Origin of the sequence: Candidatus Liberimonas magnetica, assembly GCA_020523885.1 — a bacterium.
GTDB classification, from domain to species: Bacteria; Elusimicrobiota; Endomicrobiia; order Endomicrobiales; family JAFGIL01; genus Liberimonas; species Liberimonas magnetica.
In genome coordinates this window covers 1-185,704 of record JAJAPY010000006.1, presented here as the reverse complement: position 1 = coordinate 185,704, position 185,704 = coordinate 1, and the positions used below count along the sequence as shown (strand labels likewise).

Below are 185,704 nucleotides of genomic sequence, written 5' to 3'. Positions count from 1 at the left end.
CTGGGTTAATTATTTTCATATAGCTGACATGAATATGAAAGTTCGTGACCTTGATTCTTGGATAAGGAGGCGAATAAGAATGTGCTACTGGAAACAGTGGAAGAAGATTAAAACAAAGCATGACAATCTTGTCAGGCTGGGTATTAATAACTTCAAAGCATGGGAATTCGCTAACACAAGGAAAAGCTACTGGCATTTAGCCGGTAGCGTTGTTTTATCATCATCTTTAAGCAATGAGGTACTTGAAGGATTTGGGTTTAAGAGCTTAACGAAACAACTTTCGTCAATATATTAATTTTGATGAACCGCCGTATACCGAACGGTACGTACGGTGGTGTGAGAGGTCGGTAAGGGAGTTAATCCCTTACCTCCTACTCGATACTAAATCGAAATATTATTAATATTGGAGAAAATAAGGGTGTAAATATATTAAATACTGGACAAACAAAAAATAAACATATATAATGTTCACAATAGAGTGAACATAAGGCATGAGGTGAACATTGTGACGATTCATATAAGATACAGGAATGTGTTTTCGGATAAGGCAAGCGTAATAGCAAGATGCATGCTTCTTGAACCCAAAAAGGAATGGGTTGTAAGAGATTTTGTTAAGAAGAAATTAATAAGCATAGGGTTGGCTCAAGGTGTTTTTGCCGCAATGGATAAGCTTGGATATGTTGAAAGGGAGAAAAAGGGGCCTGATAGCTATACTATTTTGACTAATAAAAAAAAGCTGCTTGAGGATTGGGTCAAAGAGTATGATTTTGGGATGAATGAAATACATACCTATTATTCAAGCGATAGAAACGTACTTTCTAAGATAAAAAAATATTTAGATAAAAATAGCTATGCGATAACTCTTCATGCCGGAGCAAATCTTATAACATCTTATGTTAAATCTGATGATGTGTATTTATATTTAAGAACTGACAAATGGGAAAAAGATATTCTTGATATAAGGCAAAAACTTGATTTGAAAGAATTGGTCAAGGGTGGCAATGTTCACATAATACGGCCATTTTATAAAAGCAGTGCATATTTTAATAACCAAATGATAAATGGTTGCCCAGTAGTTTCTAACCTTCAGCTGTATCTTGATTTATATCACTACCAACCGCGCGGGCGAGAACATGCCGAATATCTTAAAAAAACTGTTGAAGAAAAAGGAAAGCAACTTGCTTAATTTTGAAAAAGCGGAAAATATGTTTTATGAAGTTCTTGGTGATTTAGAAAGCTACCTTGGCGGGCTAACACTTGTCGGTGGTTGGCTACCGTATGTCTACACTAAGTATCTATGGAAGAACATCAATGCTAAGATAGTGACAACAATTGACATAGATTTTGGTGTCAGTAGTGATGTCGAACATTCACATAGAGATACAATATTTAAGAAATTGTCTGCCATGGGATATTCAGAAAGGCACTTGAAAATAGGAAAATTATATCCGATTGTATTATACAAGGATAAAATAATCCCTATTGATTTTATTGCTGCCCAAGATATTAATATAAAATCCGTAGAGAAGTATTTAGGCAGAGAAATATATCTTAACAAACTTGATAATTTTGCTTTTTTGCTCAATAACAAGATAGTAGTCGATGTTAAGGATAAAAGAGGCGCTTTGTATAAATTAAATTGCGCAAAACCATCAGCTTTCTTATATCATAAATGCAAGACTTTTATCCAAAGAGATAGCGAACAGAAAATAGCAAAGGATTTATATTACGCCTATTTTGTCTTAAGATACTCACCTGATATCGATGCAGTTATAAAGGATATATTAAACTATTCTAAAAAGGATGCGGATTTGCCTAAATTAGTTGAAAATATAGGAAAGTATTTTGGAAGTAAAACAAGCAAAGGCTGCCTGTTGGTAGAAAATGAAAATGGTGCTGATATGTTTGTTGAAGATGTGAGGCAAGATATTTATGATCGTTTTACAGAACTGATAAAGTTATTGAATAATCAGTAATATTAATGATTTATATGTCTAAAAAACAGGTACGGATGGCGTCCAGTTGGGGACCCTTAAAAAACCTGCGAAGTGCCCTTGCGGCATTGCGCAGGTTTCTTTATTGTTTGATAACGGGATTTGAAGGCAACCCGAAGCACCCGCCTAGGCGGGATGAAGCGAGGGTGCCCGGCGAAGAAGGAAGCCGCGAAGCGGCTGGGTGAGGAGAAATCCCGTCAGCCACCCCAATTTTACCCATAGACAGAACTTCATTCATTGAAGTTCTGTTTTTTATTTGTATGGAGATTGTGTGTGAGAGATATATCGGCGAACTTAATTATGCAATTATAAAGTACAACTTGACAACTGCATATCGTAAAGATTTGATCGTTTAATTTATTTGTTAAGCATCTAGTGAACGTGAATTGACTTATTCTGTTCAAAGAGTTAAAATTTAAATATGTATATATGGGTTAAATCCGTTACTTGTGCATTACATAATATATCCACATTGATTAAGTTCGATGTGGATTTTATTTTTAAGAATATATGGCCATAATTAAGAAATTATTATTTACAATTATCATTTTATTTGCAACATCCATTAGTTCTGTTTATGGAGGCTACTATGCCATTACAACTGTAGCTGGAAACGGAGATCCGGGATATTCGGGAGATGGAGGCAGCGCCACAGCGGCTAAGCTGTATGATCCTAGGGGGGTGGCGGTTGATGCAGCTGGGAATATTTATTTCTCTGACAATGCTAATAGTGTAGTAAGGAAAATATCTCCATCAGGCATAATATCTACTATTGCCGGTGATGGAACCGGAGTCGCGGGTTATTCGGGAGACGGCAGCAGTGCCACTTCAGCTAAACTTAAGAATCCTCAAGGAATAGCGGTTGATGCTTCAGGGAATGTTTATATCGCTGATTTTGGTAATAATGTTATAAGGAAAGTAGATGCTTCAGGCAACATATCAACTATAGCAGGAACTGGAACAGCCGATTTTTCAGGAGACGGAGGCAGTGCCGCTTCATCTGCACTTAATCAGCCTTGGGGTGTAGCTGTTGATGCTTCAGGGAATGTCTATATAGCAGAGTACAATAATCAAAAAATTAGGAAAGTCACTTCAGGTATAATATCAACTTTTGCCGGAACCGGTGTATTCGGTTATTCAGGAGACGGTGGCAATGCCACTTCAGCTAAACTTTGGAATCCTACTCATGTAGCGGTTGACGCATCAGGTAATGTTTATATCGCTGATATGGGGAATAGAAGAATTAGAAAAGTCACATCAGGGATAATTACAACTATTGCAGGGAATGGAACAGCCGCATATTTAGGAGACGGAGATAGCGCCACTTCAGCTGAGTTGAATGTTCCCTGGGGGGTAGCGGTTGATGTTTCAGGTAATGTGTACATAGCGGACTATTATAATCAAAGAATAAGAAAAGTCTCTTCAGGCCTAATATCAACTATTGCCGGAGACGGAACAGCAGGTTTTTCAGGAGACGGAGGCAATGCCACTTCAGCTCATATTAATTTCCCTCAAGAAATAGCGGTTGATGTGGCGGGAAATGTGTATATAGGTGACTCTGCTAATAATCGTATAAGAAAAGTTTATTACCAGCCAACCGGAATTATTTCAGGAAATGTAACCAATTCAGACGGTATAACAGCGGTTTCAGGTGCGCTTGTTACGGCTCTACAGACAAACGTGATGAAATCCTCTTCTACTACCGATTCCTCGGGACATTATTCTCTAACTCTTTCCACGGGCATATACAATGTGCGTATATCGTTAAGCGGGTATATTCCCCAGACAATACCAAACCAGAAGATAAATGAAGGACTGACTACTACAGTTAATTTAGCTCTGTATGCATCTGGCGCTCAAACATGGGCAAACATTTCATGTGGTTCTTCATACACGTTGGGCATAATGACAGACGGTTCACTTTGGGCCTGGGGTAATAATTCCAACGGCCAGTTAGGGTTGGGCGACAAAAATGACAGACGCACTCCTACACGGGTTGGTACAGATACAAACTGGTTTATAGTTTCCTGTAATGGCCGCGGCGATACAAACGGAAACGAAGACTTTACCGTTGCAATAAAGAGTGACGGTTCTCTCTGGGCTTGGGGCAGCAACTATTATGGTCAATTAGGGTTGAGTGATACAAACGACAGATACGTCCCCACACAGGTCGGCACGACTGCCGACTGGGCCACAGTTTATGCCGGTTATGCAAGGACACTGGCGATAAAGAATGACGGCACTCTTTGGTCCTGTGGGCTTAATAATTGGGGGCAGTTGGGGCTAAATGATATCGTTGCTAGATATGTATTAACAAAGGTCGGCACGGCGGCGAATTGGTCATCTGTTTCAGGTGGTAATGCGTTCAGCATGGCAACAAGAACAGACAATACTCTCTGGGTATGGGGATTTAATAACGAGAATGAGTTAGGTCTTGGAGATACAGGCGCGAGGTATATACCGACTCAATTGGGGCTTGCCAATAACTGGGCATCAATCTCCTGTGGGTGGAATCACGCATTAGGTATTTTGACTGATGGGACCCTCTGGGCCTGGGGATATAACCTTTATGGCGGATTAGGGCTTGGAGATAAAATACAAAGAGCTATTCCTGCTCAGGTAGGAACTGCCGCTAATTGGGCAAATGTTTCAAGCGATGGTAACGGACTCGGCGGGAATTATAGTATGGCAATAAAGGCCGACGGCACGCTCTGGGCAACCGGAAATAACAATTCTGGCGAGTTAGGGTTAGGAGATACAACACTAAGAGCTACACCTACACAAGTTGGAACTGTCACTAATTGGTCATCTGTATCTGGCGGTTATAGACATACCTTAGCTATAAAGACAGATGGAACACTCTGGGCCTGGGGTGCAAGCAGCTTCGGCGAATTAGGGCTTGGTGATACAACAAACAGGACAACGCCGGTTCAAGTTCTTGTTATGAGCAACAATATCCCAGGAACAGGCACCCTTGCCGGTAAGGTCACAAAGTCTGACGGTACAACAGCAATTTCGTCGGTGCTTATAGAAATACTTCAATCCAATGTGGTTAAATCAAACGCAACAACTAACGCAACCGGGAATTATTCAATTCCGGTCGCATCAGGTACTTATGATGTAAGAGCTACTTTGACAGGTTATCAATCACAGACTAAAACTGGTTATTATGTTACGAATGGGTCAACTGTTGCGGTCAATATCTCCCTTGTTCAGATATCTCAAGGGCAAAAGGGGATCATCGCAGGTAACACAACCAAAGCGGATGGTACAACAATTATTTCCGGGGCACTTATAGAAGTTTCACAATCAGGAGTAACAAAATCAAGTATACTTACAGACACAAACGGTAATTATTCAATAACTATAGGAACAGGTACTTATGATGTAAAGGCTTCTATGTCAGGATATCAAGCACTTATAAAAAATGGATACAGTGTGACAAATGGTTCAACTGCTACGGTCAATTTTTATTTAACCGCTGTTTCTTCAGCCCAGACAGGAACCCTCTCCTGTACTATAACTTCTTCTGACGGTTCAGCTCTCACAAATGCATTGATAAAAGTTTACCTGGGAAGCACCCTGGTTGACGAACAGTATTCTGACTCTCTGGGTAAATACAATTTTTCTCTCGGAGCTGGAAATTACGATATAACTGTTACAAAGGCAGGATACCAAACAGCAACGCAGAAAGGGATTTCTGTTACTGCAAGCCAGACCGCAAGCGCCAGTTTTTCGCTTGCTCAATCTGTTGTAGCTAAGATAGGAACTCTTACATGTAATGTTCAATGTAACGGAACACCTGTAGTAAATGCAGTAATAAGAATAACTCAAAACAACAATTTAATAGATATGGAACAGAGTGATTCTCTTGGGACTTATAGTTTTTCTCTATCAGTAGGTGCGTATGATATAAATGTTTCTAAAACCGATTATCAGACCACAACCCAAACAGGGGTTGTGGTGAGCAACAATCAGACAACAAATGTTTATTTATCGCTTCTTGCGACAATTCAGGCTAAACCTCAGCCAGACAAGCAAACAACGCTTGGAGATAACTTGTTCAGCCCTTCAAGTGGAGGTGTGTGTAAAGTAGGATTTAATGTGCCACAATCAGGCGGGGTAACTATTAAAATATACGACCTTAAACGCAGGTTGGTAAGAAGTGCGATTGATAATACAAGCTATACGGCAGGTAGTTACCAGTGGAACTGGGATGGTAAGAATGAAAGCGGGAAAGTTGTCCCTCCAGGAATGTATATGCTCTATTTCAAGTATCCCGGCGGCTCCGAAACAAGGAAAATAGGAGTTCAATAATTTAGAACAATGAGACTATTAAGAATATCAGCCATTATTTTGTTGTTTATGACGTTGTTTGTTAAATATGTATATTCCTCAGACCAGACTGCGGGGATATTTATTGAATTACCAACATCTGCCAGGGCTGGAGGTATGGCTGATTGCTTTACCGCACTTGCCGATGATCCATTCGGTGTATATTATAACCCTGCAGGTATATCTTTTATTGAATATCCAATAACTTCTTTTTTGTACCAGAACTATATTCTGGATATCTCAGGGAATCAAGCCGCAGTAACTATCCCGGGAAAGCATTTTTCTTTTAATATAGCTCCTGCCATGATAGGAGCGAAAGATGAGCCTATCTTTGATTCCTTTGGCAATGATACAGGAAGGAAATTCAAATATGACGGCACTGTAATTCCTTTTTCAGTAGCATATAAGATCGATAACTTTTCATTTGGTGGTACGGCAAAATATTATAAAGAAGAGATAGGCAGTTATTCAAATGCCGTTACAACTTATGATGCGGGTCTGATCTATAAGTTTCGCAGTTTAAGCTTTGGTGTATCAGAGCTTAACCTTGCGGGTAAGCTTGGAAGTTACGACCTGCCCCAGACTTTAAGGTATGGTATGGCATGCTCTTATAAAAACTTAAGCCTTTTATTTGATTATGTTTCGCAGACAAATATGCAAAAAGATAATTGTGCAGTAGGCGGTGAAATACCGGTATCCAATTTCCTTTTTTTAAGGCTCGGGTATGCATTAAATGACGAATTTGGCGGGCTGACCTATGGTTTAGGGGTAAGAATGGGAGATTTTGATATTGATTATGCTGCTTCAAACTACGCTGACCTTGGACTAACACAGAGGGCTAGCTTAAACTATTGTTTTGGTAGAGAAAAAGTAAAAGAAGTTGTACCAAAGAAGGAAGAACCTCTTCAGCCTGTCAAAAAACTGGCTAGAGGCATTAATATAGCTGTTTCTGAATTTACAGCTAAAAACACTTCAGCAGCCGATGCTTCTATTGTAACGGATTTTATTAGGGGAGAACTCGTTTCAAGCAGGAGATTCAATATACTTGAAAGGGCAAATATGGAAATGATCCTGGCAGAGCAAAAATTTCAGACTTCAGGATGCACTAGTCAAGAATGCGCGGTTAAAATGGGAAAAATACTTAACGTGAAAGTTGTTCTAATAGGTTCTTTATCAAAACTTATGGATACTTATTATATTATTGTTTCATTAGTAAACGTTGAAACTGGAGAGATATTACAATCCATAGACGAGAAAGCAATGACAGCAGATGAGTTAAAACAGGCCTGCCATCAGATCGTTGAGAAAATAAAATAAAGAATACAAATCCAGCTTATATTTTAACAGTAAAATGACAATGATATCTTTATGATAATATTGTTGAAATATCAACAATAATCTCGCTGTAATTGGTTCTCGAAACAGGTACGGATGGCGTTTACTCGGGGACCCCAATTAAAAAAGCACTCCCTGTGAGTGCTTTTTTAATTGGAGAGGTATGCTTACAAAGGGATTTGAAGCCGAGTCGAAGCGCTGCCCAAAGGCAGAAAAGCCCCGCTTTAGCGGGGCGTCAGCGAGACCGGCCGGTTTCGGAGGAGTCGCGAAGCGACGGGGGAAGAAAAAATCCCGTCAGCCACCATTTATTTTAAAAACACATTGAATTATCAATAAATAATAGTAAATCATGAAATCGACCCCTAAGTGGACGAAAGCAACAGAGTAGCCTGTCCGCCGGTAGTGTGGCGGGAATCTGTTGTTTTTTTATTTGCATATTTAACAAAAAATAAGAACTTATGGGACGTAGTTAGAAAATAAGAACTTATGGGACGTAGTTAGGTAATAAGGTATTGACAAGGGTGGCAGCAAATGATAATATAAAGCTATGCCTAGACAAGGAAGGATAAACGTAGAAGGCGGCATATATCACGTTATACAGAGAGGGATAGAACGCAAAGAAATATTTAAAGATGATTTAGATAGAAAAGAGTTTCTAAACAGGGTATCCGGAGGACTAAAAGAAACCGGACACAAGTGCTATGGTTGGGCCTTAATGCCCAACCATTTTCATTTAATAATAAGAACTGGCAAAAGGCCGTTAAGTGACTTAATGAGAAAAATACTCACGGGATATGCGCTGTATTTTAATAAGAAATATAAACGGAGCGGCTATTTATATCAGGGAAGGTATAAGTCAATATTATGCCAGGAGGATAGTTACTTATTAGAATTGGTAAGGTATGTACATTTAAATGCATTAAGAGCAAGGCTAGTTAGGGATATGTCTGGGTTAGGGGATTACAAATGGAGCGGGCATTCGGTATTGATGAATAAGAATAAAGCAGAATGGCAGAGTAGAGATGAGATACTTGAATATTTTGGTAAAAATAAATTGGATGCTATGAGAAGATATGAGGAGTTTGTGGCAGAAGCAAAAGGCAATTCAAAGCGTGAAGATTTAACTGGAGGTGGATTGATAAGGAGTGCAGGCGGATGGAAAGAGGTGTTAAATTTAAGACGATCAAAAGAGAAATGGATAGCCGATGAGCGGATATTAGGTGATGGGGAATTTGTTAGTACAACTTTAAAACAAGCAGATGAGGAGATGGAACGAAAAGAAAGGCTGAAAAAAGAAGGATGGGAAATAAACCGGTTGGTAAAAACTGTATGTAAGTTGCTTGGCATAGATGAAAAGGATATAAAACGAGAAAGCAGAAGAAGCAAGTTGTCGCAGGCTAGAAGTTTGATAGCATACTGGGGAAACAAAGAATTAGGGATTTCAGGAGTTGAGCTTGCCGGATATTTTGGGATAACAAAATCTTCAATAAGCGAGGCGATAGTAAGGGGAAGAAAAATCGCTCATGAAAATGAATACCGTATTACCTAACTACGTCCCCAAAGTCCCCTTTTACATTACTCTTATCTACTTCGGTCTGGCTTTTCCGCTAAACAATGAGGGGCCGAACTTTCTGGCTTTACTTTTATAATATCCAGGCATCTTATCTAAGGCTCCGGCGCTGTTCCTGCCGTAGGTACGTTCGCTTCGGGTTTTATGTTCCGGTTTTGCGGAATCGTGTTTTTGAAAACCGGTTCCGCTCCGGACTCCTTCATTTGACCCATGGTAACCGTAACTGTGTTTTCTACTGGGCGAAAAACCCGGCTTGCTGTCCCGTTTTTGGAAATGCCCGTACGTCCTGCTGTTCCCTGCCGAGGTGTTCCTGTCGTAAGGCCGTTCTCCGAGAGGTTTATGTTCAAATCCTGCAGAGTCGCGTTTTGGAAATCCCGCACTTTCCTTTGTCCCCCGGTACCCGTAACCGCGCTCGCCCCTGGGAGCAAAAGAGGGCCTTGTGCCGTCATGTTTTTTAAAATGTGCGTGGGGCCTGCTGCTGCCCGCGGCTTGAGTATTCCTGCCATAAGGCCGTTCGCCTCCGGGCTTATATTCCGGCCTTACAGTATTTCTTTGAGCGAACTGAGAGTTAGCGTAAGCCCTTTTATCCGTAGCCGGCCGCCTTCTTGCTCCAAACTTAAATTCGGGCCGAGCCGTTTGGCCGGATGGCAAAGGCGCAGGCATCACGGTCTTTATTTTTATTACAGGAGGGTTTTTACGTTTGGCGTAGTAATCCGGGCCGAACTTGGGGTTAGCCTTCGTTACCCTGATAATTTCATTAAAAAGTTTTATATGATGCAGCGCCTTTATAGCCGCCAGAGCCTCGGCTTCATTCATCTCAACAAACCCGAACCTTCTTGGCCCTGAGTACGCTTCTTCGGTTACAATGGAAACCAAATGAACAACTCCGAATGCGGCAAAAGTCTTTTTCAGGTTTTCTTGTGTTACTAACTTATCCAGATTTCTGACCAGTATCATCATTATGAACTCCTATCGAATAGTGTTATGCTTGGCTATCATTTATATAAGTATCGTCCAATGAATTTACACTGCTTGTTTATTGAAGTACTCTTTCTCATTCTTCTTTATATCCCAAGTTTAGGTGTTCTAATATTGGACCATTTTCCATTAGTTCTTTTTTGCCGATATTTTATTAAAATATCATATTTGCTTAAAGCCCCTTTATAAACGCCAATAATAATGGAGTCGTTTACCTGAAATACCTTTATTGGCTTATTTAAAACACCTTCTTTTATGAAGGCCATTTTAGGAAGGTTCTGCATGACACCTCAAAATACTTAATTTGGCACCGGCAAGCCAAGTTTGTCAAGTGGAATGTAGCTAAAATAGTACTGGCATCGTACACTGATTATATAATCCAAAACATCCTTATATTCTGGCTTTTTAAACCAATCACTTAGCAAATACACATACTCAACTTCAATATTTGCGCGAGAAAATAGTTTTTGATATTGTTTTTTCTTAAAGTCACATGTCTGCAGTTTTTCATCAACTGAACCAGCAACCTTTTGAAATTTACATTCAATGATGTATAGTGTATTTTTTATAATAACGTAGATTGAGTCATCAGGCAGAAGCTTTTTTGATATGATTTCTTTCCAATTAATATTATATTCTTCCAACAATTTATACAGCCCGTGTTTCTTAAAAATTCGTGCAACCTGTTCCTCCCCATAAAAAACATGTCCAGTTATTAATAGTTAGTGATAATAAGCTCGTTTATTTTACCACGGGCTTCAGAATTGCAGTTAATCATTCTTGTGGCTTTTACTCTATTGATATTAAAACCACTGTAAAGATGCTCAAAATAGTTATCATTCTTATCCAAGTTTTTAGGGTCTGAATTACTAAGCATTTGTTTAACTTCTTTTTTATCTAATTCTCTGAATACTTGAGCTAATCTTTCTTGGCTCTTTTCATTAAAATCATTTTTACTATATGACGTAAAAGAAGCAGTTTTACTTATCGGCCTATAAGGCGGGTCATAATAAACAAATGTATTTGAATCCACTTTTCTACACTTTATTGTTTCAAAATCTGAAACCATAATTTCAGATGACTGCAGCAACTTCGATATTTTTCTTAAATTATCTTCATCTAGTATTTTCGGATTCTTGTAACGCCCAAATGGCACATTAAACTTACCCTGACTATTCACACGGAATAATCCATTAAAACAGGTTTTATTCATAAAAATTAACTGCGCAGCGCGAGAAAACCATTTATCCGAGTATTTTTTAAAATTAATTTCAAACATTTGCTGATTATAGTGTTCTCTTATTGCATAGAAGTATTTCATTTGCGCGCTATCTGATAATTTTTTATATTTTCTTGTATATTGGAACAAAAATTCAATTAGATCTTCAACATTTTTTTGAATAACTTTGTAAGCCAAAACGATTTCCTCATTTATATCAAAAAGATATGAATTTTTTATTGAAAATTTTTGTGAAAGATAAAGAAAAACAGCTCCACCACCCAAGAAAGGTTCATAATAGGAAGATATTTTTGTATTTTTCAGTTCTGAAGGGAAGAATGATTCAAACTGATCAAGAAGCTGGGATTTCCCCCCAGCCCATTTTAGAAATGGTTTAGCAAAATTGTTAACATTCTTAATGAGTTGTTCCCCTTTGTTCATACGGGAATTATACATCTTTGACCGGATATTTTCAATAGATGAATCAAGATTACTGTGATATAACTTCAAGGGGTAAACTTAAAATCAAGTTCGTTGAAAAATTCCTTCGAGCTGCTTTTGTTATGCTAAAAAATAATGTGCCGTTTGATATAAATCAATTTAATGTTCCGGTGGATGACCCCGTCTTTAAGAACGTTAGGGCTTAGACCCGGCAGGGGACAATTTGGGGCTTTCACCGGAACGATTCACTTAAGGTAAAGTATAATCAAGCGTAATGTTTTTCTTTAACGCAGGATAGCTACAACGATTCAAGGTTCGTTCCAACTAAAATCTGCAGAATCCCATTATGGGGTTATGCAGATTTTTATTTGTGCCCACTAAATAGTGAGCGCCGTTGAAGAGGCGGAACAAAGCGAAGGCGGCCAGTTTCAAAGGTGCAGTTGGGCCATTACGGATAGAATTCGTAATGGAAGCAGCGCTGGCGACGGGGGAGAAAAAATCCCGTCAGCCCCGCCAATTTTATTCATAGACAGCACTTCATTCATTGAGGTTCTGTTTTTCATTTGAAGATAGACTGTGTTAATATAAATAATTTATTATGAATACTTGCACATTATGCGTTAATGTGTTATAATAATAAAGACAAAAATGATTAAATCATTCAAAGATAAAATAACGGAAGATATCTATAACGGTTATAATACAAAAGATGCACGGCGAATCCCGGACACTGTCTGGGGAACAGCTTGCCGCAAACTTGATATGTTAAATGCGGCGCATGACTTAAAAGACCTTCTTTCGCTTCCGGGAAACAAATTTGAAAAATTAAAAGGAAAATTATCGGAGTTTTATGGCATAAGGATAAATGATCAATATCGTATTATATTTAAATGGGCACAAGGTAGTGTTGAATTAGTGCAAATAGTAGACTACCATTAGGAGGTACAAAACATGATACCTAAAAACAGAAAACCCGTTCATCCGGGCAAAATACTATTGTTGGAATTTCTTGAACCCATGAAATTAAGCCAGGTGGAATTGGCAAAGAAAATGGGAGTTTCTATCCAAAGGATTAATACGCTTATTAACGGCAAAAGGGATATGACCGCAGAAACCGCGATTCTGCTGAGTGATGTATTAAAAACAACTCCAGAATTTTGGATGAACCTGCAGGTTGCTCGGGATCTATATCTAGCGGAAGAACATATTAGAAAAGCTGCTTAGAAAATAGGCAACAAAATATCAATAAGATATTGATAAATATTTTGAAATATCAATAAAATGTATGTTGTGATTGATTCTCAAAACAGGTACGGATGGCGTTGATCTTTCCCCGAAAAAGTGGACACAAGGAATGGTTAGGCTGCTTGTGTTAGGCCCTGCAGTTCTTCAAACAGGGCAGGGGACTTATAACCCAGCGTAGAATGCCTGCTAAACCTATTGCAGAACATTTCAATGTACTCAAACAAGCTTGTCTTTGCCTCCTCTCTTGTCCTGTAATGCTCAAAATACACCAACTCCGTATTTAACGTATGGAAAAACGACTCCGCACAAGCATTGTCATAACAGTTGCCAGCTCTGTTCCAGCGTCTTGCGTAACCTGCTTATCTCTTCGTCCTGCGCTTTCAAATGCCCTTTACCGGGAAACGCATTTCGTTAATATATTAATTTTGATGAACCGCCGTATACCGAACGGTACGTACGGTGGTGTGAGAGGTCGGTGGATGAATTAATCACCCGCCACCTACCCGATTGTTTATTTGCTTGACAAAGTTATGTCTAATTTGTAAAATAGTTATGAGCATATGACCATAACAGGAGTTGATGATGCGCCCTAAAAAAACAAGATGGATAAAGTGCATGCCAGGAGAGCGCTGTTTCAGGCCAAAATGCAGACCTTTAAACAAACTCGAGGGTGTGTATGTCACTATCGATGAGTTTGAAGCCTTGCGCCTTGCCGATCTTGGAGAATTATACCAGGAGGAAGCGGCACGGCAGATGAAGGTGTCGCGGCCTACCTTTGCCCGTATAGTAAAATCTGCAAGAAGAAAGGTGGCTGATGCTCTTGTAAACATAAAGGCGATAAAAATAGAGGGCGGCTGCTGTACTGTAAAAGCAACAGACAGAGGTAAGAAATAGATGCTGAAAGCATTTTCAGATTGGGTTACATATAGGATACTTCATATTAGCCAGGAAACGCTTCTGGCTAAGGCTGTAAATTTCTTTATTTATGACACTATAAAGATATTTCTACTGCTAATAATCATTATCTTTACCATAGCTGTTGTAAGATCCTTTCTGCCCCCGGAAAGAATAAGGTTTATCCTTTCAAGAAAGAATAAATATCTGGGGAATATCCTTGCGGCATTACTGGGAATAATAACCCCTTTCTGTTCATGCAGCGCGGTACCTCTTTTTTTAGGTTTTATAAGGTCGGGTGTGCCTTTAGGTGTTACTTTTTCGTTTCTTGTGTCATCGCCTATGATAAATGAGGTGGCTTTAGTTCTTCTATTCGGTTTATTTGGCTTTAAAATAGCATTTATATATGTGATTTCAGGACTGATTATAGCGATTATTTCCGGTATAGTAATCGGCAAGCTAAAAGTAGAGCATTTGTTAACAGAAATCACTCTTTCCGGTAAAGCTGCCGCACAAGAGTTTTCATCAACAATGTCCTGGCCTGAGAGAATCACTTATGCGAGGTCTTATACATTGGACATATTAAATAAAGTGTGGCCATATATCTTGATAGGTGTAGGCATAGGAGCCTGGATACACGGTTATGTGCCTGTAGGATTTCTTGCTAAATATGCCGGAGCGGATAAATGGTATGCGGTTCCCTTTGCGACATTAATTGGTATTCCTCTTTATTCAAATGCCGCGGGTGTAATACCGCTTGTAAGCGCTTTAACTGAAAAAGGCGTTGCTATGGGAACCACGCTTGCTTTTATGATGGCTGTTACAGCGCTATCCTTGCCCGAGTTTATGATATTGAAAACTGTTATGAAAACCAAACTCATAGCTATATTTGCAGGGATAGTGGGGATTGGTATAGTTTTTACGGGATATTTATTTAACTTTATTCTTAAATAAAGTGGAGGCTTTATGAAATTTGAAGTTTTAGGAACAGGCTGCCAGAAATGCAAGAAGCTTATGGAGTTGATATCAGAGGTAGTTAAAGAAATGAATATTTCGGCTGAGATAGTTAAAGTAGATAAGATAAATGATATTATAAATTATGGTGTTATGACTACGCCTGCCCTGGCTATTGATGGCAAAGTGGTTGTTGCAGGAAGAATCCCCTCAAAAGATGAGATTAAAAAGTGGATTGGCGGTGAAAACCCTAAATCCGGAGGGTATAATTGCGGTTCCGGCTGCTGTTCGTAAGGAGAGGGAATATGAATATAATTAAGAAAATGCTGGCAGTAGGTTTTGTTCTATCATTTTGTTTAAGCGCTTATGGAGGCGAAAATAAAAGGAAGGTTAATACACAAGAAAGCAATGAATTTAAAGTAACCTTTGTAGAGCTTGGGTCCGTTAACTGCGTCCCCTGTAAAGCAATGCAGCCTGTCATGGCTGAAATTGAAAAAGATTACGCCAATCAGGTTAAAATAATATTCTACGATGTCTGGAAAGAAGAAAACCGCCGATATGCCGACAAATATAAAATAAGGGCGATCCCTACCCAGGTCTTTCTTGATAAAGACGGCAAAGAATTTTTCCGGCACGAAGGGTTTTTCCCAAAAGAAGAAATAGAAAAGGTGCTGGCAAAACAGGGAGTAAAAAAGGCCAGTACCAAAAATAATAATTCAATAAAGAATAAAAATAGCAGTACACAAATTAAGACAGGAGCTGTTTGTAAATGATACTGAAACTGTTTAATTGGCTTTCAGGGATGCTTTACGCCGCGCCTTCAATTGCTCTCACAGGGTCGTTTATTTGGGGTATTATGAGCATTTTATTAAGCCCATGCCATTTATCCAGCATTCCGTTGATAATAGGTTTTATAAACGGCCAGGGTAGAGTTACGACAAAAAGAGCATTCATCTTATCTTTCCTTTTTTCTAGCGGCATACTTATAACCATCGGGGCTATTGGGGTAATTACCGGGTTGTCAGGCAGAATGTTGGGTGATATAGGTAACTATGGAAATTACCTGGTGGCTGCAATATTCCTTGTTGTTGGCCTGTACCTACTTGACGTAGTTTCTCTTCCTTTCTTGAATAACTCCAGCCAGCCTTCTTTTGCCAAAAAGGGATTGCTGGCATCCTTTGTGTTAGGACTATTTTTTGGCCTCGCTCTTGGCCCATGCACCTTTGCTTACATGATGCCTATACTGGGGGTTGCTTTCAGCGTCGCTAAAACAAATATGCTTTTTTCTGTTTCTTTAGTTCTGGCGTATGCATTAGGTCATATCTCTGTTATAGTATTTGCCGGCACATTTACAGAAACAGTACAGAATTATCTTGATTGGAATGAAAAATCGAAAGCAGGACTTATAATTAAAAAAGTTTGTGGTCTGTTAGTCATTGCAGGCGGCGTATATCTGGCAGTTAAATAGGAGATTAAAAGGGACAAGAAAAAAGTGGTGTTTGTCTATATTCATAATAGCGCAAGGAGCCAGATGGCGGAAGCATTTCTTAACAAGCTGGGGGGAGACCGTTTTAAAGCACGGAGCGCAGGATTAGAACCGGGAAAACTTAATCCAATCGTCTCCGACTTCTGTCGGAGGATGAATGCAAAATGATGTCGTCCCTAAAGGGATTCCGTCAAATCAAATTAATGAAGTCACATTAGGCTGCGTTATTAAAGAGCCTCCGGTTTCAGCCGGAGGAGCATCACTAAAAACAACTAAATGAGGTAAATATAATGCCAGAAAATATAATTAAGAAATTGTCATTCCTTGACCGCTTTTTAACACTATGGATATTTCTTGCCATGGGCATTGGTGTAGCGATGGGATATTTGTATCCTGGTGTCGTTAACTTCTGGAATAAATTTCAGTCAGGAACTACGAATATTCCAATAGCCATCGGGCTGATACTTATGATGTATCCACCGCTTGCCAAGGTAAAATATGAGGAATTGGGCGATGTGTTCAGAGATAAAAAAGTGCTGGCTTTATCATTGATCCAAAACTGGATCGTAGGGCCGGTTTTGATGTTCGCGCTCGCAATCATATTCTTGCATAACTATCCGGAATATATGGTTGGCTTAATTATGATAGGCATCGCCCGCTGCATCGCCATGGTCATTGTCTGGAATGAACTGGCTTATGGCTGTACGGAATACTGTGCAGGACTTGTGGCATTCAATTCCATATTTCAGGTGCTGTTTTATTCGGTATATGCCTGGGTATTTATCACAGTGCTGCCAGGCTGGTTCGGGCTTAAAGGAGCGGTAGTCAATATTACCATTGTTTCAATAGCCAAGAGCGTTTTCATCTATCTGGGTATACCATTCATTGCCGGGATTGTTACCCGTTTTACCCTTATCAGGATCAAGGATAAAGAATGGTATCATACTAAATTTATTCCAAGAATTAGTCCCATCACGCTTATTGCGCTTCTCTTTACAATTGTAGTCATGTTTTCCCTTAAGGGTGAATATATTGTGAAAATACCTTTGGATGTAGTACGGATAGCTGTGCCACTCCTGATATATTTTGTAATTATGTTCCTTATATCTTTCTACATGGGAAAAAAGACAAATGCTGGTTATGAAAAATCAGCCACCCTGTCATTTACCGCTGCAAGCAATAATTTCGAGCTGGCAATCGCTGTGGCTGTGTCGGTATTTGGCATAAACTCAGGAGCAGCTTTTGCCGCGGTCATCGGGCCCTTGGTTGAAGTCCCTGTTTTAGTCATGCTGGTCAACGTCGCTTTATGGTTCAAAAAGAAATATTTTATACAGGAGGCGTAACATGTCAGAAAACAAACCCTGGTATTTAGGCCAATCTCCGCTCGGGGCGGCCTACACCCATTTCTCAAATGTAGCCGGACAAAAAACTGTTTTAGATGCAAAGACAAAAGAACTGATTCGGTTGGCTGTGGCTTCAGTATTCAGGTGTAAGCATTGTACTGAGCATCATATTCAGGATGCTATAGCGGCAGGGGCTACAAAACAGGAAGTATCGGAGGCTATTCTTTTATCAGCTTTGCAAGCTGCAGGAACACAGCTCAACTGGCATAAGGAGTATTTCCAAGAAAATTTGTCCGAAAAATAAATAAGGCATATTTCATTTTAAAATCAATCAATTGTTTGAAATAAAACATGTTCGAATGGCGTTTGCCGGCCCTTTCATTTTTCGAACATTTTATATTGAAAAATAAATGAGAAAACAAGAAGAAATACCCTAATGGGCTACGTCAGGTAACCAATTAATTATTGATTGATATTTCAAGTAATTTAAATTCAACAAAAATACTTGAAAATTTGATAAAAACCTGCCAAAAATATCTCGATAATCCAATACTAAATATCCCTAAAATCTTTCGAACCTGTAGACAGAACTTCATTCATTGAGGTTCTGTTTTTGTTTACCAAGTCTACTATTAAAAAGAGCTAAAATATCGTTACAACTTTGTACTCAAATGCTGCAATTGTCAAGACAGTCAAGTCTGACACCGAAACAGAAAAGCATCACCGAAAATGCCGAAAATGACACCGAAAAGAGCTTGTATTTTTCGTAACACTTAAAGTGAGGATAAAAATCAGTGAAATATAGAACCAAACGATTATAAATTAAGGTTCTATGTTGTAAAATACAATTATAGGAGGCTGGCATGGAAACTAAAACGCAGATGAGAGTCTCAAGCCCGTTTTTTAAAGATGGATGTGAAATTCCAATAAAATATACTTGCGACGGAGAGGATATTTCCCCTGCATTGGAGTGGGAAAGCGGGGCTAAGAGAATAAAAAGTTTTGTGTGTATAATGGATGACCTGGATGCTCCATCCGGCACATTGGTCCATTGGCTGCTGTATAACATACCCGCACATACAATGAGCTTAAACGAGGGCATCCCTAATTTATATGTATTAGAGAACGGCTGTAAACAGGGATTCAATGATTTTCACAGCATCGGATACTCAGGCCCATACCCCTCTAAAGCTTATCACAGGTATTTTTTTAAAATATATGGTTTAGATATGAAGCTTGATCTTAAACCAGGAATAACAAAACAGCAAATAGGTAGAGCTATGAAAGGGCACATCCTGGAAGAAGGGGATTTAATGGCAAGATACGGCAAGTGAAGCAAAAAGCATAGGTGGTTACAGGATTGAAAGAAAAATTATTAAAATATGATATAAGGACAAATATGTCAAATTTAGAAAACGAACTTCAGATCATAGTAAAAGGCCTTTTTGGGCCGGGGTTTTCATATGTTTCATTTTCTGATGAGGTTTGGAGGCCTTTTGCAGATGTTTATGTAACCGAGAAATATATGGTAGTCAAAATCGAGCTAGCCGGAATCGACCCTAAAGAAGTTCAGGTTTTATTAGACGGGACTGATATGGTAATCCAGGGCGTAAGGAAGGAACAGGTTAAAAATGAGATTATTTATTACCAGCAGATGGAAATAAATTATAATTCTTTTCGCAGGGTAATACAGCTGCCTTTCCAGGCCAAAACTGAAAATGTAAAAACAAAATATGAAGACGGCATACTCGAAATTATATTATCCCCGTTAAGTAAACAAATAACTAAGCAGGCAAGGAAATAAAAATGGCTGAAAATGAAGACAAATCCGGGAAGATACAGATACCTGAAGAATTGCCGGTGCTTCCTCTAAGAAGCACTGTGGTCTTCCCTGCGGGTATAGAGAACTTGAGTGTTGGAAGAGCAAACAGCATAAAACTTGTCGATGACGCTTCATTAGGCGATAAGGTGATCGCAGTCGCTACTCAGGTCGACCCAGGCATGGAAGAACCATCAGAAAACGACCTTTATAAAATTGGGACAGCCGTGCGGATATTAAAGATGGTAAGGTTGACGGATGGCACAGTGCATATTATGGTGCAGGGTTTTGCCAGGATAAAACTTGAAAGATTTACCCAGAAAGAACCTTACTTGAAGGCTATAGTCTCTCCTGTTGTTATTGAAAAAAAACAAAGTGATGAGTTTGAGCCGCTAGTAAGGAATATACTTAGTATTCTTGAAAGATTCACTAAATTCGGGTCTAAACTGGGCAGCGAGATGCACCTTCTTTCTTTAAATATAAAAAATCCAGGGATAATCGCAGATTTTATTGTGTCTGAGCTAAACCTTCCTTTTGAAGAAAAGCAAAAGTTTCTTGAAACAGCCGATATAAAGGAACGGCTTGAAAAAGTAAACCTTTACCTTAATAAAGAACTGCAGGTTTTAGAAATAAGCTCAAAGATACAGGCGGATATCCAGAATAAGATGGATAAGACTCAAAGAGATTACATCTTAAGGGAACAGATGAGCGCTATAAAAAAAGAATTAGGCGAGGAGTCAGATGCAGGCGAAGAAATAAAAGAGTTAAGAAAAAAAATAAAAAAAGCAAACCTTCCAGGCGAAGTAAATAAAGAAGCATTGAATGAACTGGACAGGATGTCGAAAATATCGCCGGTATCGCCTGAGTATACGGTTATACACACATATCTGGGCTGGCTTGTTTCCCTGCCCTGGGCTATAAAAACCCCGGATAACCTTGACATTAAGGCGGCAAAAGAAGTCCTTGATGAAGACCATTATGACCTTGAAAAGATAAAAGAAAGGATACTTGAATTTATGGCAGTAAGAAAACTAAAAAACGAAAGCAAGGGCCCGATTTTATGTTTTCTCGGCCCTCCTGGAGTAGGGAAAACCTCTTTAGGAAAATCCATTGCCCGCGCCATGGGAAGAAAGTTTATAAGGGCTTCTCTTGGCGGAATAAGGGATGAAGCGGATATAAGAGGGCACAGAAGGACCTACATAGGTGCTCTTCCCGGCCGTATCATTCAGGGAATAAAAAGGGCGGGCTCGAACAACCCGGTTTTTATGATGGATGAAATAGATAAAATAGGAGCGGATTTCAGGGGCGACCCTGCCTCTGCTCTTCTTGAGGTGCTTGACCCGGAACAGAATAATTCATTTACAGACCACTACCTGGATGTCCCTTTTGACCTATCTAATGTAATGTTCATAGCAACAGCCAATGTAATTGACACCGTGCCGGCGCCTTTGCGGGACAGGATGGAAGTGCTTACATTGTCTGGGTATACCGATGAAGAGAAAATGATGATAGCAAAGAAATACCTTATCCTGCGCCAGTTGCAGGAAAATGGAATAAGCAAGGATAAAATAGAGTTCACCGATGAAGCCCTTTTTAAGATAATCCATGGATATACCAGAGAAGCCGGGCTCCGTAATTTTGAAAGGGAGTTAGCGTCTATTTGCAGAAAAGTAGCTGTTGAGGTTGTAAACGGCACAAGCCAAAAAATAATAATAAACCAGGATAACATCGCCAAATACCTCGGCCCCGAAAGGTTCTTGCTGGAAGTTGCAGAAAGGCTTACCCAGCCCGGCGTAGCCATAGGCCTTGCCTGGACACCGGCAGGTGGGGATATTCTTTTTATCGAAGCCTCTAAAATGCCAGGCAAAAAATCGCTTGCCCTGACAGGCCAGCTCGGCGATGTAATGAAGGAATCTGCAAACGCTGCGCTAAGTTTTATCCGTTCCCATGCAAGCGAATATTACATTCCCGATAACTTTTTTGAAAACAACGATATACATATCCATGTGCCGGCCGGCGCCATACCTAAAGACGGGCCTTCAGCAGGCGTTACTATGGCAGTAGCCCTGGTTTCACTTTTGACCAACCGGATAGTTGCTCCGTACCTCGCCATGACCGGCGAGATAACTTTAAAGGGCAATGTCCTTCCTGTAGGAGGTATAAAGGAAAAAGTATTAGCCGCAAAAAGAGCAGGGATAAAGGTAATTATTTTGCCCAAATGGAACAAAACGGATATCGGCGAGATCCCTGAAAAGATAATAGAAGGCTTAAGGTTCATTTTCGTTGAAAACATCAATGAAGCTATAAAAGAAGCATTACAGTTAGTGCCGGAGACAATTGCTCCTTAATCAAGGGCTGCTGGATTTTTAAGCAGGCCCTAATTTATGAACTAAAAAAGGCAGCTGGTTTTTACCGCTGCCTTTTTCTTATTTTAAAACTCCTGAAAATCAAATTATCCCCCTTCGCAGAAAACTGCGGACGTAAGTCCGCAGATGAATGCGAAGAAGGGATCCGCCGAAGCTATGTTGCCGATACGGCGAATAGCCGTGACTATCGGCAATATGTTTAGCGTAGGCGGATGCTTCGGGGGATTTCGCCGAAGAAAATGAAGATACCATGGTCGTAAGACCATGGAGCTTCATTTCGCTGTGCTTATTTCAAGGGATTTTTCTATCTTCTCCACACTGTTGCCAAGTTCCTTAAAGTTATCATCGAACTTTTTAAGTTTTTCCTTTTTTAGCTCTTCCCACGTTTCTTTATAATTTTCAGTTGATAAAGCCAGGTGGAAAGCAGGAAGGATAAACTCGTCTTCTGCGTCTTTGTGCGGGCTGTATATCTGGATAAATGACCTGATGGAATCAGCCAGTTTGTCAGGGTCGGGATTTTGCTGCTTTGAAAGGGCAAGCATTCCATTAACTATCTTATGGCCTGCCCTGTGCTGGCGAATTAAAACCTGCACTATGTCATATTCACGGCTCGGTTTTCTAAACCGGCTGAAAATATATTTTTCTTCCATTTTTTCATGAAAATTCTGCATAAAATCCCTGCTTATATGGGTAGCTTCTCTATAAGCATCTAAAGGCGGGGTTTCCTTGTTTTCAAGCCGCGATAAGATATCATTGTATATTACTACAACTCTGGTTACTGCAGCATGCTGCTGGGCAAAAAAATCTTCTATGCTTTTGTCAGCTCCTCCGGCTTGCGAAAAAGAAGAATCCGATGCTGTTGCCATGCTATAGAAAGAAATGGCCGAAAAAAACATAATTGTGAAACTAAAGATTTTATTCATAGCGCTCGCTCCTTGCAATTTCGGAAACCAGGGATTAGAAGAAACTAACTTTCTATTTGCCTGGCACAGGGACTGACCCTTCCCTGATGTATTTATCCGGATTTTTTTTGAAAATGTCAACGCACTCTTTGCAGCAGAAATCGTACATCTTGCCTTTGTACTCGTAAGAAACCTTAGTAGCTTCGTTTATCTTAACGCCAAGCACCGGGCACTTCATGCCTCCTGCGCTAACCTCGCCTTCCTTAATGAATTTATCCGGGTCTTTCTTAAATACATCAACGCACTCTTTACAGCAGAAATCATACATCTTGCCTTTGTGCTCATAAGAAATCTTAGTAGCTTCGTTTATCTTAACACCAAGTACAGGGCACTTCATGCTTCCTGCATCGACTTCGCCTTCCTTAATGAACTTATCCGGGTCTTTTTTAAATACGTCAACGCACTCTTTACAGCAGAAATCATACATCTTGCCTTTATGTTCATAAGAAATCTTAGTAGCTTCATTTATCTTAACGCCAAGGACAGGGCACTTCATGCCACCGGCATCAACTTCGCTTTCTTTGATGAATTTATCCGGGTCTTTTTTAAATACGTCAACGCACTCTTTACAGCAGAAATCATACATCTTGCCTTTGTACTCGTAAGAAACCTTAGTAGCTTCATTTATCTTAACGCCAAGGACAGGGCACTTCATGCCACCGGTATCAACTTCGCCTTCCTTAATGAATTTATCAGGGTCTTTTTTAAAAACATCAATGCACTCTTTGCAGCAGAAATCGTACATCTTTCCTTTGTACTCGTAAGAAACCTTGGTAGCTTCATTTATCTTAACGCCAAGCACCGGGCATATGGTTTTGCCGGCATCAATTTCGCCTTCCTTAATGAATTTATCCGGGTTTTTCTTAAATACTTCAACGCATTCTTTGCAGCAGAAATCGTACTTCTTGCCTTCGTACTCGTAAGAAACCTTGGTAGCTTCGTTTATCTTAACGCCAAGCACCGGGCATTTTTCTACTTTCGCAGCCTCTGCTGTATATCCGCATTTAACGCAAACAGCCAAGCACAAAAAAACTGCAGGCAGCATGAAACTAAAAACAAAGTTTTTCATTTCTCCTCCTTTTTTATTATCCCGCGGTTTTAAAACCACGGGTATTCATATTCATGTTGTTAATTATATAATATGATTAATTTTGTTGTAAATAGCCAAAATCGCACTTTTACTGACTTTTATCTCTTTTTAAAAAGCACTTGTAACCTTCAAGCTATCCATGGCTATGGATAGCTTTTTTAATTAGGAAGGTTTACATAAAAGGGGAATTTAGCCAGCTTATGGTGGAGTCACATAGTTTCTAAATAACTTTTATTAATTTAGAATTATAGTAAGTAGGGCACGCTCAAAAAATCAAGGAGGAAAAAATGGAACTGACATCGCTCTTAGCCAGTAATCCGGTAATGTTTTTTTTGCTTGTCTTCCTGCTTTTATATTCTGTCATCTTTCACGAGATAGCGCATGGCTGGGCGGCGTATCTTTTCGGCGACGATACGGCCTACCGCCACGGCAGGCTTACTCTAAACCCGGCCTCGCACTTAGACCCCATCGGCACTCTTATGCTTTTCGTGGCAGGTTTTGGCTGGGCAAAACCTGTGCCTGTAAATTATGAGAGCTTCAGCAATACAAGAATGGGCTTGTTCGTAGTAGCGCTTGCAGGCTGTGCTACTAACATCCTGCTGGCTATAATAGCGATATTTCTTTTGCAGTTTGATTTCGTGGCATCAAACCCGGTGCTTGCTGCGGCGCTTCCCATACTCTCAAAGATAAACATCATACTCGGCGCGTTCAATCTCATACCCATACCGCCTCTTGACGGTTCAAAAATAGTTATGAGCCTCCTGCCGGAAGATGCTCAGGAAAACCTTTCAGCTCTTGAGCCTTACGGTTTTTTTATCCTTATATTCCTGCTTTTCACCGGTATGCTGAACCCTGTAATTATCTTCATGCAGGATATGATATATAGCCTTATAGGGTTTTTGCTGCCCCTGTTCAGATGACATGTATGTCTGTACGCGATATAAAGTGAAAAGGAAAAGCACTACGGTTACCGTAAACCTTCCTCCCGGCAAGTAATCAAATCCATCTTAAAATTGCTTAGTAGAAATAAGTCAGCTAAAAAGGAAACTCCCCTATTATAAAAACCTGCCTTTAGTGCTAAAATTAAATTAACAAAATCAAAAAAAGAAGGAAATATGAAACTAACCGGTAACTTATTAGTTATCTGTATTTTATTTTTAACTGCAGCAGTTGCGGAGGCTGTTATGAAATATGAAAAAGCTCTATTTGCCGGCGGGTGTTTCTGGTGCATGACGCCGCCTTTTGAAAAACTCAACGGTGTTATCAAAGTTGTTTCCGGCTATACGGGCGGAACAGGGGTTAACCCCACCTATGAAGATTACGCAGAGAAAGGCCATATCGAAGCCGTAGAAATAACCTATGACCCTTCTTTAATTACTTATGAACAGCTTTTGGATGTTTTCTGGCGGCAAATAGACCCGACAGATTCAGGCGGCCAGTTTGTGGACAGGGGGCCTCAATACATATCCGCTATATTTTATGAAAACGAAGGCCAGAAAACGCTTGCGGAAAAGTCAAAAAACAACCTTGGCAGGTCAAAAATATACAGTAAACCGGTAGTTACGCAAATTCTAAAAGCCGGTGTTTTTTACCGCGCTGAAGATTATCACCAGGATTACTACAGAGAAAACCCCATTCGCTATAAATACTACCGCTATAACTCCGGCCGCGATAAATACCTCCAGGAAATATGGGGAAGCAAAAAAAGTAATAATTTGGATAAAACAAATTATAGCAAGGAAGAGTTGAAGAAGAAGCTTACTTCCATACAATACAGCGTCACGCAGGAAAACGGAACAGAACCTGCGTTTAAAAATGAATACTGGGATAACCACGAAGAAGGCATTTATGTGGATATAGTTTCAGGAGAGCCGCTTTTCAGCTCAACGGACAAATACGATTCAAAAACCGGCTGGCCGAGTTTTACAAGGCCTATAGCAGAAGAAAACATCATTAAGAAAGAAGATAGAAGTTTATTTTCTGCAAGGACAGAAGTGAGAAGCAGAAAGGCCAACTCGCATTTAGGGCATGTTTTTGACGACGGGCCGCAACCCGCAGGCCTGCGCTATTGCATGAATTCTGCTGCGCTTAAGTTTATCCCGAAAAGCGAAATGGAAAAGCAGGGGTACGGCCAGTACCTGAAAATCTTTAAGTAAGAAATAGGCGCAGTTAAAGATTATATCTTTTCACAGTTAAATCTATCGCGGGAAAATATATATGCCAATAAAGTTTTCCGTAATCGTGCCGGTTTATAAAGAGGAAGCTGCTATAAATGATTTTATAGCCAATCTTTTTCAAACCGCGCGCAGCACGAATTTCCAGGTTATTATAGCAGACGGCGACCCAAAACTATCAACCCTTGATTCTATTAATACCGGTTTGCCAAACCTCCTTAAAATTGCAGCAAAAAAAGGCCGCGCAGCACAGATGAACGCAGCTGCCTCTCATGCGGACGGCGATGTGCTTCTATTCCTGCACGCGGATACAAAACTTCCTGAAAATGCTTTTGACAAGATAACAGATGCATTAAAAGACCAACAGGTAATAGCAGGCGCTTTCAGCCTAAAACTTGATTCAAAAAACCTGTTTCTCAGATTTGTTTCACTTACGGCGTCTTTAAGGTCAAAGCTGACAAAGATTCCTTTCGGAGACCAGGCGATATTTGTTAGAACAAGCTATTTTTATGAAATCGGCGGCTTCAAAAATATCCCGTTAATGGAAGACGCGGAGTTTATGGCAAGGATAAAAAAAAATGGCGGTAAAGTTAAGGTGCTTGATTCCAAAGCTGTATCTTCCGCAAGGAAATGGCATAAAGAAGGCATTGTTTATAACACTATAAAAAATCACCTGATAAGGTTTCTGTACTTCCTGGGGATAAGCCCGCAAAGGCTTTATAACATCTACTATGAAAAGTAAGTTAAAAAACTGTATCGTTGTTTTCACCAAATACCCTGAGACGGGAAAGGTAAAGACAAGGCTGGCAAAGGATATCGGTGGCATAGAGGCCTCGGAGGTATATTCGATTTTAGCAAAAAAGACTATTTGCTCTGCTAAAAAAACCGGCCATGATGTGATAATAGCCTGCTATTCCGGTAAAGATAAGGACAAGACAGTAAAGTGGCTTGGAGCCCGGTACGATTACTTATTGCAGAAGGGCAGGGATATCGGCATGAGGATGAAAAACGCTTTTCTTGCGGCTTTCAACAAGGGTTATAAGAAAGTTGTAATAATTGGGTGCGATGTGCCTGAATTGTGCGTGTCAATCATAAATGAAGCTTTTAAAAAATTGAGTATAAACAATATTGTGATAGGCCCTGCTTTTGACGGCGGGTATTACCTGATAGGGTTCAATAAAAAAGGGTTTTATAAAAACGTTTTTTCTAAAGTAAAATGGGGCACGGATAAAGTCTTAAAACAAACTCTGGCTAAATTAAAAACCTCTAAGACAAAACCTTTGCTTCTAAAACAACTTAATGACATAGATACTATTAAAGACCTGAAAAACTGGAAGCATAAATAATTTACACGGCAAAGACTTAAAAAATCCAAAACGGGGGGGGTGTCGCCCGCTAAAGGGAGAAAAAATGAATATTAAAGACTTGCTGAAGAAATCCTCAAACAAAGAAGGTTTTACTAAAGAAGAGTTAGCCTTCATGCTCAGCCTGCCTGAAGATTCCCTTGGGTCTTATGCGATAATGCATGAAGCAAACAGGATAGCAAAAGCCCTGAGCGGCAATAAAGCGGAAGTCCATGCACAGTTTGCTCTAAATATATCACGGTGTGCATGCAACTGCCAGTTTTGCTCTTTTGCAGCTTCAAATGAGATATTCAAGGAAGATAGCAATATCGGCGTTGAAAGCGCAATTAAGTCTGCTCAGTTGTTCGAATCTAACGGAGCGAATGCTATTTTTGTAATGGCTACAGCGGATTATCCGCTGGCTAAGTATCTGGAAGTTTCAAGGGAAGTAAGAAAAAACTTGAAATCTGAAACTGTCTTGATAGCTAATGTGGGGGATCAAACCCTGAAAAATGCAATAAAGATAAAGGATTGCGGCTACGCAGGAGTTTATCATGCGCTTCGTTTAAGGGAAGGCAGGGATACAAATCTTAGCCCGGAAAAAAGAAAAGAAAGCATAAGAAACTTTCAGGAAGCAGGGCTGATAGTAGGGACCTGTGTTGAACCCATAGGGCCTGAACATACAGATGAGGAACTGGCAGAGATGATACTCTACACCGCTTCAATCGCTCCGGCATACAGCGGCGCTGCAAGAAGGATAACTATCCCTAATTCCTCTCTTGCAAAATACGGAATGATTTCGGAACTTCGTATGGCCAAGATCGTGGCAGTGACCCGATTGGGAATTCCCCGGGAAACGGCCGGGAATTGTACCCATGAACCATGCACCCTGGGAGCTTTGGCAGGCGCTAACCTCTTCTGGGCGGAAACAGGAGCAAACCCAAGGGACATAAAAGAAAAAACCGAAAACGGCCGCGGAGGCACGGTAGAACACTGCAGAAAACTGTTCTGGGAAACAAACTGGGATGTTTTAACCGGCCCGTCTGTTTTTTACAGGCAAAGGCCGCCAAAAATAAATGAAGCCTTTAATTATCCTGCAGGGCTAAGCGCAGGGCCGTTATGAGATATATTTACAGCAAACCGCTGTTTCGGGAGTTCCTGATATTATTTTGTTTTATTCTGCTTTCCGGGCAGAGTATAGCAGAAGAAACCAGTTCCAGGCAAAACAAAAATGTCTTGATAGTTTCAAACAAGGCAAGGCCGGATGATGCCGTAATTCTTCAAATAACAGAGCTTCTAAAAAAAGAAGGCTGTGTTGTTGCTTCAACGGCCACAAAGAGCCTTAAGAACGGGCTGGCAAGAAAATACGGGGCTATCGTTGTGTTGAACTTTGTAGCATCAAAAAAAAGATTGGGCAGTGTAAAGGTTTTTCTTGATAGAGATAACCAAAAGAAGCTGGTACTGTTTAATGCCGTAGGAGAAGATTACCTGGGAAGCTTGGCCGGTCAAAAAACCGAAAAAGCCGGCAAAATAGCATCACGTATAGTTGAAAAAGTAAGAGAAATTTTATTGAAGCAGTAATAGAATGCAAGACAACACACAGGTAAATAATCATTCAACAGTTTCTTCCCGGACATTAGGCCACTCCCTTAAAAAGATATTGATTCTTTTCCTTTTCATAGGCCTGTTTATTTTTTTGTCACACTACCTTGGCTTGGGAAGCAGCTTAGGACTGGCCCGGGACTGGATCAAATCGCTCGGATATATGGGCCCGGTTGCATTTATCTTCATTTATGCATTTGCTGTCACTGCCTTGTTTCCAGGTTCAGCGCTCACGGTCGCTGCAGGAGCGTTGTTTGGCTCATTTTGGGGTATAGTGATAGTAAGCGTTGCCTCAACTCTGGGCTCCGGGCTGTCATTTCTTATCGCCAGATACTTTGCACGGGATTTTGTCGAACACTGGGTACAAAAACAGAAAAAATTTAAAAAACTCGATGAACTTGTCAAAACTCACGGCGAAATTATCGTAGCTGTAACAAGGCTGGTTCCGTTATTCCCCTACACCTTATTAAATTATGGTTTTGGCCTGACAAAAATATCCTTTAAGACATATATTTCCTGGTCCTGGCTGTGCATGCTGCCCGGTACTGTGCTGTACGTTGTGGGCTCGGATGCTGTAGTGGAAACCATCATAAACAAAAAAGTAGAGCCGGGCCGGATAATCGCTCTTGTTGTTGTTTTGGTTTTTATAGGCGCGGCTGCAAAATATGCAAAACAAATTCTAAAACGGAGCCTGCAATAATGCGTTATGAATACCATGTAATTGTTATTGGAGCAGGGAGCGCCGGGCTTTCGGTTGCCTCGGGATGTGCGGCTTTCGGAGCAAAGACAGCGCTCATTGAGAAAGATAAAATGGGCGGGGAGTGCCTTAATGACGGCTGTGTCCCGAGCAAGGCGTTTTTAAAGTGCGCTCGTATTGCAGGCGATATTAAGAACTCACAAGAATTCGGCATAGCAACCGGAGGGGTGAAAACAGATTTAAAAACTGTAATAGCGAGAGTAAGCTCAGTTATAGGTTCTATCGCCCCTCATGATTCAAAAGAAAGGTTTGAGTCTTTGGGTGTTGATGTAATAAAAGCACAGGCAAGTTTTGTCGACGCACATACCGTTAAAGCAGGCGAAAAAACTATCACAGGCAAATATATCGTTATAGCTTCAGGTTCAGTGCCTCTGGTGCCCCAAACCCCGGGATTAAAAGACGTGCCTTACCTAACCAACAAAAACATATTTGAGTTGGAAGTTTTACCGAAACATCTTATAGTGCTAGGCGGCGGGCCTATAGGTTTGGAGTTAAGCCAGGGTTTCAGGTCTTTAGGTTCGGAAGTTACGGTCATAGACAAGCTTGCTCATTTATTCCCGAAAGACGACCCTGAAGTTGCCCCTCTTATGGAAAAAAAGCTGCATTCAGAGGGCATTGCCTTAAAGCTCTCTTCAAAGATTGTTGAGGTTAGAGGTAAGGCCGGGGAGGTATCAGTCATAACCGAAAAAGACGGGGTAAAGGAAGAAATAAAAGGAGATGGCCTGCTTCTTGCTCTTGGAAGGGCGGCTGATAACAATGGTTTAAATTTGGACAAAGCTGGTGTAATGACGGATAACAGAGGCTATATAATAGCCGATGAAAAACTTAGAACCAACATAAAAAATATTTATGCCTGTGGAGACAGTACCGGCCTATACCAGTTTACGCATATGGCAGGGTACCAGGCAGAGCTTGTGGTGCGCAACATAATATTCCCTTTTTCGTCAAAAGCAGATTATTCCTGTGTACCCTGGGCTGCCTACACAAAACCTGAAGTTGCACATGTAGGGTACACCGAACCGTGGGCAAAGTCATTGGGGGTTTTTGGCTATTCAGCCATGATGGATTTAGGAGAAACAGACAGGGCAAAAACAGAGAAAGATGAGGCAGGTTTTATAAAACTTATTGTAGGAAAAAATAAAAAGATTATAGGTGTAACTCTGGTTGGGGAAAGAGCCAGCGAAATGATTGGCCTAGGCATTCTTGCAGTGAAGAAAAAGCTGAGGCCTGCGGATTTAAGAAGCCTTATCTTCTGCTATCCTACGGAGTCCGAAATATATAAACTTGTTTCCGACAAAATACTGAGAGGTTCGTTCAAACCCTGGATGAAAACCCTGGTAAAAAAACTTTTTATTTAAAATCCCTGCATGAGTAGAAATAAAACAGCAGAAATAGCAAAAAAACAATTGTCTATTTTTTCTACATAGGTAAGATATATACAAGCTCAGCTAAATCCATATAAGAGGGGCAAAAACTATGCGTGCATTATGGTCAGGGCTGGTAAATTTCGGATTGGTCAACATACCCATCAAGATACAGACAGCTGTAAAAACCGATACCTATTCGATGCATTATCTCAGGAAAGACGACATGTGCCCTATCCAGTATAAGAAAGTCTGCCGCAGGGACGGCCAGGAAGTGCCCTTAGGAGACATCGTGCGCGGGTACGAGTACGAAAAAGGCGATTATGTAGTGCTTAAAGAAGAGGATTTTCAAAAGGCAGCTGTAAAGAAAACATACACAATCGCAATTGAATTGTTTGTAAACGAAAGAGAGGTGGATTTTAAGTATATCGAGAAACCCTATTTTCTTGAACCGGAAAAAAGATCTCATGCGGCCTACGCTCTTTTCCGTTCTGCGCTTCAGGAATCCGGAATGGTGGGGATCGGCAGGTTCGTTTTAAAAGACCGCGAACACCTGGCGCTTCTTAAAGCCGACCACGAAGTGATAATGCTCATAGTCATGCGGTTTGCCAGTACCTTAAAGAAAACGTCCGGGCTGGACCTCCCAAAAAACGCGGATATACCGCGCAATCAGAAAGAACTGGCGCTTGAACTTATTAATAAGCATAAAGGCCATTTCAGGCCTGAACAGTTCAAGGATAATTACATAGAACAGCTTAAACGTATCATTGAAACAAAAAAACACGGCAAGACAATACATGTTGAAAAGGAAACGCCTCAAGAGACCGCAGCTTCCGACATCTTAGAGAAACTTAAAAAAAGTTTAGCAGCTAAATAACCGGAGCTATATGATATTAAAAGAATACCGCAAAAAAAGGAATTTTGCAAAAACCCCGGAACCTCCCGCTTTAGTGCGAAAGACAGAGGGGTTTCGTTTTGTCGTGCACAAGCACCGCGCAACGCGGCTTCATTATGACCTGCGCCTTGAGCACCACGGCGTGCTCAAAAGCTGGGCAGTGCCGAAAGGGATAACGAATAATCCGGGCGAGAAACACCTTGCTATACTTGTAGAGGACCACCCGTTCGAGTACAAGGATTTCGAGGGGCGTATCCCCAAAGGCAATTATGGGGCAGGCGAGGTTATAATCTGGGATGAAGGAACTTATACTCCTGTCGGCACTAACATGCCTTCCTCACGCCCGGCAATGGAAAGGCGCCTGGCCAGGGCTTTAAGTAAAGGCCACGTGAGCATAAGGCTTGAAGGAAAAAAACTGCACGGCGAATTTTATCTTATACGGTTAAAAAACCGTGAAAACCAGTGGCTGATAATCAAAAAAGCCGATGAATACGCAAAAGCGCAAACCCTTAGCGACACTTCGGCGCGTTCAGGAAAAACACTTGAAGATATAGCTAATGAAAAACCAGAGCCTCAGTATAAACCCGCCGGGCTAAAGGTTACCGGAATTGATTTTAAGGGAGCGTTAAAAAGCCCTATGCCGGCTTTTGTCGAGCCTATGCTTGCTACCCTGAGCGATGCGCCTTTTGACCGCGGCGGCTGGGCATTTGAGGTCAAGTGGGACGGGTACCGGTGTATAGCAAGAATTGATAACGAAAAAGTAACCCTGTACTCGAGGAACGCTAAAGTTTATAACGATACGTTCCCGGCTATAGCCGAGGCTTTTAAAGGAGCGCGGTTCAATGCCATTTTTGACGGAGAGGTCGTGGCTGTTGATAGAGAGGGGCGAAGTGATTTCGGGATGCTTCAGGATTATATAAAGAACCAAAAAGGAACGATAATTTATTATGTTTTTGATTGCCTTTATCTAGGCTCATACGACCTGCGTGCCCTGCCTCTTGTGCGCAGAAAAGAAATACTTTCAAAGATACTGCCTGTATCCGGAACGGTGCGGTTGAGCGGGCATGTCGAAACAAAAGGTACAGGGTTTTATCATGCGGCAGAACAAAACGGTTTAGAAGGCATAATAGCAAAAAAACTCGACAGCCCTTACCTTGCCGGAGCCCGCTCGCGGGATTGGCTTAAGATAAAAACACAGAAACGTCAGGAAGCGGTTATCTGCGGTTTTACCGAAGGGCGTTCTTCACGGAAATATTTCGGCGCCCTGGTGCTTGGCGTATACAAAGACGGGAAACTTAAGTTTGCCGGGCATGCGGGCGGCGGATTTGATGAAGAAGGCTTGAAGGAAATGTATGCCAAACTAAAACCCCTTATAACAAAATTATGCCCGTTCGAGCACAAGCCAAAAACCAATATGCCGGTTACCTGGGTGAAACCAGAACTTATAGTTGAGGTAAAATTCAGAGAATGGACTAAGGACGGTATGATGAGGCAGCCGATAGTCCTGGGCCTGCGCGATGATAAAGATCCGTCCAGGGTTGTCCTCGAGGAAAATGAAGGTTTGAGCACAAAAAAACAATTCATAGATACAAAAGTAGTTTTGACTAACCTGGACAAAGTTTTCTGGCCTAAGGAAGGGTTGACTAAAAAGGATGTAATAGAATATTACTGGCGCCTGGCTGATATTATCCTGCCTTACCTCAAAGGCCGGCCCCAGTCTCTTAACCGCCATCCTAACGGAATTACGGGGAAGAATTTTTTTCAAAAAGATATGGAGCGCCTGGCTCCAGAGTGGGCAGAAACAATGAAGGTATCGGAAGGCGGGGATATAACATACCTTCTCTGCCAGGAAAGAGATACACTTATATTTCTTGCAAACCTGGGATGTATCGAAATAAACGTATGGAACTCCGTAGCAGGGAAGCTTGATAAACCCGATTACGTTGTGCTCGATTTTGACCCTGTAGAGGTGCCGTTTTCTGAAGTTGTAGAAGCTGTCCTTGCTACTAAAGAGGTTCTGGACCAGATAGGGGCACCGGGGTTTTGTAAGACGTCCGGGTCAAAAGGCATGCATATCTATATTCCAATCCTGCCTGTTTACGGATTTGACCAGGCAAAAAATTTCGCTCACCTTATTAATATGGTAGTTAAACGGCGTTTACCGAAAACAGTCAGCCTTGAGCGGGTGCCCGAAAAACGAAAAGGGCTTGTATATCTTGATTATTTGCAAAACACTTTTGGTGCTACGATGGCAGCGCCCTATTCATTGCGTCCAAGAGAAGGAGCTCCTGTTTCCACGCCTCTCGGCTGGGATGAGGTCAATACAAAGCTTAACCCGCTTGAATTCAATATCCATACTGTTCCTGGCAGGATAGGCAAAAAGGGAGACCCATGGAAAGGCATGTTCAAACAAATGCTTGACCTTTCCAAAACCCTTGATAAACTGCAAAAATTGCTGGGATAAAAATTGAAGTTTCGAAATTAGCATAGGTAGGAGGTTTTTATGAACAAAATAGCTATACTAGTTGAGGACAATTATCAGACGCTTGAGGTTTGGTACCCGTTTCTGCGGCTAAAAGAGGAAAATATAGAAGCCGTTTTCATAGGAACAGGGCGAAAAGAAGAATATAAAAGCAAGGAAGGCTATCCTGTAAAAGTAGACGGCTCAATAATACATATTAATCCCAACGAATTTGGCGGTGTTCTTATACCAGGCGGTTATGCTCCGGATATCCTGAGGAGGTACGCTGAGGTAAATGAATTTGTTGCTAATATGTTTACTAAGGGCAAGCTAACCGCTGCTATCTGCCACGGCGGCTGGGTGCTTGTATCCTCAGGCGTGCTTAAAGGAAAAAAAGCAACTGGATTCTTTGCTATAAAAGACGATATGGTAAATGCCGGGGCAGAGTTTATTAATAAGGAGGTAGTAGTAGACAATAACCTTATCACTTCAAGAAACCCCTACGACCTGCCTTATTTTTTGAAAGAAATATTAAAATTTTTAAAAATTAAAAATCACTGATAAAGAAAATAAATGCAAACTGCATGCTGCTGGTAGATAAAAGTCAGCCAAAAAGGCAAACTCCACATTATCAAACCTTGTAATTATTGCTAAGATTAAAACAGTTATCCGTAAACTTTCCGCAGGAAGCGGGAAATTTATTAAGGAGGGAAGATCATGGTTGCTAAAACTAAAACCAGAAAAGAATTAAGGCTAGTGCATGTTTTCGATGCGCCGCGTGAGTTAGTTTGGAAAGCCTGGACAGAACCGGAATACTTAAAAAAATGGTGGGGGCCGAAAGATTTTACAGCTCCTTTCATTAATGTAGACCTGCGCGCCGAGGGCAAATACCTCTTTTGCATGCGCAGCCCGGAAGGCAAAGATTTCTGGAGTACCGGGGTGTATAAGGAGATTATAAAGCCGGAGCGGCTTGTTATGACTGATTCTTTTGCGGATGAAAAAGGCAACGTTGTCCCTGCCTCCCACTACGGCCTGGGAGAGGGCTTTCCGTTAGAATTGCAGATTACAGTGGCATTTGAAGAGGTAGAAGGCAAAACAAATATGGTTCTTGAGCATGCCGGTATGCCTAAAGGAGAAATGTTAAAGCTTGCCAAGGAAGGGTGGAACCAGTCCTTTGACAAACTGGCCGGGGAATTAAGCAGGATAAAAAATGAAACGGAAGGAAAATTAGTGTCAAAACTAGATGAAAAAATATGAAAAAAAAGGGGTGTCATTCCCGCATGAAGTTAGCGGGAATCCAGTGAAGTTGAAGAAAAAAGCGTATAAAAAAGTTTGGCCCAAAAGGAGGAGGCGCTATGAAAAAAATAATAGTTTTAGTTTTAATCTTTTGTTTGCCGGTGGTTTTAAAAAACCCTGTTTTTACATGGAACTGCTTTGCTGCTGAAAGCAGCAGTAAAGCCGGATCTAAAGCGGCGCAGAATGAAAAAATAAAGAAGAAAATAAAAACATCAAAAAAAATGAAGAAGCCTGAGATGAATTATGTCTGCCCCATGCATCCGGAAGCGCGCTCGGACAAACCCGGACAATGCCAGGAATGCGGGATGAACCTTGAAAATAAGCAGCAATAGTATTTCAGGTTTTTAGGCAAAAATGAAACGGGCATGCCAATTGGACACAAGCACCTGTAATTATGTAAAATACCATCCTATGGGCCTCAAAAAGGTTGCAATACACTTTTTAATAGCCATTGCTCTTTTCCTTTCTGCAGCACCGCTGCCTGCCGCCGATGCCGTGCCGCTTGAAACGCTTATCAAAACAGCTAAAGATAATAACCCTGAAATTACAGCCGCACGGGCAAAGGCCGAGGCAGCTGTTCAAGCATCTTTTGCGGAGAAAACCTGGGAAAAACCAAAGCTCACGCTTGAATGGTGGTCTATTCCCGAAGGTAAATTTGAACTTAACAAAGCCGAAGAAAAGATGTACGGCATAGCGCAGCTAATACCTTTTCCCGGTAAACTTTCATTGAAAAGCGAGGCCGCGTCCAATGAAGCCGAAGCCTTAAAATGGGAATATCTTAACGCAGAATTAAAAATAATCGCAGGCCTAAAAGCTGCTTATTGGCGGTATTGGTACATAAACAAATCCATGGAAACATACCTCCAGATAGCGGAGATAATGAAGAATTTCAGCAAAATATCCCAGTCTAAATATATTACAGGGAAAGCCTCCCAGGCCGAAGCGCTGCGCGCTGAGGTGGAAAGCGAAAAAATCTTAAATTTAACCATAACCCTGGAACAGGAAAAGCAAACCGTAAGGTCGCAAATAAACAGTATAATAAACAAAGATTCAGATGAAACAGTTGAAAACCCTGCCGAACCGCCAACAGGTTACCTTCAAAAATCCTGGGCTGAAGTAAAATCGCTGGTGCGATTAAATAACCCTGAAATCGGAAAAGCCGGCTCCGCTGTTTCAAAAGAAACAGCTTTAAACGAGCTTGCGAAACTTGATTACCTGCCGGACTTTGACGTTTTATACAGGAAGAAAACCCTGAATGATAAACCCAACGGAAGCGATTTGATGCTGGGGTTTACCCTCCCGTTATGGTTTTGGCAGCAGAGCTCTCAAGTAAAACAAAGCGGTTACAATTATGATGCAGCGCAGGCAGATAAAAGAAACATTGAATTAACTGCTCTATCAAAAGCAAAAGAGTTGTTTTCAAAGCTTGAAACAGACAGGCGCCTTCTTGAACGGTATAAAGACAGCATTATCCCTAAATCCGAACAGATGCTCAGCGTTGCGCAGACCCAGGCAAGCACGAAGGATGTCAGCTTTATTGAATTCCTTGATATTTCAAGGTCTTACCTTGAGGTTAAACTTGATTACTATAAGTTACAGGTTCAATACCAGGAAAACCTTGCAAACCTTGAAGCCATAGCAGGCAAAGAATTTTAAAGTCTTGTCTTGGGTCATGAGTCGTGAGTCGTGGGTCGGAAAAGAAATAAAATCGTCTTGGGTCATGAGTCGTGAGTCATGAGTCGTGAGTCATGAGTCGTGAGTCGTGGGTCTTGCGTCTTGAGTTTGTGGCTCACAACTCATGACACATGACTCACAACAAGGTTTTTAAGCAATGACATATGACAATATTCCGATAGGAGCTCAAAATGAAAGCTAAAGTAGTAATTTTGGTTTTGATAGCGATGGGAATTTTACCAATAATATTTTTTGCTTCCTGTTCAAAAAAGACAAACACACCCGGAGCGGACGGTTCAGGATACAAAGTGCGCCCTGTCAAAACATCGGAAATAGGGTTGCAGGCAATATGTCCTGTAACAAGCAATGTCTTCAATATTAAAAAAGAAACAATGGCGATAGATTACAAGGGCAAAACATATTTTCTATGTTGCCCTGACTGTTCGACAGATTTTGAAAAAAAGCTCGGCATTATGGTAACCCATGAAGGCCATGATGACATGAAGGCTGGCACAGAATCGAAAGCTGCAGGGGCCCAAAAAGAAATATCATACTGGACATGCCCTATGCATCCGCAGGTAAAGGATAAAGAAAAGGGGCAATGCCCCGTATGCAACATGGATTTGGTCCCTGTTTACAAAAAAGAAGGCGACAGGATAACTGTCGGCGAGAATACCGGGAAACTGCTTGGCCTTAAAAGCGAGCCTGCACGCTACAGGCAGATAAATAAGACCGTGAGCCTTCCTGCAAGAGTAGCTTATGACAACGACCTTTACCTTGCCCAGCAGGAATATGTTTTAACCTTCAAGAACCGGCAGGCGAACAGCCAGAACGATATACTTGATGCTGCAAAGTTCCGGCTTACCCTGCTTGGCTATACTGAGAGCGACATTAAAATCCTTGAAACGCTGGGCCAGCCCGACAAATCGCTCCTTTATCCCGGCGATAAAGCCTGGATATTCGCGGATGTTTACGAAAACGACCTTGAAGCGGTAAAGCCCGGGAAAGATATAGTGGCACTGAGCGATTCCTACCCTTCAACCAGGTTCCACGGAAAAGTAATGTTTGTAGAACCTGCGCTTAATTCAGAGACGAGGTCAGCTAAAGCAAGGATAATTATAGACAATACCGGAAACCTCCTTAAACTTGAGATGTTCGTAAATATTGAAATAAAGACCTCTAAAGGCGGTGCGCTTGGAGTCCCTAAATCAGCCGTGATAAACACTGGCCTGCGAAAAGTAGTATACATAGATTTCGGAAACGGAGAATACGAGCCGCGCGACGTAGCGACAGGTTTTACCGGCGACGATTCCATAGAGATAAAACAAGGCCTTAAATCCGGCGACCTGGTAGTAACAAACGGCAACTTCATGCTCGATTCCGAGTCCCAGCTAAGAGGCAATAGTAACCAGAGCAACGCCAATGAAGGAATGGAACATAAACATTAAAAATGTCTTGTGTCCTGGGTCATGAGTCTTGGGTCAGTGACTCAATACACACTACCCACGACTCATGACAAGGTTTTATGGAGTTTAACTTGATAGAAAAAATTATTGACTGGTCGGCTAAGAATAAGGTGTTTGTGTTCATCGGCGTTATCTTTATGATAGCGTGGTCAGTGTGGTCTATCAAGAATATACCGCTTGACGCGATACCTGACCTGTCAGATACACAGGTGATAATTTATACCAAGTGGGACAAGCCGCCGCAGGTGATTGAAAACCAGGTGGCATACCCTATTGTTTCAGCTCTTCTTGGCGCGCCCAAGGTCCGCGATATCAGGGCTTTTTCCGATTACGGGTTTTCTTATGTTTACGTTATATTTGAAGACGGGACAGATATCTACTGGGCGCGCTCACGCGTGCTTGAATACCTTTCCAAGGTCACGCAGGCTTTGCCGAAGGAAGCCACAGTTGAGATGGGGCCGGACGCCACCGGAGTTGGCTGGATATACCAGTATGCCCTTGTTGACGAGTCCGGCAAACATTCTCTTGAAGAGTTGAGGACTTTCCAGGACTGGCACCTGAAATATGCTATTCAGTCCGTAAAAGGCGTTTCTGAGGTCGCGTCCATCGGCGGGTATGTAAAACAGTACCAGGTTATCGTTGACCCCAACGCATTGCTTCAGTACAAGATACCACTTTCAAGCGTGGTAAGCGCTGTTAAAAGCTCTAACCAGGAGACCGGAGCAAGGCTGATAGAGTTTTCCGGCACTGAGTACATGCTTACAGTAAAAGGCTATATTACTAAGAAAGAAGACATAGAAGAGGCGGTTTTAAAAGTTTCTAACGGTGTTCCGGTTAAAATAAAAAATGTCGCGAAAGTCGAGATAGGCCCTGAAATAAGAAGGGGAGTTACCGAGCTTGACGGAAGAGGCGAAGTTGTGGGCGGCATAGTAGTGATGCGCCACAGCGAAAACGCGCTTAATACGATAAAGCTTATAAAAGAAAGGCTGTCCCAGATACAGCTTCCTGAAGGCGTAAAGGTAGTTCCTGTTTACGACCGCTCGGAGCTTATAAACAGGGCTGTCGATACATTGAAGAAAAAACTTACCGAAGAAATGCTCGTTGTTTCTTTGATAATCCTGATATTCCTTCTGCACTTTCCATCAGCTGTAATACCCATAATTACGCTCCCGATTGCGGTACTGTTTGCTTTTATCCCCATGCATTATATGAAACTTACCTCGAACGTGATGTCTCTTGGCGGCATAGCCATTGCCATAGGTGCCATGGTTGATGCTGCGATAGTAGTTGTGGAAAACGCTCACAAGGAACTCGCCCGCTGGCAGGAAGAAGGAAGGAAAGGCGATTATCATACGGTCTTATTAAATGCGATAAAGGAAGTTGCAAGGCCGTCGTTTTTTTCGCTTATAGTAATAGCCGTTGCTTTTATACCTATTTTTTCTCTTGAAGGCATAGAAGGAAGGCTTTTTAAACCGCTTGCTTTCACCAAGAACTTTGCGATGTTTTTTGCAGCTATCCTTGCGATAACCCTTGACCCTGCGATAAGGATGCTCTTTACGCGGCTTAAGAATTATGATTTTAAACCTGTATGGCTTGCGTCAATAACCAATACGCTTCTTGTAGGAAAAGTTCATTCGGAAGAACAGCACCCGATATCAAGGTTCCTTTTTAAAGTTTACGGGCCTATAGTTGACGCAGTGCTAAGGCATCCGTATAAAGTTATAGCTGGCGCGGTTATTGCTTTTATACTTACGCTGCCGGCTTTTTTTATGCTTGGAAAAGAGTTCATGCCGCCTCTTAACGAAGGCTCTATTCTTTATATGCCTACTACTCTGCCCGGAATATCGATAGCCCAGGCGGAAGAACTTCTTGCAGCCCAGGACAAGCTTCTTAAATCATTCCCGGAAGTTACGAGTGTCTTTGGAAAAGCAGGCAGGGCGGATACTTCCACTGACCCTGCCCCGCTTTCAATGATGGAAACTACAGTGCTTCTAAAACCGCAGAACGAGTGGCGGCATAAGGACAGATGGTACAGTTTTTTGCCGGGTTTTATGGAGTTTCCTTTCAGGTTTATATGGCCGGATACGATAAGCTGGGAAGAGCTTATCTCCGAAATGGACGAGAAGCTTAAACTCCCCGGGGTCGTAAACGCCTGGACTATGCCGATAAAAGGAAGGATAGACATGCTTACCACAGGCTTAAGGACCCCGATAGGCATAAAAATATACGGCGATGACCTTGCAACCATAGAAAAAATAGGCAAAGAAATTGAATCTCACTTGTCTATGGTAAAAGGGACAAGGAGCGCATTCGCTGAACGAACCAGCGGCGGCTACTTTATTAACTTTAACCTTAACAGGGAAGCGATAGCAAGGTACGGGCTTTCGGTGGAAGAGGTAGGAACGAACATTATAGCGGCTATAGGCGGGGAAAACGTTACCCAGACCGTTGAAGGCAGGGAAAGGTTCCCGGTAAATGTCCGCTACCCAAGAGAGCTCAGGAACGATATAGAAAAGATAAACAGGATGTTCATTCCGACCCCGCAAGGGGCTCAGATACCCCTGTCACAACTTGCCGAGCTTAAAATAGAGTCAGGCCCGGGCATGATAAGGGATGAGAACGGCAGGCTGACGGGGTACGTTTACGTTGACGTTACAGGCAGAGACCTCGGCAGCTATGTGGACGAGACCAAGGCTATGATATATAAAGAAGTTTCGCTTCCTTCAGGCTATTCCATTGAGTTCAGCGGACAGTACGAGTACATGGAAAGGGTTAAAGAGCGAATGAAAGTTGTGGTTCCTCTTACTCTTTTTATAATATTCCTACTTTTGTATTTAAGCACCAGGTCCTATACAAAGACGTTCATAATACTTCTTGCTGTGCCGTTTTCTTTAATAGGCGCGGTATGGATACTCGTTCTTTTAGGCTATAACCTTTCCATCGGAGTGTGGTCAGGTATAATCGCCTTGCTTGGCGTGGACGCCGAAACCGGGATATTCATGCTTTTATACCTTGACCTGTCGCATAATGAAATGAAAAAGAAAGGCCTGTTAAAAACCGTTGAAGACCTGAAAGCAGCCGTGCACCACGGGGCTGTAAAAAGAATAAGGCCAAAAATGATGACCGCGATGGTTCTTTTCATGGGCCTTCTTCCCATAATGTGGGCGCAGTCGCACGAGATAGGTGCTGACGTCATGAAACGAATAGCCGCACCGATGGTAGGCGGCATATTTACATCGTTTTTGATGGAACTACTGGTTTACCCTGCCGTATACTTCATCTGGAAGAAAAAAGAAATAAAACATAAATAAGGTTTTCAATCCAAGGCTGGATAAAGGAGGTTCAGATGAAATTAAAAAAAATCAAGTTTATGTTGGTAACTATGACAGCGGTTATAGCTTTTTTAAGTTGCCCTGGCTTGGCGGCTCAGGCAAGTTATAAGTCTATTTCTGCTAAAGAATTCAAAGCCGAGATAGAAAAAAACAGCAAGAATACAGTTATCCTTGATATAAGGACCCCTCAAGAGTATGAAAGCGGACATCTCAAAGGCTCCAGGAACATTGATTTTTACGCGGATGATTTTAGAACAAAGCTTGATAGCCTGGATAAAACAAAGAAATATTTAGTTTACTGCCGCTCAGGGAATAGGTCTTCTCAAGCTTTAAATATGATGAAAAAGCTCGGATTTAAATATGTTATAGATCTAAAAAACGGCATTATAGATTGGCAAAGAAATAATTATCCTTTGGAAAAGTAAATCATAGCTGATTTAGACGCACTAAAATATAAGCCAAATCCTTGTCCTAGCTGCAAATTAAGAAATATCCTTCCTTAAGCTTCCTTCGTAAATTACACAAAGCCTAAATAGAAAAAAGTCAGGAAAAACAAGAATTCTCCGATTGCTTAGCTCAAGCATCTTTTGTAGGATTATAGTGCAGCCAAACCAGTTTAAGGAACCTGGGAGCAAATTTCAAATTTAAATAAAATAATAAAATGAACACAAAAGAAAAAATAACGATTTTAATTGTAGCACTACTTCTTCTTTCTAAATCGGTTGTAACGGTTTTTAGCGTAACTTCAGCCACATCATCAAATATGTCAGCAAAAAAATCGAACGTGGTTTTTGAAACCGCTATGTCGTTATATGAGAAGGGAATGGTTGCTGATAAAGCAGGAGACAGCAAAAGAGCGCTTTATTATTTCAAAAAAGCATTGATGAAAGATGATGAAAACACCCGGATAATTAATATGCTAGCTCACAGCGAACGGAAACTCGGTATGTTGAATGAGGCCGTAGATGATTTTTGGAAAGCAATTATACTTAAGCATCGGTTCCCTGAAGTTGACGAATATACAGCCAGTTATACTATCGCGACCATAAAAGAGATAAAAGCATTAAAAAGCTACGGCGTGGATGAAAATGAATATGAATAGGGGGCATAAATGAATACAAGAAAAAGTATCAGCCTTGTAATTGTAACAGTACTGCTTCTTTTTGACGCTACGGTAATGCTGATGAGCGCAGGCTCAGGCCCGTCTTCAAACTGGCCAATAGAAGAGAAAAGAGATGCTCCGGAAACAGCAATGTCATTGTATGACAAAGGAGTAGCCGCAGATAAGGCTGGCGATAATGAAACAGCATTTGATTATTTTAAACAGGCGCTTAAAAAAGACAAGAAAAACCCGGACATACTGAACATGCTTGCGCACAGCGAACGTAAACTCGGAATGATAAACGAAGCCATAGACGATTACTGGAAAGCGCTTAAAATCAGGCCGAAATTTCCACAGGCGCGGGAATATATGGGTGAAGCTTATATTCAGGCAACTTTAAAAGAGATAGAAACGCTCAAAAGTTACGGTATAGAAGCAGAAGAGGAATACAATGACCTTATTAAAGCTTTTAAAGAGGCTGCTGCCAGCTTGAAATGAGCGCAGTATCAACGTAAAAACAGGATACTGCCAAAAATTAGATGAAAAATATGAAAGTTAAAAAGGTTGTCATTCCCGCAGGGTTTTAGCGGGAATCCAGCCGGAGGAGGAAGAAAATGCCAATATGCGGAAGAACTAAAGTGTCAGAAGAAAACAGGGCTGCGGGAAACGTCAATGTTCTAGTGCGGGTGATAAACGCTTCAAGAGACAGCGTGTTCAGGGTTTTTACAGAGCCAAAAAACCTGGAAGGAAAACAGGGATTTCCCCTGGGTGCCTTTCTTAAAGAAAGCAGCATTTCAAGCATAACCAGTTTAATTAGACACACTGGCGCGTGAACAAACCCATTCAGCAGGTTCAGGGGTAAGTCCCGCCAGGGCGGGACGCGGCAAATATGAGGGAGTTTAAATCAGCAAAAATGGGAATTAAGCAATAGTATATAATAATTAAATATGAAATAATAAACTATGGATATATTTTCTAAATTTGTTCTGGGGGATATTGAGCTTTTAAACCGGATGGCTATGGCGCCTATGACGCGCTCGCGTGCCGTTGAAGGAGACGTGCCTAACCCCCTGGCAGAGGTATATTATGCGGAAAGAGCTTCTGCCGGCCTCATAATCAGCGAGGGTTCGCAGGTAAGCCCGCAGGGCAAAGGGTATATCCGCACGCCGGGCATATACTCAAAAGAACAGGTGGCCGGCTGGAAAAAAGTGACGGAAGCTGTCCACAGGGAAGGCGGCAGGATATTCCTGCAACTGTGGCATGTCGGCCGCGTTTCTCATCCCGATTTTCACAACGGTGAACTGCCCGTGGCTCCCTCGGCCCTTGATGTTGACGGGGAGATATTAACGCCTTTAGGCCGAAAGAAATTAGGGGTACCGAGAGCCCTTGAAACGGACGAAATACCGGCTATTATAGAACAGTTTAAAAAAGGCGCAGAGAACGCAAAAGAAGCGGGTTTTGACGGCGTTGAGATACACGGGGCAAATGGTTATCTCTTGGATGAGTTCTTAAGGGACGGCTCAAACACAAGGACAGATAAATACGGGGGGAATCTTATGAACCGCGCACGCCTGCCTCTTGAAGTCGCCGAGGCCGTAGCTGGAGTATGGGGCGCAGGCCGGGTAGGGTACAGGGTATCCCCTCATAATATATTACGTTCGATGTCGGATTCAAACCCGGCAAGGACGTTCACTTATCTTTCAAAAGAATTAAATTCTCTTGGGATCGGCTACATCCATTTAATCGAATCCCTCGGAGGAAGAACGCCCAGAGTTCCGGATGAAAGAAGAATAGCGCCTAAAATTAGAAAGGTTTTTACCGGAGCCTTAATTTTAAACGGCGGATACAGCCTGGAAACTGCGAATGTGGCTATCAAAAAAGAAGCTTGTGACATGGTCTCTTTCGGGCAGCTTTTTCTTGCAAATCCTGATCTCCCGTTCAGGTTCAAAAACAAGTTAGATTTAAATACCCCTGACCCGGAAACTTACTATACAGGCGAGGAAAAGGGATATACGGACTATCCTCTGTCTATGGAAAATATATTGAACAAGGTTTATAGGCGCGACCAAACTTTAGTTAGGTAAAGGGAGAATAAATTTGTCTTATACTATTCTAATCGTAGATGACGAGCAGGAGTTCAGGGAAGAGCTGAAAGATTATTTTTGCGATTACAATATAATCGAGGCTTCAAACACCCAGGAAGCTTTAGATATCCTTAAAAAACCTCATGAGATAGACCTTGTGCTCCTTGACGTTATGATGCCCGGCAAACGCGGGACAGAGGTTGTTGCTACTATTAAGAAGGTAGCGCCCGGTGCGGGTATAATTATCCTGACTGGTTCCGCTTCTGTGAATGTGGCGGTAGAAGCGCTCCGCGGGAAAGTGGATGATTTTATTGAAAAGCCTTTCGATAAGAACAAACTACAAATGGTGGAAAGTTTCCTGTTGTCGCGCCTTGGAGAAAACTGTATCCCGGGCGGCGGTAAAAAATCCAAGGTTGAAAGGGTAAGGCGTTTTCTTGAAAAGAATTTCGACAAAAAAGTCTGCCTGAGCGATGCCGCAAGCGCGATAGCTGTAAGCCCGAAATACTTAAGCAGGCTTTTTAAAGATGTCCTTAATATAGGTTTCAATGAGTACAGGATCAACAATAAGATAGAAAAGGCAAAAGAGTGGCTTGAAAATTCAGAATACAATGTTGATGAGATAGCCTATAAACTCGGTTATGAAAACACAGGGTCATTTATAAAGACCTTTAAAATGGCGGCCAAATGTACGCCGAGCGAATTCCGCCAGAAAAAAACGCCGCAAATAAAAGGAAAGAAAAAAAATGAAAGAAAAAATGAAAAGCCAAAGAAAAAGGCAAACCGCTGAAATTGACCCGTACACCGCTAAAACCGTGCATGAACTGCGCAACCATCTTAATGTGATTCAGCTTGCAAGCTATAATATAGCAAAACGCTGCAATGACCCCACTTTAATAAAACATATAACGCAGATTGAAAACAAAATCGAAAAAACCAACCGCGCCATTAATGACCTGCTGAACTACAAAACCTGCAAGATTTAAACCCCAAGATAAAATCCTAAACATCAAATCCTTTTTTCATCTTTGTCATTCCGAAGGCCTTTATCCCAGGTCTAAGGAAGTTGTAGATTCCTCCTTGAGTTTACCCCGTAATGCTTGATTCCTGCTTGCGCAGGAATGACATCTTAATTCATGCGCACTGCCTCGTCGGAAATAAAACTATTTTTTCAAAGTGGAAAAAAGCGCATAAACAGGCGAAACAGCTACTTCATCATTTAGTCTTATCCTGCTAAACTATAAACACAATAAGTAATTTGGCTGAGAAATAGAACTTTGAAATACAGTTGTCTGATCCCTTAAAGTAGGGTGTGACCTAAAGCAGCTAATTTGAAAGATACAGTTTGAAATAGCAAAGCTCTAAACATAATCGAGCATTGTCGATGGTTCGACGTAAAAGCGGAAACAGGCGCATAAACAGTAGAAGCAGCTAATTCATCAATTTTTAAAGACGTGCTAAAATGATACCAACATTGAAATCAAAAATAAAAAGCGGCAATTAAATTTAGCCGTAACCCATCAGGAGGATGAACCATGAAAACGTCAGCATTAGCAAGAGGAGTTTTAATGTCATTATTTTTAGCAGGGTTGTTGTGCGGGCTCAAAACCGGCGCAAATGCAGCAGGTTCGCTTATTCAAATTACAAAAGCGGGCTATAACGGAGGTGACTACGATGATGCTTACGGGGTTAAGGTGGATGCGTCAGGAAATATCTTTGTGGCAGGCTCTGTCACCAATAGCGCCGCTAACAGCGATTATTTCATTATAAAGTACAACAGCAACCTGCAGGTAATCTCTTCAGCTACCTTTAATACAGGCGGAGATGATTTTGTTATCGGGGAAGCCATAGATACAGCAGGCAATGTTTTTGTAACAGGTTATACATTTAACGGCCTTGACTACGATTACCTTACAGTAAAATACAATAATAATCTGCAATTTGTTTCCTCTACTGTATATGACAGCGGCCTGGATGATACGGCATTTGGTATAACCACTGACCCCTCAAATAATGTTTTCGTAACGGGGTATGTTTTTGACGGCCTGAACTATGGTTTTTACACTATAAAATATAGTAACAGCCTTTCTCCGCTTGCCAACATAGCCTACAGCCCGGGAGCGGATAGTTACCCTACTTCGATAGCCAGCGACACAGCGGGCAATATATTTGTTACAGGCTATACATTTAATGGAACAAATAATGATTATGTTACGCTTAAATACACAAATAACCTGGCATCGCTTTCAGCTTCACAGCCGTACGATAGCGGGTTTGATGACATCGCCAGCGGAGTTGCCATTGATACTGCAGGAAATGTTTTCGTGACAGGAAGCAGTTCTAACGGTACTTTAAGCGATTTTTTTACAGTAAAATACACTAACGCGCTTGCAGTTGTTTCATCTACTACTTATTCAAGCGGCTTTAATGCCTGGGCACAGGGTGTGGCGGTTGATACCTCCGGCAATGTTGTAGTTACAGGTTACGGCAATACAGCTGGAGGCGGGGAAGAGCTTATCACCCTTAAATATGACAACTTTCTTCAAACCGTGGCATTAAAGGCTTATTCCGCGGACCTGTTCGATGACGGTTATGCGGTAACAACCGATTCTTTAAACAATATCTATGTAACAGGCTCAAGTTATAATAACCTGAACAATGATTTTTTAACAATTAAATACAACGGCTTATTGCCCACAGTTTATTCTATTTCTCCTGTACAGGGCAGGCAGGGCCAGACGATTGATGTTACGGTGAACGGCATTAGCTTCTTTAGCGGTGCGCAGTTTTCTCTGGGGTCTGGCATAACAACCAACTCGGTAACATTCCAAAATGACACACAGGTAACAGCGAATATTTCCATCTCAACTTTTGCAGCCAAAGGCACGCGCAACGCAGTGCTGACAAACTTAGACGCCGGGTATGATTCAAACGCGGCTGCTTTTACTGTTAACTGGTCAACTCCTTTAGTTACAGCCTTATCACCGTCTTTTGGGTATCAGGGAGAAAATATAAATGTAACTATATCAGGACGCGGCATCCAGAGCGGAGCAGCGGCAAGTTTCAGCGGAACAGGAATAACAGTTACTACAACCACTGTTACAAACCCTTACCAGGCGGTAGCAAGTATTACAATGGCAGCGGATGCGCCCGCAGGCTTTGGCGATGTAACCATAACCAATTTAGACGGCGGTTCAGGAACAAAGGCCTCCTCTTTTGCGGTCAGATGGTCTACACCCACGCTTACATCTATATCAGTAAACTCAGGCCAGCAGGGCGATACTTTAAATGTAACGCTTACAGGCCAGAATTTTCATACCGGAGCAGCGGCCAGTTTTAGCGGCACGGGAATTACAGTTAATAATACAGCTGTCACAAGCCTTACCCAGGCCGTGGCAAATATTACAATATCAACAACTTCAGCTGCGGGCCTAAGGGATATAACATTAACCAACAGCGATGGAGCTTATGTAAAGAATACAGGCGCTTTCACTGTTAGATGGTCCTCGCCCGTTATCGCAGGCATAGCGCCTGTTTCGGGCAACCAGGGCCAAAACGTAAATGTGGCTCTTTCCGGCGACAGTTTCCATGCAGGCGCAGCTGTAAATTTTAGCGGCACAGGCATAACAGTCAATAATACCTCGATTACAAACCTTAATGAAGCGGTGGCAAACATAACAATATCAACCTTTGCGGCCATAGGCCAAAGAGATGTAACCATAACTAACAGTGACGGATTTTCAAAGACAGCTGCCGGCGCTTTTACAGTCAAATGGTCAACTCCGGTAATTTCATCAGTGTATCCGGCCTTAAAAGAACAGGGGCAGACCACAGATGTGACGCTTACAGGCCAGGGTTTTCATACCGGAGCGGTAGCCAGTTTTAGCGGCACGGGAATTACGGTAAACAATACCACAGTTTCAAGCCTGTACCAGGCGGTGGCAAACATTACATTAGCAGCTGACGCAGCTGCCGGTGTAAGAGATATAACCATAACTAACAGTGACGGTGGGGCAGGAATAAAGACAGGTGCTTTTACAGTCAGTTGGTCAACTCCGGTAATTAACTCTATAGCGCCGTCTATAGGCTCGCAGGGGCAAACTCTGAACGTAACGCTTACAGGCCAGGGTTTCCATACCGGAGCGGCGGTTAGTTTTAGCGGCACGGGAATTACTGTTAACAACACAACGGTCTCAAGCCTTAATCAAATAATAACAAACATTTCAGTGGCATCAAATGCAAATCTGGGTTTACGGAATATAACGATTACCAACAGCGATAACCGCACTTCTACCAAAACAGGGGCTCTTAATGTAATATTACCGGCCCCGGCGATTTCAACGGTGGCCCCGGTGTTAGCCAAACAAGGGGAAAGCTTAAACATTACAATAACAGGCCAAAACTTCCGCTCTGGAGCATCTTTAGCTTTTAGCGGCGACGGGATTACAGTTACTACTACTACAGTTACAAACGCTACTCAGGCGGCAGCAAGCATTGCTATCGCGGCTAATGCTTCTGCAGGAGCCAGGGATGTAACTCTAACCAATCTTGACGGAGCAACAATAACTAACGCAGGGGCTTTTGAGGTCAAGTGGTCGTTGCCGGCGCTTTCTACGGTAGCCCCGATTTCCGGCAGGCAGGGCGACACCTTAAATGTAACTCTTACAGGCCAGGGATTCCACACCGGAGCGGTAGTTGCTTTTAGCGGCACAGGAATTACGGTTAACAACACAACTGTTTCAAGCCTTACCCAGGCGGTAGCAAATATTTCGATAGCAGCCAACGCCACTTTAGGCCTGCGTGATATAACAGTAACAAACAGCGATGCAGGTTCAGTTACTAAAGTTGATGCCTTTAAAGTGAACTTGCCTTTGCCGGTAATTACAAGTGTAGTGCCTGATTCAGGCAAAAAAGGGGAGAATGTTAACATAACCCTTACCGGCCAGAATTTCCAATCAGGAGCGGCGGTTTCGTTCAGCGGTACTGGTGTTACAGTTACCACAACTACAGTGACAAGCCTTACCCAGGCGGTAGTGAGCATTTCCATTGCAGCTAACGCAAGCATAGGTTTACGCGATATAACACTTACTAACAGCGATACCGGTTCAACTACAAAGACAGGCGCTTTTAATGTTTTAGCAAATGAACCGGTAATTTCAAGCATATCCCCCGTCTCAGAAAAACAGGGGGAAAGTTTAAATATAGCGCTTACCGGACAAAACTTCCGCGCCGGAGCGGCAGTTTCGTTTAGCGGAACAGGAATTACCGTAACGACTACCACAGTCACAAGCCCTACCCAGGCTACCGCAAGTATTGTAATCTCAGCAAACGCAAGTTTAGGATCAAGGAACATTACCCTAACAAACAGTGATACAAGCGTCTTTACTAAAACCAGTGCTTTCACTGTACTGGGAGCCAATCCTGTAATCTCAAGCATAACCCCGGTTTCGGGCAAACAAGGGGAGAGTTTGTTTGTAACACTGACAGGCCAGAACTTCCGGCCGGGAGCAGCGGTTTCTTTTAGCGGCACGGGGATTACGGTTACAACCACTACGGTTTCAAGCCTTACCCTGGCTGTGGCAAATATAGTGATATCAGCGGATGCGTCTTTGGGATCAAGAAATATAACCGTAACCAACAGCGACGGAGTTTCCGGGACAAAAACCAATGCGTTCACTGTTAATTGGCCTGCTCCGGCGCTTTCAAGTATAGCCGGCGCTTTGGGCAGGCATGGGCAGAGTTTAAACGTAACACTCACAGGCCAGGGTATCCGCAGCGGAGCATCGGTCTCATTCAGCGGCACAGGAATTACAGTCACTACTACAACGGTCTCAGGCCTTACCCAGGCTGTAGCAAGTATTTCCATTTCGGCAAACGCGGCTCTTGGGCTTCGTGATGTTACTATAACCAACAGCGACGGTTTAACTGCTACAAAAACAGAAACTTTTAGGGTTTGCTGGCCGTTGCCTGTAATAGCTAATATGACCCCGGGGTCTCTATCTCTGAGCCAGAAAGCAAGGCTGGTTATAGAAGGCGAAAACATTCACTCAGGCACAGGCATTTATTTCAATAAACCCGGCATAAAGGTCTCAAGCACGAGTGTCGCAAGCATTAATACCTTCATGGCTGATGTGGAGATTTCAAGCAGCGCCCCTTTAGGAAGCTGCCAGGTCTTCTTAACCAGCGCCGATGGCGCACTATGCCTTAATGGGTATGAGGTTAACATTATACAACCGGCTTTTGTCAGCAGCGCAGTAAATCCTGACGCTGCGAGCATCCTGGAAGTTACAATAAACGGAGGGGATACAGTCACGACTGAGATCCCACAAAATGCATTTCCCGTGCCAGTTACTCTAAAAATATCTTCTGCTACGGTTCCTTCAGCAGGCGGGGCAGCTATAAAAACCACGGTCCTGGGTATTGAGATAACGAATGACGCGGGACTGCAGCCGGTAAAAGATATAACAATAATAATAAATTATACGGATGCGGCAGTTGCCGGATTCGATCAATCAAAACTTGTGCTTGCCTGGTATGATGCGGCAAATTCAAGGTTTGTGCCGGTTCCTTCCGTCGTATACCCGGCCCTGCACCAGATAGTTGCAAAGATAAGCCATTTTTCAAAATTCGCAGTAGTTCAGCTCGTCGCAGCTGCGGATGTGGAAGGGATAAAGGTTTATCCGAATCCCTTTAATCCTAACACTCAGAACCTGACCGTTGACAAACTGCCATTACAGGCTGATATTAAGATATATTCTATTCTGGGCGAATTGATACGCAGCCTCTCTTATACAAGCGCGAACGGGCAAGCTGCCTGGGACGGGAAGAACGACAGCAACAGCACCGTAGCAAGCGGTGTTTATATTATGCTTGTAGACAGCCCTCAAGGGAAAAAGAAGGTAAAAATAGCAGTAGAAAAGTAACAAAACGGCAATCTCGAATATAGAAATCCGAAAAAATAGGCAAAAAAACAAAAAGAAATAAGGCAAAAGTAAATATAAACAACGAAGTTGAAGTTTTTGTAGTTTAGATATTTGGTATTGTAGTTTTTTTCGAGATTCGAAATTGGTTTTTCGAAATTATCTAAGGGAGGAGTAAAATGAAGAAAGTATTAGCGGTTATGATAAGTTTAGTGATTTTAGCAGGTCAAAGCACTGTATTTGCAGCCGGTTCAAACGCGGGGAAATCAACAGCGCAGTTTTTGCAGCTGGGGGTAGGTGCGAGGGCAGAAGGCCTGGGTGAAGCATACACAGCGCTGACAGACGGAGCTGAGTCTGTATACTGGAACCCGGCAGGCCTTGCAGGCATGGGAAACAACGAGGTGACGTTTACGCAGGCTATGTGGATAGACGATATCTCATACCAGTTCATAGCAGGGGCTTTTCCAACAAAAGCCGGCACCTTTGCAATAGGCCTCAAATACCTTTCTTACGGCAAGATACAAAAGACGGACTCAACAGGTCTTGAGATAGGCGATTTTTCGCCTAATGACTTGATGGCGGGCGTGTCCTACGGCCGCGGGTTCGGAAAGTTGAAAGCAGGCGGAACGGTAAAATACATATCTTCAAAGATAACTAACACGGCTACAGCCATGGCATTAGATTTAGGCTTAAAATACCCGTTTATGAACGATCAATTAAACCTTGGGCTTGCAGCCGTAAACATGGGAAGCAAGATGAAGTTCATCAGCGAGGAAGACCCTCTTCCCATGACTGTAAAGCTTGGCGCAAGCTGTGACCTGGGCGGGATGTGGCTTTGCGCTGTTGACGTCAACATGCCGAATGACGACGATGTTTTCGCAAACGCCGGTGTTGAGAAGAAGTTCAAGGTAAATGACATGATAGCTCTTGCCGGCCGCGTGGGGTACAATACCCGTACCAAAGACATTACGGGAACTAAAGGTATTACCGCAGGCTTAGGCCTTGACTATAAACAGGCTAACTACGGAAAAAAACCGCTTTATATAACCCTGGATGCTGCCTATGCCCCTTATGGCGATCTCGGCAGCATAACGCTTTTGAGCCTCGGGGTTAAGTTTTAAACGGCAATGCAGATTAAAAATTGCAAAATGCAAATTGCAAACTTAAAGAAAAATATTTAGTGGAGGATAAAATGAAAAGCTTAAAATTTATGGTGTTAGTAGTGGCAAGTATTTTGGTTTTAGGAAGTGCAGCCGGTTACGCAAAGCCGGTGTCTAATTCAAACAATAAACACAGCCATCACAGGTTAAAAGTAAGGCCCGTAACACCCGAGATGAGAAAAGCCGCGGCAGAACGCGCCAAGGCTCGCAGGGAACAAAACAAAGAAAACAAACCTGTTTCACAGCCAAATACAGGAGAAAATAAATAGGAGGCGTAATATTATGAAGGAAAACAAAGCTGCGGCGATAGTTTTGATAATATTTTCAACAGGGATTTTATTTGCAGAGGTTAACCCGGGTTACGTGCAACCGATACCTGCGGGTAGCGAAAGCCTAAGCAACATAAAAAAGGCCAACCTGCGGTTTGCCAATAAACGCATAACTTCTGATATGAGAAAAGCTGCTGCAAGACGGTTTGCGGCTCAACGGGCCGCCGTTAAAGCTGATAAGAATAAACCTGCTGCCCCTGTTTTGAATAAAACAGACATTCCTCTGATAACAAACATAGGAACAGCAGCTGCAAAGAGGCCTCCCAAAGCAAGCCCTGTAATACCTGACGAGCTAAATATAAAGGAACAAGAAGCTCCGGAGGTTTCCTTAAAAGCGCCTGAAGCTGAAGTTAAACCTGAAACAAAATTATCTCCACTAACAGAAAAAGCGCCGGAGCCGGAAACAGCTTCTGGTTCAACAGATAAGGCGGAAAAACCAACAACACCTTCAATAATAAATACGGGCATAAAAGTAAATCGTAACCCGGTTAACTTAATTACCGGCATGGCAGACCCTGTTTCAAATAGCGAAGCCAGTCCTGATACGGTAAATAACGAAGCAGAAGTATATGCACCTTCAAATAGCGTAACCGAACCTAACCCGGCTCCTGCGGTCAGTGATTCACAGGAAGTAAGAACTCCGGCTGATTTAATCCCTGGGGATTCACAGCACGAGGTAATTTCATCTGACCCGAACCTTAAAGAAGATTCTCTTGTAATCCCGGAAACGCCAAAGGCCGGCAATGATCTTGTTTCAACCGAGCCTTTGCCCGCAGAAAAGAAATTCGATGAACCGGTAACAGAGCCGGCTTCTAAAAACACAAGTTCCAATGAACCTGCTGCAAAAGAAACGCCGCAGGAAAATACTGCCGCGCCGCATTTTGCCAGGCCGGGCCTCGATGAGATCTCAGAAAAATATGAGAAAAGAGTTACAATCGTTGACCAGAGAAAAGCTGCCGCAGAACGTTTTAAGGAACAACAAAGGGCAGCAGCACAGAAAAAGATAGCCATTCCAATAAATGAAAATGAAAATAAATAAAATATAAATAAGTAAGTTCCGCCGAAGGCGGAACGCGACATACATGAAATAGGCAGTTTACAACTTAGAAGGGTTCAGTGAGGCGAAGCCCGCAAAGGCGGGCAGAGCCGAACGTCGAAGGGAAACATAGTTTCCATCGAGGAGCGTTGAGGCAAGCAAGTTACAAATCTTGCCGAAACAATCCTGAGCAAAGCGAAGGTAAGTTCCGCCGAAGGCGGAACGCGACATAAGGGAGGAGTTTATGAAGTACGGTAAATTAGGTGTTAGTATCATGTTGTCAGCTGTAATTTTTATGTCAATTGAGGTAAAGCCGGCCCTGGCTATAACGTCCACGGACACCCCTCACTATTTCGGCCCTGAACCGAACTGGGCGTATACGCCTAAAATAAGGAAGTTCGTTAACAGGCTTCCAGGTATCGGCTCGGCTAACCAGAACGAGATAGGGCAATTCATACCCATAGCCAATGCCGACACGACAACTTATGCCGGTTCCGACTATTACGAGATCGCGCTCAAGGAGTACGAAGAGAAAATGCATCCGGACCTTCCTCCAACGAGGCTGCGCGGTTATGTGCAGTTAAATAACGGCGGCCCGGGAAATTCGATTCCGCCGGCGCCTATACATTATTTAGGCCCGTTGATCATCGCCCAGAAAGACAAGCCTGTACGCCTGAAATTTGTAAACATGCTTTCTACAGGCACAGCAGGCAACCTCTTTTTGCCTGTTGATAAAACCGTAATGGGAGCAGGCATGGGCCCTGAACCGATGCTGGACATGAACGGGGACCCAGTCCTTGACGGCAACGGCGACCCTATGTATGAGTCATATACCGAGAACCGCGCAACACTTCACAACCATGGAGCCAACAGCCCCTGGATAAGCGACGGCACGGCCCATCAATGGATAACTCCTGCGGGTGAAATGACGATGTATCCAAGAGGCGTAAGCGTACAGGACGTGCCTGATATGCCGGCTACCACCCCCGGCGACGGCACGCAGTATTTCTACTGGACGAACCAGCAGAGCGCCCGGCTTTTGTTCTATCATGACCATGCCTGGGGCATAACCCGCCTTAATGTTTATGCGGGCGAAGCTGCAGGTTATTTAATAACCGATACAACCGAGCAGGCGCTCATCAATTCAGGCGCTATACCCAATAATGGAGGAGGCGTGTACACCTACGGCATACCTTTAGTTATACAGGATAGAACCTGGGTTGATACAACCACGATTACACAGCTTGACCCTACCTGGAACTGGGGAACTACTCCTCCGGTGCCTCATGCAGGCGACCTCTGGTATCCGCATGTATATATGACAGCCCAGAACCCGGCTGACCTGACCGGCGTAAACCCGTTCGGCCGCTGGCATTACGGCCCGTGGTTTTGGCCGCCCACAAGCGATGTCTTACACGGCCCTGTGGCAAACCCTTATTATGACCCTATAAATGCTCCCTGGGAACCGCCTCAGATACCCGGCGTACCTCATCCGTCAATGGCTGTGGAAGCTTTTATGGACGTTCCAATTGTAAACGGCACTCCGTATCCCGTGCTTACGGTTAACCCGCAAGCCTACAGGTTCAGGGTTTTAAACGCAGCTGATGACCGGTTCTTTAACCTTCAGCTTTATGTTGCAGATACAGGAGGCGGTACAGGTGCCCAGGCGACAGCAACTGTTGCCGGAGGAGGAGTTAACTGGGTATCGGTTAATAATCCAGGCTCAGGCTACACCTCTGCGCCTACGGTATATTTTGTAGGAGGCGGCGGTACGGGCGCTCAGGCAACGGCAACGGTTACCGGTGGTTTGATAACAAGCGTTACTCTTACAAATCCGGGCACAAATTATATAAGCGCTCCAACTGTATTGATAGGCAGCGACAAGGAAGTCAAAATGGTGCCTGCTCAAGTGACAGCCGGTTTCCCTGAACTCTGGCCTACGGATGGAAGACCGGGCGGAGTGCCGGACCCAACAACGGTTGGCCCAAGTTTCCTTCAGATAGGAACAGAAGGCGGTTTTCTTCCTGCGCCTGTAGATATTCCTAACCAGCCTGTTACCTGGAACACAGACCCGACTACTTTTAATGCCGGAAATGTTCAGGACCACGCGCTTCTTCTTGGCTGCGCGGAAAGAGCGGACGTCATAATTGATTTTTCGCAGTATGCAGGAAAGACGCTTATCTTATATAATGATGCACCCGCGGCTTTTCCGGCGCTTGACCCGCGCTATGACTACTATACAGGAGCGCCTGACTTGACAGACACCGGAGGCGCACCTACCCCTGAAGCGGGTTTTGCTCCTAATACGCGCACAATTATGCAGATTAAGGTAACCACACAAACCCCTGTTGCTTTTAATCCCACACTTCTAAACACTAAATTACCGCTGGCTTTCAGGGATTCGCAGAAACCGATAATAGTTGCTCAAGCAGAGTATAATAATGTATACAATAAAACTTTCCCGACCCTTTATCCGCATGACGGCCATGCCAGGATACAGGATAACGAAATGAAATTCGCCATGGTAAGCGGCGCAACAACAACGATGCATCTTGAGCCGAAGGCCCTGCATGACGAGATGGGCGGAGCCTGGGATAAAGAGTACGGCCGTATGAGCGGCAAACTCGGAATTGAACTGCCGATGACTAATGTAACGACCCAGAATTTCATTATGCAAAACTTCACAGACCCTGCTACGGAAGTGCTCCAGGACGGCACAACGCAAATATGGAAGATAACCCATAACGGAGTTGACACCCATCCTATTCACTTTCACTTATTTGACGTTCAGCTGATAAACCGCGTAGGCTGGGACGGTGCCATACGCCTGCCGGACGCAAACGAGCTCGGCTGGAAAGACACGGTCAGGATAAGCCCGCTTGAAGATACGATAGTTGCTATGCGTCCTCACAAACAAGATTTACCCTGGCCTATCCCTGACAGTGTAAGGCCTTATAACCCTGCGATACCTTTGCACTCGCCAAAAGATTTCACGAACATAGATCCATTAACGTCAAATCCCATTAACCCTGGGGTTACAAACGAGTATGCTAACTTCGGGTGGGAATACACCTGGCACTGCCATATACTGGGGCATGAAGAAATGGATATGATGCGGCCGCTGGTTTTTCAGGTAGCTTCAATCGCTCCACCGAACCTGCAGGCTTCAGCTCTTGGCGGCGGGGTCATGCTTACCTGGGCTGACAGTTCAGCAAGCGAGTCCGGGTTTACACTTGACAGAAGCCTCACTTCAAACTTCGCAGTAGTAGTTTCAACTACCGTTGATCCGAGCATACCGAATACGGCTTACGGCTCGGTCATATCTTTCCTTGACAGTACGGTTGGGTTTAACACCCAGTACTTTTACAGGGTAAGAAGCAACAGCCCTAACGGAAACTCCGCTTGGTCAAATACCGCAACGATAACTACCCAGGGCCCGCCGGCTTCTGCGACCTTTCTTACGGCTACAAGGATAGGCGGTCATCAGGTTGACCTGGCCTGGAGTTATACAGCAGGGCAGGTAGCTGCGACCGGATTCAGGATCGAACGGGCAATTGTAACAGGGGGAAACCCGGGTGCGTTTACATCGCTTGGAACGGTGGCCCAGACAGTACTGGCCTTCAGCGACATCACGGCTCTTGACGGGACTTCCTATCAATATAAGGTATTCTCGTACAATGCAATCGGTGACGCTGCACCGGCAACCGCAAATATAGTGCTTCCTCTTGGAGCTCCTTCAGCTCCTGCCGGCGCCATGTCTCTTGCTGCTCCGCTAACGGTAAGCTTAAACTGGACTAATAACTCGGTTACTGCAACTGGTTTTACTGTTCAAAGAGCTGAAAACACGGGGTTTACTACCAATCTTCAGTCATATAACCTTGGAGTAGTAACTACCTATATTAACAATACAACGATGGCAGCTAACAAGACCTACTACTACCGGATCAGAGCTACCCTTGGAGGGACAAACTCCACCTGGTCTGCTACAGTTACCATAAACACAGCGCCTCCTGCTGCACCGATAGCTTTCACAGCTGTTGGTTCGCAGCAATCGCCTACATCAGCGCGTGTTGTGCTCTCCTGGCAGGAAATCGCCTCAGTGCTTGGCGGTTTTACTATCCAGAGGGCAACAAATGTAGGTTTTTCGCAAGGGCTTACGACCTTCAGGGTAGGGTCAGCGATAAGGTCATACACAGATAATAACCTGTTAAGGCGCAAACGGTATTACTATAGGGTACAGGCGTACAACGGGGCCGGCAACTCGGCCTGGACCACCAAGAATTTGATTACGCCATAAGCTAGAGAGCCATTTAAAAAGAGGAGAAGGAGAAATCCTTCTCCTCTTTTTTTGCTTTCGAAACGGCAATCTAATGAAACAATTTCGAAAAAACAATTTCGAATCTCTAAAAAAACTGCAATATCAAATACCTAAACTACAAAAACTTCAACTTCTTTATATTCATTTTTGCGGTATTTCTTTTTGCTTCATTGGTTATTTTTTCGAAATTCGTGCTTTGATATTCGAAATTGATTTATATATTGGTAGAAAAAAGTCAGGATTTTGTAGAATTTGCCGATTACTAAATTAGCAGACTTTTTGTAAACTCTTGTTGCAGCGCAGGTACTTCTCCTGATAGAGAAGAGACCATATCATAAAAAAAGGGGTAAAGTATGAAAGTTATAAATGCAGCAGCAGCGGTATTGTTTTTTCTTTGTTCCAGTATTCCGGTTTATGCGGAAAATCTTCTGCTTGATGAGATAGTTATTCGCGGCCAGAAAGAAGCTCTTAACCAGGAGAGCCTGAACATGCGAGAGGTAAGGGAAAGCCCTGCGCGTGATGTGGGCGAGGCATTAAGACAGGTGGAAGGCATCAATATCGTGCGCAAATGTCCCATAGCCAATGATGTTGTGCTGCGCGGTTTTCAAAGAGATAACATAAATGTCCTGTCTGACGGGGCGCGGCTTCATGGAGCCTGCCCGAACAGGATGGACACGCCAGCATTTCATTTTGACTTTGCGGAAATTGAACAGATAAAAATCATTAAGGGGCCATATGACCTGACAAATCCAGGCAGCCTTGCGGGTATGATAGATATAGTTACAAAAAAACCCAGGCAGGGGCTTGGCGCTGACTTGAACCTGACTCACGGTTCATATAACAGCATAAATGACTCAGCTGTCGTTTCATACGGAACTGAAAAATTTGACGCTCTGGCCGGCTATGCTTACAAATCTTCAGAACCGCCTGTGTCAGGAGACGGAAAAACTATAACAGACCTCTATGGGCCTGCGAACACAAACCGCTATCGCACTGATACTATAAATTCTAAGGCCTATGAAGCCAATACCAGCTGGGCAAAGGTTGGAGCCAATCCCACTGCGAATTCACACACTGACATCAGTTATTCGTATCAGAACACAGAGCACGTCCTTTATCCCGGCCTTACCATGGACTCGACCTATGACCGCGCGACCCAGGTAAACTGGGCCTACGAAATAAAAAAGCTTTCTTCCTTTTTAGAAGACATAAAATTTCAGGGTTACTGGGACAAGGTTGACCACCTGATGGATAATAGTTTGCGAGCCTTTACGATGGCTATGTCAGGGCTTTCCAAAACCCAGGTCTACGGTGGGAAGGCCAATGCTTCCTTTAATATGGGAACCGGAGTTTTAAAAAGCGGGATTGATTACTACAACAGAAAATGGGATGCAAAGCCGATACCGGATGTTAGCATAGATAACTCAGGGATTTTTGCGGTTTACACCGTCCCTGTCTCTGAAAAGATAAATTTTGAAGGTGGAGTGCGGGCGGACAGCGCCCGGGCAAACCCTACCCAATCACACACCGCTTCAGCCTTGCCTTCACCTGCCAATTTCAGCACTGTAGGAGGCAATTTACAGCTGACATGTAAACCTTCAAAAGAGATAGAGATTTTTGCTGGTGTCGCAAAAGGCAACAGAACGCCTGACCCGGAAGAGCTTTTTATGGACCGGCCGCTTGTGGGCATGATGCCGGGCCAGCAGCCGTGGAAAGGCAATCCGGATCTGAGGCCCGTCTCAAACAACGAAGCAGACCTCGGCGCCAAGTATGCGCTTGGCAGGTTTTATATTAACGCAACGATGTTCTACAGTTCCTTAACCGACTTCATTAATGTTACCTCAGTGCAGCTTACCCCTGCGCAGAAACTAATGACTTACGAAAATATAGAAGCTTACATGTGGGGAGGAGAGTTAGGGTCGCAATGGTCTTTGCCGTTAGATCTTTTCTTAAAAGGTGGTTTTTCATATACCCGGGGTTACAACAAGACCGGCGGCCGCCCTCTTTCCGAGATCCCCCCGCTTAAAGGGACCCTGGCGTTGAGGTATGACAACGGCTCTTGTTTTTTAGAAGCTGACCAGAACATGGCAGCCCGGCAGACCGAGGTAGACTCTGTGCTTCAGGAACAGAGCACAGACGGATACGAGACCACGGATATCAAAGCCGGTTGCGCCTATAAAGATCTGTCAGTCTATGTGGGAGTAAATAACTTGTTCGATAAATACTACTTCTCCTATCTTTCATATACAAGAAACATATACTCGACAGGCATAAAAGTGCCCGAGAACGGCAGAAACTTCTACATAACAGTATCTTACAGGATTTGATAATCGGGATAATCGGGGGACACAATACTTAATTGCTTTGGTTTAAGAAAAATACGGTACACAAAACGTTGTAATTAAGTATTGTGTCCCCTGAATTATTTCTAAAGTACCCTGAATTAGTGTCCCCTGAATTATTTGTCCCCTGAATTAATTTTTGTAGTGTGGTGCCTTTGGTAGAGAAAAGTTAGGATTTTGTAGAAACCGCCGATTACAAAACCAGGAGAGTTTTTGTAAACTATTATAGTACTCAAAAAAACTATTTTTAGCGGCCTAAAATTATCTTAACACAGGAGTGATATCATGGAATGGTTAAAGATTTCTATTGAATACGGCGTTATCGGGTTATTAGTTTTTATGAGCATAGTGGCTGTTGCTGTTGCGTTTGAGCGGCATCGTCTTTATAGGAAGATATCGCCGGCTGATTTTAAGGATAAGCGCAGGCTTGAGCTTCATCTGACAAAAAAACTTCATTTAATAGCCACTATAGGAAGCAACGCCCCTTATATAGGCCTATTGGGCACTGTGCTCGGGATAATGCTGACTTTCTATACAATGGGCCTTGAAGGTTTTATGGATACATCGAAAATAATGATAGGTCTTGCGCTTGCCTTAAAGACAACGGCTGTGGGCCTGTTAGTCGCGATTCCTGCCATAACTCTTTATAATTTTCTTGTAAGAAAGGCAAAAGAGATACTTATGGAATGGGATATAGCAAATGGATGAGAAAGAGTTTGACGTAATAAACGTTATTCCTTTTATAGACATAATGCTTGTGCTTTTAACTATTGTGCTTACGACTTCGACGTTCATAGCAAGCGGCTCTATCCCGCTTGCTTTGCCGAAAGCTACTATCAATAAGACGGAACTTTTAAAGACACATATCATCGAAATAGACAAACAGGGCAATCTGTATGTTAACACGCGTCCGGTATATGTTGAAGATTTATGCAACGGGCTCTGCAAGTTAGAGCGTAAAGCACCTCTGCTTATCAGGGCTGACCGTGATATCCCTTTACAGATATTTGTAGATGTTATGGATACCCTTAAAACCCACGGGTTCAGCAATATAGCTTTGCAAACGGAGAAAAAAACGTGAACGAACAGGTAAAGGCTTTTCAATTTTCCATAGTTATTCATGCTTTTTTCGGGCTGATGTTTTTTGTTATATTCATGGAATCCGAAATGGGCAGGAAATTAACCGTTACGGATCTAAATATCTTAAATGAGCAAATAACGCCCCGGATTAGTGATGCTATAAAACAGAGACAACCAGCTTCTCCGAGCCTTAAATCCCTTTCGCCCAAACCTCTGCCGGAACGGACAGAAGCTAAAAATACTCAGCCGTCTGAAGGACAGGTGCCAACAAATGACCCGAAAACAGAAGGTGCAGAACCGCAGGCGGCAACTACGCAGGCTGATGATTCCGGAGTTGTGCGCGAACAAGCCCGCACTCATTATTTGAAGGAGCAATTTACTTATATCAGGGATATGATCCACCGAAAAATGACCTATCCTCAGATTGCAAGAAAGATGGGCTGGAGCGGACAGGTAACTATTTCTTTTGTTGTGGAAGAAGACGGAACGGTTACTAACATTAAAATAGTTTCAAGTTCAGGTTTCGATATATTGGACCGCAATGGAGTAAATGCCATAAAGTCCTGCTCACCCTACCCCAAACCGCCGGTCCGCGCAGAGTTCGTCATGCCCATCACATATAACCTCATGTAGGGTTCACTGAAAAATCCTTTTTCTACCGCAAAAATAATCTTTGGCATAAATTGCCCGATTTTTCATGGATGTCCCCCGATTAAAAAAAGTGCCCCGGTTCACGGCGGGACACTTTTTTATTGTTATATTGATAAAGCCGGTAACAAAACTAAGCCTGGACTTGCTGTTTCTTTTCGTAAGCTTTTTTCCCTGCTTCAAAGGCGGCTTCCAGGCGGTCTTTTTGACTGCTTAACCTTTCCTTGCCTTCAATTATGAGGTTAATGGCTTTTTGCTTTGCTTCCGCACCCATGTGCTCAAACCTTTCTTCACCGTCTACAGCAAAATCCTTTATCTTTTTTCTTGTTTCTTTGCCGGCTGCTGGCGCGAACAGCACACCTGCAGCAGCTCCAGCTAATGCTCCAAAAATGAACGCTAAGGCAACACCTGCTAAATTTCTGTCTGACATAAAACCTCCCTTTCTTTAATTAATTTCAAATCTTCAATCTCGAAATCCGAAAAAAACTGCAAAATCTAATGAGTCAACTTCGAATAACCAATCTCGAATCTTGAAAAAACTTAATTTAATAAAAACTAGAACTTAACGCCCAGGCTGACAAGAGTTATATTGCCCAGGTCACCGTAAGGAGCGAAGGCGACGTCAAGATCGAGCTGTTTATAGCCGAAACCTACTCCGGCGGTAACGCCCTGTGTACCGGTTATGTCCTTGGTCCGGGTGTTGTAGCCTGCGCGCAGGGCAAGGCGCGAGATATCACCCAGCTGGAATTTCTTCTCTATTCCGGCATTTGCGTAGGCGTCATCGTCGTTTGGCATGTTTGCGTCAAGAGCGATGAGCCACAGACCTCCGGGCATGTAGCTTACGCCGAATTTACCAGTTGAGGGAAGAGGGTCTTCCTCGTTAACGAACTTCATCTTGGTGCCCATGTTCATGCCTGCAAGCCCTATGATAAGTTTGTCATCCATGAACGGGTATTTGAAACCGATATCGCCTGCCACTGCTGTGGCTGTATTCGTTATCTTTGAAGATATATATTTTACGGTTATGCCTGCTTTTAACTTTCCGAATTCTCTGCCGTAAGACACGCCAGCCATCAAGTCATTAGGCGAAAAATCGCCGGTCTCAAGGCCCGTGTCGTCAGTTTTCTTTATGCTTCCGTAGGAAAGGTACTTAAGCCCTATCGCGAAGGCGCCATGCTTGGTGGGAAAGGCTCCAACAGCAGCCTGGTATGAGATATCCTGTATCCACATGGCCTGGGTAAAAGATGCCTCGTTTTTTTCAATGCCCGCGATCCCTGCCGGGTTCCAGTACACCGCATCAGCGCCGACAGCCGAGGCTGTGTATGCCTCGCCCATACCTTCAGCGCGCGCTCCTACACCAAGCTGCAAAAACTGCGCTGTTGATTTGCCTGCGTTTGAACCTGCTGCAAATACCGAGCTTTGACCTGCTAAGATGACCAAGCTTACCATGACCGCTAATACCTTTTTCATTTTACTCCTCCCTTTAGAAATTTCGAAACTTCAATTTCGAATCTCGAAAAAAACTGCAATATCAAATCTCTAAACTGCAAAAACTTCAGCTTCTTTTCTTATATTTACTTTTGCCTTATTTCTTTTTGTTTCTTTGCCTATTTTTTCGGATTTCGATATTCGAAATTGCCGTTTTGTTACTTTTCTACTGCTATTTTTACTACCTTTTTGCCTTCAGAACCGTTTATAAGCGCAAGATATATACCGCTTGCGACCTTACTGCCTGAGTCATTAGTTCCGTCCCATGTAACCAGACCGTCAGCCGAATTGTAGTCAAGTCTTCTAACCAGCTCACCGGTTATAGTATAGATCCTTATGTCCGCTGCACTTGTCAGGTTGCCTATAGTGACATCCGTAATGTTAGGGTCGAACGGGTTAGGATATACTTTGACTTTACCGAGGTCTACCTCAGGCACAAGCTCAACTATCGCATAGATCGAGAAATGTTTTATCTTTCCCGTAACCTTACCCGTTGTAGTATTTACCTTTGACGGTATCGGAACAAAGGTGGCCGTTGCAGGATTGTAGGCCGCGAGGGACAGCTTCTTTGTATTCATACCTGTGACATTAGCGGGCTTGTAAGTCATAGTAACAGTGATAGGTTTTACCGGCTGTAAATTCTGCTTGTTGTTTATATTTACAACTACTTTGCTGACTTTTAGGTTCTTCTGCTTAGGAGTGGGTATGACCGTAGTCACAGGCGTAACGGTAGTCGTAACCGTAGCCGTAGACGTAGTCGTAGTCGTAGTTGTAGGCGTAGTAGGCGGAACCACGGCTGTAGTCACAGTAACGGTAGCTATTGTAAGAGTGACATGCTGCGCAAATGTGCCCGAGGATATCTGGAGCTGTACAGGCCCGAACTCAGAGGGTAATTCTACCTCGTCGGGTTCAGGGTACATGGTTATATTGGCTATCGTGGTCGTGCTGGTAATTTCACCTACGAAAAACGGCCTCATCATCTCGTTTTCTTCGTGTTCCAGGATATGGCAGTGCCAGACAAATATTCCCGGTATATCGAATTTCGCTTTGACGCGCGTTATCTCTCCGGGATAAGCGATGAGGGTATCTTTTCCGCCGCTTTCCCAGACCTCAGGAGGCTTGACCGTTCCCACTATTCCTGCCGCGGGATCAAAGACTTCCCTGTTGACCACTTCAAACTGGACCTGATGAATGTGCACAGGGTGAGCGTCCACAGTGAAGTTATATATTTCCCATTGCTCTATTGAACCCAGATCAGGGTCTTCAGTTACAGTATCTTTCCACATCTTAGGCACACCAACCGGTGTCGGGCCTGTAAGGTCTACTTTACCAAGCAGAGCCATCCTGGGGCCTACGCCTGTCAGTACGTTAGAATCCATTTCGTTTAGGGATATCTGCCTTGCCATATTGACAGCACCAAGAGGTGTTCTCGCGGGCAAGACCAGCTGGTCAGCAGGCGTGCTTAAGTCCGGGCTTGTTTTTGCTACTACCCGAAACTGCATGACCTGTCCGGTTGTGTTGGGATCAGCAGGTGTAAAAGTAGTTCCCGGAACGAACGGGGAATCAGCTCCTATGTTCTGCATCATGACGTTGGTTCCTGCCGGGACGTTCGTGAAATCCACTATGACATCTGCACGCTCTCCATTACCTATAAGCAACTGGGTAAGGGAAACAGGAGAGCTTAAGAAGCCGCCTTCTGCTCCTATCTGCCAGAAAGGCAGGTTGTTGTCAAGCTTTAACAATAGTAAACGGGAGTTGCAGCCGTTCACGATACGGAAACGGTAACGTTTTTGTTCAACCGTAAGGTACGGCCAGGTCTTGCCGTTAACCAGCATCGTATTGCCGAAAAATTCAGGGTTCCATATCGGAGCTATATCGGATTGAGGAGCATAAGGGCCGGTGAAACCATCAAAGAAAGCCCTGGTGTTCGGATAGAACAAAGAACCGTCGGCGTTGAAAGATTTATCCTGTATAGCCAAAGGTATTTCAAAACAGCCCGTATTTGTTGTTGTCGGAGCCGGACCGGGAAGAACAGCAGCTCCTCCGGCTTTTGTTGTCACTATGTCGCTTGCTCCGCCTCTTATGAGGTAGAACCCCGCAAGGCCCGCATAGACATTCAATCTATCCATACCCATAGCATGATCGTGGTACCAGGCCGTACCTGCTGCCTGGTCATTTGGATAATCAAAAACAGCGGCTCCTCCAGCCCACTGCGAACCGAATTTTGATAAACTCTTATTGAGGTCGTACCAGGTTCCTACAGTTGCATAACCAGTAGGTATGTTATTTGCAACCGGCAGATACCACGCTTCAGCGTAACCGTCGCTTTCCTGGTTTGTGTGCACGCCGTGCGCGTGAACGACTAAAGGAACAGGCCCTGTATAAGAGGCCGGGTCAGTTCCCGGTGAATCTCTGCCTGTCAGCCCTGCTGCAGGGTTTGCCCAGTGTATAGTCTGGTCAACGGGCAAAAGATGGGGGAGGTAGTTTCCGCTGGCGTCCACAAGGCCGTTTATCCACTTAACGCGGACCGGTTTGTTGGCTTTCGCTTCAATAGTGAATGCCGGGTAGTTGAATGTTCCCGGATTCTGTACGGAGCCATATCCCCAGACAGTGGTTTTTGGCATGCCTGTAGGCAAAACCTGCTGGCTAAACTGCTTCGTGGATATTTCGTAATAGTCTTCAGTTGCGCTGGTTGTTGTTGTCGGCATAGCCGGCGGCACAACCAGGGGGTCTACATATTTAGGTATCGTTGCCGCGTCATTGGCAACAGGGATTACGCTTGCGCTGGCAACAGTGGATGTGCTGGGCATAGCTCCTATGAACATCGGCCTCATCATCTCGTTCTCTTCGTGTTCTAATATGTGGCAATGCCATACAAAAAGGCCCGGGACATCAAACTTTGCCTTGACACGAGTTATCTGGCCCGGGTAAGAAACGACCGTATCTTTTGTGCCGCTTTCCCAGAGTTCTGGGGGATTTATCGTTCCCACTACTCCTGCGGCAGGGTCAAATATCTCCCTGTTCACCACTTCAAATTGAACCTGATGAATATGCACAGGGTGAGCGTCTACTGTAAAATTATACATTTCCCAGATCTCTGTGGCGTTTAAAGCCGGGTTTTCTGTAACTGCGTCGCTCCATAATTTGGGAACTCCAACCGGTGATGTCGAAATTGAAAGGTCTACTGTTCCCATTAAAGCCATCCTGGGGCCTATGCCGGGCAGGACGTTTGAACTCATTTCATTAAGGGATATCTGCCTGGTATTATTAACAGCTCCTAGATCGGTCCTTGCCGGAAGCACGAGTTGATCCGGAGGGGTGCTCAGGTCCGGGCTTGTTGCTGCCACTACCCGAAACTGCATGACCTGTCCGGTCGTGGCCGGGTCTGCGCTTACAAAATCAACTCCGGGGACGCCTGTGAAAGGCGCGTCAGCTCCGATGTTCTGCATAATTACGTTAGTGCCGACTGGTACGTTCGTAAAATCTACTATAACATCAGCCCTTTCACCGTTGCCCATATGCATCTGTGTGCGCTGGACCGGGTTAAGGCTTAAGAAACCGCCTTCAGCTCCTATTTGCCAGAAAGGCATGTTATTGTCGAATTGTAGAAGAAGCATACGGGAGTTGCAGCCGTTTACAATGCGGAAACGGTAACGTTTCGCTTCAACCGTAAGGTACGGCCAGGTCTTGCCGTTAACCAGCATCGTATTGCCAAAAAACTCCGGGTTCCATATCGGCGCTATATCCGAAGTGGGGGCGTAAGGCCCAGCGAAAGCGTCAAAATAAAGCCGGCTGTCCGGATAAAATAAGGAGCCATCCGAGTTGAAAGACTTGTCCTGAATAGCTAAAGGTATCTCAAAACAGCCTGTATTGGTCGTTGTAGGCGCTGGGCCTGGAAGCACTGCCGCTGCTCCTGTTTTTGTGGTCACGACATCGCCCGCACCGCCTCTTATAAGGTAAAACCCAGCAAGTCCTGCATATACATTTAATCTATCCATGCCCATTGCGTGGTCGTGGTACCATGCTGTTGCCGCGTTCTGATCATTCGGGTAATCAAAAACAGCGGCTCCAGCACCCCACTGGTATCCGAACTTCGATTTAGTTTTATTTGGGTTAAAATAAGTACCTTCTGTCGCGTAACCGGCTGGGATGTTGTTAGCTGCCGGCAGGTACCAGGCTTCAGCGTAGCCGTCGCTTTCCTGATTTGTGTGTACCCCGTGCGCATGAACTACTAAAGGAACTGGGCCTGTATAAGATGTAGGGTCAGTGCCTACCATATCTCTGCCCATGGTACCCCCGGGAGGGTTTGCCCAATCTATCGTCTGGTCAACAGGCAAAAGATGGGGAAGATAATTCCCGGTTGCATCCACAAGTCCGTTTACCCATTTAACGCGGACTGGTTTATTGACAGTTGCTTCAATGGTAAATGCCGGATAATTAAAAGTTCCAGGGTTCTGGACTGAACCGTAACCCCAGACAGTGGTTTGGGGCATGCCTGTGGGAAGCACCTGCTGGGAAAACTGTTTTGTTGATATTTCATAATAGTCTTCTGCGGCCGTTGTAGAGGTCTTTGGCATAGCAGGCGGTACAACTAACGGGTCCACATATTTTGGTATTAAAGTCGGGTCTTGTGTAGGCGTGCTAGTGAATGCTTCTAACGCCACCGGGCTGATGTTTGACAGCCCTACAAAAAACAACAACGCTGCGACAACTGCTTTCAACAACATTTTACTCTTCATTTTACTGCCTCCTCTGGAAACTTTTTAAGACGTATAGTTTCCTTGATGCCCTAATTTTAGTAGAATCACACATTTTAGAACATTGTCTGTTTCCACCTTTTATGCGCCTGTTTCCACCTTGCTTTCTAAACACAGACGAGGAAACAAATTTAATAAAATAAATCCAAAACCCCAACTTCCTAATAGTGGAAAAAAGTCAATCATTGCCGGAAATGCATCATTCTAATTTTATGGAATTTGTTGTATGCTTAAGGTAAGAAAGCAGGCTGTCCCGCAGACAGGCTGGCGGAAAGGCGGCAGAGGAGAAAATATAAAATGCTAAAAAACAGCACGTTCCATCTCATAGCTAATGACTCAAATTTAAGAAAAGCTGTAATACGCCTATTGCTCTTTTATATTTTGCTTATAGTCCTTGTTTTTCTCTTTAGCCAAATATATTTTAAAAATGTAAAAAAGATTTTAATAAGGGAGGGAGAAAGGGACCTTTCTATAATAGCCGAACTTAAAGTCAGCCAGATATTGAATTGGAGGCAGGAACGCCTTGACGATGCTTTCATCCTTGCCCCGTTTTATATAGATGCTGCAAAGATAAACATACTTGCCAGGACCGGTGACAGGATAAAAAGGCAGAAACTATTCTGTAAATTGACAAATGAAATCCATAAAAACCCGGAGTATGAAGGCATCTATTTGTATGACCTGTCGCTGAAACTGATAACTTACGGATGCTCTTCAAATGAAAAAGTAACGCTCGGCGAGTATGAAAAAGGGCTGGCTCAGCAGGCGCTCAAAGATAAAAAGATTATATTTTCAGACCTTTACAAACACGAGGCAGATAAAACCGTAGACCTTGATGTTTATGTGCCCGTATTTGAAACGGACCTAAAGGGCACAGATGTTTACGGTTTAATAGTGATGAAAATATCGCCGTATAAGTTCCTCTATCCTTTCATGCAATCCAATCCCGGCCCGGGGCAAACTCTAGAAACCTTTATAGTAAGAAAAGAAGGGGATAAAGCTCTTTTTTTAAATGAACTGAAGTACCGGAAAGACAGCCCGCTTACTTATACGCTTCCTATGGCAGGGAAAGGATACCCTGCATCAATGGCTGTAAGAGGGGTAACCGGAATAGTGGAGGGGGTTGATTACCGCCAGACCCCTGTAATAGCGGCTATAAAAAAAATACCGGAGTCCTCCTGGATACTTATTGTAAAGATAGACAAAGATGAGGTGAACGCTCCGGTTAAAAACCGGGCGGTTCTTATAACGCTTTTTGCCTTAATTATTGTTGGCGGGATAGGCGCCTTCCTCGGCTTTATCTGGTACAGGCAGATAGTCAGGTTTTACAGGAAACAATACATAGCCGAAGTAGAGCGCAGGTCGCTTGAAAAAAAATACGATTACTTTATAAAATACGCTAACGATATAATACTTATTTTCAATAAAGACCTGCGGATTATGGAAGCTAACGAAAAAGCCCTTGCCAGCTACAAGTTTTCTCAGTTAGAGATAGTGCAGAAGAACCTGAAAGACATCGTGGCGCTTGAAGCTTTGCCCGTGCTTGCTGAAGATCTTAAAGTAATTGAAAATAAGGGAAGCCATATATTTAAAACCATACATAAACGAAAAGATGGGTCTACATTCCCTGTAGAAATCAGCATGCAGCATTTTGTCATAAGCTGGAACGAATTTTATCAGGCTATAATCAGAGATATAAGCGAAAGGAGATAATTCGTAATTCTGGGTAATTCTGGGGACACAATACTTAATTGTTGTTTCAAAAAGTGAATTAAGTATTGTGTCCCCCGATTTCCAAAGATGAATAGCCTTGAAGGGTGTATGAGGGGGAAATAACATGCAGAATCTGGATTTTAACAATTTATCCTTAATGACGTTTATTTCAATTTATATTACAGGGATAGCTTCGTCCTTTGGCCCCTGCATCTACCCTGTTATACCTGTTACGGCCGGTTTTATAGGTTCTCGCTCGGGAAATACCGCGGACCGTATAAGGGCAGCGCTGTTTTATGTCCTTGGGCTTGCGCTTTGCTACACTTTTATTGCTATGGCTACTGTTTATACCGGCAGGATTTTCGGCTCCCTTACAACTAACCAATATGTGTACCTGGCATTCGGTATCTTAATTTTAGCTCTGGGCGGCAACATAATAGGTTGTTATGATATCAATGTTACTGAATTAGATGAGGTAAAGCTTTTCGGAAGCGAACTGCACTTCTGGGGCCCGTTTATTGTTGGAGCCTGCACAGGCCTTGTGGCTTCGCCCTGTGCCACGCCGGGCTTAAGCTCTCTTTTGTCCTTTATGGCCGGGAATAAAGCAACTGTTGCAGGCTGGTTACTAATGCTGGCATACTCTATGGGAATGGCTACCATCCTTTTTTTTATAGGCGCTCTTGCGGCGTTTCTTGAAGGCCTGCCTAAAACCTACATATGGATACTGCGTTTAAAAAGGCTTCTTGGTTTTGCTCTTGTAAGTTCAGGTGTATACTATATTTTTATGGCAGGGCATTTGTCATAACAATTAACAATTAACAATAAACAATGAACAATGAACAATGAACGATTGGCTGTGAAGGGAAATTTATATGAAGAATATTATTTTAATCCTTGTTTTGTCAATTTTATTATTTACCGTGCCTGCTTATGCGGAAAAGGCGCCTGCGTTTTCGCTTGAAAAGCTGAACGGCAAAATATTCGACGCAGGAAAGCTTATCGGCAAAAAAACAATTGTTATAAACTTCTGGGCCTCCTGGTGTTCGTCCTGCAGAGAGGAGATACCTGAACTGGATGCCCTGAAGACAAGCCCGGGCTCGGAGAACGCTGTTTTTATAGGCATTAACCTGGGGGAAAGTGAAAGTAAAATCAAGTATTTTGTAAACAAAAACAATTATCCGTATTTAGTGTTAAAGGACGCCGGTAATAAAACAGCAAAGCTCTTCAACCTGGACGGGTTGCCGGCCACCATAATTATAGGTAGAAGCGGCGATATAGTTTATAAGGGCGCAAGGCCGCCTAAAAATTATACATTTAAATAGCCCTTCCCGTCCCGGGGACGGGGGAGGCGCAAAGATGATGTAGAAATAAGTCAGTTAATTAAAGAAAGTGACACTTATCCACCTTTAATGAAAATGACATAATATAAAATATGAAATTATTAAAACTCTTTTTCATCACGCTAAAGTTAGGCCCTGCGGCTTTTGCGTTAATTTTATGTTATATGCTTTTAAATTTCACAGGCTGCGAAGTTTTCCGCCAGCTTCTTCCTGTGCCGGACCGGCCTAATAATGCGGTTCAGAAACCTGTCATAACCGAACTTTTCGCATCCGCTATAACAAATAACACGGCTATAATTTCCTGGCGGACTCAAAAACCTGCGGGTTCTAAAGTAAACTACGGGACATCGGTGAACCTGGGAAGCGAGGTTATTATAACAACCCAGACAGTTGTTCACAACGTAAGTTTAAGCAGCCTTAACCCTGGAACTACATATTATTATAAAGCCGCCAGTTTTGATCCCCTGGGCAACAGCGTAGTTTCGTCCGTGCAAACTTTTATTACGGAAAGCCTTGGCATAGATAGTATAGGCCCGCAGGTGTCTGGCCTTTCTGCCTCGCCTAATCCTAACGCCGGAGCGTCTTCGATAACGGTTTCAGCCGTTGTCTCTGACGCGGCTACAGGGAATTCAAACGTTACAGCCGCTGAATGTTTTTTTGATAACCAGGGAGCAAACGGTACCGGCGCCGCTCTTTCCGCTCTTGACGGCGGTTTTGATTCGGTTACAGAAAATGTATCGGGTTCTATTTTGGTCACAGGCCTGTCCCTGGGAAATCACACACTGTTAGTACACGGCCGTGATGCTGCGAACAACTGGGGGCCTATACAATCTATTTCTCTAACTATATCCGCAAGCGCCGGAGATACAACCGGCCCTGTTACCTCGGGGTTAAGCCTTACCCCTAACCCTACCGCAGGAGCCGCAATTGTAACTATAACGGCTGCTGTCTCGGACATAAGCGCCGGAGGTTCCAACATCATCGCAGCGGAATATTTTTTTGATACCCAGGGCGCAAACGGAGCAGGAACGGCTCTTTCTGCCCAGGATGGTTCTTTTAATTCAGTTACTGAAAATGTGACAGGTTCTGCTTCAGTATCCGGCCTGACTATGGGCAATCATACTCTTATAGTGCATGGCCGGGATGCGGCGAACAATTGGGGCGCTGTACTATCCATTTCTTTTAATGTAACATCCGCGGGAGACACGTCCGGCCCGGTTACAACTGCTTTAACAGTTTCGCCTGATCCTACTGCCGGCGCAACTGCTGTGAATATAACAGCCACGGTTTCGGACATGACTGCAGGCAGTTCTAATATCTCGGCTGCTGAATGTTTTTTTGATACTCAGGGCACAAGCGGGACAGGAACGGTTCTTACTGCCCAGGACGGGCTCTTTAACAACGTTACAGAAAGCGTTAACGGTATAGTCTCGGTTTCCGGTTTGAGCGCGGGCCTGCACACGGTTTATGTGCACGGGAAAGATTCGTCAAATAACTGGGGGCCGTTTGTCTCAGTTACATTTACGGTTTCCGCGGGCGGCGGCAGCGATACCCTTGGCCCCCTTACCTCCGGCTCAAGTATAACTCCAAACCCGACCCTGGGAGCCGCAAGCGCCGTTCTTACAACTACGATTTCAGATGCAAATACGGGCAATTCTAATATCGCCGCTGCGGAATATTTTATAGATACCCAGGGCGCGGGCGGGACCGGCACAGCCCTGGCTGCCCAGGACGGAACCTTTAGCGCGGTTACTGAAGCGGTTACGGGTACTGTTAATATTTCGTTATTAAGCGCAGGTTCTCATACCGTGTTCGTGCACGGCCGCGATGCTTTAAATAACTGGGGCGCGTCTCAAAGCGTAACATTGACCGTATCCGCGGCAGATACCGCGGGGCCCATAACTTCCGGCCAAAATATAACTCCAAACCCGACAGCAGGAGCAGCGAGCGTTACTCTTACCGCCACGGTTTCAGACGTAACTACAGGCGGGGCTAATATCGCGGCGGCGGAATATTTTATAGATACCCAGGGTGCAAACGGAACAGGCACAGCCCTGTCATCCCAGGACGGTGTATTTAATTCTCCGAATGAAGCGGTCACAGCCTCTATTAGTGTTGCGTCCTTAAGCCTGGGGGCTCATACGGTTTTTGTACACGGCCGGGATGCCTTTGGAAATTGGGGCACAGCACAGAGCGTATCCTTGACTAAATCCGCGGCAGACACAACAGGGCCTGCGGCCTCCGCTTTGAATATAACGCCCAATCCCACAGCAGGAGCTCTAACTGTCACTCTCACCGCAAGCATTTCAGAGGTGTCTACAGGAGCATCTAATATCGCGGCTGCGGAATATTTTATAGATACCCAGGGGGCAAATGGCGCAGGAACAGCCCTTTCAGCCCAGGACGGGGCATTCAACTCAACAGCGGAAACCGTTACAGGTTCTATAAATGTTTCATTGTTAAGCGCCGGCGCTCACACGGTATTTGTACACGGACAGGACGCTTTAAACAACTGGGGCGCTGCTCAGAGTATATCTTTAACTGTATCTGCTGCCCCGGATACTACAGGGCCTGTCTCATCTAGTTTAAATATAACCCCTAATCCTACTGCAGGCGCCACAAGCGCAGCCCTTACCGCTACGGTCTCGGATGCAGCCGCCGGAGGGTCTAATATAACGGCTGCGGAATATTTTGTGGATACCCAGGGCGCTAACGGGGCAGGAACAGCGCTCAGCGCTCAAGATGGGGCCTTTAATTCTGCCTCGGAAGCTGTAACAGGCTCAATAAACGTTTCAGCCTTGAGCGTGGCGGCGCACACTATCTATGTGCACGGCCGTGACGCTTTAAATAACTGGGGAAGCGCAGTGACTACTACCCTTACCATAACAGCGGCCGCAGTTAAACCGGATTCGCTTAGCGCTGCAATTGTGCACTGCACCCTGAGTTTCACAGGCAACCAGCCTCAGGAAGCTGTCTGGATAGAAGATTCTGTCGGCGCATTTGTGCGCACATTGTTTATTTCCAGCCATGCATCGAGCAATTCCAGCGACTTGCCTACTTGGTTTTCAAAATCAGGCGGAGTAACTAACGGGACTACAGGGGCATCTAAACCGTCCGGCAGTTTTAACGTAAACTGGACGCCGCCCAGAAATTCAGCCGGCACAGTAGTAGCTCCCGGGACTTACCGCTACAGGATAGCTATCCGGCGGGAGGGAGGCGGGGAATCAACTTTTACCGGAAATATTACTCTTGGCAACTCCGCAGCAAACTCTACAGCTACCGGCGGCGGGTTTGTAACATCGTTTTCAGCGGATTATACACCTTGAAACAGTGAACAGTAATCAGTTACCAGTTACCAGTGACCGGCAAAAAGGCAATAAAATAAAAGAATAAATAAAACGAAGGGAAACAAATGAAAATTCTTACTAAATCCGGATTCATATTATTAGCTGGAATAATATTTCTTGCGCTATTTTTTTCAGGTTGTTCAAGCGTTTCCCCGTGGCAGAAGGGGCTTTTGGCTGACCCCGCTATGCAGTTTATTACGGAAAATGAAGGAAATACCTACGAGCAGCATATGCTTAGTTCCCGTGAAGCCTCGAGCGGCGGCTACGGCGGAGCCGGAGGCGGCTGCGGCTGCAAATAAAGAATTTCGAATTCCGAATATAGAATTTCGAAAAAATAACCAATAAGGCAAAACGGCAAAAAGAAACTGTATAAAAGAACACTTTAAAAAAATTGATTTGAAGCAGGTTTGTCTGTTTGAATATTGAATATTGCAGTTTTTTTCGATATTCGAAATTGCAGTTTCGAAATTAAGTTAAAATAAGGGAGGTAAAATGAGCAATAAATTATTAAGAGCGGCAGCAATAATTCTATCTTTACTGATTACGGTTGGTTTAGTTTTTGCAGATATAAAAGTGGGCGATAACGCTCCTGATTTTTCGCTGAAAGATTTGAAGGGGAATACTTACTCTCTTGAAAAACATAAAGGTAAGAATATTATTTTTTTAAACTTTTTTGCTACCTGGTGCGAGAACTGCATTGAAGAGATGGCCCAATTAAAAGAGCTATATCAAAATTATAAAAGCAAAGGGTTAGATGTTGTCAGTATTAATGTCCAGGAAAACCCTGCAAAAGTAAAGAAATTCATCGAAAAGAATCAGCTGCCGTTTCCTGTCCTGCTTGATTCCAGCGCTTCGGTAGCGAAAGACTACGGGCTTGTAGGTTTTCCTTCCAATATAATCGTAGATGGCGAGGGCAAAATCAGGTTTATGGATTCCCGGCCTCCGGCAAATTTCGAAGAGGTTTTCGCAGCCATGAAAGATACTATAAAGCCGGCTAAAAAAATTGATAAAAAAGCAGGTAAAAAATAGTGTTGAACGGACAAAAAACCCTTTTACTATTGACATTAACGCTCCTATTTTATATATCCTATGCAGAAGCTGAGCGGAAGGTCGGAATAAAATATGTCACGTACACTGATGATGACCAGGTTGATGTTATTACCGAGGGTATTGACGCAGCTGTTGATGTGGGGCCAAAGACAACCCTGACGGCTTCAAGGATAATAGATGGCATAAGCGCGGCCTCCCGCAAAATACCGCTCCTTGACGGCCTGACAAGCGCCACTCCGCACATAGGCAATGTTACCAGGGAATACCGCAGAGAAGTCTCTCTGGGATTAACGCAGAAAATAAAGAACAATACGTTGACTGTTTCCGGCGACACCAGCGGCGAAGACGATTATGCCTCGGATTCCTTTTTTGTTTCCTGGACCAGCGAGTTTGATTCAAGGAATAAAGCCATAACATTTGCTTATTCTGATTACAGCGATAAATTGTTCCCTTTCGGAGTTGCCTGGACTGATAAAAAGATATCGAAAATATATGACCTGGCATTCACAAGCGTGCTTACTCCCCGCTCTCAGATGAGAGTTGTGGGGACCTATGAACGGGATGACGGTTATCTTAGCAACCCGTACCACAGGGTATTGATAAATGAATATTATTTTACGGAGAGGCATCCCTCGGTGCGGGACAGGGCTGCTCTGGGATTATTTTACATACTAGGACGGGAAGAACCCAGGATATCTTCCGTGCAATTTGACTACAGGTACTATTATGACAACTGGGATGTTCATTCAAATACGTTCGGAGCAAAATACACCAGGTACCTTTCAAAGGCTATAATGGGTTCGCTCAGGGGCAGGTATTGCAGGCAGATGGGAGCGTCTTTTTTTAAGAACTCATACACCGAAGAAGAGCGTTTCATCAGCGCAGACCCGAAACTTTCAGATTTTTCCTCGTACCTCTATGGAACCGGTCTGCAGATACAGGCGGTAAGCGGTGTGTTTGTAGATATAATGTATGAGCGGTATTTTCATGTTTCAAACCTGGACCATGCAAAAATCTATCAATCTGTATCGAAGAAAGACCTCGTTGCGCAGATATTATACATAAGCACGACTATAAAATTCAAATAGGCATAATATGCGTGTTTCCGAAGGCGTTCCAACATCATACAGCGGTAGTTTACGTATTGCGGATATGCTTGTTATCTTGCTTGTGTTTTCTGCTGCCTTGTTCCTGGTTTTGGCAGGGAATGGCGCTTATGCCGGGCAAACAGCGGTTGTAAAGCAAAACGGTTCTTTGTACAGCGAAATACAGCTTGCTAGAAACGGCATTACGGAAATAAACGGATTAAAAGGAGCTATTAAGCTTGAAGTCCTTAACGGAAGTATTCATGTGGCTGATTCAGCTTGCCCTAAAGGGTTATGCAGGCATTGGGGGTGGATCAATGGCCCTGGGGAAGCTATCGTATGCGTGCCTAATAAGTTGACGATTGAAATTAAAAACGGGCATGAAGGAAGGTTTGATGCTGTCACATACTAAAGAGCTCGATAATAAACCTTATAATTCCAGTGTTCTGCAAATAGGATTTTTAGCTGCGATTGCAAGCGTTTTGCAGCTGACAGAGTCATTTATACCCATGCCCTTGCCCGGAATGAAAGTCGGGTTTGCCAACCTTGTCACAATAATAGCCATTGTAAGGTTTGGGGCCGAAAGCGGGATGTATGTCGCGGCTATCAGATCTATAGTTAGCTCTCTCATCATTGGAACTTTCCTGTCTTCAGGTTTTGTATTAAGTTTTTCAGGAGCCCTGGCAAGTGCGGCAGCGATGGGAGTTATGTTCAACTTAAACAAACGTATAAACCTGTTCAGTTTGATAGGTATAAGCATCGTAGGAGCGGTAGTCAACAACCTTGCCCAGGTATCGGCGGTTTATTATTTATTTGCCCAGGTTAGTTTAATAAAAGGGTTAGTGCCATACCTTTTGTTTGCAGCCATAATAACAGGCTACATAACCGGGTTTTTAGCGCAAAGGATCTGCCGAAAACTCCGTCCCGGGGACGGGAGCGGCGACTTAGCATACAATGAATTAGTTCCTCAAATAAGGGCATCGGCTCCTTCTTATTCTATATTCTCAGTAGTTAAATTTATCGCTATAACTTTTATATTTTTTGCAGGGCTTTTTATAAGTAATTTAGAGGTTCAACTCCTTCTGATTGCTTTTACATCAATAGGAGCCTTATTATTAAGAGCAGATTTTACAGCTTTACCAGTAAGTTTAAGAAAGGCTTTTCCTTATTTGTTATTTATATTTTTAGTTAACCTTGGCGGCGCCTCGGATTTTCTCAGCGGTTCTTTAAAGGGAATAACAGCCTGTTCGAAACTGGTTGTTCTACTCATACTTTCATTTGTTGCCGGGAAAACCATACCGGAGAAAGAGTTAATTTATTTTCTTTCAAAACTTATACTGCCTCTTGAGGTTTTCGGCATAGACACTAAGAGCTTCCTTAGCCAGGTTTTATATACATTTAAGGCTGTCCCATTTTATTTAAAGGAATTGAAAGCCCGCTTCAGCTTCTTTTCCAAAGGCAGCAGGGCCAGAAAAAGAACGTTTAAAACCGCAGCAGCTTATACTACAGCGGTTTTTGTCAACCTTATGAGGAGGCAGCCGGATGTTTCGCCAGGCCGTTAAGCTGTTTTTTGTATTTACCTTTGCGGTATTTTCTTTCGGCTGTTCAAAAGAACCTGTAACCCGTACGGGTTTTTATTTCAACACTAAATGCTCAGTAGTAATACCTGCTTCTGAAAAAAATACAGCTAAAGCCCTTGATGATGCTTTTAGGCGCCTTGAAGAAATAGACGCCAAGTTTAATGTCCTTAACTCCTCAAGCCCGCTCTATTCATTTAACCGAAATGGCGTTCCTATAAATGACAAAGAAATAGCCGAGGTTGCACGATATGCGTTTAAGGTTAAGGATGAGAGCTCCGGAGCTTTCGACCCGCTTATTTATCCTCTGGTGCAGTTATGGAACTTTTACGGAGATGCCCCTGTCGTGCCTAAACCGGAAGACGTAAAAAAGCTGCTTTCTTTAGTAAAAGATGCCGGCATAAAAATAAACGGCGATGAAATAAGCGCAGGGAAAAAAGGCGCAGGTTTGGATTTTGGAGCCCTTATACCCGGTTATGCTGCTGATGAAGCTGTAAAAGTTTTAAAAAACAACGGTATCAAGAATGCTCTTGTAGATACAGGAGGAGAGCTTTACGCTCTTGGAAGGAACGGAAAAAGAAAATGGAAGATAGGGCTTAAAAACCCGCGGGGCGATGGTATCGTAGGTATCATTGAAGCGGAAAACGAAGCTGTTTCTACGGCCGGGGATTATGAAAAATATATAGAAACAGGTTCTAAACGTTACCACCATATATTAGACCCAAAGACAGGCTACCCTGCGGAAGGAATCCGAAGCGTCACCGTAATAAGCCCGACCGCCTTAGAAGCCGATGCCTGGGACACAGCGGTTTTTGTGCTCGGTATAGAAAAGGGTTTTGATGAGGCATCGGTAAAAAGGGGTTATAAGACTATAGTGATAGACAATAACGGCAAGTTTTATATATCCCCTGAAGGCGAGAAGCAATTTAGTAAAGAGAAGATTAAATAGCCTCCCCCTCGGGGTGGGCAAGGTGAGATTGTATGCTAAATATAGATCTTGGCAATTTATCAGTGGGGACATTCATAGCGGTATATTTCGCAGGGGTGATTACGTCTCTTACGCCCTGTGTTTATCCTATTATCCCTATCGTAATAGGGTGCATGGGTTCTTTTTCGGGAAGTGTAGGAGCGCGCATACGAGGGGCGGTATTTTATGTAGTTGGGCTGGCTTTAGTCTACACCGCTTTAGGCATGATAGCAGCCCTTACCGGAAAGATGTTTGGCAGCCTGACGACAAACCCCTATGTGTACCTTGGTTTTGGCATTATGGTTCTGGCCCTGGGCGGGAACATGATGGATTGGTATTATATCCCCCTGCCCGGCTTAGGCGGTAGTACGGCTGTAAATGACAAACCTTCTTTTTTTACTCCTTTTTTTATGGGTGTAAGCTCAGGGCTTGTAGCATCGCCGTGCACTGCGCCGGTTCTTGGAGGGTTGCTGCTCCTGGTGGCGACAAAAAAAGCGATAATCAGCGGAGGCCTGCTGTTGTTTATGTTTTCTCTTGGCATGAGCACCCTTCTATTGGTATTGGGTTTTTCGTGCAGCTTTTTAGCCTTTTTGCCTAAATCAGGCAATTGGATGGTGAAAATAAAAAAAGCTCTGGCTTTGCTTCTGATAGCAGGAGGCATATATTTTATTTTTAAAGCCGGGCAACTGTATTAAAAAATATGAGCAGGGCCAAAAAAAGGTGTCATTCCCATGAAAATGGGAATCCATGAATTAGATTAGAGTGTCAGGTGAAGAACTGGATTCCTGCTTTCGCAGGAATGACAATATTCAGAATTTTTAGAAGGACTAAGTCAAAATTGCACCGTCCGTTGTTGAAATGGATGGTTCTTTTTTTGGGCAAAGCAGATAAAAGTCAGCAAAAAGTGGAATTTGGCTATTGTTGAAAGCCTTTCAAAATTATAAAATTTATTGTATTTTAAATACAATAACATGCAACCTGAAAGCAAAAGAAAGACAGCAAAATTAATATCAATAATCACAGCCGGTGCCGGCATCGCTGTTATGCTTGGCTGGGTATTTGATATCAGCGCCTTAAAAAGCATTTCACCTGCCTGGATATCCATGAAGTTTTCTACGGCATTTACATTTTTTTTAAGCGGTGTCATACTTTATTTTATCGCAAAGGCGGAGGAAGGCGAATTAGACAACTCTTACATTGTTATTTCAATAGCTTCTTTGCTTGTCATTCTTATAATGGGAACGATGTTTTTTTCGACCCTCCTGGGGGTCCATACCGGTGAAGAAGATTTATTCATTAAAGACACAGGAAACCTGGTCAAATCTGTTGTCCCGGGCCGCCCGTCTGTCCCCACTATGGCCTGCTTTATCTTTATCGCTGCGGCGGGAATTATAACAACTTTTAAACCTGAAAAGCTTAAGGCGATATTAAATACTATAGGCGTAATAATTGGTTCAATCGGATTGATAGCGATAGCTGGTTATGCAATTAACCAGCCTTTTTTTTATTACTACATAAGCGGGGTCAATTCAGCTATCGCAGTACATACAGCCATAATCTTTGTTTTATTGGGAATAGGTTTTTTATGCTTATAAGGTCAAAACTTATCATTCTATTTCTTGCTGTCACCTTGATTCCTATATTCTTTATAAGCGCCTTGACTTTTCATAATTACAAAGATTCCATCGAACGTGTGCGCCTGGCTCAGCTGCAGGATGTGGCTGCGTTTAAGGCAGACAAAATAGATTCTTACTTTAAATCCCTGAAATCCAACATAGAAATATCCCACGGTTTTTATAACATTAAAGTAAACCTTCCGGTTCTAAGCAGGTTATCAGGCCTAGTCAAAAACAAAGAATATGTGGCTTCAAAAACAATGCTGGACGGACAGCTGCGTCAGATGACTTCAGTTTTAGGGCTAATAGATATTATGCTTGTAAACCCTGAAGGGAAAGTCGTTTATTCAAGTAACCCGGAACATTACACGAAGGATGTCCTAAACCCACTTGTCGGTGACAGCCAAAAGGCCTTTGATGAAGGGAAAAAAGGAGTCTTTTTTTCCGACGTATTTCTCGATAAGGCTGAAGGAAACAAGTTTGCGATGCTCGTAACGGCCCCGGCTTTTGATTTCAAAAATGTTTTTATCGGCGTTATAGCTTTTGAAGTGGATATGTCAGATATTTATAAACTTATTGATGACAGGACCGGCCTCGGTATAACCGGGGAGACCCTGATAGGCAAAAGAATAGACAATGACGTGATATACTTAAATCCTATAAGACATGAACCTGAAGCTGCGCTTAAGAAACACATTCCTCTTGGAGGGGAAGCCGGCGGCCCTATCCAGGAAGCGGTACAGGGCAGGGATGGAAGCGGGCAGTTAATAGATTACCGCGGGAAAAAAGTTATAGCTGCCTGGAGGCCTATACCGGCGCTTGACTGGGGAATGGTGGCAAAGATAGATGCTGAAGAAGCGTTTTCAGACGTAACACATTTGAAGCTGTTAGTTGTTATAATCGCTGTTATAATCGCAGTCCTTAGCGGGATTATGGCGTTTTCCATAGCTCAATCTATTTCAAGGCCGATAAATAGTTTGTCAAAAGGAGCTGAAATAGTTGGAAACGGGAACCTGGATTACCGCGTAGGAACCAGCCTTAAAGATGAGATAGGTCAGCTTTCAAGGACGTTTGATAAAATGACTTCAGACCTAAAAAATACTCTGGCTTCGCGCAATGAATTGAACGCTGAAATAGAAATGCGCAAGCAAACGGAACTCGACTTAAAGCGTTCTAACGAGAACCTGGAACAATTTGCTTACGTCGCATCGCATGACTTACAGGAGCCTTTAAGGATGATGGCAAGCTATTCCGAGCTCTTGGAAAGGCGGTACAAAAATAAGCTGGATGCGGATGCAGATGAATTTATAGCGTACATAGTCAACGGCGCAAAACGCATGCAGAAACTGATAAACGACCTTCTTGCCTACTCGCGGATAGGCCGCGGGGAAAAAACTTACGTGGAAATTGACACTGAATCTGTGTTGGAAAGGGTTTTAGAGATCATGGCCAAAACCATACAGGAAAGCAAAGCTGTCATAACACACGATAAACTTCCTGTTGTATTCGGAAACGAAAGCAATTTTATCCAGCTTTTCCAGAACCTGATAGGAAATGCCATAAAGTTCAGGGGTGAAGATTCTCCGCAGATTCATGTGGCCGCGAAAAAAGAGCCAGGTGAATGGTTGTTCTCGGTAAAAGATAACGGTATAGGTATTGAGCCCCAGTACAAAGACCGTATTTTCCTTATTTTTCAACGCCTGCACGGCAGGGATAAATACCCCGGGACAGGTATAGGCCTTTCAATCTGCAAAAAAATAGTTGAGACAGAAGGCGGAAGGATATGGCTTGATTCAGAACAGGGCAAAGGCACAACCTTTTACTTCACAGTGCCAATATCATCAAAATTCCCTCTACCTTTGGGGGAGAGGGCAGGGGTGAGGGGGTAATGAAAAGAAATAATATTGAAAGGAGCCGCCATTTACGGAAGAATCAAACTGAAGGGGAAATGAAATTATGGTCGGTTTTGAGAAATAGGTCCCTGGAAGGCGCTAAGTTCAGAAGGCAATTTTCGGTTGGTAGATATATCTTGGACTTTTATTCTCCTGAATACAAATTAGCGATAGAGGCTGATGGCGGCCAACATTACGATGAGATAAATAAGAAACGCGATGAGAGAAGGGGTAAAGAGTTAGATCAAATTGGGATAAGAGTATTGAGATTTAGCAATACGGATATTTTGAATAATATTGACGGGGTATGCAAGGTGATAATAGAAAATATCAAGTAAACACCCCCTCACCTAACCTCTCCCCGTAGGGGAGAGGAATAATTAAACGGAGGAAAAATGAACGGAAATCATGTTATGCCTATTGAGATCCTGCTGGTGGAAGACAATCCTGGGGATATACGGCTGACTACCGAAGCGCTTAAAGAACAGAAACTGTATAATAACCTGCATGTGGTAACAGACGGAGTTGAAGCAATAGCTTTTCTTAAGAAGGAAGGCAAATACTCAAAAGTGCCGAGGCCTGACCTCATTTTATTAGACCTTAACCTTCCCAAAAAAGACGGCCGCGAAGTTCTAAAAGAGATAAAGACCGATGACTCTTTAAAGTCTATACCTGTAGTTGTATTAACGGTTTCAAAATCTGAAGAGGACATACTAAAGTCCTATAACCTGCACGCCAACTGTTATATTTCAAAGCCGGTAGACCTTACCCAGTTCATGAAAGTGGCTAAATCGGTCCAGGAGTTCTGGTTTACCATGGTTAAACTGCCACCGAAACTATAGATAGTTAATTAAGGTGATTTATGCACAAGAACCATATGAATATTCTTATTATAGATGATAACTCGGGAGATGTCAGGCTTGTCTCTGAGATGCTTAAGGAAAGCTCTGCCCAAATCATTAAAATACCGTCTGCCGGCAGTATAGCAGAAGGTTTAAAACTTCTTAAAGAAGTAAAGTTCAATGCTATCCTTCTTGACCTTAATTTGCCTGACAGCCACGGGTTTGAAGGGCTTAATAAACTCACCGCGCTTTATCCTGATTTACCCATTATTATGTTAACCAGCCAGGAAGATGAGAGCACAGGCACACTGGCTCTAAAGAATAATGCCGCGGATTATCTATCTAAGAATCATCTAAATGCCGATTTACTGCTGCGCAGTATCAGGTATTCAATAGAACGTAAAAAAAAGGAAGAGGATTTTCGCAGGCTGAACCGCACTCTTCTTGCGTTAAGCCATTCAAGCCAGGCTATAGTCAAGGCAAAGGACGAAGATTCCTATTTAAAAGAGGTTTGTAAGATAATAGTTGAGGATTGCGGCCATACAATGACCTGGATAGGGTTTGCTGAAGAAGATGAAGCTAAAACCGTCCGGCCCGTGGCCTTCGCTGGTTTTGAAGATGGGTACCTTGAAAAAGCGGGTATTACGTGGTCAGACACCGAGCATGGCCGGGGGCCCACAGGCACGGCTATCCGCACGGGAGAAATAATTAAATGCGCAAATATGGACCAGAACCCAAATTTTAAGCCCTGGCGCGATGAAGCCCTGAAGAGGGGGTATTCCTCTTCTATAGTTTTTCCTTTAAAAGCGGGCAAAAAAGTTTTTGGGGCGGTTTCCATATATTCAAAAAATGAGGATGATTTCTCTGAAAACGAGATAAACCTTCTTTCTGAGCTTGCCAGCGTCCTTTCTTACGGCATAATGGTTCTTCGCGATAAAGAAGCCAAGAATAAAGCGGAAAAATTCCTGCAATGGTCCGGGAGGTATCAAACTTTGTTGTCGGAATCAGCTTCTAAACTGCTTGAAGCTGTGGAACCTCAGAAATTAATTCAGGAGATATGCCGGAATGCCATGGAGCTCCTTGACTGCCAGTTCTTTTTTAATTTTCTTTTTGACGAGGGTAAAAACAGGTTAAAACTTAATTCTTATTACGGTATAGCAAAAGAAGAGGCAAAAAAAATCGAATGGCTAGATTTTGGGGTGGCTGTCTGCGGTTGTGTTGCCCGCGACCGCAAACGAATTATAGTGCAGGATATACCAACAACTAAAGACCCGCGGACAAAGCTTGTGGAGAGTTACGGAGTGCTTGCTTACTGCTGCCATCCGCTTTTGGTAGAAGATAAACTTATAGGAACGATCTCTTTCGGAACCAGCGCCCGCAAAGCATTCAGGCAGGATGAGATATTCGTTATGAAGGCTGTTTCAGACCTTGTAGCTGTAGCTATGCGGCGCAAGCAGGCAGAAGATGTGCTTAAGCGTGATAAAGAAACTATTGAAAACCTGGTAAAAGAAAGAACCCTGGCGTTATTAAACGCGCGCTTTGAACTTGAAAAAGCAAGGCGCCTGTCTGATATAGGCACATTGGCCACCACAGTAGCCCATGAACTGAGGAATCCTCTTGCCGCTATAAACATGGCAGCGTATAATATAAAAAGAAAAGCTCAGGACCCTGCTCTTGAGAGCCACCTTGCAACGATACAAAAAAAGGTGATAGATTCCAACCAGATTATAAACAACCTTTTATTCTATTCAAGGATAAAACAGCCCCAGTATGAAAAGGTAAATTTGATAAATGTTCTTAATGAATGCATAGAAAGCGCTTATGCAAGGCATACAAACAAATCTGTCAGGGTGAATAAGGAATACGGTCCTCTAAAAGAGGCGGTAATTAAAGCGGACGAGTTCCAGATGAAAGAACTATTCGGCAATATACTGAACAATGCTTTTGACGCGGTTTTAAATAACAAAGGCGAGGTAGGCCTGTCTTTGAAAGTCGAAGATAACTCGGTTTTTGTTGTTATTAAAGATAATGGGGTAGGTATTGCAAAAGATGCGCTCGATAAAGTTTTTGACCCGTTTTTTTCCACCAAAGCCCGTGGAACTGGTATCGGGCTTTCTATCTCAAAGCAGATAGTGGAGCTTCATCACGGCGAGATCAAAATAAACAGCAAAGAAGGCGAAGGAACCAGCGTCTGTATTACCCTTCCCAATTAGGGGACGTAAATTCGCAGATGCCGGGAATATTGACTTAGATAAAGATATAATAGTATGATATATCAAGAAATTTATAAAAATAAAATACACTTACGGACTTACGGAGGTTAAATGAATGTTCATATTGTTCGGGCAGAAGCTCTTGTTTCTGCAATTAGGACGCTTCCTAAACAAGAAAAAAAGATAATTCTGGAAGAGCTTATTACTGATATGGAAAAGGATTTTAGTAAAGAAGAATGGTTTAAGATTGAAAAGCTCGCTGATAAAAAGAGTAGAGTCTATAAGGATTCTGATTCATTTTTAAAAGCTTTAGCTAAATTGTAAAATGCGCTAAGAACAAAAATCATTATTTATCAAGTCAATAAAGAAATTAACGCCTGAAAAAAAAACAAGAATTAAAGATGCAATAAAACAGCTGGTTTTTGCTTTAGAATGTAAACAAAATCCTCAAGGGCTTGGTTTAAAACATCTTAGAAAGGATTTTTGGGAAATAAGAGTGAATCTTAAAGACAGAATAATTTTTCGTTTATCAAATGATTTGGTCGAATTTATTCTAGTTGGCGACCATGATGATATAAGTAATTTTCTTAGTAATATATAAAAGCTATCATGGTTGTCCTTAGCCCACTTCCGATAAGGTTTTCAAATAATATTTTTACAATCAATACTACCAGCTAAATGCCAATACATTGTCTTTTTAAAAATTTTCTTCCTGCGTTACTCTTAAGACTTCTTCTATAGTGGTAAGGCCTGCCAGGATTTTTCTGAAACCGTCATCCCTCAGTGTCTTCATATTCTTTTTCAAGGCTTCTTTTCTTATATTTCCGGCTGAGGTTTTCTCTAAGACTAAGCGGCGCAGATCGTCATCAAGGAGCATTAACTCATAGATGCCTGTGCGGCCTTTGTATCCGGTATGCCTGCATTCATCACAGCCTTTGCTTGCCTTATAGATTATAGTGTTTCTTTCAATATCCCTGAACCCCAGCTTTGTAAGGAAGTCTTTATCTGAGGTGTCCTGCACCTTGCATTTCGGGCAGACAAGCCGTATAAGCCTTTGCGCGAGTACAGCTTCAACAGAAGATGAGACAAGGTAAGGCTCTATGCCCATATCCACAAGGCGTGTTACAGCCCCTGCCGAGTCATTCGTATGAAGGGTGCTGAAAACAAGATGCCCGGTCAAAGAGGCCCTTATGGCTATCTCGGCTGTTTCCTGGTCCCTTATTTCGCCTACCATTATAACGTCCGGGTCCTGCCTTAAGATCGAGCGCAGGCCGTTTGCGAATGATAATCCTATTTTTGAGTTTACAGGCACCTGGTTTACTCCCTTAAGCTGGTATTCGATAGGGTCTTCCACCGTAATTATTTTTTTGTCAGGGAAGTTTATCTTGCTTAAGCACGCATAAAGTGTCGTGGTCTTACCATGGCCTGTAGGGCCTGTGGCAAGTATTATGCCGTGCGGTTTTTTAATGAGTTTTTCTATCGCTGTCAAATATTCTTTTGAAAGGCCCAGCTCTCCAAGCCCGATGAACATCTGGCCTCTCGGCAGTATCCTTAAATCTATGCTTTCACCGTGCAGTATAGGAAGGGTTGAAACGCGTATATCAACGGTTTCCCCGTTTATGTTGAATTGTATCCTGCCGTCCTGCGGGAGCCGTTTTTCTGCGATGTTCATATCCGCCATTATCTTTATTCTTGAGGTTATTGATGACTGGAAAGTTTTTAAGGAAGCAGGCGTTGGTATTTCATGCAGGATGCCGTCTATCCTGTAGCGGACTATAAGGTCATCCTCAAAAGGTTCCAGGTGTATGTCCGTAGCCCTGTCCTGGTGCGCTTCGCATATTAATTGGTTCACAAAATTTATTATGGAAGCATCTCCTGTGTTTGTTTCTGCCAGCGTTTTTACTTCCTCTAAATGCAGCGGGCCCCCGCTTATTGTTTTTGTTTCTTTATCTGCCAGTTCTTCTATAGTTTGGCCCCCGACACCATAAATAGTTTTTAAGGATTTAAGGATATCCGCTTCCGGGCATAAAACGGGCCTTATGCCGCATTCAAGAATAAGCCTTAAATCGTCAAGAGCATGCAGGTTAAGCGGGTCAGTGACAGCTACCGTTAATACGCCGTTTTCCTGGTTTACAGGAGCTATTTTGTGCCTGTAAGCGAACTTTGCAGGCACTTTCTCTGCCAAAGTAACATCAATCTTAAGCCTTGAGATATCTTCAACAGGGATGTTGAACTGGCGGGAAAGAGCTTCAAGTATATCTTTTTCCTTCGCATGCCCGTGTTTTATCAGCAGTTTCCCGAGCCGTTCACCGCTTTTTTTCTGTTCTGATAAAACTGAAGAAAGCTCTTTTTCCGTTATTTTCTTGTCTTTAAGCAATATTTGCCCTATCTGTTCAGTTTTCATAGTATAAGACCAATGATAATTAAACGGTTTAAGGCTTACCGTTTACCGATTCTGTACCTCTTCAGTTTGAATCCAAAGGCTTGCTACCTCAATTTGGACTCTTATTATTTTAGGATCTTCTGTTTCTCCGGTAATTTGCAGTTTTCTTACCTTCAAGGGCAGCTCTGAAGTTTCTATTTCATGCACCATCTTAGTAAGAGAGCCAAGCGTGCAGTCCATTTCTATCTGCACAGCGATTTCTTCATACCGGCCTTTCTTAAGCGCTGTCAAAGGATATATGCTTGCTATCTGCCTTATCCCTGAATTTTGCGCTATCTTGCCCGCAAGAGAGCTTAAAGCTGTGAGCTGTTCCTGGCTGTCAGGCTTAAAGTAACCAGAAGATAAAACCTGTTTTGCTTTTGCCTCAAGCTCATTCTTTTTTTCAAGGAGCGCAGCGTATTCCTTGTATCTTGAAGCAACGTCACCTGTCAAGGCTGCGGTGTTAAACACAGGTTCTAAGATATAGATATAGCCAACAGAGCCAAGCCCTGCAAAAACCGCTATAAATAGAAGTATCAATTCGCTGTTCTTCATTTTAACCTTTTAATTCAAGCTCTCAGTATCGTTCATAACACAGGTTACTTCAAAATCCACAAGGCCGGTTTCTCCTATTTTCACTGCGTGGGCTCCCTTGTTTGAAACCTGAGAAAAGCATTTTAGTTTAGAAAGCTCAGTTATAGCTTTAGAGCTGGCAGCATACGACCCTGCCCTGGCATCAAGCGTTACAGTGTTCTGGCTCAAGTCATACTGGAAATTTCGAATATAAATGCCTGAAGGAAGGCCAGCGCTTATTTCTTTTAAAACCGCCAGCGCTCCCGGGTTTTTGCCTTTGAACCTGGTTATCAAAGCCAGGGTATCATTTATTTTCTTAAGGTTTTGCAGTTCAGGCTTGTGTTGTTCTATCATCTTTGCCATTTGTCTTTCAGATGAAGCATTCCTGTAAACTGTTAATCCATAAACAAGGGAAAAAATTACAGCAACTCCTGCCGCGATAGCTGCAAAGGCGGAATAGGCTTTATTTTTTCTTTTCTTAATTATGCCATCTTTAATTTCTTCAGGAAGAAAGTTTGGTTTATGGGGTTCGGCAGGCCTGCGGGTAAGAGCCGGGGTTTGCTCAAGAGAAGGCTCGTGCTTTGAGCTTTGCCTATAAATAAGCGGCTCAATGATAAGGCCAACCGGCAGCAGGCATTTATTCAGTTCTTCAGGCAAGATTTCAGGCGCTATAGATAATCCTTCAATTTCCTTTAATACAGTAGAATTAAAGGTTTCAAGTTTAAGCTCAGAACCGGGTTTTTCTATATCAAAACCAGCCAGGTAGTTAAGGGATAAAACCCTGTCTATCTTTAAGCCTGAGTTTTCGGAAGAGAATATAGTGATGGTGTTTTCGATTTCTTTTGAAAGCATTCCATTTGAAAACTGCAACCCCCTGCTCATAAGAAGGGTATTGTTTAAAAAAATGTCAAACTCAAAATATTCTTTCCCGGGTTTAAAAACAGCGAAAGGCTCTTTACCCGGAAGTTTCAAAGACGCAACAAGGTTATTTACTGCAAAGGTGCTGATACTTATTTCATCCGGCATAAGGCCTGCGGCTGCAAATACAGCAAGCAGTGTTTCCACCGTTGATTTCTTTACCGCAGCAAGGAAAATAATATTGTTCGATGTTTCGCTTAAGGGCAAAGAGCCTGCTTTATCCTGTAAAACAGAAAAAAAATCTATAACAGCGTCTTCTGCCGGGAACGGCAGGTGTTTTTCTGCTTCGAACCTTAGCATACTTTTAATTTCACGAGGACTCCCTGGTGGAATAGTTATTTTCTTTAAAAAAACCTGGTGGCGGGGGATAAAAGTTACAAGCTGCGATTTGCAGATATTATATTTTTCGCTAAGCTTTTTTAAAGAAGGAACCAGGCCCCCGGGTATTTCAAACGAAGCTTCCTCACAGGCGGTTAACAGCACAGCCTTTGAATTTATTCTTGCCTGCACAAGATTTATCTTTTCAGGGTTAATTTCGATTGAAGTTGTTAAGGGCGCCATAAATTAAAGCTCTCTTAAATAAATAGTCTTTATATCTTTACCGTTTCGTTTAAGCACAGTTTCGAGTTCTTTTAAATAACCGCCTTTCCCGGCTTTAACATAAACTTTTAGAAAATATGACCTGACTGTAATCAAATCCTTTATCTGAGCATAGGTTTCGGCCCCTACTATGTCGCTAAGTTTTTGTATGTTGTCATACGGCAGGTCATCGCCTGTCCCTTCTTTAAGGTCAGAGCCGTTCCTGTTCGCTATCACAGCCTGCGCCAGGCTGTAATCCATGCCGGGCAAAGACATTAAAGCTTCCAGGGAAGCTGTATTTATATTGACCTTTCCGCTTGAATGAACTGTGGCACACTTTTTCAGTTCATTAACTATATTTTCGTTAAACCCTTTTACTAAATTCAATTCATCCATACAATCAAGAGGCCCGTTCTTACAGTGCAGGGGAGATTTTAAGGACCTGTAGTACGGTTCTTCTGCTCCATCCGGCAAGTACTCAAAATCCGCATCCTTCCAATCCAGGAGAGAGTCCACCAGTTCGTTTTTATTTGAAACCCTGTCAATAGCAGGTATCTTCAAAAGAACCTGGCGCGGAGCTGTATTTAAGTTTATCGCGCTTTCACCGTCATCAACCCGGACATACACGCTTGCATCTTCTGTTTCGTAGTTTTTTTCAAAAGATGTTTTCCAGTTTTCCTTAAGCGAATCGTAATCATTTGTATCTAAAGAGGCTTCAAGCTTCACCTTTTCTATCGCAGACAACGCGGAGTTCAATAACTGAAAGTCTTTTAAAGGATAGGAGGCCTGTTTCCTTTCAAGCCTTGCGGTATAGGAACCCGCTACAGCTATTGAGCTGAGCGCAGCAGCTACCCAGAGTACTATTATTAAAGCCAGGCCTCTTTCATTTCTTAACATATACAGGTATTAGCTCCGTTACCGGTTTTTTATCGTTTTCAAAAACAAACTTTATCTGGACCTGGAGCGGGAGGGAAAAAGAAGATATTTTAGAGTTTTCCGTACCCCATTCTTCGCTCCAGTTTTTTCCATCAAAATATGTAATGTCCAGGCTTTTTACCAATGGCGCAGCTTCAAAGAGCCTGCCTTCTGTTTCTTCAGGGGCATAGGAAGGAAACCCCTTGTTTTCTTTTATTAAACCCTTTCCAGGAGAAACATAATAAGATACAACCGCCAGCCCGCCGTACTTTGAACCCGTGCCAGGAAGGGCAGTAACAAAAGTTATTTTATCGGAATTTCCGGCGCCTGTATTGTGTTCTCCGATAAATATCGCATTTTTGTTCGTATCGGAAACGTAAGCGCACCTTAGATCTCTTGCCATCATACGCCAGGCTTGCCGCAGGCTCTGATTTCGATAGTTTGCCTCTTCCTGTTTCTTCTGAGCCTTAAGCCCGGTTGAAAAAGCCGCATAAACAGTAGTTATAACCATCACCAGAATAGTGATGCTTATAAGAAGTTCCAATAGGGTAAAGCCCTTAGGGTTCAAATTTCTGCAATGTGAATTGGGCATTTTTTTCAGTTCCATGTTCTATCCATTTTATGCTGTATTTATACTGGCTAAAATTATAGTCAACTTTTGATTTATTTACTTCGTAGCTAAAACCCGGTGAGTCCTCAAAATTACCGGTACGACTTCCCAAAACATACTTATTCGCTTCTATCTCTCCCAGGAGACGGGCTGCTAAGGCCGAGGCCTGTGTAGTGTTAAGTGAAGAAGCGCCAGAGCGGATAAAGCCTGCTATAACCTGTGTGCACATAACAAGGACAACACCCAGTATTAAAAGCGATAACATTATCTCTAACAGCATAAAACCCTTATAGTCTCTTAACATAGAGTTTATTCCCTCTAAATTCTTTCTTTCAGCCGCTGCTTATTGTTCTGCGATCATTGTTCTACCGGTGCTTCCCTGATATTTCAGAGCAAGCTTGTTTCCTTGTGCGTCGTTCATGGAAAGACTGAAGTCCTCGCTTGTACCGTCCGGGTTAAAAACAACTTCCTGTTGGCTGATGTCTTCAATAGTAATGTTCTGTGAAAGCAGCCGTTTTCTATGCAAAGAATCTTCAAAAGGTTTATAATCTTCCTTTAAACCGCCAAAACCGCTTTTAAAAAACAGTTGGTAGCCTTTAAGGCTGTTATCAAAGCTGAGCCTGTAATAGCTGTTCCGGGTAAGGGACAGATCCCTTGCATAACGCAAGGTGGCTGCTATCCCGTCAGCCGCTGAGTGCAATTGCGTGCGGCGTGCGAAGCTGCCCATTTTGGGCCAGGCTATCGCGAACATAACTGAAAGTATAAGGCCGACCAGGCAAACTTCTACCAGTGTAAAACCGTTATTATTTATTTTCCCAATTAGTAACATCGTCATTTGTTCCTTCAAGGCCGTCAGCTCCGCAGGAATAAAGGTCAAAATCCTTGTTATGAACGCCCGGGCATTTGTAGCTATAGGGCTTACCCCAGGGGTCTTTTGTGACATCCTTCTTCATATACGGGCCTTTCCAGTTTTTAAGAGTTACAGGCGCGTTCCTTAAAGCGTTAAGCCCTTCGTCCGTGGCAGGATACCTGCCGTTGTCAAGTTCAAACGTGTCAAGAGCAAGCGAAAGGTTCTCTATCTGAAGTTTTGCCGCGCTCGTGCGCGCTTCCTCGCTTTTCCCGACAAGCCTTGGCAGTACCACAGCGGCAAGTATGCCGATTATGGTTACTACAAGCATTATTTCGATTAAGGTGAAACCCGTGCTAATTTTTCTAAAATTCGTGACATCCCGCAATGGAAGGGTGAAGCCTCTGTTTCTTTTGTTGTTCATTGATGACTCCTATAAATTATAGTTGTCTTGTCATGGGTCGTGTGTCTTGAGTCAAAAAACTCTCAAAACCCGTCATGAGTATTGAGCCATGGGTAGTGTGTCAAGACCCAAGACCCATGACTCATTACTCGGTTCTGTTGTTTTATCGTATTCCAGTGCTCATTTGAAAAACGGGCAGCAGCATGGAAATAGCTATAAAACAAACTACTATGCCTGCAAAAAGAATTATTACAGGTTCAAGAAGCGTAGTCAGGGTTTTCACTGAGTATTCGACTTCGCGGTCATAAGTGTCGGCTGTTTTAGCCAAAGACTCTTCAAGCCTGCCGGTCTCATCGCCTATAGATATCATTTCAGAAACCATGGGAGGAAAGAAACGGCTTTTAGTTATAGGCTCAACAAGTCCGTGCCCGTCTTTTACGCTTTTGTATATTTTTTCGATTTCCTGTTCAAAGACCCGGTTGCCTATGGAGTTTTTGGCCAGGGCAAGCGCCTCAAGAACAGGAACGCCGTTGCCCAGCAAAACGCTCAGCATCCTTATAAAACGGGATATCAGGTCTTTCCTAAAGAAAGCGCCGAATAAAGGCAGGTTTAATTTTATTTTTGAAAAGACTTCCCTGCTTTTGTCAGACCGTGAAAATTTTACCGCGAATACAGATAAAGCTGCGGCTATAAGCAAGTACAGCCACCAGCCCTGCCTTAGAGAATTACTTATGCTTATAAGTATCTTTGTAGGAAGAGGTATGGACTGCCCCAAATCCTGAAACATAACCTCAAATCTTGGTATCACAAAACCGAGAAGGAAAAACACGCTTAACAGGCCTACACCCATCATTATCGCAGGGTAGGCAAGAGCCGCGTTTATGCGGTACCTTAACTCGGTCTCTTTTTCATTAAATTCCGCCAGTTTCAACAAAACTGAATCCAAAAGGCCTGCTGATTCGCCGGCTTGTACCATGCCTAGGTAAATGTTGGGGAATACTTCAGGGTATTTTTTGAGCGCCTGCGACAGGCTGAAACCTTCCTGGACCATAACAAGGATTTCCTTTGTTATTTTTTTAAGCTCCTCATTTTCAGTAGCTCTTTCAATGACTGACAGGGCTCTTGTAAGAGTAAGCCCTCCCTTTATGGAGTCTGCGAGCCTTCTTGTAAAAAGAGTTTTGTCTTTATGCCCTATTTTGTTGTACTTAAAAAGCCCCGGTAAGTTAAAGGGTTTTTTGGCAGGCTTTAGCCAGACCGGAAAAAGGTTAGAGGACTGAAGCGCGCTTACAGCTGCTTTTTCATTTTCAGCTGAAATAGTATCTGAAACCTGTTGGCCAGAAGTGTTTTTTGCTGTATATAAGAACAAGGGCACAATAACTCCTTACCTTTATTTTTTGGCTTCTTCGCTTGATAGATTTCCGCTCATAAGGCGCGGTGTAAGGAAAACTATAAGCTCGCTCTTAGATTTTTCGGTTGATGTCCTGCCAAAAAGAGAGCCTATTAGAGGGATACGGCAAAGAAGAGGGATACCCTCGACTTTCTTTATTTCTGTTTCTTCAGTAAGGCCTGCGATTACTATAGTTACTCCGTCCTGCACCATGACCGTTGTTTCTGATTCGGATGTGCGTAAGATAGGGATTTCGTTGTTTTGGGAAGTTGTTAAAAGCCGGTCAACTGAGCTCAATTCAGGCCTGATCTTCATCGTTATATAGCCGTCATCGCCTATATTAGGGGTAACGAATAATTTCATTCCTACATCAACAAAATTAACGGATTCCGCAACTACAGGGCTTACTGTTGAGGTGCCGGCATTTATAATCTGCGTAGTTACATAAGCTTCCTTTGTGCCGACAAGGATTCTTGCTTCCTTGTTTTCAATAGCAGCTATACGGGGCGATGCTACGAGGTCCGTCTTTCCCACTGTTTGAAGCACATCGATTATGGCTGAAAAATTGTTCGTATTAAGAGTCCCTACATTCAACTGTATGCCGTTATCGCCGCCGACTTTAATAGGTATGTTCTTTATATTGCCGAGGTTTGCAACTACGCGGCCTGCTATGGCCTGGTCGTTTATTTTGCTGAACACGCTCTCCCAGTTTATGCCTATCTTGTTTTGATTGCCGTGCTGGAGTTGAACGATCCTTGCTTCTATCAATACTTCCTTGTGCCGTTTATCAAGCGATGCTACCAATACCGCTATATCTGCCAGTTTGTTTTCACTATCAGTAATTATAAGCTGGTTGCTTCTTTCGTCTATCTGGATATCGCCTATATTAGGGCTAATTACGTTCTTAAATTTGTCAGCTATGTCTTTAGCCCTGGCGTAGCTTAAGGGAAACGCTTTTGTGTCTATTTTAACATCCAGTGTTTTTATCATTTTTTTAATGTCATTTATATTGTCCCGTGTGTCTATTATTATTAGCGAGTTTGAAGCGCTGTCGGCTATGATTTGGCCTATCTTGCTTTTGACATTAGTAAGGGTCTTTAAGACGTTGTCAGCTTTCCCAAAATTCAGCTTAACTATCTCAACGGCGGTCCTGTCATAAAACTTTTTTCCGTAAACCTTTTCATAATCAGTCGCGGTCATTACCTTTATTACCTTGTCTTCATACACATAGGCCAGGTCATTCATTTCAAGTATCATTTTAAGGGCATCCCTTGCATCCACGTCCTTAAGGTAAATTGTAACGCTTCCTTTGACATTATTGCCTGCGATTATGTTAAGGTCGCTTTTCTGGGATATCATTTTAAGCACGGATAAAATATCCATTCCTTTCAAGTCAAATGAGATCCTTGATGACCTTGCGTGCTCCTGCGGCTTTGCGGGTTCAAAAGCCGGGGTTTTAGGGGTTTCTGCCAGGCTTGGTTTACTGGGAAGCGCCTCTGTTTTAACCTGGGCCGTCGCATAAATATCAGGAGTAACAGATGATGCTTTTGAAGAAGTGGCGATTGTTGAAGATTTGTCAAAAGATGTGTCGGGCTTCATGTTTTCGGGCTTTGTCCGAACCTCCTGGTTCGTGGTACCTGTAGAAATAGCCGGAGCCTCTGTAGCAGCATCGAACTCCTTATTCAGGCCTATCCTGCCAAAAAACAGCTCCCATTCTTTTGTCTGCATGTCAGCTTTAGGCTCAAGGTCCAGTTTCTTGAAGATGTTTATCCATTCCTCTGTTGTCAAAACGCCTTTTGTTTCCAGGTTTATCTTATCCAGGGTTTCGCTTGAGCGGGTTATGCTGTTAATGAATTTTTTGTCGGTTTTACCGCCGATTTCTTCTAATGCGATTTTCCATTCACCCGCTGACATCTCTTTCATCGAAGCAAAAACTGAAATAACAGGCAGCAGTACAGCAAGAACAAATAAAAATAGTTTTTTCATTTTTTATCCTTTTACCCGGAGGCTATATAAGCTTTAGCCAAGATGGGTTTTACTATAGTTTCACTGCATTCCAAGCGTTACTGTGAATTTTCCCTGGTAATCCAGGGTCACTTCGCTTTTTTCCGGGTCTATTGAAATAATCTTTGATTCGCCCAGCATGTCATTTTCATACAAGAAATGCTCCATATCTCTTTTATCGGAGATTACCGCCTGTTTCCTGCCCTTTTCAAATACGATCCCGTTTAAGCTGTAATTAGCTTCAATTTCTTTCTTTTTGCTGGCAATAAGGTTCTGTTCCTGGTCTGTTCTTTCTTTAGCCTTTCTTTCTTCTTCGGCCTTTTTTAATGCTTCAAGTTCCTCTTTCCTTGCCCTGGTGTCATTTCCTTGCAAAGAAACAGCCCATAAAGGGTTAAAAACATTACGTTTTAAAATTATGGAGTAAGGCGACAGAGTGTTCTCCTCCTGGGGCCTTAAAGGCTGAACAGAAAAAAGCATGAAAAAAACCAGCATCACTAAATGGTTGCTATATTTAAAGTAAATTATCATTAATTGCTGCCTTTCTATTTCTTTATAATGATTTTACATCAACTACAGGATTTCAGCAATCGGTGTTTTCCTTATTTAACTATCTTATTTCCACTGTGCTATTTATCTTTATTACTCAGGCTGTATGCGGACGGGACTACAAGAAGCGTTAACAGCGTTGAAAAGATTACTCCGCCTATGACAGCGATAGCCATGGGGACGCGTATTTCAGCGCCCGGGCCAAGAGCAAGCGCAGGAGGAATGGCTGCTGTAATCGTAGCTATAGAGGTCATAAGTATAGGCCTAAGCCTGACAGGGCAGGCTTCTATAAGCGCCTGGCGTACCGGCATACCCTGCGCCCTGTACTGGTTCGTAAAATCTACAAGAAGGATAGAGTTCTTTTTTACTATGCCCATTAAAAGGATAATCCCGATGAAGCTGTAAATATTTAGCGACTGGTTGCCGATCCAAAGCGCAAGCAGCGCGCCGGATATGCTGAAAGGAAGGGCAAGAAGCACTATGACCGGGTGAAGGTAACTGTTGAACTGGGATGCAAGTACCATATATGAAATGAGTATGCCCATTAGAAGCACAAAAGCAAGGCTTGAAAATGATTCCTTAAAAGTCTGGGCGCTGCCTGTAAATTCAATATGATAACCTGGCGGAAGTATTTGTTTTGCAAGACGCGTTACTTCTTTTAATGCAGCCGTCTGTGATTTGCCGGGAGCAACATTGGCGAATATCGATACAGCGCGCTCCCTGTTTCTTCTTGTAATTGTAAGTGAAGCCGGTTCTTCCACTAAATTTACGATATCTTTTAAATTTACCAATTCACCGCGGTTATTCCAGAGCTGAAGCCTGTTTATATCGTTTGTTTTTAAGCGAGAGGATGGAACGAGCCTTATACGCACGTCATAACGCCTGCCGCTTTCAGTGTATTTTGCTATCGGTTCCCCGCCTACGAGGTAATCTATAGTCTGTCCTAAAGTCTGAACATCAACCCCGCGCTGGGCGGCTTTCTTCCGGTCAGGGTAAACGTGTATCTCGGTTACTTTAGGCAAAAAGTTTGTGTCAACATCAGTCATCAAACTGCTTTTTGAAAGCTCGCGCCTGAGCTTCTCGGAGGTATCGGTAAGGATGTCCCAATCAGGGCCTTCAACGGCGAACTCCACGGGAAACCCCCTCTGAGCGGTAAACCCTGCAAGGGACAGGTCCTGGACAATAACCCTTAGTTTAGGGTCGGTGTTCAACTCTTTTCTAAAAACCGCCATCAGCTCTTTTTGCGAAAGGCGGTGTTTGTGTTCCGGGGATACCGGCCTTTTGCCAGGGGTTTTAAGGGTAACAAATACTATGCCTGAATTAACATCTCCGCCACTAAATCCTCCAATAATAGAAAAGAAATGGTCCACTTCCGGCTTTTTTAAACAATAAGCTTCTATAGCTTTAGCTCTCAGGCTTGTATAGTCAATGGAAGAATCAGGAGGCGTCTGGAACCTCAACAGTAACAGGCTCTGGTCCTGGGGGGGAACAAATTCCTTCCTCAGGGTTTTGAAAAAATATAAAGAAGCAAGAAATAAGATAGTTGTAATCACAATTACTTTCCCGCGCCTGTCAAGCGCCCAGCCAAGCAGGTTCTTATATTTTTTTGCAGTCAGCTTGAACGAAGAATCCACCATTTTTCCGAACCAGGTAGTCCGTTCGCCTACCCGCAAGAACTGAGAAGACCTCATGGGTGTAAGCGTCAGGGCCTCAAGCAGTGAAAGAGCAACAGCTACGGAGATAGTTATGCCGTACTGGAAAAAGAATTTGCCGACAATTCCCGTCATAAAAGCTACAGGAAGAAATATCGCTATAAGAGCCAGTGTCGCGGCAAAGGCAGCAAAGGTAATCTGCCTTGCTCCGGTGCGCGCGGCTTCGACTTTCTCAATGCCCTGTTCCCTGTAGCGTACGATATTCTCAAGGACCATTATAGCGTCATCCACCACTATGCCGACTGCAAGTGAAAGGCCCAGCACAGTGAAGGTGTTCAGCGTAAAACCCAGAAAATAGATAATAAGAAAAGTGCCAAGTATTGAAGTTGGTATAGCAAGAAGTATATTAACCGTAGCAGTAAAGGACCCTAAAAATATCCAGCATACAATGGATGTGGCAAGAGCGGAAAGCAGCAGCGTGATGGTAAGCTCTCTTATGGAATCCCTGATAAAACTTGTCTGGTTAAATACTATGCCAAGAGCCATGCCTTTTGGCATATTCTTTTTCAATGCTTCATATTTCTTTAATACTTTCAAGGATACCGCGACCTGGTTAGAGCCGCGCTGTTTTCTTATGCCAAGCCCAACCGATGTTTTGCCGTTAGTGCGCGATACCCTGCGGATATCATCAAGTCCTTTTTCTATAGTTGCAACCTGTTTTAAATAAATAGGTTTATATACAGGTACCCCTGCGCGTTTTCCGATGACTATGTTTCCAAAATCGTCCGGGTTAGGGGCTTCGCCCATCATGCGCACGTTTTTCTGGATAACAGGTGTTTCTATCCTGCCGGCTGGAAGTTCGATGTGCTGCTGCTGAATGCTGTTTACCACATCGTTTACAGTTATCTGGTTTTTTATAAGTTTTTCATCGTCTACCCACACGCGCAGGTTTTTGTCAACATACCCGCCCAGAAATACTTCGCCGACTCCCTCAACGGTCGTGAACTGGTCTTTCAAATAGTCCTGGACATAACCCATCATCTCCCTGAGCGGAGCATCGCCGTAAACCGAAAGCCAGAGTATAGGCTGGTCTTCCGGGTTAACCTTATTTATTATGGGCGGGTCCATTTCCCTTGGAAGCAGCCTTTGGGCAAGAGCGAGCTTTTGCTGTATCTCCTGCACAGCTACATCTATATCTTTGTTCAGTTCAAATTCAATGGTTATCGAAGCGCTGCCTTGAAGAATGTTGGATGAAACATTGCGTATCCCCTGTATGCCCATCAATGAATCTTCAACAGGGTCGACTATATCGGTCTCCATAACCTCGGGCGCTGCCCCGCGCCAGGACAAAATAATGGAAGCTACAGGAAAATCCACGTCCGGAAGCGCGCTCACCCCCATTCTGAAGTAGCCTATAAAGCCGAAAATCATTAAGGCTGCCATTAGCATCCAGGCAAATACAGGATTTTTTATTGAGATATCTGACAGAGTCATATATTTATCCTTTATTTATTAATTTTGAGATTGTTTGTCTTAATACTTGACTTGTCCGGATGAAACTAAAAGGCGGAAATACGCTCTTTTAACCTCATTGACAGCGTGGACATTGAATCGTCTGGCGTCCTGTAGTTCATGTATGGTTGTCAGAAGTTCAAGGGTGTTTATAAGGTTTAACTTATAATCTTTTAACTGGAAGTTGTAATTTTCTTCGTTTGCCTTTAAGGCGTTATCATAAGCTTCCTTATTTTCAAGAGCATAACGAAAATCTTCATAAAAAGTTGATATCTCAAGCACAGCCTTTCTTTTGGCTGATTCAAATGAAAGCCCTGCTTGCCTTTCTACAGCTACAGCTTCATCAACGTTGCCGGCTGTGTTAGTGAAAGGAATAAGAGGTAGTTCTGCATTTACCAGGGCATCCCAGCTTATGCCTGCATACCTTCCAGTCCCTGTCATGTAATAGCCTGCGTTTAAGTTAATAGAAGGCATAAATCCGGATTTAGCTATGGATACCCTTCTGTGAGCTATCAAATAAGACTGTTTTGCTCCGGCTACATCAGGCCTTGACTCTGCCTCCTTTGTGTAGGTTTCTTCGCTTGAGGGCAAATCAGGGTAGAAAGCACTGTCATTTAAGACGTCAAGCTTATCAAGCCCGGTCAGGTATTTCATCTTCTTTTCTTCATTTGCCTTCTGGTTTTTCAGGGTTTGGAGCTCCACCTGATTATGGTAGTACAAGACCTTTGTGCTTGCTATCTCGCTTTCTCTGGAACGCCCCAGTTTGACCCTTTCTTCAAGGTCTTTTATCCTTTGTTCAATAATGGTTTTTATTTCTTCATAGGTCTTTATTGCTTCTGAATATTCAATGAGATTGTAAAAAGATTCTGAGACTTCGACAAGAAGCGTCTGCCTTGCGCGAAGCTCTTCAAGAGAGCGCTCGATTTGCTCGTCTTTTAGAATAGACAAAGCTGAGAATTCCTTAAACCCGTTGAAAACAGGCTGGCTAAAACTCAGTTTATTTTGAGTATTATCCTGTGACCCGAAGGACTGGGGCAGGGAAGAATCCTGATCTACTCCCTGTTTCAAATAAAGAGCAGAAAAAGAAACCTTTGGGAGCACAGCGCCTACTGCCTGTTTATACCGGCCTTTTGTTTCGTTTCCAGATTCTTTTTTTATAGCTATATCGAGGCTGTTATTAAGAGAATACAGGTAACAATTTTCCAGCGAAAGCCCTTTTTGGTCAACAGGCACATCAGCGCAAAAAACCTTCAATGGGCATATAAGCAATATAACTTCGAGCAAAAAACTAAAGGATATAATTTTATGAAAAAATATATGTTTCATTTAGTGAAAATTCCTGTCTGTTGGCCAACTAAAACCGTACGATGCGGCATGTATCTTTATCGCTGCATTCGAATATCGTTCTTTTGCCAGAGCTTTTGGCTTTTAGCAACGCCGCGTCTAACAAGGAGACCATAGATTCTGCGGTTGTAAGTTTTGTGTTATCGTAACTTGCAAAACTCATGGAAACACTGATAGAAATATCAGAAACCGTTTGATCGTTATGAATGGCTAATTTGTCGAATTCTGTCATTATCTTGTTAGCTATAGGGATGCCGTCTTCCCGCGAGGTGTTTAAAAGAAGGACTATGAATTCATCGCCTCCAAAACGGTATACGCTGTCAGATATCCTTACTGATTTATTAAGAAGCTCGCTTACCGCCATAATTACTACATCCCCGAATTGGTGGCCGTATTTATCGTTAAAGGACTTAAAATCGTCAATGTCTACCATGAGGGTAGAAAAGAACGAGTTGTACCTCTTAGACCTTTCTATCTCCTTTTGCAGGTCATTTAAAAGCAGTATCCTGTCAAAAGTATGTGTCATTTTATCCTGGGTGGCTGCTTTTGCCAGGGTTAGAAATTTGTCTTCAGACACTATTGTAGGAGTGCGTAACTGCGTGGAAATATTCTTAAGAAAATCCAGTGCAGCTACATGAATCCCTATGTTTCGCTTAAGGGCGATTGAAAGGTTCCATTTGTGTTCTATGATTTTTTCTATTGTCATCTGGGCTTTCTTTTCGTCTCCTGCGATCTCATGCGTTATGGTGTAAAGTAGAAAAGTATAAAATTTATTTTTTAACCTATCCTTTATTTCACTTATCCTTTGCTCGTCTTCGCTGCCTGCGACCCTGTCTCCAGCTATAATCTCAACTATCCGGGTATCAATCATTGTTTGCTGCAGGTGTTTGAATTCATCTAAGACTTTAATGAGTTCTAAATTATTCGTAAGCGTATCCATGTAAAAGACTCCTTTCCTGGCAATGTTTTGCTGCTATATTATACGGTTCCTTGAGGCTGTCTACAATTGGTTCATTCGTTATAAGGCTGACTTATTTCCCAAAACCAGAGGGTGACAGGCCAGAACTCCTGCATACAGTGAAAAAAGTCAGAAAAAGGAAGAAACAAACGATTTACTTGCGGGTATAAAAAAGCAATAATAAGAAAGTCAGAATTAAGCGATAAGCAAGAAGTATTAAGAAGAACCTTTTTAATAACACTTAGAGCAAAGCGGCTTATTCTTAATCCTAACCAGGAGGCAATTTATGGACAGAGTAACAGGTTTTGAAATCCCGGCTGCGAATTTGAAGAGAGCGGTGAAGTTCTTTAAAAACGTTTTTGACTGGAAAATAAAAGAAGTGGAGGATGAGTACACTCACGTTGAAACCGTTCCAACGGACAACGAATGGATGCCGAAAGAAAAAGGGGCTGTAAACGGAAGCCTGTATAAAAAAACCTCGAAAGACAAAGGCCCGTTAGTGGTTATCAGTGTAGCATCAATAGATAAAACCTTTGATAAGGTTAAAAAAGCAAAAGGAAAAATCATAGTAAAGAAGACCGGAGCCGGCGAATGGGGATACTGGGCAGTAATAAAAGATACGGAAAGCAACCTGCTTGAATTATGGGAAGATAAATAAGAGAGGAAAATTGAAGATATTTTTATACTCTTTTATAGGTGTTTTTTTGCTGTACATAGTTTTTTTTGCCTATCTGTCCTTTCTTTCTTTGAAAAACAAACAGCCCGGCCTTGTATCGAAAAGGTTGAAACCTTGCCCGCATACTCCGAATTGCGTGTGTAGCGAATATGAGAACAACCCTGGTTTTATAAAGGCTTTTTATTTTGAAGGGCCTGCGGAAAAGGAGTGGGATAGGATAAAGAGGAATATAATAGGTTCAGGTGGGCGCATATTAGTTGAAGAGGATGCTTATATCTGGAGTATATTTAAAACAAGAGTGTTTCGTTTCACCGATGATGTAGAGTTCCGCCTTGATGCAAAAGGCAAAGCGATACACGTCAGGTCAGCTTCAAGAATCGGGAAAGGAGACCTTGGCGCTAACAGAAAACGCATAGAGAAGCTGCGCCTGCTGTTCAATAAGAAAGGATGAATTGGAGTTATGTCCCTTAGCGGTATTTTTTTTGTCTTTATGCCGGTATTCGCTTTCAAGGCAGGCAAGCCTAAACAAAACCTGCAAAAAGCCACTTTTGCCGGCGGCGGCTTCTGGTGTTTAGAATGCACTTTCAGCAAACTGCCAGGTGTAGTTGAAGTTAAATCAGGATATATAGTTGACAATGACAAAAACCTTACTTATACCGAAGTGAAATCCGGCAAAGAAGGTTACAGGGAAGGTATAGAGGTGATATTTGATGGCGAAAAAACGAACTACAAAACCCTGCTTCGGGAGTTTTGGATGGAGATAGACCCTACTGATGCCGGCGGACAGTTCTATGACAGGGGCCAGCACTACACTTCAGCTATCTATTATCATAACGATGAACAAAAGAAAGCTGCTGAAAAAACAAAAAAAGACATTGAGATAACAAGAATATTTTACAAACCGATAGTAACACAGATAGTGCCTGCAGGCAAGTTTTTTAAAGCAGAAGAAAAGCAGCAGGGTTATTGCAGAAAAAACCCGCTCAGGTACAGATATTACAGGTTTAGCTCAGGAAGGGAAAGTTTTATAAAAAAGTCCTGGGGAAGAGGCAAGAACTGTAAGACCTTTCCAACCCCGGAGTTAAAAAAGTTTCTGACTCCCCTTCAATATAAGGTTACCCAGGAATGTGAAACTGAGCCGGCTTTTGATAATGAATACTGGGACAACTACAAAGACGGCCTATATGTTGATATAGTCTCAGGTGAGCCTCTTTTCAGTTCTTTAGATAAATTTGATGCAAAGACAGGCTGGCCGAGTTTTTCAAAACCTCTTGAACCGTTAAATATAGTAGAAAACAGGGTATCGGCTCTTGGGGCAAAAAGGATTGAAGTGCAGAGCAGGCAGGCGGGTTCTCATCTTGGTTTTGTTTTTGACGACGGCCCTAAGCCCGGAGGTTTAAGATACTGTATAAACTCCGCATCGCTCAGGTTCATAGCAAAGGAAGACCTTGGAAAAGAAGGCTTCGGGCAATATGATAAATTATTTAAATAAATAAAAACACAAAATCCGAATGAAAAGGAGCTGATCATGAAACTTTGCATTGTTTTTGTTTTAACTGTATTATTTATAACAGGCGCAGGTTTTGCGAACTGCAACACCTGCGGTATAATAAAGGACGGAACTTGCCCAATTAAATGCAGCGAACCAGCAAGCTTAAAACAAGAGCCGGTAAAGAAAAAGTCAAAGAAACCTAAAAAGGCACAAAAGAAAAAAGAAAGCGTTTTACCCATGGAAGCGCCTGTTAAGTAATAAAAGAAATTTTAATACATACGACATGAAATCTCCTCCCGCAAAGCGGGATCTGGGGATGCCCGGCCTTCGTAGCCATAAAGGCTACTACGGCGGAGTAGGCAATTCAGATGATGTCGCAGTAGGTAGCGTTATTTAAAGAGCCTCAGGCTCCTGCCGGAGGGGCTTGTAAACAGGTAGAATAAAGTCAGCAATATTAAGAATTCGGATATTGTCAGTTTGTAAAATATAATATATAATTTAATAAATTGGTACAAAAGAGCGCTGCTCGCAATACGGGATAGTACATATTAAATCTAACACTAAGGAGTTCGAAATGCCTGAAACGATACTGATAGTTGACGACGAAAAGGAGTTCAGGGAAGAGCTGAAGTGCAGCCTTGAAGAATACAATGTGCTTGAAGCCCCTGACGGGCAGGAAGCCTTAAAAATATTGAGCCGGCCAAATGAGGTTGACCTTGTAATACTTGACGTAAGAATGCCCGGCCTTTCCGGGACAGAGATACTTAAGATTATAAAGAAAAGAGAATCCGGAATCAAAGTCATAATGCTTACAGCTTACAGTTCCAAAGACATAGCCGTAGATTCCCTGCGCGGGCAGGCGAATGATTATCTTGAAAAACCTGTTGATATCGATAAACTAAAATATTCCATAGAAAACCTGCTTGAAGCAAAAAAGAATGCAAACAAACTGGATATCCCGGATGTTAAAGAGAAGATAGAAAGAATAAAACGGTACATAGAAAGGAACTGCTTTAAAAAGGTCTCGCTTGAAGACGCTGCAAAAACAGTAGGCTTAAGCCCGAAATATTTGAGCAGAGTCTTTAACAATGTCGCAGGCCTCGGGTTCATGGATTATAAATTAAAGGTTAAAATAGACAGAGCAAAAGAGATACTGGTATCTACCGGCTGCACGATTAATCAGCTCTCCGACAAGCTCGGGTTTATGAATCCTGAATCTTTTATGCGGATATTTAAAAAGGTGACAGGGCTAACCCCTACAAAGTACAGGAAGAAAGCAATAAAAGCTGAAAAAGCGGCGAAAAAAACAAAAAAAACAAAAAAATCGAAAAGATAATGAAGAACCTGCTTACTCCTCTGAAGTAAATAAAAAATATATGGATAATTCAAGGAAGACAGGGTTGGAAATCGTTGGCGATGTTCCCTGGGGGACACATTTTTGCCAGTTTTATAAAACAAAAAATGACCTTACCGATATCCTCGTGCCCTATTTCAAGGCGGGGCTTGAAAATAACGAGTTCTGCATGTGGGTCACAGCCCAACCTCTTGATAAAGAAGACGCCATTAGCGCATTAAGAAAGTCCTACCCTTCTTTGGATGAAAAAATAAATAATGGGCAGATTGAGTTTCTTTCTTATGAAGAATGGTACAAAATAGACGGGGTTTTTGATGCAGACAGGGTTCTGGCCGGCTGGGTACAGAGGCTTGAAAAAGCTCTAAAAAATGGCTATGAAGGGTTAAGGCTTACCGGCAACACCTTTTTTCTTGAAAAAGAGGATTGGTCCGGTTTTACTTCCTATGAAGAGAAAGTAAATAATGTAATAGGCAATTATAAAATGCTTGCAATGTGCACGTACTCTATAGATAAGTGCGGGCCTAACGAGATAATAGATGTTATGAGCAACCATCAGTTTGCTCTTATAAGAAGGGAAAGCAAGTGGTCGGTCATAGAAAACTCTACGAGCCGGCACCTTGAAAAAGCAGTTCAGGAAAGTGAAGAGAAATACCGGTTGCTTTTTGCCAGAATGCTTGACGGTTTTGCGTTCCATAAAATAATCCTTGATAAAGATAACAAGCCTGTAGATTACGTTTTTCTTGAAATTAATTCAGCGTTTGAAAAGCTTACAGGATTAAAAAAGGAGGACATAATCGGAAAAAAAGTTACAGACGTGCTTCCCGGGATAGAAAACGACCCTGCAGACTGGATAGGCAGGTACGGAAGGGTTTCCTTGACAGGAGAAAAAGCAAAGTTTGAGAGTTACGCAAAAAACCTCGATAAATGGTATTCCATTTCGGCTTATAGCCCTGAAAAAGAATATTTTGTAACATTATTTCAGGATATTACGGAACGCAAAAGAGCCGAAGATGCTCTTAAAGAGAACGAAATAGAATTAAAGACCGCCCAGCGTGTGTCTCAGATGGGAAGCTGGAATCTCGACATTGCCACAAATAAATTACTCTGGTCAGATGAGGTGTACAGGATATTTGAGATAGATAAAGCGGATTTTGGCGCGTCGTATGAAACTTTTCTTTCTTTTATCCATCCGGACGACAGGGATAAGGTAAATAAAGCATACAGCGATTCCTTAAAAAACAAAACATCTTATGATATTGTGCACAGGTTAAAACTGCTTAACGGCAGAATAAAATTTGTCCGCGAGATCTGCGAAACAAAATATGACGATTTGGGCAAACCGGTCAAATCAATTGGCGCTGTGCAGGATATAACTGAACAAAGAATGGCGGAAGAGGTGCTAAAGCGCGACAAGGAAACTTTTGAAAAACTTGTCAATGACAGGACCAACGAGCTTATTAATGCCCAGCTTGAGCTTTCAAAATCAAAAAGGCTTTCTGACATAGGAACCCTGGCTGCGACCGTAGCTCACGAACTGCGCAACCCTCTTGGGGTAATAAGAACAGCTGTGTATAATATAAAAAGAAAAAGCCAGGGCCTGCCTCTTGAGAGCCATATAAACAACATAGAAAAAAAGATTTCAGAAAGCGACCAGATAATTAACAACCTGCTTAGTTATTCTAGAATTAAGATGCCTCATTACGAAAAAGTAAAGATTTATTATCTTATCGATGAATGCATTACCTTTGCAAAAGAAAGGTTTGAAAATAAAAATATTTCCTTCCTTAAAGAGATCGAGCCTATACGGGAAATCAGCGTGGATATTGACCCATTTCAGATGCGTGAAGTCTTTAACAATATTGTGGACAATGCCTGCCATGCAGTTGAGCCTGTAAAAGGCAGGATAACTGTCTCTGCCAGCCTTTCAAGAGACGGGCGTCTGGATATAAGTTTTAAGGATAACGGCACAGGGATAAGTAAAGAAGACCTGAATAAGATATTTGAGCCGTTTTTTACAAGAAAATCCAAAGGCACGGGCCTTGGGCTTACTATTTGCAAAGAACTGGTAGACCTGCACGGCGGGAAACTGAAGATAGACAGCGTAGAGAACAAAGGGACAAAAGTAACGGTCAGTATCCCGCTTAAAAAAGAAATGGCATGATGAAGTTTTTAAGGTATAATAAATAACTTTAGTGAGGTGTTAATGTGAAAACAAAGATCCTTGTTATTGATGATGATGAAGAGATGTGCTCTGAACTTTCCGAGATTCTTAAAAGCGAGGGTTATGATGTGGATAGTGTAAATGAAGGAAAGCAAGGCAAAGAAACTGCCATAAAAGGCGGTTACAGCCTTATTTTACTGGACCTGAAGATCCCAGGTATAACCGGATTTGATATATTGAAAGCTATAAGAAAGAGTAAGGTTAAAGCAAAGGTAATAGTGCTTTCAGGCAGGCCAATGATAAAGGATTTAAAAAAATATGTCGGAAATTACAATGAAGAAGAAGAAAATACCTTAAGCCTGGCAGATGCTGTAATAAACAAGCCTTTTGACATTACAGCGGTCCTTGAGAAAATAAAAAAATTAGTTGAATAATTTGTTAATTTAAACATTAATTTTGTTGATAATGCCTCTTCTTAAATTACAAGAAGAGGTGTTTTTTTTGGTGGGGGGAGTTTTACAGATGATAAACCGCTCTTGGAATAAAGTCAGAAATAAGTAGAACCAGACAATTGGAAAGTAAAGTGTATTTCAATATAATTATCATAAAAGAGGCCCTGATAACATGAAAGAAAATAAAGTGCTGGTGGTTGATGACGATACAATATTTCTTGATGAGCTTAAAGAAATGCTTGTTCTAAGCGGGTATAGCGCAGAGGGTGTTTCGGATTCGGCGATTGTAGTAAGGACAGCTGAAAAAATAAAACCCGATGTAATTCTTCTTGACCTCAAAATGGATGGCAAAAGCGGGTTCCAGGTTGCGGACGACCTGAAGCATTTTCCGGCTACAGCAAGAATACCCATAGTTGCCATGACCGGGTATTTTACGGATAAAACACACAAGTTATTCATGCAGAGGATCGGTATAAATGACTGCATAATAAAACCGTTTAACCCTTTAGATATTATCACAAAGATAGAACAAAACCTGTTAAAAACATAAAAAAAACACCGCCGAAGAGGCGGGGGAGGAAAGAGATGTATTCCCAATACCAGCAGGCCAGCGATTCGAATGAAACAGTAAGGCAGAATACCGCACAGCCCGGCCTTCCGGCAAAATATGGCGATACGCTTATTAAGATAATGCCGAGAGACCCGTTTTGTTTTTATGCATACTGGGAAGTCTCCGGCCCGGACATTGAACGTATGCGTAAAAAGCTTAGCAATGAAAAATATGAAACCAGTAAATGGGTATTAAGGGTTTACGATTTAACAGGCATAGATATAGAAGGGAACAGTGCAAATAATTACTATGACATTCCTGTCAGCAGGGATTGGGATAATTATTATGTAACCGTTAAAACAGCCAACCGTTCATATTCCGCGGCAATAGGAATTATAAGCAGAGAAGGCATATTTATGCCATTTGCCAGTTCAAACGTTATCAGTATGCCGCGCGCTGGATTTTCTCCAATAACCGATGAAAATTGGGCGGAGTTTCAGAAAGAATTAGAAAGGCTGTTTGAAGTTTCAGGAGCGCTCAATGCAGTATCCAGCATCGCAAACATTAAAAGAGTCATAATGGTCCATTTAAAAAATGCAAGTTACCCAAACCCTGTTGCACAAGGAATAAGCAGTTTTAGAAGATGGCCCAGTAAAGATAAAAGGAGTTCATAAGGAAAAAAATCAAATGAAGAAGCGGAAGTGCCTTGCCTGCAACCATGTTTACGATGAAGAAAAAGGCGACCCCAAGAACGCTGTAAGGAGAGGAACCAGGTTTAATGACTTGCCTGATGACTGGTCATGCCCTGTGTGCGGGGTAAACAAAGAATATTATAAAAGATTGTCCGAAGAAAAATAAAAATCTGGCCATGATTACAGAGATTAGTAACTGCGATTACAGTGATACTTCAACGGTGATTAATCATTGTAATCTTGAATTAATCACCGTAATCAAGGGCTGCTGGATTTTTCAGCAGACCCTATTTATTCTGCCTGAAAAAGGCAGGTATGCACTGAAAACCCCGCGCCAAAAGCCGCCGCAAGATACCATTCCCCTTTTCTAAGGCCTTTTTCAACTATGTTTTTCATAACGAACCAGACAGTCGGAGATGACAGGTTGCCGAAGTTTTTAAGGACATAACGAGTCGGTTCAAGGCGCTCTTCCGATAGGCCTAATTCTGTTTTTAGCGCATTTATGACATTCTCTCCACCCGGGTGCAGAGCCCAGCCCGAAATGTTATCCCGGCCTAAGCCATGTTTTTTCAAAAGGTTATCAATGGCCTGCCTTATGATGGGGGCGGCTATTTGAGGAAGGTTTTTGGAAAGATGATTATGCAATTGCCCATCCTGGTGTATAAATCTTATATTTTCGCGGTAGCGAGGTTCAAAATAACTTGCAGAGCCTTTTACAGCAAGGCCTTTTGGCCTGTTCCAGAAAACCATAGCTGCAGCGCCGTCAGCAAACAGCGCATTAGAAACTATCAAACTTAGGTCATTTCCCATTTGAAACGTGCTGCTGCAAATTTCAGTTGAAATACTTAAAATAATACCATCGTTATCTTCCTTTAGGATTGCGCCGCATAATTGCAGGTTCGGTATAGCCCTGCCGCATCCGCTTCCTACAAGGTCGTAGGCTTTAATATCTTGGCGCAAACCGAGCTTTTCTATTAGATACGTTGAAATACCCGGGCATATATAGCCTGTACAGGTATTAACCACAACTGCAGAAAGTTCTTCCGGTTTTAGCCCGGCTTCTTTTAGGGCTTTATTTGCCGCTTCGGCTGAGAGTTCTACTGAATAACGTGTAAAGCGTTCGATTTTTGAATCCGGTTTTTCATCTATAAGACAGGATGGGTCGTTAAAGGCGAAACTTCTTTGCTTAATGCTTGGGTGGCCGAATACCTTACGCGCTATCTCTACGCTTTTTTTCTTAAGCCTGTTAGAGTAATTTGAAAGGATAAACTCGGCAGCTTCTTCCTGCTGGATCATTAGCTGGGGTGTTGCCAAGGCGATAGATGCTACGCGCATACCGGCTGTATTCATAAGCGAGTTCCTATCATGCGTAAAGAACGCCTTAATAAATTAGTGTGTTTCCATAGAGGCCTGCTTAAACCGGTTAAATGAACTAAAGGCAACAGGGTATTTAGCAAAGGGGACTGCAGGAAACCTGAATCTATATAGTTCAGGTGAGTATGTATAGCTCTTTCTATTCTGTTAGCCAAAATCTTCTGTTCAATAAGAGGAGAGATATATGTGAGTGGTTCAAGCATTTCTTCCGGTTTTGCTGTTAAAAGCCCTTCTTCGCGCGCCAAAGCTTCAAGGCCTGTGCCAGGATAGATGCGCAATCCCAGGCTTAGTAACGCCACGTCTTTAGATTTTACATATTTTTGTGCAAACTCTAATGTTTCATCAATGCTTTCTTCTGTTTCTTTCGGCCCTCCCAGAATAAACATCCAGAAACACGGCAGCTTGCTTTCTTGAAGCGCTTCTGCGGCATTGGTTAGATCCTCTAAAGTGTAATTTTTTTGCAAACCTCTAAGGACTCTGTTTGAACCGCTTTCTGCAGATATTCCTATTCCATAAAACCCTGCTTTTTCCATAACGTCAAGAAGGGTTTTATCCATGAACCCCGGGTTAAGGTTGTAAGTTTGAAACCGCGCACCGGTATGTGCTTTGATAAGGCCCTCGCAGAGCTCAAAGGCATGTTCGTACGGGTAATTAAAAACTGCATCAGTGAATTCTATATCTTTTAAACCTGACAAAGATAGGAGTTTTATACGTTCAATTACCTTTTCAACCGGAGCTGCATCGAAACGGTTTCCTTCGCACATCCCATAGGTACAATATATACATTTGAACGGGCATCCCTGTTTTGTTTGTACCGGAATGCTTGCAAGATGGGATGTGTAGGTGTTCATATTCAGCCATTTCTTGAAATCCGGTGTTCTATAAACTGAGGCAGAGATATTCTTATTATCATATTTTTCTTCTGCAGAGGTATGCTTTAGCGTGATAAGCCCTTTGATTTCATCTATTGGCACGTTGTCTTCAAAGCTCTGAATTATTTCAGGAAAAACAAATTCACCAGGGCCGGAAACTGCGCCTTCCGCTTCTGTAAGCTTAAGATAGGCTTCCGGCATTATCCCTACAGCTGTTCCGCCAAGTATTACAGGTGCGCAGGAAACCGAGCGGATCGCTTCTGTTATTTCTTGAACCTGCTTATAGCAGGAAACGGGGTTGGGCATAGAGTTATTGTCTATGTTCCTTACGGAAATCCCTATTAAACCAGGAAGGTGCTTCTTTACCTCATTTCGAACGGCGGAGGCTATATCCTTTTCAAACATAAGGTCAAGGAACCTGACCGTATGCCCTGCCTGTTCGGCAGCTTCAGCCACTCTACATGCTCCGATAGGCATTACAGGCACTGGCTTTCGGGTATTATTAGAGTTTATAATAAGTATATTCATTAATTAAGGTTGTCCTCTCATAACTTATTTTACTACTTAAGCTTGTGCTAAGGAATCGGATAGTTCCGTTATTTGCTGATGTTTTTCCACTTAGTTTTTGCCAAAATATACTATCTTTTTGGAATTATAACCTGATTTATTTTAAACAGAAAATAAGTCAGTAAAATACGGAACCAAGGCATTCAAATGCCTGAACGCATTTTGTATGATTATTCTGGAAATAGTAAAATTCCAAAATCTACGGAAAACCGTGGAAATAAATTTATGTTTTGGAGGCGCTATGGTTAAAGATTTCATAAGTTCAGTTTTCGTTTTGCTTGTTTTGGCCTTTGCATTACAAACAGATGTTTTGGCAAAAATCATAACACGTAACATCGATTATAAAAGCGGGAAGGTGCCTCTTGAGGGTTTTTTGGCTTATGATGATAATCTTAAGGGCAAGCAGCCGGGTGTGCTTATAGTTCATGAATGGAACGGCCAAGGTTCCTATGTTCAGAAAAGAGCTGTGCAGCTGGCTGAACTTGGGTACGTGGCGTTCTGCGCGGATATTTACGGTAAAGGCATAAGGCCGAAAACTAATGAGGAATCGGCAAAACAGGCTGGAATTTACCGCTCAGACAGGAAACTAATGAGGGAGCGGGCCCTGGCTGGGCTTGAAGAACTGAAAAAACAAAAGATTACTGATATAACAAAAACAGCTGCGCTAGGTTATTGTTTCGGAGGAGGGGTGGCGCTTGAACTTGCGCGCAGCGGGGCGGAGGTTAACGGGGTTGTAAGTTTTCACGGTAATTTAGACACTCCCGACCCCTTAAATGCAAAAGCAATCAAAGGAAAGGTGCTTGTTCTTCACGGAGCAAATGACCCCTATGTGTCAAATGAGCAGCTTCTATCTTTTATGAAAGAAATGAAGGACGCCGGTGTAGACTGGGAGCTGAATATATATGCCAACGCGGTACACAGGTTTACAAACTCTGAGGCAGGTGACGACCCTTCAACGGGTGCTGCTTACAACAAACAGGCAGATGAGCGTTCGTGGGATGCCATGAAATCCTTTTTTAACGAGATATTTAAATAATGAAGAAGAATAGATTTTAATCCTGAAAATATTGGAGGCATTATGAAAACAAAAGTGGGTTTGTGGATCGACAAAAAGAAAGCAGTGATTATTTCAATTTCTGATAAAGGGGAAGAAATAAAGGTTGTTAACTCGAACATGGAAAAATATTTTCAACCTTCTAATGGAAATTTTTATAACAATGACTTCGGCAGGAAGGATTTCCCAGCTTATGATATTGTAAAAAGGGATATGGAAATGCATATTCAGAAATTTTATGACAAAATTATATCTCTTATTCATAATGCCGACCCTGTATTTATTTTTGGCCCGGGCCAGATAAAAATAGGGTTAAGAAAAAAAATTGAATCTAATAAATCCATGACCCGCAATGTAAAGATAGAGAACGCGGATAAGTTACCTTACAGCGGGATATTGAAAAGAGTGCGGGATCACTATTTCTCGCACATAAACGGCGGTGATGCCCAGACAGGATATATGCCGCCCGCGGGCATCCCCATAGAACAAAGTCAGTAAAAAAAAGAACCAAACGATTGTTAGCTGGTACCTAATCAGCTAATATGAAATGGCATTGAAATAAGGAGATGATAATATGGGAATAACAATGAATGTATTTTTCGGATTTATTATGGCGATAGTTTCCTTTTACCTGGTTTTTGGCATACTTTCTTTTATCGAATTAAATAAGCTGTTGAATGAAACAGAAGCGCTGGATGACCCTGGTTATGAAGAAAAAAATAGCGATAGTTGACGATGATAATAATTTTTTGGAGGAACTCTCAAGCCTGCTTTCAGGCAATGGATATGACGTATATGCGTATTCAAACGGAAGCGATGCCCTTCGTGAGATACCCCGGGTTATGCCCGACATTATTCTTTTGGACCTTAAAATGGACAAAGTAAGCGGTTTTCAGGTTGCCTATAAGCTTAGAAATATTCAGAAGGCGCGTGATATACCTGTAATTCCCATGACAGGGTATTATACCCAGGATGAGTATGGGCTGATAATGAAAATATGCGGCCTTAAAAACTGTAAATTAAAGCCTTTTGATCCAGGTAAGCTGATGCAGGAAATCTCTGAAACAATAAAAAACACTAAATCAAAATTGTTTGAGGCAGGAGGTGATTTAAAATGAAAAAGGCTAAAAAGAAAGTAAAATCCGCAAAAAAAAGTGCAAAACTGTCAAAGAACAGCAGGCTGGTGTGCGATGTGTGCGGGTTGGAATTAGCTGTTGACGAAATGTGCGCCTGCGACCCTTGCAGCCCTGTCATGTGCTGCGATGAAGAGATGAGGATATGTTAAGATAAATTCAGCTCAATTCATTAACAAGGAGGCATTAATATGAAAGGAATTGTGTGTTCAGTATGCGGGTTTATAGCTATTGACGGGAGTGCTCCGGAGAAATGCCCTGTTTGCAGCGCTCCTAAGAAATCATTCGATGAAAAAGCAGATGCCATAGTAGAGCCGAGCGATAAAACGGAGAAACTCGAAACAAACAGGAAGCATATACCGCAGATAATCGTTAAGAAGCAGTGTAAACTAATACCTGACGGCTGCACGGATGTCAATATAAAGGTAGGCGAAATAACTCACCCGATGCTGCCGGAGCATTTCATAATGTATATCGACTGCTATATAGACAAAAAATATATTTCGAGGACCTACTTGTCGCCTGAAAAGATGAACCCCGCTATAGGGCTTCATTTAAAGGTAGACAACGGCAAGTTTACGACGATCGAGAAATGCAATATCCACGGAGCATGGATGAGCGAAGTGGATTTATAAGCAGTATAAATTAAACAATAATGTCCAAAGATCAATGAAAAAAGATGAAAGCAAAAAGTGATGTCATTCCGGCAAGTAGTAAGCCGGAATCCATAAAAAACAAAACAAAAAAGTGATAAATAACGGAGGTAAAAAAATGAACATTAAAGAAGAGTTGATTAAAATGTTGAACAAAGCCCTGGAACTGGAGCATGCTGCAAGGATACAGTACCTGTCCCATGCTGAGTTAATCAAAGGAGAGAACGCAGAGAAATTAATTGAAAGGTTGAATGAAATAGCCTCTGATGAAAAAAGCCACGAAGAAAAATTCAGGAACCTTATAGGCAACTACCTCGGAGGAGAACCTTCGATGGGCCTTGCCGAAACTCACTTAGCCAGGGAACTTAAAGACATACTTAAAGTTAACCTGAAAGGGGAAAAGGATGCCATTGACTTCTATAAACAGATCTACCAGAAGGTGGTTGACGGTAAAAAAGAACTGCAGTATGAGTTTGAGACCCTGGAACACGATATCCGCCATGTGATAGTTGATGAGCAGGAACATGTTGCTGAGCTTTCTGTTTTACTAGGGATATAACTAAGTAAATCAGTCCTAAGTCCCATGTGCTAAGTCAACAGGCCGAGGTACGGCCCAAGACTTAGAACGTTAGACTTTGGGCTATAATGGAGGAATTACAATGTTTATATTTCATGCAGTTTTGTTGAGTGTTGTACTGGTAGCTTTGGGATATATTTGTTCCTGGACTTCAATGCACGAAAATACATCGAAAGGCCTTTCAGGTTTTGGGAAAGTTATGGCTATTATACTTTATGTTTTTGCCGTGCTTGTTTTAGTGTTCGGCCTCTCATGCGGGCATCATGGTAAAATGGGCTCGATGGCCGGTATGTGCCAGATGGGGCCTCTGGGAAAAATGCATGGTTCCATGGATAGGGGCGGGATGAAGGGAATGAAGAATATGCCTGAAATGATGGATACAAAAGAATCAATTATGAGGCAAATCAACGAATGGAAAATGAATAACCCGAAAGAATGGAAAGAATGCCTTATGGAATCAGAAAAACCTGTATCTGCGAAATAATGCAAAAAACTATGTTTTTCTGTGGCTTGGGGGGAGAAACTGTAAAGCGCCGTCACTATTCTCATTTTTGCGGAATAACGTACGGTGCTTTGGGTTTTGCCGGGATTGGGCAAGAACATACGCGGTATTTTGTGACTTGTTAAGGGCGGGGGCTGCAGCCGCGAAGGTTGATCGAGGGGCTAAAAATGTTATTCAAAAACAGGATAGATGCAGGCAGGAAATTAGCCGATAAAATCGGGAAATCAGGCGCTAAGCTAACCGATCCCTTAGTCTTAGGCATACCAAGAGGCGGGATAGGAGTTGGTTACCCTGTCGCAGATTATCTCAAATGTCCGCTTGAACCTATAACTGTAAGGAAGCTTCCTATTCCCTCAAATGATCAGACGGGTTTTGGCGTAGTGAACCTTGATAAAGAAGTAATATTGAATGACTATTTTCTTGATCAGGGGTATGTGAACAGGGAAGAAATAGACGGAATAGTTAATGAGGTTTACAGGGAAGTGCTTAGAAGAGACAGGATTTACAGGGGAAAACGCCCGTTCCCCGGCCTTGAAAAGCGCACGGTCGTTATAACGGACGACGGGCTGGCCACTGGTTATACAATGCTTGGGGCTGTGCGTTTTGCCAGGAAACGCGGCGCGGGAGAAATAATAGCGGCAACGCCTGTGGCACACAGGGACTCACTGTCCGTGATATCCGAAGAAGTTGATAAGGTTATCTCAGTCCAGGTCAGCAGCGCCCTTCCGTTTGCAGTCGCAGCGTTTTATGAAGAGTTTTACGATCTGACTGATGCGCAGGTCGTTGAGACACTGCAGGACGCCAGGCTGATAAAAAAATAAAGGGCCGTATGCCAGAGTATCGGGGAAACGCCTCCAGCAAAGGATAAGGACAAAATATGCCTAATATAAAAATTTATTCAACTCCCAGTTGCCCGGCATGTAATTCGTTAAAGAAGTTTTTAACAGAAAATAAAATTGAATATGAAAATATAGATGTAAGCAAAGACAGCCAGAAAGCCCGGGAAATGATTGAAAAATCGGGGGAGATGGCTGTGCCTGTTATTGATATAGACGGCAGGATTATTGTTGGTTTCAATGAAACCGAACTTTGGAAAGAATTAAATATTAAATAGAGGATAAATAAATGTATGATCTTATCATTCTAGGAGCAGGCCCTGCCGGGATAACCGCAGGCATATATGCGGCAAGGAAACGAATGAATTTTATCGTCATTTCAAAAGATCTTGGAGGCCAGACTCTCTGGACCAATAATATTGAAAATTATACCGGCTATATGCTTGTAACGGGCCGGCAGCTTGTAGATAAATTTACAGAACAGTTAAACCTGAACAGAATAAAGATTCAAGAAAATGAAATAGTAGAATCTGCCGTAAAAGGCAACGAGGGGCATTTCTCTATTAAAACCGGCAAGGCTAATTATAAAACAAAAACAGTAATCATAGCAACTGGCAGGGCGCACAAAAAACTCGGCATACCCGGTGAAGACGAATTCAGGAATAAAGGGGTTGCCTACTGCGCAACCTGTGACGCTCCATTGTTTGCGGGCAAGGATGTCGCGGTTGTCGGAGGCGGAAATTCAGGGCTTGACGCCGTTGTCCAGCTTTCAAATGTAGCAAACAAGGTTTACGTAATTGAAAAAGAAGACTCGTTTAAAGCTGACCCCGGCATAATGGATAAAGTTATAAATAATTCCAGGGTAGAGGTTTACAGAGGTTCAACTATGGAAGAAATATACGGCGACAGGTTCGTAAAGGGCGTTAAAATAAAACATGGCGGCAGCCGGCTGGATATAAGCGTCGCAGGAGTCTTTGTTGAAGTCGGGGCGGAGCCTTCCTCTGATTTTATTAAGATAGTGAATAAGAATGACAAAAACGAGATATTAGTTGACTGCAGGTCAAGGACAAGTGTGCCGGGTATTTTTGCCGCCGGGGATGTAACCGATGTGCCGGCAAAACAGATAATCGTCGCCTGCGGGGAAGGCGCAAAAGCAAGCCTGGCAGCTTTTTCTTATATAAACAGCGCCAACTAAAAAAATCTGGCTGGAGGATTAGGATGAAAGAATATAGGAAAATTATACCTGCTTTGCTAATCATTTTCTTAGGGACGGGCGCGCTGGCAGTAGTGCCTCCCCGTATTAAAACAGTGCCTGCTGATTCGGCGGCTTCTATTCAGGCGAAAGATTTTTCCGTCTTACTCGGTATGGAAGGTTTCAGCGATACCCTGTTGAACAATCACTTTAAGCTTTACCAGGGGTATGTAAAAAACACTAATTCCATTTTAGAAAAGCTTGGCATTCTAGCTGCCAATAATAAGGATAACACTCCGGAATACGCAGAATTAAAACGCAGGCTGGGATGGGAACTTAACGGAGCGCTGCTGCATGAATATTATTTTGAAAACCTGGGCGGGACGGGCGGCCCGGAAGAAGGCAGCGCTTTGTATGAGAATATAACTGAGAGTTTTGGAAGTTTTGAGCTTTGGAAAAAGGATTTTACTTCAACTGCAGCAATGCGCGGGATAGGCTGGGCCATACTCTGCCTGGAGCCGCGTACAGGGAAACTTATAAATGTATGGGTCACTGAACACGATACAGGGCAAATCGCAGCTGCAAAGCCGCTGGCGGTGCTGGATGTCTTTGAACACGCTTATATGACAGATTACCAGATAGACCGGGGTAAATATATTGCGAGCTTCTTTAAGAAACTGAATTGGGCTATAGTCAAAAAAAGATTCGATAAAGCGAATGAGGAAACAGGAACTTTGATTTCAGCCAATGAGGACCTCATGCGTGAACATGGCGTTATCAGCCGGCTGCTGCTCATTTATGAAGAGATAATAAAGCGCATAAATAATAATGAGGTGTTTCCTGCTGAACCTCTTTCCCAATCAACCGATATTGTCAGCAGTTTTATCCAGGGTTACCATGAAGTTCTTGAGGAAAAATATATTTTTGACAGGTTCCGTAAAACAAACAATCTTGCTTATATGATAGCTGCCCTTGAAGAACAGCATAAAGCAGGGCGTAAAATAACCTATGCTATAAAGGCTCAACAAAATGCGCCGGATAAAAACAGATTGGCAAGTTCTCTGCGTGCCTTTATTAATATGTACCGGCCGCATAAAGCCCAGGAAGACACTGTTTTATTCCCGGCGTTTCGTAACATCGTTCCGCCTGATGAGTATGCAGGATTGGCAGAACAATTTGAGAAAGAAGAAGAAATAGTTTTTGGAAAAGGCGGGTTTAAAAAGGTAGCCAGTCAAGTTGAAGAAATAGAAAAATCTCTGGGTATCAATGAACTCTCTAAATTTACCCCTTGAGAACAGGGCATGTTTAGAGCGAAAAATATTATTACAGGCGACATGAAAACCCATCCTTCGTCCGCCACAGATTCAATGGCGGACTACGGAGGACAAGCCCCAATACAGAAATCTGGGGACGTGTGAGCCGAAGCCTTGTGCGAAGGCTCATGAAGGCAAAATGATGTAGTCACTAAAGGGATTCCGTCAAATCAAATTAATGAAGTCACAGTAGGCTGCGTTATTAAAGAAGCCTCCGGCTTCAGCCGTAAGTTTTTGTTTATTGAGGTTTTATGGACGGATTAAGCGCAATATATCAGCCTGTACACGAAGAACTTGAAGCGGTAAAAAGCCTGGTTAAAGGCCATGTTATTGCCATGCAGGAGGTAAGGCAGTATATCGAGCCTTACTTCAACGCTAAGGCAAAATACATGAGGCCGTTTCTTGCTCTTAGCTCCGCAAAGATACTCTTAAAAGAAAAAATCGCTAATTCCGCTATGAACAGGTTGTTTGATTTTGCAGTGGCTGTTGAGCTTATACACACTGCAAGCCTTGTCCATGACGATATTATTGACGGAGAGCTAAAAAGGCGCGGCGAAGTATCCTTAAATATAAAGTATGGCCCGGGGGAGGCGGTCTTGCTTGGGGACATGCTTTATAGCAGGGCGCTGCAGATCCTTTGTAAATCCTTTAACCCGTCAGTTTCATGGAACCTTTTGGAAGTCATTAACAAAATGTGTTACGGCCAGTTTATGGAGAAGCTGGAAAATAACATGGATAAAAGGGGCTACCTGAAGATGATAAGGCTGAAAACAGGGCTGCTTATGGGGTTTAGCTGCACCGGGGTTGTCTATGCAGCCACAGAAAATATAAATAAAGCGGTTATTGACAATATCTTTAACTTTGGGGTTTATTCAGGAATGTTTTATCAGATGGTTGATGACAGCATAGACAAGGATTTGAACCTAACAATAACAGACCTGGCAAGTGTAAAACAAATGGCAGTTAACGAAGTTAAAACGCTTCCGCCTTCTATATATAAGTTAAAAATGGTGGAATTTCTCGATTATATTTTACAATATAAGACAAGGCAAGTTCAGGTTTAACCCGGGATATGCGGGGTAAAAAATGAAAATATTAGTAGCAGACGACGACATCACTGTTTTGGAGTACCTGAAGTTTGTGCTTGAAGGTCTTGGTCATGAGGTTACGGTAACAGACAATTCAAACGATGTCCTGAGGTTATTCGTGCTTAATGAGCCTGACCTTATCATGCTTGACATAGTCCTGCCGGGAAAAGACGGGTTAATGCTTCTTAAGGAAATAAAAGAAATTGACGCAAAAACAGCTGTAGTTATGATTACTGCATATAAGGATGCGGAAAAAGCCATGGAAGCGTTTCATTTAGGGGCAATAGACTGCCTGCTTAAGCCTTTTAATGTAGATTATCTCAGGGATGCTGTGCTTTCTAAGGTATGCATTCGCAGGAAATGAAGCTCTACGTGCAAGCACCTTAATCCTCACGTTGGGGACTGTCATGCCCGAATTGTGTAAGCGGGTATCCAGATATTTTGACGTAAATTATGGATACCCGATAAAGGCACTCGGCTGGATTGGGGAATAAAGACAGTAAATATTTTGATATTTTATGGTATAATATAAGCGGGAGCAGATGCCGGCAAAATAACTTTATGAAAATAATATATTTAATTGTCTTATCTTTTTTTATATTTGTTTCATTGGGATTCTGTGGTGATGACTGCATTGTCAAAGACCTTTCTCATCATTGCATGGCCTGCTGTTCGGCCGGGCACATTATTACTATCTCGACTGACGGGGCTATTCCCAGCCCGAATCTGTCAGTTTCAAAAGCCATCATTATTCAAGACGATTTCTATAAAACCCTAATTGTTCTTAGTATCGAACATCCTCCACAGAACATCTAAGTATTCCTTGTAGTACCTGTAAAATCGTTATAAATCAAAGTTTATAATTACTAAGTAGGTTGTTTAGCTAAGGTGTTCTACCTTGGCTATAGATATCGCCAGAGGTATTTTATGATTACTAAATTCTTACGAGTAAGCGCTCTTTTAATTATGTTCCTTACTGTGTCCCACAACTTATGTGGAGCTGAAGATTATATTACTCTAAAAAAAGCATTAGCCATTACAAGCGGCAATAACACTAAAACGGTTAATGCGAGAAAAAACGTGGAAATAGCCAAATCAAAGCTGGTTCAGACAAGAGCCTATCCAAATCCGTCCTTGGATTTTAAAACTACGGACTTGTCTGATCCCTGGTCCAAAGATAGCGGTAGTTATGAGCTTACTTTAAACCAGGAAATTGAAGTATTCGGCAAGCGAGGGAGCCGCAAAAGTATGGCTGAAGGTCTTATCACAATAGCAAGCGAAGAACTATCTTCAACCTGGCTGGAAATCTCTTTGGAAGTAAAAGAGCGGTATTATGACCTTCTGCTTTTTAAAAAAAGAAATGAAATTGCCAGGGAGAATCTTGACCTTGTGAGAAAACTGCTTGACAGTGTTCAGGTTAAGTATAATTCAGGTTCAATATACCTCAATGAGCTGTTACGGGCAAAGATTGAACTTTCTGGGGCTGAAAATGAATTGCAGCTTTCCCAAAAGGAGTTCAGGGTTGCAAAGGCTCAGTTCAATTATCTGATCGGAAAACCTGTTGATTACGAGTTTATGCTTGAGGAACAGCTTTCTTTTGTTGATAAGAAGCTCACGCAAGATGCTTTAATGCAAAAGGCGCTATCTGGGAATCCTGAGCTGAAGGCCAGGATCGCGCTGTTGGAATTAAATAAGCAAGGCATTAAACTGGCACGGCAGGAAAAACTGCCTACTCCAACCCTGGGTGTTATACAAACGCAGGAAGGACAAAACAAAACATTGGGCGCAAGCCTGGGTTTTTCGCTTCCTTTGTGGAATATAAATACCGGGAACATCAAGGAAAAAGAGATTGAACTTGATAAAACCGAAAACGAGGTAGTTTCCTTAAAAAAGCAGTTGGAGCTCAGTGTTTATGACGCATATATAGAAGCGGAATCCGCGGCTAAACAGGTCAGCTTGTTAAAGAAGAATGTCGAAGAAGCCAATGAAATACAAAGTTTGATTGGTTTGCAATATAAAGAAGGCAAGGCGGAGTTTTTAACTTATCTGGACAATTTAAAAACCGTGCGAAATACCAAGCTGGGCTACTATGAGGCTATTGTTAATTACAATAAAAAACTTGCGTTGATAGAGAGGCTAATAAATGAAGATATGTAAATATACAAAAACAGGAGATCTGTCATGAATAAAGTAACAAGCTTCATTATCATGGCTTTATTTGTCGGTAGTGTTGCCGGCTGCGGCAATAATACAGTTACAACAGAAGAAAAACACCCTGATGCCGCAGGGCATGAAGAAAAGGCGGGTAAACTTTGCCGGGATACAAAGATAGCTGTCAGCGAAGAGTCAAGGAAAGCTATGGGACTTGAGTTAAAAACCGCTGCTTACCGCGGTATGGAAGAAACCTTGTCCGTTACCGGAGAAATAGCAAAAGATACTGAAAAAGTATATCACCTGATGCCTAAGGCTGCCGGTGAAGTAGCCAGGATAGACGTTAACTATTATGATATGGTTAAGCAGGGGGATGTTTTAGGTGCTATCAAGGAAGCTCAAGAAACCAGCGAAATAGTTTCACCCTATAGCGGAATAGTCACAGCCGTAAATGTGAGCCAGGGCCAGCATGTTGATGAGATTACTTCCTGCTTTAGTATCTCTGACCTGGGTGTTATCAGCGCTAACTTTGATGTGTATGAAAAAGACGCGGGCAAGATAAAAGTCGGACAGAAGATAAAGGTTAAGTCCCTAGCCTATCCAGACAAAACATTCACCGGCAAAATAGTCTTTATTTCCCCACGGGTTGATGAGAAATCAAGAACTATAAAAGTGCGCGCGGACATAGACAACAGCGGATACCTGCTCAAATTCAGCATGTTCGTTACCGGCAAAATAATTATCAGCGAAGGTCAATTCCTTTCTGTCTCGCAAGAGGCTGTCCAAAAAGTAGATGATAAAGCGATCGTCTTTGTGTCAAATGGAGATAAGGAATTTATCGCCAGAGAGATAAAGCCCGGTTTTGAGGATAACGGCTATGTTCAGGTCCTTGCCGGGATAAAACACGGCGACAAAATAGCAGTTGTAGGCAGTTTTCTTCTAAAATCAGAGCTGCTTAAAGCTGAAATGGGCGAAGGCTGCGCAGAATAAATTACTGGAGAAATATTTCTATGAATACATTTATAGCATTTATATTTAAGCAGAGGTTTTTAGTGCTCTGCATGACAGCAGTTGTTATTATCGGCGGTATTGTTGCCTGGAAGAACCTGCCGATAGATGCATTCCCCGATGTTACCAATGTGCAGGTTATGATTTTGACACAAGCGCCGGGCCTGGCGCCTGAAGAAGTGGAAAGGTTGATATCCACACCTTTAGAAAAAGAGATGAACGGCCTGCCGAAAGTAAACTCAATCCGGTCTCTGTCAAAAGCAGGGCTTTCGCAGGTGGTAGTAGTATTTAAAGATGATACTGATATATACTTTGCAAGACAGGTAGTTTTTGAAAGAATCCAAATTGCAAAAGAGGCGCTGCCTCAAGGGTTTGAACCTGAAATGGGGCCTATAAGCACAGGCCTTGGCGAAATATACCAGTACACGCTTGAAAGCGATAAGGCTGACCTTACTGAACTGAGAACCGTGCAGGACTGGGTAATACGGCCGCAGCTTCGTTCTATCCCGGGAGCTACCGAAATTAACTCGTTCGGCGGGTTTGCAAAGAAGTATGAGGTAATAGTGGACCCGGACAGGCTGCTGAAATACGATGTAACTTTAGAAAAAGTTACAGAAGCGCTCAGCAAAAATAATTCCACAGCCCCGGCAAATTACATTATTAAAGGGCAGGAGCAGATAGTTGTTCGCGGCAATGGTTTGATAAAAACCGTTGCTGATATTGAAAACATAGTTGTGGCAAGCAATAGCGGCACACCTGTTTATGTAAAAGATATAGGTAGTGTTGGAATTGGCCATGAGATCCGCTGGGGCGCAGCTACAAGGGATGCAAAAGGCGAGGCGGTTTGCGGTATGGTTATAATGCTTAAAGACGCAAACTCTAAAGATGTGGTGGATTTGGTAAAAAAAGAAATAAAAAAGATACAGGCCCGCCTGCCTAAAGGCATCACATTAAAGCCTTTTTACGACAGGACAGAACTGATCAAGGCATGTATTCATACGGTAAGCAAAGCGTTGATGGAAGGCGGCATCCTAGTCATTTTAGTCCTCTTTCTTTTCCTCGGCGATTTCCGTACTGCAAGTATAGTATGCCTCTCCCTGCCGTTTTCTGTGCTAATAAGTTTTATCTTGATGAATAGGGCAGGATTATCTGCAAATCTTATGTCCTTAGGAGGGCTTGCGATAGCCATAGGTTTAATAGCTGACGCAAATATCGTTATCGCAGAAAATATATTCAGGCATATTACGGAAAAGAAGAAAGATAAAAACATTGTATCCATTTGTATTGAAGCAACATCTGAAGTTGCAAGGCCAGTATTGTTTTCCATACTCATTATTATTCTTGTTTTTATACCACTTTTCAGCTTGCAGGCTGTGGAAGGCAAAATGTTTAAGCCTCTTGCTTTAACATTGATGTTCGCAATGGTGGGTTCGCTTGTTGTGGCGCTTTGTGTAACACCAATCTTGGGTTCACTGTTTATTAGAGGAAATGATAAGGAAGAGGACAGCACAATAATAAAGCTGATAAAGAAGGGATATGTCCCGTTATTGAAAATGGCTATGGAATACAAAAAAGTAACGGTATCAGCGGCTGTAATTGTTTTTGTTGTATCAATGTTCCTTTTCCGGTTGGTTGGCACAGAGTTTCTTCCCTATCTTGATGAAGGTTCTATCGCGCTCAATATCGTTAAGATCCCGACAGTTTCTCTAGATGAATCTGTAAGGATAGGAAATATGGTTGAAAAGCTAATATTGGAGTTTCCTGAAGTAAGCACAGTGGTAACAAAAACCGGAAGGGCAGAGATTTCGGAAGATCCCATGGGCCCAGAACAGAACGATGTTTTCATAATGCTAAAAGATAAAAAATACTGGAAAGCTAAATCAAAGAGCAAGCTAATTGATAAAATGCAGGCAAAACTGAGCGTAATTCCTGGATTAAAATTGAATTTCTCTCAACCTATAGCCCTGCGCGTAAACGAGCTTATATCCGGTATCAGGTCGGATGTTGCTATAAAAGTCTTTGGTTATGATTTAGAGTTGTTGGCGGAAAAAGCCGAAGAAATAGAACATGTTGTAATGGGCGTTAAAGGCGCTGCTGATGTTAAAGTAGAGCAGGTGTCCGGGTTTCTACAGCTTGATATTGATATTGACAGGGCTGCTATCGCCCGTTACGGCATAAACGCAAGCGATGTTAACGAGGTTATTGAAACAGCGATTGGCGGAAAAACAGTAAGCACGATTTATGAAGAGGACCGGCGGTTTAATTTAAGCGTGCGTTTTCCGGAAGATCGCCGTAATAACGAAAAATCTATTGAAAACCTTCTGATATCAAATTCTGAAGGGCAAAGGATTCCGTTAGCGCAGCTTGCAAAGATTAACCTTGTAAAAGCCCCTAACCAGATAAGCCGTGAGAATGGTATGAGACGGGTTGTTTTGGAGTGTAATGTTCGCGGCAGGGATATGGGCAGTTTTATTGCCGAAACAAAAGCGAAGATAAAAAATATTGAAAAAGGCTTGCCATCAGGGTATTTCATCGAATGGGGCGGTCAGTTTGAAAACCAAGAGCGGGCCATGAAAACACTGGCGCTTGTAGTGCCTTTGGTAATACTGCTTATCTTTATCATTCTTTTTTCGGCATTTGGTTCAATAAAACCCGCAATTCTGGTTATTTTGAACCTTCCGTTTGCTTTAGTAGGCGGGATATTGGCTGTGTATATTTTTGGTATAACTCTGAGCGTATCCGCTATCGTAGGCTTCATTACCCTTTTCGGTATAGCGGTAGGCAATGGAACCATTCTGGTAACGTTTATTATTCAGCTAAGACAGCAGGGGTTGGTTTTACAAGACGCTTTGCTTCAAGCTTGCCAGATCCGTTTAAGACCGTTGCTTTTGACCAGTTTAACCGCAATGCTGGGCTTATTGCCGCTGTTATGGGCAAACGGGCCAGGTTCTGAGATACAGAAACCGCTTGCTGTTGTGGTGCTTGGCGGATTAATATCTTCGCTGTGCCTTACACTGGTGATATTACCGGCGCTCTACGGCTGGTTTGAGGAAGAAGATGTTGAATGAAATAAACAGAACTTCATTCATTGAGGTTCAGTTTTTTGTTTGGGACAGGATTTTGAGATTCTTTGGGGATGGATCTATTTATGAAAGCGGCAAGCAGGATGCCGGCGCAGGCGGCGGCACAGCCGAAACATGACAGGCAGGAGTTGCCTGAACACCTGGAAAAAGCTAAAACTGAAGCCAGGCCGCTTGAAACTCCTGCGGCGCCGCATAAGATATTGATATTAACCCGGATTTTGCAACAGGCATGAAGAACCGAGACGCAAAAGATGGGTATTTTTGCTAAGCAAAATAGTTTGAGAATACCGTTGTGTATTTGAAAACTATTTTGTGACGCAAAAATGCCTGGATTTTGTGTCGAATTCCATGTCCTGTTGCAAATTCCGGGTTTAAGACCTCGCATAGCGTATCGCCTTCCTCGGGCAAACTTTCACGCATTCCCCGCATGACATGCAGGAACTCTGATCCCGTTTTAACTTTTTGTTTTCGCCTACTTCCAGCGCCCAGACCATGCATGAAGGAGTGCATATTCCGCAGCCGTTGCACTTTGCCAGGTCTGTCCTGGTCTTTAGGGTAAAGCCCAGCTTTGAGCTGAAAAAATTCATTATACCGTCCAATGCTCCCACGGGGCACAGGAGGTTGCAGTAAGCCCTGCCCCTGTCGGCAAAAAACCCGGCGGCAGATACGGTAAAGATCCCAGCAAGGCCTATCGAAGACATGAGATACGTCCTGTAACCTGGAACAAAAGGGGAGCCTGCCAAAAACGGTATGACCCTGAAATTGCACAGCTTGCAGGAGATACCGCCTATTCCTATAAGCGCTCCGGCTATAAAAATGAAGAGATACGCATATCTGAATGACGGAGCGTTTAGAAATGAGTAGTTGATATGCAGTTTCTTGGGGATGAGCCTGCTGGCCAGCTCGCTGGTGCCGCCGATAGGGCAGAAACGGCCGCACCACAGCCTGCCGAAAAAAAATGTGACGGTAAGTATTAATCCGACAAGCCCGGCGCCGAACCAATCCGCTGAAATACCGTTCAGCAACCCTTTTGTTATTCCTGACGGCGACAGGATAAAGAACATTCGCGGGCAAACCGCGCCGCAGAGGTTTACTTCGCCTGCCAGTTGGGGTATAACCGCAAAAGGGGACAGGAACAGGAACATGCCTGTAAGGATCGTCAGGTATCTAAAATAATTTTTAGTGGCTGTGTTTTTCATCGCGTGTTTGTTTTACTATATTTACGCTAGTGATAACGGAGTTGTCCTTTGGGTCAATGACCTCAAGTGTATGCTTTTCGGGAGAATCGTTAAAAACAATGTACAGGGGCAGGTTTTGGCCCCGTTTTATACCGCTGTAATTCTCGCGGTCAAAAGACGCTCCTTTAAAAAACGGCATCGTTACTACAGGAGGCAGCCAGCTTTGCATGAGGGCGCCCTGCATCCGAAATCCTATCTCTTTCAGTTCCAGGCGGTTCTTAACTGAAACAGCCAGCACTTGCCTGCCGCCGCTGCCTTTATAGTAGAGCGGTTTTACTGCGGATTTAGAGTTTTCCGAAAGAATAAGCGAGGCATGTTTATAGCCGGGCAGGCTGAGGTTTGCGGCAGAAATTCCTGCCGCCAGCCCTGCAAGTATACAGGTCGCTAGCTTAACTTTTTTTTGCACTGGCCGCTCCCCACTTGTAGTTTATGTTAGCGAAAACCGTCCTTGGCTGGCCGGGAGAGTACTGCGCGGCGCCTGTCGCGCTTTTAGAAACTTCCTCGGCGTAAAGCGTATCGGCCAGATTAATAGCCCTCAGGGAAATCGCCCAGTTATCGGAAATGTTGCAGGAGACCCTGAAATTAAAGAGGTCGTAACCCTCATATTTTTCCGTGTTCGCGTCATCCGCCCAGTACTCGCCAATCTTTACCCATTCAAGCTCGGCTGTGCCGCCGTTTAAAAATGAAGGGCTGTACTTTATCCTTGAGTCAGCTATCTGGCGCGGGGCTATGGCTATCTCTTTTCCGCTGTAATCTATCGCGGAAGATACCCTGTACTCCTTATAGGTGTGAATAGCGTAAGAATATGAGACGTTCAGATCTATGTCTCGCGCCGCCTTAAATCCTAAGCTTGTTTCTATGCCTTTGTGCTCTGTTTTACCGGCGTTAAGCCGCTGGGTCTGGTTCTGGGTGACAGAGAAATTGACTATATCATCGGCCTTTGTCATATAGTAGGCCGAGCTATCCAGGGTAACAGCTTTTCCTGCTGAACCGCGAAAGCCTATTTCGTAATTATCTACTTTTATGGGTTTGAGGTTTATAGCTGTCGCGGCTGTGCCGGAATTACCGCGGAAGAGGTCTCCGGAGGAAGGCGCCCTGAAGCCGTTAGCATAGGAGGCGAACAGCGACAGGTTGCCCGAGTGTTCATAGGTGGCGCCCGCTTTCGGGCTCAAATGCGAAAAAGCGGGTTTCGTGTTCGCAGGCCTGTTTGCGTTCGGCGCGAGTTTTGTTTCATAATCATACGATATGTCATCGTAACGTACCCCGGCTGTCACGCGGAGTTTTTTGACCGGCGTAGCTTCACACTGCAGGTAGGGAGATATGCCGGTGAACTCCGCCTCGAAGTCATAATCATTGTTAGTATTAGGGGCAAAGGTATAGGAGGTGTACTTATCCCCGGTTCTGGTGACATTGATCCTTTTTTCATAATAGGCCCCGGGCGAACGGTCGATATCCGCTCCTACTATCAGCCTGCTGTTCATAGGGTCAAAGTCATGCCTGTATTTCGCCAACAGGCCAAAAGAGGAGAACTTCGTAACGGAATTATAACCGAAGTAATTGTTCCCGGACCTGAATATGCCGAATCCGGGCAAGAGGTCCATCTGGTTCTGTCTGACAAATGCTATCAGGCTGATAAGGCCTTTTCTTCCTGTTTCTTTTTCAAGTTCACTTGAAACGCGCAGTGCGCTGACTTTTCTGAAATCGAACGTCTGGTAGTTATAAGCCGGCCTTGACTTAAAATCAGCCAGAGCCAGGCCGTTAGAGCCGCTTGTTTTCTGGTCTATGGTTGAGTAAGAGGCCATAGTTTTAAGCAGCGCTGTATCGCTTAGTGCCTGATCGGAGCGAAGGGTCATAGTCTGCCGGTCATAGCCGGTGCGGTCGCGCCAGCCGTCCGTGTGAGTATTATTTAAGCCCAGCCTTAACCCGCTGTTACCCCAGGTGTTTCCGCCTGTAGCGAGTAGCCTGTACCAGCCGAACGAGCCGGACTCGGCGTTCAATTCAACTTCCGGTGAAGCAGGGGAAGGTTTTGTGATAACATTTATAGTCCCGCCGATAGCGTCGCTGCCGTAGAGTACGGTACCGGGGCCCTTGATTATTTCAATCCTGCTGGCGCCGGGGATGTTTACTTCGTACAGAGCGTTATGGTTAAAGAACCCCGTAGACCTGACCGGTATGCCGTCTTCAAGATATAGGTACACCGGATTTGTGGTCAATGGATGGCGGATAGCCGTCTTGTGCCCCTCGCCTGCTGTCGTGTCGACCCATACGCCCGATACTTTCCTCATTATCTCTGACGGGTGCGCTGCTTTGGTCTCTTCTAAGTCCTTTTTGCTTATGACCCCTATATTTTGAGGCCTTTCCTTTAAGGGTTCTTCCTCGCGGGCGCCGGTTACTACTATTTCATCAAGGAACTTGGTGTTCCTATTCTGTACCTGCTCGTAGACGGAACTTTCAGCGCTCAGAGGAAAAACAACAATGCTAATGATCAAACTAACCGCCAGAAAACGTTTCATTTATTTCTCCTTTTAGTAAATTTAACAGACTTAATAATATCTAAATTCCACATTTTCATCAATCGTCTTTTTCCAAAAACAACTGACTTATATCCATTCGACTGGCGGTTACGCAGTTAAATACGGCCTAATAACAAGGAAAAACGGTGCCAAAACGGCATTAGGCTTCTCTAACTACTAACTATACTAACTTGACATGGGTTAAAGTATAGAAGTAGAATGTTGGTACGGGAAGAAAGCCAAAGAGGCACTATGAGCACACACGAACATAATCACTCAAAAAGCCAAACAAATACTCTATCTAAGGGATTAATAGTATCACTTATTATAACCTGCACAATGATGGAACAAAGTGATATTTAAAATGAAGAAAATATATTTGGCAGGAGAAATGTATGCGTCTTTCAGTAGATAAAATTAAGGAAGCTATTAATCATCCTGAAGAAGAAATACGTTTGATGGCTGTGGAATATTTTTCGAAATCCTTCAGCCCTGATGAAACATTGATGCCTCTTGTAATTAGGGGCATAGAAAAAGATGGCAGGAAAAAAGCTTATAAATTATTATCCAGAGCTGTTGGACTGGAACAAACTTCCAGTTCTATTGAATGGATATTAAGTGAGTTATGTAAAGATACTCTCGAAAGTGATACGAATCATGTGTTATATTATTCCAATCTGTCCGAAATATTAGCTACCAGCAATCCCGGTCTTCTTTTAAAATATCAGTCGCAAATAGTTGGAACACCGAATTTGTTTAAGAAATTTTGTGCCGAACTAGGCTTTTGCCTCTTTTTGTCATTCTCCTGCTTGACAGGAGAATCCAGTTTCGACGATAAAGAATTTGTAGATCTCCGGGTCAAGCCCGAAGATGATAGAAAATAGAGTTCGGCAACAGCCTCGTTATGCAAGCCTGACACCATTTTTCTTGTTAAAAAGTTTGAAGAAGAAATTGCTTCTGGAATGAGGGAGGTAGGTGAGATAAGGCTTTAATTGACAGGTTAATTCGCATTGGAGAAATAATTGCAGGTAATAATCTTGTTAAGGCGTTATTTTAACTCCGTGAAATCCAATAGGACATAGGTACCATGACAGCATTTCTTGCATCCTTATCATTTATAACACTCGCAGAAATGGGAGACAAAACCCAGCTGCTTGCAATGGCCTTTGCCAGCAGATATAAAGCATACCAGGTGCTAACAGCGGTTTTTATAGCAACATTACTCAATCATTTACTTGCAGTCCTTGCAGGAAGGTTCTTAGCAACGATAGTTCCTTTTGATATTATTTCACTATTGGCTGCCTTATCATTCATCCTGTTTGGTATTTGGACTATTCGCGGTGATATCCTTGATGGCGAAGACAAAAAGCAGTCAAAATACGGGCCTATAATGACAGTAGCAATAGCTTTTTTTATAGCAGAAATGGGAGATAAAACGCAGCTTACCACAATAAGCCTTGCAGTTAAATACGGCGATGTTATTCCTGTTCTTTTCGGAACAACGGCGGGAATGGTGATAGCTGATGCCATAGGTGTTATAACGGGTGTTGTGATGAGTAAAAGAATTCCGGAAAGGGTGATTAAATGGATTTCTGCAGTTATATTTATAATGTTTGGTTTTGCTGGAGTATATAAATCAACAACAGCATGGTTTGATTTTCAAACAAATACTTTTATAATAGTGCTTTTAATAGTAATCACCATGTACATCGTTTACCTGGTGCAAAGAAATCAAAATAAAACAATTAAAACTTGTAGGAATATCCAAATATGAAACATAAAATATTAATGTCTCGAATTCTTCTTTTATTACTTTTCGTTGTCTTTGCAGGTTGTTTATTTTTAATGGTAGCGGAATTTTGTTAATTGCGGTGTTTATTGTCGGGGCGCATTTGTTTTAATGCATTAAACTTGAAACCCGCTAAAGGGCTGATAAACCAAAGGGAGGGTCATGTTATGGGCAGAACATCAAGAAGTTTGGAAGATCAGTTTTTCTTTCAGAAAGACCTTGAGTTGAAGGAAAAACAAAGAGCTTTGCAACAGATGAAAGAAACAAAGGATGCTTTAAGAGAAGCTTCCGGGATACAAGATGAAGCAGTTTTACAGAAATTAGTTGATTTGAACATAAAACCTGATACAGTAGCTTCGTTGGCAGTAGTTCCGTTAGTTGAAGTTGCCTGGGCAAATGGCACAATAGGCCTAAAAGAAAAAGAAGCTGTGCTTACAGCTGTCAGCAAGTTCGGCTGGACAAATAAAAACATTGATTACATGCTTTTGGAACGCTGGCTTGAGCATAAACCTGATCCTGCTTTGCTTCAGGCATGGGGAGAGTATACAAAGTATGTTTGTGAACAGATGAATTCTGATGAAGTAGTAAGGTTTAGAACTGAAATAATGTCGCATGCCAAGGCTATTTCAGAAGTAAGCGGCGGAATTCTAGGCTTAGGAAAAATATCACAGCAAGAAAAAGAAATGCTGGAAATAATTTATAAATCGTTTATAACTAACTGTGAGGAAAAACATGATTGAAACAATTTTAGAAGTTGTGCTTCCGTTGGTTAAAGAATTTTTCAATTAAATCGAGAGGATTGTATGAAAGAAACATTATGGCATTCTGTTAAAGTTGATGAAGCAATAAAAATACTTGAAACAAGTTCTCAAAACGGTTTAGCTGATGCAGAAGTCAGGGAAAGGCTGGCAAAACACGGTTTAAATGAACTGACAAAAGAGGAAAAGGTTTCACCTTTCAGTATTTTTATAAATCAGTTTAAAAACATTCTTATCCTGATATTGATTATCGCGATTATTCTTTCAGTGCTTGTAGGAGAATATATTGATGCTGGAATTATTGCGCTTATCGTTGTTTTTGTTGCAATATTGGGGTTTGTTCAGGAATATAAAGCAGAACGGGCGCTTGACGCGTTAAAAAAGATGCTTTCACCGTCAATCACAGTAAAAAGAAACGGTAAGGAAATAGAGGTTCTGTCCAAAGAACTTGTCCCTGGCGATATTTTGGTTCTTGAAGCAGGCGACAAAATACCTGCTGATGCGAGATTGTTTGAAAACCATTCCTTAAAATGCGATGAAGCTTCTTTAACAGGGGAGTCATTTCCTGTTTCAAAAGATATAAATGAATTATCAGAGTCAACTCAGCTAAATGACAGAAAAAATATGCTCTTTACCGGAACAGCTATTACTTACGGCAGAGGTTTGGCTGTTGTTACAGCAACCGGGATGAATACTGAGTTTGGAAAGATTGCCAAAGAAGTAACCTCAATTAAGACTGAAAAAACTCCTCTTGAAAAAAGGACTGATGAAATAGGTAAGTGGTTGAGTATATTTTCAATATCTATATGCGGCCTTGTTATAGTTGTAAGCCTTATCAGAGAATATTCAGGCGGAACTGTTGACATGGCGTTTGCTGTAAAAATAACAATGTTTGGTGTAGCTCTTGCCGTAGCTGCTGTCCCCGAAGCTTTGGCAGCTATTGTTACAGGAGCTCTTGCTATAGGCATGCATCAAATGGCAAAGAGGAATGCTTTGATAAGAAAAATGCCTGCTGTTGAAACGCTTGGCTGTACAACAGTTATTTGTTCTGATAAAACAGGGACCCTGACAAAGGGTGAAATGACTATCCGAAAAATATTTGTTTTAAATAACATGATAGAAGTTAGCGGCACAGGGTATGAGCCAATCGGCGAGCTAAAAGGTGTTGCAAAAGACAGTACAGATGTCGAATTACTGCTTAAAGCCGGTATATTATGCAATGATTCTGAGCTTTATGAAAAAGAAGGTAAATGGCAGATCAAAGGAGACTCCACGGAAGCAGCGATTTTAGTTGCCGCGGCAAAATATGGAATGAAAGCTCATGAGGTGAAAAAAAACAACGAAAGGATTGCTGAGCTTCCTTTCAGCTCAGAAAGAAAGATGATGAGCACAATACACAATATGAAAGAAGGCAAAAAACTTGCTTTTATAAAAGGTGCTCCTGATGTTGTTTTAAAAAAGTGTTCAAAACTATTAGATAACAGCAAAGTCAGGGATTTAACAAAAACTGATTTTAACGCTGTTTCTTTAGTAAACGATGAAATGGCAAAAAATGCCTTAAGGGTACTAGCCTTAAGTTACAAGGATGCCCCCTCAGGTGATGTATACGAGGAAAGTAAAATTGAAAATGATATGGTGTTTATAGGATTGGTTGGCATGATGGATCCGCCAAGGGAAGAGGTTATAGAAGCTACCAGAATATGTAAACAGGTTCATATCAAGCCTGTGATGATAACAGGTGATCATAAACTTACAGCTGTTGCAGTAGCAAAAGAGATAGGATTCTATAATGAAGGAGACATGGTGTTGACAGGCGAGGAGTTGGACAAATATTCAGATGAGGAGTTTGAAAAAATTGTTAATAAAGTATCTGTTTATGCGAGAGTATCTCCAATCAATAAGCTAAAAATAGTAAATGCCTGGAAAAAAAGAGGCGAGGTTGTTGCAATGACAGGTGATGGTGTTAATGATGCGCCTGCACTTAAGCACGCTGATATTGGTATTGCAATGGGTATAACAGGCACAGAGGTAACAAAAGAAGCAGCAGATATGGTTTTAACTGATGATAATTTTGCCACTATTGTAAAAGCAATTGAACTGGGAAGGTGGATATATGATAATATTAAAAAGTATCTGACATATCTGTTAAGGTGTAATATCGTTGAAGTTGTTGTAATAGGCGGCATAGTTTTAATTTTAGGGCCTGAATATTTACCGCTATTGCCTGCGGCGATACTTTATATAAATCTTGGCACTGACGGCTTGCCTGCGCTGGCGTTAGGTGTTGCTCCTGCAGACCCTGACATCATGCAGAGGCCGCCGCGGGATCCTAAAGAAAGCGTATTTTCAAAAGATGTTATGCTTTTTATATTACTGGCGCTTTTAATAGAGATACCGTTTTTCTATTATATTTTCTTTAAGGATATAAGCAATATTACGCATGCAAGAACTGAGATGTTTTTCCTGTTTATTTTTATAGAACTGGTAATTGCCTTGAATTTCAGGTCTATGAAGTACAGTATTTTTAAAGCACCTCCGCATAAATGGCTTGTTTTGTCTATTGCGTGGGAGATCGTACTCCTTGTTATGCTTATTCAGATACCTGCAGTATGCAGTTCTTTTGGAATAAACAAGCCTGTAGTGTCTGATATGGCAATGATTGCAGGTTTTGGAGTTGTTGTATTTATTGCCTTGGAAGCAACTAAAGCAGTAATTCGGAAATGGGGTCAGTCCTTGACACCCCGTGACCCTGCGCAGGAAAAGAAGTAATATTTGGACATGGCAAGGCGGGTTGAATATCCCGGGGCATGGCATCACGTAACTTGACGGGGGAACGTTTTTGTTGACTTTACATTTATTATTTTATAAAGTGGTAATGCAATGAAAAAGTTGTTTGCGGTATTTATTGTTTTAAGCACACTTAGTCTGCCTTTGTTTTTATCTTCACATATTCATAATGATACAAGTGAACATAAAGATTGTTTTGTATGTGTTGCGTTGTATTCACTAAGCTCTACCCTATTACAAAGTCCCGCTGAATTGCGTCCTGAAATCCCAAGTGTCTATCTAATTAGCAAGGCAAACTCATTTTTACTGTTATCGCAGATTGTAAATATATCTTCCCGCAGTCCGCCTTCCCTATAGTAAATATCCAAAAAGCTTTTCATTACCCATATTTTTTTGGAGGCTTCTATGTTAAAAATAATTTTGTTTTTTGCTTTTTTAATATTTCCACAGGTGTTGTTAGCAGGCGTCAGTAATCCAAATATTTCTGTTGTAGGACAGTTTAACTCAAAATATACGAATGACCAAACATCTGAAAACCAGAATATGCCAACATTGAATCTTGGTGAAACCGAGCTGGTTTTTGATGCAAACCTCAATCCTTATGCAAAAGGTTATTTTGTGTTTTCGGTAGGAAATGAAGGCTTTGGCACAGAAGAAGCATTTATAAGTATATTCAAGGGGTTGCCTTCAGGGCTGGCACTCAAAGGCGGAAAATACCGTGTGGGTTTTGGCAAGCTTAATACTGTTCATCCCCATGCATATCCCTTTATTGAAACAGCGAGGGTAATTTCAAATATGCTTCCGGGCAAAGAAGGTTTCAATGATACGGGTGTTCAGACATCGTATCTGCTGCCGTTTTCTGATAAATTTGCATCAACGCTCAGTGTGGATGTGCTAAACGGTGCATCTTTTCACCCTGATGAAACAAAATCAGCTTCCGCGTACCTATGCAGATGGAGCAATTCTTTTATGATTAATGAAAGGCATCCCTTTGAAATAGGTGCATCTTTCACACAAGGAACAAACAATGTCCAGTGGAAGTCAAAAACCGATATTTCGGGAATTGATTTTAAAGCAAAAATTAACTTTGAAAACCAGAACAGCCTGGTCTTCCAGGGGGAATATATTCTAAATAATGCTGATATCGTAATTGACACAACAACCGGAACAACCAGTAACCTGAAAAGAAACGGCTTTTACCTGTTTACAGATTATAAGTTCGCTCAGAGATATAATGCAGGGTTTATATATGACCAATACCAGAACCCTGACAATAAGGAGCTTACAGACAAAGCGGTCAAGGGTTTTATAGGGTATTCGCTTATGGAAGAAACCACAATATTCCGCTTAAGTTTTGAAAGGTTTTATCCGGATGGGCCTGCGGCCGGCGGGCTGGATGCTGTTGATACTTATATGTTTCAGGTTTTGTTTTCCCTGGGGCCGCATAAACCGCACCAATTCTAAAACGGCAGCAGTAAGCGGTAAGTCGTAAGTTATAAGAAAATCAAAACCAAAAAGGATAAAATATGAGAAAAATATTAAACATGTTCTGTATTCTGATAATAGGGCTTAGTCCGGCAGAAGCAATGGTTAAAATTGCTGCATCACTGCCTGACATGGCATCAATAGCAGCGTATATCGGCGGAGACAAAGTTGAGGTGTTTTCTATAGCAAAGAATAATGCAAACCCGCATGTAGTGGAAGTACTGCCGTCTTATATGATTAAAGTCAGTAAGGCGGATATATACTTGAAATCAGGGCTTTCTTTAGACCAATGGGCTGATGAAATACTTGACGGTTCGCGTAACAGCAGGATTTTAGTTGCTGATTGTTCAAAGGGAATTGCTGTTTTGCAGAAACCTCAAGGCAAAGTTGATGCATCTATGGGGGATGTCCATCCAGAAGGCAATCCGCATTACTGGCTTGACCCTGCGAACGGGATTGTGATAGCAGAAAACGTCCTTTCAGTTTTGAAAGCCGCAGATCCGGCAAATAGCCGGCAGTATGAAAATAATTATAGGAGTTTTAAAGAAGAAGCTCAAGAAAAAATAACAGATTGGAAAGCAAAGATGCAGAAGGTATCCGGAAGCCAGATAATTAGTTATCATTCCTCATGGGTTTACTTTGCCTCGGCTTTTAACCTTATAATTACGGATAATGTTGAGCCCTTGCCCGGTATTCCGCCGACAGGCAAGCATCTTGCGGAACTGATAAATGTTATTAAGAGCAATAAGATAACTGTGTTGTTGCAAGAACCGTACTTCCCTGATGAAGCCCCAAAGTTTTTGTCCAGGCAGACAGGAATAAAAGTCTTTAAGTTTACCCCTTCCTGTGCTGACGCTTCCAGGGACTCATACTTTAAGCACTTTGACGAAATGATAGACCGGCTGGGAGGTAATTAATATGATGCTATTTCATTATCCTTTTGCAATTAACGCATTAATTTTATGCCTTATGCTTACGGGTATTTACGTGTATTTTGGCTACCATGTTGTAAGGCGCGGCGTAATCTTTGTTGATTTATCGCTTGCACAGGTAGCCGCGCTTGGCTCAAGCGTGGGTGTTCTGCTTGGCTGGGGGCATGAGTATCCCGTGCAGAATTATATAGTCTCGCTTATTTTTACGCTTCTGGGCGCTGTTTTATTTGTTTTGTTCCGCAGTAAAAAAGAAAGGGTTCCCATAGAAGCATTAATAGGTATAACCTATGCAGGGGCAATAGCCTTAACCTTGCTCGTTCTTGAACATTCTGCTACAGGAACTGAAGAAATAAAGGAAATGCTTGCGGGAGCATTGCTTACAGTAGCGCCAAAAGAACTCTTGTTTATCGCTGTCTTATGTCTGGTGGTAGGTTTTTTTCACTGGCTGGCAAAAAATAAATTATTCCTGGTAACTGATAATCCTGAAATAGCCTGCTGCAACGGTATGAGGCTCTGGTGGTGGGATTTTGTATTTTATTCAACATTTGGTTTTGTAGTTACATCATCAGTTAAAGTTGCCGGAGTTTTGCTTGTGTTTGCACTTCTTATAATTCCTGCGGTTTCAGCCACGGCAGCTGTTGATGGAACTTTTAAAAGGCTAATTTTCGGCTGGTTTTTTGGCATAACCGGATGTGTAGGAGGCTTGGAGTTGTCTTTAAGGCTAGATTGGTCTGCAAGCCCAAGTATTGTTGCAGTGTTTTTATGTATGCTTATAATTATCGGGCTTACAAAAATGTTGTTAAATAAAAAGCAAGAAGTATGCCTAACCAGGCAGGGAGAATAAAATGAAACTTTGTATTCCTACAGAAACAAATGAAGGAAAAGAAGCAAAAGTATACGGCCATTTCGGAAGCGCGCCGTTTTTTACAGTGTATGATACGGAAAAAGACACAGTTGAGGTGATTGACAACACAAACCAGCATCATTCGCATGGTATGTGCCATCCGATGGGCTCTCTAACTGGAAAAAATATTAATGCCGTAGTTTGCGGAGGCATGGGCGGCAGGGCAATACAAAAACTAAATGAAGGCGGGATTAAGGCGTATAAGGCAATAGCCGGAACAGTTAAAGAAATTGCCGCTGAGTTTGTAAAAGGCGGGCTTGAAGAGATTACCGCACAAAATGCCTGCAGCCAGCACGGCTGCCATTAAACAGGAGATTTTAAAATGATGGAAGATAACAAAAGGGTGTGCCCTGTTGAAAACAGCGGGTTTTTAGACAACTGGTTCAGGAAGGTTCTGCAAAACCCCGCAAAGCTGCTACAAAGCTATATTAAAGAAGGAATGACTGTTATTGATTTAGGCTGCGGCCCTGGGTTTTTGACTATTCCTCTAGCGAAGTATGCCGGAGAAAAAGGCAAGGTTATAGCAGTAGACCTGCAGGACGGCATGCTGAAAAAAGTTGAGAATAAAATCAAAGGCACAGCCCTTGAACAGCGCGTAATTCTTCATAAATGCCAGAGCGATAGAACAGGAATTGAAACCAAAGCTGATTTAGTAATTGCGTTTTATATGCTGCATGAGCATCCTGATCAAAAAGCGCTGTTTAAAGAAATGTTTTCTCTGCTCAATGAACAGGGTAAGATGCTTGTTGTTGAGCCGGTTTATCACGTGTCAAAAAAGGATTTTGAAAACACTCTTAACTCTGCGATTGAGGCCGGTTTTGTTATTTCGGAACAATCAAAATCCTTTATGGACAGGAAAGCTCTATTGCTAAAACCTGCGTGAAAAAAATAGTAAACTTCATGTGCTGCTTGACAAATAAGAATGATTATTGTTTAATATGAATTATGAACAGGATAAAAGAAGCTTTTAAAAATGCAGGGCTAAAGTTCACTCCTCAGCGGGTGCTTATTTATAAACTGCTGTTAAATAATAAAGACCACCCGTCAGCAGACAATATATATCAAAAAATCCACAAAAAACATCCCAATATATCCTTTGATACAGTACACAGGACTCTTTTGTCGTTTGCAGAGATAGGGCTTGTGCGTTTGGTTGAAGGTTACGGCGATGCAAAGCGTTTTGACCCTGATATAAATAATCATCATCATATGCGCTGCTTAAAATGCGGCAAAATAATGGATTTTCAAAATACAGCGTATGATAACCTCAAAGAACCTGCGGGAATAGAAAAACAATTTAAAGTAATCAGTAAAAAAGTCGTGTTGGAAGGTTATTGCAAAAAATGCAGCAAATAAGAAAACAGGAGGGGTAAAATGGAAAAAGAAAGAAAGTGCCCGGTAACGGGTGCAGTAAGCAAAACTCCCAGCGGTCGCGGTACAACAAATCGTGACTGGTGGCCAAATCAATTGAACCTTAATTTACTTCATCAGCACCAGCAGGCTTCTAATCCTATGGGTTCTGACTTCAACTATGCCGAAGAATTCAAGAAACTTGATTTAGCAGCACTGAAAAATGATTTAAAAAAATTAATGACAGATTCGCAGGACTGGTGGCCTGCAGATTGGGGGCATTATGGCGGCTTGTTTATCCGCATGGCCTGGCACAGCGCTGGCACATACCGCACATCTGACGGCCGCGGCGGAGGAGGCACAGGAAACCAGAGACTCGCTCCGCTTAACAGCTGGCCTGATAATGTTAATCTGGATAAGGCGCGCCGTTTGCTTTGGCCAATTAAGCAAAAATACGGAAAGAAAATATCCTGGGCTGACCTGATGATTTTAACCGGCAATGTCGCGCTGGAGTCCATGGGTTTTAAAACATTCGGGTTTGGTGGCGGCCGTGTAGATATTTATGAACCTGAAGAGGACATCTATTGGGGTAAGGAAGATGAATGGAAGGGCGACAAACGTTATAGTGGAGAGCATGAACTTGAAAATCCATTAGCAGCTGTGCAGATGGGGCTTATCTATGTTAACCCCGAAGGCCCAAACGGTAATCCTGACCCCGTAGCTTCCGGAAAAGATGTGCGCGTAACATTTGCACGTATGGGAATGAATGATGAAGAAACTGTTGCACTTGTTGCAGGCGGGCACTCTTTCGGCAAAGCGCACGGTGCCGGAGATCCTAAACTTGTTGGCCCGGAACCTGAAGCAGCGCCTATAGAACAGCAAGGCTTGGGCTGGTTCAATAAGTTCGGCACAGGAAAGGGTGAGCACACAACTTCAAGCGGAATTGAAGGTGCCTGGAAACCAAACCCCACAAAATGGGATATGGGATATTTTGATATGCTTTTTGGTTACGAGTGGGAGCTGGTAAAAAGCGCATCAGGGGCACAGCAATGGCTTGCTAAAAATGTTAAGGATAGCGACATGATACCTGATGCTCACAACCCTGCAAAGAAAGCACGGCCTATGATGACTACAGCAGATTTGTCGCTTAGATTTGACCCTATATACGAACCTATAGCGCGCCGTTTTCATAAAGACCCTAAGGCTTTTGCTGATGCATTTGCACGCGCCTGGTTTAAATTGACTCACCGCGATATGGGCCCGATTGCACGGTATCTTGGCCCTGAAGTTCCAAAGGAACAATTAATTTGGCAGGATCCGATTCCGGCAGTTGATCACGAATTAATTAATGCTCAAGATGCAGCAGCTCTCAAAGTTAAAGTTCTTGCTTCAGGACTTTCTATTTCTGAACTGGTATCAACGGCATGGGCATCAGCTTCAACTTTCCGCGGGTCAGACAAACGCGGCGGAGCTAACGGTGCTAGAATACGCCTTGCACCTCAGAAAGACTGGGCAGTAAATCAGCCTGATAAATTAAAAAAAATACTTAAAGCTCTTGAAACAATACAAATGGATTTTAACAAGGCACAAAAAGGCGGCAAAAAGGTATCGCTTGCAGACTTAATTGTACTTGGAGGATGCACTGCTATTGAAAAAGCTGCTAAGAACGCAGGCCAAGATATAACAGTAGAGTTTAAACCCGGCAGAATGGATGCAACACAGGAGCAAACCGATGAAAAATCATTTGCAGTGCTTGAGCCCATCGCGGACGGGTTCCGTAACTATCTTAAAACCAAGTACACGGTTTCTGCTGAGGAACTATTAATTGACCGCGCTCAGCTGCTCACACTTACTGCTCCTGAGATGACGGTTCTGGTTGCTGGAATGCGTGTGCTTAACACTAACTTCGGGCAAACCAAATACGGTGTGTTTACGGATAAACCGGAAGCACTGAGCAATGACTTCTTTGTTAATCTTCTTGATATGGGGACAACATGGAAAGAATCCTCAAAAGAGAAAGATTTGTTCGAGGGCAGTGACCGCAAAACAGGGAAGTTGAAGTGGACGGGTACGCGGGTAGACCTTATTTTCGGTTCTAATTCCCAGCTTCGGGCAATAGCGGAAGTTTATGCGTGTGCGGACTCTAAGGAAAAGTTCGTGCGTGACTTTGTCGCTGCCTGGAACAAGGTGATGAATGCCGACCGCTTTTAGTTATTGCCTGTGGAGTGACAGCACATATTTTATACTTGAATACCTATAAAGAGCCTGAGCCAGAAAAGAGCAATATTGAAGGTGCAATAACCAATTTACTACAAAGCGAGAATAAACAATGAAATCACAGTGTTTAAAAAAGTTTCTTACAATGTTCGTATTGTCAGTTTTTATGGGTACAGCTGTTTATGCAATAGAAAATTCTGGTAAATTTATAATTTCACCTATGGGCGGCATGATAAATAGTGATATAAAATACACAGTGCCCGGAGTAAACGGTATGAAAACCTTGAGCGACTCAGGGCCCATTTATGCTCTTATGATGATGTATACCTGCCCTCAGTTTACATTGGGTAATATGGGGCATTATTCAAAACTTGATAAAAGCACGGAAAACGGGTATATGTTTTACGGCCTTTACTACTTCCGTAAAGATGCTGATATCAGGCCGATGCTGGGGTTCTACGCGGATTATATCAGTGTGCTTACAAAGGCAACCTCTGCTGATGTGGCTCCGCTTGTTTCTATGAATGTTAATACATCTGTTTGGGCGCTGCATCCGATCGCTGGAGTGTCGTTTAAGCTGGGCACGCAAAAGATAACGCCGTTTATCGGGTATTTTAATGAACAGGTAGATACATCCCTTGCATCAGAAGGAATGCTTATTGCGGGACAGAAGCGCAACGGTTTTTCGGCTAACTCCTCAACTATTTTGGATTATATGACTGCAGGTGTTAAGGCAGAACTTAATTTCATGCATTTTATCAGGTTTGATACCAAGATTTATGCCCGTTTAAAAAATGGAGAAGATGCTCTTTTTACGAGCCGCAACAGGCTTGATTTGCTTATTTCAAAAAACACAGGTATATCGATTAAATACGATTATTTTGACGATAAATACGAGAAGAACTCATTTCTTCTAATCGGCCCGGTTTTTGTGTTTTAGTTATACTTCTAAAGTCTGACAAGGAGACATAAGTTATGAATAAAATCAATAAAGATTGGCATTTGAAAAACAAAATGCCTATAAACGCAACTCCGCAGGAAAAAATCAAATGGCACGAAGGGCATGCGGACAATTGCACTTGCCGCGATTCAAAATCTCATTTGGTGAAACTAAATAAGAAAAGTAACAAAGAATAAGTACAGCAATTAAAAACCTGGTGCCATTTCTTTCAGTAATCAGGAGGAGTTAAAAAATGCCAAAATCTATAAGCTGGAAAGTTGTTGCAGGGGCGGTTATGATTGTCCTTGCGGCTGCGTTTTACATATTGCACTACATGATATTCAGGGACTTGCACCATATATTTCTTTACTTAATAACCGATATAGGTTTTGTTTTTATTGAGGTGCTATTAATTACCCTTGTCATACACCAGTTGTTCAGTGAGTGGGAAAAAACAAGTCAGCTTAAAAAGCTTAACATGGTTATTGAAGTGTTTTTCAGCGAATTCGGAAAGCATTTGCTTGTTTATCTTTCAAATCATGACAAAAACCTTAAAAATGTTCAGGACTTAATGATTGATAAAAATAATACCTGCAGTATGGATTTTAAATGCGCGTTTGATGCCGTAAAATCGTATAAATCAGATATTGACATGAACAAAATAGACCTTCAAAAACTTGCCAAATTCTTGACAGAAAAGAGGCCTTTTTTAATTGGTATGCTGCAAAACCCTAACCTATTGGAACATGAAACATTTACGGAAACCATTATGGCCATATTTCATATTACTGAAGAGCTGGCAGCAAGGAACTTGTCAAAAATGTCTTCTGAAGATTTGGATCATACGAAAGTTGATATTGAACGGGCATACAATAAATTAACACATCAGTGGCTTTTGTATATGCAGCATACAGAAAAGCATTTTCCGTATTTTTTTCTGTTCGCCATGAAGACAAACCCTTTTGACGAAAAGGACTCATGGCTTGAGAAATGGTATGAACAGAGCAAATAGGAACGATTAAAACACAAAACATTAATTATTGTTGAGAAGGCGGTGCGGTGAATTGGATTGGTTGCGGGTCTATCTATGATAGTTCTGACAGGGCTTGGCCATATCATGGTGATTAAAGGTGAATACTATTTTGGAACAAAACTCTGGTATTTGTTTTTGATCACAGGGATAATATGCCTCGGAGCATCACTGTTTGTCGCCAATGCAATTATTTCTGTTGTATTGGGTATAGCTGCAGCGACATTGTTATGGGGTATTCTTGAACTGTTTCATCAGAGAGAAAGAGTTAAGAAAGGATACTATCCAAAAAAATCAACGGAGGTTTAAGAACATGTCAACAAAAGAAAGTTTTGATATTTAGTCTGATAACAAGTGCGCCATTAGCTGCCTACCAGCTGACTTATAAAATTAAAACTATGTATTTTCTTTCAAGTTTGTTTGCCGTTGTGTCGTGTCTTTCGGGGCTTTTTATTTCGTATTTCATAAATGTGCCGTCCGGGGCTGTAATCATCTTAGTTTCAAGTTTGATATTTGCCTTATCAATGGCATTTTCACCCAAGAGGAGAAGGCTAAATGGATAAGCGTAAAGCGTTTTTTGATATGCATGCTGAGAAATGGGATACATTTATTAAAGGTGATTTAGTGAAACGAATTAAAAATGACATTATACCTTTGTTCAAAATTAAAAAAGGCGATGTTATTCTTGATGTAGGATGCGGTACGGGGATATTGCTTCCATTTCTGAAAACGAAGGCAGGAAAACCCGGAGAAATAACAGCTCTTGATTATTCCCGAAAAATGATCGACAAGACAAAAGAAAAGTATGGTGATAATTTCAAATATGTCTGCGCAAGTGCTGAGCGCACATTCAAGTTTGAAGTGCAATAATTGATTACTCAAAAAGCATAATTTTTTGTTAAAAAAAGTCCAAAGAACTTGCAACTTCAATCGGTGTGTAATAATTTAAGCATTTTCTTGGCCGATTGTTAAGTTTATTTTCAATGAAAACAAGTTGTTCATCAGTTACTGAATGTAGATCTGTTTTTTTAGGAATAAATCTACGAACAAGCCCGTTAGCATTTTCATTTGAACCGCGTTCCCATGAATGGTAAGGGTGAGCAAAATAACTTGTAGTACCGATAGAATTATTAATCATAGTATGACCTGCATTCTCGGTACCGTTATCATAGGTTATAGAAAGCCTCATTTTCGGATTTATTTTAGAAAGTTTTGAAATAACCGAACAAGCTTTGTTATAAGCATTTTTTCTTTTAAGTTTAGATAGAAATATTAGTCTTGTTACTCGTTCAACAGTAGAATCTATAGCCGGGATATTTGATTTACAAACCATCGTATCTGTTTCCCAATGTCCGGGCTGTATGCGTTCATTTACAATAGAAGGCCGTTCATCAATGCTTACACGGTTAAGAATTTTTGTTTTCTTTAATGGTTTCATAGAGTACTTTCTCTTCCTTATCTTGTGTGAACGGGTTAACAAAGCTACAAATTCTTTACGTTCAGGCTCTTTTAATGAATAAATAAACTGATAAATAGCTTCATGGCTTACATACATATCAGGATGATCTTTTTTAAGCCGTCCGGATATTTGTTCAGGCGACCAGTGTTCTTTTAATTTACTTTTTACATAAGAAACCAGTTCGGGATTGTCGAATTTAGATTTCTTAATACAATAAACTCTTCGGCCATCAGCATTTGATTGAGCAATTGATGCAACATACTTTTTATACTTACCAGATATGTTGCGTTTTAGTTCTCTGGAAATTGTGCTTGTATGACATTTAACTTTTTTGGCAATTTCCTCTTGTGTGTACCCTTCACGGGACAGCACATCAATTCGATCTCGTTTCTTTTGTGTTAAATGGTGATACTTAGGTTCTCTTTTGATACTCATGTTTTTCATCCTTTTGCTGCTTGAGTATCAAAAGTTTATAATATTTTCAAGATTTTTTCTTTACAGGGTTAACCCTGTAAAGACTCTAACAAACCCACTACAAACCATGTCAATTTTGCACTAGCAACTTGAACTTGGTGAGAAAACTAAGTTTAATAAATATACATTTGATAAAGTCATCTGTTTCTATGTTTTTCCGCATTTCCCAAATAAATTAAAAGTATTAAAAGAAATGTTCAGAGTTCTTAAATCTAAAGGTGTTTTAATAATAGCCCATGCGGATGTCAGGGAAACGATTAACTCGTTTCATCACGAAGTCGGCGGACCAGTTGGACACGATCATCTGCCTGAAGATAAAAGCATGATGGCGCTTATGGAAAAAGCGGGGTTCGAGAACCGTGCAATAAAAGAAGGGAAGGATTATTATATTGCAGTTGCTGTTAAATAGAAAAAGTATAGTAATATCAATGATATTGTAATATTTTTATTTGTTGAAAACAGGTACGGCTGGCGTCCAGTCCGGGACCCTTAAAAAACCTGCAGAGTGCCCTTGCGGCATTGTGCAGGTTTTTCATGTTTGATAACGGGATTCAAAGCCGTCGCGAAGCGCACATGGGAATGTGAAAAATAGCGCCAACCTGCATAAGAGACATTTTTTAAGTGCAAAAGCTACAAAAAATGGACAGATTAAATATACTGCGGGACTTGACAAACTAGGTTTTATCTATTATAATGACCATATAATTAGGTCAATAGGACATATATTATGTTCAGATGAACAAATATTATGGTCACGAGGTGAGTAAATGTTAGAACCTATTCTAGGTAATAAAGTAGTAGAAAAGGTATTGTTTTATATTCTTAATTATGGCGATGGTTATGCCAGGGGAATAGCTAGAACTTTTGAGATTCCTTTTAATGGCGTTCAGCAGCAAATAAAACGTCTGGAAAACGGTGGCGTTATAGCCGCCCAAAACAAAGGTAATGTCAGGTTATATAAATTTAACCCCAGTTATCCCTTTTTAAAATCCCTTAAGCAGCTCTTACAGGAAGCGCTTGATGTTTTACCTGAGAAAGAAATTGAAAAATATTATAGAATGCGGACCAGACCAAGAAGAAAGGGAAAACCATTATGAGTATAAAATGGGAGAAATTAACTTTAAAAGAGCTGGCAATTATAGTTAGTGAGAAACTTGAGAGCAAAGGGATATATGCTGTCCTTGTTGGAGGGGCTTGTGTGTCTATTTACAGTAATAATAAATATCAGTCCCAGGATTTAGACTTTGTTTCGCCTGATTCCGGCGAAGATATTCAAAAAGCAATGATTGAACTGGGGTTTAAGAGAACTACTGATTATAGGCATTTTGAAAGAGAGGATTGTCCGTTTTTTGTTGAATTTCCTCCGGGTCCGGTTTCGATTGGAGGAGAGGTAGATATAAAAAGATATAATACAATAAAAAAGCTAAAACTTTTTACTCCAACAGACAGTGTAAAAGATAGGCTCGCGGCATTTTATCACTGGGACGATGTTCAATCGCTCGATCAGGCACTTTTAGTTGCAAAATCGCAAAAAATAAACCTGAATGAAATAAAAATATGGTCGGAAGGTGAGAAATCTTTAGATAAGTTCAAGAGGTTTGAATCGCTGTTAAAAGGCTTGACAAGTTGAACTAAAAAGATTTGTTTGCAGATTAATTAAGCAAGAGTTTTAAAGGAAGTTTAATTTGGTTCAATTATGTAAACCTGACACCATTTTTAATGTCGGGCAGGCAGATGGCATTTAGTACGGGACCCTAATTAAAAGCACTCCTTGTGGGTGCTTTTTAGTTGAAGAGGTATGCTTGCAAATGGAATTATAACCTACTTAGGAGAAGTGCCCCGAATGTTTATCTCGGGATTAGTTTAGATGGATAGAGGAACAGAGTCTAAAGAAAATCTTGTAAGCCAAGCATGGCAAGAGAATTCATAGTTAATTCAAAAACATATTTAATTATCAATCATAAATAAAATAGTTAAAAATGGACTTTTAAGTTTTTACCTTCCTGTTTTATCTGCCAATTAATTTATTTTCATTATACAAGCATTCAGAATCACATTTTATTACAAATAGAATCGAGATAATTCAATAAGCAATTTATTAATGTAAAAAGCATTGATAGTAAGGGATCTACCTGCTATATTAAAAATAGAAAGTAATGAAAATAAATAAAATAATAGAAAATTCGAAAATATCGAAGGAATTCAATATCTATGATAACAGATAAATATACGACATATCAAATCAGCAGGATATGCGGTGTAAGCACGCCGACTATAGTTTACTGGATTAAATCCGGAAAACTTTCTGCATATAAAACACTGGGAGGCCATAGGAGAATCAGGAAAGAAGACTTGATTGAATTTTTAAGTAAGAATAATTTTCCGATTCCAAAAGACCTTGACTTTAAAGTATCAAACAAGATAAAGATCCTTATTATAGATAATGCTCCTGATATTTTAAAACACATTGAAAAAACAATAAATAAAATTAAGAACGGCTATAAATATTCGATTAAATCAGCTACAGATGCTTTTGAAGCAGGAGAAGCTATAAGCGTTTTCAAACCGAACCTGATAATTTTAGAAACTAAAATTCCCGGGGTTAATACACTGGAAATATGCAGGTCAATCCGACAAAGAGATGCCCATATCAAAATTCTGGCAATTAGTAAAAATAACTCAAAAGAAAATATGGAAAGAATTATAAAAGCCGGGGCTAATATTTTTCTTCCCCGGCCTTTTAACGCCAAAGAACTGATATTAAATATAAATAAGGTATTAAATTTAAACAAAAAATAATATGAATATTTATTTTAAAAACACTATTTTTACAATTATTTTTCTATTTCTAAGCTCAAATGCACTTTCATCTGATAAATCAAAAATATCTGCTCTTGAATTTTTTGAGAAAGCTTCTGAATTGTTTAATGATAATAAAAAAGCTTGCATAAAACAATATCAAATATTCATTAAAAAATATTCCAACGATAAATTAGTGCCTGAAGCAGAGTTTTTAGTTGGGGAATGTTCTTATAATATGGATCCTTTGTCTGAAGAAGCGTCAGAAAGCTTTAAAAAGGTTCCCAGCGAAGGTGCTGCCTTCCGGGCCGCAGAAATACTTTACAATAGAAAAAATTATTCAAAAGCAGTTGATGCATTGGAAAAAGTTGAAAGCAGCTATCCAAAAGGATATTTACAGCATGAAGTTAAGCTTTTAAAGGCGCAATGTTATATTATTCTTGGACGTTTCAAGGAAGCAGAGAACCTTCTTTTAGCTGTAATTAACAAACAACCGGCTTACAGGGACGATAAAAGATTTAATTATGCTTTTGGTCTGGTTAATTATCAATTAGGCAAAAACGACATTGCGTTAGTAAATTTGGAAAAAAATGACTCACCTCAATCGTTTTTATTTTCTTCAAAAGCCTTAATACGTATGGAAAAACCCCTTCATTCTATTGAAAAATTAAAAGAACTCATCAATAAATATCCGGAAAGCAGCCTTCAGGAATATGCCCTATATCTTATTGGCGAAGCATTTCTTGTTGCCAAAGATTACGACAGTGCAATTAAAAGTTATGAAAGGTTTATCAGGCTTTACCCAAGAAGCAGCCTTCGCGGTACGGCGATATTTAAAATAGGATGTTCTTATCTCGAATTAAATGATTATTTGCAGGCAAGGGCTAATTTCCAATCATTCCTTCAGCTGGAGCCCAAAGCGGAGTTTGCCCCTTTGTCGGTTTATCTTATAGGAGAGTCATTTTTAAGGGAGAAAAGATTCAAGGAAGCCAGTTTTGCGTTTGCAGACATGGCAAGCGCACATCCCGGCAATTTCTATGCCCCTAATGCGCAGTTCAGGTTAGGCTGGTGTTTTTATAATATGGAAAATTTCGCTCAGGCAAGGGATTCTCTTATGCTATTTAAACAGCTTTTCCCGGATCATAACCTTATTTCTCAGGTTGAAATACTTCTGGGGAATACCTTTTGTGAACTTGAACAATATGACCAGGGGACTAGTGCATACCAGCGTGTAATTGACAGAACTCAAAGCCCGGAGTTAAGGGAATCTGCGTTTGCGTTGATGAGCAGGTCAAATTATTTAAATCATAATTATGCTGCTCTTGTTTCAGGATATCATTATTTGTTAAAAGCTTTCCCTCCAAACAAAAGCCCATGGAGACTTCTTTCCTATCTGTATTTGGCAGAAGGATACCTTAAACAGGGTCTATATAAGGAGGCAGGCGAAATTTACAATTCTATAGAGTCTATATATCCGGCAAGCCCTTATCTCATATATGCAAAAGATGGGCTTGCATGGACCGACTTTCTAAATGGCGATTATACAAAAGCACAGGCCCAAAGAGAAAATATTATAGCGCTTTCCAGACAAAAAGAACTTCCAAAAGACCTGCTTAGTGTGAATCAATATGAAATAGCAAATACTTTTTTTAACCAGAAAAAATATCTAGAAGCCTTAGAGGCTTATAACCTGTTTCTTAATCAAAATTCAGGGCATAACCTGACCCCGAGCGCGGTCTTTCGTGTGGGCTATACTTACTATAAACTTGAATATTTTAGCCAGGCTATTGAAACATGGGAAAGTCTTGAAAAAAGCTTTCCGGCCAGCCCCCAAACAGCGGATGCATTATGGAAAACCGCTGATACTTATTTTCGTGCTCAATACTATGATAAGGCTGTAGAGGTTTATAAGAGGATACTGGAACGGTATGCGAAAAACGACAAGGAAGAGGCAGATGCTCATCTCCGGATAGCGCAGTGTTATTATAATTCTAAAAATAATACTCCGGCCTTTAAGGCATTAAAAGGGATTATTGAAAAATATCCCAATGAACCGAAAGCCTATGATGCCCTGGATTTTTTAGTTGCTTTAATAGAAGTGTCGGAATCCAAGGAAACTATATTATCAGAATTACAGAACGATATAGCAGCGATGGGAAGAAAACCCATAATGGTCGAGCTGCGTTTCAGGCTGGCAAGGAGTTTCTTTGAGAATAAAAAATATGACGAGACAGTCCAACTGCTTGACGAAGTAATCAGCGAACTTATTGAAAGCGATAAATTTGCTGATGCAAATTATTATTTAGCCGTCTCATATTATAAACTTTCCCGGTTTAAAGAGGCTATACCTGTCTATAAGCGTTTTATAGAAAATTTCCCTGAAGATAAACGCATAGAAAATGCGCTTTTTTATTTAGGTTCTGCACAATTTAAAGAAAAACAGTTTGCTGATGCAGCTGTCACATTTGAAAAGCTGGCAAATGAACACCCGGATTCTGAATATATAGCTACCGCGCTCTATAACACAGCGATAGCTTATAGGGAAATCAAGGAATGGGATAAGGCTGCGGCTGTCATGCAGGTATATCAGAAAAAGTATAACGATAAGGAAGAGGCTTTTGACATATCCATGCAGCTGGCATCCATATATGAAGAACAAAACCAATACCAGCGGGCTATAGAAGTTATTACCCTGGGCCTGGATAAATTAGATAAGAATAGCGAAACATGGGGGGAATTGGAATTTCGTATAGCCGAAGATTATATTGCAATGGGAAACACCCAAGAGGCTGTAAATACATATAAAAAACTTATATCAGAAAAAGGAAATCATGCTGACCCTTTTGCCCTTAATGCAATGGTCAGGTTAGCGGAACACTATGAGAGAAGCAACGATATAAAAGAAGCTCTTTCTTTGTATCAGAGAGTCTATGAAAAATCAGCTTCAATGGCAGACAGACCCAGCTGGCTTGATGCCGTAAAAACAAGAATTGAAATGTTACGTACCGAAATTAATAAACAAGTAAGATAATAAGGAGCTGGCTATGGTTAAAAAATTTGTCTGTTTTCTAATGATATTGTTTTTATCCACTTCAGCGGCGGTCGGGAAAACTATCTTTTCCCCGAATAAAGACGGCATAAAGGACACTGCTGTATTTAAACTGGCAGTAACCACCCCAAAAGAGGATATTAGCAGATGGGCTTTTGAGATAAGAAATACAAATAAGCAATTAATCAAAATCTTTAAAGGAGACGGCCCTCCGCCTGAGAGGCTGGAGTGGGACGGAAGGGATGAAAACCAGATCCTGGTAGCGGACGGTATATACTCTTATGATTTTAATGTTATTACAAAAGCCGGCAATAAAGAGGCTATCGCGCCTCAAGATATAATAATCGACAGGACTATCCCCAATGCTTCGTTATCTGTTAATTTAATTGAATTTTCGCCGAACGGGGATGGAATTAAGGATGAGGTGACGTTTTCGCTTGCAGCCGGTGACGACAACGGAATAAACAGCTGGTTGTTATCGATTGAGGAGAAAGACAACATGGCTGTACGCTCTTTTTCCGGGGTCGGGGATGTAAAGCCTGCCTCAGTGTGGGATGGTAAAGGCAATTTTAATGAAGATGTCATTGATGGCATATATAATTTTTATTTGCTTGTTCAGGATAATGCCGGGAACCGTTTTAAAACACAACCCCAGACTCTCAAGCTGACAAGAGAAGCAAAGGTGTCGCTGTTAAAAGTATACCCGCAAGTTTTTTCGCCGAATGATGACGGGCGCAAAGATATCTTAAATATCGATGTTTCAATAGCAGACGTTACTTCGACCGGGCTTTGGAAATTGAATATCTTAAATTCCACCGGAAAGATAGTTAAGGAAATTTCCGGCAAAGGGGCTCCTCCCCATAGGTTTTATTGGGACGGAAAAGATGATAAAAAACAAGCGGTTAATGACGGTGTATACAGCCTGGTTCTGTCGGAGACGGACAATGCAGGCAATACCGTGTCCGCTGCACCTGTTTATGCAGATGTGGATAATACCCCGCCTATGCTAAGGGTCGGGTTGGATAATAAAATATTTTCTCCGAACGGGGATAAAAAATATGAGGAAACGACTTTCTCTCTTAATATAACCGATGACCACTCTGTTGAGTGGAAGCTGTCTATTTTAAATGACATAAGCAAGCCCGTTAAAACCTTCAGCGGCATGGGAAATAAACAGAAAGAGGTGTTCGTGTGGGACGGGAAGGATGATAATAAAAAAGACCTCAATGACGGTATCTACACGTATTATATGGAAGCTCTGGACATAGCAGACAATGAAACCAGGATACCGAAAGAAACGGTCCAGATTGATAGAACGCCTCCGGTAATAACAGCAGGCGTAGCCCCTGCGCTATTTTCGCCTAATAATGACGGCATCCTTGATGAGACTACCTTTACATTGAATATTCGTGATGCAAGCCCTCTTGAAAGCTGGAAACTGGCCATAAAGAATTCATCACAAAAAGTCGTTAAAGTCTTCAAAGGGCTGGGAAGTGCTGTGGAGAATATTGTCTGGGACGGCAAAAGCGATGACAGAGGGATCCTGCCGGACGGGACCTATCGCTGGCATGTGGAAGCATCAGATGTTGTCGGCAATAGCAGTGTCAATGAGCCCCAGGCCCTTGTTATCGGTGCAACCAAACCCAACATAGGCGTTGTTTCGGATCTTGATGTATTTTCGCCCAATGCGGACGGGTTTAAAGATTCTGTAAAGTTTTCTATAACGGTCAGCGCATTTAATAAAATTAAGGAATGGAAGCTAAAGATCTTAAGAGGCAAAACAGAGGTGCTCAGGACCTTCCGGGGGTCCGGTAACCCGCCTCAGAGCATTTCCTGGCTTGGAGAGAACGATGATAAAAAAATCCTTCCTGACGGCAAATATGATTATTTGCTTGAGGTTACTGATGAGGCAGGCAATAATGTACTCTCTATTTTAAAACCTATTGTTATCGATACGACAAGCCCGGTTTTGAAGGTCAGCGCAGCCCCGGTTATATTTTCACCCAATGGCGACGGATATAAAGATGAGGCAAATTTTTCTTTAATTTATGAGGATGAAAGCCCGTGCGAAAAATATGAGCTTGTGATAGAAGATAATATAGAGCCATGCAGATCATTTTCCGGGACAGGCGCCCCTCCGCTTAATGCGGTATGGGAGGGAAAAAATAAAGATAAAGTTGTATTAAAAGACGGTATTTATAATTATTTCTTTAAAGCCAAAGATATTGTAGGCAATCAGACCGTTACCATGAAACAAACGGTAAAAATAGATAATACTCCTCCTGAAGTATGGCTTTCTGCGGACCCTACACTGTTTTCGCCCAATAATGACGGAGAAAGGGATACGACAACATTTAGTATTGAATATAAAGACGCAAGCGATATATCTGAATGGGCGCTTAAAGCAGTATACACAGATGCAGCGCTGAGGGTTTTTAAAGATAGAGGCAGGCCGTCCCAGAACATAATATGGAAGGGCGATAACGACAGGGGTAATCCTCTGCCGGACGGGGAATATAACGCCCAATTATTGATTAAAGACGAGGTCGGCAATGAAGGGAAAAGCAGTATTGTCAAGGTAAAATTAGACACAACAAAGCCTATTGTTTCTATAACTCCCGAAGAAGAACCGATAACTCTTTTAGCTCCCGCGCAGTATTTTGTTGAAACAAAGCGCGGGACCGTTATAAGCCTGGCTGCAGAACTCCTTTTTGATACGGGAAAAGCAGATATAAAACCCCTGGCCAGGGAGACATTGCTTAAGGCTGCAAGCCTGATAAAAAAATCTCCTGACAGACAGGTAAGTGTTGAAGGACATACCGATACGGTCCCTATCCATAATGAAGAGTTTCAGAATAACCAGGTTTTATCTCAGAAAAGGGCAGAATCAGTCGTTAATTTCTTTGTAAGTGAGGCACAAATCCCGCGTGAAAGGTTTACAATGACCGGTTACGGTGAAACAAAACCAATCGATTCAAATAGTACTGAAGAAGGAAGAAGGAAAAACAGGCGCGTTGAAATTATAATACAAAAATAGGGGAGGCAAAATGATAACTGTTGATTTTTTTGAGGTGTTGCGCACGAGTTTTACGATGATTATACTATTGTTTTGTTCAATAATAGCCCTGTCATTTGCCCTTGAGAGATGGTGGTATTTCAGAAAAATACGTATAGATGTCGATAACTTCACGACTATTTTATATAAATATATCCAGGAAAAAAATTTTAAACAGGCCCTGGATTTATGCAAACCTTCAAATAGCCCGTTGGCAAGGCTTATGGAAGTTGCCATCTTAAACAGCCAGAAACAAAAGCCTCAAGTAGTTGAACTAATGGATGCAACCAGGTTGGACAAACGCGTTGAGATGGAAAGGTTTCTCATAGTTTTAGGTACAATGGGGACAGTTTGTCCGTTTATAGGTTTATTCGGCACCGTAATAGGTATTATCAGGGCGTTTCATGATTTAGCCATGTCGGGAACAGGCGGTCCTGCGATAGTTGCTGCAGGAATCTCTGAAGCTCTTGTGGCAACTGCTGCAGGTCTTGCCATAGCGATACCTGCAGTAATTCTCTACAATTACTTTATGCGCAAAGCCAAAGTCATCTCCAGCCAATTGGAATCCAATCAAATGAGAGTTTTGGTCCATTTAGGTTTCAACTAACAGTTGAAAAAAAAGCGCACATAAAAGAGAGATTATATGGAAGACGAATCAATAACTAAAATCAATTTGACTTCCCTGGTTGATATATCGCTGGTACTTGTTATTATTTTTATGGTCATAGCTCCTTTCATGGCGCAGAGAGCTATAGATATCGCATCTTCTAAGATGAACGAGAGCAAAGGCAAAGTGGCCCAGGCCCAAAACGTAACGGTAACTCTAAACGATAAAGGCGAGATCGGAGTCAATGGAAAAACCGTTACATGGGGTGAGCTGCCGGGCGAATTGAGCGGGGCCATAAAAAGAAGCAAGGATAAAATGGTGATGCTTCAGGCATCATCGAATAACCAGGTTAAATATATTGTTGACATACTTGATTGCGCTAGGCAGAGAGGCGCTCTTAAACTTGCGATCTTAAAGAGGAAATAATCATGGCTAGATCCAACGGGTCCTATGACAGCGAAGAACCGGTAACCGAGCTCATAATTACTCCTCTTGTCGATATTTCACTTGTGCTCGTTATAATATTTATGATTACTGCTCCTACGTTTTTACAGCCGAGCCTTGAAATAACGCTGCCCAAGGCAACGACAGGGGAAGATAAAGAGAGGGAAAACGTTACTGTAGCGATAACAAAAGACGGTGTCTGGGCGGTTAATGAATATATAATACCTTTTGACCAGGTTCGGACGCTTTTAGAAGCAAAAATCAATGAAACAAAGAACAAGTACGTCATTGTCCGCGTTGATCAGGACGCTCTCCATAAATATTTAATCGATGCCATGAGCCTATGTAAGGAATCAGGGGCAAAAAATATCTCTATAGCGGTAAAGCCAAAAGGTTAACTGCGATATTACTTTGCTGCTTGGGGCAGGTAGCTTTATGTATGCAGATATTTATGAAAACACTTATAATAATAAGAACGTTTACAACGCCTTTATAATTTCTTTGGTATTACACAGTTTTTTGTTTTTTTCCTATTTCCATATAAGGAGCCTTGAAAAAAAGAATATGATACTTTTGGATAATATCGAGATTATTGAGATCGAGCCGGATGCTCCGATACAAGTTGCCCAAAGAGTGCCTGCTCAAACTCCTCCTAAAAATGTATTGGACTTTATTAAAATGGCTATGCCTTCTTTTAAAAAAAATGAAATTAAAGAGCTGTCCGGGCCTGAAATAGAATCGAAGATTGAGGCCGAAGCTCAGCAAAAGCTTGACTTAAATAAAAGAACGGAGATCCAGCCAAAACCGCAAATTTCTTTAGATCAGAAAAGTGATAATAAAGTAAGCAGCAAGCTGTCTTCTATTATACCTAAAGAAGAATTAAGCCCTAGAGGCGGTATTGCGCCTCAGGAGCCGGCTATCGAGATCGCCGAGGTTGGAAAAGTAGCTGTAAAAACGCACTCTCCGGGTGCAGCTATCAGTTTTGACAAAAGAGCTGTGCTTTCTTTAAAGGATGCAAAAAAAATGGAGATAGGCCATGTATCCCCCTCATACAAAGGCTATACGCTTAAAGAGGCTTCTTCGCTTTCAATGGATAAGAGAAAAGCCTCTGCAGGTTACACACCAAGTGCTTCTATCGGTTATACAGGAGGTATATCACTGAAAAAATATAAAGCAAAAGAGAGTTTTGCAAAGATGCAGGAAGAAATTGTAACGAGTACCCATAAAACTCAAAACGGGGAGGTGCTGGAAGCAAAACCGGACAAAAAAACGGTTGAGATAATCGGCCCTGTGACAAATAGGAAGGTTATTACGTCATATTTACCCGTTTATCCGGGTTGGGCAAGGGCCAAACATATTGAAGCGGACGTGGTTATCAAATTTTTTGTTTCTCCGGAAGGGAAGGTCAGGGAAAAAGTGTATATTGAACGCACTTCAGGTTACATACAGCTGGACAGGTTGACGACAGAAGCCCTGCAGAGATGGGTTTTTGAGCCTGTAGAAGACAGCAAGGGCGATCAATGGGGAATTATTACTTTTAGGTTTTTACTAAAATAATATTTTTAAACGGGTAAAAAAAATGAAAAAATACATTGCAGTTTTTATTTGTTTAGCGGCAGGTATCGGTGCCTCTTCCTATATAAGAGCCGAGCAGAAGGGCGAACTGCCCGAGGCGGTCATAAAGGGAGATGAGGTTTTAAAATTGGACAGCACCAAACCAAAACTTGAGATCCCAATCGAACAGAATTCAGAGATCTTAAAGGATCTGGAAATAGAAAGAGAGATATTTACTAATCAACCTGCCGGCAGCGAAAAACAGCCGAAAGATTTTATGCCTGAATTAGCAAATAGCCCTCAGGTAATAGTTCCCCGGACACTTTATATACATACTGATACGATATGCGTTTTTTATCCTCTTTCGGATTTAAAGTCAGTTTTTAAAGAACCAAATCCCAAAAATGCAAAAAAGTCTGCCACGTGGGAGCTTATAGTCACCGACGATTTAGGACAGACTTTTAGAGAGTATAGCGGCAGGGGGCTGCCTCCCGAAACCATAACTTTTGACGGCAGGGATAAAGACGGGAATATAATAGAGGTCGGTTACTCCTATTCAACTATATTGAAATACTATGATACTAAAGGGGCGCTTCATACCAGGGTCGGGACCCCTTTTATTATTACCGGACTAGCACACCAGGAACAAAAAGGTTTATATATTACTTTAGACTATAAAAAAATATATAAAAACAATCCTACTGTTTTATTACACGGCGAGTTCAGCGATGCCGGTATGGATTTGATACAAGAAGCAGCAGACAAAATTAAAAAGGATTATTTCACTCTGCCGGTTGAGGTAATCGTTTATAGTAAGGACAAAGAAATAGCTAAGATAGCTGCAAAGGAAATTTCTGAAAGACTGGTGAAAATACTTATCCGCAGAGAAGAAGAAGTAAGGCCCAGGGGAGAGTTTACAACGAAATCCCTGGAGAGAGTAGATATTGTAGTATTAAATCAATAAGGGATTGTTATCCCGCACAGCGGGATTCAACAGTTTAAACAAGGACCTTATATGGAAGACAGAAAAATACAAAATAGGACCCAGTATGTTGTTGATTTAGAACTGCAATTTTGGTTTACTCTAATATTAATAATTATTGTCTCGGTAGAAGGAATTTTTATGGGTTGGGGGATGCACAGCCTTTATGTTATTGCAACTGATTGGCAGAGGCCTGATATGGCATCGGATTTTTTTATGAGGCTCGGCTTTATTTTGTTGCTTTTAATAGGCGGGAATACCTTCATTGGTCTATACCTGTCACATAAAATTGCAGGGCCGCTATACAAACTTCGCAGGGCTTTAAAAGATATAAAATCAGGAGAAATAAATCCTGTCCAGGTGCGAAGCGGGGATATGGTCAAGGATTTTGTAAAAGAATTTAATGAAACGATATTTTTGTTAGATAAATTGATTTCACGCGATAAAAAAGTGTCGCAAATGGCTTTAGGAGACTTAAATGGATGCCTTGATGAGTTAAAAGATTTGCGGACAAACAAAGAAACTGTTGAGAAAGTGACTCAAAGGTTGATACGGGTTAAAAGTTTTTTAACATCCATTGGCTCTCATTTTAAACATAATACAGCTGAAAGAGAAACACCTTAAAGGTGGTGCGTATGAACAAAAAATCGATTCTTATTATTGATGATGACGTATTTATATTGGAGTTATTGTTGCAATCCCTCGAATCACTTGGATATGAAGTTGTGACAAAAGAGAGCGGGATGTCAGCTCAAATATGGCTTTCCAGTAATAGGCCGGATTTAATTTTATTAGATATAATGCTTCCTGAAATAAATGGTATAGAGTTTTGTAAATGGTTGAATTCCCAGGATAATTTTAAAAATATCCCTGTAATTCATATGACGGCATATTCCCTGGATGAGATCGTTCGTGAAGAATCGATAATGTCCGGGGCAAAGGATTTTATAGAAAAGCCTATTAATTTTGGTCTATTAGAAAAGAAAATAAAGTCCCTACTTTAAAGAATAAATAAACCCTTTCAAAACACATAGATTTATCAATCAATAATAATAAACATCTAAATTACCCTCATTGCTGTCCAAATTAGGTGTCATACCCGCGAAAGCGGGTATCCAGTAAATACTGTTTCCTTCGACTTGGATTCCTGCTTCCGTAGGAATGACAGCAAAGACAGTTTTAAATCTCGAAAAGCTATTAAGACGACACATGTGTGCACTTACGGCTACCTGTTTATCAAACTATTAGCTGAATTGCTGCATCAGATACATAACTTATTGGTTTTGTCGAACCTGCAGGAGGAGCAGTTTTTATCGCAGGGTTCACCGTAGACAAGAGTTCTGGTATCCTTGACCATAGCTTCAATAGCCATTTTTATTTTTGCATAAGTATCGTTGAAGTCTTCAACCGTCATTTTGTAGGGGAATGTCATATGCATGCTTATGTGTTTGATATTGCCCGACCTGCGTGTCCTCAGGTCGTGAACGTCCACAAAAGTATCTCTATAGCGGTAAATGCTTTTCTTTAACAGTTCAAGCTCTTCCTCAGGAAGTTTTATGTCAACCAGCGGCCCGAAAGAATGCATGAACAGCTCGATAGCCTCTTTTAAAATAAATATAGCTATCAGTATGGCTACGAGAGGGTCAAGTATTTGAAAACCGCTGATCCAAAGCATTAAAAGCCCGGCTGCAACTCCGATAGAGGTATAGACATCAGCTTTAAGGTGAAGCGCATCGGCCTCAATAGCGATAGACCCTTCGGACCTTGCAACTGCATAGAGCCTTGCCGATACAAAATAATTGACGGCAGCGGAAATGAGCATCACAAGAAATCCAAGGCCCGGAGAGGTGACTTCTCCCCTGTTGAAAAGTTTATGCACGGCCTCTTTTATTATAAAAAGTGAAGCTAGAAATATCAGGACGGTTTCAATAATGCCGGATATATTTTCGATTTTTTCATACCCGTACGGGTGGGTGATATCTGGAGGTTTGGCTGAAAGTTTTACGCTGAAAAATGCCACAAACGATGCCATCAGGTCCATGGTTGAATGAATCGCTTCCGAGATTATACTGACAGAACCCGTAATAAACCCGACAATGAATTTCATCGCGATAAGGCATGCGTTTGAGTAAATGGATAATTTTGCAACTTCTGATTTTTTGCTCATATAACCCCTTCGGGGAATTTCGAAACTGCAATAACGAAATCCGAAAAAAATTCCAATACTAAATATTCAAAAAATAAATTTACTTGGCTTTCAGTATTTGCTGTTTTTCTTGCCTATTTAGTGTTTTTTCGAAATTCGTGCTTGGTTATTCGAAATTGCTTCTTCCTAAGCCGGTTCGGCATAAACGTGTATTTTTTCAAGATTGCGTATATTTTCCTTAACTAAAGTTTCCGCCCTGTCAATTATTTTTTTTGCTTCTTCAAGGTTGTGTTTGCCGCCTATAAGTATTTTCATATCTACCCAGAATTTCTGGCCTATCCTTCTTGACTTTATCGAGCAGACCTTATCTATTTCCCGGATGTCTTTTACAGCAAGGCTTATCTTTTGTAATTCTTCCAGAGGCAATCCCGTATCCATTAATCCCTGTGTCGCTTCAAAAATTATTGAGACCTGAGCTTTTGCTATGATTATAGAAATTACTATAGTAGCCAAAGGGTCTAAGATGGGCAAACCTATCGCAGACCCGATGACCGCTGCCACTACTACCAGGGAAGAATAGGCTGCGGAACGGTTATCCCAGGCAGAAGTAATTAAAGGCAGAGAATTAAGCCTTTTCGCGGGGCAAAAAGTATAGCTGGCAACGAGGAGGTTAAGCAGAGTAGCAACAAATGATGCCACGGCTCCGATAACTTTCGGGGACCTGTGAGTCCCGTCGGACAGGCACTTCATGCCTGCATAAAACAATAGAGAGGCGCCGAACAGGAGTATCAATGAAGCGATAATAGACGCAACGAATTCTATTTTTGCATACCCGTAGGGGTGTTTTTTGTCCGGGGGCCGCTTGCTCAGTCTAAGTGAAACAATGATGATAAGGGAGTTAACTATATCTGCGGTCGAATGAAAGGCATCGGCTATAAGAGCTTTGGAATTAGCCATCACCCCGATGCTGCCTTTGAAAATAGCAAGAAATATGTTTGCAGCAAGGCCGATCCTGGCGGCCTTGTGCCCGCATTTTACGCATTTTTCGCTGTTTTCAACCGCTGGAGTATTGGTTTCTTGCATGATTATCTCTCGAATTGTCCGACTGCTGGCAGTTTTATGCCTGTATCCCCGTTATAGAACTCAAGTTTTTCAAAATGAAAAAGAAGCGCAAATATTATTGCCGGGAACCTTGAGCGCTTATTGTTATAGGCCCTGACGTCAATATTATATTTCTCGCGCGCTGCTGCAACCCTGTTCGCTCCGTTATACAAGTTTTTCATGAGCTGAAGGAACACGATATTTGTCCTCAGGTTCGGGTACTTTTCCGCTATAGCTATGAGCTTTGAGTAAACCTTGTCTACGTCCATTGCTGCCAGGTTTTTCATTTCTGTTTCAAGGTTTTTTGGCTTTATTAAATTCTGCCTGGACTCAGCTGTATGAAAGAAAATGCTCTTTTCATAGTTTGAGTGGTTTACCGTCACCTGTATTAAGTTGGGAACAAGGTTTCTTATCCTGTCTTTTTCTTTTATGATCTGAGCTGAATCCATTGAAACCAGGTTGGAGCCTGTTATGAATATATTGTAATAGTAAACTGTTCCTATTAGAGACAATACGGCAAGCGCCGCGCCGAGTACCGTGCATAAGGCCTCCCATCTTTTGGATGTAAGCCTCGGCGCATCAAGCTGTTCTTTATATATTTTTCTAACTAATTCGGAAACCTGTGAAGTCATATTATAGTTCAATAGCATTATAAGCAACTTTTATGCCAAATTATTGACAATTAATTTTATATATACAATAATAAATATTATGCTAATCTGCTTTTACAATTTCTCCAAAAGAGGCCGGCTAAACCGCTGGCACCTATTCACTTCATTCCTTATAAACTGTATTATCCCAACAAAAAGAGTGCGATTATGAACATCGAAAAGAAAGATAAAATACTTGTTATTGATGATGAAAAAGGCGTCCGCGACGCTACCAGCTTTGTAATTGGCTCAGCCGGTTATAAAGTTGCCACTGCAAGCAATGGAAACGAAGCGTTGGAAATGCTTAAAAATGAGAAATTCAGTGTGCTGGTCAGTGATCTGAAAATGCCTAATATGGACGGAATTCAATTACTTAAAGAGGTAAAGAAAACAAATCCCGATATAGAAGTTATTATGTACACAGCCTATCCTACTATTGAGATAGCAGTAGATGCAATGAGAAAAGGTGCCTATAGTTTTATTAAAAAACCCTATAATATCAATGAATTATTAATGCTGATTGAACGGGCACTGGAAAAAGTAACAATGAAAGTGAAGATAGACGAGCTAAATTACAACGAGGAACATCTGCGGATCCTGTTCGAATATGCCCCGGATGCCTATTTCATAAATGAAATAGACGGCACATTTATAGATGGGAACAAAAAAACTGAGGATATGACCGGTTTTAAAAAAGAAGAGCTTATCGGTAAGAAGTTTTTTAACCTTAACCTGCTTTCCATGGATCAGCTGCCGAAAGCAGCAGCTCTTCTGGTAAAAAACAGCCTGGATGTGCAGACAGGGCCGGATGAATTTATATTGAACCGCAAGGACGGAACAGCGGTCACAGTAGATATTAGTACCTATCCGGCAAAGATAAGAGGAAAATCTATTGTGCTCAACATAGCACGGGATGTAACAGAACGCAAGAAGACAGAAAATGACCTCAGGAAACTGCATGCAGAGTTAAAAGAATCAACTGCCCAGTTGATACAAACAGAAAAAATATCTGCGTTAGGCGAGCTGACGGCCGGTGTTGCACACGAGCTTAACCAGCCGTTGAACGGAATAAAGATAATATGCCAGTCAATATTAAGGGATGTAAAACGGGGCGAATCGATGACCCCCGAAGGGCTGAGTTCAGAGTTAGGGGAGATAGTCTGCGAAGTAAACAGGATGGCAAGTATAATTGACCACATGAGGATTTTTACAAGGCGCACGGAAGGCTCCACGAACGATATGGTTGACATAAGGACTGTAATAGACGGGGCATTTAAATTCACGGTCCAGCAGCTCATGGATTATTCCATAGAAATAGAAAAGACAATAGAACCTGGCTTGCCGGAAATTCTGGGGGATGCCATACGCCTTGAGCAAGTGATGCTGAACTTTATAACGAATGCGAGAGATGCGTTGATAAAAAGCAAAAAAGAACACAAAAAACTAAGAATAAAGGCGTACAGGGATAAAGGATCGCTTATAATCGAGATAAAAGACAACGGGACCGGCATACCGAAAGAAATCCAGGAAAAGGTATTCGAGCCGTTCTTTACGACAAAAGAAGTTGGCAAAGGGACTGGCCTGGGGCTGTCCGTAGCGAAAAAGATAGTTGAAGAGCATAAGGGGAAAATAGAACTTGAAAGCCCGCCTGCCGGCGAGGCAGGCAAAGCTGGAGAGGGGACAGTATTTAAAATAATACTGCCGGCAGGAAGTTAAGTAAAGGCGTGAAGGACGAGGGACGAAGAGTGAAGGATGAGGGATGAAAGATGATTGAAGAAAGACGAGAAAAACAAATCAAAAGATTTCAAGATTTAAGAGCATATCAATTAGCTTTTGAATGCGCAATGGAAATATTTGAAATTACTAAAAAGTTTCCACAAGATGAAAAATATTCTTTAACTGATCAAATTCGCAGATCATCCAGGTCAGTTTGCTCCAATTTGGCTGAGGTCTGGAGAAAACGGAAATATATTGCAATGTTTGTGAATAAAATTACGGATTGCATGGGTGAGTCCGCAGAAACTCAAGTTTGGCTTGAGTTTGCTTTAAAGTGTAAATACATTAATAGTAAGATTTACGAAGAATTGAATGCTAGGTACGAATATATATTTGCAATGCTATCTGTAATGGAAAAAAAAGCAGATAGATTTTGTAAGTAAGAACGAGAAACAAAGGGCTAAAAATGAAAGACGAAGGACGAGAGACGAAGGACGAAAGATGAAAATGACATTAAGATGTTGCTTCCTTCGTCCCAGCAAATCCCGCCTTGCGGGATGAGCGGTCGTCCATCGTCCTTCAAGAAGTTATGTCCTTCGTAGAACAGGAGGCATTAAATGGAAAAGCTGAAGGTCTTACTGATTGAAGATGAAAAGACAGCCCGGGAGCAGCTTGGAAAGTTTATCGCAAAGGAAGGGTTTGAAGTCTTAGAAGCAGGCGACGGAAGGACCGGGCTTGAAACATTCAACAGGGAAAATCCCGATATCGTAATAACTGATATAAAAATGAAGGGTGTCGAAGGCATGGAAGTTTTGCATACCGTGAAATATCAAAACCCTCAAACTGAGGTAATAATTATAACGGCCTTTGGCGGGATAGATGTTTCCATAAAGGCTATAAGGGAAGGTGCTCTTGACTATTTGAAAAAGCCGATAGACCTGGATATACTCCTGGTGGCTTTGGGCAGAGCCAAGGAAAAAATTTATAACTACAGGAAAAGCCAGCCGTATCCGAACATTTTATTAGTAGAAGACGACGGGACTACGCGCGAACACCTGGTCAAGGTATTGGAAAAAGAAAAGCTGTCTGTCTACCAGGCAAAAGACGGTGAAGACGCAATGAGGGTATTCGAGAACATAAAGATAGATATTGTGCTTATGGATATCAAAATGCCTAAGAAAACCGGGCTTGAGACACTGCATGAGATGAGGGCTATTACGGATGATTTTGAAGCGATAATGATAACCGGCTACGGCGACGAATCAAACGCCATACAGGCGATGCGCGACGGTGCCATGAATTTCCTAAGAAAACCCCTGGACATTGACCAGCTGCTTGTTTCAATTGAAAAAGCTACACTTAAACTTAATACCGAACGGGCGCTTAAATTCCGCGTCCGCGACCTTGAACTGGCCAAGGAGTTGATAACAAGAATAACCGTAGATAATAATATATCAATAGATTTTCCAAAAAGTGACGATACCAGTGCCATTGATTTTGCCAATAGCCTCTTAAGCAAACTTCCTTTTGGCATAGTTGCGGTGGACAGGGACCTAAAAATATTATATTCGAATATTTTGCTGCAAGGAACGAAAATAAAACCTGAAAGCATAGATGATAAATTTGTAGCAAATCTTGCAGCCTTGGGAATAAAGGATTTAGCGGTTGAATCTCTATCTAATATGGTAAAGGATGCTTTTAATATGCCGGTGGGGCAGTTAAAGAATATAAACACAGGCACATATTCTTACATTAATTTATTGGCTCCTGTAATAATAAATGACAAGAAGAAAGAAAAGATAGTGGTTATTATGATACGCGGAGAAAGAAAATAATGGTTAAGGTGCTGGTTATTGAAGATGAAAAGCTAAGCAGAGAAAAGCTTAAAAAACTCATAGCTTCGGAGGGTTATGAGGCATTTAGCGCAGAAGACGGGAAAAGCGGGCTTGAGGTCTATAGCCTTGAAAAGCCGGACATAATTATCGTTGACGTAAGAATGCCGGATATAAGCGGGCTTGAAGTGCTTGCCAGAATTAAAAACGAGTCTAAGATGACGGAAGTAATCATTATGACCGGGCACGGGGGAACCGAAACTGCGGTAAAGGCTCTTAGAGAGGGCGCGTTTGACTATATTACAAAACCGATAGATTTTGATGAACTGGAAATCAGTATAAAAAAAGCCGCAGAGAAGCAGGAAATGCAAAGGAGGCTGGATGAGTTTGTAGCGAAGCAGGGCCAGGAACTTAAGAATACCCAGGCGCAGCTGGTCCAGTCCGAAAAAATGGCGGCTATCGGGCAGTTCTCTGCGGGCCTAGCACACGAAATAAGAAACCCGCTGACCGCTATAACGATGAATACCTCATTTTTGCTTGAGGAACTGAAAGACAACGAAAAAGCGGTCAAGAAACTCAAAATTATAGAAAAAGAAGCGGACAGGAGCGCAGGGATAATAAAGTCGCTTTTATCCTTTTCCAGGCAGAAAAAAGAAGACAGGTCCTTGATTGATATTAACAGTGTTATAAATGATGCCCTCACTCCCTTTGCTCATCAGATAGCGCTGTCCAATATAGATATAATTAAAGAACTGGACCGGCAGTTGCCGAAAATTAATGCTAATGCTAACGAATTGAGCCAGGTTTTTCTTAACCTGGTAACCAATGCGGTAGATGCCATGGGAGGACCGGGAAAGCTGTTTATTAAAAGTTATTACGATAAGGCGACTGAAAATACCGCGGTTTTTAAGCCCGGACAAAGTGTTGTTTGCGTTAAATTTACAGACACAGGAAAGGGTATACCTAAAGAAGCGCTGGGGAGCCTTTTTAACCCTTTTTATACGACCAAAGACCCGGGCAAGGGGACCGGCCTGGGGCTTTTCATATCGCACGGGATAATCAAAGGGCACGGCGGTGAAATTGAGGTAGAGAGCGAAATAGGAAAAGGTACAAGTTTTACAATAAAGCTGCCTGTTGCAGAATGAGATAAGAAAATGAGGAGGAAAAATGGCTAATGAGAAAATTTTGGTGGTGGACGACGAGGAAAATATTCGCGGGGCCCTGGAAGAGTATTTAAAATCCCAGGGGTATAACGTCCAGGCCGCCTGCGACGGGTACACAGCGATATCCATGTTTGAAAAAAATGAGTATGACCTTGTGTTCCTGGACATAAGGATGCCGGGTATTGACGGGATTGAAACCCTGGGCGAGATGAAGAAAAGAAAACCAAAAAGCAAGGTAGTAATCGTAAGCGGAGTCCCGGATGAAGTGGCGTTTGAAAGGGCGGCTTCTATAGTTGACGGGACTATAGAAGGTTTTATTGCAAAGCCGTTCAAACCGTCCGATATCCGCAAATGCCTCGATAAGGTCCTGGCGGGCGAAAAAATGCCTGTATTTGCGCTGACTTCCGGCCAGGAAAATGCGCTTATAAAAATAGGTGCCAGCGGCGCAGAAAATGCATCAAGGGCTTTAGCCCGGGTACTAGGGAAACAGGTTTCAATCGGTATCGGAAAGGTTAAAAGTTACAGCCTTAATAAAATCCTGACCCAGCAAAAAACCGAAGAAACGATTATCGGAGGCATCGCCCAGGTAGAAGGGAACATAAAGGGAAAACTTCTTACCCTGCTTTCGTGGGAAAGCGGTTTAGGCATCATTAAACTTAAAACAGGAGCAGAAAGCTCGGATTTCAATGCACCCGGGATTGTGATAATAAAAAGCGTCGCTATGGTGTTAGCAACATCATACCTGATAGAGGTAGCCAAAGCACTGGCTGTAACTGCTTCTACATCTTTGCCGGCACTCTTCTTCGACACCGAAAAAGCTGTCCTGGAACTCGCCATGAAAGATTTTATTGACGAACATGTTTTTGCCCTGGAGACTGAGCTTACGGTTCAGCAGACAAACATCAAAAGCAGGGTATTGCTGCTGCCGGACATTGATTCGTTAAAAGTTATATTTAAAGCCATGAGTGTCCTGCAATAAAGAGGAGCCCTGCCTGCCCAAGCCGGCGGCTTTCTTGATAAGGCTGGTTATAATAAAATGACTGAAAATATAAGTAGATTGTTGTTTAAAAACTTGACATTTATCAGGATTTTTGCTATATCCATTATAACCTGATCCAAGGAGATTAGGTTTAACAAAAAAAATATTTTTTCATCATGAGAATACTTCTAGTTGAGGACGAAAAAAGCGTAGCTTCATTCATAAAAAGAGGGCTGAAAGCGGCAGATTATACCGTAGATATCGCTGAAGACGGCGATAAGGGGTATTTATTTGCTGTTGATAATGAATATGATTTAATATTATTGGATGTAGGGCTGCCAAAAATAGGTGGTTATGATTTGTGTAAAAAGATCAGGGAAAAAGAAGTTACTGCGCCTATAATAATGCTCAGCGGCAGCTATACAGGGTGCGAAGATATAGTTAAAGGGCTGGATACAGGCGCAGATGATTATTTAATTAAACCGTTCAATTTTAAAGAGCTTTTAGCACGGACAAGGGCGAATATAAGAAGAAAGTACAATACTAATAATCCCACCGCTTTAAAAGTAATGGACCTGTCTATTGACCTGGTTGCTCACAAAGTCAGCCGTGCGGGAAAAGAGATAAATCTTACCTCAAAGGAATTTTCTCTGCTGGAATATTTAATGATGAACTGCAACAAGGTGGTTACAAGGGCTATGATCCTGGAACATGTCTGGGAACATGATTTTGATTCGTTTTCTAATATTGTAGATGTATTGATAAACCGTATCCGGGAAAAAGTTGATTCCGGTTATAAATATAAACTGATTCATACTATACGCGATAAAGGGTATATTATAAAAGATTCTAAATATAAGTCTGTCTAAAAGCAGCTTAAAGCCTTCCGTAAATCCTGCCAAACCGCAATCCTCAAAAATTACAAAAATGTAATATTATTTTAATCTTGCCGTAATGTTGAATTGCTATAATTACGGTACAGCTCAAAATAGTTCCCGCTTTTTTTACCCGGTCAAGATACTATAATAAAATAACCGGCGAAGGTGTTGGCATAAAAGTTGCTTGTAGTTCTGGCGGCAGCGCCAGGACAAAGGTTTAAAATTATGCCCGGAATAAGAGTCAATACATCTCAAGAAGTAAAAACAAGGGTTGTCAGTACCATAATGGGCAGGATACAGCTGACCGATTTTTTGACCCTGCCGGAAAACGAATTCCGCAGATTAGTAAACGAAGTAGAAAACGACCCTGTCTTTAAAAAACTTGCCTACCCGGACAAAAGCGAAGAAAAAATAATTTCATATAAACGCTACCTTAAAACAGGCGCAGCTTCGAAATATTATGAGCTTTCCTCCGAAACCTCCCAGGACGTAGCCAGCCCCGATGTTGAAAGTGTAATCGATAAAAATAAAGGCATAGTAAAAATAGTGCGCAAAATAGGGCTCGAAAAATTCAAAAATAATTTTATTTACAATGAAAACGACCTGGGTGTTGACGACATAAGTAAAGAGTGCGGCATTTCAGCGGATGAAGCAAGGCAGATAATGGCCCTGGTGAATGAAATTTCGGTTATCGGCGAGTTTCACCTTACCCCTAAAACTGACCCGGAACAAACCCTGCGGTACTGGAAGGTCGCCGATGTTGAGCGGGAGAAGAGCGGGTTCATCATAAAATCCACAAATTTAAGTTTCGCCCGGGGAAAATATTCGATAAACTATAAAAAACTCTTAGAGCTCAGGGAAAAAGGCATCTTAGATGAAAAAGAGATAAATAGGGTAAACAGGCTTATTTCCAAGCTTGAATTGATAAATACGCGAAAAAATATCGTTTATAAAGTAATACAGCTCCTTTTAAAAGAGCAGAAAGATTTCTTTGTTTCAGGCAATGAAAAGGCTTTGCGTTCGTTCAACCAAAGGGAAGCGGCCCGGGAGCTCCAGATGACTCCGGGCGTTCTTTCGCGGGCTATTAGCGCTAAAAGCATCTCTCTGCCGTGCGGAAAAGAAGTCCCTTTAAAGGAGTTCTTTCCCAGCAAGAAAGACAAAAATAAAGAGATAGTAAAAAGTATTATTGCGGAAAGCGACGGCAGAGCCGTGCAATATAAATACATTTCAGATAACGTTATAAAAGAAATATTAAACCAAAGGTACGGGATAAACCTTTCAAGAAGATCTATCTGCCAGTACAGAAGCGAAATGTAGCAACAACTTAATGTAAAATGGAAATTTGCGATAGTTTATCAGTATAAAGGACAGAATGGCTGCTTCCTGCAAACATGGGATATTAATCATCGATGAAGATGTTCCCTATAGGGAATTTCTTGCCGGCGGGTTGTCCGATGTGAGCTATAATGCCGAGTGTAGGGGATCATACGAGGACGCCTTGCCTTTAATTAGAAGCAAAAAGATTTTGGTTGTCCTCCTTGCACGGAACCATAATTCCATAAATACCTTGGAAATCCTTAAATGGATAAAAATGGAGCGCCCGGCTGTCAATGTAATAATACTTTACCAGAGGTCTGATGTCAAAACAGCGTTTAATGCCATCAGGCTCGGAGCTTTTGATTTCCTGGCTAAATCCCAGAATATAGAAGAGTTCATACCCGTTATAGATTCAGCTTACCGTAAAGCCAAAAAAGACAATAATACCGATAGCAGCCGTAAAGAACACGGTTTCCGCCCGGAATTTATATCTCCTATCCTGGGAGATACAGATGAAATAAAATCAATGATGCAGCTTATAAAGAAAATAGCGCCTACGGATTCTACCGTGCTTATAACGGGCGAAACCGGAACCGGCAAAGAACTAGTAAGCCGGACAATTCACATGAATTCTGTCCGTGCCGGCTGCCCGCTTGTAGCTATTAACTGCGGCGCCATACCCGACACACTCTTGGAATCCGAAATATTCGGGCACGAGAAGGGTTCGTTTACCGACGCGGTTTGTTTTAAAAGGGGGCTTTTGGAAGAAGCGGCCGGGGGCACCATATTCCTTGATGAAATAGCGGACATAAGCCCGGCTGTACAGGTAAAACTTTTGCGGGTACTTGAAACAGGAAGGTTCAGGCGACTTGGAGCCAATAAAGAAATAGAAGCGAACGCAAGGGTTATAGCTGCTGCAAACAAAAACCTTTACGATGAAGTAAAAGCCGGCAGGTTCAGGGCTGACCTTTATTACCGTTTAGCTATAGTAAATATACAGGTACCTCCTTTAAGAGAACGGAAAAATGATATCCCTCTGTTTATAGATTATTTTTTAAAGGATTTGTCGGAAAAGATATTAACACAATTAAATTGTAAGAAAAAAGGCAATACAAAAAAGATTTCAGACGGTGCAATGAAGTTCCTTATGGAATACGAATGGCCCGGGAATATACGCGAGCTTAAGAACATAATCGAAAGGCTTATAGTTTTATCGGACGACGATACGATAAGCTGCAGTGACCTTATTCAGGTCATGCCCGGGATATATACGAGCGAACAAATAGTTAAAGAGCTGAATAAGGAAACCACGCCTACGCTGCAATCTATAGAAAAGGAACATATAAAGAACGTCCTGAATATTACAGGCTGGGACCTGGGCAAAGCCTCAGAATTGCTGGGAGTCACTCCTCATGCCCTTTATGAAAAGATTAAAGGACACAACCTAATTAACGAAGAGAGCAGAGATAAGAACAACCCAGCATAAGAAACTCCAAATCCCGACAGAACAAATCCCAAATCCAAACAGAATAAATCCCAAATCACAACAGAACAAATCCCAAAGAGCGACACTGTTTTTTGGTCATTGGGATTTGTTTTGTTGGTCCTTGCCCGTTTTGGCATTAAAGTTGCGTATAAGATAAGCGTATAAAGGGCTCTTAAGAAAGGTAAATTCTGCCCTTTAACGGCAGATAGAGGTACCCTAATATATGAATACAGAAGATGTTAATTTATTACATGCGACATGAAAACCTCCGACTTCTGTCGGAGGATGAGTGCAAAATGATGTAGTCCCTAAAGGGATTCCATCAAACTAAATAAATGAAGTCACAGCAGGCTGCGTTATTAAAGAAGCCTCCGTCTTCAGCCGGAGGAGCATCACTAATTTGGTTTTTATCCCGCCGTGTCCATGGCAGGATCTTGGGGTGAATGTAAGCGATGGCGGGATCCCTCAAGGCTGGAGAAGGGGCCCACAACAAGGACTGGAGCCGGGTGGTACTGACACGCTGGGTATTATGATAGAGCGAGGTAAAAATATGGCCGAACAGGGAAAAGTGTGCATTTTTGCAGGTAAATTTGCAGGAGACGTTGTGAGAAAAACATCCGGTATTACAGAAAAACTCAGCGGGTTGTGTAAAGGTACAGAAAAGGTTTTATCCAGGGCGTACGAAAAAATCGGAGTCAGTACGACTACCGCCTGCCGGAAACTGGGGAACCTCTGTAAAGTTGTAAAAAACAGCGGCGGGCTTGCCCATTGGGAAGAAAAAGAAAAGGAAGCTTTGTTGAAGCTTGGGACAGAAGTCTGGAAGTCTCATGAAGAAAAAACATTAAAGCCTTTATTTGAAAACAGCAGTATTAAACCTATAGTTAAGGAAATCAATAACTGCGAGCAGGAGATACAGGAAGGCAGGGAAGAAATTGAAGAACAGAAAAAAAGAATGGATGAACTGGCTGTTTTCAACCATGCAAGATCTAACCTGGGCAGCAAAAACCCGAGAGTAAGAAAAGTGGCGCTCCGGGTGCTCGGAAAACTCGGAAAGAAAGAAGCTATTCCTTATATAAGCAGGCTGACGAACGATCCTGACAGTGAAGTCCGCCAGAAAGCCATAGAAGTTTTACATGAGTTAATTGACCTGTCTATAAAAAAGGACCCTATTTCAAAAATAAAAGCAAAAGAGATGATGAAAATGATGGATGATGCAAAGGATTCTATGAGAAAAGAAAAATATGACAGGCAGGATTCCACGGAAAATAAGAAAGGCGAGATACAAGAAGAAGGATCCAAAAGGAAGACGAGAAATAAACGCCCGGACGATAATGAAGAATAAATATATGACAAATAAATGCAAAATTAGCAATGCAAAATTAACATTTAAAAATGAAAGTCCAAATCAATGAAAAATCAAATATGATGTATGGTTTTGAAGTTCATTCTGCAATGCTAATTGCTAATTTTTCACTTTGCATTGAATTAGTTAAAAAGGGCTAAGAGATGAAGAACAAACATAAATTTAACTTTCCGGCAATATTCGCACTCCTGTCGATAGCGCTGCTTGTTTTACTTTCCGCGGGGTTTGTGTTTTCAGAAAAAAACGAGGAATATACGGTCATCCTGGAATGCAAAAAGATCCTGGAAGCCAAAAAACTGAACAGGTCAATTTTAAGAACAGAACAGGATATGCAAGTATTGTATAAACAGCTGGGAGAAGAGGTCTATGAGATGATACAAAATGCACCGCAGGGAGCCGTCGGGGCTATGAACGGGAAAATAGAAGGCAGGCTAGCCAGGATATCCGCTTGCAACAATACGCTAAGAGAAATGAAATCAAGGCTTGCACAACTCCCGCGGAGCATGAGCGAGAAGGCGGCATTTTACCAGGCTACGGCAAACCTGTCAAACAAGGATATTAATATAAAGGCAGAAGCGGTCAGGTTCCTTGGAGAGACCTCAAATAAAGAAGCATTGCCGTACCTTGCCCAGCTGGCCAAAGACCCTGACGTGGGAAATTTCGCGGCCGAAGCAATAATGAATATAGTTTCAGTAAATTATAAACCGCAGGCTGCGCCTCAACAATGCGCTGGCAGCGCCAGGCAGGACCAAAGGGCAGCGGTGCATGTTAATAAGCCTGTGGACACTGTGGACAGACGCAGCACTTCAGGAAAACCCTCTGTTAGTGATGAGTCAGATACTCCGGCTCCCGGACAAACGCGGGAAGAAGAAGTTAGGAGTGAGAGCAATTGAAAGCCGGGGAAACACAAATTGCTAATTGCTGATTTTACATTTTAAATTTAGTTTTTGTTCAGGGTAAAAATGATCAAAGGGACAACTGTTACTTTTAGCGTAATAATGATTGCTATATTCTGTTTTCAAAACCTGACAAAGGTTCCATTGAAAATAATTTTTGGAAGCCCGGTTCATTTAAAGTTAACGTATATTATTGCCGTTTCTTTTCTGGCCGGTTTTCTATCAAGCCTGATTTTATGGGCACTGATAAAGGATAACAATAAGAATGAATTCTAAATATAAAAATGTATACGGAGGTGAGTCCAAATGAACGATTATGTAAGCGGACAGGCAGAAGCCAGAAGAAGGCCCAGGGAAGAAAACCCGAATGATTTTATCCGTGAAATTGACGACTCTAAAACGCCAGGCGATGAGTACAGGCCAAAAAAACGGCCGGCAAAGGCAAAGCCTGTTTATGAAGACGATATGGATTTTGAAGATGAGGCCGGCCCGCAAGAGGAAGAAAGCCCTGCGTCAATAAACATCAATGCGGCGTATTTTACAAAAATATTATGGATTAAACTGAGGAATTTTATCGTCAAAATCCTCGATTCGTTCGGTAGTTTTTTCTATATAGCAAAAGAAGACGAAGCACAGATATTCTTTGACCAGGGCAAAGCCTTCCAGAAGAAAGGCTCTTTGGACCAGGCAATAAATTCCTTTAAAAAGACTATTAAAAACCAGCCTTCTAACCACGAAGCTTTCAGGCGGCTTGGGGAATGTTACCTCAAAACAAAAAAGTATCTGGAAGCTAAAGATATATTTAAGAGTGTCATCAAGATGAACGGTACCGACCCCTTGAACTATTTTTGGCTCGGCAAGATCCATTTTCATCTCGGTGAAAATAAAGATGCCGTAGAGTATTACCAGAAAGCAGCTGAAATAGCTCCAGACGTATCAGAATTCAGCTACCGGCTGGCGATAGCCTACGACAGCCAAGGGATGGGGAAAGAGGCAATCGGCGCTTTTAACAGGGCGATCACCATTGACCCTGAAAACGGCAAGTACTACTACCGTTTAGGTTTTAGTTACGATTCGCAGGGCGACCACCAGAAGGCAGTTGAATGTTTTAAGAAGGCTCTGGCTTTGGAAGAAGGATAGATATTTAAGGAACGAGTGACGAGAGATGAAGGAAGAAAGATGAGAGACGAGGGATGAATGAAGAAGGATGAAGGACGATAGATGATGGACGAAAACCACATTAAGATGTTGCCTCCTTCGCCCCAGCGAATCCCGTCTTGGCGGGATGAGCGGTCTTCCATCGTCTTTCTAGGACTTGAGGTTAAGTTATGGCAACGCAGGTTGCGGACGTAATCAGGAAAATTTACCAGGAACAGCTCACGGCACCGAGGTACACAGCCAGGAAATGGGAAAATGTGTGCACTATACTCGGTGTTTTTCTTGCAGCCCTGTTTCTTGCAGGTGCTGTCTACTACTGGAATAATTTTATCGTAGAATATACCCTCATAAACGAAGATGTAGCCCAAATCAAGAAAGAAATGGACAGAAGAAAAAATTTGATACCCAATTTGATCAGCTCGGTAAAAAACTACTCTATTTATGAAGGGAAGGTTTTCAAACATACTTCAGATGTAAGAAGCGGCCTAAGTGCGGCAAAAAACCTTCAGGGCGAACTGGAAAGGTTTTCAAAAAGAGGCGATTTTAACCAGATATTTTCAAAATTTATGGCGATAGTCGAGCAGTACCCGGACCTTAAAGCTGAAACCACGTATCAGGATTTGATGACTAACCTTACTAATTGCGAGGACAGGATAGCTGCGGGATGGGAAAAGTTCAATACAGATGCGAACAAGTACAATACAACAGTCACAAAGTTCCCTGCTGTGATGTATGCGATATTGTTCAGGTTTAAAAAGTTCCCGCTGTATAACGGCGATGAGACTGACAAAAAATCACTGCCAATAGTGGATGAATTTGGCGTTTGAAATAAACCAGGATTAAGTTGTAAGGATTAAGAATCAGGAACATCAGCGTTACTAATTAAACCAAAGCCTTTATAACTTAATCCTTAATTCTTATCACTTAATTCTAATAATAATATGCAAAACAAAAAATTCAAAGAATTCTGTAACACCAACAATTGGCAGCTTTGGCTTATCGTCATCGCAGTAATGATAGTATTTGTCACTTTTTGGGCGGTGAAAGGCAGCATGCCGTTTGCCGTGAAAAAAGGATATTTTTCGAGACAAGGATCTCCTCAAGTTATGAATAACATGCAGGAACGGTACAGGGCGCAGTCCTGCCAGCCTTATGATCCCAGCAGTTCTGGAGGTGATTTTTCTTCCACCAGGCTTGTTGCTCAAAGAAATCCAGGTATGATAAATGCTGCAGCAGGCATGAGCCAGATGCAGGCCGACCTCAACAGGGTGTCTGAATCTATAAGGCCTATGGTCGTGAGCATATCAGCAAGGTCAAAGCGGAATGCAGGAAGGGTCATAGCAAACAATAACGGAGTAAGATTCGTAGACCCGTTCCAGAATGTAGCGGGCAATGAGTCTATCGGGTCGGGTGTTATAGTAAGCGGGGAAGGGTTTATACTCACCAACTGGCACGTTGTTTCAAACGCGCAGGATGTCTATGTATCGCTGCAAGGCCAGGCCGGCAAGCCTTACCTCGCACAGGTAGTTAATCAGGATACGTCGATTGATATGGCCATACTTAAGATAAATCCGACCCAGGCTTTACCCGTGCCTGTTCTCGGGAACTCAGATGTGGTCCGCATAGGCGACTGGGTAATTGCAGTAGGCAGCGCTTTCGGGTTTCAGCAGAGTATTACCTCAGGCATAATCTCCGCTAAACGCCAGCAGATAAACATAGACGGCAGGATATATTCGGATATGCTCCAAACAGACGCACCCATAAACCGCGGCAACTCAGGCGGGCCTCTTGTCAATATGAACGGGGAGATTATAGGAATTAATACAGCTATTTATGCACCGACCGGCGTGTTTTCAGGTATAGGTTTTGCAGTGCCTATTAACCAGGTAAAGAATTTTATTAGCCAGAGTATTTCTGCAGCAAGAGGCGTGGCCTGGTCACAGGGGACACAAACCTGGGCAAGAGGTGTTCAGAATGCAGCATTTTTTTCAAACAATACAAGGCGCTGGGCAAACGGTTTGGGTAGAAAAGATTTGTTAAATCCGCCGTTCGCCGGGCAAAACTGGAACTCAGCCCAGGTTTTTGGCCAGCAGCCGTTCAACGGCCAGCAGCCGTTCAACGGCCAGCAGGCAGCGCCTGGCCAGCAGCCAATGCTTGGGCAAGGCCAGGGTTTCGGCCAAATACAAGGTTTTCAAGGCCAGGGGGGGGTCGGCCAAGGCGGGATAGGCATGGCTTTAGCCCCTTATTCCCCTTGTCCGTATTGTAACGGAATGCTAGATTCGATGGGCGGATGTTCGATTCCAGGCTGTCCGCTATTCAGCCCAAACAGCCAGGCTATGAGCCAGCCGTTCAACGGCCAGCAGCCGGGTTATTTCCCTATAGCTTTAAATGCCAATAATAACCAAAATGCCCAAACTAACGGGAATACCCAGAATCAAATAATTCCGCCAAACCAGGGCCTTTTTGGTTTCAGCCCTCTGACAAACAGTTGGGCGAACGGTGTTGCGGACGCAGCCTGGACACCTCAAGGCGCCGGACAAACCAACTCAGCAGGTGCACCATGTCCGTACTGCGACGGTACATTAGACGCAGCCGGCAGATGCCCTGTTCAAGGCTGCCCGATTTATTCACCGCAATACGGCCAGCCTGTAGCTTTTGGCCTTGGCGGACAGCAAGTGCAGCAGCCTCAGCCGTGCCCGTACTGCGACGGTACCTTAGACGCAGCCGGCAGATGCCCAGTTCCGGGATGTCCTTTGTATTCACAGTACTACGGACAACCAGCAGCTTTACAGGCTCAACAGCAAGGGGGTCAGCCGTGCCCGTACTGCGACGGTACATTAGATGCAGCCGGCAGATGCCCAGTTCCGGGATGCCCGCTATATTCGCCTCAGTACGGCCAGACAGGTTATCAGCAGGTAGTTTTTAATACGAACACCAATCAAAATACTCAAGCCAGCCAGGTCCCTCAGCAGAACCAGGGTTTTTTTAGTTTTAGCCCGCTTACAAACAACTGGGCAAACGATATGGCAGACGCAGCCTTTAACCCTCAAGGTGCCCCCGGCGGTACATGTCCTTACTGCGGCGAAATATTAGACGCAGCCGGCAGATGCCCGGATGGAGGTTGTCCGCTATTTTCACCTCAGTATGGCCAGCAAGTTAACTATGCTGGACAAAACTATCAGGCACAGTTGATACCTGTTGCGGGTGTTGCTGGAGCCAGGGCTGGCGGTGCTAAACGCTCAGTGTTTTTAGGTACACTTCTTGCTCCTGTACCTGCTGTTTACTCAGCCCAGTTCGGCTTGCCGGGACAGGGCGGGCTTATGGTAAATGATGTTGTTATGGGTTCCCCGGCACAAAAAGCAGGTGTGCAAAAGGGGGATATTGTCATATCCTGCAATGCTGATAGTGTGCAATCACTAAACGAAATAGAAAGTATTTTAAATAAATGCAAGTCCGGTGACAAGATAAGGCTGGTAGTTATCAGGGGTAAAGTGAGGATAGTATTTTACCCCGTTTTAGGAAGAAATGATCAGCAGGCCCGCCTCAACGCCGGGCAAGCAAAGGCCCCTGTTGCTCTGGCAGCTATGAACAAATTCCCTGTTACAGACCCGAACACCTTGGGGCTTGAAGTGGTTACCATAAGCCCGGAACTGTACAAGATTTATTCAATTCCGCCAAACACAACTGAGGGTGTGATAGTAGGTGCAGTTTACCCTGGAAGAGAAGCCGCTAAAGCCGGGTTTCAAAGAGGGGACCTGATAGTCAGTGTGAACAGGACCCCTGTAAAAAACACAAGTGAATTTAACAGGGCATTGAAAGACCCTGCCGCAGCAAAAGGTTATCTGTTTGATGTCCGAAGAAACGGCTACAAGTTTTTCGTTACGATGAATGCCGCTTCGCGGATCATGCAACGTGCTTATTCTTTAGCTTAGAAACAAATAAATGCAAATTGCAAATTGAAAGACACACAAGTAGTCCAAATTTGCATTTTGCAATTTGCACTTTTCAATTTTCAATAAGGGAGGTAGTCATGGGTGTAATTATAGCAGGAGTAGTTATGTTGATTTTAGGGTTTTGGGGAATGTTTGCGTACTGGTGGTCGTTTGTTGAAGCTATAAGAGGCATAGGGCCGCTGTTGCTGATACTTTTCGGGCTTATAGTCATCGGGGCCCAGATTAGGAATGCGAGCAGACAAAGTGAAAAGGAGGCATAAATATATAGCGTTTAGCGTGTAGCGTAGAGCGTATAGGAAAGTCAAAGTCTTTTACTATCCGCTATCCGCTGAACGCTCTACGCTGTCAGTATGAGTCCTCAGCGGATGTATACTCAAGGCGAAGCTGTGTCTTTAGCCGGGAAAATCTTAGCAGGTTTTGTAGAGCTGCTCGGCAGAGGGTTTTTCTTTGTAGCAAAATTATTTTCTCATGTAATAAGGTTCGGATTTACTTTGGCAGGAGTAGGTATAGACGGTTACTACTATCTTTCAAGTATTGACTCGCGGCAAATAAAACCGGGCGTAAGAATAAAAATAGAAGAGGCGATAATGCTGGCTTCCAAAGAAAGCGGGAATGACTGGGGATGGATAGATGAATTGATCGTTCCCATCAAACAGGACCTGGCAGCCAATAATATCTCATTCATAAACAGGACAGCTGATATTAACGAGTTAATTATGAAAGATTACCAGGTAATAACCATGGCAAGGATATTAAGAAAAATAACAATTGAAACCATAACTAAACGCTCTCGGACTCCGGAGTTTAACTGGTTTAAAGCAAAAGACACGAAAACAAGCGAAAATGAAGAAAAGGGGAACTCTAACCTCGAAGATCTTGTTGACATAATCAGAAGAAGGTTCTTTAAAACCATGATCGGTTTCAGGAGCCTGGTATTAAAATGCCCTGATGACCCTGTAACAAAAACCGAGCTTCTCGTAGCGTACAGCGTGTCAGCATTAAAATATCATAAGACAGGCAATAATAAATACAAAAAACAAATGATAGAAATGGGGAACCTGCTTGAAGAAATTAACAGGAATAAAAAAGATGCGGTTCCTGCAGCAGGTGTTCAAGCGGCAGCAGAAAGAACGGATTTTATTAATTGACGAGAGAAGAAGGATGAAAGATGAGAGACGTGGGACGAGAGGTGAAGGACGAAAACAGCAGTGAAGGTGTTTCGTCCTTCATCCCAGCGAATCCCGCCTTGGCGGGATGAGCGGTCGTCCATCTTACTTCGTACAAAACGCCCTTCGTTCAAGGTGAGCTAATATGATTAGACTATCTTTGTTCTTAATTGCGGCTGTTTTAACTGTGTTTTTTGCGGTATTAAACCCGCATCCTGTGGTGATAAGTTTCTTTCCTGACGACACGCTGCTGGTTCCTTTAAGGGCTGTCGTCCTGTGCGCTCTGCTGGCCGGTTTTATGTTCGGTTTCATTTTATTTGGGATAGAGATAGCCGGGTTGTATCTCAAGATACATAAATTGAAAAAGAAGATCGGCCTGCCTGAAAAGAAACCTGAAGTGGTTGCTGCACCAGCAACGTCACTGCCGGCCGTGCCAACTGAGCCGGTTGTTTCAGCCCTTACTCCAACGATTGCCGAAAGCCTGGGGACGAAGGAAGAAGGACAAGAAACGAAAGATGAAGGAAGAAATACGAAACACGAAAAATATGAAAAACGAACGACAAAATACGAAGGACTAGAGACGAAGAGCGAAAAAACCATCAAAGGCGTTTCATCCTTCTTCCCGGAAAACGCAGTGAGCGGCCGTCCATCGTCCTTCGTTAATCCAGCAAAGGAGCAGGAACCTCTTGAGAGCATAAAGATTGGTGAAGACGGGGATATTGAAGAGTTGTTGAGCGAAAAGGATAAAATACGAAATGCCATAAAGTGGCTTGAAGAAGGGGATAAGCTGTTTATGGATGATGAAGAAGACAATATTCCAAATGACAAGTTAGAGAAAGTTAAGAATATGATCGGCACAGAACAATAGGAGGAGAAGAAAATGGCATACAAAGATGAAAGTATTTTAGAAGAAGAGAAGAAATTCGGCGTTCTGGAAGGTTTTGAAGTCGCTGCTACTACGGCAGCGGGTATAGGAGCCGGGCTTGTCGTTGCTGCGGTGAGTGTGGCTGCCCTGGCATCTGCCGAACTTGTTTTGCCGGCTTTGCTCTGCCTGAAGGCATCGGGTGTCCTGGGCGGCGGTGCGGGTTTTATCTTTGGCGTTAGAATGACAAAAAAAAGAAAGAGTAAGTAGTACGAAGGACGAGAGACGAAGGAAGAAGGATGAGAGACGAAAGATGTGGGATGAAAAGGCATTAAAGCCGTTACGTCCTTCGTCCCAGCGAATTCCGCCAAAGCTGAATGAGCGGACATCCTTCGTTTTATACTACAAAGTGAGTTTAATGTGATTGTCCTTGAGCTGGTTAATCTTCTTCTCTTTGGTTTTGCTGTCGGTATTATGGGTACCTATGTAGGTGTGGGAGGAGGATTCCTGCATGTTCCCACGCTGCTTTATTTCTACAGCGTTTCTCCGCAACAGGCTATAGGCACATCTTTAGTAGTGGTTTTTTTCAACGCGTTGTCCGGTTCAATAAACTATGCAAAGCAAAAAAGAATTGATTATGCTTCCGGGTTTAAATTCGCCTTAGCTATAATTCCCGGAGCTATAATCGGAGTCTATTTAACGAAGTTTGTAAACTTAAAAATATTCAGTGTTATCTTTGGTGTGTTCCTTGTCACTATTGCGCTTTTTACAATAGCAAAGCCGGTAATGGACATTTTTCGAAGTAGAAAAAATAAAAAAAACCAAAACCAAAACCAAAACCAAAACCAAAACCAAAACCAAAACCAAAACCAAAACCAAAACCAAAACCAAAACCAAAACCAAAACCAAAACCAAAACCAAAACCAAAACCAAAACCAAAACCAAAACCAAAACCTAACCTTCTTAAGGGTAAAGGAAGTTGAATCTAAATCAATACCCAGAAAAACCGTATCTAAAATAACAGATGCATTCGGAAAAACTTATGTTTATTCGTATAATTCAATGTGGGCAATCCTCTATTCGGTTATTGTGGGCTTTTGTTCAAGTTTTCTGGGTGTTGGCGGGGGTATATTTCATGTACCTGTTCTCATTGATTTTTTTGGTTTCCCTGTCCATATCGCCACAGCTACTTCACATTTTGTCTTAGCTATTTCTGCTTTGATCGGTTCAATATTTCATTATATGTCAGGCAATGTTTTAATTTTGCCGGCTGCCGCAATGAGTTTCGGAACGATTTTCGGAGCTCAAATCGGAGCAAACCTTGCAAAACGTTCCAGTTCCGCTGTAATACTCTGGTGTCTTGGTATAGTAGTTTTTGCCGTGGGTTTAGAGATGATAGAATTCAGCCCTTATGATGCGGGTAGGAACAGGGCGGCAAGTGCTATATTGTTTAACTCATCAGGCCAGCAGAATGATATAACAAATGTTGCATTTCAAACTGGCGCACCTGTGACGGGTATGCCCGGCACAGGTGTGCCTGCACAGGTACGCCCACCGCAGTACGCCCACCGCAGGTGCACCTAATACCATAACAAGGGCCAGCCCTAGAACAAATATAAATGGTGCCCCTCAAACAATGGCCCCGAACATCTCAGGCGCACCCAATACCATAACAAGAGCAAGCCCGAGAATGCATTCGTCTCTTCCTAACACAAACCCTAACGCCGTGACAGTGCCGCATCCGCCTGCAGTAGATACAACAACGAAAGCAAGCCCAAAACTGCTTCCAGGCGAAAAACTTATGGGTGTTGACGTGATAAATGTTGACCCCATAATAGCAGACCAGTACGGGCTGCCGCTTTCTCAAGGATGCCTTGTCAACGGCGTTCAACCCGGCTCAAGTGCTGACCTGGGCGGGTTAAAA

Annotated in this window: 178 protein-coding genes and 4 pseudogenes; 149 read left to right on the top strand and 33 right to left on the bottom strand. The window is 42.2% G+C overall.

Features of this window, described 5'->3' with window-relative positions:
* The 7 genes from LHV68_06875 to LHV68_06845 all read left to right on the top strand — a co-directional run.
* Nucleotides 1-295: group II intron reverse transcriptase/maturase (locus LHV68_06875; GenBank protein ID MCB4791594.1), on the top strand; the 295-nt coding region annotated here is incomplete at its 5' end.
* Between the two features lie 210 nt (nucleotides 296-505).
* Nucleotides 506-1,186 carry a type IV toxin-antitoxin system AbiEi family antitoxin gene (locus LHV68_06870; GenBank protein MCB4791593.1) on the top strand — a complete coding sequence of 227 codons (681 nt, stop codon included), beginning with the start codon at nucleotides 506-508 and terminating at the stop codon, nucleotides 1,184-1,186.
* Nucleotides 1,179-1,976 carry a hypothetical protein gene (locus LHV68_06865; GenBank protein MCB4791592.1) on the top strand — a complete coding sequence of 266 codons (798 nt, stop codon included), beginning with the start codon at nucleotides 1,179-1,181 and terminating at the stop codon, nucleotides 1,974-1,976. Before LHV68_06870 ends, LHV68_06865 begins: the two co-directional genes overlap by 8 nt.
* Nucleotides 1,977-1,990: 14 nt before the next feature.
* The gene (locus LHV68_06860; protein MCB4791591.1) at nucleotides 1,991-2,179 is read left to right on the top strand and encodes a hypothetical protein; all 189 of its coding nucleotides are present in this window, start codon (nucleotides 1,991-1,993) and stop codon (nucleotides 2,177-2,179) included.
* Between the two features lie 325 nt (nucleotides 2,180-2,504).
* On the top strand, nucleotides 2,505-6,311 hold the full coding sequence (locus LHV68_06855; GenBank protein MCB4791590.1) for a carboxypeptidase regulatory-like domain-containing protein: 3,807 nt from the start codon (nucleotides 2,505-2,507) through the stop codon (nucleotides 6,309-6,311).
* A 9-nt stretch (nucleotides 6,312-6,320) separates the two neighbouring features.
* The gene (locus LHV68_06850; protein MCB4791589.1) at nucleotides 6,321-7,646 is read left to right on the top strand and encodes a hypothetical protein; all 1,326 of its coding nucleotides are present in this window, start codon (nucleotides 6,321-6,323) and stop codon (nucleotides 7,644-7,646) included.
* A gap of 565 nt (nucleotides 7,647-8,211) precedes the next feature.
* Complete coding sequence (locus tag LHV68_06845; protein ID MCB4791588.1) at nucleotides 8,212-9,213, top strand: transposase; 1,002 nt, start codon at nucleotides 8,212-8,214, stop codon at nucleotides 9,211-9,213.
* Between the two features lie 36 nt (nucleotides 9,214-9,249).
* Here LHV68_06845 and LHV68_06840 read toward each other — a convergent pair whose 3' ends face one another.
* The 4 genes and pseudogenes from LHV68_06840 to LHV68_06825 all read right to left on the bottom strand — a co-directional run bounded on the left by LHV68_06840 (nucleotide 9,250) and on the right by LHV68_06825 (nucleotide 11,872).
* Nucleotides 9,250-10,194 (bottom strand): hypothetical protein, encoded by a 945-nt coding sequence (locus tag LHV68_06840; protein MCB4791587.1) that lies wholly within the window; start codon nucleotides 10,192-10,194, stop codon nucleotides 9,250-9,252.
* A gap of 104 nt (nucleotides 10,195-10,298) precedes the next feature.
* Nucleotides 10,299-10,496, bottom strand: coding sequence for a hypothetical protein (locus LHV68_06835; protein ID MCB4791586.1), 198 nt, complete (start codon nucleotides 10,494-10,496; stop codon nucleotides 10,299-10,301).
* A gap of 15 nt (nucleotides 10,497-10,511) precedes the next feature.
* A pseudogene (locus tag LHV68_06830) lies at nucleotides 10,512-10,916 on the bottom strand (hypothetical protein).
* A gap of 11 nt (nucleotides 10,917-10,927) precedes the next feature.
* Nucleotides 10,928-11,872 (bottom strand): DNA adenine methylase, encoded by a 945-nt coding sequence (locus tag LHV68_06825; protein ID MCB4791585.1) that lies wholly within the window; start codon nucleotides 11,870-11,872, stop codon nucleotides 10,928-10,930.
* 38 nt (nucleotides 11,873-11,910) lie between these two features.
* Between LHV68_06825 and LHV68_06820 the strand changes: the two genes are divergently transcribed.
* The 3 genes from LHV68_06820 to LHV68_06810 all read left to right on the top strand — a co-directional run bounded on the left by LHV68_06820 (nucleotide 11,911) and on the right by LHV68_06810 (nucleotide 13,096).
* Complete coding sequence (locus LHV68_06820) at nucleotides 11,911-12,078, top strand: hypothetical protein (protein ID MCB4791584.1); 168 nt, start codon at nucleotides 11,911-11,913, stop codon at nucleotides 12,076-12,078.
* A 442-nt stretch (nucleotides 12,079-12,520) separates the two neighbouring features.
* Nucleotides 12,521-12,811: a type II toxin-antitoxin system RelE/ParE family toxin gene (locus LHV68_06815; protein ID MCB4791583.1), complete on the top strand. Its 291-nt coding sequence runs from the start codon at nucleotides 12,521-12,523 to the stop codon at nucleotides 12,809-12,811.
* A 12-nt stretch (nucleotides 12,812-12,823) separates the two neighbouring features.
* Complete coding sequence (locus LHV68_06810; GenBank protein MCB4791582.1) at nucleotides 12,824-13,096, top strand: HigA family addiction module antidote protein; 273 nt, start codon at nucleotides 12,824-12,826, stop codon at nucleotides 13,094-13,096.
* A gap of 134 nt (nucleotides 13,097-13,230) precedes the next feature.
* Here LHV68_06810 and LHV68_06805 read toward each other — a convergent pair.
* Nucleotides 13,231-13,455, bottom strand: a pseudogene (locus LHV68_06805) (IS3 family transposase).
* A 241-nt stretch (nucleotides 13,456-13,696) separates the two neighbouring features.
* On the opposite strand from LHV68_06805, the gene LHV68_06800 reads away from it, so the two are divergent.
* From LHV68_06800 to lon, 11 genes and pseudogenes are all read left to right on the top strand, one after another.
* Entirely contained in the window at nucleotides 13,697-14,011 is a 315-nt protein-coding gene (locus LHV68_06800; GenBank protein MCB4791581.1) for a DUF134 domain-containing protein, read from the top strand.
* On the top strand, nucleotides 14,012-14,965 hold the full coding sequence (locus LHV68_06795) for a permease (GenBank protein MCB4791580.1): 954 nt from the start codon (nucleotides 14,012-14,014) through the stop codon (nucleotides 14,963-14,965).
* Nucleotides 14,966-14,977: 12 nt separating this feature from the next.
* Nucleotides 14,978-15,259, top strand: coding sequence for a thioredoxin family protein (locus tag LHV68_06790; GenBank protein MCB4791579.1), 282 nt, complete (start codon nucleotides 14,978-14,980; stop codon nucleotides 15,257-15,259).
* 11 nt (nucleotides 15,260-15,270) lie between these two features.
* The gene (locus LHV68_06785; protein ID MCB4791578.1) at nucleotides 15,271-15,738 is read left to right on the top strand and encodes a thioredoxin family protein; all 468 of its coding nucleotides are present in this window, start codon (nucleotides 15,271-15,273) and stop codon (nucleotides 15,736-15,738) included.
* The gene (locus tag LHV68_06780) at nucleotides 15,735-16,433 is read left to right on the top strand and encodes a cytochrome c biogenesis protein CcdA (GenBank protein MCB4791577.1); all 699 of its coding nucleotides are present in this window, start codon (nucleotides 15,735-15,737) and stop codon (nucleotides 16,431-16,433) included. Before LHV68_06785 ends, LHV68_06780 begins: the two co-directional genes overlap by 4 nt.
* Nucleotides 16,434-16,457: 24 nt before the next feature.
* Nucleotides 16,458-16,586: pseudogene (locus LHV68_06775) on the top strand (arsenate reductase ArsC).
* A gap of 155 nt (nucleotides 16,587-16,741) precedes the next feature.
* Nucleotides 16,742-17,794: an ACR3 family arsenite efflux transporter gene (arsB, locus tag LHV68_06770; GenBank protein MCB4791576.1), complete on the top strand. Its 1,053-nt coding sequence runs from the start codon at nucleotides 16,742-16,744 to the stop codon at nucleotides 17,792-17,794.
* A 1-nt stretch (nucleotide 17,795) separates the two neighbouring features.
* Entirely contained in the window at nucleotides 17,796-18,098 is a 303-nt protein-coding gene (locus LHV68_06765; GenBank protein ID MCB4791575.1) for a carboxymuconolactone decarboxylase family protein, read from the top strand.
* A gap of 559 nt (nucleotides 18,099-18,657) precedes the next feature.
* Nucleotides 18,658-19,128, top strand: coding sequence for a YbhB/YbcL family Raf kinase inhibitor-like protein (locus tag LHV68_06760; protein MCB4791574.1), 471 nt, complete (start codon nucleotides 18,658-18,660; stop codon nucleotides 19,126-19,128).
* A 26-nt stretch (nucleotides 19,129-19,154) separates the two neighbouring features.
* On the top strand, nucleotides 19,155-19,598 hold the full coding sequence (locus LHV68_06755) for an Hsp20/alpha crystallin family protein (protein MCB4791573.1): 444 nt from the start codon (nucleotides 19,155-19,157) through the stop codon (nucleotides 19,596-19,598).
* Nucleotides 19,599-19,600: 2 nt separating this feature from the next.
* Nucleotides 19,601-21,961 carry an endopeptidase La gene (lon, locus tag LHV68_06750; GenBank protein ID MCB4791572.1) on the top strand — a complete coding sequence of 787 codons (2,361 nt, stop codon included), beginning with the start codon at nucleotides 19,601-19,603 and terminating at the stop codon, nucleotides 21,959-21,961.
* A gap of 290 nt (nucleotides 21,962-22,251) precedes the next feature.
* Here lon and LHV68_06745 read toward each other — a convergent pair whose 3' ends face one another.
* Both LHV68_06745 and LHV68_06740 read right to left on the bottom strand, forming a co-directional pair.
* Complete coding sequence (locus LHV68_06745; GenBank protein ID MCB4791571.1) at nucleotides 22,252-22,902, bottom strand: hemerythrin domain-containing protein; 651 nt, start codon at nucleotides 22,900-22,902, stop codon at nucleotides 22,252-22,254.
* A 52-nt stretch (nucleotides 22,903-22,954) separates the two neighbouring features.
* Entirely contained in the window at nucleotides 22,955-24,010 is a 1,056-nt protein-coding gene (locus tag LHV68_06740) for a YHS domain-containing protein (GenBank protein MCB4791570.1), read from the bottom strand.
* A 308-nt stretch (nucleotides 24,011-24,318) separates the two neighbouring features.
* Here LHV68_06740 and LHV68_06735 point away from each other — a divergent pair, with 308 nt between their 5' ends.
* From LHV68_06735 to LHV68_06580, 32 genes are all read left to right on the top strand, one after another.
* The gene (locus LHV68_06735; protein MCB4791569.1) at nucleotides 24,319-24,951 is read left to right on the top strand and encodes a site-2 protease family protein; all 633 of its coding nucleotides are present in this window, start codon (nucleotides 24,319-24,321) and stop codon (nucleotides 24,949-24,951) included.
* A gap of 264 nt (nucleotides 24,952-25,215) precedes the next feature.
* Entirely contained in the window at nucleotides 25,216-26,187 is a 972-nt protein-coding gene (gene msrB, locus LHV68_06730) for a peptide-methionine (R)-S-oxide reductase MsrB (protein MCB4791568.1), read from the top strand.
* A gap of 61 nt (nucleotides 26,188-26,248) precedes the next feature.
* The gene (locus tag LHV68_06725) at nucleotides 26,249-26,947 is read left to right on the top strand and encodes a TIGR04283 family arsenosugar biosynthesis glycosyltransferase (protein ID MCB4791567.1); all 699 of its coding nucleotides are present in this window, start codon (nucleotides 26,249-26,251) and stop codon (nucleotides 26,945-26,947) included.
* Entirely contained in the window at nucleotides 26,937-27,551 is a 615-nt protein-coding gene (locus tag LHV68_06720; protein ID MCB4791566.1) for a TIGR04282 family arsenosugar biosynthesis glycosyltransferase, read from the top strand. The genes LHV68_06725 and LHV68_06720 overlap by 11 nt, the downstream gene beginning before the upstream one ends.
* Before the next feature lie 64 nt (nucleotides 27,552-27,615).
* Nucleotides 27,616-28,671, top strand: a complete 1,056-nt coding sequence (locus LHV68_06715) for a radical SAM protein (protein ID MCB4791565.1) — start codon at nucleotides 27,616-27,618, stop codon at nucleotides 28,669-28,671.
* On the top strand, nucleotides 28,668-29,129 hold the full coding sequence (locus LHV68_06710) for a hypothetical protein (protein MCB4791564.1): 462 nt from the start codon (nucleotides 28,668-28,670) through the stop codon (nucleotides 29,127-29,129). The genes LHV68_06715 and LHV68_06710 overlap by 4 nt, the downstream gene beginning before the upstream one ends.
* Before the next feature lie 4 nt (nucleotides 29,130-29,133).
* Nucleotides 29,134-29,850, top strand: coding sequence for a TVP38/TMEM64 family protein (locus tag LHV68_06705; GenBank protein MCB4791563.1), 717 nt, complete (start codon nucleotides 29,134-29,136; stop codon nucleotides 29,848-29,850).
* A complete protein-coding gene (locus LHV68_06700; GenBank protein ID MCB4791562.1) occupies nucleotides 29,850-31,265 on the top strand; it encodes an FAD-dependent oxidoreductase in 1,416 nt (471 codons plus the stop codon). Before LHV68_06705 ends, LHV68_06700 begins: the two co-directional genes overlap by 1 nt.
* A gap of 118 nt (nucleotides 31,266-31,383) precedes the next feature.
* A complete protein-coding gene (locus LHV68_06695) occupies nucleotides 31,384-32,148 on the top strand; it encodes a Ku protein (protein ID MCB4791561.1) in 765 nt (254 codons plus the stop codon).
* Nucleotides 32,149-32,158: 10 nt separating this feature from the next.
* On the top strand, nucleotides 32,159-34,630 hold the full coding sequence (gene ligD, locus LHV68_06690; protein MCB4791560.1) for a DNA ligase D: 2,472 nt from the start codon (nucleotides 32,159-32,161) through the stop codon (nucleotides 34,628-34,630).
* Between the two features lie 39 nt (nucleotides 34,631-34,669).
* Nucleotides 34,670-35,188 carry a type 1 glutamine amidotransferase gene (locus LHV68_06685; GenBank protein ID MCB4791559.1) on the top strand — a complete coding sequence of 173 codons (519 nt, stop codon included), beginning with the start codon at nucleotides 34,670-34,672 and terminating at the stop codon, nucleotides 35,186-35,188.
* Between the two features lie 156 nt (nucleotides 35,189-35,344).
* On the top strand, nucleotides 35,345-35,884 hold the full coding sequence (locus LHV68_06680; protein MCB4791558.1) for an SRPBCC domain-containing protein: 540 nt from the start codon (nucleotides 35,345-35,347) through the stop codon (nucleotides 35,882-35,884).
* A 98-nt stretch (nucleotides 35,885-35,982) separates the two neighbouring features.
* The gene (locus LHV68_06675) at nucleotides 35,983-36,255 is read left to right on the top strand and encodes a hypothetical protein (GenBank protein ID MCB4791557.1); all 273 of its coding nucleotides are present in this window, start codon (nucleotides 35,983-35,985) and stop codon (nucleotides 36,253-36,255) included.
* Between the two features lie 22 nt (nucleotides 36,256-36,277).
* Nucleotides 36,278-37,579 carry a TolC family protein gene (locus LHV68_06670; GenBank protein MCB4791556.1) on the top strand — a complete coding sequence of 434 codons (1,302 nt, stop codon included), beginning with the start codon at nucleotides 36,278-36,280 and terminating at the stop codon, nucleotides 37,577-37,579.
* A 209-nt stretch (nucleotides 37,580-37,788) separates the two neighbouring features.
* Complete coding sequence (locus LHV68_06665) at nucleotides 37,789-39,045, top strand: efflux RND transporter periplasmic adaptor subunit (GenBank protein MCB4791555.1); 1,257 nt, start codon at nucleotides 37,789-37,791, stop codon at nucleotides 39,043-39,045.
* Between the two features lie 89 nt (nucleotides 39,046-39,134).
* Nucleotides 39,135-42,374: a CusA/CzcA family heavy metal efflux RND transporter gene (locus LHV68_06660; GenBank protein MCB4791554.1), complete on the top strand. Its 3,240-nt coding sequence runs from the start codon at nucleotides 39,135-39,137 to the stop codon at nucleotides 42,372-42,374.
* A 35-nt stretch (nucleotides 42,375-42,409) separates the two neighbouring features.
* Nucleotides 42,410-42,820 carry a rhodanese-like domain-containing protein gene (locus LHV68_06655; protein ID MCB4791553.1) on the top strand — a complete coding sequence of 137 codons (411 nt, stop codon included), beginning with the start codon at nucleotides 42,410-42,412 and terminating at the stop codon, nucleotides 42,818-42,820.
* Between the two features lie 236 nt (nucleotides 42,821-43,056).
* Nucleotides 43,057-43,497 carry a hypothetical protein gene (locus LHV68_06650; GenBank protein MCB4791552.1) on the top strand — a complete coding sequence of 147 codons (441 nt, stop codon included), beginning with the start codon at nucleotides 43,057-43,059 and terminating at the stop codon, nucleotides 43,495-43,497.
* Nucleotides 43,498-43,506: 9 nt separating this feature from the next.
* The gene (locus tag LHV68_06645; protein ID MCB4791551.1) at nucleotides 43,507-43,995 is read left to right on the top strand and encodes a tetratricopeptide repeat protein; all 489 of its coding nucleotides are present in this window, start codon (nucleotides 43,507-43,509) and stop codon (nucleotides 43,993-43,995) included.
* A gap of 116 nt (nucleotides 43,996-44,111) precedes the next feature.
* Entirely contained in the window at nucleotides 44,112-44,330 is a 219-nt protein-coding gene (locus tag LHV68_06640; GenBank protein ID MCB4791550.1) for a hypothetical protein, read from the top strand.
* 129 nt (nucleotides 44,331-44,459) lie between these two features.
* On the top strand, nucleotides 44,460-45,581 hold the full coding sequence (locus tag LHV68_06635) for an alkene reductase (GenBank protein ID MCB4791549.1): 1,122 nt from the start codon (nucleotides 44,460-44,462) through the stop codon (nucleotides 45,579-45,581).
* A 13-nt stretch (nucleotides 45,582-45,594) separates the two neighbouring features.
* Nucleotides 45,595-46,368 (top strand): response regulator, encoded by a 774-nt coding sequence (locus LHV68_06630; GenBank protein MCB4791548.1) that lies wholly within the window; start codon nucleotides 45,595-45,597, stop codon nucleotides 46,366-46,368.
* Entirely contained in the window at nucleotides 46,325-46,564 is a 240-nt protein-coding gene (locus LHV68_06625) for a hypothetical protein (GenBank protein MCB4791547.1), read from the top strand. Before LHV68_06630 ends, LHV68_06625 begins: the two co-directional genes overlap by 44 nt.
* 549 nt (nucleotides 46,565-47,113) lie before the next feature.
* Nucleotides 47,114-52,501, top strand: coding sequence for an IPT/TIG domain-containing protein (locus LHV68_06620; GenBank protein MCB4791546.1), 5,388 nt, complete (start codon nucleotides 47,114-47,116; stop codon nucleotides 52,499-52,501).
* Nucleotides 52,502-52,677: 176 nt separating this feature from the next.
* The gene (locus LHV68_06615; GenBank protein ID MCB4791545.1) at nucleotides 52,678-53,619 is read left to right on the top strand and encodes a PorV/PorQ family protein; all 942 of its coding nucleotides are present in this window, start codon (nucleotides 52,678-52,680) and stop codon (nucleotides 53,617-53,619) included.
* A gap of 71 nt (nucleotides 53,620-53,690) precedes the next feature.
* Nucleotides 53,691-53,927, top strand: a complete 237-nt coding sequence (locus LHV68_06610; GenBank protein ID MCB4791544.1) for a hypothetical protein — start codon at nucleotides 53,691-53,693, stop codon at nucleotides 53,925-53,927.
* A gap of 13 nt (nucleotides 53,928-53,940) precedes the next feature.
* Nucleotides 53,941-55,026 carry a hypothetical protein gene (locus tag LHV68_06605; GenBank protein MCB4791543.1) on the top strand — a complete coding sequence of 362 codons (1,086 nt, stop codon included), beginning with the start codon at nucleotides 53,941-53,943 and terminating at the stop codon, nucleotides 55,024-55,026.
* A gap of 241 nt (nucleotides 55,027-55,267) precedes the next feature.
* On the top strand, nucleotides 55,268-59,320 hold the full coding sequence (locus LHV68_06600) for a multicopper oxidase domain-containing protein (GenBank protein MCB4791542.1): 4,053 nt from the start codon (nucleotides 55,268-55,270) through the stop codon (nucleotides 59,318-59,320).
* Between the two features lie 374 nt (nucleotides 59,321-59,694).
* Complete coding sequence (locus LHV68_06595; GenBank protein MCB4791541.1) at nucleotides 59,695-61,668, top strand: TonB-dependent receptor; 1,974 nt, start codon at nucleotides 59,695-59,697, stop codon at nucleotides 61,666-61,668.
* Between the two features lie 300 nt (nucleotides 61,669-61,968).
* Nucleotides 61,969-62,391: a TonB-system energizer ExbB gene (gene exbB, locus LHV68_06590; protein ID MCB4791540.1), complete on the top strand. Its 423-nt coding sequence runs from the start codon at nucleotides 61,969-61,971 to the stop codon at nucleotides 62,389-62,391.
* On the top strand, nucleotides 62,384-62,764 hold the full coding sequence (locus LHV68_06585; GenBank protein ID MCB4791539.1) for a biopolymer transporter ExbD: 381 nt from the start codon (nucleotides 62,384-62,386) through the stop codon (nucleotides 62,762-62,764). The genes exbB and LHV68_06585 overlap by 8 nt, the downstream gene beginning before the upstream one ends.
* Complete coding sequence (locus LHV68_06580) at nucleotides 62,761-63,396, top strand: energy transducer TonB (GenBank protein ID MCB4791538.1); 636 nt, start codon at nucleotides 62,761-62,763, stop codon at nucleotides 63,394-63,396. Before LHV68_06585 ends, LHV68_06580 begins: the two co-directional genes overlap by 4 nt.
* A 148-nt stretch (nucleotides 63,397-63,544) precedes the next feature.
* Here LHV68_06580 and LHV68_06575 read toward each other — a convergent pair whose 3' ends face one another.
* The 3 genes from LHV68_06575 to LHV68_06565 all read right to left on the bottom strand — a co-directional run bounded on the left by LHV68_06575 (nucleotide 63,545) and on the right by LHV68_06565 (nucleotide 69,638).
* Nucleotides 63,545-63,841 (bottom strand): YtxH domain-containing protein, encoded by a 297-nt coding sequence (locus LHV68_06575; protein MCB4791537.1) that lies wholly within the window; start codon nucleotides 63,839-63,841, stop codon nucleotides 63,545-63,547.
* A 125-nt stretch (nucleotides 63,842-63,966) separates the two neighbouring features.
* Entirely contained in the window at nucleotides 63,967-64,881 is a 915-nt protein-coding gene (locus LHV68_06570; protein ID MCB4791536.1) for a PorV/PorQ family protein, read from the bottom strand.
* A 176-nt stretch (nucleotides 64,882-65,057) separates the two neighbouring features.
* Nucleotides 65,058-69,638 (bottom strand): multicopper oxidase domain-containing protein, encoded by a 4,581-nt coding sequence (locus LHV68_06565; GenBank protein ID MCB4791535.1) that lies wholly within the window; start codon nucleotides 69,636-69,638, stop codon nucleotides 65,058-65,060.
* Nucleotides 69,639-69,953: 315 nt separating this feature from the next.
* On the opposite strand from LHV68_06565, the gene LHV68_06560 reads away from it, so the two are divergent.
* The 17 genes from LHV68_06560 to LHV68_06480 all read left to right on the top strand — a co-directional run bounded on the left by LHV68_06560 (nucleotide 69,954) and on the right by LHV68_06480 (nucleotide 87,622).
* Nucleotides 69,954-71,369: a PAS domain S-box protein gene (locus LHV68_06560; protein ID MCB4791534.1), complete on the top strand. Its 1,416-nt coding sequence runs from the start codon at nucleotides 69,954-69,956 to the stop codon at nucleotides 71,367-71,369.
* A 124-nt stretch (nucleotides 71,370-71,493) separates the two neighbouring features.
* The gene (locus LHV68_06555) at nucleotides 71,494-72,174 is read left to right on the top strand and encodes a sulfite exporter TauE/SafE family protein (GenBank protein ID MCB4791533.1); all 681 of its coding nucleotides are present in this window, start codon (nucleotides 71,494-71,496) and stop codon (nucleotides 72,172-72,174) included.
* A gap of 67 nt (nucleotides 72,175-72,241) precedes the next feature.
* Entirely contained in the window at nucleotides 72,242-72,691 is a 450-nt protein-coding gene (locus LHV68_06550) for a TlpA family protein disulfide reductase (protein MCB4791532.1), read from the top strand.
* A gap of 110 nt (nucleotides 72,692-72,801) precedes the next feature.
* On the top strand, nucleotides 72,802-76,035 hold the full coding sequence (locus LHV68_06545) for a DUF2271 domain-containing protein (GenBank protein ID MCB4791531.1): 3,234 nt from the start codon (nucleotides 72,802-72,804) through the stop codon (nucleotides 76,033-76,035).
* 86 nt (nucleotides 76,036-76,121) lie between these two features.
* A complete protein-coding gene (locus LHV68_06540; GenBank protein ID MCB4791530.1) occupies nucleotides 76,122-76,355 on the top strand; it encodes a DUF4266 domain-containing protein in 234 nt (77 codons plus the stop codon).
* Nucleotides 76,356-76,548: 193 nt separating this feature from the next.
* Nucleotides 76,549-77,085 carry a TlpA family protein disulfide reductase gene (locus tag LHV68_06535; protein MCB4791529.1) on the top strand — a complete coding sequence of 179 codons (537 nt, stop codon included), beginning with the start codon at nucleotides 76,549-76,551 and terminating at the stop codon, nucleotides 77,083-77,085.
* Nucleotides 77,085-78,194 (top strand): DUF3570 domain-containing protein, encoded by a 1,110-nt coding sequence (locus LHV68_06530; GenBank protein ID MCB4791528.1) that lies wholly within the window; start codon nucleotides 77,085-77,087, stop codon nucleotides 78,192-78,194. Before LHV68_06535 ends, LHV68_06530 begins: the two co-directional genes overlap by 1 nt.
* 7 nt (nucleotides 78,195-78,201) lie before the next feature.
* On the top strand, nucleotides 78,202-78,603 hold the full coding sequence (locus LHV68_06525) for a NusG domain II-containing protein (protein ID MCB4791527.1): 402 nt from the start codon (nucleotides 78,202-78,204) through the stop codon (nucleotides 78,601-78,603).
* Nucleotides 78,554-79,753, top strand: coding sequence for a Gx transporter family protein (locus LHV68_06520; GenBank protein MCB4791526.1), 1,200 nt, complete (start codon nucleotides 78,554-78,556; stop codon nucleotides 79,751-79,753). Before LHV68_06525 ends, LHV68_06520 begins: the two co-directional genes overlap by 50 nt.
* Nucleotides 79,734-80,717 (top strand): FAD:protein FMN transferase, encoded by a 984-nt coding sequence (locus LHV68_06515; GenBank protein ID MCB4791525.1) that lies wholly within the window; start codon nucleotides 79,734-79,736, stop codon nucleotides 80,715-80,717. Before LHV68_06520 ends, LHV68_06515 begins: the two co-directional genes overlap by 20 nt.
* Before the next feature lie 32 nt (nucleotides 80,718-80,749).
* A complete protein-coding gene (locus LHV68_06510) occupies nucleotides 80,750-81,430 on the top strand; it encodes a sulfite exporter TauE/SafE family protein (GenBank protein ID MCB4791524.1) in 681 nt (226 codons plus the stop codon).
* A 276-nt stretch (nucleotides 81,431-81,706) separates the two neighbouring features.
* A complete protein-coding gene (locus LHV68_06505; protein ID MCB4791523.1) occupies nucleotides 81,707-82,330 on the top strand; it encodes a hypothetical protein in 624 nt (207 codons plus the stop codon).
* Nucleotides 82,321-84,240 carry a HAMP domain-containing protein gene (locus LHV68_06500; GenBank protein ID MCB4791522.1) on the top strand — a complete coding sequence of 640 codons (1,920 nt, stop codon included), beginning with the start codon at nucleotides 82,321-82,323 and terminating at the stop codon, nucleotides 84,238-84,240. The genes LHV68_06505 and LHV68_06500 overlap by 10 nt, the downstream gene beginning before the upstream one ends.
* Complete coding sequence (locus LHV68_06495; GenBank protein MCB4791521.1) at nucleotides 84,240-84,581, top strand: endonuclease domain-containing protein; 342 nt, start codon at nucleotides 84,240-84,242, stop codon at nucleotides 84,579-84,581. The genes LHV68_06500 and LHV68_06495 overlap by 1 nt, the downstream gene beginning before the upstream one ends.
* Nucleotides 84,582-84,638: 57 nt before the next feature.
* Nucleotides 84,639-85,085, top strand: a complete 447-nt coding sequence (locus tag LHV68_06490) for a response regulator (protein ID MCB4791520.1) — start codon at nucleotides 84,639-84,641, stop codon at nucleotides 85,083-85,085.
* A 20-nt stretch (nucleotides 85,086-85,105) separates the two neighbouring features.
* Entirely contained in the window at nucleotides 85,106-87,298 is a 2,193-nt protein-coding gene (locus LHV68_06485) for a GAF domain-containing protein (GenBank protein MCB4791519.1), read from the top strand.
* Nucleotides 87,299-87,409: 111 nt separating this feature from the next.
* Complete coding sequence (locus LHV68_06480; protein ID MCB4791518.1) at nucleotides 87,410-87,622, top strand: hypothetical protein; 213 nt, start codon at nucleotides 87,410-87,412, stop codon at nucleotides 87,620-87,622.
* Between the two features lie 373 nt (nucleotides 87,623-87,995).
* Here the strand turns inward: LHV68_06480 and gspE are convergent, their stop codons facing one another.
* From gspE to LHV68_06410, 14 genes are all read right to left on the bottom strand, one after another.
* Complete coding sequence (gene gspE / locus LHV68_06475; GenBank protein ID MCB4791517.1) at nucleotides 87,996-89,702, bottom strand: type II secretion system ATPase GspE; 1,707 nt, start codon at nucleotides 89,700-89,702, stop codon at nucleotides 87,996-87,998.
* Between the two features lie 42 nt (nucleotides 89,703-89,744).
* Nucleotides 89,745-90,275 (bottom strand): hypothetical protein, encoded by a 531-nt coding sequence (locus LHV68_06470; GenBank protein MCB4791516.1) that lies wholly within the window; start codon nucleotides 90,273-90,275, stop codon nucleotides 89,745-89,747.
* Nucleotides 90,276-90,284: 9 nt separating this feature from the next.
* Nucleotides 90,285-91,772 (bottom strand): pilus assembly protein PilM, encoded by a 1,488-nt coding sequence (pilM, locus tag LHV68_06465; protein MCB4791515.1) that lies wholly within the window; start codon nucleotides 91,770-91,772, stop codon nucleotides 90,285-90,287.
* Nucleotides 91,773-91,775: 3 nt separating this feature from the next.
* Nucleotides 91,776-92,687, bottom strand: coding sequence for a type II secretion system protein GspK (locus LHV68_06460; GenBank protein ID MCB4791514.1), 912 nt, complete (start codon nucleotides 92,685-92,687; stop codon nucleotides 91,776-91,778).
* Nucleotides 92,674-93,312: a prepilin-type N-terminal cleavage/methylation domain-containing protein gene (locus tag LHV68_06455; GenBank protein ID MCB4791513.1), complete on the bottom strand. Its 639-nt coding sequence runs from the start codon at nucleotides 93,310-93,312 to the stop codon at nucleotides 92,674-92,676. The genes LHV68_06460 and LHV68_06455 overlap by 14 nt, the downstream gene beginning before the upstream one ends.
* Nucleotides 93,263-93,619 (bottom strand): hypothetical protein, encoded by a 357-nt coding sequence (locus tag LHV68_06450; GenBank protein ID MCB4791512.1) that lies wholly within the window; start codon nucleotides 93,617-93,619, stop codon nucleotides 93,263-93,265. Before LHV68_06450 ends, LHV68_06455 begins: the two co-directional genes overlap by 50 nt.
* Before the next feature lie 39 nt (nucleotides 93,620-93,658).
* A complete protein-coding gene (locus LHV68_06445) occupies nucleotides 93,659-94,150 on the bottom strand; it encodes a GspH/FimT family pseudopilin (protein MCB4791511.1) in 492 nt (163 codons plus the stop codon).
* Nucleotides 94,119-94,586, bottom strand: a complete 468-nt coding sequence (gspG, locus tag LHV68_06440) for a type II secretion system major pseudopilin GspG (GenBank protein MCB4791510.1) — start codon at nucleotides 94,584-94,586, stop codon at nucleotides 94,119-94,121. The genes LHV68_06445 and gspG overlap by 32 nt, the downstream gene beginning before the upstream one ends.
* Before the next feature lie 142 nt (nucleotides 94,587-94,728).
* Nucleotides 94,729-95,937, bottom strand: coding sequence for a type II secretion system F family protein (locus LHV68_06435; protein ID MCB4791509.1), 1,209 nt, complete (start codon nucleotides 95,935-95,937; stop codon nucleotides 94,729-94,731).
* A 15-nt stretch (nucleotides 95,938-95,952) separates the two neighbouring features.
* Nucleotides 95,953-97,938 carry a hypothetical protein gene (locus LHV68_06430; GenBank protein ID MCB4791508.1) on the bottom strand — a complete coding sequence of 662 codons (1,986 nt, stop codon included), beginning with the start codon at nucleotides 97,936-97,938 and terminating at the stop codon, nucleotides 95,953-95,955.
* A gap of 60 nt (nucleotides 97,939-97,998) precedes the next feature.
* Entirely contained in the window at nucleotides 97,999-98,484 is a 486-nt protein-coding gene (locus LHV68_06425) for a hypothetical protein (GenBank protein ID MCB4791507.1), read from the bottom strand.
* A 98-nt stretch (nucleotides 98,485-98,582) separates the two neighbouring features.
* Complete coding sequence (locus tag LHV68_06420) at nucleotides 98,583-101,648, bottom strand: efflux RND transporter permease subunit (GenBank protein MCB4791506.1); 3,066 nt, start codon at nucleotides 101,646-101,648, stop codon at nucleotides 98,583-98,585.
* 39 nt (nucleotides 101,649-101,687) lie between these two features.
* Nucleotides 101,688-102,992, bottom strand: coding sequence for a TolC family protein (locus LHV68_06415; protein ID MCB4791505.1), 1,305 nt, complete (start codon nucleotides 102,990-102,992; stop codon nucleotides 101,688-101,690).
* Nucleotides 102,993-103,020: 28 nt separating this feature from the next.
* Nucleotides 103,021-103,950: a GGDEF domain-containing protein gene (locus LHV68_06410; GenBank protein MCB4791504.1), complete on the bottom strand. Its 930-nt coding sequence runs from the start codon at nucleotides 103,948-103,950 to the stop codon at nucleotides 103,021-103,023.
* A gap of 304 nt (nucleotides 103,951-104,254) precedes the next feature.
* Here LHV68_06410 and LHV68_06405 point away from each other — a divergent pair, with 304 nt between their 5' ends.
* The 10 genes from LHV68_06405 to LHV68_06360 all read left to right on the top strand — a co-directional run bounded on the left by LHV68_06405 (nucleotide 104,255) and on the right by LHV68_06360 (nucleotide 111,511).
* On the top strand, nucleotides 104,255-104,626 hold the full coding sequence (locus LHV68_06405; GenBank protein MCB4791503.1) for a VOC family protein: 372 nt from the start codon (nucleotides 104,255-104,257) through the stop codon (nucleotides 104,624-104,626).
* Nucleotides 104,627-104,636: 10 nt separating this feature from the next.
* Nucleotides 104,637-105,095, top strand: coding sequence for a DUF1499 domain-containing protein (locus tag LHV68_06400; GenBank protein MCB4791502.1), 459 nt, complete (start codon nucleotides 104,637-104,639; stop codon nucleotides 105,093-105,095).
* Between the two features lie 9 nt (nucleotides 105,096-105,104).
* Complete coding sequence (gene msrB, locus LHV68_06395) at nucleotides 105,105-106,136, top strand: peptide-methionine (R)-S-oxide reductase MsrB (protein MCB4791501.1); 1,032 nt, start codon at nucleotides 105,105-105,107, stop codon at nucleotides 106,134-106,136.
* Between the two features lie 36 nt (nucleotides 106,137-106,172).
* Complete coding sequence (locus tag LHV68_06390; protein ID MCB4791500.1) at nucleotides 106,173-106,394, top strand: hypothetical protein; 222 nt, start codon at nucleotides 106,173-106,175, stop codon at nucleotides 106,392-106,394.
* Between the two features lie 316 nt (nucleotides 106,395-106,710).
* Nucleotides 106,711-107,472, top strand: a complete 762-nt coding sequence (locus LHV68_06385) for a response regulator (GenBank protein MCB4791499.1) — start codon at nucleotides 106,711-106,713, stop codon at nucleotides 107,470-107,472.
* A 40-nt stretch (nucleotides 107,473-107,512) separates the two neighbouring features.
* A complete protein-coding gene (locus LHV68_06380; protein MCB4791498.1) occupies nucleotides 107,513-109,651 on the top strand; it encodes an MEDS domain-containing protein in 2,139 nt (712 codons plus the stop codon).
* Nucleotides 109,652-109,695: 44 nt separating this feature from the next.
* The gene (locus LHV68_06375) at nucleotides 109,696-110,085 is read left to right on the top strand and encodes a response regulator (protein MCB4791497.1); all 390 of its coding nucleotides are present in this window, start codon (nucleotides 109,696-109,698) and stop codon (nucleotides 110,083-110,085) included.
* A 190-nt stretch (nucleotides 110,086-110,275) separates the two neighbouring features.
* Nucleotides 110,276-110,653 carry a response regulator gene (locus LHV68_06370; protein MCB4791496.1) on the top strand — a complete coding sequence of 126 codons (378 nt, stop codon included), beginning with the start codon at nucleotides 110,276-110,278 and terminating at the stop codon, nucleotides 110,651-110,653.
* A 35-nt stretch (nucleotides 110,654-110,688) separates the two neighbouring features.
* Complete coding sequence (locus LHV68_06365; protein MCB4791495.1) at nucleotides 110,689-111,327, top strand: DUF4912 domain-containing protein; 639 nt, start codon at nucleotides 110,689-110,691, stop codon at nucleotides 111,325-111,327.
* A gap of 13 nt (nucleotides 111,328-111,340) precedes the next feature.
* The gene (locus tag LHV68_06360) at nucleotides 111,341-111,511 is read left to right on the top strand and encodes a rubredoxin (GenBank protein MCB4791494.1); all 171 of its coding nucleotides are present in this window, start codon (nucleotides 111,341-111,343) and stop codon (nucleotides 111,509-111,511) included.
* Between the two features lie 125 nt (nucleotides 111,512-111,636).
* Here LHV68_06360 and LHV68_06355 read toward each other — a convergent pair whose 3' ends face one another.
* Nucleotides 111,637-112,695, bottom strand: coding sequence for a type III polyketide synthase (locus LHV68_06355; GenBank protein ID MCB4791493.1), 1,059 nt, complete (start codon nucleotides 112,693-112,695; stop codon nucleotides 111,637-111,639).
* Nucleotides 112,692-114,119 (bottom strand): radical SAM protein, encoded by a 1,428-nt coding sequence (locus tag LHV68_06350; GenBank protein ID MCB4791492.1) that lies wholly within the window; start codon nucleotides 114,117-114,119, stop codon nucleotides 112,692-112,694. Before LHV68_06350 ends, LHV68_06355 begins: the two co-directional genes overlap by 4 nt.
* A gap of 280 nt (nucleotides 114,120-114,399) precedes the next feature.
* On the opposite strand from LHV68_06350, the gene LHV68_06345 reads away from it, so the two are divergent.
* The 20 genes and pseudogenes from LHV68_06345 to LHV68_06250 all read left to right on the top strand — a co-directional run bounded on the left by LHV68_06345 (nucleotide 114,400) and on the right by LHV68_06250 (nucleotide 128,981).
* Nucleotides 114,400-115,194: a dienelactone hydrolase family protein gene (locus tag LHV68_06345; GenBank protein MCB4791491.1), complete on the top strand. Its 795-nt coding sequence runs from the start codon at nucleotides 114,400-114,402 to the stop codon at nucleotides 115,192-115,194.
* A 42-nt stretch (nucleotides 115,195-115,236) separates the two neighbouring features.
* On the top strand, nucleotides 115,237-115,710 hold the full coding sequence (locus LHV68_06340) for a hypothetical protein (protein ID MCB4791490.1): 474 nt from the start codon (nucleotides 115,237-115,239) through the stop codon (nucleotides 115,708-115,710).
* Between the two features lie 76 nt (nucleotides 115,711-115,786).
* On the top strand, nucleotides 115,787-115,945 hold the full coding sequence (locus LHV68_06335; GenBank protein MCB4791489.1) for a hypothetical protein: 159 nt from the start codon (nucleotides 115,787-115,789) through the stop codon (nucleotides 115,943-115,945).
* Entirely contained in the window at nucleotides 115,920-116,330 is a 411-nt protein-coding gene (locus LHV68_06330; protein MCB4791488.1) for a response regulator, read from the top strand. The genes LHV68_06335 and LHV68_06330 overlap by 26 nt, the downstream gene beginning before the upstream one ends.
* Nucleotides 116,327-116,497 carry a hypothetical protein gene (locus LHV68_06325; protein MCB4791487.1) on the top strand — a complete coding sequence of 57 codons (171 nt, stop codon included), beginning with the start codon at nucleotides 116,327-116,329 and terminating at the stop codon, nucleotides 116,495-116,497. Before LHV68_06330 ends, LHV68_06325 begins: the two co-directional genes overlap by 4 nt.
* 39 nt (nucleotides 116,498-116,536) lie before the next feature.
* Complete coding sequence (locus LHV68_06320) at nucleotides 116,537-116,980, top strand: hypothetical protein (GenBank protein MCB4791486.1); 444 nt, start codon at nucleotides 116,537-116,539, stop codon at nucleotides 116,978-116,980.
* 136 nt (nucleotides 116,981-117,116) lie between these two features.
* The gene (locus LHV68_06315) at nucleotides 117,117-117,557 is read left to right on the top strand and encodes a ferritin-like domain-containing protein (GenBank protein ID MCB4791485.1); all 441 of its coding nucleotides are present in this window, start codon (nucleotides 117,117-117,119) and stop codon (nucleotides 117,555-117,557) included.
* A gap of 100 nt (nucleotides 117,558-117,657) precedes the next feature.
* Complete coding sequence (locus LHV68_06310; protein MCB4791484.1) at nucleotides 117,658-118,059, top strand: hypothetical protein; 402 nt, start codon at nucleotides 117,658-117,660, stop codon at nucleotides 118,057-118,059.
* A 185-nt stretch (nucleotides 118,060-118,244) separates the two neighbouring features.
* On the top strand, nucleotides 118,245-118,898 hold the full coding sequence (locus tag LHV68_06305; protein MCB4791483.1) for a phosphoribosyltransferase: 654 nt from the start codon (nucleotides 118,245-118,247) through the stop codon (nucleotides 118,896-118,898).
* 56 nt (nucleotides 118,899-118,954) lie between these two features.
* The gene (locus tag LHV68_06300) at nucleotides 118,955-119,191 is read left to right on the top strand and encodes a thioredoxin family protein (GenBank protein MCB4791482.1); all 237 of its coding nucleotides are present in this window, start codon (nucleotides 118,955-118,957) and stop codon (nucleotides 119,189-119,191) included.
* 11 nt (nucleotides 119,192-119,202) lie between these two features.
* Nucleotides 119,203-120,108: an FAD-dependent oxidoreductase gene (locus LHV68_06295; GenBank protein ID MCB4791481.1), complete on the top strand. Its 906-nt coding sequence runs from the start codon at nucleotides 119,203-119,205 to the stop codon at nucleotides 120,106-120,108.
* A gap of 170 nt (nucleotides 120,109-120,278) precedes the next feature.
* A pseudogene (locus tag LHV68_06290) lies at nucleotides 120,279-120,809 on the top strand (Fe-Mn family superoxide dismutase).
* Nucleotides 120,810-120,863: 54 nt separating this feature from the next.
* On the top strand, nucleotides 120,864-121,397 hold the full coding sequence (locus tag LHV68_06285) for a hemerythrin domain-containing protein (protein MCB4791480.1): 534 nt from the start codon (nucleotides 120,864-120,866) through the stop codon (nucleotides 121,395-121,397).
* Between the two features lie 272 nt (nucleotides 121,398-121,669).
* Nucleotides 121,670-122,482: a polyprenyl synthetase family protein gene (locus tag LHV68_06280; protein ID MCB4791479.1), complete on the top strand. Its 813-nt coding sequence runs from the start codon at nucleotides 121,670-121,672 to the stop codon at nucleotides 122,480-122,482.
* A gap of 22 nt (nucleotides 122,483-122,504) precedes the next feature.
* On the top strand, nucleotides 122,505-122,870 hold the full coding sequence (locus LHV68_06275) for a response regulator (GenBank protein ID MCB4791478.1): 366 nt from the start codon (nucleotides 122,505-122,507) through the stop codon (nucleotides 122,868-122,870).
* A gap of 197 nt (nucleotides 122,871-123,067) precedes the next feature.
* Nucleotides 123,068-123,322 (top strand): hypothetical protein, encoded by a 255-nt coding sequence (locus LHV68_06270; protein ID MCB4791477.1) that lies wholly within the window; start codon nucleotides 123,068-123,070, stop codon nucleotides 123,320-123,322.
* A gap of 111 nt (nucleotides 123,323-123,433) precedes the next feature.
* Nucleotides 123,434-124,663 carry a TolC family protein gene (locus LHV68_06265; protein ID MCB4791476.1) on the top strand — a complete coding sequence of 410 codons (1,230 nt, stop codon included), beginning with the start codon at nucleotides 123,434-123,436 and terminating at the stop codon, nucleotides 124,661-124,663.
* Nucleotides 124,664-124,687: 24 nt separating this feature from the next.
* Complete coding sequence (locus LHV68_06260) at nucleotides 124,688-125,647, top strand: efflux RND transporter periplasmic adaptor subunit (GenBank protein ID MCB4791475.1); 960 nt, start codon at nucleotides 124,688-124,690, stop codon at nucleotides 125,645-125,647.
* A gap of 20 nt (nucleotides 125,648-125,667) precedes the next feature.
* Entirely contained in the window at nucleotides 125,668-128,733 is a 3,066-nt protein-coding gene (locus LHV68_06255; GenBank protein MCB4791474.1) for a CusA/CzcA family heavy metal efflux RND transporter, read from the top strand.
* A gap of 80 nt (nucleotides 128,734-128,813) precedes the next feature.
* Nucleotides 128,814-128,981 (top strand): hypothetical protein, encoded by a 168-nt coding sequence (locus LHV68_06250; GenBank protein MCB4791473.1) that lies wholly within the window; start codon nucleotides 128,814-128,816, stop codon nucleotides 128,979-128,981.
* A 138-nt stretch (nucleotides 128,982-129,119) separates the two neighbouring features.
* Here LHV68_06250 and LHV68_06245 read toward each other — a convergent pair whose 3' ends face one another.
* Genes LHV68_06245 through LHV68_06235 form a run of 3 tightly spaced genes read right to left on the bottom strand, consistent with a single transcriptional unit; the run spans nucleotide 129,120 to nucleotide 132,499 of the window.
* Nucleotides 129,120-129,947, bottom strand: coding sequence for a 4Fe-4S binding protein (locus LHV68_06245; protein ID MCB4791472.1), 828 nt, complete (start codon nucleotides 129,945-129,947; stop codon nucleotides 129,120-129,122).
* Nucleotides 129,928-130,392: a hypothetical protein gene (locus LHV68_06240; GenBank protein ID MCB4791471.1), complete on the bottom strand. Its 465-nt coding sequence runs from the start codon at nucleotides 130,390-130,392 to the stop codon at nucleotides 129,928-129,930. The genes LHV68_06245 and LHV68_06240 overlap by 20 nt, the downstream gene beginning before the upstream one ends.
* Nucleotides 130,376-132,499 carry a TonB-dependent receptor gene (locus tag LHV68_06235; GenBank protein MCB4791470.1) on the bottom strand — a complete coding sequence of 708 codons (2,124 nt, stop codon included), beginning with the start codon at nucleotides 132,497-132,499 and terminating at the stop codon, nucleotides 130,376-130,378. The genes LHV68_06240 and LHV68_06235 overlap by 17 nt, the downstream gene beginning before the upstream one ends.
* Nucleotides 132,500-132,894: 395 nt before the next feature.
* On the opposite strand from LHV68_06235, the gene LHV68_06230 reads away from it, so the two are divergent.
* The 17 genes from LHV68_06230 (at nucleotide 132,895) to LHV68_06150 (ending at nucleotide 147,561) form a co-directional block, all read left to right on the top strand.
* Entirely contained in the window at nucleotides 132,895-133,383 is a 489-nt protein-coding gene (locus tag LHV68_06230; protein ID MCB4791469.1) for a hypothetical protein, read from the top strand.
* 203 nt (nucleotides 133,384-133,586) lie between these two features.
* Entirely contained in the window at nucleotides 133,587-134,273 is a 687-nt protein-coding gene (locus LHV68_06225; protein MCB4791468.1) for a TMEM165/GDT1 family protein, read from the top strand.
* A 182-nt stretch (nucleotides 134,274-134,455) separates the two neighbouring features.
* Nucleotides 134,456-135,028, top strand: a complete 573-nt coding sequence (locus LHV68_06220) for a hypothetical protein (protein ID MCB4791467.1) — start codon at nucleotides 134,456-134,458, stop codon at nucleotides 135,026-135,028.
* Nucleotides 135,029-135,091: 63 nt separating this feature from the next.
* Entirely contained in the window at nucleotides 135,092-137,815 is a 2,724-nt protein-coding gene (locus LHV68_06215; protein ID MCB4791466.1) for a cation-translocating P-type ATPase, read from the top strand.
* Nucleotides 137,816-138,238: 423 nt separating this feature from the next.
* Nucleotides 138,239-139,297 (top strand): hypothetical protein, encoded by a 1,059-nt coding sequence (locus tag LHV68_06210; GenBank protein MCB4791465.1) that lies wholly within the window; start codon nucleotides 138,239-138,241, stop codon nucleotides 139,295-139,297.
* Between the two features lie 62 nt (nucleotides 139,298-139,359).
* Nucleotides 139,360-140,235: a metal ABC transporter substrate-binding protein gene (locus LHV68_06205; GenBank protein MCB4791464.1), complete on the top strand. Its 876-nt coding sequence runs from the start codon at nucleotides 139,360-139,362 to the stop codon at nucleotides 140,233-140,235.
* Nucleotide 140,236: 1 nt separating this feature from the next.
* On the top strand, nucleotides 140,237-141,094 hold the full coding sequence (locus LHV68_06200; protein ID MCB4791463.1) for a metal ABC transporter permease: 858 nt from the start codon (nucleotides 140,237-140,239) through the stop codon (nucleotides 141,092-141,094).
* A gap of 1 nt (nucleotide 141,095) precedes the next feature.
* Nucleotides 141,096-141,461 carry a NifB/NifX family molybdenum-iron cluster-binding protein gene (locus LHV68_06195; GenBank protein MCB4791462.1) on the top strand — a complete coding sequence of 122 codons (366 nt, stop codon included), beginning with the start codon at nucleotides 141,096-141,098 and terminating at the stop codon, nucleotides 141,459-141,461.
* 15 nt (nucleotides 141,462-141,476) lie between these two features.
* Nucleotides 141,477-142,037, top strand: a complete 561-nt coding sequence (locus LHV68_06190) for a class I SAM-dependent methyltransferase (GenBank protein ID MCB4791461.1) — start codon at nucleotides 141,477-141,479, stop codon at nucleotides 142,035-142,037.
* A gap of 62 nt (nucleotides 142,038-142,099) precedes the next feature.
* A complete protein-coding gene (locus LHV68_06185) occupies nucleotides 142,100-142,510 on the top strand; it encodes a transcriptional repressor (protein MCB4791460.1) in 411 nt (136 codons plus the stop codon).
* 18 nt (nucleotides 142,511-142,528) lie between these two features.
* Nucleotides 142,529-144,715, top strand: a complete 2,187-nt coding sequence (gene katG / locus LHV68_06180; protein ID MCB4791459.1) for a catalase/peroxidase HPI — start codon at nucleotides 142,529-142,531, stop codon at nucleotides 144,713-144,715.
* 255 nt (nucleotides 144,716-144,970) lie between these two features.
* Nucleotides 144,971-145,072, top strand: a complete 102-nt coding sequence (locus tag LHV68_06175; GenBank protein ID MCB4791458.1) for a TraY domain-containing protein — start codon at nucleotides 144,971-144,973, stop codon at nucleotides 145,070-145,072.
* A gap of 624 nt (nucleotides 145,073-145,696) precedes the next feature.
* A complete protein-coding gene (locus tag LHV68_06170; GenBank protein ID MCB4791457.1) occupies nucleotides 145,697-145,858 on the top strand; it encodes a hypothetical protein in 162 nt (53 codons plus the stop codon).
* 56 nt (nucleotides 145,859-145,914) lie between these two features.
* On the top strand, nucleotides 145,915-146,673 hold the full coding sequence (locus tag LHV68_06165; protein MCB4791456.1) for a hypothetical protein: 759 nt from the start codon (nucleotides 145,915-145,917) through the stop codon (nucleotides 146,671-146,673).
* A gap of 57 nt (nucleotides 146,674-146,730) precedes the next feature.
* A complete protein-coding gene (locus LHV68_06160) occupies nucleotides 146,731-147,000 on the top strand; it encodes a DUF4491 family protein (protein ID MCB4791455.1) in 270 nt (89 codons plus the stop codon).
* 23 nt (nucleotides 147,001-147,023) lie between these two features.
* Nucleotides 147,024-147,254 carry a metal ABC transporter permease gene (locus LHV68_06155; protein ID MCB4791454.1) on the top strand — a complete coding sequence of 77 codons (231 nt, stop codon included), beginning with the start codon at nucleotides 147,024-147,026 and terminating at the stop codon, nucleotides 147,252-147,254.
* Entirely contained in the window at nucleotides 147,247-147,561 is a 315-nt protein-coding gene (locus tag LHV68_06150; protein ID MCB4791453.1) for a class I SAM-dependent methyltransferase, read from the top strand. Before LHV68_06155 ends, LHV68_06150 begins: the two co-directional genes overlap by 8 nt.
* Nucleotides 147,562-147,589: 28 nt before the next feature.
* Here the strand turns inward: LHV68_06150 and LHV68_06145 are convergent, their stop codons facing one another.
* Nucleotides 147,590-148,585 (bottom strand): IS30 family transposase, encoded by a 996-nt coding sequence (locus tag LHV68_06145; protein ID MCB4791452.1) that lies wholly within the window; start codon nucleotides 148,583-148,585, stop codon nucleotides 147,590-147,592.
* Between the two features lie 178 nt (nucleotides 148,586-148,763).
* On the opposite strand from LHV68_06145, the gene LHV68_06140 reads away from it, so the two are divergent.
* From LHV68_06140 to LHV68_06080, 13 genes are all read left to right on the top strand, one after another.
* On the top strand, nucleotides 148,764-149,033 hold the full coding sequence (locus LHV68_06140; protein ID MCB4791451.1) for a class I SAM-dependent methyltransferase: 270 nt from the start codon (nucleotides 148,764-148,766) through the stop codon (nucleotides 149,031-149,033).
* 358 nt (nucleotides 149,034-149,391) lie between these two features.
* Nucleotides 149,392-149,721 (top strand): winged helix-turn-helix domain-containing protein, encoded by a 330-nt coding sequence (locus tag LHV68_06135; GenBank protein ID MCB4791450.1) that lies wholly within the window; start codon nucleotides 149,392-149,394, stop codon nucleotides 149,719-149,721.
* Entirely contained in the window at nucleotides 149,718-150,254 is a 537-nt protein-coding gene (locus tag LHV68_06130) for a nucleotidyltransferase family protein (GenBank protein ID MCB4791449.1), read from the top strand. Before LHV68_06135 ends, LHV68_06130 begins: the two co-directional genes overlap by 4 nt.
* A 581-nt stretch (nucleotides 150,255-150,835) precedes the next feature.
* Nucleotides 150,836-151,423 (top strand): response regulator, encoded by a 588-nt coding sequence (locus LHV68_06125; protein MCB4791448.1) that lies wholly within the window; start codon nucleotides 150,836-150,838, stop codon nucleotides 151,421-151,423.
* Nucleotide 151,424: 1 nt separating this feature from the next.
* A complete protein-coding gene (locus LHV68_06120; protein ID MCB4791447.1) occupies nucleotides 151,425-154,454 on the top strand; it encodes a tetratricopeptide repeat protein in 3,030 nt (1,009 codons plus the stop codon).
* Between the two features lie 13 nt (nucleotides 154,455-154,467).
* The gene (locus tag LHV68_06115; protein MCB4791446.1) at nucleotides 154,468-157,509 is read left to right on the top strand and encodes a gliding motility-associated C-terminal domain-containing protein; all 3,042 of its coding nucleotides are present in this window, start codon (nucleotides 154,468-154,470) and stop codon (nucleotides 157,507-157,509) included.
* A gap of 10 nt (nucleotides 157,510-157,519) precedes the next feature.
* Complete coding sequence (locus LHV68_06110; GenBank protein MCB4791445.1) at nucleotides 157,520-158,134, top strand: MotA/TolQ/ExbB proton channel family protein; 615 nt, start codon at nucleotides 157,520-157,522, stop codon at nucleotides 158,132-158,134.
* Nucleotides 158,135-158,170: 36 nt separating this feature from the next.
* A complete protein-coding gene (locus tag LHV68_06105; protein ID MCB4791444.1) occupies nucleotides 158,171-158,560 on the top strand; it encodes a biopolymer transporter ExbD in 390 nt (129 codons plus the stop codon).
* A 2-nt stretch (nucleotides 158,561-158,562) separates the two neighbouring features.
* Complete coding sequence (locus LHV68_06100; protein ID MCB4791443.1) at nucleotides 158,563-158,976, top strand: biopolymer transporter ExbD; 414 nt, start codon at nucleotides 158,563-158,565, stop codon at nucleotides 158,974-158,976.
* A gap of 37 nt (nucleotides 158,977-159,013) precedes the next feature.
* A complete protein-coding gene (locus LHV68_06095; GenBank protein MCB4791442.1) occupies nucleotides 159,014-160,135 on the top strand; it encodes an energy transducer TonB in 1,122 nt (373 codons plus the stop codon).
* 22 nt (nucleotides 160,136-160,157) lie between these two features.
* Nucleotides 160,158-161,096, top strand: a complete 939-nt coding sequence (locus LHV68_06090; protein ID MCB4791441.1) for a hypothetical protein — start codon at nucleotides 160,158-160,160, stop codon at nucleotides 161,094-161,096.
* 51 nt (nucleotides 161,097-161,147) lie between these two features.
* Entirely contained in the window at nucleotides 161,148-161,738 is a 591-nt protein-coding gene (locus LHV68_06085) for a hypothetical protein (GenBank protein ID MCB4791440.1), read from the top strand.
* Nucleotides 161,739-161,749: 11 nt separating this feature from the next.
* A complete protein-coding gene (locus LHV68_06080; GenBank protein ID MCB4791439.1) occupies nucleotides 161,750-162,118 on the top strand; it encodes a response regulator in 369 nt (122 codons plus the stop codon).
* A gap of 257 nt (nucleotides 162,119-162,375) precedes the next feature.
* Here LHV68_06080 and LHV68_06075 read toward each other — a convergent pair whose 3' ends face one another.
* The 3 genes from LHV68_06075 to LHV68_06065 form a co-directional block, all read right to left on the bottom strand.
* On the bottom strand, nucleotides 162,376-163,281 hold the full coding sequence (locus LHV68_06075) for a cation diffusion facilitator family transporter (GenBank protein ID MCB4791438.1): 906 nt from the start codon (nucleotides 163,279-163,281) through the stop codon (nucleotides 162,376-162,378).
* Nucleotides 163,282-163,446: 165 nt separating this feature from the next.
* Nucleotides 163,447-164,343, bottom strand: a complete 897-nt coding sequence (locus LHV68_06070; GenBank protein ID MCB4791437.1) for a cation diffusion facilitator family transporter — start codon at nucleotides 164,341-164,343, stop codon at nucleotides 163,447-163,449.
* Nucleotides 164,344-164,345: 2 nt separating this feature from the next.
* The gene (locus LHV68_06065) at nucleotides 164,346-165,011 is read right to left on the bottom strand and encodes a LemA family protein (GenBank protein MCB4791436.1); all 666 of its coding nucleotides are present in this window, start codon (nucleotides 165,009-165,011) and stop codon (nucleotides 164,346-164,348) included.
* 168 nt (nucleotides 165,012-165,179) lie between these two features.
* On the opposite strand from LHV68_06065, the gene LHV68_06060 reads away from it, so the two are divergent.
* The 19 genes from LHV68_06060 to LHV68_05970 form a co-directional block, all read left to right on the top strand.
* The gene (locus tag LHV68_06060; GenBank protein MCB4791435.1) at nucleotides 165,180-166,727 is read left to right on the top strand and encodes a response regulator; all 1,548 of its coding nucleotides are present in this window, start codon (nucleotides 165,180-165,182) and stop codon (nucleotides 166,725-166,727) included.
* A gap of 50 nt (nucleotides 166,728-166,777) precedes the next feature.
* Nucleotides 166,778-167,170 (top strand): four helix bundle protein, encoded by a 393-nt coding sequence (locus LHV68_06055; GenBank protein ID MCB4791434.1) that lies wholly within the window; start codon nucleotides 166,778-166,780, stop codon nucleotides 167,168-167,170.
* A gap of 174 nt (nucleotides 167,171-167,344) precedes the next feature.
* Nucleotides 167,345-168,562, top strand: coding sequence for a response regulator (locus tag LHV68_06050; GenBank protein MCB4791433.1), 1,218 nt, complete (start codon nucleotides 167,345-167,347; stop codon nucleotides 168,560-168,562).
* Entirely contained in the window at nucleotides 168,562-169,704 is a 1,143-nt protein-coding gene (locus LHV68_06045) for a response regulator (GenBank protein MCB4791432.1), read from the top strand. Before LHV68_06050 ends, LHV68_06045 begins: the two co-directional genes overlap by 1 nt.
* Nucleotides 169,705-169,726: 22 nt before the next feature.
* Nucleotides 169,727-170,701, top strand: a complete 975-nt coding sequence (locus LHV68_06040; GenBank protein MCB4791431.1) for a response regulator — start codon at nucleotides 169,727-169,729, stop codon at nucleotides 170,699-170,701.
* A gap of 176 nt (nucleotides 170,702-170,877) precedes the next feature.
* Entirely contained in the window at nucleotides 170,878-171,570 is a 693-nt protein-coding gene (locus LHV68_06035) for a response regulator transcription factor (GenBank protein ID MCB4791430.1), read from the top strand.
* A 234-nt stretch (nucleotides 171,571-171,804) separates the two neighbouring features.
* Nucleotides 171,805-172,896 (top strand): hypothetical protein, encoded by a 1,092-nt coding sequence (locus LHV68_06030; GenBank protein ID MCB4791429.1) that lies wholly within the window; start codon nucleotides 171,805-171,807, stop codon nucleotides 172,894-172,896.
* 55 nt (nucleotides 172,897-172,951) lie between these two features.
* Nucleotides 172,952-174,382, top strand: a complete 1,431-nt coding sequence (locus LHV68_06025; protein ID MCB4791428.1) for a sigma-54 dependent transcriptional regulator — start codon at nucleotides 172,952-172,954, stop codon at nucleotides 174,380-174,382.
* A gap of 439 nt (nucleotides 174,383-174,821) precedes the next feature.
* Nucleotides 174,822-175,724 carry a HEAT repeat domain-containing protein gene (locus LHV68_06020; protein MCB4791427.1) on the top strand — a complete coding sequence of 301 codons (903 nt, stop codon included), beginning with the start codon at nucleotides 174,822-174,824 and terminating at the stop codon, nucleotides 175,722-175,724.
* A gap of 164 nt (nucleotides 175,725-175,888) precedes the next feature.
* Entirely contained in the window at nucleotides 175,889-176,638 is a 750-nt protein-coding gene (locus LHV68_06015) for a HEAT repeat domain-containing protein (GenBank protein MCB4791426.1), read from the top strand.
* Nucleotides 176,639-176,947: 309 nt separating this feature from the next.
* Nucleotides 176,948-177,781, top strand: a complete 834-nt coding sequence (locus tag LHV68_06010) for a tetratricopeptide repeat protein (protein MCB4791425.1) — start codon at nucleotides 176,948-176,950, stop codon at nucleotides 177,779-177,781.
* A gap of 188 nt (nucleotides 177,782-177,969) precedes the next feature.
* Nucleotides 177,970-178,626, top strand: a complete 657-nt coding sequence (locus tag LHV68_06005; GenBank protein ID MCB4791424.1) for a LemA family protein — start codon at nucleotides 177,970-177,972, stop codon at nucleotides 178,624-178,626.
* 279 nt (nucleotides 178,627-178,905) lie between these two features.
* Nucleotides 178,906-181,731, top strand: coding sequence for a trypsin-like peptidase domain-containing protein (locus LHV68_06000; protein MCB4791423.1), 2,826 nt, complete (start codon nucleotides 178,906-178,908; stop codon nucleotides 181,729-181,731).
* Nucleotides 181,732-181,829: 98 nt separating this feature from the next.
* Nucleotides 181,830-182,012: a hypothetical protein gene (locus LHV68_05995; protein ID MCB4791422.1), complete on the top strand. Its 183-nt coding sequence runs from the start codon at nucleotides 181,830-181,832 to the stop codon at nucleotides 182,010-182,012.
* Nucleotides 182,013-182,117: 105 nt separating this feature from the next.
* Nucleotides 182,118-182,900 (top strand): hypothetical protein, encoded by a 783-nt coding sequence (locus LHV68_05990; protein ID MCB4791421.1) that lies wholly within the window; start codon nucleotides 182,118-182,120, stop codon nucleotides 182,898-182,900.
* A 163-nt stretch (nucleotides 182,901-183,063) separates the two neighbouring features.
* Nucleotides 183,064-183,786, top strand: a complete 723-nt coding sequence (locus LHV68_05985) for a hypothetical protein (GenBank protein ID MCB4791420.1) — start codon at nucleotides 183,064-183,066, stop codon at nucleotides 183,784-183,786.
* A 12-nt stretch (nucleotides 183,787-183,798) separates the two neighbouring features.
* Entirely contained in the window at nucleotides 183,799-184,050 is a 252-nt protein-coding gene (locus tag LHV68_05980) for a hypothetical protein (GenBank protein MCB4791419.1), read from the top strand.
* Between the two features lie 150 nt (nucleotides 184,051-184,200).
* Complete coding sequence (locus LHV68_05975) at nucleotides 184,201-185,364, top strand: sulfite exporter TauE/SafE family protein (protein MCB4791418.1); 1,164 nt, start codon at nucleotides 184,201-184,203, stop codon at nucleotides 185,362-185,364.
* Nucleotides 185,365-185,416: 52 nt separating this feature from the next.
* On the top strand, nucleotides 185,417-185,704 hold a 288-nt coding region (locus LHV68_05970), incomplete at its 3' end, for a hypothetical protein (protein MCB4791417.1).

Excerpts from the sequence above, each read along its gene's own strand:
- LHV68_06585 (MCB4791539.1), top strand. The coding sequence starts at position 62,384 with ATGGATGAGAAAGAGTTTGACGTAATAAACGTTATTCCTTTTATAGAC.
- LHV68_06260 (MCB4791475.1), top strand. The coding sequence starts at position 124,688 with ATGAATAAAGTAACAAGCTTCATTATCATGGCTTTATTTGTCGGTAGT.
- LHV68_06265 (MCB4791476.1), top strand. The coding sequence starts at position 123,434 with ATGATTACTAAATTCTTACGAGTAAGCGCTCTTTTAATTATGTTCCTT.
- LHV68_06325 (MCB4791487.1), top strand. The coding sequence starts at position 116,327 with ATGAAAAAGGCTAAAAAGAAAGTAAAATCCGCAAAAAAAAGTGCAAAA.
- LHV68_06335 (MCB4791489.1), top strand. The coding sequence starts at position 115,787 with ATGGGAATAACAATGAATGTATTTTTCGGATTTATTATGGCGATAGTT.
- LHV68_06495 (MCB4791521.1), top strand. The coding sequence starts at position 84,240 with ATGAAAAGAAATAATATTGAAAGGAGCCGCCATTTACGGAAGAATCAA.
- LHV68_06150 (MCB4791453.1), top strand. The coding sequence starts at position 147,247 with ATGGATAAGCGTAAAGCGTTTTTTGATATGCATGCTGAGAAATGGGAT.
- LHV68_06670 (MCB4791556.1), top strand. The coding sequence starts at position 36,278 with ATGAAACGGGCATGCCAATTGGACACAAGCACCTGTAATTATGTAAAA.
- LHV68_06025 (MCB4791428.1), top strand. The coding sequence starts at position 172,952 with ATGGCTGCTTCCTGCAAACATGGGATATTAATCATCGATGAAGATGTT.
- LHV68_06845 (MCB4791588.1), top strand. The coding sequence starts at position 8,212 with ATGCCTAGACAAGGAAGGATAAACGTAGAAGGCGGCATATATCACGTT.
- LHV68_05995 (MCB4791422.1), top strand. The coding sequence starts at position 181,830 with ATGGGTGTAATTATAGCAGGAGTAGTTATGTTGATTTTAGGGTTTTGG.
- LHV68_05980 (MCB4791419.1), top strand. The coding sequence starts at position 183,799 with ATGGCATACAAAGATGAAAGTATTTTAGAAGAAGAGAAGAAATTCGGC.
- LHV68_06450 (MCB4791512.1), bottom strand. The coding sequence starts at position 93,619 with ATGTTAAGAGACTATAAGGGTTTTATGCTGTTAGAGATAATGTTATCG.
- LHV68_06825 (MCB4791585.1), bottom strand. The coding sequence starts at position 11,872 with ATGAACAAAGGGGAACAACTCATTAAGAATGTTAACAATTTTGCTAAA.
- LHV68_06310 (MCB4791484.1), top strand. The coding sequence starts at position 117,658 with ATGTTTATATTTCATGCAGTTTTGTTGAGTGTTGTACTGGTAGCTTTG.
- LHV68_06795 (MCB4791580.1), top strand. The coding sequence starts at position 14,012 with ATGCTGAAAGCATTTTCAGATTGGGTTACATATAGGATACTTCATATT.
- LHV68_06075 (MCB4791438.1), bottom strand. The coding sequence starts at position 163,281 with ATGAGCAAAAAATCAGAAGTTGCAAAATTATCCATTTACTCAAACGCA.
- LHV68_06835 (MCB4791586.1), bottom strand. The coding sequence starts at position 10,496 with ATGCAGAACCTTCCTAAAATGGCCTTCATAAAAGAAGGTGTTTTAAAT.
- LHV68_06700 (MCB4791562.1), top strand. The coding sequence starts at position 29,850 with ATGCGTTATGAATACCATGTAATTGTTATTGGAGCAGGGAGCGCCGGG.
- LHV68_06545 (MCB4791531.1), top strand. The coding sequence starts at position 72,802 with ATGAAATTATTAAAACTCTTTTTCATCACGCTAAAGTTAGGCCCTGCG.
- LHV68_06815 (MCB4791583.1), top strand. The coding sequence starts at position 12,521 with ATGATTAAATCATTCAAAGATAAAATAACGGAAGATATCTATAACGGT.
- LHV68_06270 (MCB4791477.1), top strand. The coding sequence starts at position 123,068 with ATGAAAATAATATATTTAATTGTCTTATCTTTTTTTATATTTGTTTCA.
- LHV68_06840 (MCB4791587.1), bottom strand. The coding sequence starts at position 10,194 with ATGATGATACTGGTCAGAAATCTGGATAAGTTAGTAACACAAGAAAAC.
- LHV68_06100 (MCB4791443.1), top strand. The coding sequence starts at position 158,563 with ATGGCTAGATCCAACGGGTCCTATGACAGCGAAGAACCGGTAACCGAG.
- LHV68_06350 (MCB4791492.1), bottom strand. The coding sequence starts at position 114,119 with ATGAATATACTTATTATAAACTCTAATAATACCCGAAAGCCAGTGCCT.
- LHV68_06715 (MCB4791565.1), top strand. The coding sequence starts at position 27,616 with ATGAATATTAAAGACTTGCTGAAGAAATCCTCAAACAAAGAAGGTTTT.
- LHV68_06360 (MCB4791494.1), top strand. The coding sequence starts at position 111,341 with ATGAAGAAGCGGAAGTGCCTTGCCTGCAACCATGTTTACGATGAAGAA.
- LHV68_06055 (MCB4791434.1), top strand. The coding sequence starts at position 166,778 with ATGATTGAAGAAAGACGAGAAAAACAAATCAAAAGATTTCAAGATTTA.
- LHV68_06340 (MCB4791490.1), top strand. The coding sequence starts at position 115,237 with ATGAAAACAAAAGTGGGTTTGTGGATCGACAAAAAGAAAGCAGTGATT.
- LHV68_06535 (MCB4791529.1), top strand. The coding sequence starts at position 76,549 with ATGAGCAATAAATTATTAAGAGCGGCAGCAATAATTCTATCTTTACTG.
- LHV68_06185 (MCB4791460.1), top strand. The coding sequence starts at position 142,100 with ATGAACAGGATAAAAGAAGCTTTTAAAAATGCAGGGCTAAAGTTCACT.
- LHV68_06725 (MCB4791567.1), top strand. The coding sequence starts at position 26,249 with ATGCCAATAAAGTTTTCCGTAATCGTGCCGGTTTATAAAGAGGAAGCT.
- LHV68_06015 (MCB4791426.1), top strand. The coding sequence starts at position 175,889 with ATGAAGAACAAACATAAATTTAACTTTCCGGCAATATTCGCACTCCTG.
- LHV68_06675 (MCB4791557.1), top strand. The coding sequence starts at position 35,983 with ATGAAAAAAATAATAGTTTTAGTTTTAATCTTTTGTTTGCCGGTGGTT.
- LHV68_06365 (MCB4791495.1), top strand. The coding sequence starts at position 110,689 with ATGTATTCCCAATACCAGCAGGCCAGCGATTCGAATGAAACAGTAAGG.
- LHV68_06245 (MCB4791472.1), bottom strand. The coding sequence starts at position 129,947 with ATGAAAAACACAGCCACTAAAAATTATTTTAGATACCTGACGATCCTT.
- LHV68_06515 (MCB4791525.1), top strand. The coding sequence starts at position 79,734 with ATGTTTCGCCAGGCCGTTAAGCTGTTTTTTGTATTTACCTTTGCGGTA.
- LHV68_06080 (MCB4791439.1), top strand. The coding sequence starts at position 161,750 with ATGAACAAAAAATCGATTCTTATTATTGATGATGACGTATTTATATTG.
- LHV68_06615 (MCB4791545.1), top strand. The coding sequence starts at position 52,678 with ATGAAGAAAGTATTAGCGGTTATGATAAGTTTAGTGATTTTAGCAGGT.
- LHV68_06035 (MCB4791430.1), top strand. The coding sequence starts at position 170,878 with ATGAGAATACTTCTAGTTGAGGACGAAAAAAGCGTAGCTTCATTCATA.
- LHV68_06710 (MCB4791564.1), top strand. The coding sequence starts at position 28,668 with ATGAGATATATTTACAGCAAACCGCTGTTTCGGGAGTTCCTGATATTA.
- LHV68_06000 (MCB4791423.1), top strand. The coding sequence starts at position 178,906 with ATGAATAACATGCAGGAACGGTACAGGGCGCAGTCCTGCCAGCCTTAT.
- LHV68_06145 (MCB4791452.1), bottom strand. The coding sequence starts at position 148,585 with ATGAGTATCAAAAGAGAACCTAAGTATCACCATTTAACACAAAAGAAA.
- pilM (MCB4791515.1), bottom strand. The coding sequence starts at position 91,772 with ATGGCGCCCTTAACAACTTCAATCGAAATTAACCCTGAAAAGATAAAT.
- LHV68_06060 (MCB4791435.1), top strand. The coding sequence starts at position 165,180 with ATGAACATCGAAAAGAAAGATAAAATACTTGTTATTGATGATGAAAAA.
- LHV68_06195 (MCB4791462.1), top strand. The coding sequence starts at position 141,096 with ATGAAACTTTGTATTCCTACAGAAACAAATGAAGGAAAAGAAGCAAAA.
- LHV68_06220 (MCB4791467.1), top strand. The coding sequence starts at position 134,456 with ATGGGCAGAACATCAAGAAGTTTGGAAGATCAGTTTTTCTTTCAGAAA.
- LHV68_06460 (MCB4791514.1), bottom strand. The coding sequence starts at position 92,687 with ATGTTAAGAAATGAAAGAGGCCTGGCTTTAATAATAGTACTCTGGGTA.
- LHV68_06680 (MCB4791558.1), top strand. The coding sequence starts at position 35,345 with ATGGTTGCTAAAACTAAAACCAGAAAAGAATTAAGGCTAGTGCATGTT.
- LHV68_06190 (MCB4791461.1), top strand. The coding sequence starts at position 141,477 with ATGATGGAAGATAACAAAAGGGTGTGCCCTGTTGAAAACAGCGGGTTT.
- LHV68_06295 (MCB4791481.1), top strand. The coding sequence starts at position 119,203 with ATGTATGATCTTATCATTCTAGGAGCAGGCCCTGCCGGGATAACCGCA.
- LHV68_06250 (MCB4791473.1), top strand. The coding sequence starts at position 128,814 with ATGAAAGCGGCAAGCAGGATGCCGGCGCAGGCGGCGGCACAGCCGAAA.
- LHV68_06165 (MCB4791456.1), top strand. The coding sequence starts at position 145,915 with ATGCCAAAATCTATAAGCTGGAAAGTTGTTGCAGGGGCGGTTATGATT.
- LHV68_06635 (MCB4791549.1), top strand. The coding sequence starts at position 44,460 with ATGGATATATTTTCTAAATTTGTTCTGGGGGATATTGAGCTTTTAAAC.
- LHV68_06370 (MCB4791496.1), top strand. The coding sequence starts at position 110,276 with ATGAAAGAAAATAAAGTGCTGGTGGTTGATGACGATACAATATTTCTT.
- LHV68_06625 (MCB4791547.1), top strand. The coding sequence starts at position 46,325 with ATGAAAGAAAAAATGAAAAGCCAAAGAAAAAGGCAAACCGCTGAAATT.
- LHV68_06070 (MCB4791437.1), bottom strand. The coding sequence starts at position 164,343 with ATGCAAGAAACCAATACTCCAGCGGTTGAAAACAGCGAAAAATGCGTA.
- LHV68_06230 (MCB4791469.1), top strand. The coding sequence starts at position 132,895 with ATGCGTCTTTCAGTAGATAAAATTAAGGAAGCTATTAATCATCCTGAA.
- LHV68_06030 (MCB4791429.1), top strand. The coding sequence starts at position 171,805 with ATGCCCGGAATAAGAGTCAATACATCTCAAGAAGTAAAAACAAGGGTT.
- LHV68_06010 (MCB4791425.1), top strand. The coding sequence starts at position 176,948 with ATGAACGATTATGTAAGCGGACAGGCAGAAGCCAGAAGAAGGCCCAGG.
- exbB (MCB4791540.1), top strand. The coding sequence starts at position 61,969 with ATGGAATGGTTAAAGATTTCTATTGAATACGGCGTTATCGGGTTATTA.
- LHV68_06485 (MCB4791519.1), top strand. The coding sequence starts at position 85,106 with ATGCACAAGAACCATATGAATATTCTTATTATAGATGATAACTCGGGA.
- LHV68_06610 (MCB4791544.1), top strand. The coding sequence starts at position 53,691 with ATGAAAAGCTTAAAATTTATGGTGTTAGTAGTGGCAAGTATTTTGGTT.
- LHV68_06115 (MCB4791446.1), top strand. The coding sequence starts at position 154,468 with ATGGTTAAAAAATTTGTCTGTTTTCTAATGATATTGTTTTTATCCACT.
- LHV68_06525 (MCB4791527.1), top strand. The coding sequence starts at position 78,202 with ATGCGTGTTTCCGAAGGCGTTCCAACATCATACAGCGGTAGTTTACGT.
- LHV68_06790 (MCB4791579.1), top strand. The coding sequence starts at position 14,978 with ATGAAATTTGAAGTTTTAGGAACAGGCTGCCAGAAATGCAAGAAGCTT.
- LHV68_06785 (MCB4791578.1), top strand. The coding sequence starts at position 15,271 with ATGAATATAATTAAGAAAATGCTGGCAGTAGGTTTTGTTCTATCATTT.
- LHV68_06760 (MCB4791574.1), top strand. The coding sequence starts at position 18,658 with ATGGAAACTAAAACGCAGATGAGAGTCTCAAGCCCGTTTTTTAAAGAT.
- LHV68_06650 (MCB4791552.1), top strand. The coding sequence starts at position 43,057 with ATGAACACAAAAGAAAAAATAACGATTTTAATTGTAGCACTACTTCTT.
- LHV68_06860 (MCB4791591.1), top strand. The coding sequence starts at position 1,991 with ATGTCTAAAAAACAGGTACGGATGGCGTCCAGTTGGGGACCCTTAAAA.
- LHV68_06405 (MCB4791503.1), top strand. The coding sequence starts at position 104,255 with ATGGACAGAGTAACAGGTTTTGAAATCCCGGCTGCGAATTTGAAGAGA.
- LHV68_06480 (MCB4791518.1), top strand. The coding sequence starts at position 87,410 with ATGAATGTTCATATTGTTCGGGCAGAAGCTCTTGTTTCTGCAATTAGG.
- LHV68_06355 (MCB4791493.1), bottom strand. The coding sequence starts at position 112,695 with ATGAATACAGCCGGTATGCGCGTAGCATCTATCGCCTTGGCAACACCC.
- LHV68_06765 (MCB4791575.1), top strand. The coding sequence starts at position 17,796 with ATGTCAGAAAACAAACCCTGGTATTTAGGCCAATCTCCGCTCGGGGCG.
- LHV68_06500 (MCB4791522.1), top strand. The coding sequence starts at position 82,321 with ATGCTTATAAGGTCAAAACTTATCATTCTATTTCTTGCTGTCACCTTG.
- msrB (MCB4791501.1), top strand. The coding sequence starts at position 105,105 with ATGTCCCTTAGCGGTATTTTTTTTGTCTTTATGCCGGTATTCGCTTTC.
- LHV68_06430 (MCB4791508.1), bottom strand. The coding sequence starts at position 97,938 with ATGAAAAAACTATTTTTATTTGTTCTTGCTGTACTGCTGCCTGTTATT.
- LHV68_06575 (MCB4791537.1), bottom strand. The coding sequence starts at position 63,841 with ATGTCAGACAGAAATTTAGCAGGTGTTGCCTTAGCGTTCATTTTTGGA.
- LHV68_06550 (MCB4791532.1), top strand. The coding sequence starts at position 72,242 with ATGAAGAATATTATTTTAATCCTTGTTTTGTCAATTTTATTATTTACC.
- gspG (MCB4791510.1), bottom strand. The coding sequence starts at position 94,586 with ATGAACAACAAAAGAAACAGAGGCTTCACCCTTCCATTGCGGGATGTC.
- LHV68_06380 (MCB4791498.1), top strand. The coding sequence starts at position 107,513 with ATGGATAATTCAAGGAAGACAGGGTTGGAAATCGTTGGCGATGTTCCC.
- LHV68_06415 (MCB4791505.1), bottom strand. The coding sequence starts at position 102,992 with ATGAAACATATATTTTTTCATAAAATTATATCCTTTAGTTTTTTGCTC.
- LHV68_06210 (MCB4791465.1), top strand. The coding sequence starts at position 138,239 with ATGTTAAAAATAATTTTGTTTTTTGCTTTTTTAATATTTCCACAGGTG.
- LHV68_05985 (MCB4791420.1), top strand. The coding sequence starts at position 183,064 with ATGATTAGACTATCTTTGTTCTTAATTGCGGCTGTTTTAACTGTGTTT.
- LHV68_06085 (MCB4791440.1), top strand. The coding sequence starts at position 161,148 with ATGGAAGACAGAAAAATACAAAATAGGACCCAGTATGTTGTTGATTTA.
- msrB (MCB4791568.1), top strand. The coding sequence starts at position 25,216 with ATGAAATATGAAAAAGCTCTATTTGCCGGCGGGTGTTTCTGGTGCATG.
- ligD (MCB4791560.1), top strand. The coding sequence starts at position 32,159 with ATGATATTAAAAGAATACCGCAAAAAAAGGAATTTTGCAAAAACCCCG.
- LHV68_06125 (MCB4791448.1), top strand. The coding sequence starts at position 150,836 with ATGATAACAGATAAATATACGACATATCAAATCAGCAGGATATGCGGT.
- LHV68_06800 (MCB4791581.1), top strand. The coding sequence starts at position 13,697 with ATGATGCGCCCTAAAAAAACAAGATGGATAAAGTGCATGCCAGGAGAG.
- LHV68_06735 (MCB4791569.1), top strand. The coding sequence starts at position 24,319 with ATGGAACTGACATCGCTCTTAGCCAGTAATCCGGTAATGTTTTTTTTG.
- LHV68_06105 (MCB4791444.1), top strand. The coding sequence starts at position 158,171 with ATGGAAGACGAATCAATAACTAAAATCAATTTGACTTCCCTGGTTGAT.
- LHV68_06455 (MCB4791513.1), bottom strand. The coding sequence starts at position 93,312 with ATGGAACTGAAAAAAATGCCCAATTCACATTGCAGAAATTTGAACCCT.
- LHV68_06045 (MCB4791432.1), top strand. The coding sequence starts at position 168,562 with ATGGTTAAGGTGCTGGTTATTGAAGATGAAAAGCTAAGCAGAGAAAAG.
- LHV68_06305 (MCB4791483.1), top strand. The coding sequence starts at position 118,245 with ATGTTATTCAAAAACAGGATAGATGCAGGCAGGAAATTAGCCGATAAA.
- LHV68_06110 (MCB4791445.1), top strand. The coding sequence starts at position 157,520 with ATGATAACTGTTGATTTTTTTGAGGTGTTGCGCACGAGTTTTACGATG.
- gspE (MCB4791517.1), bottom strand. The coding sequence starts at position 89,702 with ATGAAAACTGAACAGATAGGGCAAATATTGCTTAAAGACAAGAAAATA.
- LHV68_06235 (MCB4791470.1), bottom strand. The coding sequence starts at position 132,499 with ATGAAACGTTTTCTGGCGGTTAGTTTGATCATTAGCATTGTTGTTTTT.
- LHV68_06850 (MCB4791589.1), top strand. The coding sequence starts at position 6,321 with ATGAGACTATTAAGAATATCAGCCATTATTTTGTTGTTTATGACGTTG.
- LHV68_06510 (MCB4791524.1), top strand. The coding sequence starts at position 80,750 with ATGCTAAATATAGATCTTGGCAATTTATCAGTGGGGACATTCATAGCG.
- LHV68_05990 (MCB4791421.1), top strand. The coding sequence starts at position 182,118 with ATGTATACTCAAGGCGAAGCTGTGTCTTTAGCCGGGAAAATCTTAGCA.
- LHV68_06285 (MCB4791480.1), top strand. The coding sequence starts at position 120,864 with ATGCGTGAACATGGCGTTATCAGCCGGCTGCTGCTCATTTATGAAGAG.
- LHV68_06130 (MCB4791449.1), top strand. The coding sequence starts at position 149,718 with ATGAGTATAAAATGGGAGAAATTAACTTTAAAAGAGCTGGCAATTATA.
- LHV68_06095 (MCB4791442.1), top strand. The coding sequence starts at position 159,014 with ATGTATGCAGATATTTATGAAAACACTTATAATAATAAGAACGTTTAC.
- LHV68_06640 (MCB4791550.1), top strand. The coding sequence starts at position 44,112 with ATGCCAATATGCGGAAGAACTAAAGTGTCAGAAGAAAACAGGGCTGCG.
- LHV68_06620 (MCB4791546.1), top strand. The coding sequence starts at position 47,114 with ATGAAAACGTCAGCATTAGCAAGAGGAGTTTTAATGTCATTATTTTTA.
- LHV68_06595 (MCB4791541.1), top strand. The coding sequence starts at position 59,695 with ATGAAAGTTATAAATGCAGCAGCAGCGGTATTGTTTTTTCTTTGTTCC.
- LHV68_06120 (MCB4791447.1), top strand. The coding sequence starts at position 151,425 with ATGAATATTTATTTTAAAAACACTATTTTTACAATTATTTTTCTATTT.
- LHV68_06600 (MCB4791542.1), top strand. The coding sequence starts at position 55,268 with ATGAAGTACGGTAAATTAGGTGTTAGTATCATGTTGTCAGCTGTAATT.
- LHV68_06570 (MCB4791536.1), bottom strand. The coding sequence starts at position 64,881 with ATGAAAAAGGTATTAGCGGTCATGGTAAGCTTGGTCATCTTAGCAGGT.
- LHV68_06645 (MCB4791551.1), top strand. The coding sequence starts at position 43,507 with ATGAATACAAGAAAAAGTATCAGCCTTGTAATTGTAACAGTACTGCTT.
- LHV68_06410 (MCB4791504.1), bottom strand. The coding sequence starts at position 103,950 with ATGGATACGCTTACGAATAATTTAGAACTCATTAAAGTCTTAGATGAA.
- LHV68_06040 (MCB4791431.1), top strand. The coding sequence starts at position 169,727 with ATGGCTAATGAGAAAATTTTGGTGGTGGACGACGAGGAAAATATTCGC.
- LHV68_06565 (MCB4791535.1), bottom strand. The coding sequence starts at position 69,638 with ATGAAGAGTAAAATGTTGTTGAAAGCAGTTGTCGCAGCGTTGTTGTTT.
- LHV68_06275 (MCB4791478.1), top strand. The coding sequence starts at position 122,505 with ATGAAAATATTAGTAGCAGACGACGACATCACTGTTTTGGAGTACCTG.
- LHV68_06470 (MCB4791516.1), bottom strand. The coding sequence starts at position 90,275 with ATGAAGAACAGCGAATTGATACTTCTATTTATAGCGGTTTTTGCAGGG.
- LHV68_06705 (MCB4791563.1), top strand. The coding sequence starts at position 29,134 with ATGCAAGACAACACACAGGTAAATAATCATTCAACAGTTTCTTCCCGG.
- LHV68_06425 (MCB4791507.1), bottom strand. The coding sequence starts at position 98,484 with ATGATAATTTACTTTAAATATAGCAACCATTTAGTGATGCTGGTTTTT.
- LHV68_06605 (MCB4791543.1), top strand. The coding sequence starts at position 53,941 with ATGAAGGAAAACAAAGCTGCGGCGATAGTTTTGATAATATTTTCAACA.
- LHV68_06720 (MCB4791566.1), top strand. The coding sequence starts at position 26,937 with ATGAAAAGTAAGTTAAAAAACTGTATCGTTGTTTTCACCAAATACCCT.
- LHV68_06855 (MCB4791590.1), top strand. The coding sequence starts at position 2,505 with ATGGCCATAATTAAGAAATTATTATTTACAATTATCATTTTATTTGCA.
- LHV68_06685 (MCB4791559.1), top strand. The coding sequence starts at position 34,670 with ATGAACAAAATAGCTATACTAGTTGAGGACAATTATCAGACGCTTGAG.
- lon (MCB4791572.1), top strand. The coding sequence starts at position 19,601 with ATGGCTGAAAATGAAGACAAATCCGGGAAGATACAGATACCTGAAGAA.
- LHV68_06695 (MCB4791561.1), top strand. The coding sequence starts at position 31,384 with ATGCGTGCATTATGGTCAGGGCTGGTAAATTTCGGATTGGTCAACATA.
- LHV68_06320 (MCB4791486.1), top strand. The coding sequence starts at position 116,537 with ATGAAAGGAATTGTGTGTTCAGTATGCGGGTTTATAGCTATTGACGGG.
- LHV68_06050 (MCB4791433.1), top strand. The coding sequence starts at position 167,345 with ATGGAAAAGCTGAAGGTCTTACTGATTGAAGATGAAAAGACAGCCCGG.
- LHV68_06005 (MCB4791424.1), top strand. The coding sequence starts at position 177,970 with ATGGCAACGCAGGTTGCGGACGTAATCAGGAAAATTTACCAGGAACAG.
- LHV68_06200 (MCB4791463.1), top strand. The coding sequence starts at position 140,237 with ATGATGCTATTTCATTATCCTTTTGCAATTAACGCATTAATTTTATGC.
- LHV68_06330 (MCB4791488.1), top strand. The coding sequence starts at position 115,920 with ATGAAGAAAAAAATAGCGATAGTTGACGATGATAATAATTTTTTGGAG.
- arsB (MCB4791576.1), top strand. The coding sequence starts at position 16,742 with ATGCCAGAAAATATAATTAAGAAATTGTCATTCCTTGACCGCTTTTTA.
- LHV68_06820 (MCB4791584.1), top strand. The coding sequence starts at position 11,911 with ATGAATCAAGATTACTGTGATATAACTTCAAGGGGTAAACTTAAAATC.
- LHV68_06665 (MCB4791555.1), top strand. The coding sequence starts at position 37,789 with ATGAAAGCTAAAGTAGTAATTTTGGTTTTGATAGCGATGGGAATTTTA.
- LHV68_06090 (MCB4791441.1), top strand. The coding sequence starts at position 160,158 with ATGAAAAAATACATTGCAGTTTTTATTTGTTTAGCGGCAGGTATCGGT.
- LHV68_06555 (MCB4791533.1), top strand. The coding sequence starts at position 71,494 with ATGCAGAATCTGGATTTTAACAATTTATCCTTAATGACGTTTATTTCA.
- LHV68_06215 (MCB4791466.1), top strand. The coding sequence starts at position 135,092 with ATGAAAGAAACATTATGGCATTCTGTTAAAGTTGATGAAGCAATAAAA.
- LHV68_06505 (MCB4791523.1), top strand. The coding sequence starts at position 81,707 with ATGCAACCTGAAAGCAAAAGAAAGACAGCAAAATTAATATCAATAATC.
- LHV68_06560 (MCB4791534.1), top strand. The coding sequence starts at position 69,954 with ATGCTAAAAAACAGCACGTTCCATCTCATAGCTAATGACTCAAATTTA.
- LHV68_06740 (MCB4791570.1), bottom strand. The coding sequence starts at position 24,010 with ATGAAAAACTTTGTTTTTAGTTTCATGCTGCCTGCAGTTTTTTTGTGC.
- LHV68_06345 (MCB4791491.1), top strand. The coding sequence starts at position 114,400 with ATGGTTAAAGATTTCATAAGTTCAGTTTTCGTTTTGCTTGTTTTGGCC.
- LHV68_06745 (MCB4791571.1), bottom strand. The coding sequence starts at position 22,902 with ATGAATAAAATCTTTAGTTTCACAATTATGTTTTTTTCGGCCATTTCT.
- LHV68_06445 (MCB4791511.1), bottom strand. The coding sequence starts at position 94,150 with ATGACGATGTTACTAATTGGGAAAATAAATAATAACGGTTTTACACTG.
- katG (MCB4791459.1), top strand. The coding sequence starts at position 142,529 with ATGGAAAAAGAAAGAAAGTGCCCGGTAACGGGTGCAGTAAGCAAAACT.
- LHV68_06780 (MCB4791577.1), top strand. The coding sequence starts at position 15,735 with ATGATACTGAAACTGTTTAATTGGCTTTCAGGGATGCTTTACGCCGCG.
- LHV68_06255 (MCB4791474.1), top strand. The coding sequence starts at position 125,668 with ATGAATACATTTATAGCATTTATATTTAAGCAGAGGTTTTTAGTGCTC.
- LHV68_06655 (MCB4791553.1), top strand. The coding sequence starts at position 42,410 with ATGAAATTAAAAAAAATCAAGTTTATGTTGGTAACTATGACAGCGGTT.
- LHV68_06390 (MCB4791500.1), top strand. The coding sequence starts at position 106,173 with ATGAAACTTTGCATTGTTTTTGTTTTAACTGTATTATTTATAACAGGC.
- LHV68_06540 (MCB4791530.1), top strand. The coding sequence starts at position 76,122 with ATGAAAATTCTTACTAAATCCGGATTCATATTATTAGCTGGAATAATA.
- LHV68_06225 (MCB4791468.1), top strand. The coding sequence starts at position 133,587 with ATGACAGCATTTCTTGCATCCTTATCATTTATAACACTCGCAGAAATG.
- LHV68_06315 (MCB4791485.1), top strand. The coding sequence starts at position 117,117 with ATGAACATTAAAGAAGAGTTGATTAAAATGTTGAACAAAGCCCTGGAA.
- LHV68_06205 (MCB4791464.1), top strand. The coding sequence starts at position 139,360 with ATGAGAAAAATATTAAACATGTTCTGTATTCTGATAATAGGGCTTAGT.
- LHV68_06420 (MCB4791506.1), bottom strand. The coding sequence starts at position 101,648 with ATGACTCTGTCAGATATCTCAATAAAAAATCCTGTATTTGCCTGGATG.
- LHV68_06810 (MCB4791582.1), top strand. The coding sequence starts at position 12,824 with ATGATACCTAAAAACAGAAAACCCGTTCATCCGGGCAAAATACTATTG.
- LHV68_06065 (MCB4791436.1), bottom strand. The coding sequence starts at position 165,011 with ATGCTATTGAACTATAATATGACTTCACAGGTTTCCGAATTAGTTAGA.
- LHV68_06490 (MCB4791520.1), top strand. The coding sequence starts at position 84,639 with ATGAACGGAAATCATGTTATGCCTATTGAGATCCTGCTGGTGGAAGAC.
- LHV68_06135 (MCB4791450.1), top strand. The coding sequence starts at position 149,392 with ATGTTAGAACCTATTCTAGGTAATAAAGTAGTAGAAAAGGTATTGTTT.
- LHV68_06300 (MCB4791482.1), top strand. The coding sequence starts at position 118,955 with ATGCCTAATATAAAAATTTATTCAACTCCCAGTTGCCCGGCATGTAAT.
- LHV68_06170 (MCB4791457.1), top strand. The coding sequence starts at position 145,697 with ATGAATAAAATCAATAAAGATTGGCATTTGAAAAACAAAATGCCTATA.
- LHV68_06280 (MCB4791479.1), top strand. The coding sequence starts at position 121,670 with ATGGACGGATTAAGCGCAATATATCAGCCTGTACACGAAGAACTTGAA.
- LHV68_06385 (MCB4791499.1), top strand. The coding sequence starts at position 106,711 with ATGCCTGAAACGATACTGATAGTTGACGACGAAAAGGAGTTCAGGGAA.